The sequence below is a fragment of the Burkholderia sp. BCC1996 genome (assembly GCF_905339955.1).
In the GTDB taxonomy this organism is placed as follows: Bacteria; Pseudomonadota; Gammaproteobacteria; order Burkholderiales; family Burkholderiaceae; genus Burkholderia.
In genome coordinates, this window is the sequence record NZ_CAJPHM010000012.1 from 1 (window position 1) to 226771 (window position 226771).

The window sequence follows — 226771 nt, forward strand, 5'->3', positions numbered from 1 at the left end:
TCCATCAAGCGCCCACACTTATCGGCTGTTAATTTTTAAAGAGCATTTCTGCGAGGACCCGGAGGCTTTCTCAGCAGCGCTGCGTTTTCAGCAGCAGAGAAGCGGAGATTATGAACCGTCTTTTTCAGTTCGTCAACAACTTTTTAACTACTTCGTTGCGACGGCTGGGGTTCAACTTCCTGCACCGCCGAGGCCGCTACGACCCGCCCGACAGCACCGCTTCCCTTCTTCTCCCGCGCCGCGTTTCCGTTAGCGCGAAAGAGGCGTGATTCTAAGCACCTGCCCTCGTCCGCGCAACCCCTTTGTGAAAATATTTTGAAAAAGCCTCGTGCGCTGCCGCGTTCGGGGCTTGGGGTGTCACGCTCGACACATACAGCAACGCGAAAAGTCCACGACGGATCAGGAGCGCCGCCTTCTTTCCTCCTATATCTAGACGGTCGACGACATCCTCTGGTCCACCGCGCTCCGTATTGGCGTCGCGCTCTCGTCATCCTGCTGCGGAACAAACGAGGGGGCGCACGCCGTCGAGTATCATGCCGCGATCGAACAACGCACTCACACCGACGATGGACAGCACCACACAATCCGGCGACGCCGATCTCCGCGATGAATACGCCGCGCTGCGCGAGCGCGCCGTCATGCTCGAAGAACAGGTCCCGCCGCTCCTGCAACGCATCTCGGATGTCCTGCCGCGCATCAGCGGCGAGTCCGAACTAGCGGACGAGCATCGTGAACGGCTCGTCGGCGCGCGCAACGCAGCGATGGTCTCGATCGAAAACTATCAACAGGCGATCCCGTTCCTGCAGACCGCCGACTCGATCATCGAGCAGCTCGACAAGACGCCCGAGCGCGACGAGGACTTCGAGTGGCGCGAATCGCTGCTGCAGCGGCTCGACGAACTGATCGACGTCGCGGTCGTGATGATCGACGATGCGCAAGGCTACTTCGAGCAGGCCGATGCCTGCGATCTCTCCAGCGTACCGAAGTCCATTCTCGAAGACTGAGCATCACGGCCGTGAGGCATACGGTGCGTCGACTGCCTATGTCGATGCGCACGCCACCTGCTCCGCACATGCCGACCGGCTGTCCCTGCTCGACACCGTGACTTCGACAGTCCGATGCGCGTCCCGAAAAAGCTCACCCTGCTGCCACGGGCCCACGGGTATCAGCGAGCCACGGCCCCTGACTGGACCGTATCGAGAACGATCGTCTCGCCGACGACCGGTACACGGATATACCCGCCCTCCGCATCGCCATACGCGTGTGCGCTGCCGTCGATCACGTATTGCGCGGTCAATGCACACAGCGTGGCGTCCCGCGCGTCGACCGATCGCAGCGTCGACACGTCGATTCCGAGTTGCGCGAGCAATTGCCGCCGCTGGTTGCTCTTCTGCTTCGCCGACGCAATCGCCTTGCCGAGCATCGCGCAGGTAATCGCGTACGGATAAGTCTCGAAGCTCACGCGCCCGCCGGCATACCGTGCGTCGGTCAGCAGCGGATAGGCGCCGGCCAGCGCGCGGTAGACACGCTCCCCCATGAACATCCAGTCGAAAAAGCCCGACGTGCTGGCCACGGCCTGCTCGCGCGACGGCGTCGGGAAACATGAGATCCGTTCACGCGCGAGCGCCTGCTCGGCCGCCCGGCGCCCGCTTCCGGTCCACCACAGGCTCGGTGCGTCGACGCCGACCGCCACCACGTCATGCTCGATACACAGCGAAGGCAGCGCTTCGGGCGCGATCCGCGCCTCGCGCCGGACGATCGTCGAGCCGCGCAGGATCACGAGGTCGCACTGCTTCCTGTCGCCGCCCACGTCGACGCCCGCCACCGCAGGCAGTGACCGCGCGACGGATCGGGATCGGGCCGCCTGCATGGCCGCGCGTCAGTCGGCCGGCCGCGCGTCGTACGCGGCGTCGAAGATCCCTTCGAGGCCCGGATGCACACCGCGCATCCGGTCGACGACCGACTTCGCCCAGTCGAAGTACGCCTGCTTGCGCTCGAGCGGCCAGTCCGCGGGCGGATGCCGGGCGATGTCGCGCAGGTTGCAGATCTTGTCCGCGAGCTTCACGAGCTTCGCGCGGCGGCTGATCGTCGCCGCATGCTCGACCTGCAGGCGCTTGCGCTCGTCCTTCGGCAACGACTTGTCGTCGGTGACTTCCATCACGATGTCCGCGACGTCCTTGCCGAACAGCCGCAGCAGTTCCTGCTCGGTGGTCTCCGTGTCCTCGATCGTGTCGTGCAACACCGCCGCGACGATCACGCGCTCGTCCTCGATGCCGGCTTCGTTGGCCAGCACAGCGGCCAGCGCAATCGGATGATTGATGTATGGCGACGCCTCGTCGTCCTTGCGCCGCTGATTGCGATGCTTGTCCGCCGCGAACGCAATGGCAGCTACCAGCTTGTTCATATCGATCCCTCGTGTGGCCGGACCCGTGACCGGCAGAACCGGTCGCGTGCGTTTCGGAACCGCACATACTACCTGTACGCGATGACCATTCCCACGTATCGGGACATCGGGCCGCCCGGCGTCATGCGCCGGCTGCCTCGCGCTGCAGCGCGACCACGTTGACCTGCGCGCCGAACACGTCCCGTACGAGCGGCAGCAGGTGATCGTGGTGCGTCAGGAACAGCACCTGGGTTCGCGTCGACAGATCGCGCAGCGCCTCGAGCCCCGCCTTCGCACGTGCATCGTCGAAGTTGATGAACAGGTCGTCGGCAACGAACGGCAGCCCGGTCCTGCTGGCGAGTTGCAGTTCGAGCGCCGCGATCCGCAGCGCGAGGAACAACTGGTCGCGCGTCCCTTCGCTCAGGCCGGCGACCTCGACCGACGCGCCCTTCGTGCGCCGCGCATACAGCGCGGGCGGCGTCCGTTCGGTGTCGACGGTCAGCCGCGCGAATTCGCCCAGCGTAAGTCCCGCGAAAATCTCGCCCGCCCGGCGCAGCATCGGCCCCTGCTTCTGGTCGCGATAACGATCGGTCGCCCACTTCAGCAAGCGACTCGCGGTCGCCGCTTCCAGATACTGTTCCGCTGCATCGCCCATCGCCGCGAGCGCTTCCTGCCGCTTTGCTTCGGCCACGGCCGCATTCGCCTGGCCGTCGATCGCGCCGAATGCCTGCCGGGCCACGACCTGCTGCTGCGCGAGCGCGTTCAGGCGCGTGCCGACGTCGCCCAGCGACTGCTTCACCGCTTCGAGATGCGCGGGCACGTCGGCGATGTCCTGTTCAGCGACCTCGGCCTCGACGGCCGGCTGGGACAAGCCGTCGCCGTCGCGCACCAGCGCCTCCTTCGCGGCATCGACGGCCTGTCGAAGCTGACGCTGCCGGTCCGATTGCTCGGCCAGTGGCAGCGCCGCGTCGATCGACGCGACGCCGGCCAGTTGCAGCAACGGCTGAATGCGTGCATCCGCGCCTGCCACCGCGGCGGCGGCATCGGCGACCTTGCCGTCGGCCTGCCGCACCGCGTCGTCGGCACGACCGATCGCACGCGCGGTTTCCCGTGCGGCCGCAACGCGCATCGTCAACCGGCGCGCAACGTCCAGCCAGTCGCCGCTCGCCAGCCACGCGGGCTCGAGCGCTTCGGCCAGCCGCCGTGCGCCGGCCTCGAGCGCGGCCAGCTCCGCGCGGATCGCGGTCATCCGGTTGCGCGGCGCATCGGCGTCGGCCAGTTCGGCGGTCACCGTATTCGCGAGCGCGAGCGCACCTTCCGCGGCAGCCAGCGTCACTGCATGGGCGGACAGCTTCGCGTCGGCAAGCGCGTCGCGCCATTGCGCGTGCCACGCATCGTAGGCGGCCTGGGCCTGGCCTGCGCGCGAACGAGCCGTCGCGCATCCGCGTTCGGCTTCGCGCGCGCGGTCCTCCAGGCTGTCCTTTTGTGCGAGCGTCTTCTCCGCCGACTGCACGAACGTCCCGGCGATCGCGATGAGTGCCGTCAGGCCGTCGGCGTCGCCGCCGCGCGATACCGCGCGCAGCGCCGAACGCAACGCGACTTCCGCACCGGCCCGCGCATCGCGGATCGTCGCCAATTCGCGGCGCAGGCGGTCGAGCTCGAGCTGCGCGGCAAACACCGTGTCGCGCTTGGCGAGCCAGTCGCCCATCGCCGCCAGCGGCATGCCGGGCACGCCGGCCGTCGTCGCCAGTTCGGCCCACGCGTCGCGATGCGCCGCCAGCTCGCGTTCGCGCTCGTCCACGGTCGCCTGCCGGCGCGTCAACACGACGCGCGCGGATTCGACCTGTTGACGCAGCGATTGCAGTGTCGCCGCCGCTTGCGTGGCGCCGAGCTGCGCATCGACGAGTTCGTCGGCAAGGCGAATTGCATCGTCGACGGCCGGCGCGCCGGTTGCGAGATCCACCGCGCCACTGCGAACGTCGCCCCAGGCGCCATCGCGGCGAGCGCGCGCCGCCAGCACCTCGGCGGTCGTGACGACCTTGTGGGTCTGAGCGAAATGCTTCTCCTGCAGTTCGAGCCGCTCGTGTTCTTCCTGCGCGCCGTCCCGTGCATCGCGTGCGGCGGCGGCCGCGCTCGCGCGCTCGCTCGCTTCGGTCAGCAGCACACCGAGCCGAGCCGCCGACGGCACGTCGAGCGCACGCAGCGCGTCGACCGGCTTGCGCCACTGGCCGAGCGCATCGAGCGCGTCGGACAGCGTCTGCTCGGCGGCCGCGATGTCGCGTTCGAGTGCCTGTTCACGCTGCACGCTATTGCGAAAGCCCTGCGCATCGGCGAGCGCCGCACGAAGCGCTTCAGGCACATCGACGGTCGACAGGCGCGCCAGTTGTTCCTGTGCCTGCGCGAGTTCCTGCGTGCGCTCGTCGAGCGACTCGCGCGCGCCGGCCAGCGCCTGATGCAGCGCGCCGTGGTCGCGCAGCAGGTTCGCGACCGTCTTCAGCGACAGCGCGGTCGGCAGGGCCGCGCGCAGCGACGTCTCGTCGGTCGGCCAGCCGAGCTGCGCGGCGGCCGAACCCGCGGCGGACAGATGCCGCTCGACGTCCGCGCCGAGCAACAGCAGATCCTGTGCATGATTCATGCATGCGCCGCGCAGCTGGTCGAGCGCTTCGATATCGGCTTCGAGCGCCAGCGCATCGGTATCCGGATCGATCGCATCACGCGCCTGCCGTTTCGCGAGCAGGTCCGCGCGCCGTTCCTCGAGCACCTTCTGTTCGGCCGCGAGATCGCCTTGCGCTTTCAGCAAGTCGGCATACGCGGTCGGCGGCAGCTCGACGACGGCCCCCAGTTCGGCCAGCGCCGCTTCCTTGATCGTCAGTTCCTTCAGGTACGGCGCCAGCCGCCGCACGCGCTCGAGCTTCGAGCGCAACGCTTCGAGGCGACGCTGCTCCGCGCGCGCCTGCTCGATCTCCTGCTCGACCGCGTCGCGCGCCTCCTTGCGATCGACCCAGTCGCGCGTGCGCACCTGGACCGCCTTCAGTTCGCCAACTGCTTCGTTAAACGAAGTCTCGGCCTGCGCGAATGCGCTGCCGCTGCGCCGCGGCGCCCACAGCGCGGCCGCGCGCGCGTCGAGTTCCTCGCGCACGGGGCCGAGCGTGCCGACACCCGCCGCCGATTCGAACAGCACCTGGCCGAGCTTGTCGGACGCGTCGAGAATGCTCCGGCCACCGTCGACGAGCCGCCCGTGGTCGAGCCCGAACATCTGTTCGAAGAACTCGCGCGTCGCGCCGTCGAGGATGGCGTCGAGATAGTCGTCCGGCAGCTTGTCGTCGGCGGGCGTGCGCAGCGGACTGCGCCCGCGGGCGCGATGAAAGGCGAGCGCGCCGGCGCCGCCCTCCAGCAAGCCGCCGAGACGCAGTTCGGGCGTCGCATGCAGGAAGTCGAGCGGGGTCTGCAGTTTCATCCCGAACAGCAGTTCCGACACGGCCGTCCGGATCGTCGACTTGCCGGCCTCGTTCGGCCCCACGATCACGTGGAAATCCTGGCCGGCCGACGGAAAGCGCAGCGTCTCGTCGGTGAACTTGCCGTACTTGATCAGGTCGAGCTGGCTGATTCGCATCGCTTATTCCCCCCTCGCCAGCCGCGCGAGCAACGCGGGACCGACCTGCTCGACCAGCGCCGTGAGTTCGCCGGCGCGCGCCATCGTCAGCAGCGGCACCTCTTCCTTCACGTCGCTGCGCACCTTGCCGACGAACGGCTTCAGGTCGCGTTCGAGCAGCGCGAGAAAATCCGGATCGTGTGCGGCATCGGCCAGGATCTGCTTCAGATCCTCCAGCGCCTCGAGTTGCTCGCTCTCGCCTTGCGGCTGCACGGGCGCGGACGTCGCGAGCCGGACCTTCTCCAGCCACAGCCGTTCGTTGCCGATGATGCCGATCTGGTTCAGCACCTCCGCACGCAATTGCGGCGCACGGCCGAAGAAGAGACCGTGCGCGGGCGTGCGGCCCGTGACCGTCACGCGCACCGCGCGCGGCACGTGGCCATCGACGCTCAACAGCGTCTCCAGCGACTGGCCGATCTTTCTCGACAGGTCGGCGACCGTCAGGCAATCGGACGCGTCGACCGACAACGCCTCCCAGCGCAGCACGTCGAGGTACAGGCGCTCGACGTGCGTGCGGCCCTGCTCCACCGTCACGAGTACCGCGCCGCGGCGGCCCGTCTCGCGGATATGGCGCCCCTGCAGGTTGCCGGGAAACACGACGGTCGACGGCCCCGACCAATGCTGGAATTCGTGCACGTGGCCGAGCGCCCAGTAGTCGTAGCCTTTCGCATGCAATTCCGCCAGCGAGCACGGCGCATAGTTCGCATGCGCCGCATAGCCTTCGAGCGCGGTGTGCAGCACGCCGATGTTGTAATGGCCCGGCACGGGATCCGGATAGCCGATCGCGAGATTGTCGACGACGGCCTTGTCCTTGAAGCTCTGCCCGTGCAGCGCGACGTCGAATTCCGGCAGCTTGAAGGTTTCCGGCTTGCGGTGGCCGAACACGGTGACGTTGTCGGGCAAGGTCAGCTTCTTCGTCATCTCGCTTTCGGCATCGTGATTGCCGCCGAGCACGAATGCGCGAATGCCGGCCTTGCGCAGGCGGCCCATTTGCTGGCCGAAGAAAATGCCGGTGTTGTGGTCCTTCCAGTCGCCGTCGTACAGGTCGCCGGCGATCACGAGGAACGCGACTTCCTCTTCGATCGCACGATCCACGAGCTGCCGCAGCGCCTCGCGCGACGCGTTGCGCAACTGCGCGGCCGGCGCATCCGGATACGCGCTCAGGCCGTGCAGCGGGCTGTCAAGGTGAATGTCTGCGGCGTGGATGAACTTCACGAAGATTCCTCTGGTTCATGACGAAAGGGCGATGTCGACCGGCATTGTGCGCCGTCGAACGACGCGCCCGGCCGCTGGTCGCAATCCGGACCGCCGCCGGGTGCGCCATCACGGGTGGCGGCGCTCGTCCGCACCGATCGTGCCGCCCGTCGCCAGCGGGTCGGGATGGTACCTGAAAGCGGGCGCCGCGAATTCGTCCGGCCTCGCGCCCACCGTGCTCACCCCGCACGCGTCACTCGCCGCACGGCATAGGCGGTGACGCGCAAGCCGCGAGCCACGGCACGCAGGCAAGCGCGAGAAGACGGAGCGGGATGGTCATGGTCGTGATGCCTCGGAATGTTATCGGACCACGCCGGGCGGGCCGCGGCAGCGCTTTGGAGTCGTCTGTCGTCACGCTGCCGATCGGACATGCTTGCCTGCATCGACCGATGCCGCGCAAGGGCTACCGGCGACCGGAAGCCCCGCTATTTAAGCATGACGGGCAGGCAATGGGCAGAGGGTGCGCGGCACGCCTGTTCCGGTTCGCGGCACACTGACGCGGCCGCGATGCGCGGCTCGCGCCAACAAAAAAGCCCGGCCCGCATCGAAGCGGGCCGGGCCTTGGCTGAAAGCGTATCGCTTACAGCGCGCCGCCTTGTGCCGACGCCGAACCCTTCACGCCGACCGATGCGCCGCCCTGCACCGAGTTCGCCGCACCCTCGAGCGCTTCGCCGGCCTTCGCCTTCGCGCCGCCTGCGACATCACCCGCCGTCGACACCGCGCCTTGCGCGTGGCTCTTTGCCGAGGATGCAACGTGCTTCACGTGCGACTTCGTCGTGTGCACGGCCGATGTCGCGGCATCCTTCGCCGAACCTGCAGCCGAGCCGACCGCCTGCGTCGCACCGCCAACCGCATTGCCCGCTGCCGAGCCGACGCCGCCGACCGTCTTGCCCACGCCGTTCAGCGCACCGCCGACCAGGTTGCCTGCGCCCGCACCCGAGCCCGCGGCATTCGCGCCTGCACCCGCCTGCACGCCCACGCCGCCGCCGAGCAGCGGCGTCTGGACTTGTGCACCGACGCCGGCGGAACCTTCTGCGCCCGTCTGGGCCGTTTGTGCGAAAGCGGCCGATGCGATTGCCGTCAGCGCGGCGCCAAGCAGAATCGTGCGAATCTTGTTCATGGTCATTCTCCCCAAAGACGTTGTTGCTGCGGGCCGCCTTCGTGCGGCTTGTCGCATGCCTCACCGCGACGTGCGGCAGGTGGAGCCAATGTAGCCGCACCCACGCCCGAAACCGTCGAATTGCGGGGACTGTTACTTCCGTTGCAAATGCTGACGATTGACTCACACTGTTTGACAATCATCGCGGCAGGCACGTGATTGGCATCGTCCGATCGCATGCATCGGCGCATCCGGTACGCCGCATCGGCTAGCAGGGAAACCGGCCGTTCGTGTAGGTATCCCAAAGAACGCGTGACGGCCAGCCGTCGGTGCGGCCCGACAGCCGGCTTCGCGCGATCAGCTCGATGTCATCCGACACGCACGCCGCGATGTCGGCATTCCCCGATGCCCGGAACGCGAGCCTGAACGCCTTTTCCCTCAGGGCATCCACGGCCGGCTTGTCCAGCACGGCGCCCGGATCGCCGTCGATTTCGTCGAATGCCGTCATCCAGCCGGCGTCGAACGGCTCCGCCTCGCGGCTGGCCAGCGCGCGATCGCAATCGACGTCGCCGAGAAAATCGAAAAACCCCGGGCCCGACAGGATGGCGTCCATTTCGAGCAGATGCGCGTTCGTCACGGCGCCCCCTTGCCACGATGCGTGGCCGTTCTGTTCATCGATCGTTGCTGCCGTGTGCCGCGTTCATGTTCCGCATCGGTGACGTGCAGCGCCCTGCCCGCCGCGACCGGCAGACCGGAGCCGCAGGCGAGCGCTGATCGGCGCGGTGCCGCGCGACAATGCGCAATCAGCCCTATTCGCTCTTGTTCGACTGGATCAGCCGCAGAATCCGGCTGTCGTACGGCGACTGCATGACTTCGGCGATGCGGATCCCGGATGCGGCAGGGTGCAGCGGATTCAACAGGAAGTTGTGCGCGTGCGGCACGACGACGCTCGGTACGCGCAACAAGGCGCTCGGCTGCGTGTGCAGCCACTCGGTGCCGGCGCTGCGGGTCCAGTCGACGTCCTCTCGCCAGTCGGCCGGCGCATCGCCCTCCGCGATCTCGGCAACATCCACCGATTCAGGCACCTCGACCCGAAGCAGCTGGTAGCCGCTCGGCAATTGCGCAACGGTGGCGATTTCGAAGTGAACGAGCGTCTCGAGCAGCGCGAGCGCCGGATGCTCGGCGAGATAGACGACGGGCTGCCCGGCAAAATGCCAGCGCCCGCCGGCCCGCAATCCGCCGATGCCTTTCAGGTCCGCGTAATTGCTGATGCGCCACAGCGTCGTCAAGCGAAGTACCCCTCGTCGATCTGCGTGAGGGCTTCCTCGACGAGCCGCGCGCCATGCTCGGTACTCGCCATGTCGAGCGACGTGCGTCCGCCGAAGCGCTGGAGCCCGTTGCGCAGCCACGCCATCGCCTTGTCCTGGTCGCCGAACGTGGCCGTCGCCTGCGCGACGATGCGCGCCAGCCGGATCGCCTTGTCGGACTCCTCCTGCGACAGCCGTTCGTGCGCCTGGCGGCGATGGCTCAGCGTGCGCCGCGGGATGATGAAGGCGAGTTCGTCCGACTTCAGGCCGCGCTCCGACAGCCGGTCGATCACCGCGACGTCGACGCGCGCGCTCGCCAACTCCGCGAGATCGGCGCCCGAGCGCACGCGAATCGCGAGCAGTTGCTCGAGGATCGTGAACTCGGCTTGGCGCGGGTGCGCGACGCCCGAAGGGTGAAACGCGATCGTACTCATGACTCTTCTCCGGCAATTTGCCCAACCATTATAGGCGTTTTGCCGAAGACGGGCGGATTCGGTCGTCAGGCGGTCGACGACCGGTCGACGCCGAGCAATTGCGGGTGTCGGCGAAACGGGGCTTCCCGCTCGCCGCCCCGGCACGCGCGGCCGGAGATGCGCGTCTGGAGCGGGATCGTGAAATTCAAGTATATGAAGTCGCTGACTGACGTCATGAAGTTGTCACGTAACAACTTTTCTAATGAATATTCCATCGACGAAACGGCGCCCGCCACGTCCGGCCACCGAATTCGACATGCGTCGCACCGGTTGCCTTCCCCCCGCCCCGCCCGCCACCGACACCGATCAACCGGCCCACGCCGACGCTCGGATCACGCTGCAGAAATTGCCTGCATGGAAATGCGGATCCTTGTCGGCCAGCACATCGGCCTTCACGTTGCCGAACGTCGTGTCCGGCTTGTGCCGGATGCCGTCGTAGAACGCCTGGATGATGTCTTCCTTGAAATGCGGCGTGCGCGGATGCGCGCGGACGACGGCTTCTCGCTCGACGTCGCTGTACTCCGGATACGTGAGGCCCAGCACATCCATCTCGACACCGGCGGTGACGAGCGCGACGACCGGATGCATGTGCTGCGGAATGCCGGGGGTGGTGTGCAGTGCGATCGCGGTCCACACGAGGTCGATGTCCTGCTGCGAAATGCCCCTGCTCTTCAGGAAATCGCGGGCGGCATTGGCGCCGTCCACTTCGAATCGCTCACATGCGCTGCTGTGTCGATGCGTGAGCCCCATGTCATGGAACATGCAGCCGCAATAGAGCAGTTCGGGATCGTAGCTCAGCCCGCGGCGCTGGCCCGCGAGCGCACCGAAGTAGTACACGCGGCTGGAGTGATGAAACAGCAACTCGGACTCGGTATCCCGTACGAGTTCGGTGATCTCGCGCGCGAGTTGGCTATCGGGAAGGGTGATGCCGGCGACGTTCACAGTCATGATCGATCTCCTTGGAAGACCGCATTCATTCTGCGGAGACCGTCGTTTGGCATCAATCGGCGTATTACGCCAAATCCTGCCATTTTGCTCGATCGACGGCCACCACTGCCGGAACCATCGAATCGCACCCGCGTAATGCGCCGATGCCCCGCCCGTCGCATCGCACCGCGCGTCTATACTGCTACGCGTCACATTCGACACATCGACACATCACGCAACCGAACATGCCGAAGGTCGTGGGTATTTTCGCGGTACCGGGCGTACAACTGCTCGACGTCTCCGCGCCGCTCGACGTATTCGCACAGGCAAACGCCGAAAGCGGCAAACCGTTCTATACGCTGCGGATCATCGCGAGCGAGTCCGGCCCGATCCGCACGTCATCGGGCGCGCAATTGCTGGCCGACTGGATCGCTCCCGACATTCCCGATCGCATCGACACGCTGCTCGTTGCCGGTGCACCGGGTGCCGGCCGGATCGCGCTGCGCACCGACGTGCTCGCGTGGCTTCGATCGGCCGCCGTGCAAAGCAAACGGTATGGCTCGATCTGCACCGGCGCATTCATCCTCGCGGCGACCGGCCTGCTGAAAGGACGACGCCTGACGACGCATTGGGCCGCGGCCGATGCGCTCGCCGCCGCCTATCCGTCGCTCACCGTCGAAGCGGACGCGCTGTACGTACGCGACGGCAAGCTGCGCACCGGTGCCGGTGTCACGGCCGGCCTCGATCTCGCGCTTGCGCTGGTCGAGGAGGATCTCGGCCGGGAAATCGCGCGGCGCGTCGCCGCGCAACTCGTCATGTTCTTCAAGCGCCCGGGCGGGCAGCTCCAGTTCAGCCGCAGCGGCGCGGCGCGCCCGGCGGGGCGTTCGGTGCTGCAGGAAGTCCAGCGCTGGATCGCCAGCCATCCGGAACTCGAGCACTCGGTGGCGGAACTCGCGAAGCATGCGGGCATGAGCCCGCGCCACTTCGCACGGCTCTTTCGCGCGGAGGTCGGCATGACGCCGGCCGCGTGGGTCGAAGCGACCCGCGTCGCGGCGGCTCGCCAGTTGCTAGAAAACGGACACGACACGCCGAAGCAGGTCGCCGCGAAATGCGGCTTCGCGAATGTCGATACGCTCAGACGGTCGTTCGCGCGGCATGTCGGGATCACGCCTGCCGAATACCGGAAACGGCAGGCGATCGTCGACGCGTGATGTGGTACGCGCGACGAGACGGCACGGGCATTCCGGTCGATGCGCGAAGGAAGGCTGGTCTCGATTTCAGCGCGATGGGGCGTGCGGCTTTCCTTGCCCACCATCAATACTTCGTTGTCCGATTCAACTGAGCTTTCTATCGGCCAAGCTCGGGGCCAAGGTCGGCGTTCGGTCGCCATACGCTCCTGTCCTGTAGCGCGCCGGCCCGTCGTTCTTGCGTCGACATGCCATGCTCGACTCACCGCCGCCGCGACGATCATGCCGCACCGCAACCCGTGACCGCCATCAGGCACGCCAACAATCGTCCGACAAAACCCGTTTTTCCCGCGAATCGTTTACCCAGTTGCAATAATTATTCGCTGGAACGCCTATTTCCGACCGGTATCGCGATCGCTACGATGCAAATCAACCGCTCAACGCAACCAAGCGAAGCGCGAAATCTACGAAAACCGGAGGTCATCATGAAGTCGTTCATCTACGCAGTCGCCGCTGCCAGCGCCCTGTCCGCATCGTTTGGCGCATTCGCTCAGTCGAACCCGTCGGACCAACTGACGCGTGCCCAGGTCCGCGCAGAGCTCGTCCAGCTCGAACAGGCCGGGTACAAGCCGGAAGTCTCCGATGTCCACTACCCGAATGCGCTGCAGACCGCGCAGGCGCGCGTGACGAACGGCGACGCGACGGGTTACGGCGCACAGGCCGCCGCCGGCGTGCGTGCCGGCCGCGCGATCGCGGTCAAGCAGAACGCTCGCGACTCGGTCTATTTCGGTCAGTAAGACTGCCGCACGCGACGCATTCCGCGATACGCCCGTTGCCGACGCAACACCCCGCGCCCGTCCATCGGGGCGGGGTGTTGTGTTTTCGGCGCACGCGACATGCGCGCCGCACGACGCCCGATCGATGCGCGCGCGCGAATCGGCCGCCGCATCGCGCCGTTCACGCAGACCGCCGGCGTTTGCGCATAGAATGGCCGCGTGGTCGGCGCCGGCCGAAGCGAACGCGAGCGAGACCTCGACTCACCGGGCATACCGTACTCGCTGGCCGACCCGATGCCGCACTCATCGCATTTTTCGAAAAGGAGCGGTTTCATGTCTCAAACATCCGGTTCCATGATCACGTTTCGCCGCCCGGACGGCCAGGAACTGCAGGGCTACCTCGCCACGCCGGAAAAGACCGAAGGCGCACCCGCGGTCGTCGTCATCCAGGAGTGGTGGGGCCTGAATGACCAGATCCGCGGCGTCGCCGATCGCCTCGCGCGCTGCGGCTACTTCGCGCTCGTGCCCGACCTGTATCGCGGCAAGTCGACGGTCGAGGAGGAAGAAGCGCACCACCTGATGACGGGCCTCGATTTCGGCGACGCCGCGTCGCAGGACATTCCCGGCGCGGTGCACTACCTGAAGACGCACGCGTCGCGCGTGGCGGTCACCGGCTTCTGCATGGGTGGCGCGCTCACGCTGCTGTCGCTGCAGTTCGCCGAGGCGGACGCCGGCGTCACGTGGTACGGCTTCCCTCCGCTCGACTACCTCGACCCGTCGAAGATCAAGGTGCCGCTGATGGGTCACTGGAGTACGCAGGATGCGTTCTTCGCGATCGACCAGGTCGATGCGCTGGAGAAGAAGCTGACCGACGCAAAGGTCGACGTCGAATTCCACCGCTATCTCGCGCATCACGCGTTCGCGAACGAAACGGCCGTCGGCCCCGGCCGCATCGGCGGCACGCAGTTCGATCCGGTGTGGTCGCAGATCGCGTGGGATCGCACGCTCACGTTCTTCGGGCGCACGCTCTGGGACAAGCAGCAGTAATACCGCAGCAGGCATCCGCCGCTGCCGTGCAGCGATGCACGTCAAGCAAAACGCCACGGACTTGCATCCGTGGCGTTGTCTTATGCGGGAAGGAATGCGTTACGCGAGCGGCGGTGGCACGCGCTCGACGCTTCGCACCGAACCGACGATCTCCGATATCGAAAGCAGGGTTTCCATAACGGCGCGCATCGAGCGATGCAGCCGGTCGGTGAAGTCGTGCCGCGTCTTTTTCGCCATCAATTTAGGTATGCAAAGTATCTTGCGCAGCCGGAACCTGGACTCAAGGACGATGCGTGGGCCGCGTCATGCGATCCGGCACACGTCGTCCGCCTTCGCTCAGGACTCGCAGGAACCGCGCAGCGCAGCCTCGTCGGCGGACAGCATTTCAGGCACGCATTCGCGCAGGAAATCGACGAAGGTACGGATCTTCGCGTCGAGGTACTGGCGCGACGCGTACAACGCGTAGACCGTCAGTTTCTGCAGTCGGTACTCGGGCAACACGCGAACCAGCGCACCGCTCGCCAGTGCGGGCACCGCGGTCGACATCGGCAACGAGCCGATCCCGAGGCCGGCGCGCAACGCGGCGCCGAGCGCGTCGGCAATGTTGACCTGGAAATCCGCCAGCGGCAGTTCGAACGTCTCGCGACCGTCGGGGCCGTCGAGATGCCAGCGGTCGCGCGGAAAGATCGGCGTGACGATCTGCAGGCACGCATGCGCTTCGAGATCGCGCACGGTGCGCGGCGTCCCGCGTTCCTTCAGGTACGCCGGCGACGCGCACAGCACGCTGTGCACATCGCCGAGCCGCTGCGACACCAGCCCCGAGTCGGGCAACTCCGTCGCGCTCAGTTGCAGCGACACGTCGTAGCCTTCGTCGATGATGTCGGGCACGTGCTGCGACAGCGTGAGCTCGACGGCCACCGACGGATAGCGCTGCCGGTATCGCACCACTGCGGGCACCAGGTAGGCCTGGCCGAAACTGGTCGTCGCGTGCACATGCAGGCGCCCCGACGGCTTCGCCTGCGCATCGGCCGCCTCGGCTTCCGCTTCGTCGATATAGCCGAGGATGCGCTGGCATCGGTCGAGATAGCGCTGTCCGGCATCGGTCAACGCGATGCGGCGCGTGCTCCGGTTGAGCAGGCGGGTGCGCAGGTGCGTTTCGAGTTGCGCGACCGAACGCGATGCGTAGGCGGTGGTGATGTCCAGGCGCTGGGCCGCGCTCGTGAAGCTGCCCTCCTCCGCCACCCGGACGAAAATGCGCATCATCTGTAACGTGTCCATCGACATGTCCCCGGGATTGAAATCGCTTCGCAGCGGCGCCCGCCCCGGCACGGGCCGGTCTGGCGCGAATCGTGCGGAACAGTACCGCAGCGGTGCAGGCGTGTCCAGTTTGCCGTGCGCCGCGGCGGCAGGCCGTCGTTCACGCGACAACCCATGCCGCAGGACGACCGGCGCCGGATCGATGCAGGCCGCATGGCGGCGGCCTGCCGGGCACGCATTGCGCGTGCCGCGTCGCGCTCAGGCCGGGTCGAAAGGATTGCTCAGCACGATCGTGTCGTCGCGCTCGGCGCCCGTCGTGATTATCGATACGGGCGCGCCCGCGACCGCCTCGACGCGTGCGATGAAATCCTGTGCGGCACGCGGCAGCGCCGCACGCTCGCGCACGCCCTTCACGGTCCCGTCCCACCCGGCGAACGTTTCATAGACGGGCGTTGCGCGTGCCTGCGCATCGAGGCTCGCGGGCAGATGGTCGACGCGTGCGCCGTCGAGTTCGTAGCCGACACACAGCTCGATCGACGCAAAGCCGTCGAGCACGTCGAGCTTGGTGAGCGCGAGCGAATCGATACCCGAGATCCGCACGGCCTGCCGCAACTGCGCGGCATCGAGCCATCCGCAGCGGCGCGGCCGGCCCGTGTTGACGCCGAATTCCTGTCCGCGTGCGCGCAGCGTTTCGCCGGTGGCGTCGTTCAGTTCGGTGAGGAAAGGGCCGCCGCCGACGCGCGTCGCGTACGCCTTGGTCACGCCCAGCACGTGACCGAGTTTCGACGCGCCGAGGCCGGTGCCGGCCGCCGCGGCCGATGCAACGGTGCCCGACGACGTCACGAACGGATACGTGCCCCAGTCGATGTCGAGCATCACGGCCTGCGAGCCCTCGAACAGGATGCGCTCGCCGCGGTCGTTCGCGTCGTTGAGATCGGCCCACACGGGACGCACGAACGGCAGGATCTTCGGTGCGATGTCGACCAGCATTGCCAGCATCGCGTCGCGCGAGCACGGCTCGAGCCCCAGGCCGCGGAACCATGCATTGTGGTGATCGACCAGCACGTCGAGCTTGCCGGCAAGCCGGTCCGGTTCCGCCAGATCGGCAACCCGCAGCCCGCGGCGCCCCACCTTGTCCTCGTAGGCCGGCCCGATCCCGCGCAGCGTGGTGCCGATGGGTTCGCGACGCAAACGCTCCTGCGCCTGGTCGATCGCACGGTGAATCGGCAGGACCAGCGTGGCGTTCTCCGCGATCGACAGATTGTCCGGCGTCACCGACAGCCCGAGCTCGGCCATCCGCCCGATCTCGGCCAGCAGCGCCTCCGGATCGAGCGCCACGCCGTTGCCGATCACGCCGCGCTTGCCGCGCACGATGCCGCTCGGCAACAGCGCGAGCTTGTACGTCTTGTCGCCGACGACCAGCGTATGGCCCGCGTTGTGGCCGCCGTTGTAGCGTGCGACGAGATCGGCCTGCGCCGCCAGCCAGTCCACGACGCGCCCCTTGCCTTCGTCACCCCATTGGGCGCCCACCACCACCACGTTCGGCATGCTCCATACTCCATGTGAGAAATTCAGACACATATTCCGGCCGCATAGGCCGTTTGTGTGCCATATTGGCGAAGCATGATCGCCCGATCAAACGATTAAATTTGAGCATTCACGTGAGTAAAACTCACGCGAAACGATGAATGGCCCGACGACTCCCTCCGTTGAATTCGCTGCGCGCGTTCGAAGCCGCGGCCCGGCACGGCAGTTTCACGCTCGCCGCCGACGAGCTGTGCGTGACGCATGGCGCGATCAGCCGGCATGTCCAGCAACTGGAGGCGTGGCTTGGCCGGCCGCTGTTCGAGCGGCACAACCGGCGGGTCGACCTGACCGATGCCGGTCGCGCGTACCTCGCCGAGGTCGGTGCATCGTTCGACCGGATTGCGCTGGCCACCGCGCAGCATTTCGGCCAGGGGCAGCAGCGCGTGCTGCGCGTCAGCGCGCCCGCGACGTTTTCGCTGCGCTGGCTCGTGCCGAAGCTGTCGTCGTTCCAGGTCGCCCATCCGGCCGTCGAAGTGCGGCTGTCGACATCGAACGAGCCGATCGAGAAGTTGCGCGACAAGGTCGACCTGATCGTCCGCGGCGGCCCGCAGGCAATCGACGGCTATGTCGCCGAGGAATTCCTGTCCGAAGTCAGGCTACCCGTATGCGCGCCGAAGCTGCTCGATGGCAGGCCGTTGCGTACGCCGGCCGATCTCGCGGGCTTCACGCTGCTGCATGCGGCGACCTATCCCGGCATGTGGCCCGAGTGGCTCGCGGCAGCGGGGCACGCGAATCTGGTGCCGCGGCATTCGCTCACGCTCGAGCATTTCTATCTGACGCTGCAAGGCGCACTCGACGGTCTCGGCGTCGCGATGGGGCCGATCGCGCTCGTCGCGGACGACATCGCCGAAGGCCGGCTGGTGCAGCCGTTCAGCGAACCGGCACTGCCGCCGTGGCGCTACTTCACTTATGTGGCGGCTGCGCGCGCGGAGGACGAAGCCGTGCGGGCATTCAAGGACTGGCTGAAAGTGACGGGGAATGCGGCGACAGCGAACGCGCGGCGCTGACCAGGTCCTGATGGCGACGATCGCTCGGTCGGTGTGGGTTTCGGGCGCCGTTGCGACGCCGCGTATTGCTCATGCTCGAACGTCTTTCGCCTCGCCCTTCATCCAACGTTTTTCATTCAGTAGGATTACTACTAGTCTGAACAGGACGGACAGAGCAGAAAGAGTCAACGCATCGAGATGGTTTCCACTTCATCTAAAAACAAAGGACATCGAATCATTTGATGCGAATGTGATACCCGCATGCGTGCCCGGACACGTATCGCGTTTCCGCAGCACAAACGACAAACCCCGGCTCGAGCCGGGGCTTTTCACGCGAGGGACGCTTATTGGCTGGCGCCCGCGGCTTCGCCCGCCTTCTTCTCAGCGTTCTGCAGATTCTGCGGGTAGTTCGGATCGTTGGCCGCCGGCTTGTAACCCGCGTCTTCGAGCTTCTTCAGTTCGGCGTTGTTCTTCGCGCGCGCTGCCTTGTGTTCGGCTTTGCGTTTTGCCCGTGCTGCCTTGCGTGCTTCACGCTTCGCAGCTTTCGCATCCGAAGCGGCGGATGCGGCCGGTGCGCTGGCGTCGGTCTGCGCGAACACCGGAGCAGCCGAGCCGAAGAGGAACGCCGCTGCCGTAGCAGCCAGCGTCAGTTTTTTGATCTGGATTCGCATCGCTGAACTCTCTTTTCTGATTGGTCACGGAGTGAAAGTACATCGAGATACCGCCCCTGCCCCTGGCCGGTCTTCATCTCGGGATCAGGGCCTTTGCATCATAACCGCGTTGCAAAAAATGTGGCGCTATCGTGCGCACATTCTTCGGGATACACGTATGGGAAACATCGCATCGTCACGTCTCCCGCGTGCCCGCCGGATCCTCGTTCCGCAGGGACACGGCAATACATCACGCGACGTGTACGACCGCCGCAAACATGTGACGAAGCGGATTGTTCCGTCGATACGATGCAGGTTGCCGATGAGGATGAGATCCGCTTCGGCGCATCGCGCCCGCGTACGACGCCGACTGTTTCATCCGTGGAACTTGCTGCTCCCGCAACGCGTTCGTTGCCTCATGAGCGGAACATGCGACGGAATCGCGGCCCTGTGCGCCATGTTGCGATTTGCGGCCGCGCCAACGACGGCTCATCCCATAAATGACCACGATTCGTTCCGTGCCGAGTCCGCCACGTTCCGCTACACGTCGGCTCGATACGATGCGAGCGATCGGGTAACCGGTGCCCGCTCGCATGGTTACCTGTTCGGCGCGATTCGTCGCCACTTCTGGGAGATGGCATCTGCAGCACAAGGTGAGCGCTTCGATCGGCATTCGTTCACGATCGCGCATCTGCATCGCACGATGCAGTCGCATGAGCGCCTGCGCTGCGCGCGTCATCGTATCTGCGTCACGAAGCGTTTTGCGCCTGTGCGACAAGCACGCCGGCGCGTCTGGCGCTGCGCGCATACGCCACAGCTTTTCCATCGGGTGCCCTCATCTCGTGCGGACGCGTCGCACGGACGGTCCATCAACCAGCGAGGAGCTAGTCGGTGAGCCTTTACAGGATCCGACAACTTCCGACGGTGAGCATTTTCGGGATTCGAGTATGTATCCAACGAGGGTGAGCCTGGTTGATGGCGCTCGCCTCACGTTCGGAACCATGCCGGGATCGCTGTGACCGAAGCGCGTTTGATTGTCGTGTCAACCGGCACAGGGATGCAATTCTTGTCCGGGCTGTCGGGATCCTGTACCGATTCCGATACAGGCCCAAAGGTAGAAAGCTATGAGGCCAAATGAATGGAGCAAGGGCCGGGGGTTTCGTCCGCGCACGGGTCACTGACTGAAAAGTGTCGGACGAGCCGGCGCGCGATAGCCGAAGACTTATCCACGGAAGCGCGGGCACAGACGCAAAAATAACCGCTTGCGGATGAATTCCGGTCATTTCTCACTGCCCTGAAGCGTACCCGCAGTATTCCTGTGCGGGTGCGATGGCCGTCGTCTACGGGTAATCCCGGACGGAGAAACCTCCCGCTGTGGGCATTTTCCGATCCCATAGATGGGAACCTATGTCCTGCAAACGCGGATTCCATCCCATAAGTTTCTACGTTTGAGCGCTTGTTAGTAGGTACTCACCCTCTTGCGAAGCCTTGTCAGGCCTGGGAGGCTCGCAGAATGAGGCCACATATCGGGGGATCCACAGGCGGGGGACCCGGATTGCTGTGCCCGTCGAGTTCGCTGGAGTCCCTTTGGTAGCGGTTTATGGGGGTTGTTTTTCTGCACAGGCACGCGTGTGTTTACATCTTTGGTAAACAACGTTTACTTCTTTAACTACTTTTAGACGGCTCACAGCCTTGTCTGGCAAGGCTTTGACAGGTGTTCGGTACCCATTTATGGGAGCACAGGCGGAAGAGTATGGGGTTTCAGGTCTGTGGATTTGGGGAATCGGGTACCGCGTTGTGGGAAATGGGGGTTGTGGATATGGGGCACGCGTAGCCTGTTATGGGAATTCGGCCCAAAAACACTTCAGGTAGCCCTCTATGGGGGAATCCATTGGTAGCCATTTATGGTGCGTTCCAGTTGATCGGTTCGTGCCGCCGGGCACAGCATTTTATGTGGGGTAGCCGGTTATGGGGCGGACTTCAGGTAGTCGTTTATGGGTGCCTGTGTTGACCGCGTGATCTCATTTGGCTCGTCCCTATGGTTGTGGCGTCCCATAAACAGGATCAGGCCGGTAGAAAGGTTACCTTCTGTGGGGGAGGCTGAAGGTAGTCATCCATGGGGAGCATTTTCGCCGGTCGGACACCGTTGAAGACAAAACGCCACGCCGGTGGATTTCAACAGGTACCCATTCATGGGGCGTGTTGAAGGTAGCGCGTTATGGGAGGAACGCAGATCGTGTTGCAGGGCACCACGAATCGGGTTCGCCAATCCAGTTCGAGTCGATTGTTTCCCATGAATGGGTACCTTTGATAGGGCAAGTCCCATGCCGGATCCTGGCGACAAACCACACAGGTAGAAGGTTTTGGGAGCTGTTTTTGACCAAAAGGTATATGGATATGGGGCTCCGAACAAATAGGAAAACCTATGTTTTTCCTTTTGTTACAGGAACTTAGCATCGATAGTGAAAGTGATACCGTAGAAAGAGACGTTGCTCGGTGGCTGGAAAAGGTATAAAGTCCGCCATCAACACGGTCACCTTCTCCGGACATCACGATGCCGCGCAAGCCCGCAATCAAAGGCTCCGACAAGCAGGTTTCGCTATTTCAGACGCCCGAGCCTCCCGATCTGCTGCGCAAGGCGGTCCAGGCCATTCATATCGCTCCGAAGTCCGGAAAGATCGGGCTGCAGCAGCGCAAGATGTTCAGCTCGTTGATCAAGAATGCCCTTCGTCAGGAAGCGTTCGAGCCCGGCCGGACGAGCTTCTCGATCTCGATCGCCGCGCTCTCGCACGAAAGCGGGTTGAACAGCAACAACACGAAGTACGTGAAGGACACGGTCAACTCGCTGATCAGTACCGTCGTCAACTGGGACTACCTTGCGGCCGACCGCTCGACGGTGTGGAAGGCGTCGGGCCTGCTCGCCGGCGCCGAACTCGAGCAATCGGTGCTGAAGTACAGCTTCTCCGACCAGATTCGCAGCGAGCTGCTCAATCCGGAGATCTACGCGCTCATCGATATGCGGATCGCGCGCGAGTTTCGGCGCTCGCACTCGCTTGCCCTGTGGGAAAACACGGTGCGCTACGAGGGGATCGGCATCACGGCGAAGATTCCGCTGCCAAAATTCCGCGATCTCATCCTCGGTCAGGACAAGGCGTCGCAATCGTACAAGGAGTACAAGCTCTTCAAGAGCAAGGTCCTGGTGCCGTGCATTCAGGAGGTGAACGAAGTTTCCGACCATACGCTCGAGCTGATCGAACACAAGTCAGGTCGCAGCGTGGAGGCCGTCCAGTTCAAGGTGACGCGCAAGCAGAGCGCGGATATGGTCGAGGAAGGCGACGTCAAGAACGAAGCACTCGTCGACGAAGTCGCCAAGTTCGGCATCCCGCGTTCGGAAGCGCGCCGGCTGATCACGCAGTACGGTGTGCAGCGCATCAAGGCGGCAATCGCCTATACGCTCAATCGGACTACGAAGAAGAATGCCGCCCCTGTCGACAACGTGGCCGCGTATTTCCGCAAGGCGCTGACACACGGCTATACGCTGGCCGACGGTCAGGGGACCGAAACGGCCGCGCCGGCAAAGGAATCCGCGCAGAGCAAGCAGGAACAGATTCGCGACAAATACCTGGCGGCGAAGGTCGACGAAGCCGGTGCGTATTTCCGCGAACTGGAGATCGACGACCAGACCAAGCTGATCGAGCGCTACAACGAGACGGTGGCCGGTTCGAAGGATCTCACGCTGTCGCCGAAGAAGAAGGCGAGCAAGCTGGCGCAAACCAGTTTCTTCCGTTGGCTGGCGATCGACACCTGGGGCGAACCGACCTCGGACGACTTGCTGGAATTCCTGCTGAAAAGCAGTCTCGCGACCAACTGATCAAGGCCTCGCAGCCTGGCATGCGCCGCGCGCCGGACTTCATCCGGTTGCGCGGTGCCGTGCAGGCGCGGGGCCTTTGTCTTGGCGCGGCTACTTTTGCGCGGCTTCTGCCAGTTCGGCGACGTACGCGTCGATTACGGTCTTGAGCCGGTCGGCGAGTGCTTCCTGGTGAGACGCATCGACTCCCTTCAGTTGCAGATCCAGACGCCCGTCCGGATAGGTCTTCAGCTGACCGATCGCGCGTGATTCGAGCGCGAAATCGTGACGGACGCTGTAGCGCGTGCGCCCCGCCTTCTTGTTGCCGTCGCTCTGCGCGCGCAGGAAATTCTCGAGGTCGCGTACCGACTTTTTCCGGTCGATCACCGCGGTGAGCAGCCGGTCGGCAGCCGGTTCGCCCAGGCGCTCGAAAATCAGCTTCAGGAAGTACGCCGCCTGCAGGCCGACCACATCGTTCGCGCTGGCCATCCGTTCGAGCAGCGTGTTGGGCAGAGCGTTCAGCGACAGCGTCTTGCTGATCGATGCCTTGTCCTTGCCGATCTTTTCCGCGAGCGTGTTCTGGTCGGGGAAGACCTTTTCGTCGAGAAGACGCTTCCACGCGACCGCATCGTCGAAGATCGTCTGGCGCTCGTGGTCGTGGTTGGCGCGATACGCGATCGTATAGAGTTGCTCGGGCGTGTGGTCCGTGCGAAACGTCGCGTTGATCGTCTCGTCGCCGTTGATGCTCGTCGCGCGCAGGCGGCGTTGCCCGTCGATCACGACGAGCTTGCCGGGAAACTCCGGGAGCCGCGTGACCTTGATCGGCTCGATCTGCCCTTCCCGCTTCAATGTCAGTGCGAGCTCGTGCAGGCTCGATTCCGAATAGAACACGCGCGGGTTGAACGGGTTCGGGATGCAGTCCTTGACCGCGACTTTCTGCGGCGCGCCGAGGTCGATCGCGTCGGCGGACGTGGTCGAGGCGGGGGCGACGGGGGAAGCGGCTTCGGTGGCGGGATTCGACGCGGCCACCGGCTCCGGCAGGCGCGTTTCGAGCGCCGCGTTTTCCTGCGCGAGCCCGCGCAGCAGCCCGGCCGCGAGGTGCAGGTTGCCGGTCGGCTTCTTCTCTTTTGAGGTGTCCTTAGCCATGAGCGGCTCCGGTAGCGCGCGTCGACGCGATGTATTGGGCCATTTCGGTGACCAGCCGCTCGATTTCCGCGCGGGCTTCCTTCAGCCCCTTCAGGTATCGATTGTGATGATGGATCGTGGTGCCGAGGGCGAACGTCTGCCGGTAGACCTCTCGCTGCGCGATCTGGCTGTCGAGCAGATGCTCCCCTATTTCTTCAGCCTTTAGAATTTTTAAAATTTCTTCACGCATTTTAGTTTTTCCATTGACGCTATTCAGCATCAGCGCGGAAGACAAATTCGGGTTCCGAACGGCACGCATCGACTCGATCATCCGAATCATCGCGACGGTGCTGTACAGGTCGGCGGGCGACGGGGACAGCGGGACGAGGCAGAAATCGGCGACTTCCAGCACGGACGCGATGCGCGGGTCTTCGAGGTTGCCCGGGCAATCGACGACGATCACATCGAAATTTGCATCCTGCTTCTTGATCTCGCCGCCGATGCCGCGACCGGCGGGGGCCAAAGACAGAACCGTCATCGGGAGCGTATTTTCCCCGCTTGTGACCCATCTGACTGACGTGCCTTGAGGGTCGGCATCGATCAAGGCGACTTTGTTGCCGCCAGCCTCGAAGGCCGCCGCGATATTGACGGAGATGGTCGTCTTTCCAGTACCACCTTTTTGATTACTAACGGCGATCTTGAAAGCCATTAAATTCCTCCAAGGAGTTTTGCGTAATATATGCAGTTGTTGTTGAAAAGTCCAGAAAAGTGTTAGATAAACAGAGAAATTTTCTGATCAATGTGGTTGTCACGTGACAAGCAGGCCAAATGGCTAGCAGATTATTTCTTGAGTTCAAATCGACTGAAAAATAAAAACGGACAACACGTCATTTGAGATAGTAAGTGCCGATGGAGTGGTGGGGAATTCAGCGGCGGAAGCGACAAGAATCGCGGTGCGGTTTCTAAGGGTGATTTTGTTGTCGACCTGAAAATGCGGGACAGGTTTTCCAACTGCTTGCGAACTTAAACAGCGTCGGGATCTGCAGTTGTCACGTGACAAGGCGATGCGGATGACTAGGATCGCAAATGCACGCCGACGGGGAGTATGCAGATTCGATGCGCAGTGGACTCGTGGGAACCTTTCCCCCTCTTTTGTCATTGCCGCTGTTGCGCTCAGATATGCTGGTGCTGGTGCTGGTGCTGGTGCTGGTGCTGGTGCTGGTGCTGGTGCTGGTGCTGCGACTGCGACTGCGACTGCGATTGACGTGGTTGTTACGTGACAACCCGCCCCAGTGGTCATTCCGGGCCGGCTCGCTTGCCTCAATGCACTCACTATAGAACTCGCTAGCGTGAAGAAATCCGTGCGATATGCGAGGGGGATATGGTCGATCGGACTAGGTTACGGATGGGCAAAGCCGTTCTAGTCGCGCGGTTGTCACGTGACAACCACTGAGATCTCATGTCGGCATGACCTGCTTCATACCGATGCAGCATCTTCATTGGGGAGCCAAATTAGCGAGTTGGAACGTGCGAGTGATATGTGCGAGTGAGCGGTACTGGCCGGGCGGCTCGGCCATCCTCTAGCATTCTTGTACTGTGTGGGCTCTCGATCTCCCCACGGCATGTCAGATGGGAGTTTTGGCAGCCTTGATATGTCCCCAATAAATTGACCCCGGTCTGCGCTCCCTCCTTGCTACGACGACGTGGCAAGGGGGAGGGTTGATATTCGGAGCTTTGTTGCGTCGAAGTGATTCAATGGTGGCGGGTATCGACATCGTTTCACGTATCTTGATCGCGCGACGGCTTTGGGGCGAATTCATGCATGTCGACGAGGCGAGATGACGCGAATCGACAGGGTCGTGAAACATTTCTCCAAAACGGTCCGTCTCCGTAAACCCTTGTCTAGCAACCAGTTGCGCCACTTTCTTCATGTTGTTTCACGCGAACTGAACGCGATTGACGGGTAAAATGGGGGCGCATGGATCTCGAGCGTGCTATTGGGTTCAAGCGATGAAAAGCGAGATCAAGCCGTGTCAATAAAAACGTGTTTTGTAGTTTTCAATACGTTATGCTCTACGAAGACGATCGACACGCCGTCGAGCTGCGACGTCGCGCCGAACAGACCCACGGGATTCAAGAGATGCGACGCCCCTCTTCATCGCCAGTTGTCACGTGACAACGCGCTGCCCCGGTGGTGCCGGATTGCGAATCCACGGGCGTTGGGAGAAATCGAAGCGGGCGCCGGGCCGATGTTGAATTTACCGGGCAGTCCAAAGACTGCGTCGAACTAATGCTGATTCTGTAGACAGCCTCGGATGGCCGTCTCCGATGGGCTTGGCCAATGTCCTATCGCAGCGCATACGAAACGGGGATCTGCAGAAACTGCATCAAGAAGATAAGGTGCATTGCCATCGTCGGGCCGGCCGTGTCTATCTGGATAGCGTGGAAGGTCAGATTTCCGGCCTCACCGACCATCAACAACGCGTTCGCTACCAAGCCCCGTATCGCGACGAAAATTCATCGCCGCGACGTTTCCGCCCAGAAATCGTCGCGGCCATCGAACCTACTTCGTCGCTTGCGACGCGCAGGGTTGCCACCGGCGTGTCTTCGTTTCGGAAGTCTTTGCCGGCTCATCGACCGATCGCCACCACCGCTCGCCGCGATGCGGCTTATTCAGATCGAGTCGCTCGCCCATCCTGGGCGTTGACAGCTCGACGCCACGCACCATTGCCAGCGCGGTGACGCGTTCGAACGGCTCTTGCCAACGATGCATCGCGAGATCGAACGTGCCATTGTGAATCGGCATCAGCGTGTGACCGCGCAGGTCGATATGCGCCTGCACGGTTTCTTCCGGCTGCATGTGCACGTAAGGCCATTGCGGGTCGTATGCGCCGGTCTCGATCAGCGTCACGTCAAAGGGCCCAAGACGCTCGCCGATTGTCCGGAAACCGTCGAAATAGCCGGTGTCGCCGCTGAAGAACACGCGCAGATCGTCGTCGACGACGACCCACGACGCCCACAGCGTGCTGTTGCCGTCAAACAGGCTGCGCCCGGAGAAGTGCTGCGCCGGTGTCGCGATCAGCGTCAGGCCGTCGACGTCGATGCTCTGCCACCAGTCGAGCTGCCGTACCTTCTGCGAGTCGATACCCCATTCGATCAGGCGGTCGCCGACGCCCAACGTCGTGACGAACACGCCGGTGGTGGCCGCAAGCGCGAGCACCGTGTCACGGTCGAGGTGATCGTAGTGATCGTGAGACAGGATCACACCGCGCAACGGCGGGAGGTCCTCGAGCGCAATCGGTGGCGCATGGAAGCGCTTGGGGCCGACGTGCCGGAACGGCGATGCACGCTCGGCAAACACGGGATCGGTCAGCCAGAACTCACCGCGCAGTTTCAACAATAACGTTGAATGCCCCAGCCGATACAGGCTGCGGTCGGGGGCCGCGTCGAGTTGCGCGCGGGTCAGTGAATCGATGGGCAATGCGCCTGTCGGAACCGTGTTGCGCGGCTTGTTGACCAGCATGTTCCATGCGATACCCAGTGTCTTGCCGAAGCTTTCGACCGGTCGCGGTGCGACGTTGCTGAAGCGTTCGCCGTTGTGCTGCGGCGACTCGCCGGACAGCGTGCGGCCACGCCTGGCGGCGGCGAAACCCAGTACGCGATGAAGAAAAACGAGAGGCGAAGCCATGTCGATTCGTCCGGAAATAAAAGTACACCGAGCAGTGTAGTTTATCCCTGGGAAAAGTAAACTCGGCGGTGTAAAATTTTTTGTATGGATACGAGCACTTCTCCCCAGCGCCTGACCGACCGAAAGCGTGCGGCAATACTCGCCGCGGCGATCGAGGAATTTCTCGCGGCCGGCTATGACGCAACCAGCATGGATCGCGTTGCCGCGCGCGCCGACGTGTCGAAGCGCACCGTCTACAACCACTTCCCGGGCAAGGAAGCATTGTTCGCGGCGATCCTGCATCAGCTGTGGGACGCGACACTTACCGCCGGCGCGCCGGCTTACTGCGCCGACGTGCCGTTGCGCGATCAACTGCTCGCGCTGCTGGGCCGCAAATTGCGGTTGCTGAACGACCAAGCGTTTCTCGCACTCGCACGCGTCGCGATCGGTGCGGCCATCCACTCGCCGGAACGCGCGCGCGACATGGTCGAGCGCATGGGCGAGCGCGAAGAAGACGTGACGGTCTGGATTCGCGCGGCCGCTGCGGCCGGCCGGCTGACGGTGACAGATCCGGTATTCGCCGCGCATCAGCTGCACGGAATCGTGAAAGCGTTCGCGTTCTGGCCGCAGGTGACGATGGGCCAGCCGCCGCTCGGTGTGCGGGAGCAGAAGAAGGTCGCGGAAACGGCTGCCGACATGTTTCTTGCGTACTACGCGCGTGCGGGCCACGCTGGTGCGAGTGCCGGGCAGGACTGACCGCACATCGTGCGAGGCGCGGAGTGGAACAGGCGCTCGATATACTCGATGTGCGCTGCGTCTGCCGCCTCGAAGAATGTGCCATTCGACAACGGAAGAACGCACGCCCGGGCACACACGTCGACGTAGTCCGCTTGAGCCGTACCGACGTGTGCGGCGGACGCATTTGAAACCGAACGCGAGCGAACCCCGATGAAGACGCTGTTGATCGTCTATCACACGATGACCGGAGGCACGCAGCAGATGGCCGAGGCGGCCGCAGATGCCGCGCGCCAGCAACCCGGCGTCGACGTCAGGTTGCAGCGTGCGGATGCGACGAGCGCGGATGACGTGCTTGCCGCCGACGCCTATCTTTTCGCGACGCCGGAAAATCTCGCCGCGATGTCCGGGCTGATGAAGGATTTCTTCGATCGCTGTTACTACGCGGCACTCGATCGGGTGAACGGCCGTCCGTATGCGGCGATGATCTGCGCAGGCAGCGACGGACAGAACGCACTGCGCCAGATCGACCGGATCGCGACCGGATGGCGGCTCAGGAATGTGGCGCCGGGCCTGATCGTCTGCACCCATGCGCAGACACCGGAGCGCATCCTCGCGCCGAAGACGATCGGCAGCGAGGATCTCGCGCGCTGCGCGGAGATCGGCGCGGGTCTTGCCGCAGGGCTTGCTCTCGGCGTGTTCTGATTGGCGACGATCGAGCCGGCCGCCGCGAAGCCGCAACTGCGCGCAACGACCGGAGCGCGACGCCTCGTGTGCCGCGTTCGATGACCGCGAGTGCTAGCGATGCGCACGATTCGCGGGACACCACTCCAGCGAACCGCATTGCCATTCGCGGCAGCGACACCCGGCGATACCAAGCGACACCAACAGCTTGTCGATGCCCCGGTCAACCTTTGCCGATACTGGCCGCCGATGATGTTCGGGCCACCGGCTTTTCACGTGAAGCGCACTGAAGCGAGAAAGTGCGGAAAGCGACACTACGTAACGCGTGTGTCGATACCTGTCGAAAACACCGCCATAATGCGCGTCACGACTGCGCGGACGCCTTGCCTGCCACCCGGATCCGTCAAATCCGAACCGGTGAGTCAACCGACTGCCGCGCGTACCGGTATACTTCCACACCTGCCTTTGTCCGGCATCGTGGCCGGGTGCCTGAAACAGTGGTGGTGGCGATGCGGCCCCGCAATGATCCGCATCGGTGGCAGTCGAGCCGCAGGCGATGCGGCGAACGCCGATGTGCGGAATGGCCGCACGAACCACACCTTATATTCCTGGTGGATTGAATTTATGGGTTTTGAACAACTTGCCGAATTGCGGGCGCAGCTCGCAGCCAAGGCCAAGCAGGAGCGCAACGCGAAGCGACCGGCTACGCAACCGGACGCAGGCGCGAAGCCGAAGTCCGGCGATCGGCCCGCTCGTGGGGCCAAATCGGGTGCCGTGGCCAAAGCGCCGTCCGGCGCGAAGCCCGCTTCGGCGAAGCCGTCGACGCCGGTCGATCCGGTCATCGTCGCAATCGGCAAACTGCAGCGCCGGTTCCCGCGCGCGTTCCCGAAGAATCCGGCTCCCAAGGTGCCGCTGAAGGTCGGTATCTGGGACGATCTCGCCCGCGAGGCGCAAGCCGTCGGCCTGAGCGAAGCCGAGCTGCGCGAGGCAATGTCCACGTGGTGCCGCGGCAATCGTTACTGGTCGTGTCTCGTCGAAGACGCGGTGCGGGTCGATCTGCAAGGTAACGAAGCCGGACGTGTGACGCATGACGACGCCGCGCGCGCGCGCCGGCTGAAGTCGCGTCGTCCGGGCAACAAGGGCGGCGCACAAGCAGCGAAGGGCGCACCGCAGCAGCCGAAGGCCGATGCACAGGCCGACGCCGCCGCGCCGCAGCCGGCAGCCGTGGAAGCACCGGTCGACGCAGCACCGCAGGCCGAGCAGCAAACGGCCGCGAGCGAGTAACACGCGATGCGTCGCCGCGCGATATGCGCGGCGACGGCCGGCCTTCACCGCGCATGTCGCGCATCACATGACGGACCGACCTGTCCTTGTCCGGGCAGGTCGGGACTGCCACCGCTGGCCGCACAGCCAGTCAGCCTTACCCGATCAGCATCGAACTGCCAATCGAACCGACGACGAAAGCACGTCGGCGGACGCGGCGTGTGCAACGTGTCGCTTACGTCGGGCGCGCGGCGACCAGGCATCGGGGAGCGTCGGCGCGCATCATGAATGCACGGTGCCGTCCCATCCGGAGAACGATGCACAGGCGGGCGTCCCGCGCGACTGCGTATCCACGCTTGCGCGCAGACGATCGATGCATGCGCCATCGAGTGAGTGACCAACGCACATCCGCCTCCGTTCAATCACGATAATTCGTGTTCCTAATTTAATCGGATCGGGGATGAAACCCGGATTCGCACCCACGCGAATATGTCTCACCTGAACTGTTGTCAGGCGCGAAGTGCAGCCATATTCGAGAGACGGACGTTGAGATGTCCGGATGCGCCGCCGCGGACGGCCGCTCGTCAGTTGGCGACCCGTAACACAAACGCGATAATCTCCCCGGCACGAATCGTCGGGCCGGCCTGCGTTGCCGCCCGCGCATGACGCGACAGGTGCCTGAAAGCCTGCGCAATTCGTCCGACATTCCCCGACATTGAAAAGCACCGGCAAACCGCAAGCGCCACCGCATCGCACGCAACCTGCCGATTCCATACGCCCAACGCCCAACGCCCAACGCCCAACGCCCAACGCCCAACGCCAAGACCGCATCATGAACCCGAGACATTCCGCGATTCTCGTCGCGCTCACCGCCGCCGCGCTGTTCGGCGCCGCGACGCCGCTCGCCAAGGCACTGATCGGCGCGATGTCGCCGTTCATGGTCGCGGGCCTGTTCTATCTCGGCAGCGGGATCGGCTTGGGCGTCGGGATCCTGCTGCGCGGGTTGCGCCGCCGCCGCGCGCTGGCCGAGGACGCAGCGCCGCTGCGGCGCGCGGACCTGCCGTGGCTCGCCGGCGCGATCGCGGCCGGCGGCGTCGCGGGTCCGGCGCTGCTGATGCTCGGGCTGTCGAGCACGCCGGCCGCCACGAGTGCGCTGCTGCTCAATCTCGAAGGCGTGCTGACGGCGGTCATCGCGTGGGTCGTGTTTCGCGAGAACGTGGATCTCCAGGTGTTTCTCGGCATGATTGCGATCGTCGCGGGCGGCACGCTGCTGTCGTGGGTGCCGGGGCGCGCGGGCGTGCCGGTCGGCGCGCTGCTGATTGCCGGCGCATGCCTGTGCTGGGCGATCGACAACAACCTGACCCGCAAGGTCGCCGCGAACGATGCGATGGTCATCGCGTGCGTGAAAGGCCTGGTCGCCGGGCCCGTGAACATCGGTATCGCGCTCGCGACGGGTGCGTCGCTGCCCGCCGTTCCGGCCGCGGCCGCCGCGATGCTGACCGGCCTCGGCGGCTACGGGATCAGTCTCGTGTTGTTCGTCGTCGCGCTGCGCCATCTCGGCAGTGCACGCACGGGCGCGTATTTTTCGGTGGCGCCGCTGTTCGGCGTCGTGCTGTCGTTGCTGATCTGGCCGGCGCTGCCGCCGGTCACGTTCTGGATCGCGGCCGTGCTGATGGCGCTCGGCATCTGGCTGCACGTGCGCGAACGGCACGAACACGAGCACGCGCATGAGCGTCTCGTGCATACGCACCGGCATCGGCACGACGAACATCATCAGCACGCGCACGACTTTCCGTACGACGGCGATGAACCGCACACGCATCCGCACGTGCATCTGCCGATCACGCACAGTCACGCGCATTTCCCGGACATTCACCACCGCCATCGACACTGATCGCCCGCCACGGGCGCACGACCCGCGCTATGTGCCACGCGCATCGCAAGGTAACCGTTTATGGGGCCGTCGTTCGTGTCCGTGCACGGCTTGCGCGTCGATCGATGAGGCGAACCGTGGCGAGTCAGTCGTTCGTCTGAATCAACCGGATCAACGACCCGTCCGGGTCGATCAGCGCGCCGACGGTGCCGCCCCATGCCTCGCGTTTCGGCCGATGCACGCGCGGCCAACCGGTCGTTTGCTCGGGAATGCCGGCGGCGAGCACTGCGTCGAAAAACGCACCGACGTCGGCGAGCCGGAAGCAGCAGCTGAACCAGCTCGTGGCCGGATCGAGACCGGGATGCAAAAAGAATTCCAGCAGCAGGTCGCCGCGTCTCAGGATCATCCAGCCGTCGTCGCGCCAGGTTTCGACGAAGCCGAGCTTCGCGTAGAACAGCGACGTAACTTCGAAATCGCGCGACGGCAGATTGGGACTCGCAAAGTCGGTCAAGGCGGTTCCTCCAGTGGGCGCAGCGATCGAACGAACGCGCGGGAAAACGTGCGGACGGATGTCGCGCATGAACGGTCAAACGATGCGCACCGGCAAGCCGCGGGCCGCCGCTGCGACTATCGTCCCGGGGGAAAGCAGAATCCGAAATCCTCGCAGCCCGGGCATCCGGGGGCGGGCCCGGGCGGCAGGCCGAGCGATGCGGCCGCTTCCTGCGCGAGGAATTTCTTCCAGCGCAGGTTCGCGACATTGCGTGCGGCGAGCGCGGGGAAATAGCGGTCGAGCAGCGCGGACACCGCGGCGCGTCCGTCGAGGCCGAGATCGCGCCACAGGTGATCGGGGCGCAGGCACGCATGCGCGATGATGGTCGCGACGCAGTCGGCATCGTCGCGTGCGACGGCGCAATGCGCATCCTGCATCAACCGCGTGTGCAGTGTCGCGACGAACTGCGCGTGCGCGGTCGGCAGCGGCGCGATGGCGGCCGCCGACACGAGCGCGGCGACATCGTCCGAACCCAGGTGCGGGAACTGGCGGGCAAGCAGGCCGCTCAACCGTGCGGGAGACAGACCGAGCAGCGCGAGCTCGTTGCGGCATGCGCGTGCCGCAACGAGCGTGCCGAACAGACGTGCATCCGGAGAATCGGCGTCGGCCGCCCCGGCCAGCAGCGATTGCAATATGCGCTCATGCGCGTGCTCGAGCATGGACGTCATCGTGTGCGCCCGCGCGCCGGTCGAGCGTCGCACGCCGCTTGCGGGTGCGGCGCGCGACGGATCGTCGGTGCGGTCGACAGGGCGTTCACTCGACTCCGACGATCACGCTCGACGCCTTGAAGATGGCGGACGCGGCCTTGCCGCTCGCGAGGCCGAGACGATCGACGCTGTCGTTGGTGACGATCGCGACGATCTCGGCGCCGCCCGCCGCCTTGATCACGACTTCCGAATTGACCGCGCCTTTCGCGATCGACGACACGGTGCCCGAGACGCAGTTGCGGGCCGACACCTTGCTGCTGTCGACGTCGACCATCACGATCACCGACGATGCCTTGACGAGCGCAAATGCCTTCGTGCCGGCCGCGAGGCCCAGCGATGCGACGCTGCCATGCGTGATCACCGCGACGATGTCGAGGCCGTCCTGGGTACGCAGCGTGATTTCGTCGTTGACCGCACCGGGCTTGACGGCGCCGATCTGGCCGGCGAATTGATTACGGGCGCTGGTTCGCATGATGACTCTCCGGGAAATGGGCGGCCCGACGGGCGGCCGGCGAATGACGGAAACTGCGGACGAGTTTACCGGCAATGCAGGCGACGCGCGACGTCGGCATCGACATACCGGACATGCGAAATCGCGCAGGATGGCGCGGGACGGCAGACGTGTCGTGCACGCCGGCTGCCGCCCCGCGCGCGCTTACTTTGCGGCGGCCGGTGCAGCAGCCGGCGTACCCGCTGCCGAAGTCTGCTGCGCCGCAGCGGGCGCAGCGTCGCCTTCCCATCCGCCGCCGAGCGCGAGGAACAGCTTGACCTGGTCGGCGGCGACCTGGCCCTCGGCCGCGGCGACCTGCGCGCGCACGCTCGTCAGCGTGCGCGTCGCATCGAGATCGGAGATGAACGACTCGCGGCCGGCCGTATAAAGCCGATGCGTTTCGTCCGCGGAACTGCGCGCCGATTCGTAGGCCGTGCGCAGCGCATCGGTGCGCTGCACGTCGGCAGCATAGGTCGCGAGGCTCGACTGCGTTTCGCGCAGCGCGTTCAGCACGACGCCGTCGAAATGCGCGAGCGCGCCACCGGTCGCGGCTTCGGCCTCGCGCACGCGCGCGCGCTGGCCGTTGACCGGAAACGACCAGCTGATCAGTGGTCCGAACGACCAGCGATTGGTGGTGGACGAGAACAGGTCGGCGGCGACGCCGACCGAGCCGGCCGACGCACCGATGCTGACCGACGGATACAGCGCGGCCGTCGCGACGCCGATCCGCGCGGTCGCGGCGGCGAGCTGGCGCTCGGCCTCGCGCACGTCGGGGCGGCGGCGCAGCAGCGCGGCGCCGTCGCCGATCGGAATCGGCTGGCGCAGCTTCGGCAGCCGCTCGCATTCGGCGACAGCCTTCGGCAGGTCGGCCGGCGAACGCGCGAGCAGCGCGGCGAGCTGGTACTGCGCGATCTTGCGGCGGCCTTCGAAACGCGGGATGTCGGCCGCGAGCGTGCGCACCTGCGTGACGCCGCGCGTGACGTCGGTCTGGTTGCCGCGCCCCGCGTCGCGCAGCCGCTGCGACAGCTTCACGCGCTGCTGCTGCAGCGCGAGCGACTGCTTCGCGATCGCGAGCTCGTCGCCGGCGGAGCACGATTCGACGTACGCGCGCACGACGTCCGCGACGACCGTGATGCGTGCGAGGTCGGCGGCCGCCTGCACGGCTTCGCTGTCCGCGCGTGCGGCCTCGACGCCGCGCCGCAGCTTGCCGAACAGGTCCAGCTCGTACGACACGCTGATACCGACCGCACCTTCGTTCACGACCGGCAGCTTGTTTTCGAGCAGATACTGTTCGGCCGATTCCTGCGCGCGCTGCACGGCGGCTTCCGCGCGGCCGGAAAAGCCGCCCTGTTCGTTCGCGACTTCCAGCGCCGCGCGCGAACGCGCAAGGTTGGCCGCGGCGACGCGCAGGTCGGTGTTCGATTTCAGCGCGCTGCGCACGAGTTCGTCGAGCACGCGGTCGTCGTACAGCTGCCACCAGTTGCCGGGCACCGGGTCACGCGACACGAGCGTGCCGTTCGCATCGTCGAGCGCATGGTTCGCGAGCGGCGCATTCACGTACGCCTGTTGCGGCAGCCTGTAGTCGGGGCCGACGGATTTGCACGCGCCGAGTGCGAGCGCGAGTGGCGCGAGTGCCGCCGCGAGGCGCAGGCCGTGCCGCTTCATTGCGAGGCTCCCGTCGCGCTGACGGCCGCGGGTGCGGATGCCGCGGAGGCGCCGGCGGTCGGCCTGGCGCCAGCGTCGCGGCGCGTGTCGGTGCGCATCGCGACGGTCGCGGTGCGCCCTGCGATCATCCGGAAGTCGTCGGGCACCTCGTCGAGCACGACGCGCACCGGCACGCGCTGCGCGAGCCGCACCCAGCTGAATGCCGGGTTCACGTTCGGCAGCAGGTTCGCGCCCTGCGTGCGGTCGCGATCCTCGATCGCGGCGACGATGCTCTGCACGTGGCCGCGCAGCGGCCGCGGCTCGCCCATCACGACGATGTCGACCGGCTGGCCGATGTGGATGCCGCGCAGCTTGGTTTCCTCGAAGTAGCCGTCGACGCGGAACGAATTGCGGTCGACGACCGACAGCACCGCGCGGCCGGCCGGCACGTATTCGCCGACGCGCGGCGCGCGATCGTTCAGGTAGCCGTCGACGGGACTCACGATCGTCGTGCGCTGCAGGTTCAGCTTCGCGGTGTCGAGCGACACCTGCGCGTCGGCGACGGCGGCTTCGCCCTGCTCGACGCGCGTGCGGCTTTCCTCGACCTGTTCGCTGGCGACCAGGTTGCCGAGCTGCTGGTTGCGCGCATATTCGCGCTTCGCCTGGGCGAGGGTCGCGCGGCGCTGCGCGAGCGTCGCTTCGGCCAGCCGTTGCGCGAGCGCGTAGCGGGCCTGGTCGATCACGAACAGCACCTGGCCGCGCTTTACCTCCTGGTTGTCGGCGACCTGCACCGCGGTGATGAGCCCCGCCACGTCGGGTGCGACCTGGATCACGTCGGCGCGCACGTGGCCGTCGCGTGTCCACGGCGAGAACATGTAGTAGTTGATGATCCGCCACAGCACGAGGGCGGCCACGACGACGACGATCAGGGTGAGCAGGATCTGCCCTGCCGAGAGCCAGGTTTTTTTCACGGTTAGCTAGCCACGAGATGGTGAGACACGATGACGACCGCGGCAAGCACGAACACGTAGATGCCGAGGTCGAAGATCGAACGGTGCCAGACGAGGCGGTAAAAGCCGACGCGTTCGAGCAGCGCGCGCACGACGATGTTGATCAGGTAGGCGATCAGCATCAGCACGAGCGGAGCCGGCACGAATACGCCGAAGATGTCGATTTCGCCGATCATGGTCGCGGTCGGAAAGACAGGTTGGAAAGCGGGATCATGCGCGTGCTCCGTCCGGTGCGGCTTGCGGCGGCTGCGCGGATGCGGCCGGGTACAGCGACAGGCGCAGGCCGACGAGCGCGTGCAGCGTATCGCGCAGCCGGCGGTGCGTCGCGGGCGTGACCGGCGCCGCGGGCGTGCCGGGCGTCGTGCCGCCGTCCGCCGGCGCGACGGAAGTGCCGGGCAGGTTGCGCCCGGCCACGCGCTGCAGCGCGTCGTCGATCGATGCGAGCAGCGCGGGCGGTGCCGGCTGGCGCGCATTCGCGGCCGCGCAGCGCGTGTAGTGATCGTTGACGCCGGCGAGCACGCGGTCGATCGCGTCGGGCACGTCGCCCGTCAGCTTGCGGCGCGAGCGGCGCAGGTCGAGCGCGTTCAGCGCGATGCGCAGGTCGCGGAAGCTCTCGATCGACGGATGGCGGTGGTCGTCCGACGCGCCGAGGCGCGGCAGCAACTGCGTGACGCGATCGAGCATGCGCGACGCATGGTTGCGCTGGTCGTCGAGCGGCTGCGTCGACGCGGAGCGCGCGACGTCCTCCCAGCCCGAGCGCAGCAGGCGCCGCACCGCGAGCTCCGCACCGAACGGCCGCGTCGCGCGCGTCCATACGTACGCGAACAGCAGCCCGGCGACACCCGCGAGGTTGCTGTTCAGGAACACGAAGAAGTCGGCGTCGTATGCGCTCTGGATGCTGATGAAGGTGGCGGTGTTCACCGCGACGAGCATCGTCACCATGTTGAATTGCGGGCGCGGCAGCAGCGTGCCGATCAGGATGAACGGCCCCGCGAACATCAGCACGAGCATCGGGAAGTCGTGCACGTGCGGCAGCACGACGAACAGGTACAGCCCGGCGAACACGACGCTCGCGGCCGTCGACAGGAAGAACTTGAACACCAGCGGCGCCGGTTCGTCGAGCGCGGCGAAGAAGCTGCACGACACGGCCACGAGCGTGACGGCCGCGGCACCGTCGTGCCAGCCGGACGAGATCCACAGCGAGCACGCGAACACGATCGCGAGCACGACGGTCAGCGTCGAGAACAGCATCATCCCGCGATCGAAGAAGCGTTCGGTGCCGCCGAGCCGCCAGTGCCGGTAGCGCGGCTGCCAGACGCCCGACTCGTTCGCGATCAGCGCGCGCAGCGAGCGGCAGTCCTGCCAGATGTCGATGACCTGGCGCAGCCGCCACAGCGCGTTCGACAGCAGCGCGCCGTCCCAGCTCGCCAGCGCGCCGTCGGCCGGCTGCAGCGCGGCGATGCGTTCGCGCAGGTGGTCCGCGACCGGGTCGTGCGCCATGTCGCCGTCGCTGCCGGCCTTCACGGCCGGCAACGGCGCGTCGAACCACTTCGCTGCGTCGGCGAGCAGCGCGTCGAGCGCCGGCGGCCGCACGTGCAGGTCGCGCATCAGCGCGATCAGCGGATCGGCGAGCGACGACATCAGCGGCAGGAACAGCTGCATCTGGCCGGCGAGCGCCTGCGCGCGGGCGAGCACGCGCGGGTGCGCATGGTCGTAGCTCAGCTGGCTCAGCAGGAATTCGAGGCCGGTGATGGTCGCGGCGAGGCGTTGCCGGCACGCGGACAGTGCCTTGCCCGCGATATGCCCGGACAACGTCTCGCGGCCGTAGAACGCGGCGTCCTTGAACCATGCGTCGGTGCGCTCGATCAGCGTCGGCGCGAGCCGGTTCGGGAACACGGCGCTGCCGACCACGCTCGCGCACACGATGCCGAGCACGATTTCCTCGGTCCGCGCGATCGCGACGTCGAAGATCGTCGACGGATCGGTCACCGTCGGCAGCGCGACCAGCGGCATCGTGTAGCCGGCCAGCATGAACACGTAGCTGCGCGCGGTGCGGTCGGAGATCGCGAGATAGAGCAGCGTGCCGCACCATGTCGCGACGATGACGCTGAACAGGAGCGGCGTCTCGACGAACGGCGGCACGAACAGGATCGCGGCGGCCGCGCCGAGCGCGGTGCCGAGCGCGCGATACAGCGCCTTCGAGCGCGTCGCGCCGACGAACGGGTTCGACACGATGTAGACGCTCGCCATCGCCCAGTAAGGGCGCGGCAGCTGGAAATACAGGCCGAGGTACAGCGCCAGCATCGACGCGGCGAACGTCTTGCCCGAGAACAGCCAGTCGCGAAGGCTCGGATAGGTCATGACGCGGAATCGGCTGGGTGGGACGGACGCGACGCCGGATGCTGCGCATCGGCCGCGTTGAACGCGTTCAGCACGCGCAGCGTCGCTTCGAGATCGGCGCGCGTGACGCCCTTGAGTACCCGGGCGCGCAGCACGCGCAGGTCTTCTTCCATCTTCGCGGTGACCGCGCGGCCGGCGGCCGTCAGCGAGATCGTCTTCGCGCGGCGGTCGTGCGGATCCTCGTCGCGGCGTGCGAGGCCGGCCGCGCACAGCTGGTCGAGCAGGCGCACGAGCGACGGCCCCTCGATGCCGACGTGTTCGGCGAGCGTACCCTGGCGCACGCCTTCGCCGAGGCGGCCGGCGATCAGCAGCGGCGTCGCGCAGGCTTCGGATACGTTGTACGCGGTCAGCACGCCGTCGCTCCTGCGGCGCCACTTGCGCGCGGTGAGCACCAGCAGGCTGCTGACGGCGAGGCGGAGGTCGTGCAGATTGGTCATGGGCGAGATGATAGGAGCAAAAACATTCGATAGCAAACTATCGGTTTTGTCATCCGGGTGTCATGCCGCACGCCGGGGCGCCGACCTGCAATGCGCAAATCCCGTCTACCGCACGTACGGCAGCAACGCGCGCAGCCAGTACGCGACCGCCACCGCGCCGCCGTCCGGCGTGCCGATCGCGCGTTCGCCGAGATAGCTCGCCCGTCCCGCGCGCGGTGTCATGCCGGCCGTCTGCTGCGCGCCGCGTTCCGCGGCGTCCACGGCGGCCGCCCATGCGCTCGCGGGGTCGCGGTCATGGTCGAGTGCGTGGTCGAATGCATCGGCGGCGGGCAGCAGCGCGTCGAGCATCGTCCGGTCGCCGGCGCGTGCGCCGCCCAGTTCGGCGATTGCATCGGCTGCGCTGCGCAACGCCGCGGCCCAGTCGCGTGCCGACGGCTCGGCGGTATCGGCCGCCGCGGCGAGGCGCCGCGACGCGCGCAGCAGCGCGGTCGCGTAGAACGGTCCCGAACTGCCGGCGATCGCGCGACGCAATGCGGCGCCGAGCGCCGCGAGCGTGCCGGCCGGCGTGCGGTGCGCGGCGTCAGGCAACGCGAGGATCGCCTGCGCGGCGCGCCGCATGCTCGCGCCGAGATCGCCGTCGCCGGCGGCCGTGTCGAGTTCCGTCAGGGTCGCCTCGTGGTCGATCAACGCCTGCGCGACCGCACGCAGCGCCGGCTGCAGCCGGGCGGCCCACGCATGACCGGCCGCATCGAGCGGCGGCAGCGGCTCGTCGTGCGCGGCGGCCGCGGCCACGCGAATCTGCGCGTTGACGGCGCCGCCGCCGGGCCATGCGCGCGCCTGCGTCGGCGCGTCGAGCAGGGCGATCCGCTCGTCGTTCAAGCGCAGCAGCGAGATCGAGCAGCCGGGCATGTCCAGCGCGGACAGGAACGTGCCGGCCCATGCGCGCGCGACGCTGATACCGCGCCGGCTCAGGTTGTCGTACGCGGCGCGCAGCACGATCGCCAGTTCCATGTCCGGGGTCGCGCCGAGACCGTTGACGAACAGTGCGACGCGTTCGCCGCGATCGAGCACGAGGTCGGTGACGATGCTCGACAGCAGCGTCTCGACGAGCGCGTCGGCCGGCATCGGCGCGGTGCGTTCGACGCCTTTCTCGCCATGGATGCCGAGGCCGAGCTCGATCTCGTGATCGGCGAGGCTGAAGCCCGACTTGTCGGCGCCGGGGATCGTGCAGCCGTCGAGCGCGACGCCCATCGTGCCGAGGTCGGCGGCCGCGTCGCGTGCGATCGCCGCGACGCGGACAAGCGGCAGCCCGCGCGCGGCAGCCGCGCCCGCCAGCTTGTGGATCAGCACGGTGCCGGCGATCCCGCGCCGCTGCCCGCGCTCGACGCGGCCGCGCAGCGACACGTCGTCGGCAACGATCACCGTCTCCACCGGAATGCCGTCGGCGCGCGCGAGTTCGGCGGCCAGCCCGAAATTGAGGCGGTCGCCTGTGTAGTTCTTCACGACGAGCAGCGCGCCGTTCGGGCCGGCGCTCGCGCGGATCGCGGCGAGCACGGCGTCGGTCGGCGGCGACGTGAACACTTCGCCGCAAACGGCCGCGCTCAGCATCCCTTCGCCGACGTAGCCGCCGTGCGCGGGCTCGTGACCGCTGCCGCCCCCGGACAGGATCGCGACGGGGCGCCGCGACGGCTCGGGCAGCGGCTGGCGGACGAGTACCTGCTCGTCGCCGAGGATCGCGACATGCGGCGACTGCCGCGCGATGCCTTCGAGCATTTCGCGCACGACGTCGGACGGGTGGTTCACGAGCTTTTTCATGGCGACGGTTTCCTGACGATGGGGCGCAGCCCGGCGGCACGCGTGCGGTGCCGCCGGGGCTGCGTACTGTGGATGGTAGGCGGTGAATGGCAGGCGGCGCGCGCCGAATGCAATGCGCCGCGCTTAGCGTTACGTAACATCGAAGCATTCGTAGCACGAATGTAACGATACCAGCGCCGCTCATGGGCATGAAACGTATCGATCGCGATCGCAGGCACGCGCTTGCCCAGGCCCGCGGGCGCCGGCACAGCGGCGGGAATGCCCATGCACTCGCGCCAATGGCATGAAAAATGCTGTTTCTTCCTCCGGTCCTCAATCGAACCTTCCATCGCCCGGACCGCGAGGAGACCACCATGTATCGCACCCGCATTGTCACGTCCGCGGCGTTGCTCGCCGCCGCCGGCGTGCTGGCCGCCTGCGGCGGCAACGACGTCGCCGCGCCGTCGAGCGCCTCCGCGAACACCAGTGGAGCAACGACCGCCGGCAACGCGTCCGGCGGCAACACGTCGGACGGAGGCTGGGGCACCAGCGGCGCCCCCGGCACGCGCGGCGTCGTGAGTACCGCCGGCGCGCTCGCGGTCGGCGTCGGCTCGACCGTCAGCGCGGCGTCGTTGCCGGTCCTCGGCAACGCCGTGACGCGCAGCGCAGGCGACACGATCTCGAGCGTCAGCACGATTTCGCGCGCCGCGACCAATGCGCTCAGCGACGGGCTCGGCAGGATCGGCTCGACGTCCGATCCGGTCGGCACGACGGTTGCCGGCCTCGGCGACGTGGTCGGCGCAACGGCGAATCCGGTCGCGGGCCTCGCGCAGACCGTCCGCGCGCTCGGCTCGGGGCCGCTGGCGCCGGTGACCACCCCCGTCGGCGCGGCGCTCGACACCGTGGCCGGCGGCCTCGGCACGGCGGGCAAGACGGTCGGCGCGACGCTGGCGTCGGGCGCCGTGCAACAGGTCACGCAGCCGCTCAGCTCGGCCGTCACGCCGCTCGTCATCACGGCCGGCCAGGCGACGCAGCAGATCGGGGCGACCACGGGCCTCGGGCAGCCGGTGGCCGGCCTGCTCGGGCAGGTCGGCGGCGCGCTGGCGACGACCGGGGCGCGGATGGGCTCCGTTTCGTCGCAACCGGCGGTCGGGGCGGTGGGTGAAGTCGTCGGCGCGCTCGGCAATACCGTCACGAACGCAGGTGGACTCGTGAACGCCAACGGCCCGAACGGCGTCGCGCCGATTCCCGGCCTGATCGTGAGTCTCTCGGGCGCTTCCATCACCACCGTGCAGAACGGTCCGTCGAACGGCGCGCCGGGCGGTTCGAGCGCGTCCGGCCCGTTCGGCGGCTTGCTGTCGGGGGCCGGCTCGACGCCGCTCGGGTCGCTGACCGGTGCGCTCGGCGGCGCGGCCGGTGCCGGCGCGGCGAGTCCGCTTGCTCCGGTGACCAATCTCGTGTCGACGGTCACCGGTGTGGTCGGTGGCGGCGTGGGCGGCGCCGGTTCCGCGGCGAATCCGCTCGCGCCCGTGACGTCGTTGCTCGGCGGTGTGACGGGCGGCGTCGGGAAATAGCGGCGCACCGCGCGGCGAGCGGCCGGACGACGCGCGGCTCGCCGCTGCGGGACCGCGCGCCGCATCGCCTTCGCCGAGCCACGCCGTCGACGATGCGCGACGCGCCGACGCGGCCGTCACCCGCAGCACCTGATGCGCAGCGCCGCGTGCCGTCTCGCGATCGCGCCTACTTGGCTGCCGCGATCGCTTTCGCGCGAATCAAGCGCGCACGCAGCACATTGCGGCTGATGCCGAGCAGGCGCGCAGCCTGGATCTGGTTGCGGTGACTGAAGTCGAACGCGACCCGCATCACGGTGTCCTCGATATGCTCGAACAAGTTCTCGTGCGCCTCGTCGAACAGCGCGCATAGCGCCAGCTCGAGCGCTTCCCGGGCAGGCACCCGACTCGCCGCTTCCCCCGCGGCCGTGACCGGCACGCACGACGACGACAGGTTCAGGTCGGTGTCCTGCAGTGCATCGTGACGGCTCACCAGCAGCGCGTGATGCATCACGTTCTCCAGTTCGCGGATATTGCCGGGCCACGAATGCGCTTCGAGGCGGCGTGCCGCGCGCGGATCGATGCTGCGCGGCCCGTGGCCGAGGCGGCCGCGGTATGCGTCGAAGAAGTGGCGCGCGAGCGGCAGGATGTCGCCGGGCCGTTCGCGCAGCGATGGCACGTCGAGCCGCACGACGTTGAGCCGGTAGAACAGGTCGCCGCGAAACCGTCCGTCCGCCACCGCCTGCTGCAGGTCGACGTTGGTCGCGGCCACCACGCGCACGTCGATCGGGATGCCCGTGCGCGAGCCGAGCCGCACGACCTCGCGTTCCTGCAATACACGCAGCAGCTTGACCTGCATCGATAGCGGCAGGTCGCCGATCTCGTCGAGAAACAGCGTGCCGCCGTTCGCGGCCTCGAACCAGCCCGGCTTCGTGCCGGCCGCGCCCGTGAATGCACCTTTCTCATGACCGAACAGTTCGCTGTCGACGAGCGTGTCGGAGAGCGCGCCGCAATTCACGGCGACGAACGGCCCGCCGCCGCGATGGCTGACGTCGTGCACGTGGCGCGCGATCAGCTCCTTGCCGGTGCCGGTTTCGCCGACGATCAGCACGTTCGCGTCGCTCGGCGCGACGCACCGCACGCGCTCGAGTAGCGCGAGCGAACGTGGATCGACGAATACGTGCGCGCGTGGGCGGGCCGATGCGTGGTGCGCCGGACGGGCGGGAGCGGGCGCGCTATGCGATTCGTCCGGCTGCGCGGTGACGACACGAAGATTGACCGGACGTGGCGTGGCAAACAGTGAAGTCATGGCGATGAAGGCGTAAGTCGATCGAACGGGCCGGACCCGCGCCGGCGGGCGCCGCGGTCCGGTTGCTGCCCAGTCAGCAGAGTGTTCAGTGTTTTGCGCCGCACGGGAAACATCGATTTCTGATAACGAAAGCGGGATTGCTGCGCAGGATGCAACGGCGCGGGAACGTGCTGCCGCGACAGCGGATTCGACGGCATCGCGCTCGACGCGATGCGCGCCGCGCGTCGCAATCGGACGGCTGGAGCGCGCGACACTGCTGATTGAGCAGCAGCGCATCAGCACGGCTGTTTCCGCCGGTTCATCGCCGTGCGGAATATCGATGTGACGTGATTTCCGGAGCGCTTGCCACGATCGGTCATATGGCTGCGGAAGCCATGCCAGGCGGGCGCTCGAACGATATTTCGTCATGCAGAGGATCGACGCGATCGCGCCTGCGTCGACAATGGCACGCTCCTTGCAAACCCGACACGGTATCGGCGCGGCAACGCGCAGCTCGACAACGGGAACGCATCGCATGAGCAATACCCTCAACGTCGTCGCCATCTCGGGCGGCCTGCAGCGGCCGTCACGCACGCTGGCGCTGACGAACGCGATCGTCAGCGCGCTCGGCGATGCGGTGCCGATCGACGCACGGTCGATCGAACTCCGCGAAATCGGCAGCCGGCTGGCCGGCGCGCTGAAGCGCGCGCAGGTACCGCCCGATCTCGACGCGCTGATCCGCGCGATCGAGACGGCCGATGCGCTCGTCGTCGCGAGCCCCGTGTATCGCGCGTCGTACACCGGCCTCTTCAAGCACCTGTTCGACCTCGTGCATCACGAGTCGCTGGTCGATGTGCCGGTGCTGCTCGCGGCCACCGGCGGCAGCGAGCGGCATGCGCTCGTGATCGACCATCAGCTGCGGCCGCTCTTCAGCTTCTTCCAGGCGCGCACGCTGCCGATCGGCGTGTATGCGGCCGAAAGCGATTTCGACCGCTACGAGATCGCGAACCCCGCACTGCGCGCACGCATCGCGCTCGCGGTCGAGCGCGCGGTGCCGCAGCTGCGTCCGCGCGCGCTTGCCGCCGCGGCCGCTTAGCCCGTCTCTCGTTTTCCCATTCGATCAGGACTTCTCATGAGCAATCACGAATCTTCGGCCGACGGCGTCAAATTCGCATACTGGGTGCCGAACGTCAGCGGCGGCCTCGTCGTCAGCACGATCGAGCAGCGTACCGACTGGAGCCTCGAATACAACCAGAAACTCGCGCGCACGGCCGAAGCGGCCGGCTTCGACTACGCGTTGAGCCAGATCCGCTTCACGGCCGGCTACGGCGCCGAATACCAGCACGAGTCGGTGTCGTTCAGCCAGGCGCTGCTGCACGCGACGACGAAGCTCAAGGTGCTTGCGGCGATCCTGCCGGGGCCGTGGCATCCGGCCGTGGTCGCGAAGCAGCTCGCGACGATCGACCACATCTCGAACGGGCGCATTGCGATCAACGTGGTGAGCGGCTGGTTCAAGGGCGAGTTCACCGCGATCGGCGAGCCGTGGCTCGAGCACGACGAACGCTATCGGCGCTCGAAGGAATTCATCCAGGCGCTCAAGGGCATCTGGACGCAGGACAATTTCACGTTCAAGGGCGACTTCTACCGCTTCAACGACTACACGCTGAGCCCGAAGCCCGTGCAGAAACCGCACCCGGAGATCTTCCAGGGCGGCAGCTCGCGCGCGGCGCGCGACAACGCGGCCAGCGTGTCGGACTGGTACTTCACGAACGGCAATACGCCGGAGAACCTGAAGGCGCAGATCGACGACATCCGCGCGAAGGCCGCTGCGAACAACCATCGCTTGCGGATCGGCGTCAACGCGTTCATCATCGCGCGCGATACCGAGGAAGAGGCGAAGGCCGTGCTCGACGACATCATCCGGCACGCGCATGTCGAGGCGGTGAATGCGTTCGGCGATGCGGTGAAGGAAGCCGGCAAGGCGTCGCCTGAAGGCGAGGGCAATTGGGCGAAATCCACGTTCGAGGATCTCGTGCAGTACAACGACGGCTTCCGCACGAACCTGATCGGCACGCCGCAACAGATCGCCGAGCGGATCGTCGCGCTGAAGGCGATCGGCGTCGATCTCGTGCTCGCCGGGTTCCTGCATTTCATCGAGGAAGTCGAGTACTTCGGCAAGCGCGTGCTGCCGCTCGTGCGCGAACTGGAAGCGCAGCGGCAGGCGGTTGCCGCGTGATGCGCGGCGCCTGCGCGCTGAAGTGCTGAGGCGCTGAGGCAGGCCGCGCACGGGGCGGGCGAACGGACGGCCTGCGATGAGCATCGCAGGTGAGGCGCCTGACGCTTCCCCTATCGAAACAGGCGGTCGACGGATGCCTGCGCGGCGCCGTCGATCCATGCAGATTTTTGCCGGAAACTCCATGTCCACGGAAATCATCGAAGAACACACGCGGCCGCAAGCAGACGCTGCGCCCGTTCCCGTCATCGGCTCCGATGCCGAAGCGCTCGACGTCGCGCATCAGGTCGCGGCGCGACTCGCCGAACATGCGGCGCTGCGCGATCGCGAACGGAAGCTGCCGTACGACGAAATCGAGCTGTTTTCGTCGAGCGGGCTGTGGGGGATCACCGTGCCGCGCGAATACGGCGGCGCGGAAGTGTCGAACGTCACGCTCGCGGAAGTGATTGCGATCGTCTCGCAGGCGGACCCGTCGATCGGGCAGATTCCGCAGAATCACTACTGCCTGATCGAGGATATTCGTCTCGAAGGCAACGATGCGCAAAAGCGCTTCTTCTTCGATCTCGTGCTGAAGGGCGCGCGCTACGGCAACGCGTTTTCGGAAGCGGGCGGCAAGAACGTGCTCGACATCCAGACCCGCGTGCACCGCGACGGCGACGGATTCGTGCTGAACGGCCGCAAGTTCTACTCGACCGGTACGCTGTTCGCGCACTGGATTCCGGTGCTGGCCCTCGACGAGGCGGACCAGGCGGTACTTGCATTCGTGCGGCAGGGCGCGCCGGGGCTGACCGTGATCGACGACTGGAGCGGCTTCGGCCAGCGCACCACCGCGAGCGGCACGGTGATCGCCGAGAACGTGCGCGTGAGCGCGTTCGAGATCTTCCACACGCAGCGTTCGTACGATCGTCCGACCTTCGCGGGCCCGTTCGCGCAGATCACGACGGCCGCGATCGATCTCGGCATCGCGCGCGCCGCGCTGCAGGACACGATCGCATTCGTGCAGCAGCATGCGCGGCCCTGGATCGACAGCGGCGTCGAGCGCGCAAGCGAGGACCCGCTGACGATCGCGCAGATCGGCGACATCGCGTACCGCGTGCATGCGGCCGAAGCGCTGCTCGCGCGCGCGGGGCGCTTCGTCGACGTCGCGAAGCGCGAGCCTGACGAGGACACGGTCGCGCAGGCCGCGATCGCCGTCGGCGAGGCGAAGATCGCGACGACCGAGGTATCGCTGCTCGCGGCGAGCAAGCTGTTCGAACTGGGCGGCAGCAAGTCGACGCTCGCGAAATACAACTTCGACCGCCACTGGCGCAACGCGCGCGTGCATACGCTGCACGATCCCGTGCGCTGGAAATACCACGCGGTCGGCAACTACTACCTCAACGGCGTGAAGCCCGCGCGCCATTCGTGGAACTGACGAACCCGCGCCGGCGTCGCTGCCGCGACGTCGTTCCGATGTTCGCCGCGGCGCGCATTTTCGTACGGGCGCACGCAGCGGCCCGCGTCGAGGCCATGCCACGGACGCGGCACACGCCGCGCCGCCCCAATCATGACAAGGTGAATCGATGAGCCATCCAGCCACACCCGCGCAGGCGCTGCCCGCGCCGGGCACCGCGCCGCAGGCAGGCGGCCTGCGGCGCAATTACCTGAGCCTGCCCGAGCTGATCGCGCAGTCGATCGGCCTCGTCGGCGTGTCGGGCGGGATCGGCGTGCTGATTCCCGCCGTGTTCGCGACGGCCGGCAACGGCACCTGGCTCGCGTACCTGTTCGCGATCGTCGCGCTGCTGTTCTCGTCGTGGAGCATCTCGGTGTTCGCGCGCGATTCGGCGTCGCCGGGCGCGCTGTATGCATACGTGTCGGCCGGCATCGGGCCGACCTGGGGCGCCATCTGCGGCTGGTCGCTGCTGATCGCCTATGCGGTGGCCGCGGCGGGCATCCTGCAGGGCACGATCAACACGTTTCTCGTGCTCGGCCGCGAAACGGGGCTGCTCGGCGCCGCGACGCCGCTCGGCACGGTGCTCGGCCTCACGGTCGTCACCGCGTTTGCCGCGTGGTACATCGCGTTTCGCGACATCCGGCTGTCCACGCGCTTCACGCTGTTCGTCGAGCTCGCGACGCTGCTGCTGATCGCCGCCGTCGTGATCGGAACGATCGCATTCGGCGGTCATCCCGTCGATCGCGCGCAGCTCACGCTCGAAGGCGTGAAGCCGACGCAGCTGCAGCTCGGGATGGTGCTGGCGTTCTTCAGCTTCACCGGGTTCGAGAGCGCGACCGTGCTCGGCGCCGAGGCGCGCGACCCGTTCCGCGCGATTCCGCGTGCGGTGCTGATCAGCGTGGTCGGGCCGGCGCTGCTGTTCGTGGTCGGCGCGTACGGGATGGTCGGCGCATTCCACGGGCAGACGCCGCCGCTCGATCGCGTCGACGGGCCGCTCGCGGTGCTCGCGCATCGGCTGGGCGCCGGGTGGGTCGGGGTGCTGATCGACGCAGGGGTGGCGCTCAGCTTCTTCGCGGCATTCTTCTCGTCGATCAACGCGGCGGCGCGCATCGTCTATACGTTCGGGCGGCAGGGCGTGCTGCATGCGTCGACCGGGCGCGCGCACGAGACGAACGCGACGCCGCACGTCGCGGTCGCGCTGATCGCGGTGCTCGCGCTGGCGACGGCGCTGGTGCTGACCGCACGCGGCACGGCACTGCTCGATTCGTACGGCTATCTCAGCTCGATCGCCACCTACGGCTGGCTGCTCGCCTACGTGCTGGTCGCGATCGGTGCGCCGCTCTATCTGCGTCGGCAACGCAGGCTTCGCGCGCGGCACGTCGCGATCAGCGTCGTCGCGGTCGTGCTGCTCGCGATTCCGCTCGCCGGCAGCGTGTATCCGGTGCCGGACGGCGTCTATGCATGGCTGCCTTACGTGTTCGTCGCGTTGCTGGCGGTCGGGCTCGCGTGGTTCGTGGTGCTGCGCGTGCGGTTTCCGGAGCGGCTGCGCGACCTGGAGGCCGAATTGCTGACGAAGTGAACGCGCGGCGGCGCGATGCACATCGGTACGTGCGTCGCGGCCGTCACGCCACACCCGCCATGCTCGACGCCTCGACGAGCATCTGCACGCCGAGGCCGCCGAGCACCGCGCCCATCGCCCAGCGTTGCGCGAGCAGCAGCGCCGGCCGCCCGTGCAGGAACGTCGCGATGCGGCTCGAGCCGATCGCGACCAGTCCGTTCGCCGACACGAACGCCGCGATCAGCAATGAACCGAGCAAGAGCGACTGGCCGAACACGCTGCCTTGCCGGTAATCGATGAACTGCGGCAGCAGCGACACGAACAGCATCGCGAGCTTCGGATTCAGCACGCTGGTCGTCGCGCCCATCGCGAGCAGCCGCAGCGGTTGCTCGTTCGGCAGCGTCTTCACCTCGAACGGTGAACGGCCGCCGGGCCGGACGGCCTGCCACGCGAGGTAGAGCAGATACGCGGCGCCCACCACGCCAAGCACGGTGCCCGCGTACGGCACGCTCAGGAACAGCGTCGTGATCCCGAACGCGGCGCCGAACATGTAGAACAGGTAGCCCACCGTCACGCCCGCCAGCGAAATCAGCCCGGCGGTGCGCCCTTGCGCGATCGAGCGCGACATCACGTAGACCATGTTCGGCCCCGGCGTGATCGCGAGCATGCCGCCGATAACCAGGAATCCGTAGAGCGAGCCGGAGGTATGCATGGTTACAGCTTCCCGCGATGAATGTCGATGACGTCCATTGTCCGGCCTTGGAGGAGGACAGTAAAACGGGATAAACTGAATCGATTGATCAGATTTTCTGAATGACATGAAAAAGCTCGACCTCGATGTGCTGGCGATGGTGGTGGCCGTGGCGGAGTCCGGCTCGTTCGCGCAGGGCGCGCAGGCGGTGCACCGGTCGCCGTCGGCGGTGAGCATGCAGATCAAGGCGCTGGAGGACGCACTCGGCAAGCCGCTGTTCATCCGCGACACGCGCAATGTCACGGCCACCGACGACGGCCGCATGCTTGCCGAATACGGCCGCCGGATGCTGGCGCTGCGCGACGAGGCGTGGGCGTCGGTCGTGCGGCCTGAGATCCGCGGGCGCGTGACGATCGGCGTGCCGGACGACTACATCTCGTCGCTGCTGCCGCAGGTACTCGGCAAGTTCGCCGCGATGCATCCGCGCGTCGAAGTGCGCGTGATCGGCCAGCCGAGCAGCGCGCTGGTGCCGATGCTGAAGGACAACACCATCGATCTGGCCTGCCTCACGCGCATCAAGGGCGTGACCGGCGAGCTGGTGCGGCGCGAGCCGATCGTGTGGACCGGCTCGGCGAAACGGAACGTATGGGAAGAGCGGCCGCTGCCGGTCGCGCTCTTCACGCACGGCAGCATGGCGCGCGATCACGCGCTCAAGGCGCTGAACCGGCAGAAGATTCCGTTCCGGATGTCATACGAAAGCCCGAGCTTCCTCGGCTTGCTCAGCATGGTCGAGGCCGGCCTCGCGATCGCGCCGCTCGCGCGCTGCAGCATTCCCGCGCATCTCGTCCGGTTGTCGCAGAACGAAGGGCTGCCGCCGCTCGACGCGATCGAGGTCGTGCTGGCGCGCAGCGCGCAATCGGCGCGCCCGCTGTGCGACTACCTCGCCGAACAGATTCTCGATGAATGGCGCGCGTGAGCGCGCCGCGCGGCTGCCTGCGCTTCAGCACGTCAGCACGATTTCAGCAGCCATTCCCGAAACGCGACCAGCGACGGCAGCGTGTCGTTTTCCGGCGGATACACGAGGTAGTAGCTGCGCTGGCTGGTGATCGCATCGCCGATCGACACGAGCTCGTTGCGGCTGAGCTCGTCTTCCACCAGCACCTTCGGCACGAGGCCGATCCCCATTCCCGCCCGCACGGCCTGGATCAGGTGCGACGTCAGCTCGAAACTGGGACCGATGCGCATCTCGCGATGATCGAGCCCGAAATGCGAGAACCATTCGGCCCACGCGTGCTGATTGCTCGTCACGCCCAGCAGCGTCTGCCCGACCGCCCATGCCGGCGCGCGCGGGCCGGCCTTGCGGCGCCCGACTGACTCGGGGCTCGCGATCGCGATCAGGAACTCGTTGTACAGCCGGTGCGCGTGCAGGCCGGGCCAGTCGCCCGCGCCGACGGTGATGGCCGCGTCGAGATCGTCGGTATGGAAGTCGATGCCGCCGATCCGCGAATGCAGGTGCACGGTCACGCCCGGATGCGCGGCATAGAAATCGTGCAGGTGCGGCAGCAGCCATTTCGAGCCGAAGGTCGGCAAGGTCGCGAGCCGCAGCGTGCCGGCGCCGGCCTGGTGCGACATCGCCTGCAGCGTCGCGCCGCGGATGCGCCCGAGCGCGCCGCTCAGCTCGACGAAGTAGCGCCGCCCGACTTCCGTCAGCTTCACGGAGCGGCCTTCACGCCGGAACAGCGGCACGCCGAGCTGATCCTCGAGCGTCTGGACCTGCCGGCTGATCGCGCTCTGGCTCAGCGACAGCTCGTCGGCCGCACGCGTGTAGCTTTCGTGGCGCGCGGCGGCCTCGAACACCAGCAGCAGCGACATGGACGGGGTCAGGCGACGGTAATTCATGAGTTTTATGCAAGTTGTGCCGGGGGAGAATTCGTTTGTTTCTCGCGCTGATTCGCACGATACTGGATTTCCGGGCTGCGTGGAATCTTGCTCAAAACTCATGTTTTCGATCGAGGCCGCGCACCGGCTCCCTCCACATTGCGCTTTCATCCCATGCCGATCGCTCCGTTGCCCCGTCCCGCCAGCCCGCCCGAGGCTCGTTACCGCGACTTTCTCGCCGCCCTCCAGGCGGCCGGATTCGCCGGCGAAATCCGCTCGGACCATGCGAACCGGACCGTCCAGGCGACCGACAACTCGATCTACCAGCGCCTGCCGCAGGCGGTGATCTGCCCCGCGCATGCGGACGACGTGCGGCTGCTCGCGCGCCTGCTCGCCGAACCCGCGCACCGCGACGTCGCGGTGGCGGCGCGCGGCGGCGGCACGGGCACCAACGGGCAGTCGCTGACCGACGGCGTGGTCGTGGACCTGTCGCGCAACATGAACCGGATCCTCGAAATCAATGCCGGCGAGCGCTGGGTGCGCGTGCAGGCGGGCGTCGTCAAGGACCAGCTCAACGCCGCGCTGAAGCCGCATGGCCTGTTTTTCGCGCCCGAGCTGTCGACGTCGAACCGCGCGACGGTCGGCGGGATGATCAACACCGACGCGAGCGGGCAGGGCAGCTGCACGTACGGCAAGACACGCGACCACGTGCTCGCGCTCGACTTCGTGCTGATGGGCGGCGAGCAACTGCACAGCGACGCGCTCGCGGACGACGAACTGGAACGCCGCTGCGCACGGCAGGACCGGGTCGGCAAGGTCTATCGCACCGCGCGCCGCATCAGCGACGAAAAGGCCGCGCTGATCGACGCGAAGTTTCCGAAGCTCAATCGCTGCCTGACCGGCTACGATCTCGCGCACCTGCGCGAACCGGACGGCCGCTTCAACCTGAACAGCGTGCTGTGCGGCGCCGAAGGCTCGCTCGGTTTCGTGGTCGAGGCGAAGCTGAACGTGCTGCCGATCCCGAAGTATTCGGTGCTGGTCAACGTGCGCTACGCCGGCTTCATGGACGCGCTGCGCGATGCGCGCGCGCTGCTCGAACTCAAGCCGTTGTCGATCGAGACGGTCGACTCGAAGGTGCTGATGCTCGCGATGAAGGACTTCGTGTGGAGCAGCGTGGCCGAGTATTTCCCGCAGGACGATGCGCGTCCGACGCTCGGCATCAACCTGATCGAATTCTGCGGCGACGACGCCGGCGACGTCGATGCGCGCGTGCGTGCGTTCGTCGAGCATTTGCGCACCGACACGAGCGTCGAGCGCCTCGGCCACACGCTCGCGACCGGCGACGACGCGGTGAAGCGCGTGTACGCGATGCGCAAGCGCGCGGTCGGCCTGCTCGGCAACGTGCAGGGCGAGGCGCGCCCGCAGCCGTTCGTCGAGGACACCGCGGTGCCGCCCGAGAATCTCGCCGCGTACATCGCCGAATTCCGCGCGCTGCTCGACGGCCACGGGCTGCAGTACGGGATGTTCGGCCACGTCGACGCGGGCGTGCTGCACGTGCGCCCGGCGCTCGACATGAAGGACCCGAAGCAGGCGGCGCTGGTGCGGCCGGTGTCGGACGCGGTGGCCGAACTCACGCAGCGGCATGGTGGCCTGTTATGGGGCGAGCACGGCAAGGGCGTGCGCTCCGAATATGCGCCGGCGTTCTTCGGCGAGCTGTATCCGTCGCTGCAGCAGCTGAAGGCCGCGTTCGATCCGCACAACCAGTTCAACCCGGGCAAGATCGCGACGCCGCCGGCGCCCACGCTGCGGCTCTTGAAGATCGACGAGGTGCCCACGCGCGGCGACCACGACCGGCAGATCGACGAGCGCGTGTGGCAGAGCTACGGCACGGCGATGCACTGCAACGGCAACGGCGCGTGCTACAACTTCGATCCGGACGACGCGATGTGCCCGTCGTGGAAGGCGACGCGCGAACGCGTGCAGTCGCCGAAGGGGCGCGCGTCGCTGATGCGCGAATGGTTGCGTCTGCAAGGACAGGCCGGCGTCGACATCGTCGCGGCCGCGCGGGCGCGGCAGCCGTTCCTGCGCGGTTTCGCGCAACGCTGGCGCAACAGCCGCGCTGCGCGCAACGGCGAAGCCGACTTTTCGCACGAGGTGTACGACGCGATGGCCGGCTGCCTCGCGTGCAAGTCGTGCGCGGGGCAGTGCCCGGTCAAGGTCAACGTGCCCGAGTTCCGCTCGCGCTTTCTCGAGCTGTATCACCAGCGCTACTTGCGGCCGCTGCGCGACTACCTGATCGGCTCGCTCGAATTCACGATGCCGTGGATGGCGCGCGTGCCCGCGCTGTACAACGGGCTGATGCGCGCCGGCTGGGTGCGCACGCTGCTCGAGCGGCACGTCGGCATGGTCGATAGTCCGCTCCTGAGCCGCTTCGACCTCGCGGCCGTGATCCGGCAATGGAAGGTGCGGCCGGCCGAGCCGCAGGCGCTCGCCGCGTTGAGCGATGCGCAGCGCGCACGCAGCGTCGTCATCGTGCAGGACACGTTCACGCGCTATTTCGACACCGAGCAACTGGCGACGCTGATCGAACTGGCCGCGCGTATCGGCTTCCAGGTGTGGCTCGCGCCGCTCGCGCCGAATGGCAAGGCGCTGCACGTACAGGGCTTTCTTCGCGCGTTCGAGCAGGCGGCGATTCGCAACGCGACGCAACTGGCCGCGCTCGCGCGCTCGGGTGTCGCGCTCGTCGGCCTCGATCCGGCGATGACGCTCACGTATCGGCAGGAATACCTGAAGGTGACGGGGCTCGCCGACGTGCCGAAGGTCGCGCTGCCGCAGGAGTGGTTGCTGGACGCGATGCCGGAGGCCGGGGCGGGCGCGCACGGCGTATCGGCAGCGTACCGGCTGCTGCCGCATTGCACCGAGAAGACCAACGCGCCCGACAGCGGCAAGCAGTGGGCGCAGGTGTTCGCGCGTCGCGGGTTGCGCCTGGCGGTTCAGGCGGCAGGGTGCTGCGGGATGTCGGGGACCTACGGGCACGAGGCGCGCAACGTGCACACGTCGCGCACGATCTATGCGCAATCGTGGGCCGCGCATGTCGATGCGCCGGAACAGGAGGGCGAAGCGCTGGCGACCGGATATTCGTGCCGCAGCCAGGTGAAGCGCCTGTCCGCGCGGCAGGTGCGTCATCCGCTGCAGGCGCTGCTCGAGCACGTGCGTGCGGCGGCGTGACGGGCGGGCCGCGAGCGCGGCGCGGCAGCGCGCGTGACGGTGTCGAGCGGCACCGACGATGCCGCTACCGACCGCTGCGGCTCAGGAGCCGGCTTTCGCGGTCTTTCGCGTGCGCGGCTTGTCCGCCGCCTGAAACGCGCCGACGCCGCGCGGCCGTTTCGGCTCGATGCCCGTCTTGCCGATCACGTGCCGGAAATCGATCTCGTGCGCGGCGAGCGCGCCGATGAGTGTCGCGATGACCGCGAGGTGGGAAGGGACGGTGCCCTTGCTCGAATAGTTCGTGATGGAACTTTCGTTCATCCGGATCAGCCGGGCGAACTCGCGCGCCGTCAACTGCGCTTTCTTCAACTCCTGTTGAAATTCCGCGTACGCCATTGCACACATGTCGCCTCATCTCCGCAAAACATGAATCGGCCCCGCGCGACGCCGGCGCAAACGGGTGGCGTTCCCGTCGTGCCGGCGTCGCGAGGCGTTACATCTTCACCTGGTCGAGGAAGGTCTTCTTGCCACTCTTGTAGCCGTAGATCGAGATGATCCCGTGCGTCAGGTCGCCCTTCGCGTCGAACGTCGTCGTGCCGATCACGCCTTCATATTTCGTCGACGGCATCGCGGCGAGGATCTTCGCCGGGTCCGTCGAGTTCGCGCGCTTCATCGCGTCGACGGCGATGTAGACCGCGTCGTACGCGAACGGCGCATCGAACTTGATGCCCTGGTTGAAGCGCTTCTGGTACTTGGCGAGGAACGCCGCGCCGCCCGGCATCTTCTCGAGCGCCGCGCCCGCCTGCGAGCACAGCACGTTGTCGGCGGCCGGGCCGGCCAGCTGGGCGAGCGAGTCGGTGCACACGCCGTCGCCCGACAGGATCTTCGCGCGCAGGCCGAGCTGCTTCGCCTGCTTCGCGAGCGGGCCGCCGGTGGCGTCCATGCCGCCGTACATGATCGCGTCCGGGTTCTCGCCCTTGACCTTGGTGAGAATCGCGCGGAAGTCGACGGCCTTGTCGTTGGTCGCGTCGTGCGACAGCACCTTCAGGCCGAGCGCCTTCGCCTTCTTCTCGAATTCGTTCGCGAGGCCCTGGCCGTACGCGGTCGAATCGTCGATCACCGCGACGCTCTTCACGCCCTTCGACTGCGCGTAGCTCGCGAGTGCCGGACCTTGCTGCGCGTCGGTCGCGACCACGCGATACGTGGTCTTGAAGCCCTGCAGCGTGTAGGTCGGGTTCGTGGCGGACGGCGAGATCTGCACGATGCCCGCGTCGCTGTAGATCTTCGAGGCAGGGATCGACGTGCCCGAGTTCAGGTGGCCGATGACGGCGACGACCTTGTCGTCGACGAGCTTCTGCGCGACCTGCGTGGCCTGGCGCGGGTCGGCCGCGTCATCCTGCGCGTCGAGCTGCAGCGTGATCTTCTGGCCGCCGATTGTCAGGCCCTTCGCATTGATTTCTTCCACCGCGAGGCGCGCACCGTTCTCGTTGTCCTTGCCGAGGTGCGAAATGCCGCCCGTCGTCGGTTCGACGCTGCCGATCTTCACGACCTGGTCGGCCATCGCGCCCGACGCGGCCGCAAATGCGGCGGCCGCCAGTGCGACGGTGATCAGGGGTTTGCAGCGCATGCCGACAGTGCTTCGTTCCATCTGCCATCTCCGTTGATTGATATTTCTGGTGCCGTCCGGTTTGCCGCGCGCCCTTGTGAGGCGGTCGGTGTGCCGGACGAATCTCCGTGACCCGTGACGGGCCCGACTTGCATGTCACCCGGGGCTCGCACGAGCGAGCGGGCGATTGCGTCCGGCGACACGCAATTCGTATGAATATATCCGAACGCGCTTGCGCCCGCTTCCGCGAATTGCCCGGCCTTGCGCAAATGTGATGCGATGGCGCGGCCGTTTCGCGATGCGTCGCGCAGGTGTGACCTTTGTGCGCCGTCGATTGCCTCGATTATTCGACCGGGCCGATCCCGATGACCATGGACAGCGCGATGCAATCAATCCGGCACTGTTCGGTCGATTTGTCTGCACAGTTTCGTCGCCGTGGCGCTGCACGAGATGCCGTCATCCGCTTGTTGCAACTAACGGTCAAGCCCGGCCGCGTCGGCGAATTGCGAATGGCGACGGGTCGTTCGGCGCAGCGTGTACGTCCGGCTTTGCAGATGACGGGGGACGGCTCGTTCGGCTCGGCCGGCCCGCTGCCGGCTCGTCCGGACCGGCGTCGCCGTCCCGCGCGGCCGCATGCCTACGTCCGTCCGCGCATGGCCACGAATATCACGCCGGCGATCGCCAGCAGGCCGCCGCACACCGTTTCGATGCCGGGCCGCTCGCCTGTCAGCGCCATCGACAACACCGTCGCGACGGCCGGTGTCAGGTACAGGAAATTGGCGGCGCGCGCCGCGCCGAAGTAGCCGAGCGCGAAGGTCCAGGTCGCGTAACCCAGCGCGGCGGGAAAGATGCCGAGCACCAGGACGGCGAGCGCCGTGTCGCGTGACGCGCCGCCGCCGAGCGACGCGAGCGCGCCGGGCAACCATGGCGTGAGCAGCAGCGCACCGGCCAGCAGCGTATACGCGGTGCAGGGCAGCGCGCCGTAGACGGGAATCAGCCGCCGCTGCAGCACGAAATAGCTGGCCGAACACAATGCCGCGCCGAGGATCAGCGTGCTGCCGGAGCCGAGCACGAGGCCGCCGGGCTGGCCGTGCGCGATCACGGCGATGCCGGCCAGGCTGACCAGCGAACCGAGCCATCCGCGGCGATTGAAGCGTTCGCGAAGAAACACCGCGGCCAGCAGCGCCGTGAAGATCGGCAGCGTGTTCACGATGAAGCTCGCCGCGCCGGCCGACACGGTCTGCTCGCCGGTATTGAGCAGCGCGTTGTAGAGTGCGATGCCGAGCAGGCCGCAGACGAGAAAGCGCAACGCGTCGCGTCTGGCCGGCATGCGAGGCCGCCGCCACGCGAGCCATGCGATCGCGAGCACCGCCGCGGTCGCGAAGCGCGCGGCCGCGAGTTGCAGCGGGGCCAGCCCGTGCAGGCCGATCCGGATGAACGGGAAGGCGGAGGCCCACGAGACGATCGTGAACGCCACCGCGCCGGCCGCGACGAGCGGCAGTCGCGCGCTGCGCGACGAGGGGGAGGAAAGCGTGTTCATGCGGCAATGGTGTGGCGACGCGAGATGTTAAGCTAGCGCACAGATCAACCAGCGGGTATGAATATGGCTCACAGCTCGGTGCGACGCCGGGCCGGTGGCCCGGCGCGCACGCAGCAGCATGCGGCGGACGCGCTGCCGTCGGTCACGCCGGCACCCGGCCCGCGGCCGCCGCTGGCTAGCCTGGAGACCGTCTGTGCGGTGGCGCGGCTGGGCTCGTTCCTGGCGGCCGCCGACGCGTCCGGCGTCACGCACGGCGCGATCAGCCGGCGCGTGGCGGCCGTCGAGAACTGGCTTGGCATGGCGTTGTTCGAACGTCATGCGCGCGGCGTGCGGCTGACGCCGGACGGCCAGCGTTTCGTCGGCCGGATCGAACAGGCGTTCGCGATCATCGACGGCGCGGCCGACCAGTGGCGCTCGCCGCGTACGCCGCGACTGGTCAGGATGAGCGTGGTGCCGGCATTTGCGCAGCTCTGGCTGCTCGAGCGCCAGCACGCGCTCGAGAGCGAGGCGCCCGCGTTGCGCATCGAGCTCGGCATCGAGCTTCGCAATGTGGACATCGCCGCCGGCGAAGCGGATCTGTCGATCCGGTACGGGCGCGGCCACTGGCGTCAGCTCGAAACCTGCGCGTTCATGCCGGAGACGCTCCATCCGGTCGCGCATCCGCGGCTCGCCGCGCAGCTGGCCGCGCGGCGCCGTCGCAACGACGCCGCGCTGCTCGAGATGCCGCTGCTGCACGACTCCGACGTGACCGGCTGGCGCACCTGGTTCGACGCGCTCGGCATACCGTTCAAGCCGCGCGCGCAGGATCGCCGTTTCGAGGACTACAACCTGGTGCTCGCGGCGGCCGAGGCGGGGCTCGGCGTGGCGCTGGCGCGTACGCCGCTCGCGGATGCGTATCTCAGGCGCAGCGCGCTCGTCCGCGTGAGCCGGCATGAGGTCGAGTCGCCGCTCAGGTATCACTTCGTGCATGCGAAGGGCGAGAATCGTCCGGAGGTGCTCGCGCTGATGGAGCGGATGCGGGCCGCGCTGGGATAGGCGGCACGGGCGTCGAGGTGTGCGACGCAGGCGACGCACGCGGCGCGGACGGCGCCGCCGCTCGACCCGGGCTACCGGATCGTCGACAATGCGACCGCGGAAAATTGCGGGACCCGACAGATTAACGAGAATCGAGCGTGTTGAACCGTTCGAATGCAGAGGGAATGAGGAATGAATAGACCAGACAAGTCGTCGAAAGCGCGTGCGGCGCTCGACCAGCTGTTTTCGGGCATGGCGCCCGCGGACGCGCAGCAGCGCGCGTCGCGCCCGGGCAACCCGTTCGAAGCGGCAGGCGACCCCGCCGGCGCCGACGGCCGCGTCGAAGTCACGTTGTCGACGAGAATCCAGTTGCGCGGCTATCCGGGCGCGGATGCGTTCATGAAGCGCATGGCCGAAGCCTGGGGCCTCGCGTGGGGCCCGTACGACGCCGTGCGGGCGACGGCGACGCTGCCGGCCGGCTGGCGCTCGCGCCGGCTGCCGGAAGTCACGCAGATCGTCGACGAACGCGACGTGCTGCGCGCGGAAAGCAGCCTGCAGGGCGGCGAGCTGTCGTATCTGAAAGTGCATCCGCGCTATTACATCGATGCGCGCAAGGGGGTCGGCTGGCGCAAGTCGTCGAAGGCGTCCGACGATCCGGATCTCGACGGCCCCGACTGGAACTGCTACGTGATGGACCGGGAAAAATCCGCCGAGGTGCACGAGCTGACGACGTCGTCGTCGAAGGCCGATCTGGACAACGCGCGTGCGACGTTGCTGAAATGGCTCGACGAGCACTACCCGAAGCATCGCGATCCGTTCGCATACTGGACGGATTGCGAACGCCCGCTGTAAGTCCGCACGGCGCGCGGCCATCGCGGAGCACCATTGAAACAGAACGGTCCGGTCCCGATTCTCTGGGCAGCGTTCGGCGCGGCGGTCGGCTCGACCGTCATCGAGCTGATGCTCTGGCCGATTGCCGGAGAAGACCCCTTTCACAACCTGCTGCGCGACGCGCGCCTGACGGCCGCCCTCGTGATGGGGCGAGCCGTGCTCGGCGCGTCCCCGGGCTTCGATCCGACGATCATGGGCGTGGCGACGCTGGTGCATGCCGCGCTGTCGCTTGCCTATACGGCCGTGCTGGCGAGGATGGTGCGCAACCTGTCGCCCGGCGCCGCGCTGGTGGCGGGCGGCGCGTTCGGACTGGTGCTCTACGGTATCAACCTGCACGCGTTCACCGCGATCTTCCCGTGGTTCGTTCCGCTGCGCGGCGCGATCACGCTGGTCGCCCATGTGGTCTTCGGCGTGATGGCGGCGGGCGTCTACTGCATCGTCCGGCGTTCGGCGCGCGCATGATCGTCGGCGGTTCGTGTATCACGCATGCGTATCCCGACCCCAGGAATAATCGGCCATGCCACATCGTCTAATGGTCGGGTGACCCTATACGAAGCCGCGCGTCGTCCGTGACGCCAAGGCTCGGGTGGTCGGGGGCAACAATGCAGGAGCCGATCATGTGCAACTTGTTTCGGGTCGGGATGGGCGTCGTCTGTCTCGGATGCTCCATGTGCGTGCTTGCGCAAACCTATGACGACTCGCCGGACGAAGGCGCCCGCTGCCGTGCGGTCGTCATGCAAGCGGAAATCGACGGCACGGAACAGCAGATCGTCGGGCGCGCGTGCCGGCAAGGTGACGGCACCTGGCAGATGATGCAGAGCACGGACGGCAGCATCGTGTGGTATCCGGATACCGCCTATCCGTACGCCGATCCCTGGTACTGGGGACCGGCGGTGTTCGTCGGCACGGGCGTCAGCTTCGTCTTCATCGACCGTTTCCATCATCGCCATCACTTCGACCACTTCGGTCACGTCGGCCACTTCGACGGGGGCATGCGTGGTCGTGTCGGTGCTCCGATGGGCACCGGCTTTCACCGTGGCCCGGTGTTCGTCGGCGGTGAGCACGGGTTCGGGGGAATGAGGCGGCATTGAGCCGGCGAATACGGCGCGGCGGATGCCCACCGCAGTGTGCGTGTGCCGCGGCGTTGCGATCTCGCATTACACGTGCGCGAGCGGCTCGCTTACTTCAACGCTCCTTCGGCCACCAGCACTTCATGCGCAGCCTTGAACGCGCTGAGCCCGTGCGGGATCCCGGAATACGCGGTGGCATGCAGCAGCGTCGCCTTGATTTCATCGACGCTCACGCCGTTGTTGAGCGCGCCTTTCACGTGCAGCTTGAGCTCGTTCGTATGACCGGCGGCGGTCAGCATCGCGAGATTGAGCAGGCTGCGCGTCTTGCGGTCGAGTGTTTCATCGCCCCATGCCCAGCCCCATGCCCATGCCGTGGTTGCGCGCTGGAACGCCATCATGAAGGCGTCGGCCTTTTCCATCGACGCATCGACATATTCCGGGCCGAGCACTTCGCGGCGGATCGGCAAGCCCTTCTGAAACAGCGCATCATCTTCGTTCATGATTGATTTCCTCGTTATTCCAAAGCCCCGGCGCTCGCCGGGCACCGTCCGCGCGAATGCGAACCGTCCTTCGATGCGAACAGGTAGCAGACCGTCGCGGTGACGACGAGGCCCATCATCCACGATACGTCGGCGCCGCCGAGAACCGATGCCCACGCGCCGTGGAAGAAGCTCTCCTCCATGAACGGCACCTGAACCGCAATCCCGAACGCGTAGATCGCGATGGCCCTGACATTGAACGCCCCGTACACGCCACCACTGCTGCTGATGATTTCCGTGACCCGGTAGCGGCGGTTGTTGACCAGGTAGAAGTCGATCAGGTTGATCGCGATCCACGGCGCCAGCACGATGCGCAGCGCGAAGATCGCATTGAGGAAGATCGAGATGAAGTTGCTCGACGCCCACAGTGCAGCCGCGGTCGACACCACCAGCAGGACCGCCGACACGACGACGCGCACGTTGCGGCCGGGCACCCAGTGCGGCCGGAACGTCTGCGCGGCGGTGATGAACGACAGCACCGCGCCATACAGGTTCATCCCGTTGTGGCCGATGATGTTGACCAGAAACAGGAAGATCAGCACGTAGCCGAACGCGCCGGTCTGCTCGCGGATCGCCTGCATCGCGTCCGTCGAATGCCCGGTGCTGACGGCGAGCACGCCGAACAGGAATGCGAAGATCGTCCCCAGTGACGTGCCGAGGTACGTGTACGCAAAGGTCTTCCCGAATCCGGCGGAAGCCGGCAGATAGCGCGAATAGTCGGACGTATAGGGCGCGAAGCTGATCTGCCAGACCGCACACAAGCCGAACATCGCGAACCAGTTGGCGAGATCGAAATGACCCTGCTGGAACATCCGCGCATCGAGGCCCGGCACCATCAACGCGATGCCGACCACTAGTGCGCCACCCATGAACCACGCGCCGATCTTGTTGAAGCGATGAATGAAGTGGCAGCCGATCACGCCGACCAGCGTCGCGAGCATCGCGCCGATGACGGTTGCGATCGGCACCGGCACTGCGGGCGCCGCCGTGTGGAGCGTCTTGCCCGCGAGAATGATGTTCGACACGAAGAAGCCGAGATAGATCAGCGTGGTGAAGCACACGACCAGCAGCGACCCGTAGCGGCCGAATTGCGCGCGGCTCTGGATCATCTGCGGCACGCCGACCAGTGGCCCCTGCGCGGAAGTGAGCGCATGAAAGATCGCGCCGAAGAACTGTCCGGCCGCGATCGCGACGATCGCGCTTATCAGGTCGAGGTGGAACACCAGTACCGACGTCGCGCCGGAGATCACGGCCAGCGGGGCGAGGTTCGTGCAGAACCACAGGGTGAAGAGGTCGGCCGGCTTGCCGTGCCGCGCCTCCGGCGGAACATATTCGATCGAGTTGCTTTCGATGGCGAGAACGCTACCGTCGCTTTCCTGCTTTGTCATGTTGTCTCCATCTTTATTGCCGGGGCCATGCGTCGCCGCATGCGCCTGATGACGCGCGCGGCGCGGCATGGCCCTTGCGGCCTTGAGTCGATACTGCCGGCGAAAGCGTAGCCGCTCAGCGCATCACGAACGGGTCGCCAATCGGATCGTCCGACGTGCGCAGCCACACGGACTTCGTGGTCGTGTATTCGAGCGCGGCGCTCAGGCCGCCTTCACGTCCATGCCCGGACAGCCCGAAGCCGCCGAACGGCACGAGCGGCGACACGGCCCGATAGGTGTTGATCCACACGATGCCGGAGCGCACGCGCTTCGACACGCGGTGCGCACGCGTCAGGTTGGTCGTGAAGATGCCGGCCGCGAGGCCGTAGGCGGTGCCGTTTGCCTTCTCGATCGCTTCCTGTTCGGATTCGAACGTGTCGACCGACAACACCGGGCCGAACAATTCGGTCGTGATGCTGTCGGCTTGCGCGACGCCGGTGCAGTCGAGGATCGTCGGTGCGTAGTAATACCCGTCGCGCTCCAGCCTCTTTCCGCCTGCGAGCACCTTGGCACCCTGGCGCGCCGAGTTCTCGACGACCGTCTCGATGTTGCGAAGCTGCCGTTCCGTACACAGCGGGCCGTACTCGGTTTCCCGCTCGTTGGGTGAACCCACGCGAATCCGCGACACACGTTCGATCAGCAGCGCAAGGAACTGCGCCTTGACGGAAGCCTCGATCAGCAGGCGCGAACCCGCGACGCAACTCTGGCCGCTCGCCGCGAAGATCGCGGCGACCTGCGCATTCACCGCGCTCTGGATATCGGTATCGGCGAACACGATGAATGGCGACTTGCCGCCGAGTTCGAGCGACACCTTCGCGAGGTTGTTGGCCGTGTTTCGCACGATGTGGCGCGCGGTCTCGGGGCCGCCGGTGAACGCGACCTTGTCGACGCCCGGGTGGCTGCTCAGCACCGCGCCGCATTCCGGGCCGAAGCCGGTAATGACGTTGACGACGCCCGGCGGGAATCCTGCTTCGTGCACGACGCGCGCGAACTCGAGCAACGGTCCCGGTGCTTCCTCGGACGCCTTCAGCACCACCGTGCAGCCGGCCGCGAGCGCCGGGCCGATCTTGACCGCGGACAGGAACAACTGGCTGTTCCAGGGCACGATCGCGGCGACCACGCCGACCGGCTGCCGCTCGAGCCACACCTGCATGTCCGGCTTGTCGACGGGGATGCTGCTGCCTTCGAGCTTGTCGGCGATGCCTGCGTAGTAGCGGTAATACTCGGCCACGTACGCGATCTGGCTCGACGTTTCCCGGATGATCTTGCCGGTGTCGTTCGTTTCGATTTCGGCGAGCCGCGGTGCAGCTTTTTCGACGAGATCGGCGAGCCTGTACAGCAGCTTGCCGCGCGCGGACGCGGAGAGCCCCGCCCAGGCGGGATCGGTCAGCGCGCGACCGGCCGCCGCTACCGCGCGGTTCACCTCGTCGGTGCGGGCTTCCGGCATCTGTGCCCACACGGCGCCGGTCGCCGGATTGATGCTGCCGAACGTGGCGGCACCGGGCCCGAACTGCCCGTCGATATACAGCTGAAAATGCACATTCATGGCATCGTCCCCTTACTGGAACGCCGGCATCACGTCGCGGATCATCCGCTCGAGCGACGCCTTCTTGCGCTCGAAGCTCATGCCGGTATCGATCCAGAACGAGTACTCGTCGAAGCCGAGCTCTTCATAGGCCTTCAGGCGCCCGATCACTTCCGCAGGCGTGCCGATCACGTTGTTCTTGCGCATCGCTTCCGGCGTGTAGAAGGGGTGCGCCGCGATTTCGTCGCGGCTCAGCGGCTTGATCATCCCGCGGCTGACCGGACGCTCGTTCTTGAACCACGCGCCGAAGTAGTTGTAGAACACGTTGACTTCGTCGGCGGCCAGCTGTGCGTCGTCCTCGCTGCTCGCCACATAGGTGTGACGCAGCAGCATGATCTGCGGGCGCGGCACGTCGCTGAACTTCGCGCACGCGGCGTTGAAGTGGTCGACGAGCTTCTCGACCTCCTCATCACCGAGGTGCAGCGGCGTGACCTGCACGTTGCAGCCATTGGACACCGCGAACTCGTGGCTGTTCGGATCGCGCGCGGCCACCCAGATCGGCGGATGCGGCTGCTGCAGCGGCAGCGGTGACGACGTCGTCGACGGGAATTGCCAGAATTCGCCGCTGTGCGCGTAATCGCCTTCCCACAGCTTTTTTACGGCCGGGATGAGTTCGCGCATGCGCTGGCCCGCGCCCCACGCGTCGAGGCCCGGCATCAGGCGCTCGTATTCGAACGAGTACGCGCCGCGCGCGATCCCGAGTTCCAGGCGGCCGCCCGTGATGATGTCCGTCATCGCGGCTTCGCCGGCGAGCTTGATCGGATGCCAGAACGGCGCGACGACCGTGCCCGTGCCGAGCCGCACGCGCTTCGTCTTGTTCGCGAGGTCGACGAGGTTGATGAACGGGTTCGGCGCGATCGTGAAGTCCATGCCGTGGTGCTCGCCGGTCCAGACGGCATGCATGCCGCCGCGGTCGGCGATCTGGCACAGCTCGACCATCTCGTCGTACAGCTGCTTTTGGCTGGTCTGGTCGGAGACGCGCTCCATGTGGACGAAAAGCGAAAAACGCATGATGTGACCTTTCAGGAAAGAAGCGGGCGGATGGTGCCGGTGCTGTGATCGCCGAAGTACAGGCCGTAACTCTTCAACTGGCTCTCCTTGCGATAGCGCTCGAGCATGCTGGCGAGCGCGCTGTCCTGGAACGCGTCGGCGTCGAGGTCGTCGAGGCTCACGAATTCGCCGGCCGCCGCCGCTTCGTCCGGTGCGCTGCAGAGGAACGAGATGTACTGGTAGTGCGTCTCGGTATTGTTGTAGACCGAATAGATGAAGCTTGCCGATGCGTCCGGCTGGTATTGCCGGAACAGTTCGGCGAGCGCCTTGTCGGCGCCTTCGTTGCCGATTTCCCGGGTGGGCAGCGCCCACTTGCGGTCGGCCGTCTGCACCATCAGGACCTTGTCGTCGCGCGTGATGATCGCGCTGACGATGACCTTCGGTCCGGCGATGACTTCGGCCGACAGCTTCGCCGGCGTGAAATAGCCGCCGCGGTAGTAGCCGAGCCCCGCGTAGCCAGCGGAATGGAACGCCTCGATCTTGCCGATGATGAGCGCGTGATCGCCCGCGTCGATCACCGCGTGCGTCGTGCAGTCGAACCACGCGCTGACGTCGTCGATCAGCGGGTTGCGATGCGCGCTCAGGTGCCAGCCGACGTTCGCGAAGCGATCGTCTCTCGGTCGCGCGAAGGTGTTGGAGAGGTCCTTTTGTCCTTCGGCGAGGATGTTGATCGCGAAGTGGCCGGTCGTGGAAAACGTCTGGAAATTGCTCGACGTCTTCGCGATGCTGATGAGCAACAGCGCCGGATCAAGCGATACCGACGAGAACGAGTTCGCGGTGAAGCCGACCGGCTGGCCGTCGTCGCGCGCGGTGGTGACGATCGTCACGCCGGTCATGAATGCGCCGAACGCATCGCGCAGCTCCCGCGTGTTGATGATCGGCGTTTCCTGGCTGATTGCTTGGCTCATGTCACACTTCCGATTTCAGGGTTTCCGCCTGCGGCACGGTCTGCAGCCACGCACGCAGCGCGCGATTGACGGCGTCGGGCGCGGTCAGGTTCACCATGTGGCGCTCGTTCTCGATCACGACAGCCTTGCCGTCCTGCGCGGCCTGCGCCATCTGCCGGGCCATCTCGGGCGTCGAATTCGGGTCGTCCGACCCGGTGAGCACGAGGGCAGGGCACGCGATCCGGTGCCAGCCGTCCGCATATACGTCGTCACCGTTCGCGAACGCGGTGTACGCGGTCGCGTAGCCGGCCAGATCGACCGACTGCAGCCACGATTCCACCTTCTGCGCGGCGGCCTGCTGCGCTTCTTCCGCGTTGAACCAGCGCCGCAGCGGCGTATCGACGTCGATGGTGCCCGAGCGCAGTTCGGCGGCACGTTGCAGCACGGCCTCGCGCGCCTGTTCGGTGCGGCGGTACACGCCGTTCAAGACTGCCACGCGCTTGACCAGATCGGGCCGCGTCACGGCGACGCCGGCCGCAATCAGCGAACCCATCGAGTGGCCGGCCAGGTTGACGGGGCCGACCTTCAGCGCCTCGATGAACCCGATGGCCCACTGCACGAACTGCTGCAGGTCGGCGTCGGTGTCGAGCGCATCGCTCATCCCGTGGCCCGGCATGTCGACGGAGATCACGCGGAAATCGCGCGACAGGTCGTCGATCTGCGGATACCACGCGGCCGCCTGCATGCCGACCCCATGAATCAGCACCAGCGGTTCGCCGGTGCCGTGGTCGAGACAGTGGGCGACGCGCTTATTTGACAGCAGCAGGGTTCTTGACGTCATTTCCGAGCTCTGCGAGATCCTTGTAGCGGTCGCCGATGCGGTGATGCGGACGGCCGGCGGTCGCGGCGCCGATGGCGATGACCAGTTCGTCGGCGGCCGGTGCATCCGGGATCGAGAATTGGAGTGTCAGGTAGTGCGAACGGCGACCTTCGTCATTCTTGTCCATCATCGGGATCAGCAGCGGCGCATTGGCCGGGCCGCGCGTGTTGTTGAACGCGAGGTACGACTTCGCGCCGACGGCCGTGCGATAGATGTTGCCGAAGTGCAGCGTATGGATCAGCGCGGATGCATGCTCGATTTCACCGTCGAGGCCGACGATCGCGCTCTTGCCGAACGCTTCGACCGCGTCGCCCGAACCGGCCTCGTCGAGGATCAGTTTGGTCAGGTGTTCGCTGAGCTGCGGGGCGATCGCGCGAATCTCCGGCGACAGGTCCTCGACGTACCCGCGGCCTGCCCACGGGTTCTTGATGACGGCGACCGCGCCGATCATCTTCAGTGGTTTGGCAGCGACCTTGTCGCCATCCACGTAGAGCGTCTCGACATGGAGGACGGATTTCCGAATCAGGCTCATGGCACCTTCCTTTCGTGCGTTGATTGTGCGATTCATTGTGGTATACCATGTTACGGCATGCCATGAGTGTAAACCCGTATCAGAAATTTCCTAAGCGGAGGTGAGAAATGAGTGCGTACTGGATTGCCCACGTGCAGGTGCTGGATCCCGTGAAGTACAAGGACTACACGGACATCGCGCCGCAGGCGTTCAAGAAATTCGGTGCCGTGTTCCTGGCGCGTGGCGGCGCGTCGCAGACGCTGGAGGGCGACGCGTTCGAGCGCCACGTCGTGATCCGCTTTCCCGACATGGAAACGGCGCTCGCGTGTTATCACTCGCCGGAGTACCAGGTGGCGAAGGCGAAGCGGGATGGACATTGCCGGGCGCAGATCGCGATCGTCGAGGGGCTCGAGGGCTGATCGCTGGGTCGGGCACGGGCGCAGGCCGGGCGGGATGGAAGACGCTGGCAGTTAGGTCATAATATGGCATTCCACGTTTGCGGCCGGCTCGCGGCCGGCTGCAGGCCCATACCCGTTTCCAGAGTGCCGCTCATGCAAGACCTGAAAATCGACCGCAATGCCAAGACCCTGCGCGAACTGACGCTCGACAAGCTGCGTGGCGCGATCGTGCAGGGCTATTTCCGGCCGGGCGCGCGGCTCGTCGAGCGCACGCTGTGCGATGAGCTCGGCGTCAGCCGCACGGTGGTGCGCGAGGTGCTGCGGCACCTCGAGACCGAAGGGCTGGTCGAGACCGTGTCGCGGCAAGGGCCGGTGGTCGCGCGGCTCGATCCGGCGCAAGTCGGCGAGATCTACGAACTGCGCGGCCTGCTCGAAGCCAATGCCGCGCGTGCCTGCGCGGAGCGCGCGACGCCCGAAGTCGTGCGGCAGTTGCGAGAAATTCGTGCAACGATCGAGGACGCGTTCGAGAAGCAGGAATTGCCACGCGTGCTCGAATTCACCGAGCGTTTCTACGAAACGCTGTTCGAAGCCGCAGGAAAGCAGGTGTCGCTGACGGTGGTCAAGACGCTGAACGCGCGCATCAACCGGTTGCGCGCGCTGACCATCGCGATGCCGGGGCGCGGCGGCGATTCCAACACCGAGATGAACCGCCTGCTCGACGCGATCGAGCAGCGCGACGGCAACGCGGCATCGGCCGCGTCGGCTGCGCACATCAAGCGGGTTTCCGAGCTGGCGCTGTCTGCGCTCGCGCAGCAGCAGGACGAGGCATCCGGCGATAGTTGATGGAGCCCGAGCGCGAGCATCCAGACGCGCGCATTGACCTGGAAGGCCGCCGGCGTGCTACGCCGGCGGCCTTTTGTTTTGGCTATTGAATACGTGGCGATCCGCAGTTGCATCATGGTTTTCCATGATTTTTGACACGTTGTTGTCGACCATAAGATGGCATACCATAATCTCATCGAGTAGCGCAGTAATCACGGGAGCACGCCATGACTGAGTCGATGACCGGGTCCACCGCGCAGCAGGCATTCGACACGCTCGAATTCCGCCGCGCCCTCGGTGCATTCGTCACCGGCGTGACGGTCGTCACGACGGTCCAGCCCGACGGGTCGCCGCGCGGTTTCACCGCGAACTCGTTCACGTCGGTGTCGCTCGATCCGCCGCTGATCCTCGTGTGCATCGCGAAGACGGCATCGAGCCGTGCGGTGTTCTCGGCTACGCAGCGTTTTGCCGTCAGCGTGCTGGCGGAAAACCAGACCAACGTGTCCGGCGTGTTCGCATCGAAGGCGCAGGACAAGTTCGCGCAAGTGCCGTGGGACACGCGCAAGACGGGCGCACCGGTGATCCGGGATGCGGCGGCGAGCTTCGACTGCGTGACCCACGACGTGGTGGATGCAGGCGACCACATCATCCTGATCGGGCGCGTGGTCGATTTCGCGCAGACGAGCGCGTCGCCGCTCGGCTATTGCCGAGGCGCTTACGTGAACTTCACGCTGTCGCAGGACGCGTTGTCCGCGGCAGGCGGGCATGCCGAGGTGGGTGCGATTCTCGAACATCGCGACGGGCTGGTGCTCGTCGATACGCCGCACGGGCTGCGCTTGCCGACCGGCACCCGGCTCGATCCGGCGAGTGACCCCGCGAGCCTGCGCGGCGTGCTCGCGAAGCTCGGGCTCAACGCGCATCTCGACTTCCTGTTCGCAGTTTTCGAATCCGCCGGCGGGCGCGAGGCGGGCGTCCATATCTATTACCGCGGCCGAGTGATGCCTACCGGTTCGCCGTGGTTCGACAGCAGCATCCGTATCGTGCCGCTCTGGCAAGTGCCGTGGGACGAGATCGCCGACCCCGCCGTGCGCTCGATGCTCGAACGCTACGTGCGTGAACGCCGGCAGGACGCGTACGGCATCTATGTCGGCGATACGGAGGCTGGCACCGTGCAGACACTTGCAGTCGCGCATTGAAGCGACTTGCCGCAATCAGGCGTGGCGAAGACACAAGAATCAGGATCATGATGCCGGCGAGATTTGCGCCGCCGGTCTGAAGGCGCGTATTCGAATGGCTGCCATCCCGGCGGTCGCGACGCGCGGCGTTTCCCCTTGGAGAGAGAGACCATGAGCAGCAGAAGCATCCCGCGTTTCGCAGCGTCGCGCCTGGCATGCATTGCACCGTTGGCCGCCCTGTGCGCCGCGCCGGCATTGGCCGCCGATCCGATCGTGTTCACCAGCTGGGGCGGCACGACCCAGTCGTCGCAACAGAAGGACTGGGCGCAGCCGTTCACGCAGGCGAGCGGCATCAACGTGCTGATGGACGGGCCGACCGACTACGGCAAGCTCAAGGCGATGGTCGACAGCGGCAACGTCAGCTGGGACGTGGTCGACGTCGAGGGTGACTTCGCGTATGCGGCGGAAAAGGCAGGGCTGATCGAGCCGATCGACTATTCGGTGGTGAACAAGGCCGAACTCGACCCGCGCTTCGCGACGCCGTCTGCGGTGGGCAGCTTCTATTATTCGTTCGTGCTCGGCTACTACAAGGCGAAATACACGAGCGCGCAGCCGCAGAACTGGGCGGACCTGTTCGATACCAGGCGCTTCCCTGGCAAGCGCACCTTCTACAAGTGGTCGGCGCCGGGCGTGCTCGAGATCGCGTTGCTCGCCGACGGCGTCGCGCCGAACAAGCTGTATCCGCTCGACCTCGACCGCGCATTCAAGAAGCTCGATTCCATCAAGGGTGACATCGTCTGGTGGAGCGGCGGTGCACAGTCGCAGCAGTTGCTCGCGTCGGGCGAAGCGCCGATCGGCATGTTCTGGAACGGCCGCCTGCATGCGCTCGCGCAGACAGGCGTGCCGGTCGGCATGTCATGGAACCAGAACCTGACCGCCGCCGACATGCTCGTGATCCCGAAGGGCGCGAAGCATCGCGACGCGGCGATGAAGTTCCTCGCCGCCGCGACGGGTGCGCAGGCGCAGGCGAAATTCGCGGCCGACACCGGTTATGCGCCGATCAACGTGAAGTCGGCGGCGCTGATGCAACCGGCAATCGCGAAGACGCTCCCGGACCAGTACAAGGCCACGCAGATCAACCTCGACATGAAGTACTGGGCCGAGAATCGCGACGCGATCGCGAAGCGCTGGTACGCGTGGCAGTCGAAGTAAGCCGGCGTGGCAAGTCGTATGGATCTGAATTCTGTTCAGGAGGCCGAACCGGATCGAGCCGGCGCGGCCGAGCAACGAACCTGCATGGGGCCAGCGGTAACAGGCACTGAAGTGCTGGCGCTGGCCGACCAAGGAGCCACCATGCCAAACCTATTGAGTACCGTCGCGCATCCGAGCGCGCCGCCGCCGCGCAAGCGGCACGACTGGCGCAGCATACGGCTGCTGACGCCCGCGATGCTGCTGCTCGTGATCTTCTTCCTGCTGCCGGTGCTGTCGCTGCTGTTGCGCAGCGTGCTCGAACCGACGCCCGGGTTGCACAACTACGAGCAACTGCTCGGCTCGACGACGTACGTGCGCGTGTTCGGCAATACGTTTCTTGTTGCGACGGTCGTCACGCTCGTCACGCTGATCGTCGGCTTTCCGATGGCATGGCTGCTCGCGATCGCGCCGCGCCGGCTCAGTTCGGTGCTGTTCGCGATCCTGCTGCTGTCGATGTGGACGAACCTGCTCGCACGGACGTTCGCATGGATGGTGCTGCTGCAGGGAACGGGGCCGATCAACCGCGCGCTGATGGCGCTCGGCATGATTCACGAGCCGCTGTCGCTGGTGAACAACCTGACCGGCGTGACGATCGGCATGACCTACATCATGCTGCCGTTCCTCGTGATGCCGCTGCATGCAACGCTGCGCGGCATCGACCCGTCGACACTGCGCGCGGCCGCGGTGTGCGGCGCGAGCCGCTGGCAGGCGTTCTGGCGCATCCTCGTGCCGCTCGCGATGCCGGGCGTGGCCTCCGGCGTACTGATGGTGTTCGTGATGGCGCTCGGTTACTTCGTCACGCCGACGCTGCTCGGCGGCCCGTCGTACATGATGTTGGCCGAACTGATCGCGCAGCTCGTGCAGGAACTGCTGAACTGGGGCCTCGCCGGCGCCGCGGCCTTCGTGCTGCTTGCCGTGACGCTCGCCCTCTATGCGTTGCAGCTGCGCTTCACCGGCAGCGCGCACGCTACCACCGGAGGCCGCTGAGATGAAACAACCCTCAAGCTCACTACGTTCGCTGCTCCCGGAGGGGGCGCCAGCCTCCCTTGGGGCGGCCCGGCGGGAGGACTGACATGTTGCTCGATTTCGATCGCCTGGGCGCGCTGCGCTGGATCCTCGTGGCCGTGGGCGCGGCTGTTGCATTGTTCCTGCTGTTGCCGATCGTCTTTATCGTCGCGCTGTCGTTCGGCGATTCGCAGTGGCTCATCTTCCCGCCGCCGGGCTGGACCCTCGAATGGTACCGGCAGCTCTTCACCGACGCGGGCTGGATCGACTCGCTGCTGACCAGCGCGAAACTGGCGGTGATCGTCACGGTGCTGTCCGTCGCGATCGGGTTTCTCGCGTCGCTGGCGCTCGTGCGCGGCAAGTTCCGCGGCCGCGAGGCCGTGCGGGGTTTCTTCCTCACACCGATGGTGCTGCCTGTCGTCGTGCTTGCCGTCGCGCTGTACGGGTTCTTCCTGCGCATCGGCCTGAACGGCACGATGACCGGCTTCGTGATCGGCCATCTGATCATCGCGCTGCCGTTCTCGATCATCTCGATCAGCAACTCGCTCGTGAGCTTCGACACGGCGCTCGAAGACGCGGCGCTGATCTGCGGCGCGTCGCCGCTTACCGTGAAGCTGCGCGTCACGCTGCCTGCCATCCGGCTCGGCCTCTTCGCCGCCGCGATCTTCGCGTTCCTCGCATCGTGGGACGAAGTCGTCGTGTCGATCTTCATGTCGAGCCCGACGCTGCAAACGCTGCCCGTGCGGATCTGGGCGACGCTGCGGCAAGACCTGACGCCGGTCGTCGCGGCCGCTTCGTCGCTGCTCGTCGGACTCACGACCGTATTGATGCTGGCGGGCGCCGCGGTGCGCCGCGCACGCGCTCACTGAGGTAACACGCCATGACTGCATTCCTGCAAATCCAGCGCCTGCGCAAGACCTACGACGACGTCGTCGCGATCGACCAGGTGTCGCTCGACGTGCGCAAGGGCGAATTCATGACCTTCCTCGGGCCGTCGGGTTCGGGCAAGAGCACCACGCTCTACATCGTCGCGGGCTTCCAGGAGCCGACCGACGGCCGCGTGCTGCTCGACGGCAAGCCGCTGCTGTCGGTCGCGCCGAACCGGCGCAATATCGGGATGGTGTTCCAGCGCTATACGCTGTTCCCGCATCTCACCGTCGGCGAGAACGTCGCGTTCCCGCTGCGCGTGCGCCGCCGGCCCGACGGCGAAGTTCGCGTGAAGGTCGAGCAGATGCTGAAGCTCGTGCATCTGTCCGAGTGCCGCGACCGGATGCCCGCGCAACTCTCCGGCGGCCAGCAGCAGCGCGTCGCGATCGCGCGTGCGCTGGCATACGATCCGCCCGTGCTGTTGATGGACGAGCCGCTCTCTGCGCTCGACAAGAAGCTGCGCGAGGAAATCCAGCTCGAATTGCGCCGCATTCACCAGGAAACCGGCGTGACGATTCTCTATGTCACGCACGACCAGGAGGAGGCGCTGCGCCTGTCGGACCGCATCGCCGTGTTCAACCAGGGGCGCATCGAGCAGGTCGGCACCGGCGAGGAGCTTTACGCGAACCCGGCATCGCGCTTCGTTGCGAGCTTCATCGGGAACTCGAATTTCCTGCCGGTCAAGGTGATGAAGCACGGCGACGGCCGCATCGGCGGCGTGTTGCCCAACGGTCTCGAAATGGCGTCGGACATGTTCCACCCGACGCTCGCCGCCGGCGACGAAGGCACGCTGATGATCCGCCCTGAACAGATGCGTATCAGTTCGCTGCAGCGCGCGAGCGGCACGAATGGCTCGAGCGCCGCGGCGGCCTTGCCCGTGACCGTGCGCGACGTCACCTATCTCGGCGATGCGATGCATTACGCGGTCGCGACGCCTTGGCAGCAGGAAATCTCGATCCGCATGCCGGCCGCGCATCGGCACGACAACGGCATCGTGATCGGCGCGCAGGCACTCGTCGACTGGGACGCACGCGACGCGCGCCTTTTCGCGCAAGCCTGACGGTGGCAGTCATGAGTCCTGCTCCGCCGTCCCTGAAAGTCCAGCGGCCGACCGCAACGCTGCGCGAGCTCGCGCTCGAGAAGATGCGCACCGCGATCCTCGATGCGCATTTCCAGCCCGGCGAGCGGCTGGTCGAGCGCTCGCTGTGCGAGATCCTCGGCGTGAGTCGAACCGTCGTGCGCGAGGTCTTGCGGCATCTGGAAACGGAAGGTCTCGTCGCCTCGATCCCGAACCAGGGGCCGATCGTTGCGGTCCTCGATTTCGACACGGCCGCCGAGATCTACGAAATACGCGCGTTGCTGGAGGGCGAGGCGGCGATGGCCTGTGCGCAGCATGCGGACCAATCGCTCGTCGCCGAGCTGGGCGCGTGTATCGACCAGATCCGGCAAGCGTTCGATGCGCAGGATCATCAGGCGGTGAAGGTGCTCACGTCGGCATTCTACGAACGCATGTTCATCGCCGGGCAAAAGCAGGTCGCATGGGAAATCGTTCAGACGCTGATCGCGCGTATCAACCGGCTGCGTGCGTTGACGATCGCGTCCGACGATCGCGGGCACCAGGCGGTCGAGGAGATGCGCGCGATTCTCGCGGCCATCGCGGCGGGCAACGGTGTGGCGGCGCGCGACGCGGCCATCGCGCACGTGCACCGGGTAGCCGAGATCGCGCGCAGGCTGCTCACGCACGGTCATGAGAGTGCATCGTGGCGTCAGGCGGGGTAGCGCGCCTGGCTTCGTGATGCAGTGCCTCGCGCCGCCCGTCATTTGAAATTCTCCGTATTCGCGGCTCGAGTCGTGCTCGGGTCGCCTCCTGCATTTTTATCCCCGGAAGGACCAATCGTGGAATTGAACACGCTGTTGAAGGACCCGGCGCTGTTGCGTCAGCAGGCTTATGTCGACGGGCAATGGTGCGACGCCGACTCGGGCGAGCGCTTCGGCGTGCTCGACCCGGCGACAGGCGCAACGCTCGGCACCGTACCGCTGATGGGCGCGACGGAGACGTCACGCGCAATCGACGCCGCGAATGCCGCGTGGCCCGCGTGGCGCGCAAAGACGGCGAAGGAGCGCGCATGCATCCTGCGCCGTTGGTACGAACTCGTGATCGAGCACGCCGACGATCTCGCGTTGATCCTCACGGCCGAGCAGGGCAAGCCGCTGGCCGAAGCGAAGGGCGAGATCGTCTACGGTGCGTCGTTCATCGAATGGTTCGCGGAAGAGGGCAAGCGCGTGGCCGGCGACACGCTCGCGACGCCTGTGACGGACAAGCGCCTCGTGGTCGTCAAGGAGCCTGTCGGCGTGTGCGCGGCGATCACACCGTGGAATTTCCCGAACGCGATGATCACGCGCAAGGTCGGCCCGGCGCTTGCGGCCGGCTGCCCGATCGTCGTGAAGCCTGCCGAAGCCACACCATTCTCGGCGCTCGCGCTCGCGGTGCTCGCCGAGCGCGCGGGGGTGCCGAACGGCGTGCTCAACATCGTCACCGGCAACCCGAAGGCGATCGGCGGCGCGATGACGAGCAGCCCCGTGGTGCGCAAGTTGTCGTTTACCGGATCGACCGGCGTGGGGCGGCTGCTGATGGCGCAGAGCGCGCCCACGGTGAAGAAGGTGACGCTCGAACTCGGCGGAAACGCGCCGTTCATCGTGTTCGACGATGCCGATCTCGACGCGGCCGTCGAAGGGGCGATCGCGTCCAAGTACCGCAACAACGGACAGACGTGCGTGTGCACCAATCGCTTCTACGTGCATGAGCGCGTGTATGACGCGTTCGCCGCGAAGCTGGTGGCGGCGGTGAAGGGCCTGAAGGTCGGGCACGGCACCGAAAGCGGCGTGATACTCGGGCCGCTGATCAACGATGCGGCGGTCGGCAAGGTCGAAGCGCACATCGCGGACGCGCTCGCCAAGGGCGCCACAGTGGCGACCGGCGGAAAGCGGCATGCACTCGGCCATGGCTTCTTCGAGCCGACGGTGCTGCTGAATACCACCGCGCAGATGGACGTTGCGCGTGAAGAGACGTTCGGGCCACTCGCACCGCTGTTTCGCTTCTCGAGCGACGACGAAGTCGTGAGGCTCGCCAACGATACCGAGTTCGGGCTCGCCGCCTACTTCTTCAGCCGCGACATCGGGCGTGTGTGGCGGGTGGCCGAGCAGCTGGAATATGGGATGGTCGGCATCAATACGGGCCTCATTTCCAACGAGGTCGCGCCGTTCGGTGGCGTGAAGCAGTCGGGAATCGGCCGCGAAGGGTCGCACTACGGCATCGACGATTATCTGGTCATCAAGTATCTGTGCATGGCGGTCTGATCGCCGGTGCGTTTGACTGAAAGAGGGCGACGACATGGATACGTGGTCGTCCAGAAACGCCGGACTCGCGCGCGATCGCATGAGACACACGCATCGTCGATGCGGGCGAACTCGCCGGCATCGCGATACCCGCCCGGGTAACGCTGCACGTCGTTGCGATTTGCCTCGCGATGAAGATGATGGCGAACGGATGACGCTGCCGTGGAGGCTGCCCGCGCTGGCGAGCAGGGGCGCGGATTCGCCGTGGTGGCGAGCGAAGTGCACGGTCCGGCACAGTCCTCGGCTTCGGCTGCGAAAGAAATCGAGGAACTGATCAGCACTTCTGTCGCCCTGATTCAGGACGGCGCCACGCAGGCGACGGACGGCGGCGCGACGACGGGACACGTCAAGCAGGCGATCAGGCCGGTGTCCGATATCGTCGGCGAGATCGCCGCTGCGTCGGACGAGCAGAGCCGCGGGATCGAACCGGTCAATCAGGCCGTCGTGCGGCAGAATGGGGCTCTTGTAGAGCAGTCGGCAGCAGCGGCACGTTTGCTGGAAGAGCAGGCAATGAATCCGGGCGATGCTGGCTCGGTATTCAAGGTCTCGGAGAGCGAAATGTCTGCATGGAAGTGGGCGATCTCGACGTTACATGCTTGGATAGTTCGGCCCGCCGCCGCCTTCCGGCGTGACCCACACGATGTTCTGCGTCGGGTCCTTGATGTCGCAGGTCTTGCAGTGCACGCAGTTCTGCGCGTTGATCACGAGGCGGTCGCTGCCGTCGTCGTTCTTCACGAACTCGTACACCGCCGCCGGGCAGAAGCGCGCCTCAGGTCCCGCGTAGGTCCGCAGGTTCACGTTCACCGGCACGCTCGCGTCCTTCAGCGTCAGATGCGCCGGCTGGTTCTCCTCGTGGTTCGTGTTCGAGATGAACACCGACGACAGCCGGTCGAACGTCAGCTTGCCGTCCGGCTTCGGGTACTCGATCGGCGTGCACTGCGATGCCGGCTTCAGCATCTCGTGGTCCGCATGCTTGTGGTGCAGCGTCCACGGCACGTTGCCGCCCATCAGCTTCTGTTCCAGCCCGACCATCAGCGTGCCGAGGTAGAGACCCTTCGCCATCCACTGCTTGAAGTTACGCGCGCGGTACAGCTCCGTGTACAGCCACGATTGCCTGAAGGCGTCCGGATACGCGTTGAGCTCGTCCGACTGGCGACCGGCCTGCAGCGCGTCGAACGCGGCGTCCGCCGCCAGCATGCCGGTCTTGATCGCCGCGTGGCTGCCCTTGATCCGCGATGCGTTCAGGAAGCCCGCGTCGTCGCCGATCAGCGCGCCGCCCGGGAACACCGTCTTCGGCAGCGACAGCAGGCCGCCGGCCGTGATCGCCCGCGCGCCGTACGACACGCGCTTGCCGCCTTCGAGGAACGCGCGGATCGACGGGTGCGTCTTGTAGCGCTGGAATTCCTCGAACGGCGACAGATACGGGTTCGTGTAGCCGAGGCCGACCACGAAGCCGACCACGACCTGGTTGTTGTCCATGTGATACAGGAACGAGCCGCCGTACGTATCGGATTTCAGCGGCCAGCCGGCCGTGTGGATCACCAGACCCGGCTTGTGCTTCGCGGGATCGATTTCCCACAGTTCCTTGATGCCGATCCCGTACGCCTGCGGATCGGCGTTCGCGTCGAGCTTGAACTTCGAGATCAGCTGACGGCCGAGGTGGCCGCGGCAGCCTTCGGCGAACAGCGTGTACTTCGCGTGCAGTTCCATGCCGAGCTGGAAGTTCTCGGTCGGCTCGCCGTCCTTGCCTACGCCCATGTTGCCGGTGGCGACGCCTTTCACCGAGCCGTCGTCGTTGTAGAGAATCTCCGCGGCCGGGAAGCCCGGGAAGATCTCGACGCCCAAGGCTTCTGCCTGCTGGCCGAGCCAGCGCGTGACGTTGCCGAGCGAGATCACGTAGTTGCCGTGGTTCTTGAAGTTGTCGGGCAGCGCCCAGTTGGGCGTGGTGACCGCGCTGCTCTCGGACAGGAACAGGAAGCGATCTTCGGTCACCTCGACGTTCAACGGCGCACCCTGTTCCTTCCAGTCGGGAAACAGCTCGGTGATCGCGCGCGGGTCCATCACCGCGCCCGACAGGATGTGCGCGCCGATCTCGGAACCCTTCTCGAGCACGCACACGCCGATCTCGGTGCCTTTCTCGGCGGCCAGCTGCTTGAGCCGGATCGCGGCCGACAGCCCGGCCGGGCCGCCGCCGACGATCACGACGTCGTATTCCATCGATTCGCGCGGGCCGTATGGTGCGACAAACGAAGCGTGTGACATGAGCAGGTAGGCGGGCAGGGATTAGCGTTCGACCGACTCGATTGCGATTGAGATCAGGCGGGCGTCAAGTGCATCGGACTGCAGATCGATTTCTTCGCTGCGGCCGTCGAGCCACAGGCCATGCATCGGCAGCAGGGTCTGGGTACTGAGCGACGCGCTGCTGAAGCGCCATTGGCCGGCCGCGCAAATCAGCAGATGCGTCGGCGCCGGCGTCACGCGGCGTGAATGCGTCGCCACGCTCACGGTGGCCCGGCAGGCGGCGCGGCGCGTCATCACGTTGAGTACGTGCGTGGGTCGCACGATATCGGTCGTCCACACCGGCAAATCGCCGGGAAAGCATGCTGGCACGATCGGGTGCGCGACGAGATGCCCGTCCTGCGCGCGGAGTTCGACGCTCGAGTTGTCGACCGGCACGAGTATCCGGTCGACGCCCGGAAACTGCGAGAAGCGGGCGGGTCCGTCGAGCGTCGCGAGACTGATACGCCAGTCTACGTTGCCGTCGGCGTCGATGCGGTTGGCGATCGTTCGCGTGACGCCGGCGCCGTTCGCCCAGGCTTCAGGCTCGACTTGCGCGCAATCGACAAACCTGACGGACGGGTAGTGCGATGCCGACGATGCACTCCCGCTGGATGAACGTGGTGCAGGTACGCGCGGGACGCCGCCCTGCCCGGAATCCGGGTGCGTCATGCGCCACCCCCGGCGTCGATGTGACGTTCGAGGGCAGCCATCACGTCGAACAGGTCCCCCACGAAGCCCACGTCCGCGAACGAGAAGATGGGCGCATCCGGATCCTTGTTGACGGCGACGATCAGCTTCGAATCCTTCATGCCGGCCAGGTGCTGAATGGCCCCGGAGATCCCGAATGCGAGATAGGCGTCGGGGGCGACGGTCTTGCCTGTCTGGCCCACCTGAATGGCGTTCGGTGCATAGCCGGCGTCGACCGCGGCGCGCGATGCGCCGAGGGCTGCGCCGAAACGCGATGCGAGTGTGCCGAGCCGCACCATGTTCTCGCCGGACGCGAGCCCGCGCCCGCCTGACACAACGATCGGCGCATTCGCGAGATCGACGCCGGCTGTCTGAGTGCTGTTGCGTTCGACGAGCGTCGTCGCGGCGAATGCGGGCGGCGCATCCACGGAATCGATCGGTGCCGGTTCCGCTCGCGCGCCTGCCGCCGCGAACGACGACGCGCGCACGGTCGCAAAGCTGGTCTCTCGCGCGCTTTCGACGGTCGCGACGATGCTTCCCGCATACAGGCCGCGCACGAAGCGTCCGTCGTCCGTGATGCCGGTCACGTCCGCGACGAACGCCGCGCCGGCGAGGGCCGCGGCCCGCGGCAACGCATTCCGGCCCAGCGTGCGATGGGCGGCCGCGATCAGCGTGTAGCGTGGCGCCAGTCCGGCAAGCAGCACGGCGAGGCTTTCCGGCGTGACGGCGCCGGACGTGCCGGGCAGATCGGGCCGGAGTACACGGTCGACGCCGTCGATCAGCGCGGCTTGCGCGGCCGCCGCGGGATCGAGCACCAGCACGTCGACAGGATGCCGGCGTGCCGTTGCGGCAGTCACGACGCGCCGGACCGTATCCGGCAGCGTATGGTCGGCCGTGGTTTCGGCGATGACGAGCGTTCTCATGCGGAGGTTCCTGTGTGAGCAAAGACGTGGTGTGCGGCGAGCGCGGCGATCAACGCATCGATGTCGGCAACGCGGTGACCTGTGCGCTGCGCCATCGGCTCGTCGAGCTGAACCGCGCGCGACGACGGCACGAGATCGACCGGGAACTGGGCGGCCTGAATGACGGCAAGCGGCTTCTGTTTCGCCTTGACGATGCTCGGCAGCGTCACGCGTCGCGGTTCGGCCAGGCGCAGGTCGGCGCTCACGACGGCGCGGCCGGTCAGCCGCCAGGTTGCGGTGCCGGTGTCGTCGCCGCACGTGACGCGCCAGCCGTCGCCTTCGGGCGCGAGAGCGGTCGCGTCGAGACCTTGCGGCCAGCCGAGCAGGCCGGCGAGCATGGGCGCGACGCCGCCGGTGTCGTCGTCGATCGCCTGCTTGCCGCAAAGCACGAGGTCGTAAGGCGACGTGCCGAGGTACGCGTGGAGCAACCGTGCGACGCCCAGCGAGTCGAGCGACGCGGCGACGTCGCCGGTGTCGATCAGGATCGCGTCGTCGGCGCCCATGGCCAGGCCGGTGCGCAGCACGTCCTGGCAAGCGGCCGCGCCGCACGTGACGACGCTCACCTGGGCGGCATGGCCGGCCTCGCGCAGGCGCAGCGCCATCTCGAGCGCGCATTCGTCGAACGGGTTGATGGACATCTTGAGGCCGGTCGTCTCGATCGAACCGGTTGAACCGACCCGCACGCGCACGTTCGGATCGACGACGCGCTTGACGGGCACCAGTATCTTCAGGGGCATGGGAATGTCTCGTCGAAAGGATGAAGATCAGGACACGGCGCCGAGGCCATACTTGCCGGTGAGCAACGCGCCGGTCGCGAAGCGTTCGAGCGAGTAAGGGGCGAGCGACACGTCGGTCGGCTGTCCGAGCGCATGCTGTGCGAGCAGTTTGCCGATGCCGGGCGACAGCTTGAAGCCGTGGCCCGAGAAACCGAAGCCAACCACGAGTCCGTCGATGTCGCCGACGTTGCCAAGCACCGGGTTCCAGTCGGGGGTCACGTCGTAGACGCCGGTCCACGACGACGCGAGCCCGGCTGTCTCGTAGGCGGGAAAGCGTTCGGCGACCTGCGCACCGACTTCGGCGACGTAATCCAGCGAAATGTCGCCCTGTTCGGTTTCCGGCGCATTCAGCGTCTCGCCGACGACGCCCTCGGAGACCAGCATCTGGCTGCCGCCATAGCTGCGGTAATAGAGCATGCCGGGCGAGCCCAGGTCCTTGAACGCCGGCATCTGGAACGAATATCGTGCGTCGCACTCGAGCGCCAGCACGGTGTGCCGTTCCGGTTTCACGGGTAGCGGGACGTCGATCCAGCCGGACAGTTCCGGCGTCCAGATGTTCTGCGTACTGATCAGCGTGCCGCACATGAAGCGGCCGGCACTCGTGTCGACGCCGACGATGCGGCGGCCGTCACGCACGACCCCCGTGACGGTCGTGCCTTCGAGAATCTTCACGCCGCGCCGGCGTGCCGATTTCGCGAAGCTAGTCGCGACGAGATAGGCGTCGGCGAAGCCCGCTTCCGGCTCGAAGCCGATCAGCGCCGCGTCGTCGAACCGTGCGATCGGCAGGCGGGCACGTGCGTCGTCCCGATCGAGCAACTGCACGTCGATGTCCATCGCGCGTTGCGCGTCGAGCGACGCGCGCAGCGGCTCGAGCTTCGCCCCCTCCGGCGCGCAGATCATGTAGCCGCACTTGACGAGCCCGCACGACGCCTCGTCGTCGCCGACGTATTCGGCGAAGTTGTTGAAGGCCGACCACGACGAGCGCGCCAGCTCGACGTTCTGGCGGACCGAATAATGCGTGCGCAGCAGGCCGGACGATTGCGACGTGGTGCCGGCGCCGATCATGCCGCGTTCGATGACGAGCACGTTGCGCGCGCCGAGCGACGCAAGATGATGCGCGACCGACGTGCCGATCACGCCGGCACCGATCACGATGAAGTCGAAGTGGCTCATGGCTTCCCTCTGGATGGACGACGTGCCGATTCTAGGGAGCCGCGGTGCCGCCGAATTTTGTATTAGGCAAACTTATGCAACGTGCCCGGAAGTGCTCATCCTGCGTCCGGGCAGGCCGAATCGGCGCACCATGCGTTCCGTATTGCCGGAATGGACGCCGCCGCCACTGGAGCCTCTATGCGACGCACCCTATCGCCTATCGACCTGCGTGCCCTGCAGGCCTTCGTCGCCGTGTGCGAGACCGGTTCGATGACCGCCGCGGCCAGGCGGATCGGGGTCAGCCAGAGCGCGATCAGCCAGGCGATTTCCGCCCTCGAGCGCGAACAGGGGACGGTGCTGTTCGATCGGGACAGCCGCCCGCCGCGCCCCAATCTCGCCGGCCGGGCATTGCTGGAACTGGCCGGCCCGCTGCTCGAGCATGCGCAGATGGTCAGCACGCGCGTCGGCGATGCGTCGGACGCGGGCCGGGTGCCCGTGCGGCTCGGCTGCGTCGACTCGTTCGCGGCGACGGTCGGCCCGGAACTGATTCGCGCGGTGTCGGGCACGTCGCGACAGATTTCGATGTGGTCCGGGATCACGCCGGGTTTGAGCAAGCAATTGCATGACCGGGAGATCGACGTCGCCGTATGTACGCAGACCACGCTCAGCGACGCGCGTATCGTCGAAGTCCCGTTGTTCTCCGAAGCATTCGTCGCGGTCGTCGCGCGCGCGCATCTGGCCGGGCGCCCGCAGGCCGACTGGCGAACGCTGGCCGCCGAACTGCCGTTGATCCGTTACACCGCACGTTCCGTGATCGGCCAGCAGGTCGAGCGGTTCGCGCGCCATCTCGGCATTGATAGTCCGAGGCGCTTCGAATTCGACGCGACGGATCCGCTGCTGAGCCTGGTTGCCGCCCGGCTCGGCTTCGCGATCTCGACTCCGCTGTGCCTGTGGCAGGCGCGCCACTACCTCGGCGACGTCGTGGTCGTGCCGCTGCCGGGCGGCCGGCTCGGCCGGCGCGATTTCTTTCTCCTGCACCGACAGGGCGAGTGGGAGGACTTCGTCACGGAGATCATCGAGCTGACGCGCGGCGTGCTCGACCATTCGATCCGGCCGGCGCTCGCGCGCGCCGTGCCGCAGTTACCCGAAGATGCATTGCTTTGATTCGTACGGAGTGCTCGATGAGTGACCTATACACGCTGCAACGCGGCGATGCGCCGCTGCTGATTTCGATTCCGCACCTGGGAACGGCGATACCCGCGCCGTTGCGCGACGCGTACACCGACCGCGCGCTGACACTCGCCGATACCGACTGGCACCTCGACCGACTGTACGCGTTCGCGACCACGCTCGGCGCGACGATGCTCGGTGCGACGGTTTCGCGTTACGTGATCGACCTCAATCGTCCGTCGGACGACGAGAGCCTGTACCCCGGCCAGACGACGACGGGCTTGTGTCCGACCGAAACGTTTCGGGGCGAGCCCGTCTATCGCGAAGGATGCGAACCGGATGCGGCGGAGAAAGGTCGCCGGGTCGACGCATACTGGCAGCCGTACCACATGGCGCTGGCGGCCGAGCTGGCGCGGCTGCGCGAGCGTCACGGGCACGTGCTGCTTTGGGAAGCGCACTCGATCGCGAGCCTGCTGCCGCGGCTGTTCGACGGCAAGCTGCCCGACCTGAACATCGGCACGCAGGACGGCAGGACCGTCGCGCCGTCCGTGCAGGCCGCGGTCGAGCGCGAAGCTGCCGCAAGCCCGTTCATGTGGGTCGCCAACGGTCGCTTCAAGGGCGGCTTCATCACCCGCTCGTCCGGCCGGCCGTCACACGGCGTGCACGCGATCCAGCTGGAGATGTGCCAGTCGACCTACATGGACGAAGCTTTCCCGTTCGCCTACGACACCGGACGCGCGGCCCACGTGCAGCCGACCGTGCGCCGGATGATCTGCGCGGCGCTGGATGCGCTGGCGGCACTGCCGCGGCTCGCAGCATAAGGAACGCTGATACATCTTCGTAATCAGGGTTCCCGTATCAGTGCGACGTTGCACCGAAGTTGGCGTGGCGCTGCACCCGCAGCACGCAGGGAGCGGGTTCTCACCCGCTGACGCACGGGTGCCATCTCGCCCGAAGTGTTTATTCACGGGAATCTTTGATTCCTGTAGATAAACCTGGCACGAGGCTTGCGTTATCTCTCGCGACGGGACGCTCATTCGTCGGCAGGGGGGCCGTAGACGAAGATCGACAGGAACTGGATCGGGGTCTTGATCAGGCGTTCCGGGCCATGCGGTATGTCGGCGCGGAACGTCAGGGTGTCGCCCGGATGCAGGATGTAGGTCTGCTGACCGTGCCGGTATTCGATCACGCCCTTGAGCATGTGGATGAACTCGGTGCCCGGATGCTCGAAGACGGGAAAGCGTTCCGCCTGGTCCTCCATCGTGATCAGGAACGGCTCGAAGGTTTTGCGCGGACCCTGGTCGTAGGCGAGCAGATGGTAGGTGTGGCCGCTTTTCGTGCCTTTACGGACGACTTCCATGCCGGCGCCCTTCTTCACGAGCTGGGCGCCGCCCTGCGGGGCGTCGAAGTTGCGGAACAGCACGGCCATGGAGACGCCGAGCGCCTGGGCAATGCGGTGGAGTACGTCGAGACCGGTCGAGGTCTGTGCGTTTTCGATCTTCGACAGCATGCCGCGGCTGATGCCGGCCTGTTCGGCGACCTGGGCGATGGTCAGGCCGTGGCTCTGGCGAAGCTCGCGGATGGTCGACCCGAGATAGCGTTCGAGCGGGGTCTTGCTGTCGTCAGCGGTATGCATCGTCGACCTCGGCAAAAGGGGCAAGGGTAGCAGATTGCGGCGTGCGCGCCGGCACGGTCGGGACCGCCGGCTTGCGCGCCGCAAGTTTCATATAGGGAATTATTGTTTCACAACAATAAATCCCTTCGCATGCAGAAGGCGTGGTCGCAGCGTACCGGACGCGGTGCTTGCCCATGTCGCGCAATTGGGCCGCTCGCCAGCCGGGCGGATTCCGCAAACCAGTGAACGCAGCAGTTGCAAGGAGAGACGATGAACCTGAACGATGCGAGCCCGTTGCCAGTCAACGCACTCGGAAGCGTACCGCGCTTCGACTCGGTGGACGAAGCGAAGACATACCTTGCGCAACACGGCGTGAAGTATGTGCTCGCGCAATTCGTCGACATTCACGGCGTGGCCAAGGCGAAGTCGGTGCCGGTCGCGCATCTGGGCAGCGTGCTGACCGCGGGCGCGGGTTTCGCGGGCTTTGCGATCTGGGGTGTCGGCATCGAGCCGAACGGGCCGGACTACATGGCGGTCGGCGATCTCGCGACGCTGACGCCGGTGCCGTGGCAGTCCGGGCTCGCGCGCATCGCGTGCGACGGTCACGTCGACGGCGTACCGTGGGCGTTCGATTCACGCGTGACGCTGAAGAAGCAGGTGGCCCGCCTGACCGAGCGCGGATGGACGCTCTTTACCGGCCTCGAGCCCGAATTTTCGCTGCTGAAGCGCTCCGCGTCGGGCACGCTCGAGCCTTGCGATCCGAGCGATACGCTGGCGAAGCCCTGCTACGACTACAAGGGGCTGTCCCGCACGCGCGTGTTCCTGGAAAAGCTCACCGAATCGCTGCGCGCGGTCGGCATCGACGTCTACCAGATCGACCACGAGGACGCGAACGGGCAGTTCGAGATCAACTATACGTATACCGATTGCCTGACGTCGTGCGATCACTACGTGTTCTTCAAGATGGCCGCGTCGGAAATCGCGAACGAGCTCGGGATGATCTGTTCGTTCATGCCGAAACCGTTCGCGAACCGCCCGGGCAACGGCATGCACATGCACATGTCGATCGGCGACGGCAAGCGCAACCTGTTCGCCGACGACGACGATACGCTCGGCATGGGCCTGTCGACACTCGGCTACCGGTTCACGGCGGGCCTGCTCGCGCATGCGCCCGCGCTGGCGGCGCTCTGCAACCCGACGGTGAACTCGTACAAGCGCCTCGTCGTCGGGCGCTCGCTGACCGGCGCGACCTGGGCGCCGGCCTACATCAGCTACGGCGACAACAATCGCTCGACCATGGTGCGGATGCCGGGCGGCCGGATCGAACTGCGTCTGCCGGACGGTGCATGCAACCCGTATCTCGCGACGGCGGCCGTGATCGCCGCCGGGCTCGACGGCATCGACCGCGACCTGTCGCCGGGCGCCCCCGCGAACGAGAACCTGTACGAGTGGCCCGCACAGAAACTCCGCGACCACGGCATCGGCGTGCTGCCGCAAAACCTTGGCGAGGCGCTCGACGCGCTCGAAGCCGACCGGACGATCTGCGATGCGCTCGGGCCGGTGGTTGGCGAGTTCATCAAGCTCAAGCGAATGGAGTGGCTGGAATACATGCGCCACGTATCGGACTGGGAAATCAAGCAGTACGTCGAATTTTTCTGAGGAGCAGGCAACATGTGTGGAATCGTAGGATTGCTGGTCAAGACGCCGGCGTTGCGCGACCGGCTCGGCGAGCTGATGGTGCCGATGCTGATCGGCATGACCGAACGCGGCCCGGATTCGGCCGGTCTCGCGGTGTTCGGCGACGCGGTCGAGCCGAACCAGCGCAAGCTGAGCCTGTACTCGGGCTTTACGGATGAAGGCGAGCATTTTCCGTGGGACGTGATGCTCGATCGGCTGAAGGCGTCCGTCGACGCCGCGGCGCGTGTCGATGCGAAGGGAAACCACGCGGTGCTGACCGTCCACGCGCAGGCCGACACGGTCAGGCACTGGCTGAACGAGCATTACCCGCGCGTGTACCTGCTGTCGGCCGGGCGCTCGATCGACCTGTACAAGGACATCGGCCTGCCCGCGGAGATCGCCGCGCGTTACGCGTTCAGCGGCCTCAAGGGCTCTCACCTGGTCGGCCATACGCGGATGGCGACCGAGTCCGCGGTGACGCCGGATCGCGCACATCCGTTTACGGCCGGCGAGGACTTCTGCCTGGTCCACAACGGCTCGCTGTCGAACCCTTACGGCGTGCGCCGGAAGCTGGAGCCGAAGGGCATTCACTTCGATACCGACAACGACACGGAGGCGGCGTGCCGCTTCCTCGAATGGCGACTGCGCGAGGGCGACACGCTGCCGGTCGCACTGCAGAAGGGCTTCGAGGAGCTCGATGGCTTCTACACGTTCCTGATGGGGACGCCCACCGAGCTGGCGCTGATTCGCGACCCGTTCGCATGCAAGCCGGCCGTCGTCGCCGAGAACGACGACTATGTCGCGATCGCGTCGGAATTTCGCTCGCTCGCGCATCTGCCGGACATCAGGAACGCCAAGGTATTCGAACCCGCACCCGAGGAGATGTACGTATGGAACGCATGACATTCGACCTTGAGCACGCAACCGTCAGGGACGTCAACCAGTACCTGCACGGCAGCGCGGACGTGCTCGACGGGCAGGCGATCGTCGTGGCCTCGCCGAACGGCGCGCACAACATCGCGGTCGGCGTGGATGCCGACGTGACCGTGACGATCGACGGCCACGCCGGCTATTACGCCGGCGGCATGAACCAGCGCGCGACGATCGTCATCGAGGGCAGCGCCGGAACCGGCGTCGCGGAAAACATGATGAGCGGCAAGGTGCACGTGAAGGGCTTCGCGTCGAACGGCGCGGGTGCCTCCGCGCACGGCGGGCTGCTCGTGATCGATGGCGATGCCGGGTTGCGTTGCGGCATCTCGCTGAAAGGCGGCGACATCGTCGTCGGCGGGTCGGTCGGCAGCTTCTCCGCATTCATGGCCCAGGCGGGCCGGATGGTGATCTGCGGCGACGCGGGCGACGCGCTCGGCGATTCGCTGTACGAAGCGGTGCTCTACGTGAAGGGTGAAGTGAAGTCGCTCGGCGCGGACGCGCAGTTCGAGCCGATGGCCGACGCCGACTTCAGTGCGGTCGCGGCGCTGCTCGATGCGGCCGGCCTCGACCACGATCCGCGCGCGTTCAGGCGCATCGCTTCGGCCCGCACGCTCTACCACTGGAACGCCGACGCGAACCAGGAATATTGAATCCACGCTCCATCGAGGCCACGCCATGGAAGTCAAACCCATTCATTTCGCCCGCTTGCAGCAGGAAGAGTCGTACGGCTACGACCGCAAGACGATCGACTACATCCACACGGCCGCCCAACGCGGCCTGTACGAGATTCGCGGCCTCGGGGCGAAGCGTCACGTACCGCACTTCGACGATCTGCTGTTCCTCGGTGCTTCGCTTTCGCGTTACCCGCTCGAAGGATATCGCGAGAAATGCACGACGCAGACCGTGCTCGGCACGCGCTTCGCGAAGAAGCCCATCGTGCTCGACATCCCGATCACGGTGGCCGGGATGAGCTTCGGCGCGCTGTCGGCGAACGTCAAGGAAGCGCTCGGCCGCGCGGCGACGGCGGCCGGCACGTCGACGACGACCGGCGACGGCGGGATGACGCAGGAGGAGCGCCGTTCGTCGAAGACGCTCGTCTACCAGTGCCTGCCGTCGCGCTACGGCTTCAATCCCGACGACGTGCGCCGCGCCGATGCGATCGAGGTCGTGATCGGGCAGGGCGCGAAGCCGGGCGGCGGCGGCATGCTGCTCGGCCAGAAGGTCAATCCGCGCGTGGCGTCGATGCGCACGCTGCCGGCGGGCGTCGACCAGCGTTCGGCGAGCCGCCATCCGGACTGGACCGGCCCGGACGATCTCGCGATCAAGATCCAAGAATTGCGCGAGATCACCGACTGGGAAAAGCCGATCTACGTGAAGGTCGGGGCAACGCGCACGTTCAACGACGTGAAGCTCGCGGTGCATGCGGGCGCGGATGTCGTCGTGGTCGACGGGATGCAGGGCGGCACGGCGGCAACCCAGACCTGCTTCATCGAGAACGTGGGCATTCCGACGCTGGCGGCGGTCCGTCAGGCCGTCGCCGCGCTCGAGGACCTGAACATGAAGGGGCAGGTTCAACTGATCGTGTCGGGCGGCATTCGCACCGGTGCGGACGTCGCCAAGGCGCTCGCGCTCGGCGCGGATGCCGTCGCGATCGGCCAGGGGGTGCTGATGGCGCTCGGCTGCAACAGCGAATCGTACTTCCAGGACGGCATGCTGCATTCGGCTGCGGCAGATTACGCGGCGCTGCATACGTCGCCGGGTTTCTGCCACCACTGTCATACCGGCAAGTGCCCGGTGGGCGTGACGACACAGGACGCGGTGCTCGAAAAGCGTCTCGAGCCGGAAGAGGGCGCGCGCCGTGTGCGCAATTACCTGAAGACGCTGAACATGGAGCTGACCACCATCGCGCGCGCCTGCGGCAAGCAGAACGTTCATCACCTGGAGCCGGAAGATCTCGTCGCGCTGACGGTCGAGGCGGCTGCGATGGCGCGCGTGCCGCTGGCCGGCACATCGTGGATTCCGGGCGAGCGGTCATGACCGCGGTGTGACGGTGCGCGCGACATGGCGCCGCGCAGTAGCGGGCGGCGTCATGTCGTCGGTCGCTTCAGAAGCCGCGACCCGCTCGGTGCCTCCGTGCGGTGTCGCGGTGATTCCCGATTTTGCTGGTTCGTCATCGGTTATCGCGTGCATCGCGGGGCGGTGCATGCCTTGGTTCGAGGAAACGACATGAAAAAGACGATTGGCTGGATTCTGTGCGCGTGGCTCGCGATGCTGGCGCTGCCCGTGTTCGCGGACGACAAGGTGGCAGCGGCGGTGCTGGTGCCGAACAAGGGCGACACCGCGTGGATGATCGTCGCGACGCTGCTCGTCGTGATGATGGCGGCACCCGGGCTCGGCCTTTTCTACGGCGGAATGGTGCGGGCGAAGAACATGCTGTCGATCCTGATGCAGACGCTCGTGGTGTTCTGCCTGCTCGGCGTTCTGTGGGCGGTATACGGTTACAGCATCGCGTTCACCGAGGGCAACGCGTTCTTCGGCGGGCTCTCGAAGGCGTTCCTGGTCGGCATCACGCCGGATTCGACTGCCGCGACCTTCAGCAAGGGCGTCGTCATTCCGGAGTTCATCTACGTGTCGTTCCAGCTGACGTTCGCCGCGATCACGCCCGCGCTGATCGTGGGGGGCATCGCCGAACGCGCGAAATTCTCCGCGGTGCTGGCGTTCATGGTGCTGTGGTTCACCTTCTCGTACCTGCCGATTGCGCACATGGTCTGGTACTGGGCGGGCCCGGACGCTTACACGAGCGCCGCGGCGGCCGACAAGGCCGGCGCGACGGCCGGCTTCTTGTTCCAGAAGGGCGCGATCGATTTCGCAGGCGGCACCGTGGTGCATATCAATGCAGGCATCGCGGCGCTGGTCGGCGCGATCATGATCGGCAAGCGGGCGGGGTTCGGCAGGGAGACGATGGCGCCGCACAATCTGACGATGACGATGATCGGCGGGTCGCTGCTGTGGGTCGGCTGGTTCGGATTCAATGTGGGCTCCGCGCTCGAGGCAAGCGGCGCGGCCACGCTCGCATTCGTCACGACGCTTTTGGCAACCTGTGCGGCGACGGTGTCGTGGACCTTCGTCGAATGGTCGCTGAAGAAGAAGCCGTCCATGCTCGGCGCGGTGTCCGGCGCGATCGCGGGGCTGGTCGTGATCACCCCGGCATGCGGATTCGTCGGGCCGATGGGCGCGATCGCGATGGGGTTGATCGCGGGCATCGTCTGCTATTGGGGCGTCAACGGGCTCAAGCGCCTGCTCGGCGTCGACGATTCGCTCGACGTATTCGGGGTCCACTGCATCGGCGGCATCGCGGGTGCGCTGCTCACCGGGGTATTCGCGTCGCCGTCGCTGGGCGGAACTGGGATCTACGACTACGTGGCAAACAAGGTCGCCGACTACCACATCGGCGAGCAACTGATTGCGCAGTGCTGGGGCGTCGGGACCTCGCTCGTGTGGTCGGCGGTCGTGTCGGTTGCCGCATTCAAGCTCGTCGATATGACGATCGGTCTGCGTGTCGACGGTGAGCGCGAACGTGAGGGTCTGGACGTCAGTTCGCACGGGGAGACGGCTTACCATTCGTAACGATCGCGTAGCCGCAAACGCGCATTGTGTGCCGGTTCGCCGCCCCTATCCGGGGCGGCCGAACTGCATCGGTTGTAAAGCGGGGCGGCGAGATTGATTAAGGGAGCGCGTCGACGGATGACTGAATTCGGCGGCAATTCGTCGTTCATCTGTCTGCCCGACGAACGCTTCGATTGCCAGCGCTCCAGTGCGGAAGTTACTTGCCGTGCTCCTCCCATACCTTCGACCATGAACGAATCGCCTCGAGGTTCGTACGGATATCACACAGTACGCCGTCGGCACCCTGGGGATGAAATTGATGTCTGCGAACGCTGTAGAAGTCCTGGGCGAGGATCCTGATGTGACCTACCCTGTCGGCGCAGTAGCCGCAGCGAGCGCGAATGCGACCATGCAGAAGCTCAAGTTGTTCCAGGGCCGAAGGGTTTGGCGCCGCGAGATCGTTTTCGCGAAAAATTTCTTCTATCTCGGCTGCGACGTCGCGAATGATTTCAGATGTCTTCATGGAAAACTTTATCCATAACACCGTGGGCGTTAGCTAGGTAAGATTGGTGCAAATGGGATTTAACAAAGTATATCGTTTTGATCGCGCCATTTTCTTTTTTTCAAAAAATAAGTCGCTGGTAGCCCGGATTTTCGTGGGCACCCATATTGGCGTCTAATGCGAGTTATTTGGCGCATTTCGATAATGATTAAATGCAATGCAAATCACATAATGAAGTAACGGGAATTTATGAAAACCGCGCCATGGGGCATTTCATCGGCAAGCGAGTCGTCATTGCCGGTGGTCCCGGTGGCTTCAGCGTCGGCGCGGCCAGGTGTCGTAATGAACCTGACGATGGGAGAGAAGGGTGATGGACCCGATAACCGCATTGCGCTTTTCGCGACGCAACACCGCGGAGCAGGTCACCGAGGGCCTGGATCTCTCCGGCCGGACGATCCTGATTACGGGCTGTAATTCTGGTATCGGTCTTGAAACGACGCGGGTTTTGGCAATGCGCGGCGCCCGCATCATTGCCGTCGCGAGGGATGAAGACAAGGCGCGCGCCGCCCTGGCGATCGCCGACGCCGCAGATGGCATGGCCGTTGGAGCCGAACTGAGCGATCTCGCTTCCGTTGCCCGCGCCGCCGACCGCATTCGCGCGTGCGGCATCACCCTCGATGCCGTCGTCACCAATGCCGCGATAATGGCGCTGCCAAAGCTGGAGACGGTGAACGGCGTGGAAAAGCAGTTCTTCGTCAACCATGTTGCCCATCATCTGCTGGTGACGCGGTTGCTGCCTTCAATCAACCGCTCGCGCCCGGGCCGGATCGTCATTGTGGGCAGTCATTCCCATCGCTTTGCTCCAGGCGGGAAAGGCATTGATTTCGACAATCTCGACGGTAGCAACGGCTATCGCGGTTTTCCGTTCTATGGCCAGGCGAAGCTCGCCAACATCCTGTTCGCGAACGAGCTTTCACGCAGAGTGGGTCATGTCGGAATCACTGCAAACGCACTCCATCCGGGACTGATCGGCGCCACGGGGCTGCATCGGCATATGCGCGGGCCGTTCAACTGGATCGTCTCGGCTGCGATGCTGTTCGGCAAAACGGTGCCGCAGGGCGCCGCGACAACGTGCCTGCTGGCCGCGCATCCTGCGCTGAACGGCGTCACCGGCCGTTATTTCGCGGATTGCCGCCCTGCCGAATCCTCGGCCTTTGCCCGCGACGCCGATCTCGCCCGGCGCCTCTGGGACCGCACCGAGGAAATCATCGCATCCCACGGGATGACCTGATCCCGAACGCTTCGGTTGCCTGCAGGTGTGTGCAAGGGGCAATCGCATCCGCTAGCCGCGCACGCGCGCCTTCTCCGGATCGTAAAAGATCGGGGCGGTCACCCGCGCGTCGATGCGTTTCTGCTGGCCGTCGAGCTTGCCGACGTGGAGCACGTTGCCCGGCTCCGTGTGGTGAACGTCGATTCGCGCGAGCGCGATGCTCGTGCCGAGGATCGGCGAGCGCATGCCGCTCGTGACGACGCCGACCTGTGCCCGCCCGTTGTGCACGCAATCGCCGTGACGGGCCGGTTCGTTGCCGGCGAGTTCCAGCCCGACGAGCCGGCGTTGCGGATGCGCGCTGCGGCGAAGCAGCGCATCGCGCCCGACGAAGTCGTCGGTCTTCGTCGCGAGCGGAACGCTGAAGCCGATGCCGGCCTCGAACGGATCGGTTTCGTCGGTGAATTCGTAGCCGGCGAACACGAGCCCGGCTTCGATCCGCAACAGGTCGAGCGCGTCGAGCCCGAGCGGCACGAGCCCGTGCGGCAGGCCCGTCGCCCAGATCGCGTCCCATACGGCTTGCGCGTCGCGCGGATGGCACCAGACCTCATAGCCGAGCTCGCCGGTGTAGCCGGTCCTGCTGACGATGACGGGGCAGCCGTCGTCGCCGCCGAGGCGGCCGATCAGGAAGCGGAACCAGCCGAGGCTGTCGAGCGACGGCTGGGTCGCGGGCGTCCGGATCAGCGCGCGCAGAATTTCGCGGCTGCGCGGCCCCTGCAGCGCGACATTGTGGATCTGGTCGGACGACGACTTGACCCACGCCTTCATGCCGAGCGTGTTCGCCTGCTCCCGCAGCCAGATACCCGCGAAATCGTCGCCGCAGATCCAGCGGAACGTGTCGGGGCCGAGCCGCATCAGCGTGCCGTCGTCGAGCATTCCGCCGTGCGGATGGCACATCGCCGAGTAGACGACCTGTCCGACCGCGAGCCTGCGCACGTCGCGCGTCAGGCAGTATTGCAACAGGGCCTCGGCGTCGGGGCCGGTGACGTCGAACTTGCGCAACGCGGACAGATCGACGATCGCCGCGCGCTCGCGGCAGCCGTAGTATTCGTCGATCGCGCCGTAGCCGTCGAACCGCGCCGGCAGGTGCCAGCCGCGGTAGTCGGCAAAGTGGCCCGTGAGCGCCGACGTGCGGGCGTGGAAGCCCGATTGGCGCGTCAGCACGGGCGGGGCGTCGGGGGTGGGTCTGATGGCAGTGGACATGGTGAAGCGCGCCTCGCTCGAATAGGTTCGGATCCGGATGTCGGTCGGTTGCCACGCGTTCGCGGGGTCGATGTCGTCGGGGCACGACGTGCTGACGCACAGCAGCGGCTTCAGCGCGCGCAGCAGCACGTAGTCGCCCGGGCGCGACCACGGCTCGTCGATCGTCATCTGCCCGTGCGCGTCGATCGAGGTGTTGAAGAAGAAATTGATCGCCGGCCAGCCGGGACGCGCGGCGATGCCGTATTCGGCGAGCGCCGCACTGATGTTGTCGCTGCAGTTCGCATGGCCCGGGTAACCCTGCGTGTCGTAATAGCGCGCGGTGCACGCGAGCGCGAACGTGTCGTGCCGGCCGACGGTATCGTGCACGACTTCGAGCATCGGCTGCATGAGCTGATCGAAGAACCGCGAGTACAGACCGGGCATGGGATACGCATGACCGTTCAGCGTGCGGGTGACGGTCGGATCGAGACCGACTTCCCGGTGCCCACCGAGCGCGTCGAGATCGAATGCGACGAAATCGGAGCATTGCCTGCCGTCGACGTCGACGATCTGCAGGTACTCGCCGGCCGCGACCGTGTACGCGACGGCCGTTCCCGGACGGATGACGAAATCCGCGAGCGGATCGGCGAGCGGCACGCTCGTCTGCGTGGCAGCGGACGCGCCCGCGCGCACGACGGACAGCTGAAGCTCCGTCGCCGGCTGGCCGGCCCGGTCCACGGGCACGGGGCCGCCGGGCGCCGCGACGATCGCGACGATCGGCTCCGTCGCGACGAACGTGCGCATGGTGCCGGCGCGGGTGTCGCCGGACCAGAGGACGGCGCCGTCGGGCAACGGCTTGCCCGTCAGCCCGTGCCGTTCGAACAGGGTGGCGAGATCCGCTTGTGCTGCGGAAGCGCCGTTCAGGCATTCGGCGATGAAGCGTGCGCTGTCGTCGGGCGTCAGGGCGAGCGCGGCCAGCGCACTGCCGCCGTCGCGCACGCGCAATGCGAGCAGCTCCGCGCGTTGCCGCCCTTCGACGTCGATCACCTGCAGCGTATCGCCGGCATCGAGCTTGACGGCGGCGAGCCCCGCACCGGCGACACGATGGTGTTCGCGGCCGGCCGCATGCGCGGACAACGCAGGTTCGTGTGGCCGCGACACGGTCGGTGGTCGAATGAGCATGGACGTTCCTTGAATGAGTGGACGGGCGCGGCCCGCGATGCGCGCGGCCGCGAACGGCACGTCGGGCGTCGCGGCACCCGGGGCCCGGTCGGGTGACGCGACAGCGCAGTGCCGTGACAGTCAGCCAGCGCGGACGCGCGGCTCGGGCGCACGCTCGCCGAGGTACGCGTCCATCGAATCGTCGAGCGCGTCGAGCCACGGCGTGTGATGCGGCGGCGACTGGGTGCCGGTCATCAGCGAGCGATACGATTTGTCGCGATAGCCCATGATGTTCTCGTGCTTGTCGTGTTTCCACGCGAGGAACGTGCGATTGACGCCGGCGATGTCGAAGCTCGGATAGTCGGTCGCATCGATCAGGTCCTGGATATAGCTGCCCTGATACTCGAACATCTGCTGGTTGGTGACCAGCGTTTCCTCGCGCGCGCGCCACGCGAGACTGTCGGCGTGCATCGCGTCGAAACCGGGCAGCGCGATGCGGCCGAGGATGACGTCGCGTGCGTACCAGGCTTGCGCGTCGAACATGTTGAACGAGTACCAGAGGTCCTGCATGCCGAGATAGATCAGTTTCGGATTGCGTTCCCAGAAGATGCCTTTGTACAGGTCGAGCGGCCAAAGCCGGTTGTTCGTCTTCAGGCGCAGGCTGTCGGGCAGGAACGGGAAATGGTGCTGGTATCCGGTGCAGAGGATGATCGCGTCGATCTTCTTGCTGCTGCCGTCGGCGAAAAACGCGACGTTGCCGCGCACGCGCTCGAGCAACGGCTTTTCCTCCCAGTTCGCCGGCCAGTGATAACCCATCGGCGCCGTGCGATAGCAGCTCGTGATGCTGCGCGCGCCATACTTGTAGCATTGCGACCCGATGTCCTCGGCCGAATAGCTGCTGCCGACGAGCAGGATGTCCTTGTCCTTGAATTCGAGCGCGTCGCGAAAGTCGTGCGCATGCAGGATGCGTCCGCCGAAGCTGTCGAAGCCGGGAAAGCTCGGCATGTTCGGGGTCGAGAAATGGCCGCACGCATTCACGACGTAGTCGAAGTCTTCCGCGTACACGACGTCCTTGTCGAGATCGTGCGCGGTCACCGTGAAGCGGCCGCTTGCGTCGTCGAACGCAACCTGGCGCACGACGGTGCTGAAGCGGATGTCCTTGCGCACGCCGGCCTTCTCGACGCGTCCCTTGATGTAGTCCCACAGCACTTCGCGCGGCGGATACGACGCGATCGGCTTGCCGAAGTGTTCCTCGAACGTGTAGTCGGCGAACTCCAGGCATTCCTTCGGGCCGTTCGACCACAGATAGCGGTACATGCTGCCGTGGACCGGCTCGCCATGCTCGTCGGTGCCGGTGCGCCACGTGTAGTTCCACATGCCGCCCCAGTCGCGCTGCTTCTCGAAGCAGACGAGCTGGGGGATGTCCGCGCCCTTCGCCTGGGCCGACTGGAAGGCGCGAAGCTGGGCCATGCCGGATGGGCCCGCACCGATGATTGCAACACGTTGTGTCATCGCGTTCTACCTCGTTGGAAGTGGTTAGCCGTGGTTCGGCGAACGGCGCGTGCCGTTCGTGCGCGGACGCGGGTCACGTCGCGCGCTGCCGCCGCGCCGCGAGCGCGGTGTTCTTCATCAGGAAGGCGATCGTCAGCGGACCGACGCCGCCCGGAACCGGCGTCAACGCGGCGGCGACGCGCGCCACGCTGTCGTGGTCGACATCGCCGACGAGCCGCGTCGCGCCGCCGGATTCGATGCGGTTGATGCCGACATCCACGACGACCGCGCCCGGCTTGATCCAGTCCGCATCGACGAGCCCCGGCTTGCCGGCCGCCGCGACGACGATGTCCGCCTGGCGGCACAGTTCGGCGGCGTTCGCGCTGCGCGAGTGGACGGTCGTCACCGAGCAGTCGGACTGGAGCAGCAGCGCGGCCATCGGCTTGCCGACGATGTTCGAGCGCCCGACGACGACTGCATGCTTGCCGCGCAGGTCGCCGACGATCTCCCGCAGCAGATGCATGCAGCCCGACGGCGTGCACGGCACGAGCGCGTCCTGGCCGAGCGCGAGCCCGCCGACGTTGTCGCGATGGAAGCCGTCGACGTCCTTGCGCGGATCGATCGCGTCGATCACGGCCGCGGCGTCGAGCGGCGCGGGCAGCGGCATCTGCACGAGAATCCCGTGGACGTCGGGGTCGGCGTTCAGCTCGGCGACGAGCGCGAGCAAGTCGGACGCGGCGGTGTCGGCGGGCAGCCGATGCTCGATCGAACGGATGCCGACCTGCTGCGCGCGCAGCATCTTGTTGCGCACATAGACGTGGCTCGCCGGGTCGTCGCCGACGAGTACGACCGCGAGGCCGGGCAGCACGCCGTCGCCGCGCAGCCGCGCGACGTCGTGCCGGACGGATTCCAGCAGCGCGTCGGCGATCGCCTTGCCGTCGATGATCGTCGCGCCGCTCATCGGAAGATCACCGTGCGGTTCTGGTTCAGGAACACGCGGTGCTCGGTGTGATACTTGACCGCACGCGACAGCGCGACCGTCTCGGTGTCGCGTCCGATCGCGACGAGATCGGACGGCTGCAGCACGTGGTCGACGCGCTGCACCTCCTGCTCGATGATCGGCCCTTCGTCGAGGTCGGACGTCACGTAGTGGGCGGTCGCGCCGATCAGCTTCACGCCGCGCTCGAACGCCTGGTGGTACGGCTTCGCGCCCTTGAACCCCGGCAGGAACGAGTGGTGGATATTGATCGCGCGGCCGGCGAGCCGCTCGCACAGGTCGTTCGACAGGATCTGCATGTAGCGGGCCAGCACGACGAGTTCGGTGCCGGTTTCGTCGACGATGCGCATCAGCTCCGCCTCCTGCCGCGTTCGGGTGTCCGGCGTGATCGGCAGGTAGATGAAGCGGATGCCCTCGCGCTCGGCCATCGGCCGCAGATCCAGATGGTTCGACACAACCGCGGTGATCTGCATGCGCAGCTCGCCCTTGCGGAAGCGGTACAGCAGGTCGGACAGGCAGTGGTCGAACTTGCTGACCATCAGCAGCACCTTCATCGGTTCGCCGGCGCTTTTCAGTTGCCACTGCATCGAGAAATCCCGGGCGACGCCCGCGAAATCGCGCTGCAGCTGCTCGACGTTGCCGTTCGCACCGGTGTTGAAGCGGAACACGGCGCGCATGAAGAACGTGCCGCTGACCTCGTCGTCGTATTGCGCCAGCTCGCCGATGTAGCAGTTCGATGCGGCGAGATGGGCGGTGACGGCAGCCACGATGCCGGACGTGGCCGGGCAGCTGATCGTCAGGATGTAGTTCGGATTCACGTCGTGTGTCCTCGAAACGGATCGGAATGCGGGAAAGGCCGGCCGTCGCCGGTCATGCATGGTCGTCAACGCGTCAGCCGACGGCCGTGCGCTTTTTCTTGTCGGGATCGTCGAACGGCAACAGCGCGGTGGTCGCGCGCGTCTCGACGCTGCCCTTCACCACGAGCGGCACGCCCGCACGGGCATGCCGGACGTCGAGTCGGGCGAGCGCGAGCGAGCGCCCCGTCAGCCGCGAATACATCGCGCACGTGATCACGCCGGCCGCCTTGCCGTCGTGCCAGAGCGTGTCGCCGGCCTGCGCGGTCTTCGCGGCCTCGAGCTCGACGCCGAAGATCCGGAACCGCTCCTTGCCGGCGAGCCGGAAGTGCTCGGCCGCGCCGCAGAATTCGGTCTTGCCGGGCGACACCGTGAAATCGAGGCCGAGTTCCCACAGCGTGTCGCCGGCGCGCTCGTCGGCAAACGGGTACATCTCGGAGTTGTCGTACGGGTAGAACAGCAGGTAGCTCTCGACGCGCAGCCAGTCGAGCGCGGTGAATGCGCAGGGGACGATGCCCATCGCGCGGCCCTTGTCGAGGATCGTGTCCCAGATGAACGGCGCGTCGGCGGCCTTGCAGAAGATCTCGTAGCCGCGCTCGCCGGTGTAGCCGGTGCGCGAGATCATCGCCGGCCGGCCGAACAGGCGCGTCTGCACATGGTGGAAGTACGGCAGGTTGCGGATGTCCGGCACGTATTCGGCAAGGAAGTCGACCGCGACTGGCCCCTGCAGCGACAGGTCGTGCAGGTCGTCGTCGAACAGCACGGCGACCTGCCGGCCATACGCGGAGCGCACGAGGCGCTCGTACCCCGCGCCCGCGCCATGGACGACCATGAACGCATTGGGGCCGGTGCGGTAGACGATGCAGTCGTCGATGAACTTGCCGCTCTCGTCGAGCAGCGTCGCGTACACCGACTTGCCGGGATACAGCTTGCCGATGTCGCGCGTCGTCGCCCAGTTCAGCAGGCTTTCGGCGTGCGGGCCGACATAGTGCACCTTCTTCAGCCCCGATACGTCCATCAGGCCTGCGCGGGTGCGAATGGCCTCGTGGTGGTCGGCGAGATCGGTCGCATAGGTCCATGCGGTGCCCATGCCGTTCCAGTCCTCGAGATTCGAGCCGAGTGCGCGATGCCGGTCCGCGAGGGCGGAGATGCGCCAGGAGTTCGCCATCTTGAATGCTCCAAACGAAAGTGAAGGTCGATTACGGAAAACGCCGGGTCAGGCGTGGACGTCGAACCGGCTGAGCCATTCGACGAGCGTGTGCCGGTAGCGGGTCATGCCCTTGTATTCGGCGATCGGGTCGGGCAGGTCGCGCAGCACGCGGTGCAGCCGGCGCGCCCACACCGGGTTGCCGACGAGGTCGGCCATGCTGCACAGGTAGGTGCGGATGCCGAACATCAGCGCATTGCTGCGCGCAAGCCGTGCCATCAATTGCAGCTCGACGCGCAGGTGCACGGCTTCGCCGACGTTGTCGGGCGTCACGCGCCCGCGGTCCGCGCCCCACTGGTGATAGGTCTCGGGCGACGTGTCAAGGCGCGGATGAATGGTCAGCGTCCAGTTCAGGCGGCGCACGGGGTGGCCTGCCTGCACGCCGAGCAGGTATTTCAGCGCGCGGTCGAATACGCCCGCCTGGTGCGCGAGCGGCACCGGCGCGTGCCATTGTTTGAAGCTCATGCCCGCATCGAACGCGAGCGACCAGTCGGCCGGGCCGGTGACGACGCCGGCGTCCATGTACAGGTCGCCGTCGCGCTGGTCGAGCAGCGCGATGTCGCCTTGCGTCTGCCGCATGACGTATTCGAGCGGGCCGTACGGCAGCGTGCGCGCGTCGCCGAACACGAAGGCCTGGTCGAGGTCGAGCGCGTGGTTCCGCCAGTGCCAGCGATCACCGTCGCGCTCGAGCGCGAACCACGCCGGATAGTCGTGCGCGAGATGCGTCATGATCATCTCCAGCGTGTCCCAGCACGCGGTCTCCATGTGCGGCATCACGATCGCGCGGCGCGGATCGGCGTCGAGCACGCGGGCGCGTTCGGCGATCTCGGAACGGTAGTGCTCGTCGATGTCGAAGTGGTGCGCGAAGACCGAGCCGGGATCGCGCGGCGTCGCGGGCTCGAGGTTGACCGAATACATGTACCGGTCCTCGGGGAACGGAAACGGAAAGCGCGCGATCGCCGCCGGGCTGTTGCGGAACGAGAAGTCGTCGCGATAGGTTTGCGCGGGCTTGATGAATACGCTCATGGCTCGGATCTCACAGGTCGAGGGTCAATGCGGCGCCGCACGCGCGCGATACGCAGGGCATCAGATGGGTGGCGCGCGCGTCGGCGTCCAGGAACGCATCGCGATGCTCGACCGTGCCGTCGAGATAGCGCGTCGCGCACTGGCCGCATGCGCCGCCGCGGCACAGGTTCGGCACGTCGATGCCCGCCGATTCGAGCGCCTCGAGCAGGCTCTGCTCGGCGCCGACCGCGATGCGGCGGCCGCTGCGGCGCAGGTCGACCGCGAACGGCTGGCCCGGCGCCGGCGCCACGAAGGCTTCCCAGTGCACGCGGCCGGCCGGCCAGCCGAGCGCGGCGGCCGCGGCGCGCACCGCGTCCAGCAGGCTTGCGGGGCCGCACACGTAGACGTGCGTGCCGAGCGGCTGCCTTTGCAGCATCGCGATCGCATCGAAGCGTGCGTGCACGCCGTCATAGCCGTGAAAGCGCGCGCCGAGCCGCGCATCGAGCGATGCGCGATAGGCATCCGTCAGGCCCGCGCGGTACGCATGGTGCAACTCGTGGCTCGCTTGCCGGCGCTCGAGTTCCGCGAGATGCGCGATGAACGGCGTGATGCCGATGCCGCCCGCGACGAGAACGTGATGGCGCGCGGTGGTGTTCAACGCGAACAGGTTCGCCGGGGCGGTGATGCGCAGGCGCGCGCCGGGTTCCAGACGGTCGTGCACGAACGCGGAGCCGCCGCGTGACGACGCGTGACGGCGCACGGCGATCCGGTAGAGGTTTCGTTCGGCCGGATCGCCCGCCAGCGAATAGGCATTGCGATAGGTGCGGCCGCCGTCGTTCAGCACGACTTGCACGTGGCTGCCGGACGAGAACGCCGGAAGGGGGCCGTCGAGCGCCGTCAGCACCAGTTCGCGCACGACGGGTGTGAGCATGCGGGCTTCGGCCACGCGAACGTCGAGCAGGCTCATGCGCGGTCTCCCGCGCAGGGCTGGTCGGCATCCGCGCAGACGCCGAGATAGGCGCCGAGCCGCGCGGAGAAATGCTGGCGGACACTCAGGCGGACGTCGCATGACGGGCAGGTGACCTCGTCGGGCTCGTCATGCCCGTCGTGCCCGTCGTGCGCATGCGCGGTCCCACAATGCACGCAGTACACGGTGCGCCGCGTGCCGGACACGGCCGCGGCCACCTCCTCGGGCAGCAGGCCGGCCGCCTGCGCGATACGCCGAATGTGCCAGACGAACGTCTCGTCGCCGCACACGTAAAGACGCACGCCGACCGTGCTTTCATCCAGCCGGTGCCGCACCTCGTCTTCGAGCGTGTCGAGCGACGCGTGAAACACGGTCGGCAGGCCGATTGCCTGCAGCTTGCCGAGCGTGACGAGCAGCGCGCTGCCCGGCAGCCCGGCGAGCGCGTTGATGAACGCCGGCAGCGCGTGGAGCGCGTCGCCTTGCGCGACCACGAGATGCGAGCGGGCCTCGGCGCAGGGCTGCAGCGGCGCATAGTGCGGCAAACTCGGCGGCACGAACGGCGTATGGGCCGGTTGCCGGCTGCGGGCTGCGAACGGTTCAATTGAGTGCATCGATCGGCTCCCAAAATGGGGCGTTTGCATCATGAATGGGCGTACGCTCGGCGACGGTCGTGGCGTCACGTTTGCGTTCCTGTTGTTCAACATAGTTTCTTGCCAGTAATTGCCGTTCAATCCTGAAGAGGAGGTACGCCCTAAGAGGTAGCGCGCCGGAACGGCGTCGAAAGGCATGGAACTTGCGTCGTGGTTCGATCCTGGTTTGTCCGTGCCGAACGACCGTGACTCCTGACGACAGCCTGACCGACCGATGCATGCGGCCCGCCGGCGGCGCGTCGTTGCCGACGCGCATGCGTGACGCGCTGCTCGCGTTTCTGGCCGGATACGTCAATGGCGCGCCACGCCACGTGGCGTTTCACGCGTTCTTCACGGGGCTCGCGCGCGAATTGCCGGACGCGCGGATCGTGCTCGCGCTCGATGGCGGCGCGGGCTACGAATCCGCGCCGGACACGCTGGTGCGATGCACGCAGGGGCATCGCTGCAAGCTGCGGCATGGGGCAAGCGACGGCGCATGCGAACTGTGTCCGGACTGCGTCGGGCAGGGGCACGGGCGCGCGGTGCGCGCGCTCGGCGACGCGGTGCTGGTGCTGGACGTCGCGCTGCCGGCGGCGCCGACGCTGCTGATGGACCTCGAGATCGTCGCGATCACGATCCGCGCGGCGCTGATGCGTCGCGCGCCCGCCGACGCGCACGGGCGCGACGCGACGAACCCGTCGGAGGCGCTGACACGCGAGTTGCACGACTCGGTCGCGCAGCAACTGGGCTTCATGTCGTTCCTGGTCGCTCGCCTGCAGCAACAGGACACGACCGGCAACCCGCTGTTGGCCGAACTGCGCACGATGACGACGCGCCTGCAGCGCCAGGTGCGCGAGCTCATTACCAGCGCGCGGCTGACGCTCGACGGGCGCTCGCTGCAGCAGGCGCTGGCCGAGTCGGTCGCGGAATTCTCGCGCCGCTGCGATGTGGTGTTCGAACTCGACAATCGCGTGCCCGACCTGCGGATCGATCCGCGCATCGCGCTGCATATCCTGCAGATCGTCCGTGAAGCGCTGTCGAACGTCGTGCGTCATGCGCAGGCCGGCCATGCGTGGATCACGCTGCGGACCGACGGCGACGGTTTGCAGGTATCCGTCGTCGACGACGGAATCGGGCTCAGCGAGGGATCGGCCGACCTGAACCACTACGGCCTCGACATCTTGCGCGAACGCGCGGCGGCGATCGGCGGACGCATCGCGATCGACAGCGGCGCCTGCCGCGGGACGCGCGTGATACTTGTCGTGCCGGACGGCGCGACATTCGGAGAGACATCCTGATGGAACCGACGACGCTGCTGTTGATCGACGATCACCCGCTGTTTCGCCGCGGCGTGGCCGAATTTTTTGGTGCGACCGGAGAATTTCGCGTGGTCGGCGAATCGTCGAACGGCGCGCAGGGGATTTCGCTCGCGGGCATGCTGCGCCCGGAGCTGGTGCTGATCGATCTGCACATGCCGGGGCTCGGCGGGCTGCAGGTGCTCGACGGGCTCAGGCGCAAGGAAGTCGATTGCGTGAAGGTGCTGCTGACGGCGTCGATGGAGCGCGACGAGCTGCGCGCGGCCGTGCGGCTCGGCGCCGACGGCTACGTGCTGAAGGAGTCGGAGCCGCAAGCGCTGCTCGCCTACGTGCGTAGTTGCATGCGGGGGCTCGTGGTGCTCGACGACGAACTCGTCGACGAAGACGGCGTCGCCGGCGCGCATGCCGACGCGCGGCCGGCCGACCTGACCGCGCGCGAAACGCAGACGCTGACGCTGATCGCCGACGGCATGAGCAACAAGCAGATCGCGCGCGTGCTCGGCATCAGCGAGGGCACGGTGAAGGTCTACGTGAAGAACCTGCTGCGGAAACTGGACGCGCGAACGCGGCTCGAGCTGGCGGCATCGGTGCACCGGCGCGCGATCGGCGCATCTACGCGGGAACGGGGGGCGTGATGAAGGACGGCGCGCGCGTGACTCAGCCTGTTCAGCCGACGCAGCCATCGAGCGGCGCGTTCGACGTGGACGATTGCCCGCTCGCGCTGCTGAAGCTGGACGGCGCGGGACGGATCGCCGGCTTCAACGTCGCGTGGACCGACGCGATGGAACGGCCCGCGGCCGGTCGGCGCTTCGTCGATTACGTGCATCCGGAGGACCGGCGCATCTGGAGCGGCATGCTGCAGCGTGCGCGGGCGATCTCGCGCGGTGGGGTTCGCGAGCGTCTGCGCTGCGTGCGTCCGGACGGCGAACTGCGCTGGTTCGAGGTGTCGTTGAAGAGAAATGCCGGCGGCTCGTCCGTTGCGCTGTCCGACGTGACGCTCGACCGCCGTCGCGAGACTTCGACGCAGGCACACCTGAGAAGCGTCGCGGGGCTGCTCGACAGCATTCCGGGCCTCGTCTACCGCGGCCGCAACAACCGGCTGTGGACGATGGAGTACGTGAGCGCCGGATGCGAGGGCTTGACCGGCTATCCGCGGCAGTGGTTTCTCGACGGGCATGCGCACGCATTCGGGCAGCTGATCGTGCCCGAGGATGCCGATTACGTGTGGACGGGTGTACAGCAGGCGCTGGCGGTGCGCGGCGTCTTCGATCTGCGGTATCGGATCAGGTGCGCCGACGGACGAATCAAGCCGGTGTGGGAGAACGGCGTCGGGATTTATTCGGCAAGCGGCGAGGTGTTGGGCGTCGAGGGCGCGATCTTCGAAGTGCGGCCGGGCGACCGGTCGGGCGCCTGAGCGGCCGACGCATTCGCGCGGCCAGCCGCGCCCGCGCCGCATTGCCGGCGCGAAAGCGCGACGCCCGGTCGTGAACCGGGCGTCGTTTCGATTCGCGTGCAACCGCGACGGCGCGCTTATGGCGCGAACCAGTGCGTCGCAACGACGACCGCCACGCCGAGCAGCAGCGTCAGGTACGGCAGATAGCCGGCCTTGCGCGGCTGCATGCTGCCGGACAACGCCATGTCCTCCCGCATCTGGTCCGGGAAGCGGCCCTTGTCGGTCACGTAATGCCGCCAGGCGAACACCGGCAGGATCAGCGCGGCGAACATGAGGCCCGAGACCAGCGTGCCCTTGCCCCACACGTCGGCGCCGAACCCCATCAGCGCGAGGTTGACGAACGACAGCAGCGTGCCGAGCGCGAGCAGCCAGCGCGGCGCCCTGAACGGGCGCGGCCAGTTCGCGCGGTCGAGGCGGTGGATCCAGGCCGCGTTCAGGTTGAGGAAGTTGAAGATGATGTACCCGACGTTCGACATCGCGAGCACGACGGTGTAGTCGGACATCAGCAGCAGAAACAGGTTGAAGCCGAGATCGGTCCACATCGCGCGGGTCGGCGCGCCGTTCTCGTTCACGTGCGACAGGTACTTCGGCAGCCAGCCGTCGACCGATGCCTGATACAGCGTGCGCGACGATCCGGCCATCGACGTCATGATCGCGAGCACCAGCGCGAATACCAGCATCGGTTTCAGGATGTACTCGCCCCGGTTGCCGACGTGGACGATCTGCGCCATGGCTTCGGCGACGCCCATGCCGCTGAAGATGCCCGGCGACAGCACGCCGTCGTAGACGGCCGCCTGCGTGACGTTGCCGGCCGCATCCTTCACTTCGGGCGTGACGAGCTGGCCGAGGCCCAGCGCGCCCTGGAACGCGAGCGGGACCATCGTGAAGAACACGATGCACAGCAGGCCGGAATAGACGATGGCCTTGACCGTGTCGCGGCGCGGATCGCGAAACTCGCGCGTGTAGCAGACCGCCGTCTCGAAGCCGTAGGTCGACCATGCGGCGATGAACAGGCCGCCCGCCATCAGCTGCAGGCCCGCCAGACTCCATGTGCCGTCGATGACGCGGCCGGCCGCATCCTTCGCGAGCGGGTAGAGCGGCAGCAGGTGCGACTTGGGCAGGTCGCCGCTCAGGATCGGATAGACGCCGACGAGCAGCAGCGGCAGCAGCGCGGCGATCGCGAGAATCATCTGGAGTTTTGCGGCCTGCAGGATGCCGCGATGCTGGACCGCGAAGGTCGCGAGCAGGATGATCGCGCCGATCACGAAGGTCGCGTTGATGCGCAGCGACAGGCCGCTCGCGAGCCAGCCGAGATCGAGCAGCGTGATTTGCCAGGTGTTGATCGCAGCCGTGGCCGGGAACAGCATGTTCAGCACATAGCCCGCGCCCATGCCCGAGCCGATCGCCAGCACCGGCGACCACGCGAACCAGTTGCACCACACGGACAGCGGCGCGAGCAGCTTGCTGTAGCGCACCCACGCGATCGCACCGTACACCGATGCGCCGCCCGACTTGTGCGGAAAGAGTCCTGCAATCTCCGCGTAAGAAAACGCCTGGACGAAGCCGAACAGGATCGAGATCATCCATACGATCCACGACGGCTTGCCGACGGTGGCCGCGATGGAGCCGATCGAGAAGAGCACGAGCGCGGGCACGCCGCTCGCGACCCAGAACGCGCCGGTCCAGCTTATCTTGCGCTGAAGTCCGGCCGTCTCGCCATGCGCGGCGGGGAAATCCGCCGGTGCGCTGTCAGGGAGGGAACTCATGGGGGTCTCCGTCAAGTCGGGTTGGGTACGATGCGATCAACGATCGTTGGCCAATAACGCGCAAACAACTCTCTTGAAGAGGTACTCCTTCCGAGAGAGAACCGGCGTCGCACGGCGACGGAGGGGCGATGCCGGCACGCGCTCGGGCGCGCATGTGCGGAAATCGCGCAGGCGAAGCGGGGCGCGCTTCGTTAGGTTGACGAAGAAAATGGAACGAAGGGATGGTGTCCGGTGAGTGGTGCGCCGCGACCCGAGCATGGGCGGATCGTTCGAAACGTTCGTTGCCCACGCGTCGTCGCCTGTCCGGGGAGTTCCGCCCGCCGCCGCGCTCTGGCGTGACCCGCACGCTGTTGCGCGCGTTGATCGCGATTTCCTCGTGGTTCGCGTTCGAGACGAACACCGACGACAGCCGGTCCAACGTCAGCTTGCCGTCCGGCTTCGAATACTCGACCGGCGCGCATCAGCGCGCCGTCACTGACGGTCGTCTGAATCGTCGCGAGCAGGCCGCGTTCGGCCTCTGCCCGGATTACGCGTCCCAAGTTGTCGCATTAGTTCGCCCGCGCCGCAGGACGGTTGTAAGCAATCGCGGCGGCACGGCGCCACGCGAGCCGGCACCCGGGATCCGCCGGGCCTTTCATCGCGCCCCACAAAAAAGTCTTGACTATCTATCTATGAGTAGATAAAGTTCGATCCATGGAAACGAAGACGACCGTCCGCGAACAGATTCTCGACCACGCGATCACGCTGATGATGCTGCGCGGTTACAACGGCTTCAGCTATCGAGACCTGTCCGATCTGGTTGGCGTGAAGACGTCGAGCATCCACTACTACTTCCCGTCGAAAGACGATCTCGTTCTGGAAGCGGTGGCGGCGTACAGCGACGAAGTGCTTGCGGCGATGCGTGCGATCGATCCGGCATTGCCGGCCGACGTCAAGCTGAGCCTCTACACGAAGCTGTTCGGCAGAACGCTCGGCGACGGCAATCAGATCTGTCTGTGCGGCATGCTCGCGGCGGACATCGAATCGTTGCCGGAGCGCGTGCGGCAGGCGGTTCAGGCCTTTTTCAAGGCCAACGAGAACTGGCTCGCCGAGTTGCTGGCGCAGGGCGCGAAGGAGCGCACGCTGCAGTTCAGCGGCACGCCGGAAACGGCGGCGCGCACGTTGTACGCGGCGTTCCAGGGCAGCGTGCTGGCCAGTCGGCTGTTTCATACGCGGGCGCGTCTCGAGGATGTCGAGGCCGTCTGGAAAACCCGGTCCTGACGGACGGGGCAGGCAGTCAGGCGGTTCGCCGCCTTTTGTTGGGGTTAGTTGTCTATCTCGTAGTAGATAGATAATCGGGCGGATGGATTCGATCATCCGCATTTTTTGGGGATATGTATCTATCTATGAGTAGATAAACAAACGTGATGCCGGCGGCCAGGCCGTCGGCGCGCGATCCCGGTTGGAAGGCTGTTTCACTCACTCATCATTGAAAAGGAGTCTGTCATGTCGATCGAAAAAGTGCTGTACCGCGCTCATGCAAAAGCCACCGGCGGCCGTGACGGCCGTGCCACGGTGCCCGAAAGCGGTCTCGACCTGAAGCTGACCACGCCGCGCGAACTCGGCGGTGCGGGCGGCGCCGGCGCGAACCCCGAGCAACTTTTCGCGGCCGGCTACAGCGCGTGCTTCATCGGTGCGATGAAGTTCGTCGCGGCCCGCGACAAGATCGCGATCCCCGCGGACGCCGCGATCGAAGGCAGCGTCGGCATCGGCGCGATCCCGAACGGCTTCGGCATCGAAGTCGAACTGAAGATCTCGCTGCCGGGCCTCGACCGTGAAACCGCGCAAACGCTGATCGACCGCGCGCACATCGTCTGCCCGTACTCGAACGCGACGCGCGGCAACATCGACGTCACGCTGACGCTCGTCTGATCGCACGTACTACGAAGTAATCCGTCGTCATTCATTGCATACACCGGTTGAGCCAAGGAGTCTCATCATGAAGATCGTCAAGCCGCTGCTGATCGCCGCTGCCGTTGCGGCCGCGTTGTTCAGCGCCCCCGCCGCCTTTGCCGCCGGCAGCGACGGCGTCCGTCCCGATACGGCGACCAGCGGGTTGCTCGCCGTGCTGAACGGCCAGAAGGGGCCGGGCCTCGAAACGCTGAGCCCCGCGAAGGCGCGTCAGGTGCTGGTCGACGCCCAGCGCGGCGCGAAGGTCGACCTGTCCGGCATCGACGTATCGAACCGCACGATCGAGCAGGACGGCCTGTCGGTGCCGATCACGATCGTGCGTCCGCAAGGAGTGGCGGGCACGCCGCCGGTGTTCATGTTCTTCCATGGAGGCGGCTGGATTCTCGGCGACTTCCCGACGCATGAGCGCCTGGTGCGCGATCTGGTGGTGCAATCGGGCGCCGTCGCGGTGTTCGTGAACTACACGCCGTCGCCGGAAGCGCATTACCCGGTCGCGATCAACCAGGCGTATGCGGCGACGAAGTGGGTCGCCGCGCATGGCGCGGAAATCGGCGTCGACGGCAGCCGCCTCGCGGTGGTCGGCAACAGCGTCGGCGGGAACATGGCGGCCGTCGTCGCGCTGATGGCGAAGGACAAGGGCGGCCCGGCGATCCGCTTCCAGGGCCTGTTGTGGCCCGTGACGGACCACGACTTCAATACCGGTTCGTACAACGCGTATCAGCAGGGGCACTTCCTGACCCGGCCGATGATGAAGTGGTTCTGGGACGCCTATACGAAGAACGAAGCGCAACGCAACGAGATCTACGCGTCGCCGCTGCGTGCGAGCACCGCGCAGTTGAAGGGATTGCCGCCCGCGCTGATCCAGGTCGCGCAGTTCGACGTGCTGCGCGACGAAGGCGAAGCGTACGGCCGCAAGCTCGACGCAGCCGGCGTCGATGCGACGACCACGCGTTACGACGGCACGATTCACGACTTCGGTTTGCTGAACGCGCTGGCCGAGGATGCGCCGACCAAGGCGGCGATGAAGGCGATGGCCAACGAAATCGCGACGCGCCTGAAGTAGGGCTGCGGGCGGCATTCGAACGGGTTCGAATGCGAACGGCGAAGCGGCGGGCTTAGGTCCGCCGCTTTCGCATGGGGAGCGGGGCGGCAGGGCCGTCGAAACGCGACCCCGGCGGCCGGATCGAAGCGGCCCGATGCCGATCCCGAGCGCGTGTTGGCCCGCGGTGCCCGCCGCGCGCATTGTTGGTACGATCGCGCGTATCGTCCACGCCGGCGTCGCATGCCGCCGGCCCATCGGCTGCACGGTCACGCGGCCACGTTCGGGAGAAGCGGTTCATGCTGCAGGCGTTCGCGGTCTTGCTGACCTTCCAGTGTCTCGGGGAAGGGGTGTCCTACCTGTTCGGCCTGCCGGTGCCGGGCCCCGTGATCGGCATGCTGCTGCTGTTCGGTTTCGTGATGCTGCGCCCGCGGGTGGCCGACGCGATCGAGCCCACCGCGCTCGAGCTGCTGCGCCATCTGTCGCTGCTGTTCGTGCCGGCCGGCGTCGGCATCATGGTGTCGGCCGACCGCGTGCGCGGCGATGCGCTGGCGGTCGTCGTCGCGCTGGCGGTGAGCACGTCGCTCGCGATCGCCGTGACGGCGCTCGTCACGCGCGCGTTGCTGCGGCGCCAGCGGCGCGCGGACGGCGCGGCGGAGGGCACGCAATGACGGCCTTCCCGAAGCTCGGCGCGATCTGGGTCTACCTCGCCGCGACCCCGCTGCTCGGCCTGACGATCACGCTGATCGCGTACCTGATTGCGCAGGCCGTCTATGCGCGGACGCGCTTCAACCCGCTCGCGAACCCGGTGCTGATCGCGGTCGCGCTGATCGTCGTGCTGCTGACGATCACGCACACGCCGTATCCGACGTATTTCGAGGGCGCGCAGTTCGTCCACTTCCTGCTCGGCCCGGCGACCGTCGCGCTGGCGCTGCCGCTGTACCGCCAGTGGTCGAAGCTGCGGCGCGCCGCGGTGCCGCTGCTCGTCGGGCTGCTGGCGGGCTCGCTGACCGCGATCGTGTCGGCGGTCGGCATCGCCGCGCTGTTCGGCGCGTCGCACCAGACGATCGCGTCGCTCGCACCGAAATCCGCGACCACGCCGATCGCGATGGCCGTCGCGCAGGAAATCGGCGGAATTCCGTCGCTGACCGCCGTGCTGGTGATCTCGACCGGCATCTTCGGCGCCGTGTGCGCCCGCGCGATCCTGAACGCGCTGCGCATCGAGGAGCCGGCCGTGCGCGGTTTCGCGCTCGGCGTCGCGTCGCACGGGATCGGCACCGCGCGCGCGTTCCAGGTCAGCGAGGAGGCCGGCGCGTTCGCGGGCCTCGGGATGGGGCTGAACGGCGTGCTGACCGCATTCGTCGTGCCGATCCTGCTGCCGGTGCTGTCGCGCTGGATCTGAGCGGCGCAGGGCAGCGGCGGCGCGCGATGCTATCGGTTTCCCTGATGGCCGAGCCCCCCGCGCCGGCCCGCCGGGCGCCTGCCGCGGATGTATCGTGGCCGTTATCGGGAGAATTCAGGAACCGGCACGGACATTTGTGCAGCGATCGGCTAACGTTGCATCGGCGCCGTGGCGGCACGCCGACGTCCGTCGCGTGCGGGCCGGCGTTCGACCCACATCCAACAATCGACAAGGAGAACCGGTCATGACGAAGTCTCGCGTGGTTTCGGTGGCAGTGGCAGTAACGGCGTCGTTCGGTCTGCTGTTGACCGCGGCGCCGGCGGCATATGCGCAGGATCCGGCGTCCGCGCCCATTGAGAATCCGGCATCCGCACCGACGCAGAAGCAACTCGACAAGGCGCAGAAGAAAGCTGCCCGCAAGGCAGCGCGCGCGCGCCACGCGAAGGACCTGAAGGCGATCGGCACGGGCACCGGCTACCGGCTCACCAACGACCAGAGCAACTATCCGCAGAACGCGGTGGAGAAGGCGCCCGCGACGAAGGCGGCGCCGGCGCCGGCCGCGCCTGCATCGGGCCAGTAACGGCCGCAAACGGCCGCAGGCGGCCGGCAAGGGCCGACGTTGGTTCAATGAAAAACGGCGCCGGGTTCGACCGGCGCCGTTCGCTCGTGTGTGTGCCGCGCAAGCGCCACGCGCCGCGGCCCCGGGGCTTCCCGGCACGCGCGGCATTCGTTCGCGTTACGACGCGAGCTTCGCGGCGAGTTCCGCGACGTGCTTGCCCTGGTAGCGCGCGATGTCGAGTTCGTTCGCGCTCGGCTGGCGGCTGCCGTCCGCGCCCGCGAGCGTGGTCGCGCCGTACGGCGTGCCGCCCGTGATCTCGTTCATGTTGACGAGCCCGCTGCACGCATAGGGCACGCCGACGATCACCATCCCGTGGTGCAGCAGCGTCGTGTGGAACGACGTGATGGTAGTTTCCTGGCCGCCGTGCTGCGTGCCGGTCGACGCGAACACGCTGCCGATCTTGCCGACGAGCGCGCCCTTCATCCACAGGCCGCCGGTCTGGTCGAGGAACGTGCGCATCTGGCCGGCCATGTTGCCGAAGCGGGTCGGCGTGCCGAAGATGATCGCGTCGTAGCCCGCGAGTTCGTCCACGGTGGCGACGGGGGCGGCCTGGTCGACCTTGACGCCGATCGCCTTCGCCTGGTCGGCGGGAATGGTTTCCGGCACGCGCTTGAGCGTGACCTCGACGCCGGGCACCGATTGCGCGCCTTCCGCGACGTGCTGCGCCATCGTTTCGACGTGCCCGTAGGACGAGTAGTAAAGAACGAGTACCTTGGCCATGTTGCGAATCTCCGATTAAGAAGGCCCCGCCTTCAGCGGGGCCCGAGGTTCCAAGCAGGCGTCATGCCCACTCGGCCGTCACTTCGACCGGACGCAGGTCGAATACCAGCACTTCGGCATCCTTGCCGTCGGCGAACGTCAGCGCCTGTTCGTCGCGGATGCGCGCGCCGTCGCCTTCGCCGAGCGTCACGCCATTGACCGTCACGCTGCCGCGTGCGACATGCACGTAGGCGAAGCGGCCCGGTGCCAGTTCGAGCGTGGCGCGCTCGTCGCCGTCGAACAGGCCCGCGTAGATCCGCGTGTCCTGACGGATCTTCAGCGAACCGCCGTTGCCGTCGGGCGACACGATCGGCGTGAGCTTGCCGCGCTTGTCGGCTTCCGCGATGTTCGTCTGCTGATAGCGCGGCTCGGCACCCTTCTCGGCCGGTCCGACCCAGATCTGCAGGAAGTGGACGGGCGTCTCGTGCGAGTGGTTGAACTCGCTGTGACGCACGCCGGTACCCGCGCTCATCAACTGGACGTCGCCCGGCACGATCACCGACCCGGTGCCCATCGAATCCTTGTGCTCCAGCGCACCGTCGAGCACGTACGACAGGATTTCCATGTCGCGGTGCGGGTGCGTGCCGAAGCCGCGGCCCGGCGCGACGCGGTCGTCGTTGATCACCAGCAGGTCGGAGAAGCCGACTTGCTTGGGATCGTAGTAGTTCGCGAAAGAAAACGTGTGACGGGAGCTGAGCCAGCCATGCTCGGCACGGCCACGTTGGTTTGCTGCACGAGTCTCGATCATGATTTTTCCTGGATGTCGCCGGACCTCGGAAGTGGGCCCGGCCGTTCGTTGAGATGAATCTTAGGTCAATCTATTTGACAAATAAATGGCCGTGGAGATAATGACTGTCGCTATGGAGTGGACAATATGGAACTCAACGACCTGAGGATCTTCGTCGCGACCGTCGATGCCGGCAGCTTCACGGCGGCGGCCGACCAGCTGATGCTGTCCAAGCAGTTCGTGAGCCGGCGCACGATGGCGCTCGAGGCGTCGCTCGGCGTGCGTCTGCTGCATCGCAACACGCGCAATCTCGCGGTCACGGAATCGGGGCAGGAGTTCTATGCGCGCGCGCAGCGGATCCTCGCCGAGGTCGCCGACGCCGAGCAGGCGATGTCGGTGCGCAGCACCGAGCTGCACGGCTCGCTGAAGATCAGCGCGCCGCTGTCGTTCGGGATCACGCACGTGTCGCCGCTGATCGCGGAATTCCTGTCCGCGCATCCGGCCGTGCGGCTGAACGTCGACCTGACCGATCGGCGGGTCGACCTGATCGGCGAGGGCTTCGATCTCGTGCTGCGGATCGGCACGCTCGAGGATTCAACGCTGATCGCGCGAGCGCTCGGCGCGTGGCAGATGATCGCGTGCGCGAGCCCCGCTTACCTGAAGCGGCACGGCGCGCCCGCGACGCCGGCCGACCTCGCCGGCCATACGTGCCTGATGTACGGGCGCGAGCGGCGCGTCGGCTGGGAATTCCGGGTCGACGGGATGGCGCGCACCTTCGACGTGCAGGGGCCGCTCGTCGCGAACAACGGCGAAGTCGTGCGCGACGCGGCGATCGCGGGGCTCGGCATCGCGCTGCTGCCGCATTTCATCGTCGGCGCGGCGCTCGACAGCGGCGCGCTCGTGCCGGTGCTCGACGCGTACGCGCCGCCGCCGATCACGCTGAACGCGGTGTTTCCGCAGCACCGGGAAGGGTTCGTCACGCTGCGGACGTTCATCGGGTTTCTCGCCGAGCGGCTGGGGAAGGCCGTGCCGACGGCGAACGGCGGCGCGGACCGGCGGCGGTAGAGGCGCGGGCGTGCGGCGCGTGCGGTGAATCGAAGCGTAATCTCCGCAGGATTTGCGGGGATTGTTGAGTCATGCGATGAATCGGTGGGATAATCTCCGCATCATGAGCGGAGATTACACCTTCATCTGGCAGTCGTCCGACTGGCCCGCCTGGCGCTTCGACCTCCCGGCACTCGCGACGTCACTGGTCGATGTCAGCCGTGCGCAAGGTGCGCTGGCCGGGAGACTGGCGGATGTCGGCCTCGCACTGCGCGATGAGGCCAGCCTGGCCGCATTGACGGAGGATGTCGTCAAGACCAGCGCCATCGAGGGCGACAACCTGAACGTCGCATCGGTCCGATCCTCGATTGCGCGCCGGCTCGGTGTCGATATTGGGGCGCTGGCGCCGGTTGATCGCCATGTCGAGGGCGTGGTCGACATGGTGCTGGACGCGACGGCCCGTTCGGCGGAGGCGGTCACCGAAGCCCGGCTGCGCGGGTGGCATGCGGCGCTTTTTCCGACCGGCTATTCCGGGATGTCGCGGATCACCGTCGGCGCGTGGCGTACGGATGCGAGCGGGCCGATGCAGGTGGTGTCCGGGCCGATCGGCCGGCAACGCGTGCATTTCGAAGCGCCGCCTGCCGCGCGCCTGCCGAACGAGATCGAGCGCTTCCTGCGGTGGTTCAATGCGACGCCGGTCGAGCCCTTGCTGATCCGGGCCGGCCTGGCCCATCTGTGGTTCGTCACGCTCCACCCGTTCGACGACGGCAACGGCCGTATCGCACGCGCGCTCGGGGATCTGGTTCTGGCGCGCGCTGATCGGAGCCCGCAGCGCTTCTATAGCCTGTCGGCGCAAATCCAGCGCGAGCGCAATGTGTATTACGACGTGCTGGAGCACACGCAGCGCGGTTCGCTGGACGTCACGGCATGGCTCGCGTGGTTTCTGGATGCGCTGGGCCGGGCCGTCGATCACGCGCACACGACGCTCGATGCGGTCCTGATCAAGGCGCGCTTCTGGCAGCGATGTGCGGGCCTCGCGATGAACGAACGTCAGGTCAAGGTAATGAATCGCCTGCTCGATGGTTTCGAAGGGAAGCTGACGACCAGCAAGTGGGCCGCCCTCGCGAAGTGCTCGCAAGACACGGCGCTGCGCGATATCGAGCAGCTCGTCGCGCGCGGTGTGCTGCATCGCTCGTCGTCCGGTGGCCGGAGCACGAGTTACGAACTGGTGCCATTCGACGGCTGACGGCTGACGCCTGCCTGCGCTGCCGGCGTTCGCCCGTGTCGCCAGCACGGCGTGCACATGCAAGGCCGAGGCATCGTGCGCATGATCGGTGTGGATGGCGCGCCCGGTTCGGGTTACGCTTCGGCGGGCGGGGCGAGTGCCGCATGCCGCGCCGGGCATTTTTACCTCGAACGTTGCGGGCATGGCGTTTCTACAGGCCCGCGAACCAGCGACGATCCAGGCCATGACAACCCAGAACCGATCGAGTGCTCGCGCCGGCGAGCGAGGGCAAGCCGCGCTTCGCGGCCGGCATGCGTGGAGCGTGAGCCCGCGAGCCGCCATGATGTTGGCAATACTGACGATCGCGCCGATGGCCGCGCATGCGGCTGGCTTCGACTGCGCGAAAGCTGCTTCGCCGACCGAGAAGACGATCTGCGCGGACGCCGGGCTGTCGTCGCTCGACGGCCAGCTGGCGGCGGCGTGGAAGAAGACGCTCGCGAAAGGCGGCGATACCGCCGCGCTGAAGGCGGCGCAGTTGAAATGGCTCAAGCAGCGCGATCGCTGCGGCAACGATGCATCGTGCCTCGGCGATCGCTATCGCGAGCGGCTCGCGAGCCTGAACGGCGCGCCGCTTGCGGCCGACCGCTGGCAACAGACGTGGTATCGCGACAGCGACAACCCGTCGTTCGGCGGCGTGCTGACGTTTACCGGCACGGCACCGCGTCTGCATTTCGAACTGAGCGGCAACAATGGCGCGAATACCGGCGGACTCGGCGGCGATATCGACCTGCACGGCGAGCGCGGCACGTTTCGCCAGGATCGATGCCGGCTCGATTTCAGCCGCAAGGGCGGCCGCGTCCAGGTCGCGCAGCAGGGCGGCGATGCCGATTGCGGCGCCGGTGCGGGCGTCGTGTATTCGGGCGAGTACGTGACGGCGTCGAAGGCGCAGGCGAGCCAGGCGGCTGACCTCGTGACGCTGAAGGTGCTGGCCGACGCACACCAGAACGCGATCGCGCACACGCTGCTCGGCGCCGACTATCGGACGCTCGTCGATACGATCAACACCAGCGCGGACGAGCAGGATCTTGACGGCCTGAACGCCGACGTGAAGTCGTACTGGGTGCGCGGCATCGCGACGACGAACGCCGCGATCGTGATGCGCCGGGGCACAGAGTTGTGGGTCGGCCTGCTCGTGTTCGATGCCCATGACAAGGTGCGCATGCGCTACTACTCGAACGTGCCGGCGTGGAAAAAGACCGTGCCGAAAACCATTCGCGCCTGGCACGACAATCTCGACAAGACGCTGCCGATCGATTTGATGTGATCCGGCGAGCCGCTGCGCCGGGCGTGAGGAGGCCCTGGTCTTGGGCCAACGCTCTTCGCGATTGACGGCCGGCCATCCTGGCGACTGCCTTGAAGCTCGGCCGTGATGCGAGCGGCATCCGGCAAGATGTCCGCACCGGAAGCGATCTACCTCGCTGTCTCGGGGTGGGGCAAATTCGGCGGCGAACCGTGCGTCCACGATTCGCTGATCGCCACAGCTGCCCGTCATTCGAGCGTATACGTCAACGTGCCATATCCCAGTTGATCGAAGCCGCCGCTGTTGGGACCATAGTCGCCACCGCCGCCTTCCGGCGCGACCTTGCGGGCAAAGGCCTCGACATCCGGCGCGGAGAGCCCTTTCAGCACGACGTAGTGGTTATAGACGAGTGCCCATACGGGGCGCTCGTTGCCGCGCGAATTCGGCGAGATGACGGGCTGCGTGACGTCGCTGTTCGTGTATTGCGTGTAAGGCACGTCCTTCCCGAGGTTGTATCGAGCGGCGTATTCCGCTGCGCGCAGGAACCGGTTGTCGTCATATCCGTAAAGATCGTCTCCCTGGCTCCAGGCCATCTGGCAGAACGCCCCGAGCAGCGCAATATCGAGCATGGCATGCCCCTGGTCGCGCCCGCTTTCCTGCAGCTGACCCAGCCCGTCCGGATACAACTTCCACACCACGTGTTCGATCGAGCCGTTGCCGGCGCCATGCCTGAAATAGTCGACCGCTTCGGCGTAGATGTCGTGGCGATCGGTCAGGATCCCGATCGCCAGCATGGACGCCATGTTGGCGAGATCCCAGTTGGCCCAGTAGTGGTCGATCCTTGCGCCGTTGTGCCGAACCAGGAAGTCGTGGTTCATCGGATAGAACACGCCGAGCATCATCGACTGGAAGCGCCGGAAATCGTCGGCGCGCCACAGGAGAGACGTGCGCAGGATTTCGCCCGCGCTCGCCAACTGGTAGCCGTAAATACCGGAAGCCAGGAACTTGTCGGAACTGCCGCCGATCGTCGTCAGCGTGCGCGACCACGCGTTCAGGACTCCTATCGCGTGTTGCGCGTAGGCGTCGTCGCCGGTGATCTTCCACCGAAGTGCCAGCGCGTAGGCCGCGGCGGCATCATTGAAGAGCGTCGCGTAATTTTCCGGGTGGTCGGGGTTTCGGCCGCGATAGATGGCCGGCTGCGGATTCGGCTTCCAGTCGAGCGAAGCATGCCGATTGGCAACCAGGCGTTGCCAGCCGTCGAACCACGGCTGCCGCCGCGCGGCGACGCTCTCGCGCATGCGCGTGAAATCGCGCTCCGTATGCAGCAGGCCGGGGTGCACAAAAGGCGCGCCGGCCATCCGGGCGCCGGGCACGGTCTTCAGCTGCGTGCCGGTGTGCGATCGAGATGAAATGGTCGCGTCGGCAGGGTGCTGCGCCACGGCGGCGCACGCGCCCAGCATCGCCACGCAAAGAACGCAAAGCGTGGCTGCTGTTCGCAAGGACGGACGAAATGCCATATGGCTCCGATAATGGTCGCGCGGTCTTGCCGAAAAGAACCGGCATGGATTCGAACAGCGACCGTCGCACGATGAACGGGCCGCCGGGAGAAAGCCGCGTTGCCGAGTATGAACGGTCATCGCGACGCGCCGGTTGACAGTAAGCATGCCGTAAAGAATCGTTTGGATTCTTCGCATGCCTTGCGCCCGCCCGCTATCTCTTGTGCAACTGCCGCCGCCCTCGAATGTCGCATCCTGCGATCGATTTGGCGCGCATCGCATGTATCCGATCGTGGTTCAACAGCTAAGCTGTTACCGCACACCGGACCAGGTCCGGCCATCATCGACTTTTGGTGCACACCCATGGCACGCAACCTCACTTTCTCTCTGGATATCGCATGGCGCACGCTGCTGAAGGACTTCGGCGTGCAGCCCGACCACGTGCTGCGCAGGGCGCGTCTGCCTGAAGACCTGTTTCATCGCGCAGATCGCGGGCTCGACACCGACGAGTACTTCCGCTTCTGGCGCGCGCTGGAGCTGGAAGCGAACGACCCCATGTTTCCGTTGCGCCTCGTCGAGATGGTCTCGGCCGAGGTATTCGATCCGCCGCTGTTCGCCGCCCTGTGCAGTGCCAACCTGATGCAGGCGGTGCAGCGCCTGGCCAAATACAAGCAACTTGTGGCGCCCATGAGGCTCGAGGTCGACGTGGACGAGGCCGGATCGCTGACGGTGTCGCCGCGCTGGTTGTCGGTGCAGACCGAGTTGCCCTGTTCGCTGCAGGTCGCCGAGGTCGCGTTCTTCCTGCGGCTGGCTCGCCTGGCCACGCGCGAGCCCGTGCAGGCATTGCGGGTGGCCCTGCCACAGCTTCCGCCCGCTAGCTGTGCGCCGCGCTACCAGCGCTTCTTCGGCGTGCCCGTTCAACGTGGCGAGCGTCCGGCCATTACCTTTGGCGCCGCCGATGCCCTGCGCCCGTTCCTGACCGTGAACGAAGGCATGTGGCGCGTGTTCGAGCCCGAACTGCGTCGTCGGCTCAGCGAACTGGACGCAACGGCCACCATGGCCGAGCGCGTGCGTGCGGTGCTGCTGGAACTGCTGCCCGGCAACACGGCCACCATCGAGAAAGCCGCCGAGCGCCTGGGGCTCAGCAAGCGCACACTACAGCGCCGCCTCGAAGACGAAGGGGAGAATTTCCGCTCGCTGGTGAACACCACCCGGGAAAGTCTTGCCCGCCACTACCTCGGGAGCACGACGATGACTGCCGGCGAAATCGCCTTCCTGCTCGGTTTCGAAGATCCCAACTCCTTTTACCGCGCCTTCCTGGAATGGACCGGGCAGACGCCGGATACCGCGCGCAATGCCATGCGCCTGAACTGAGAACGACACTCATGACCCTGCAAGAGAAACAACGCAAAGTGCTGCTGGCAGGTGCCACCGGACTCGTGGGCGGCCTGATGCTGAAGGCCCTGCTGGCCGACCGGACGGTCTCGGAGGTCCATGCGCTGAGCCGCCGCCCGCTGGCTGTGCGCGACCCCAGGCTCCAGGTCCACCAGGTGGATTTCGGCCGCTTGCCCGCGCTTGCGCAGGTCGACGAGGTGTACCTGTCCATGGGCACCACGATCAAGGTGGCGGGCAGCAAGGCGGCCTTCCGCGCGGTGGACTTCGATGCCAACCTGGCCGTGGCGCAGGCCGCATTGGCGGCGGGCGCGCGGCGCGTGGGGCTGGTCAGCGCCGCAGGGGCGAATGCCCGGTCGTCCATGTTCTATACCCGCGTCAAGGGCGAACTGGAAGATGCGCTCAAGGCCATGCCCTTCACGGCGCTGGTCATCGCGCAACCTTCGCTGCTGCTGGACTACCGGGACGGCCTGGGCCAGGCCACGCGGTACGGCGAGATCATCGCGATCCCCGTCGCCAGACTGCTCGCGCCGATCCTCCCCGGCGCCTACAAGCCCGTACACGCCGAGGCCGTTGCCCAGGCGCTGGTACGCACCGTTCCCACGTCCCGGGGCGTGGTGGTCCTACCTTCTGCCGAGCTGGCCCGGCTGGGCGCCGCGCAGAATTGAGCGAGATGGGAACGCGTCGGCTGCGCGCAGGCCTGCCTTTGATGCTGGCGATCGACGTGCTGATCGCTCCGCCGATCGCGCCCGCGGGCATGGACGATGCCGAGGGCCGGGAAACGGCGCGGCACCTGGGCTACGAGGCTGCCGTCGCGCAATTGCCTGCCATCCGGTCGGTCTTGCAACGCCACGGCCTTGCAGCCCAGGTTGCACAGGCGCGAACGAAATCGCCCTGAGCCACGTTCAGGCTGGCGCCGATCGCCATCCCTCTGGCGCGCGTGGCGAGTTCGCTGCGCAGCGTGGCCCTCTATGGTGAAGGCATCTTCACTCCATGAGGTTTCGCGATGATCGCCCGACGCAATCTTCTTTCCGCCGCCCTGCTGATTGGGCTGCTGGCCAGCCAGACGGCCTTCGCGCAGGACGGCTGGTCGCTCGCCAGGCAGGCCGATGGCATCAGGGTCTACGTGCGCAACGTCGACGGATCGCCGCTGCGCGAATTCCGCGGCGAGGTGCAGATCCGGGCTACCCCCGATGACGTCGTCAAGGTGCTGCGTGACGCCGATGCCTACCGTCAATGGATGCCCGACGTGGCCGCTTCCGAACTGCTCAAGGCCACCGACACCGAGCAGTTCCATTACCTGGACAACAAGGCGCCCTGGCCGGTCTCCAACCGCGACGGCATCTATCACTTCACCTACACGAAGGCCGGCGACGGCGCGGTCACCGTGCGCGTGGAGGCGGTCCCCGACTACCTGCCGTTGCGCGAGGGCAAGGTGCGGATTCCGCAGGCCAAAGGTCAGTGGAAGCTGGTGCCCGACGCGGAGGGTGTGAAAGTCACCTATCAGATGCATGCATCCCCCGGCGGCGCCATTCCCGACTGGCTGGCCAACCGGACAGTGGTGGACACGCCCTACGGGACGCTCAAGGCACTGCGCAGCCGTGTGCAGGGGGCCGGCCGATGACCATCGCGCCCCGTGCGGCGGCGCGGATCGCAAGCCGTTTGGCACATGACGCGAGGCAAGCGGCCTGCTTTTCCTGAAAAGCTAGCGGCAACTCAACAAACGAGGTGCGACATGTCCACCACAGGAAAGAGAAAAACGGCTTTGGTCACCGGCGCATCGTCAGGCATGGGCAAGGCCATTGCCCAGCGCCTGATCAAGGACGGCTATCAGGTCTATGTCGCTGCACGCAGTGTCGACAAGATGGACGACCTGGCGCGACTCGGCGCCGAGCCTCTGCGCATGGACCTCTCCAGGGACGACGAGATCGTCGATGGCGTCAAGTTCATCCTGTCCCGGACGGGCGGGGTGGACGTGCTGGTCAACAACGCGGGCTTCGGCCTGTATGGGCCGGTCGAGGAAATCGGCATCGATGAGGCGCGCTACCAGTTCGAGGTCAATCTGTTCGGCGCCGCGCGGCTCACGCAACTCCTGCTGCCGGCCATGCGGGCCAGGCGCTCGGGATACATCGTCAACATCACCTCGATGGGCGGCAAGATGTACAGCATCCTGGGGGCCTGGTACCACGCGACCAAACACGCACTGGAAGGCTGGTCGGACTGCCTGCGCCTCGAAGTGGCCGAGTTTGGCATCAAGGTCGTGATCGTCGAACCCGGCGTGATCGAGACGGGCTTCGGTGATGCCGCCACCGACAGCATCGTCAAGCGCTCGGCCAGCGGCCCGTATGGCCGGCTGGTGCAGATGGTGGCCAAGTCGATCAAGAGCACCTACGGACACGGCACCGGTAGCGATCCGCGCGTGATCGCGGACGTGGTCTCCAAGGCCGTCTCCAGTCGCAAGCCGCGCACGCGCTATGCGGCCGGCAAGTTCGCCAAGATGCTGATCCGCATGCGCGTCTGGCTGGGCGACCGCATGTTCGACCGCATCATCCTCAGTCAGATGCGCTGACAGACCGTACGGCTTTTTTCCCCAACATGGAGGTATGCGATATGACATCGAAAGTCTGGTTCATCACGGGCGCCGCACGCGGATTCGGGCGCATCTGGGCAGAAGCCGCGCTGGCGCGCGGCGACAGGGTGGCTGCAACGGCCCGCAACGCCGGCTCACTGGACGTGCTTGCGGAGCGCCATGGCGACCGCGTACTTCCCCTGGCCCTGGACGTGACCGATGCGCAGCAGGTTGCGGACGCAGTCACGCAGGCGCACCAGCATTTCGGGCGACTCGACGTGGTGCTGAACAACGCCGGCTACGCGTTGGTCGCCGCCATCGAAGAAGCCACGGTCGACGACGTGAAAGCCGAGTTCGAGACGAACTTCTTCGGTGCGCTGCGCGTCATCCAGGCTGCGCTGCCAGTCCTGCGCAGCCAGCGCAGCGGGCATATCCTGGGCGTCTCCAGCGTAGCGGGCATCGTGGCCGGTCCCATTTCCGGCTTCTACAACGCCTCCAAGTGGGCGCTGGAAGCCCTGCACGACAGCCTGGCGCAGGAAGTCGCCAACTTCGGCATCAAAGTGACGCTGATCGAGCCCGGTGCGTACGCGACCGACTTCGCGAGTCCCGCGTCCCTGAAGATCTCCGAGGGCCTGGAGGCCTACGCAGCGCTGCGTCAGCAAGCGTTCGCGCGGGGTGCGGCCATGGAATTCGGCGAACCGCAGGCCACGGCGCAGGCCGTGCTGCAGGTCGTCGATACGGACAAGCCGCCGTTGCGTCTGTTCCTGGGCACCGAGGGCATGCCCGTCGTGCGCGCGGCCTATGCGGCGCGACTGGCCGAGTGGGAGCAATGGGAGGCCGTATCGAATGCGGCCCAGGGCGCCTCGATCCGCCAGGCCATCGTCACCTGAGGTCATGCCGTGGCCGGTGCCATCGGCATGTCCGGCGCGTGCCGTCCGGCGTATTCGCGGGCCGAGGGGGCTTCGACGCTGCGCTGGCCGGGCCCCCGCCGATCTCCGGCTGCCTTTGCATGGAAGGGAAAGCCGCGATAGCCCTTTCGTGTGCGATGCCCCCGCCGGCCGCCTATGACGCGTTTGTTACGTGACAATTGTCCACTAAATCGAGACAGCCAATCTTGTTATGGCGGATTGATGATTTCCGGTGAGACAGTAGACTGCACCCGTGCTTCGCCAGAACCGTTCCGCAGTGCGCCACGACGGCGCGACCGGACGGATTCTTCGGCAGCGGGCCGGCCGGCCCGCGGTTCGATCGTGCGAGGCGGGTTCGTTGTCGATCAGTGAGTTCGCCGTTGCGGCGGACGTCGGCACCGAATGCGTCAAACCGTCAAATCAAGGTGATTGCTATGCGTTACGTTTCGCTGGAGTCGAAGAAGGACGAGCTGCTGCTGGCGGCTCGCGTGCTGCTGATGATCCTGTTCGTGCTGTTCGGCTGGCAGAAGCTGAACGGCTTCTCGGGCACGGTCGCGTACATGGCGTCGACGGGTGCGCCGTCGCCGGAGCTGTCGGCGGTGATCGCGGTGGCGGTCGAGCTGGTCGGCGGCGCGCTGATCGCGGTCGGCTTCTATACGCGTCCGCTCGCGCTGGTGTTCGCGGTCTATACGCTCGCGACCGCGTTGATCGGGCATCGCTACTGGGCGCTGCAGGGCATGGACCAGTACCTCGCGATGATCAACTTCTACAAGAACATCAGCATCATCGGCGGGCTGCTGTTGCTCGCGGTGAGCGGGCCGGGGCGGTATTCGTTCGACCGGAAGTAAGCGGCGCGAGAATTCGTGCTGCACGACGGGCTCGGTGCGTGGAAGCGCACCGGGCCCGTGTTTCATCATCCGCGCGTCGTCGAGGTGCGCGCGAAATCGACATCGGTTGCCGGTTCTCGTATAGATTGGGGCCCCTCATCCGCTCTCATCGTTGGCTACCGTGTCGCACCCGACCATCCTTCTCATCGGCGCGTCCGGCCTGCTCGGCCGTGCGGTTGCCGCATCGTTGTCCCGCGCAGCGTCGCTGACGCTCGTCGCAACCATCCGGAACCCGGACGCCGCGGGCGCACGGCGCGTCGCATTGCCGCCGGAAAACGTCGTCCGACTCGACGTGCTCGATCAGCCGGCACTCGAACGTCTGTTCGACACGCGCCGCCCGGCCGCCGTGATCATCTGCGCGGCCGAGCGCCGCCCGGACGTCTGCGAACGCGACCCCGCGGCCGCGCGCGCGATCAACGTCGACGCGCCGGCCCGCATCGGCGCGCTCGCCGCGCACTACGGCGCGTGGACGCTCGGCATCTCCACCGACTACGTGTTCGATGGCAAGGCCGCACCGTACCGTGAAGATGCCACGCCGAACCCGCTGAACATCTACGGCCGCACCAAGCTGGAAGGCGAGGCCGCGTTGCTCGCCGCGTCGCCGCTTGCCTGCGTGCTGCGCCTGCCGTTGCTCTACGGCCCGATCGTCGACTGGCGCGAGTCGGCCGTCACGAGCCTCGTGCCGGCGATCGTCGCGTCCGCGCGAGCGGGCGCGGATGCGGTCGGCATGGACGCGTGGGCGATCCGCTATCCGACCTACACGCCGGACGTGGCGGACGTGATCCGCGACCTGACGCTGCGCCAGCTCGCGGGCTCGCCGGTCACGGGTATCCGTCATTGGTCGGGTGAGGAACCGATGACGAAGTACGACATCGCGCAACGGATCGCGGCCGCGCTCGGCATCGACGCCGCGCTCGCGCGGATCGACACGCCGGCCGATGCGACGCCGCGTCCGTACGACTGCCATCTGGATGCATCGCGCGTGCGTGCACTCGGGATCGATCATGCGACGCCGTTCGCGACGGGGCTGCAAGCCGTGTTGCGCGACGCGCCGCCGCTGCCGTAAGCGCGGCGCGCCGCAATGCCGCAACGTGTGGCAGCGCTCGGCGCCGGGGCGCGGCTGGACGTTACACTGCGCAACATTCCCGTTTGGCGGGAAGCGTCCGGGCCGCGAGGCGGCCCGTCCGGTTCGCCGATACCCTGACGCATTCGAAACATCACGCGAGCAAGCGAGAGCCGATCGTGGCGTGTCTTCGTATCGGATGCGATCGCGCGCGCGACCTCGTGCGTGCCCGTTCCCGGCCGACTGCTTTCTGGCCGTGTTGCCGGACGAAGCGAAACGTTACGTCATCCATATCGATATCGGCACGTTCCATGCACCGTGGCTAGGGACGAGCCGGGCTGAATCGGGATCGATCGTGTCAGCTGTCATCGTGGTTGCGTCCGCAACTGTGGGTTGCGGACGCAATCGAGGATCGATTCAGCAGTGCCCGCGACGTGCGGAGGATTTCGCGCTGACGACCCTACTGCGATTCGAGCCATGTGGCGACCGCATTGGCGTCGTCGGCATCCAGCGTATGAGCAACGGCTGTCATGACGGGGGAATTGGCACGTGTCTCGTTCTTGAAGAACTCGATCTGCCGAAGCAGATAGTTCACGTGTTGTCCGGCAAGCCGCGGGAACGCGCCGGCACCCTGGCCCTGCGGGCCATGGCACGACGCGCATGCCGGGGTCCCCCGGTGCGGTACGCCATGCTCGAAAATATCCTTCCCCCTGGCCATCAGCGCGGCGTTGCCTGCCTTGCCATGCACCGGTTCCTGATGCGAGTAATAGGCGGCAAGCGATGCAATCGTCGCATCGTCGAGCCGCGACGCAATACCCCACATATACTCGCGCGCATGCGTCTCGCCGCGCGTGTGCTCGCGGAAGCCCTTGAGCTGCACAGTGAGATATTCCGGTGTCTGAGCGCTTAGGCGCGGGAACATGGGTGATTCGCTGTGTCCCTGTGCACCGTGGCAAGTGGCACATACCTGACGAGCCAGTTGCTCCCCGTCCTCGGCGCGTGCATGCGACGGGACGCTGCCGATCGCGATGACGATCGGTAGCAGTGACATTGGCAAGAAAAACATCTTGTTCATCTTTCTTTGCTTCCAGTCGAACCGCGGTACAGCCAAACAGCCGGTATCGGTCGCTTGCGTTGGTATCGATGTCTTCCCTGGCGGGCTCATGCTTGCGTAGCGATACTGAATACAGTGTGAGTGCGCCGGAGACGGGTATCTTGATTGAAGTCAAATACGAGTGTATTTCGCCGCTCGCCGCGGGTGTTTCGCCGGTCCATCGCTGTCGCCCGTCTTCGACACGATCGCGTTGACGGCAGAGCGCATCCAGACCTCGAAAACCAGGTGCCGGATCGATGACAAGCACGAGCGATTCAGTCGGCAGGGCGCCTGTTCGAATCGGCCGACGCATGCCGACTTCGCGCGTTGCCGGGCCGGCACACTCTTTGATCTCCCTCAAAGCCCTCGCGTCGGCACACTTTGATGTCGAGCCGCAGCCGACCAAGATGGAAATTGTGGGCACTGGCTGACGGGCTCGCCGAGCAAGCGAGTCGATCGAGCGATCGCCAGTGCATTCTGCCTGTTTCCGTGAGGTCTGGTATGTCGCCGTTGGGGCCACGGGCCGCGATCACCGTCATCCTCCGTGAGCACGAGCGGCTGTCTGCCGTCGTCGAGGGCATGCGGCGCTATGTCCATCTGCTTGCGGCTGGCAAGCCCGTTCCGGGTCTCATGGTGTTCCGGGCGATGCTCTATTACATTCGAGAGTACCCCGAGCAGATACATCATCCGAAAGAGGAGCGCTACCTGTTTGCCCCATTGCGGGATGTGGCTTCCGAATTCGACGGCGTGATCGACGAACTGGAGACTCAGCACGCGCGAGGTGACGGGATGTTGACCAATCTCGAACACGCGCTGACCCGGTACGAGTTGAAGGGGGCGCCCGCATTAGCGGCACTGGTGGCGCTGGTGGATGAATATGCCGAGTTCTATTCGGATCACCGGTTTACCGAGGAGACGCTGATTTTGCCGGCCGCGAGACGGTTGCTGTCAAACGAGGACTGGGCGGAACTTGATCTCGCCTTCGGAGCCAATCGCGATCCATTCGACGGGGTCAAGCTCGAAGCCGATCTCGGCAAGCTGTTCTCGATGATCGTCAACGCGATTCCGGAAACGGAAGATTAGCGGTTCGCGCGTCAGTCTCGGCCGAGGCTCTCGACCGAGCCAGGATGCCGGCGCCGTGTGTGCGACGCGCTCAGCGTGCGTCGTCTGCAAACAGCCGGTGCTCGGGTTCGGCCTGCTCGGTATCGAGACATTGCACGCGCCAGCGACCGGCATCCGGCGCGTGATGGGCATGCGGGTACCAGCGTGCCATGCCGGATGCGCCGACACTCGGTGCTTTGGCATTGCCGGACGCGAAGCCGTCAAGGACGATGAGCGGACGGCTGGCATCGGGCACGGCAAGCCGGATGCCGTCGCCGGTCCGGGCAAGCGTCCCCCATGACGGCATTGCCATTGCGTAGTGGCCTTCACACGACCACTTTTGCTCGTCGAAATCAAGCCAGACGATCGCATACGCCGACGGGCCGGCATGCGCGAACGTGTCGAGATGAACGGTGATGCGCATGGTGGATTCCTGTGATGAGTGACTGCCGACATCCGGTGAGAGGCCATGGGTCCAGTCTAGGTTTGGCCGTGCGCCCGGCCTTGACGCACGTCAACCGGTCAAGCAGCATGACGGCCGTCGGCGATCGCTGGCTCGACGACTTCGGTCGTGGTTTTCTCGTGACGCTGACGACAAGCGTCGCGGCGGCTGCCGCCTGATCCTGACCAACTGCATCCGCCACGGGCCGGCGTCGCGGAACCGCGCCGCGCATCCGGATTTCCGCGGACATCTGGCCGGACGCGTCGGCCATGCAAGCGCGCTGAACGCCGCGCGCGGTGCGAAGCTGCATGCGCGGATTGCGCGGGACGGGTGCCGCTTCGGCACGTGAAACGCCGTGCCGGCGTCGAGGCTCGCGGGCCAAGGCCGGCGAGTGTGCGCCGGACCGCAAAAGTCCTCGAACATGACGGATGCGCACTGCTATCATTCGCGCCATGCCGCGCCTGTGCCAGGGTGCGGCGCCAGGCGGCGAGGAGGTCGCCGCCGAAGGCTCGCCGCGCGTTCGAACGCGGCGCGCCAGGTGTTGCGTGCCGATGTCATGCGGTTTTCGACGATGGTGTTGCGTTCGGCACACTTCGAAACCCTGACAGATGCCGGCAAACGATTCACACATCGCAACACAGATTGGCGGAACTTCGTGATAGGTTCTGCCATCGGAGGTTTTTTGAATAAAAACATGCCCAAAGAGGATGAATACATGACCCAGGCTCTGCAGGAACTCGAAGCACAACTTCGGGACCTGAACATCAAGCTGTCGGAAGCCAAGCAGAAGGAGAAGCAAGCCGCACTGGCGGCATTCAGGGAGCAGGTCCAGCTGTTGGGCATCTCGCAGCAGGAAGTGCTGAGCGCCCTCGGCTACATCGTCCAGCGAAAACGCAAGGCGCCTGCCAAGTATTACGATCCGACGACCGGCCGCTCGTGGTCGGGCCGCGGCCCGCGACCCAAATGGCTCGAAGGCCGGGATCTCGATACGCTGCTCGTCGACCGCGAGGCCAAAACCTGGTGGCCCGGGGACGATCAGGGCTGAGGCAGCACCGCACCGGCACCGCGCTGGTGCCGTTCGACCCGCGCCGGCCTCACAACTTCCGCTTCATCCCGTTCTTTCGGTGTCCCGGCCTGACTGCGGGATCGCCGGCTTCAACATCTTTCAAATTTATTACCGCCGCTGCCTGCTTCCGTTCCCGGAAGCGGGCAGCGCGGCGCTTTCTGCGTGCGCCCGTGCACGGGCCTGTCATGCGCGGGAACAGGCTTTAGAATGTCGCCCGGACATTTCCGGCGGGACACCATGGCAGCAAACATGAAATCTTCGGCGCTCGAGGATCCGGCGGCGCCGCGCGGCGGGCAGGTCGGGGCGTACGCGTGGAAGGCGCTGGCCGGCTCGGCGCTCGGCTACGCGATGGACGGCTTCGACCTGCTGATCCTCGGCTTCATGCTGCCGGCGATCACCGCGGCGTTGCAGCTGACGCCCGGGCAGGGCGGCGCGCTCGTCACGTGGACGCTGATCGGCGCCGTCGCGGGCGGCATTTTGTTCGGTGCCCTGAGCGACCGCTACGGCCGCGTGCGCGTGCTGACCTGGACGATCATGCTGTTCGCGGTCTTCACCGGCCTGTGCGCGTTCGCGCAGGGCTTCCGGGACCTGCTCGTGTATCGCACCATCGCGGGCATCGGCCTCGGCGGCGAATTCGGCATCGGCATGGCGCTCGCGGCCGAAGCGTGGCCGGCGAGCAAGCGGGCGCGCGTGTCGTGCTATGTCGCGCTCGGCTGGCAGGCCGGCGTGCTGCTGGCCGCGCTGCTGACGCCGCTGCTGCTGCTCCATATCGGCTGGCGCGGGATGTTCGTGGTCGGCGTGTTGCCCGCGCTGCTCGCGTGGGTGCTGCGCAACCGGCTGCACGAGCCGGAAGTATTCGTGCAGCGCGCGACGCGGCCGCGCGCCAACGCGTTCCGGATGCTCGTCGCCGACGCGCGCACCGCGCGCACGAGCCTCGGCATCGTGATCCTGTGCTCGGTCCAGAACTTCGGCTACTACGGGATCATGATCTGGCTGCCGACCTTCCTGTCGAAACAGATGGGCTTCTCGCTGACGAAGTCGGGGCTGTGGACCGCGGTGACCGTCGTCGGGATGATGATCGGCGTCTGGACCTTCGGGCAACTCGCCGATCGTATCGGCCGCAAGCCGACGTTCCTGCTGTACCAGCTCGGCTCGGTCGTGACGGTCATCGCCTACGCGCGCCTGTCGGACCCGACAGCGATGCTGTGGGCCGGCGCGCTGATGGGGATGTTCGTCAACGGGATGGTCGGCGGCTACGGCACGCTGATGTCCGAAGGCTATCCGACCGCCGCGCGCGCGACCGCGCAGAACGTGCTGTGGAATATCGGCCGTGCGGTGGGCGGCTTCGGGCCGCTGGCGGTCGGCGCGCTGGCCGCGCGCTACTCGTTCCAGACGGCGATCGCGCTGCTCGCCGGCCTCTACGTGCTCGACATGGTCGCGACGCTGTTCCTGATCCCCGAGCTCAAGGGCGTCGAACTCGAATGACGATGCGCGGCGCGCGGCCGGGGTTTCGCATCCCGCTGCCGCGTCGCGGTTCAATTCAACGATTCATCACATCACCGGAATACACGATGCAACGCAACCACCGAACGATCGGCGTGATGGGCTCGGGCAAGGAACCGTGGCTCGCATTCTCCGAGCCGCTCGGCGCATGGCTCGCGCAGGCCGGCTTCAACCTGCTGACGGGCGGCGGCCAGGGCGTGATGCTGGCGGTCGCGCGCGCGTTCGCCGGCGTGCCGGGGCGGGCCGGCCGGTCGATCGGCATCCTGCCGACGCAGGCCGATCCGCATGCGGGCTTCGTGCCGCTCGACGGCTACCCGCATCCGTTCGTCGAGATCCCGATCCTCACGCCGCTGCCGCGCCGCGAACCGGGCGCCGATCCGCACACCATCAACCGGAACTACGTGAACGTGCTGAGCAGCGACCTGATCGTCGCGCTGCCCGGCGGGCACGGGACCGCCGAGTAGATCGCGCTGGCGCAGCGCTGGCGCAAGCCGCTCATCTGCCTCGGGCCCGACGGCGCGTTTCGTGAGCTCGCCGCGGGCGCGACGTGCACGTCGTCGCTCGACGACGTGATCCGCTTCATCGACGCAACGTTCGCGGCGGCGTTGCCGCATGCGGAGCCGGCGCAGCGATAGTGCGGCCGCGGCCGGGCGTCAGTCGCCGGGGGGCGGCTGCCGACGGCGGCTGGTCGTTCAGCCAGTCGGGCACGGCCCGTTCGGATCGGCGGTCGTACATCCGCGGGCGTTTCCCGAACAGCGGACGATCGTCGCGGGAGCGCGTCGGCGCGTGCCGGCGATCTGTCGGGGCGGCTCGACTGGCCGCCCCCGTACCGGTCAGCGCCCCGTCTTCAGTTGCGCCCACAACCTGTTCTGGAGCCGGCGAATCTCGGGCGGCATCGGCTTGAGCAGCGTCATCTTGCTCAGCACCTCGTCGGCCGGATAGACCGACGGATCGCGCGCGATCGCGGGCTTCACGAACTGGCGCGCGGCCTTGTTCGCGGTCGGGTAGAACACCGCGTTGGTGATCCCCGCGTTGACCTTCGGGTCCTGCAGGTAGTTGATCCACTTCAGCGCGGCATCGCGGTTCGGCGCGTCCTTCGGGATCACCATCATGTCGAACCACAGCAGCCCGCCTTCCCGCGGATTCGCGAAGCGGACCTCGTACGGACGCTTCGCTTCCGCCGCACGGCGATGCGCGATGCCGACGTCGCCGGAATAGCCGAACGACACGCACAGGTCGTTGTTCGCGAGATCGTTGATGTAACCCGACGAGTTGAACTGCGTGATGTACGGGCGCACCTTCTTGAGCACCTCGTATGCGGCGCGGTAATCGGCCGGATTCGTGCTGTTCGGATCCTTGCCCATGTACTGCAGCGTCGCGGCGAACACGTCGACGGCCTGGTCGAGGAACGATACGCCGCAGCTCTTCAGCTTCGCCATGTTGGCCGGGTCGAACACCAGCGCCCAGCTGTCGACCGGCGCCTTGTCGCCGAGCGCCTTCTTCACCGCCTGCACGTTGTAGCCGATGCCGTCAGTGCCATACGCCCACGGCACGCCGTACTGGTTGCCCGGATCGGCGTCGGCGACCATCTTCATCAGCAGCGGGTCGAGGTTCGACAGGTTCGGCAGCTTCGTCTTGTCCAGCGGCTGGTAGACGTTTGCCTGGATCTGCTTGGCCATGTAGTTCGACGTCGGCACGACGATGTCGTAGCCGGAGTTGCCCGACAGCAGTTTCGCCTGCAGCGTGTCGTCGCTGTCGTAGTTGTCGTAGCGCACGTGCAGGCCGGTCTGCTTCTGGAAATTCGGGATCGTGTCCGGCGCGATGTAGTCGGACCAGTTGTAGATGTTCAGCTCGCCGGCGGCCCGGGCGTGTGGGGTGACGACGGCGGCGATGCCCGCGACGGACATCATGGCGGCGGTTGCGATGGTGCGGCGAAGGGTGCGGAGTTGCATGGCTTGTCGTTCGTATCGGGGGGCTCGGCGGTTGGCTGCTCGCCGCGCCACGGTTCAAGGGATGGACGTGTGCAACCGGCCGGCGCTCGAAACGAACGCCGGCGGTGCATGATGATCAGGAGTCCGTCCGGTCTGCGCAGCGAATCGTGCCGACACGCAACGCGAGCCGATCCTGTCGTGAGTCACGCGACACGATGCGCAGGTCGAACGGAACGGAGGGGGGGCGCTAAGGCAGCAGCGACGCCACGTCGTCGGTGTGGATCGCGACGTATGCGCGCGCGGCGACGGCGTTGTGACGGCGGACGGAACGGCGGGACAGGATGGTGTAGATCGACAGATGCAGGCGAGGACTTTGCCGGCGGTCACTGTCGCCGGTGGACGAGATCGATGCACGCACGTTGCGCGCATCGCCTCGTCTCCACCGCACCAGCGGGCCACGGATTCTCACGATTGCTCTCGACCGGGTTGTTGAAAGTATTGAACACCTGGCGACTCGCGGACGCTGGCCGTTTCACGTGTCGATGGTCGCATTTGCCGCGCGGCGGCAGCGGGATCGTCAAGCAAAACGAAAGCATGATGCAAAGCGAAATCGCCGAAACATCGCGTTCCTGTGAATCATCAGGTAAATCGCTGTAAGGATGTCTCCGGATTTTCCCTAGTGATTCGCACGTCGATGGATCGGGGCCGTCGAGCGTGAGTGCCAAGGCGTGCGTGACGTGTGCCGGTCGGAATGCGGCTGAAGTGATGAGAATATTCGACAGATTGCCGGCAGCACATGCGACATGCGCGGTTCGCGGCCGGCGTCGCGCATGTCGGCCGCGGGGCGAAGCAACGCGCGTGCGGTCGTCAGGCGACCCGGATCCCCAGATTCTCGATCAACATCGCGGCCTGGTCATACGAGATGGTCGCGCCGCGCAGCACGCCCGACGCGAGCAGCTTCGGCGTGCCGCCGAGCTCCACGTCGCGCAGGTCGGCCCCGTCGAACCGGGCGTCGTTCAGATGCGCGTTGCGCAGGCTGCCGCCTTCGAACACGGCGTCGCGAAAGTCCGTGCCGGCGAGATCGGCATCCGCGAAGTCGAGCGCCACGAGCCGCGTTTTTCGAAACGAGAAGCGGCGCAGGCTCGCGCCGACCAGCAACGTGTTCGCGAATTCGATGCCGAGCGACTTGCATTCCTCGAAGTCGGCGCCGGTCAGCCTGCATTCGTCGAAGCGCGCCGAGCCGAGCTTGCTGCGGCGCCAGCTCGTGTTGTTGAGATCGCAGGACTGAAACTGCGCGTCCTCGAGGTCGGCCGACGCGAAGCTCGTCTGGCGCGCGCGGCAGCGAATCCAGGCGGTCTGCGCGAGCGTCGCGCCGACGAACGACGCTCCCGCGAGCGCACAGCGCTCGAATCGCACGCCGCGTAAATCGAGCCGCGACAGGTCCGCACCTTCGAGATCGCAGTCTTCGAGACGAAGCGGCGCAGGCGAGCCTTCGACGAGAAGCAGCAGGTCGGCGCGATCGAGCGTTCGGCCGGAGACGGAAACTCCGCAGGTCGTCATGGGGTAGTCCGGTGTGAGTTGAAATGTTCGAGGCCGGTATCGGATGGTATCGGCCGGGCTGCGCGACATCGCGCGGGCGCCGCCGCTCAGCGCGCGGCCTTGATCCGGGCCGCGACCGGCTTGCCGGCCGGCTCGCGCTGGAACGTCCACAGGATGCGCATCTGCGCGCGCATCGCCTGCTCGTCAGCCGGAACCAGGCAGTACGCGAGCCCGATACGGCTGATCAGCGCGATGATGTCGTCGAGCGCGGGCACCCGCGCGCCGTGCATGGCGACATATTCACGGTACGGCTTTTCGAGCACGCGCTGCCACATCGGCGCGATGTTCTCGACGATGTAGCCGAACACGTCGGTGGACAGGCTCGTGGCCAGATAGTTGTGGTGAAAGCCGCCGTGATGACGGTCGCGATAGCGCACCGCGAAGCACACGCTCTCTTCGCAGTAGGCCTCGAAGTCGTGCTCGAAGGCGGTGAGCGCGCGCTGCATCTCGTCGAAGAACTCGGCGTTCTGGATGCCGATCACGCCCTGGATCAGCTCCTTTTTCGTGCCGAAGTAGCGGTACAGCGTGCGCCGCGAAATGTTCGCGCGGCGTGCGACGTCGTCGATCGACAAACGGTCGATCCCGTGCTCGATCATCGCGTCGAGCGTGGCGCGCAGGATCGCGCTTCGCCCGTCATTGACGCTGTCCATCCTGCTGGCGTCGCCCCAGCGCAGTTGCCGATCCATACCTTTCCTCGTTGCCGTGCGTCGCGCGGCGTGTGCCGATGAGCCGACCGAATACGTCGGTTCGGAATTTTCGCACACGTTGTCACAAAAATGGAATTTGTGCCATTATGCGTCACAAAATAAGTTGTTTGTGACATAGCGCCGGGTGCATCGACCCGCCCGGCATATTCCCGGCACGGTCCGCCACGCAGTGCAGGGCTGCGCCTTTCGACTGGAAGGAGACGATCCATGACCGAATCATCCGCGCCGGCCACCCGGCATCCCGTTCACCGGATTCATGCCGCACCCATCGACGCGCGCTACGCGCGCGGCTGGCATTGCCTCGGGCTCGCCGACGACTACCGCGACGGCCGTGCGCACGGCCTGTCGATCTTCGGCACGCGCGTGGCGGTGTTCCAGGGCGAGGACGGGCAGTTGCGAATCCTCGACGGCTACTGCCCGCACATGGGCGCCGACCTCGGGCGCGGCCACGTCGACGGCAACGCGCTCGTGTGTCCGTTTCACGGCTGGTCGTGGGCCGGCGACGGCACCTGCGCTGCGATTCCGTATTCGCAGCGCATCCCGCCGAAGGCGCGCATCAAGTCGTGGCCGGTGATGGAGCAGAACCGCCTGCTGTTCGTGTGGAACGATCCGGAGGGCAATGGGCCCGATCCGGCGGTCGAAATTCCGCGCATCGACGCGTGTTTCTCCGATGCGTGGAGCGACTGGGCGATCGTCAAGTGGGTGATCGACACGAACTGCCGCGAGCTGATCGACAACCAGTCCGACATGGCGCACTTCGGCCCCGTGCATGGCGCGCCGATCGACTACTTCTGCAACACGTTCGCGGGCCCGGTGGCCTACCAGAAGCTGCGCGGCGGCAGCACGCGGCTGGCCGGCAGCGGCGGGTTGACGGCCGACTCGGCCTACTTCGGCCCGGCATACCACGTCACGCTGATGACGGGCGAAGCGCAGGGGCAGCCGCTCAGGTCGATCCTGCTCAACAGCCACGTGCCGATCGATACGAACAGCTTCGAGCTGCGCTTCGGCGTGATGGTCGAGAAGAATCCGGCGCTGACGGAAGAACAGAATCGCGCGATGGTCGACGGCTACGTGCTGGCCGCGCAGTCGGCATTCCGCGAGGACGTCGCGATCTGGGACCACAAGACGCGCGTCGACAATCCGCTGCTGTGCGAAGGCGACGGCCCGATCTATCGGCTGCGCCAGTGGTACCAGCAGTTCTACACGGACGTGGGCGAGCTGCCCGCGCGGCACGCGAGCGTCGAGGTGCACGAATACCGCGGCGAGCACGGCGCCTGGCGCCAGCTCGCCGACGTGCCGGCCGATGCGGCAAGCTGCCTTGCCACGATCTGAGCGGAGGCGATCATGTACGACGATCGACACGATTCGTTCGGCGACGCCACGTACGACGTGGTGGTGGTCGGTTCCGGCGCGGGCGCGATGACGGCGGCGCTGCGCGCGCATGACCAGGGGCTGTCGGTACTGGTGGTCGAGAAGAGCACCGTCTATGGCGGCACCACGGCGGTGTCCGGCGGCGGCATCTGGATTCCTTGCAACGACCAGATCGCCGCGCTCGGCGGCAGCGATTCGTACGACGAAGCAATCATGTATTTGCGCGACGTGGTCGGCGAGGATTTCGACGCGCAGCGCATCGATGCGTATCTCGACAATGGCCCGAAGATGGTCGCGTATCTCGCGAAGCACGCGCACACGCGGTTCAATGCGGTGCCGCGTTATCCCGACTACTACCCGGACCGCAAGGGCGGCAAGCCCGGCTACCGGACGATGGAGCCGGCGGCGTTCGATGCCGCGCGTCTCGGCGCGCATTTCGACACGTTGCGCGCGCCTTCCCCGGCGACGCTGATCGGCGGGCGCATCGCGATGACGCAGATCGAGGCGCACACGATCCTCACGAAGGAGCGCGGCTGGCTGCGGCTCGCCGCGCGCCTGATGCTGCGCTATGCCACCGATTTCAAATGGCGGCGCCGCACGCCGCGCGACCGGCGCCTGACGCTCGGCAATGCGCTCGTCGCGAGCCTGCGCGCAGCGCTCGAGCAGCGCGGCATCGCGCTGTGGCTCGCAACGCCGATGCGCTCGCTGCACGCAGACGGCGCACGCGTGAACGGTGTGGTCGTCGAGCGCGACGGCCGGCCGTTCGGCATCCGTGCGACGCACGGCGTCGTGCTCGCGTGCGGCGGATTCGAGGCGAACCAGGCGATGCGCGACCAATACCTGCCGAAGCCGACGCGCGCCGAGTGGAGCGCGGCGCCGCCGATCAACACCGGCGACGGCATCCGCGCGGGGCTCGCGCTCGGGGCCGACGTGGCGCTGATGGACTTCGTCTGGGGCGTGCCGACGGTGCGCGTGCCGGGCGAGGAGAAGCAGCGCGGGCTGTTCGTCGAGCGCTCGGCGCCGCGCTGCGTGATGGTCAACCGGCTCGGGCGGCGCTTCGTCAACGAATCGGCGCCGTATCCGGACGTGATCCACGCGATGTATGCGGACCATGCGAACACGCAGGCCAACGTGCCCGCGTGGCTGATCTTCGATGCCGAATATCGCAAGCGTTATCCGTGCGGCGTGCTGCTGCCCGGCAGCGTGCAGCCGGACAGCAGGATCCCGCCCGGCTGGCTCGACTCGGTCATCTATCGCGCGGGCACGCTGGCCGAGCTGGCCGCGAAGATCGGCGTGGATGCGCGGGGGCTCGCGCAGACGGTCGAGCGGATGAACGGTTACGCGCTCACCGGCATCGATACCGAATTCGGCAAGGGCGGCAACCTGTTCGATCGCTACTACGGCGATTCGTCGTCGAAGCCGAATCCATGCCTCGGGCCGATCGAGCGTGCGCCGTTCTATGCGCTGCGGGTCGACCCGGGCGAGATCGGCACGAAGGGCGGCTTGCGTACCGATGCGCATGCGCGCGTGCTGCGTTCCGACGGTTCGGTGATCGACGGCCTCTATGCGCTCGGCAACACGTCGGCGGCCGTGATGGGCAAGACCTACCCGGGCCCCGGCTCGACGATCGGGCCGGCGATGACGTTCGGCTATGTCGCGGCCGATCACATCGCGGCCGCGCGTTCCGACCGCTTCCTCTAGTCGAGGCCTTGACCTTGAAGTCGGGTTGAATCTTAGAGTGCCTGCTGACAGTAGCGAATCAGCAGGCCCGCACGTTGCCTGCGACGATCAATCTTCGACGAGAGGCAACGCAGATGGACAGGCGCTTTACACAGGTCGAATTCGGGCCCCACAAGGTCGATGTTCCCGAAGGCGGGTACTACGACCGGTTCCGGATGAATCCGGATCTCGACGCGGTCGCGTGCGATCCCGCCGCCGGGAACATCGATTTTTTCCGTCGGATTCCGAAGCGTCAGGTTGCGTCGCGCGTCGGTCCGACCTGGGCGCCGAATTTCTACTATCGCTCCAGCAGCATCCAGCTGCTGTTTCTCGCGCCGCTCGAGCGCCTGCGTACCACGCTGCCGGTGCCGCTCGAACCGCTGCGCGCATTTCCCGGTTACGGGCTGGTCGCGCTGACGTTCTTTTCGTATTCGGTCTGTGACAACGATCCGTATGACGAGGTGTCCGTCGCGGTCGTGATTCGCCGGCCGGGTGCGCGCGGCTCGCATGCGCTCGAGCTGCTCGACGCGATGCGGCGCCGGAGCTTCTTCGCGCATGTGCTGGCGCTGCCCGTCACCACGGAAATCGCGCGGGTGCGCGGCGTGCACGGCTATCAGCTGCCCAAATGGCTCGCCGATATCGACATGAACATCGGCGCACGCGTGAGCGCGCGGATCGCCGGGATGGACGGCCGGCGGGACCTGACGCTGAACGCACCGTCGCCCGCGCTGATCGACGTGCCGTCGCAGTCGCGGATGGGCACGAATACCATGGTCAATCTCGTCGACGGCGTGTGGCACCAGAGTTCGGTGCAGACCAATACGCTATCGTTCGCACAGCGCGTGTTGCCGCGCGGCATCGAGCTGGTGCGGCACGGCGGGCCGCTGAGCCAGCTGCTCGACGGGCTCGGTGTATCCACCATCGTGCGGTTCGACGTGGTCAAGGATGCCCAGCTGGTGCTGAATCTGCCGACGCCATTGGGGAGCGTTCGATGAACCCGTTCGATGAATCCGGCTGCTCGTAACCAACCCGTTTCGGAGGAAGCATCGATGACCCAGCCGACCTGTGATCTGGATCTCGTCGTATTCGGTGCCACCAGCTTCGTCGGGCAGATCCTGACGCGCTACCTGTCCGAATACCTGTCGGGCAGCGGAGAATCGCTGCGCTGGGCGATCGCCGGCCGCTCCGAGGCGAAGCTCCGGCAGGTCAGGGGCGCGCTGGGCGCCGCATGGCAGGCGCTGCCGATCATCGTGGCCGATGCCGCCGACGAAGCGCGGTTGCGTGCGTTGTGCGAGCGCACGCGCGTCGTCGTGTCGACCGTCGGGCCGTACGCACTGTATGGCGAGCCGCTGGTGCGGATCTGCGCGCAGACCGGCACGGACTACTGCGATCTCACTGGCGAGACGCAGTGGATCAAGCGGATGATCGAACGGTACGAACCGGCGGCCAGGCAATCGGGCGCGCGCATCGTGCATTGCTGCGGTTTCGATTCGGTGCCGTCGGACATCGGCGTCCTGTTCCTGCAGCAGCACGCGCGGCGGCAGTGGGGCCGGCCGGCCACGCAGGTGAAAATGCGCGTGAAGACGCTGAAGGGCGGCGCGTCGGGCGGAACGGTCGCGAGCGTGATCAACGTCGTGCGCGAAGCCGCGGCCGATCCCGCGTTGCGCCGCGAACTGCTCGATCCGTATGCGCTGTGTCCGAAGGATCATCGCTTTACGGTGCGGCAGCACGCGGTCCGGTCGGCGGAATTCGATCGCGACGGCGGCACGTGGATTGCGCCGTTCGTGATGGCGGCCATCAACGAGCGCGTCGTGCATCGCTCGAACGCGCTCGCGGACGATGCGTACGGCAGCCGGTTCGCGTATGACGAGGCGGTCATCACGGGCACGGGCTTCAAGGGCCGCCTCGCCGCGCTCGCGATGGTGGCCGGCCTCGGCGCGTTCATGGCGGTCGTTCTCGTCAAGCCGGCGCGCAGCCTGATGGAGCGCTTCCTGCTGCCGAAGCCCGGCGAGGGGCCGAGCGTCGCCGCGCAACTGGCCGGCCGTTTCGACCTGCGCTTCTTCGGGCGCGCCGACGACGGGCGGACGCTGCGCGTGAAAGTCACCGGCGATCGCGATCCGGGCTACGGCTCGACCGGGAAGATGCTGGGCCAGGCCGCGCTCAGCCTCGCGCTGGATTGCAGCCGCGACGGCGAGAAGACCGGGCGCGGCGGGGGCTTCTGGACGCCCGCGACGATGTTCGACGAGCGCTTCGTCGAGCGCCTCGTGCGTCATGCCGGGTTGCGTTTCGAGGTGCTTTGAGCGTGTGGCGCACGCGTCCGGGTCGACAGGAATCGACGCGCCGCCATTTTGTCGGATGGCAGGACACATACCCATGGCCTCGATACGCTTGCCGAGGCAAACCGTAACCTTTAAGTGAAGTTCAAGGGCAGGCGTTTTTCGCCTTGCCTTTGCGCGCGCGCATCGCCCATGACGGGGCCGGGAAGTGCCGGTACGGCGCGGAGTGGCTGACGTTCGCGCGCCGCGCGATTTCAGTCGTTCGCGCCCGCGCGCGGCGTCTTGCCGGTCCAGCGCCGGTACGCATGGCGGAAGCTGCGCGGCTCGCTGTAGCCGAGCCGCTCCGCGATCGCGGCCACGCTCAGCGCCGGCTCGTCGAGCAGCCGCACCGCCTCCTGGCGACGCACGTCGTCGAGCAGCGACTGAAACGTGATGCCGTCCTTGTCGAGCCGGCGTCGCAAGGTGCGCTCGGTCAGGTGCAGCGCGTTCGCGAGCGACGTCATCGACTTGAAGCGCGCGAGGTCGCGCGCCATCAACTCTTTCGCGCGATCGGCGAAACGCGTTCCGACCGACGCGGCCCACTGCCGTTCGAGCGCTTCGCATTGCCCGTGCAGCGCATTGAAGCTGACTTCGTTCGCGAGCCGCGGGGCTTCCATGCCGTTCACGCTCGTGAACACGAGCCGGTTCTCGCCCGCATTGAACGTGACCGGGCAGTCGAAGTGGCGCGCGTAGTCCGCGCCGTTGCGTGGCGTGCGGCGGGCGAGATGCAGCTGCGCGGGCCATACCGGCTTGCCGACCAGATCGGAAACGATCAGGCGCAGGCTCGACAGGCACATGTCGGTCTGGAACACCTCGAGGTCGGGTTCGCCGTTGTAGCGGCCGATCGTCACGCTCATCCCGTCCGCGTGCGCGTGCACGCGCACGTCGAAATACAGCCCCATGAACAGCGGAAACTGGCTCATGCACCGGAACGCCTGCATCACGGAGCCGCTGATCAGCATCGCGTAACCGGCGAGGCCGAGCGTCGACACATGGAGCCGCGCGCCGATCGACAGGCCGATCGACGGTACGCCGCTGCAGCGCAGCAGGTTGCGGAAGCAACGCTGCTCCTGGCCGCGATTCACGTGCAGGTTCGGCGACGCGACTTCGGCCGCGCCGAGGCCGGTGCCCTCGAGCAGCGCGGCGCCGTCGATGTGCCGGACGCGGCATTCGTCGAGCGCGACCGCGATCGCGTGCACGGTGGCGGGAATGTCTTCCTGGCGTCCGGCCGGACGCGCGAGGCCGAGCGCCGAACGCAGGCTGCGTTCGGCGCGGCTTTGGGGTCGATGGGACTTGCTGTCCATGGCGAGGGGCGGCAACGGGTTCGCGTAGAACATAGCCGGAATGTCCGCGAAACGCCAGAGGGCCCGCATCAGCGGGGGGCGGCCGGCTGCCACGCGTCCGGAAATATCCCCCGATTACGTCCGCTTTTCTCATTCGTCGTCGATTTTTTGGCGCACCACACTCGTTTCCGGATCGCGCAATGCCTGCAGTGCCTGCACTGCCCGCATTGCCGACGAGACGAGTGTTGATGTCATGGACCACGCCACGTGAGGACAGCATGAAAGACACCAGGCCGGAGCAGCGCACGCCCAGCGCCGCGACAGACGACGTGCGGGCACGCGCGGACGGGCACGCCGACGCAGGGCCGCGCGCCGCGCATTCGCTCGGGTTGTTCACGCTGGTGATCTTCGGCCTCGCATACATGCTGCCGATGACGGTGTTCACGACCTACGGGATCGTCACGCGCGAAACCAACGGACACCTGACGATCGCGTATGCGGTCACGCTGGTCGCGATGCTGCTGACCGCGCGCAGCTACGGCCACATGGCGCGGCTGATGCCGAGCGCCGGTTCCGCCTATACGTTCGCGAGCCGCAACTTCGGCACCTCGGCCGGTTTCATGGTCGGCTGGGCGCTGCTGATGGACTACCTGTTCATCCCGATGATCAGCTACCTCGCGATCGGCATCTACATGAAACAGCTGTTCCCGGCCGTGCCGGCCAGCGTGTGGATCGTCGCGAGCATCGCGCTGGTCACCGGGCTGAACATCGTCGGCATCCGGCTCGTCAACCGCGTGAACCTGATCCTGATCGCGAGCCAGCTCGTGTTCATCGCTGTCTTCGTCGCGGCGGCCGCGCATGTCGCGAGCGGCGAGGGGCTGGCGCCGACGCTCGCGCTGCCGTCGTCGGACGACGCACGGGCGATCTTCGCCGGGTCCGCGATCCTGTGCCTGTCGTTCCTCGGTTTCGATGCGGTGTCGACGCTGTCGGAGGAAACGCGCGAGCCGCGCCGCACGGTGCCGCGCGCGATCCTGCTCTGCACGCTCGCGAGCGGCCTGCTGTTCATGCTGATCGCGTATGCGGGACAGGTGGTGTTCCCCGACTGGCATGCGTTCAAGGATCTCGATTCGGCCAGCCTCGAACTGATGCGGCGCATCGGCGGCGGCACGCTGTCGGCGCTGTTCGTCGCGGTCTACGTGGCCGGCTGTTTCGCGAGCGCGATGGCCGGCCAGGCGAGCGTCACGCGCGTGCTGTTCGCGATGGGCCGCGACCGGGTGCTGCCCGAGCGCGTGTTCGGCCACCTGCATGCACGGTTGCGCACGCCGGTGCGCGCGACGCTCGCGGTCGGTGTCGTGTCGCTGTCCGCGCTGTTCATCTCGCTCGATCTCGCGTCGACGATGATCAGCTTCGGCGCGCTCGTCGCGTTCGCGGTCGTGAACCTGTGCGTGATGCGCAGCTATCTCGGCCGCCCGGAACATCGCCGCTTCGCGGGCTGGGTCAGGTTCGGCGCGGTGCCGGCGCTCGGCTTCGCGATGAACGTCTGGCTGTGGTCGGGCCTGTCGCGCCAGACCTTCTACGTCGGCACCGGCTGGCTCGCGATCGGGCTGTGCCAGCTGCTATGGCTCACGCGCGGCTTCACGCGCCCGGCGCCCACGCTGTCGATGAACTGAATGACCGGCCGGCGGCTTCCGGCTGCGGGCCGCCGGTCTCGAATCCCTGAAGGAGGAATGACCCATGAACGGTATTGACGTCAATCTCGATGCGGACCTGCAGGCGCTCGGCAAGCGCCATCTGCTGATGCACTTCACGCATGCCGATGCGTATCGCGACCACGCGCTGACGGTGTTCGACCGCGGCGAAGGCTGCTGGCTCGTCGATCGCAACGGCAAGCGCTACTTCGACGGGCTCGCCGGGCTGTACTGCGTGCAGGTCGGCTACAGCCACGGCGCGGAGATCGGCGACGCGATCCGCGAGCAGATGGTGCGGCTGCCGTTCGCGACCAACTGGGGCTACGGCCACGAACCGGCGATCCGCCTCGCGCACAAGCTCGCGGCGCTCGCGCCGGACGGCCTGAATCGCGTGTTCTTCACGTCGAGCGGCTCGGAGTCGAACGAATCGGCGATCAAGCTGGTGCGCCAGTATCACCAGGCGCGCGGCGAGCCGCAGCGGCGCAAGTTCATCGCGCGGCGCGTCGCGTATCACGGCACGTCGTTCGGCGCGCTCGCGCTGAACGGGATGACCAACTTCCGCAAGCATTTCGAGCCGCTGATGGCGGGCGTGCGACACGTGAGCAATACGAAGCGCTACGGCAGGCCGGAAGGCGAGACGGAGGCGCAGTTCACGCGCCATCTGCTCGACGAGATCGAAGCGCTGATCGTCCAGGAAGGGCCGGACACCGTCGCCGCGCTCGTCGTCGAGCCGCTGCAGAACGCGGGCGGCAGCCTGACGCCGCCGGCCGGTTATGCGCAGGGGCTGCGCGCGCTGTGCGACCGGCACGGCGTGCTGCTCGTGGCGGACGAAGTGATCTGCGGGTTCGGCCGGCTCGGCGAATATTTCGGGTCGACGCGTTACGGGCTGAAGCCGGACCTCATCACGTTCGCGAAGGGGATCGCGTCGGGCTACGTGCCGCTCGGCGGCGTGATCGCGAGCGACACGGTGGTCGACACGGTGCTCGCCGGCCCGCAGCAGATGTTCCTGCACGGCGCGACCTACGGCGGCCATCCGGTCGCGTGCACGGCAGCGCTCGCGAACCTCGCGATCATGGAGCGCGAAGGCGTGCTCGCGAACGTCCGCGCCAACGAAGCGGTGTTCCGCGAGACGCTCGACGGCCTGCTCGAGCTGCCGTGTGTCGGCGACGTGCGCGGCGACGGCTACCACTACTCGCTCGAACTCGTGACCGACAAGGCCGCGCGTCGCTGGGCGGCCGGCATCAGCGCGCAGACGTTCGTGTCGACGCTGCTCGCGCCCGCGATCTTCGAAGCCGGGCTGTTGTGCCGCGCGGGCGTCGACCACGAAGGCACGCCGATCGTGCAGTTCTCGCCGCCGCTCGTGATGTCGCGCGACGAGATCGTGTGGTTCGTCGCGAAGATCCGCGACATTCTCGCCGACACTTATGCGCGTGCGACGCGCTGAGCGCGGCAGCACCGTTCGTCATTCCAGGAGCCTTCGATGCGAACCTCACAACAGAGCTATATCGCCGGACAGTGGTGCGATCCGGCCGATGCGCGCGCGATCGACGTGATCGATCCGGCGACCGCGAAGCCGTATGCGCGACTCGCGATCGGCGGGCCGGCCGACGTCGAGCGCGCGGTCGGCGCGGCGAAGCGGGCATTCGACGCGTATTCGCGCTGGACGGTCGACGCGCGCGTCGCGCTGCTGCAGCGCGTGCTCGAGATCTACCGGCGCCGCTACGACGAAGTCGCGCGCACGATCAGCCAGGAGATGGGCGCGCCGATCGCGTTCGCGCGCGCGATGCAGGCCGCGGTCGGCACCGCGCATCTCGAACAGACGATCCGCGCGCTGCAGTCGTTCCGGTTCAGCACGCAGACCGATTCGCTGCTGGTGTCGCACGAGCCGATCGGTGTGTGCGCGCTGATCACGCCGTGGAACTGGCCGATCAACCAGATCGTCTGCAAGGTCGCGCCGGCGCTCGCGGCGGGCTGCACGATGGTGCTCAAGCCGAGCGAGATCGCGCCGTTCAGCGCGATCCTGTTCGCGGAGATCCTGCACGAAGCCGGCGTGCCGCCGGGCGTGTTCAACCTCGTGCACGGCTACGGGCATGAGGTCGGCGATGCGCTGTCGCGGCATCCGGACGTCGACATGGTGTCGTTTACCGGCTCGACGCGTGCCGGTGTCGAAGTCGCGAAGGCCGCGGCCGATACCGTGAAGCGCGTCCACCAGGAACTCGGCAGCAAGAGTCCGAACCTGATCCTGCCCGATGCCGACATCGAGGATGCCGTCACGCGCGGCGCGCGCAGTTGCTTCAGCAACAGCGGGCAGTCGTGCAACGCGCCGACGCGGATGTTCGTGCACGTCGATCAGCTGGCAGCGGCCGAGGCGGCGGCGCGCAAGGAGGCGGAGCGCACCGTCGTCGGCGATCCGCGTTCGCCGGAAACGGGCATCGGGCCGGTCGTCAGCCGCACGCAGTTCGACCGCATCCAGCAGCTGATTCAGTGCGGCATCGACGAAGGCGCGACGCTTGTCGCAGGCGGGCTCGGGCGGCCCGACGGGCTCGGCGACGGCTTCTACGTGAAGCCGACGGTGTTTTCGAACGTCACGCCGGACATGACGATCGCGCGCGAGGAGATCTTCGGGCCGGTGCTGTCGATCCTGACCTACCGGACCGAGGACGAAGCCGTGGCGCTCGCGAACGATTCGGTCTACGGGCTCGCGGCTTACGTGCAGACGAAGGATCTCGAGCGCGCCCGCCGCATCGCGGCGCGCTTGCGCGTGGGCAACGTGCACATCAACTATCCGGCGTGGAACCCGGCCGCGCCGTTCGGCGGCTACAAGCGTTCGGGCAACGGACGCGAGTATGCGGAGTTCGGCCTCGTCGAATATCTGGAGACGAAGGGCACGACGGGGTACGCGTGAGCGGCGCTGGCCGACCGTCGCCGGACGGTCGGCTTTTGCCGCGAGCCGGCTTCGCGTGTGCCGACAGTCAGTTGTCCTCGCCATCCGCCGCGGCCGCGTCGGCGCCCGAAACGGGCGCGGCGGCCCGCCTGCGGATTTCGGAGTCGAGGATCAAGCGCCCGCGCAGCTTCCCTTTCATCCGTTTCACGTGCTTGGGCGCCTCGGTCATGTGCTCGACCATCAGCGCACGTACGCGCTCGGCATCGCGCGCTCGCGCGGCCAGCAGGATCTCCTTGTGGATCGACACGTTCGCTTCGCCGAAGCGCTTGTGCTCCGCGAGCGGCGTATCGTTCCTGAACTCGATCAGCTGCCGGATCATCTCGTTGATCAGCTCGCAGCTGAAGCGCAGGAAGGGGTTCGGGTTCGCGGCCGCGAGGATGTCGTGGAACGTCGTGTCCTCCTGCCGCTGGCGCAGCATGTGGCCGCGGTCGTGCACGCCCGACGCGCCGTCGCAGCACGCGATGTTCGCCTCCAGCGCTGCGAAGTCGCGCTCGGTCAGGTGCGGCACGGCGCCCGCCGCCAGCTCGGGTTCGAGGAGCTTGCGCACCGTGTAGATGTCGTCGATCGTCACGTCCTTGAAGAACAGGTAGTTCTGCAGAAGTTGCAGCGTGCGGTCGAGCGGCACCTCGACGACCATCCCGCCGCCCGACGGCCCCGTCGTGACCTTGATGAGCCCCTGTACCTCGAGCGACTTCAGCGCCTCGCGGATCGTGCTCTTGCTCACCGCGTACAGCTGCTGCAGTTCCGCCTCGCGCGGCAGGCGGTCGCCCGGTTTCAGATCCTTCTCGGTGATCAGCCGCTTGATCTCCTCGGCGACGAGATCCGCCCGCTTCGGCTGCTTGATTTCGACCGCGAGGCCCGCCCTGGCTCGGTCCATGACCATCTTCAAGACTCCTTTGTCTGACTGCGCGCCACATCGTCGTCGACGATCCGTTCGGGCGCGGGGTACGGAATTTTGCCTGATTGACACCAATTTTGATCAACTCTAGCATCAGGTTCATTCTATTTATCATGATAAATAGGATCAACCGGCAACGCGCATCCTGCAGGGCGTGGATACGGTTTGGGTTTGGCAGTCGGTCGCATCGTGTGTCCCCCTTTATCAGGAGCGTCAACTTGAATCGCCGAGAACTGTTGAAACTGGCCGCGCTGTCGGCCGTGCCGGGTGCGCTCGGCAGCATGTCGTCCCGTGCCGCATTCGCGCAGGGTTCGACCATCCAGCTTGCCTGCCCGGTGCCGATGTCGGGGCCGTTCGCCGCCAATGGCAAGTACGCCGATCTCGGCATGCAGCTCGCCGTCAGGCAATACGGCAAGGTGCTCGGTGCGCCGCTCGCGTATACGGCACTCGACACCGAGGGCAAGCCCGCGACCGCCGTGCGGCGCGTGCAGGAGATCGCGCAGCAGAAGGGGGCCCGCTTTTTCGCGGGCGGCATCCTGTCGTCCGAATCGCTGGCGATGGGCAAGGAAGTCCAGAAGGCGGGCGGCGTGTTCATCACGACGGCGGGCGCGGACGAACTGACCGGCAAGGACTGCAACGATGCGACGTTCCGCTGGTCGGTGCCGACCTTCGGCGCGATCGAGCAGACGGTGCGGCCGTTGCTCCAGATGCTGCCGAAAGCGAAGCGCTGGTATACGATCACGCCGCAATACGTGTTCGGCGAGGGCCTGCTGTCCGCCGCGAAGGCGATCTTCAAGGAGAAAGGCATCGAGCATGTCGGCAACAGCTACCACTCGCTCGCCGAGAAGGAGTTCAGCGGCTACCTGACGAACGCGGCGGCCGCGCAACCGGACGTGCTGCTGATCCTGAACTTCGGCTCGCAATCATCGGACACGCTGCGCCAGGCCGTCAGCTTCGGGATGAAGCGCAACTGCACGATCCTGCTTGCGTGGGCATCGGGCCTCGAGCAGTTCGAGGCGCTCGGCCCCGACATCTGCGACGGCGTGTATTTCGGCGCGCAGTACTGGCACGGCATCGATTCGCCGCTGAATCGCGACTTCGTGAAGCGGGCGAACGCCGCGTTCAAGGCGAACCCGAACTACAGCCTCGCGGGTTCGTACATCTGCTCGAAGATCCTGCTCGATGCGATGGTGAAGGCCGGCAGCGCCGATCCGAAGAAGGTCGTCGCGGCGATGGAAGGCATGAAGTACGACGGTCTCACGGGCCCGGAGGAAATCCGCAAGGGCGACCACCAGGTGCTGAAGAACTACTACCTGTTGAAGGGCAAGCCGAAGAGCCGGATGAAGAACGCGGACGACTACGCGGATATCGTCAGCTCGGGTCAATCGTTCCTGTCCGTCGACAAGACGGGGTGCAAGCTCGCGTAACGCGATGCGCGCGTTCGCGGCCGTCGCGCGCCGCGGACGTCCGTTTCACTCCTTTCCGGTACGGAAGCCATGAACGTCTATCTGCTGCAGATCGTCAACGGCATCGGCGTGGGCATGCTGTATTTCCTGCTCGCCGTCGGCCTGTCGATCGTGTTCGGCCTGCTGCGCTTCGTGAACTTCGCTCACGGCGCGTTCTATCTGCTCGGTGCGTACCTTTGCTACCAGGCGCTGCAATGGTCCGCAAACTTCTGGGTTGCGCTCGCGGTCGTGCCGCTCGTCGTCGGCGCGTTCGCGTGGATCGTCGAGAAGCTCGTGCTGCGTCACGTGTATGCGCAACAGCATGAATTCCACATCCTCGCGACCGTCGGGCTCGCGCTCGTGCTGCAGGAGTGCGCGATCCTCGCGTGGGGCCCGCTCGGCGACAACGTGCCGCCGCCCGACGCGCTGAACGGCGTCGTGATCTGGGGCGGCTTCGTCTACCCGAAATACCGGCTGTTCGTGATCGCGTTCACGGCCTTGCTTGCCGGACTGCTGTGGTGGGTGCTCGAAGGCACGCGGCTCGGTAGTACGGTGCGCGCGGGCAGCGAATCGACGGAGATGGTGTCGCTGCTCGGTATCAACGTGACGCGCGTGTTCAGCCTCGTATTCGCACTCGGCGCGGCCACCGCCGCGCTCGCCGGCGTGCTCGCGGCACCGATCCGCGGCGTCGATCCGTTCATGGGCATCGAGGCGCTCGGCGTCGCGTTCGTGGTGGTCGTCGTCGGCGGGATGGGGAATTTTCTCGGGGCGCTCGTCGGCGGGCTGCTGGTCGGCATCGTGCAGAGCCTGATGAGCACGCTGTGGCCGGAAGGCGCGCGCTTGATGATCTACGTCGCGATGGCGGCCGTGCTGCTGCTGCGTCCGAACGGATTGCTGGGGAGGGCCGCATGATCGAATCGTCGAAACCGCTGCCGCCCGCGGCGGCAGCCTCGCCGCGCGCGCGGCCGTGGCACGGCGCGCTGCGGCGGCCGGAGGGCTGGCTCGCGGTGGCCGTCGCGTGCGTGCTGCCGCTGGCGCTGAGCTCGGGCTCGCTCGCGACCGAAGTGCTGGTGTTCGCGCTCGCCGCGCTCGGTTGCAATCTGCTGCTCGGCTATACGGGGCTGCTGTCGTTCGGGCAGGGCATCTTCTTCGGGCTCGGCAGTTACGCGGCGGGGCTGGTCCTGACGCACGGCATCCGGTCGATAACGGCTGCGCTCGTCGCGGCCGCCGTGCTCGGTGCCGCCGCGGCCGCGCTCGTCGGCTGGTTCTCGATCCGGCAGCGCGGCACTTACTTCGTGATGCTGACGCTCGCGTTCGGGCAGCTGTTCTACTTCCTCGCGTATACGACGCCGGATGTGACGGGTGGCGACAACGGGCTGCTCGACATCCCGCGCCCCGCGCTCGCCGCATTCGGGCATCCGCTCGTCTCGCTCGATTCGCCGTGGCGCTACTACGGCTTCGTCGCGGTGCTGTTCGTCGCGGTGTTCTGGCTGCTGTTGCGCGTATCGCGCTCGGTGTTCGGCCGGACGCTGCTCGCGATTCGCGACAACGAGGCACGCGCGGCGGCGGCCGGCTACGACGTGCAGCGCTTCAAGCTCGCGGCGTTCGTGATCTCGGGCGCGGTCACGGGCCTCGCGGGGGCGCTGCACGCGCTGATGACGGGCATCGCGCCGCTGTCGAACATCGACTATCACACGAGCGAGATGATCCTCGTGATGACGGTGATCGGCGGCACGGGCAACCTATTCGCGTCGGTGCTCGGCGCGGCATTCTACGTGCTGTTCGCGGATTGGCTGTCGACGCTGTGGCCGCGCTGGCTGCTGTTGCTCGGCCTCGTGCTGATCGCGGTCAGCCTGTTCATGCAGCGCGGGTTGTGGGGACTCGGCGAACGCGTCGCGGCATCGCTGCGGCGCGCCGATCGCACTGCGGCTACGGCCAGGGAGCGGCAATGAGCGAAGCGATTCTCGAAGCGCGCGGCATCGTCAAGCGCTACGGCAAGTTCACGGCGCTGGGCGGCGTCGATCTGCGGATCATGCCGCGCACCGTGCATTCGGTGATCGGCCCGAACGGTGCCGGCAAGACGACGCTGTTCCATACGCTGACCGGCACACTGCCGATCACGTCGGGCTCGATCCTGTTCGATGGTCACGACGTGTCGCGCGAACCCGATCACAAGCGCGTGCGGCGCGGCATCGCACGCTCGTTCCAGGTGACGAGCCTGTTTCCGAACCTGAGCGTGCGCGAGAACCTGCGCGTCGCCGCGCAGGGCGTCGAATCGCGGCGCGCGCTGAATCCGTGGACGCCCCCGCGCGGCGCACTCGCGCATGACGGCGTCGTCGACGAGGTGCTCGAGCGGCTCGGCCTGCAGCGCTTCGCCGACACGGCGGCGGGCGTGCTGTCGCACGGCCAGCAGCGCCGGCTCGAGGTCGGGATGGCGCTTGCGGCGCGGCCGCGCGCGATCTTCCTCGACGAGCCGACGTCGGGCATGGGCATCGACGACCTCGACGACATGAAGGCGCTGATCCGCGGCCTGCGCGACGACTACACGGTCGTGCTGATTGAACACAACATGGGAATCGTGATGGACATCTCGGACACGATCACGGTGATGCAGCAGGGGCGCGTGCTGGTCGAAGGCAAGCCCGATGCGATTCGCGGCGACGCGCGCGTACGCAGCGCGTATCTCGGCAACATGATCACCGGAGGCCGCGCATGATGCTCGACGTGAAGGAGGTTCACGCCTGCTACGGCAAGAGCCACGTGCTGCAGGGCATTTCGCTGAACGTGAACGAAGGCGAGACGGTGACGCTGCTCGGCCGCAACGGCGCGGGAAAATCGACCACGCTCAAGGCGATCGCGGGTGTCGTCGCGCCGACCGGCGGGACGGTGACGTTCGCCGGCCGGCCGGTGTCCGGGCAGCCCGCGCACCGGATTGCCGCGTGCGGTCTGTGCTTCGTGCCCGAGCATCGCGGCATCTTCCGGCTGCTGTCGGTCGAGGAAAACCTGCGGCTCGGCGCACGCCGCGATTCGCCGTGGCAGCTCGACGATATCTACCGGATCTTCCCGCGCCTGAAGGAGCGCCGCCGCAACGGCGGCGCGCAGTTGTCGGGCGGCGAGCAGCAGATGCTCGCGATCGGCCGCGCGCTGATGAACCACCCGCGGCTCTTGATGCTCGACGAGCCGGTCGAAGGGCTCGCACCGGTGATCGTCGAGGAGATCGTCGCGCAGCTGAAGCAGATCAAGGCGGCCGGCGTCGCGATCCTGCTCGTCGAACAGAACCTCGAAGTGTGCACGCAGCTTGCGGACCGCCACTTCGTGATCGAACAGGGCGTGATCGTCTACGAAGGCAGCAACGCGGCGTTCGCGGCCGATCACGAGGTGAAGGACCGTTACCTGGGTGTCGGCGTCGCGTAAGCGCCGGGCCCGTTCATTGCGAGGAATTCCACCGATGCAAGTTCTGGATTCGACACCGGGCGCCACGGCGTCCGGCCTGCGCGTCGACGGCGCGCGGCTGTGGGACAGCCTGATGCGTCTCGCGCGAATCGGCGCGACCGACAAGGGAGGCGTGTGCCGCCTCGCGCTCACCGAACTCGATCGCGAGGCGCGCGACCTGTTCGTCGCGTGGGCGAAGGAAATCGGCTGCACGGTACGCATCGATGCGATCGGCAACATCTTCGCGCGACGTGCGGGCGAACGCGACGACCTGCCGCCCGTGACGACGGGCAGCCATATCGACACGCAGCCGACCGGCGGCAAGTTCGACGGCAACTACGGCGTGCTCGCCGGCCTCGAAGTGCTGCGCACGCTCGACGACGCGGGCGTGCGTACGCGTGCGCCGCTCGAGGTCGCCGTGTGGACCAACGAGGAAGGCTCGCGCTTCGTGCCCGTGATGATGGGCTCCGGCGTGTTCGCGGGTGCGTTCACGCTCGACCACGCGCTCGCGCAACGCGATCGCGACGGCACATCGGTGGGCGATGCGCTGGCCGCGATCGGCTATGCGGGCGACGCGAACGGTGTGCATCCGGTCGGCGCGTATTTCGAAGCGCATATCGAGCAGGGGCCGGTGCTGGAGGCGCACGACACGACGATCGGCGTGGTCGAGGGCGCGCTCGGGCAGCGCTGGTACGACGTGACCGTACACGGGATGGAGGCGCATGCGGGACCCACGCCGATGGAACTGCGGCGCGACGCGCTGCTGGTCGCGGCCGATCTCGTGCGCACGGTGAACGGCATCGCGCGTGCGCACCCGCCGCACGGGCGCGGCACGGTCGGCTGGGTCGACGTCCATCCGAATTCGCGCAACGTGATTCCGGGCCGCGTGACGCTGACCGTCGACTTGCGCGCGGCCGACGATGCGACGCTGGCGGCGATGGATGCGGAACTGCGCGCAGCCTGCGCCGATCTGGGGGCGGTGGCCGACATGCGGATCGACGTCGAGCAGGTCGTGTATTTCGCTCCCCAGCCGTTCGACGCGGCACTCGTCGAGCGGGTGCGCGCGGGCGCAAGTGCGCTCGGGCTGTCGTCGATGAACGTGATCAGCGGCGCGGGTCACGACGCGGTGTATCTCGCACGCGTCGCGCCCACCGCGATGATCTTCGTGCCGTGCAAGGACGGGATCAGCCACAACGAAATCGAGGACGCCGATCCCGCCCACCTCGAAGCGGGCTGCAACGTGCTGCTGCATGCAATGCTCGGCGCGGCGGGCGTGGCGGAGGGCGCCACGCGATGAAGATCCTGATCGCCCGGATGAACCACGAAACCAATACGTTCTCGCCGGTGCCGACGCCGCTCGCCGCGTTCGGCCGCAACGGCCCCGACTGGGGCGACGACGCGTATCGCGCGAATCGCGGGATGCGCACCGCGATGGCCGCGTTCATCGATGCGGCGGCTCGCGCAGGCGCGGAGATCGTCACGCCGGTGTCGGCCGCTGCGAATCCGAGCGGGCCGGTTGCCGCCGACGCGTATGCGGCGATCTGCGACGCGATCGTCGCGGCCGCGCCCGGCTGCGACGCGGTGATGCTCGACCTGCACGGCGCGATGGTCGCCGAGCAGAGCGCGGACGGCGAGGGCGACCTGCTCGCACGCGTGCGTGCCGCGCTGCCCGATGCGCCGATCGCGGTCGCGCTCGACCTGCACGCGAACGTCACGCAGAAGATGATCGACCATGCGGACGTGATCGTCAGTTTCAAGACCTATCCGCACGTCGACATGTACGAGACGGGCGAGCACGCGGCGCGTGTGCTGCTCGACCGGCTGCACGGCCGCGCACGGCCCGTGCTCGCGTGGCGGCAGCCGCCGCTGATGACGTCAACGCTGCGCAGCGCGAGCGCCGAAGGCGCGATGCGGCGCGCAGTGGAGGCCGCGCGCGCGGCCGAAGCCGACGGGATGCTGGCGGTATCGGTGCTGCCCGGCTTCTCGCTCGCGGACATTCCCGCGCCGTGCATCAGCATCGTCGTGGTCGCCGACGGCGACCGCGCAGCGGCCGACGCGGTGGCCGAGCGCATCGCCCGGCAGATCTGGGACGCACGCGACGCGTTCGTCTACCGCAGCGCGCCGCTCGCGGAATCGGTCGCGCAGGCCGCGGCGCTGGCGCGCGGTGCGGACCGTCCGGTGCTGATGCTCGATCACGGCGACAACTGCATGTCGGGCGGCCCGTGCGACACGATGGACCTGCTGGAGGAGGCGCTCGCGCAGGGGCTCGACGGGATCGTCAGCGGGCCGCTGTGCGACCCGGATGCAGTCGCGGCGCTGATCGGCGCGGGCGTCGGCGCGACCGTGACCGTGCTGGTCGGCAACCGGATGCCGTCGCACGCCGGCGCGCGGCGCGCGCCGTTTCGGGCGACGGGCATCGTGCGCGCGATCACCGACGGCGAATACGTGATTACCGGGCCGACGTATACGGGCCAGCGCGCATACATGGGCCGCGCGGCGGTGCTCGATATCGGCGACGCGACGCTGGTCGTCACCGAGCGCACGCAGGAGCCGTGGGATCTCGGCGTGTTCGAGAGCGTCGGCATCGATCCGCGCCGCGCGCGATTCCTGCTGCTGAAGTCGCGGATGTACTGCCGGCCGGTGTTCGTGCCGATCGCGGCCGCGCTCGTCGAGTGCGACAGCCGCGGCGTGACCGGTTCGGACTACGGGCTGTTCCGCTACGAGCGGCTCGCGCGACCCGTGTATCCGCTCGACGACGTCGATCGGTGGGACAGCGCGGACGTGCGCACGACCTGAGCGGCGGGCACGAGACGCCGGTTTCGCGCGCTTTCGTGCATCATGCGGTGGCATCGACCCGTCGAGCAGCAGGGTCGTGCCAGTCCTTGCATCCGCAACCGATCCGGAGAACCGACCGCATGCATTCGAATCGCTTTCGCCTTCGTCGCGCCCGCCTGCTCGCCGCGCTGACGCTCGCTACCACCACCGTCACCGCCGTCACCGCGCACGCGGCCGACTGGATCGTGTCCGGCAACGACGGCAAGTATCAGCGCGTCGAAGGGCGCGACACCTATCTCGCGTCGCCGCCCGCCGACACGCTGACGTTGCTCGACGCGAGCGTGTTTCCGCCGAAGGTCGCGCTGCAGGTCGACGTCGAGAACGGCATCCAGGGCCCGCCGCAGGCCGTCGCGATCGCACCCGACGCGAAGCTCGCGCTGGTCGGCGCGCCGACGCGCTACGACCAGACCGCGAAACAGCTCGTGTTCGACACGTTTGTGCAGGTCGTGAACCTCGATGCGTCGCCGCCGGCGATCACGCGCATCGAACTCGGCACGCACCCGCAGGGGATCGCGATCGACCGGTCGGGCCGGCTCGCGCTGGCGGCGAACGTCGACGGCAGCGTGTCGATCCTGCGGATCGACGGAACGCAGGTGACGCTCGACGGCAACCTGAAGATCGGCAAGAAGCGGCTCGCCGGGATCAGCTTCACGCACGACGGCAAGCATGCGCTCGTGTCGCTGCGCGACGAGCAGGGCATCGCGGTGCTGAACGTCGACGACGGCAAGGTGACCGACAGCGGCACGCGGCTGAGCACGGGCGTCGCGCCCTACACGATCGACGTGTCGAGCGACAATCGCTGGGCCGTCGTCAGCAACGTCGGGCTCGCGGGGCTGCCGGGCTATACGGGCACGCTCGCGGGCGATGCCGATTCGGTCGCGCTGATCGACGTGTCGCGCACGCCGTTCCGCACGGTCCAGTACCTGACGGTGCCGTCGCTGCCGGAAGGCGTCGCGATCTCGCCGGACGGAAAGTGGATAGCCGTGCAGGCGATGGACGGCTCGAACCTGACGCCCGACAACCCGGGCCGCCACAAGCTCGGCAAGGTGGTGCTGTTCGAGATCCGCAACGGCCGTGCGGTGCAGACGAGTGAAGTGCCGGGCGGCGAAGCCGCGCAGGGCATCGTGTTTACCGCCGACAGCCGGCACGTGATCGTGCAGTTCAACGTCGAGCGGCAGCTCGCGCTGTATGCGGTGGACGGCGGCAAGTTGCGCGATACGGGCAAGCGCATCGCGCTGTCGGGCGGGCCGTCGTCGCTGCGGACGTTGCCGCGGTGATGGGTTGAAGCGTTCGACGGGCTGGCCGACGCGTGCGTCGCGCCGGTCCGGGATGCCGGGCTGCGCACGCAGCCCGAAGTCGCGACGACGGCGACGGTCAGCCGCCATCCGCTAGCCGAACTGCTCGCGCCGCTACGCGTTGCGCAGCGCCAGCCGTTCGCGCCCTCGGCTCATTGACCGAGCAACGCCGGCAGGTTGCCCTCATAGAGATGAACGCCCGCGTGGACGGTCTGGAACCACGAACACGCATACAGCTTGCCGCCGCACATCCGCCACTTCTTGCAGAACGACAGATCCTCCGACAGCGAGCGCCCGTCGGGTTCCCTCAGGAACTCGAAATGCTCGTACATGGAGGTCGAATTCGGCGACAGGTTCCGATAGCTCGGCGGAAACTGGACCTGCGTCTCGGGATAGGCCTGCGCCATCGTGTCGAACACGGGGCGCGCGATCATCATCAGGCCGGCGCCGCCCGAGTGGATTTCGGAAACCGAATCGAGCTGGATCCGGGACTGTGCACCGTCCACCGCATACGCGGTCTGGCTGTAATCGGCGCTGAACAACGCGAGCCGCTCGGGCGGCGCCGACGGATCCGAGCGCGCGGCCTCGGCGACCGCCGCCCAGTTGATGCTCTTGGACGGATACAGCCCGAGCATCACGTCGTGCTGCTGTTCGAACATCCGGATCACGTCGCTGCCGCGAAAGCCGATGTCCGCATCGATGAACATCATGTGCGACAGGCCGCTGTGCAGGAAGCGCTCGACCGCGACGTTTCGTTGCTGATGCAACAATGCGGTGCCGCTCAGGTAGAAGTATTCGAACGCGAGGCCGGTGCTCAGGCACGCATGCTGGAGCTCCAGCAGCCCGTTCACGTAGGGCAGGTAACACATGCCGCCGTAGGCGGGCGTGGCGACGAAAATGCCTTGTTTCATGATCGGACGGCCTGCGTGGGCGGTGCCCTGTTCGTGCTGCGCGAGAATGACGACTCCGACCCGCATCTTACCCTGCGTCGCGGCCCGCCGGTCGGCGTTTTTCAGTGCGGCGGCGAAGCGCGCCCGCCGCTGCCGCGCGCGCCGCCGTCGTTACGGACGCAGCAAATCGAATCCGCCGAACACGACCACGCCGCTGAGCGCGATCATCGCGACCGAATGCTGGCCGAAATAGAGAATCGCGGCTGCGAGCCACGTGGTCAGGCAGAAGGCGCCGATGCGGGCCATCGTGAATTCCTCGAAATGCGTGATGAAGGTGGAGCGTGCCGAAGTCGGCGCGTCGCATGTCGATGCGGGCGCGGGGCTCGCGTTGCGACGGCGCCGGACGGCATCGCGTGTCGGGCCCGACCGGACGGGCGCCGACGCGGGGCAGCCCGCGAGGCCTTGCCGGAAGCAGCCGGTGTGCTGCGGCAGCAGGCCAGCCGGCGATTTTACCAGCGTCGACGGCCGGCCAATCTGGCCCCTTCGCGACGATCGGCGGTACGCGCACGGCGCGGGCATCTCTGGGCATCTCAGGGCAGCTGGAAAGGCGGGGCTCAAGTTTCATCCGACGAATACCGTAAACCGGTTGCAAGGTTACCCCCTGTTCAACCGACCCGAGTCGCACACTCACTACGGACCGACACGATGCAGATCGACCCTTCTTCCGCTGCGCAGACCTCGCCAGCCGCTGGCAACGCGACCGCCGATCCGTCCGGCACCGGTGCCGCGTCGACGGCGACGTCCGCCGCGTCGTCGCAGGCGGGCGGTGCCGCGCAGTCGGACGGCGCAGGGCAGACGCCGGGCGCGTCGGGATCCTCGGCCGAGGATCCCGCGGTCAAGCAGTTGAAGCAACTCATCGAGCGCCTGCAGAAACAGCTTGCGCAACTGCAGCAGCAGATGGCGGCGGCCGCGCAGCGCGCGAAGCACGATCCGGCGGCGGCACTCGAGCAGCAGACGCTGGGCGCGGAAGCCAGCACGATCTCCGCCGCGCTGTCGACGGCGATCGCGCAGCTTGCGCAGGCGATCCAGAAGTCGGGCGGCTCGACGTCCGGCGCGCTGGTGTCGACGCAGGCCTGAAGGCACGGCGCCGCGCCGTCGCGTACCGCAGCGCGCGGACGCGTCGCGGCACGCTGTCGCGCGCATTACAATCGCAAGCTCGTCTCCCTCGCAAGGATGGCAGAACGATGAACGCGGAATTCGCCGACGACGACCTCGTCCGCTTCGACGCGCAAGGCGGCGCGCCGCTGCCGGCGGCCGACGCCGAAGGATGGCTGGACCACGACGGCGCGCGCATCTGGCACGCGTCGTTCGGCCACGGCCCGCCCGTCGTGCTGCTGCACGGCGGCCTCGGCCACGGCGGCAACTGGGGCAACCAGGTGCCGGCGCTGCTCGCGGCCGGCTACCGTGCGATCGTGATCGACAGCCGCGGCCACGGCCGCAGCACGCGTGACGATCGCCCCTATTCCTACGAACGCATGGCCTCCGACGTGCTGGCGGTGCTCGATGCGCTGCGCATCGGGCGCGCACGCTTCGTCGGCTGGAGCGACGGCGCATGCGTGTCGCTCGTGCTGGCCGCCCGCGCGCCGGCGCGTGCGGCGGGCGTGTTCTTCTTCGCGTGCAACATGGATCCGGGCGGCACGAAGGAGATGGTGCCGAGCCCGCTGATCGACCGCTGCTTCGCGCGGCACCGCAAGGACTACGTGCGGCTGTCCGCGACGCCGGACCGTTTCGACGCGTTCGTTGCCGCCGTCAGCGAAATGATGCGCACGCAACCGGATTACAGCGCGGCCGACCTCGCGGCGATCGCCGTGCCGGTCGCGATCGTGCAGGGCCAGCACGACGAGTTCATCCGCCCCGACCATGCAGCGTATCTCGCGCGCACGATTCCGGGCGCAACGCTGACGATCCTGCCGGGCGTGAGCCACTTCGCGCCGCTGCAGCGGCCGGCGCGCTTCAATGCCGCGATGCTGGCGTTTCTCGACCGCTTGCCGGACTGACACGCGCGGGACCGGTTCACGCGCCGCATAAGATTTTCTTTAGGCTCGCGCAACATATCGTCGATTGTCGGTTGGCGGCCGGCAGCGGATAGTCCTGCCTCGACGGGACGGCTGGCGCGGCGTCCGCGCGGCGCGGCCGAATCCGTTGTTCATGCAACCATATGAAAATCGAAGGAACCGCACCCATGCGATTCAACGCGATCCGCATCGCCGCGACCCTGTTCGTCGCCGCATGCGCCGCCGCCACGGCCGGCCGCGCGGCCGCCGCCACGCAGGACGAGATTCACGACACCGTAACCCGCCACGTCGCACCGCTGATGAAGCAGTTCGCCATTCCCGGCATGGCGATCGGCATCGTCGCCGACGGCAAGCCTTATGTGTTCGACTACGGCGTGATGTCGACGCAAACCGGCCAGCCGGTGACCGGCGACACGCTGTTCGAGATCGGCTCCGTCAGCAAGACGCTGACCGCGACGCTCGCATCCGACGCGCAGGAAAGCGGCGAGCTGTCGCTCACGGATCCGGCCGGCAAGTATCTGCCCGCGCTGTGGGGCAAGCCGTTCGGCCGCGTGACGCTGCTCGAGCTTGGCACGCACACGCCCGGCGGGATGCCGCTGCAGGTGCCCGACAGCATCCGCGACGACGCGGGCCTGATGCGCTATCTCGACGCGTGGCGTCCCGCGTACGCGCCGGGCACGCGCCGCACCTATTCGAACGTCGCGATCGGGATGCTCGGGCAGCTCACCGCGAAGGCGATGAATCGCGACTTCGCGGGGCTGATGGAACAGCGGCTGTTTCCCGCGCTCGGGATGACGCACACCTACATCAACGTGCCCGCCGCGCGGCAGGCCGACTATGCGCAGGGTTATACGCAGGACGGCAAGCCGATCCGGATGACGGGCGGCATGCTGTGGCAGCCGGCGTACGGCGTCAGGACGACGGCGGCCGACCTGTTGCGCTTCGTGCAGGCGAACATGGGGCTCGTCGAAACGGCGCCGCGGCTGCAGCGTGCGCTCGAACGCACGCACACCGGTTATTCTCGCGCAGGGCCGTTCACGCAGGACCTGATCTGGGAACAGTATCCGTATCCGGTCGCATTGCCGACGCTGCTCGCGGGGAATGCGCCGCCGATGCTCCACGACGCGACGCCCGCGACCGAACTCAAGCCGCCGCTCGCACCGCGCCCGGATGCGTGGATCAACAAGACGGGGTCGACCAACGGCTTCAGTACCTATGTCGCGTTCGTGCCCGCGAAGCGGCTCGCGATCGTGATGCTCGCGAATCGCAGCTTCCCGATCGAGGATCGCGTGAAGACTGCGTACCGGATCGTCGAGTCGCTGGGCGGCAAGCCGTAGCCTGGAGGCTCCTGCTTTGACGCGCCGCCGCCGATCTTCCCGCCCGGATCAAAACTCTTTTCACGATCCGCCTCTTTCGCCGCCCGCGCGCGGCATCGATACTGACGCGACAGGCCGCGTTGCGCAGGTTCGACGCGCCGCACGGCCGGCATCGACGGCCCGCGCCCATCCGACACCGGTGCGCGCGGGCCGACTCATTTCCGCGAGGCGCGGGCAGTTTCACGGCCTCGCCATCGGAGCGGTGGATGAAGGGCATCAAGGTATTCGTAACGGGCGCGGCCGGCTACATCGGCGGCTCGGTGGCAGCACGGCTGGTATCGGAAGGGCATGTCGTCACCGGGCTCGCGCGCGACGGCGAGAAGGCCGCGACGCTCGCGGCGGCCGGCATCATGCCGGTCATCGGCACGCTCGACGACATCGCGTTGCTGCATGCGTTCGCGAGCGACGCGGACTGCGTGATCAACGCGGCGAGCAGTGACCACCGCGCATCGGTCGAGACGATCGTCGCGGCGCTGAGCGGCTCGGGCAAGACGTTCCTGCATACGAGCGGCACCAGCGTGATCGCGGACGACGCACAGGGCGCGCACGGCGACGCGCCGGTGTTCGACGAAGCGACGCCGGTCGTCGCGCCGGCCAAGCCCGAGCGCCGTGCGATCGATCGGCTCGTGATGTCGGCGGCGACGCTCGGCATCCGCTCGGCGGTGATCTGCAACAGCATGATCTACGGCGACGGGCTCGGCATCCGGCGCGACAGCGCGCAGCTTCCGCTGCTCGCGGCGATCGCGCGCGAGGCCGGCGCGGTCCGCGTGATCGGCAAGGGGTTGAACCGCTGGTCGAACGTGCATGTCGAGGACGTCGCCGATCTCTACGTGCGCGCGATGCGGCACGCGGCGCCCGGCGCGCTGTATTTCGCGGAGAACGGCGAAGCGTCGTTCGCGGACATCGGCGCGGCGCTCGCCGCGCGTCTCGGTTTGCCGTCGGTCGTCGAGTGGGACATCGCCGAAGCCGAGCAGGTGCTCGGCCACTCGCGCGCGCATTTCTCTCTGGCGTCGAACAGCCGCGTGAAAGCCGTGCGCGCGCGGCAGGAACTCGGCTGGGCGCCGCAGCATGGCGCGATGCAGGACTGGATCCGCCACGACATGCCGGTCGCGGCCTGACGCCGCAGAATTGCTTCGCAGCACGCAGCACGCAGCACGCAGCACGCAGCACGCAACACGCAACACGCAACACGCAACACGCAACACGCGCCCTCCCGGGCGCGTGCGCCCCCCGGCCTGCGATCGCATTGATCGGACAATATTAGCCGCGCATTCTTGAATCTGAATCAACTATGATTCGCGCCGGCTCCCGCTTATCAAACGGGCGCTGCGGCACTATCGTGACGATTCTGAAACCGTCACCGATTCCCGACCATGAAGACCACCCTCGACGAGATGCTCGCATTCGTGACCATCGCCGATACCGGCTCGTTGACGGGGGCGGCGGACAAGCTCCACCAGCCGACGTCGGTGATGAGCCGGATCCTGCGGCGTCTCGAGGAAAAGCTCGACACGACGCTGATCCGCCGCACGACACGCCGGCTCGAAGTGACGGAAGAGGGCACGCTGTTCCTCGAATACGCGCGCGAGATCATCGCGTCGGTCGAATTCGCCGAGGAACAGCTCGCCAGCCAGCGCGAGAAGCCGGCCGGGCGGTTGCGCATCAACGCGGCGATGCCGTTCATGCAGCACGTGATCGCGCCGATGATGCCGGGCTTTCGCGAAGCGTTTCCGGCGATCGCGGCCGAACTGCATACCAGCGACGAAATCATCGACTTGCTCGAACAGCGCGCCGACGTCGCGATCCGGATCGGCGAGCTGCGCGATTCGACGCTGCACGCGCGCAAGCTCGGCAGCAGCCGGCTGCGCATTCTCGCGAGCCCCGCGTACCTGGAGAAGGCCGGCGTGCCGACGCGCGTGGCCGATCTCGCGGACCATACGCTGCTCGGCTTCGTGCAGCCCGAAACGCTGAACCACTGGCCGCTGCGCACCGCGGACGGCGACGTATACCGGATCCATCCCGCGCTGCAGGCGTCGAGCGGCGAGACGCTGCTGACGCTCGCGCTGAATGGCGCGGGCATCGTGTGCCTCGCCGACTACATGACGGGCACCCATCGCCGCGACGGCAGCCTCGTCGAAGTGCTGGTCGACGACACGACCGAATTTCGCCAGCCGATTCATGCGGTCTACTATCGCAACGCGACGCTGTCGTCGCGCATCGTCAGTTTTCTGGACTACTTGAGCGCACAGCTGAAGGAAGGCGGCGATATCGACTGAAGGGGCGCGCAAACCGCCGCTCGTCTCGTGCGAAGGGCGACGTGTTCGATCGATATCGGGCACGTCGCCCTTTTTTCATGGCGACCGACGCGACCAACGCGACCGATGCGCCGCACCAGCCGCATCGCACCAACCCGACTATTGTCCGAGCGCGGTCATCAGCCTGACCTGCGCGAGCATCTCGTCGGTGCGCGCCTGCGCGAGCGAATCCTCGGCCGCGAGCAGCGAGCGCTGCACCTCCAGCGTGTCGATGAACGCCGATTCGCCGCTGCGCCACGACCGGTTGATCTGCGCATAGGCATCGCGCGCATTCGACGCCGCGCGTTCGAGGCGCTCGGTCCGGCTGTGATCGCGGGCGGTTGCGGCGAGCGACGTTTCGACGTCGCTGACCGCGCCGAGCACGGTCGAGCGATAGGCGGCGACGGCCTGATCGGCCTGCGCGCGTCGCAACGCGACGATGCTGCGGCGCCGTCCGCCGTCGAACAGCGGCGCGCTCGCGCCGGCGCCGGCCATCCAGGCGAGCGAACGCGCGAGCGTCGCGCCGGAGAAGCCGTCGACGGCCGCGCCGATCACGCCGATCAGCTGCAGGTGCGGCCTGAGATCGGCTTCGGCCACGCCGATGCGCGCATACGCGGCGACGACCCTCGCTTCGGCGGCGCGCACGTCGGGCCGGCGGCGCAGCAGGTCGGCCGGCGTGCCGACGCCCGGCGCCGCTGCCGTCCACACCGGCCCCGGCGCGGGCGGATCGAGTTGCGCATAGACGTCCTGCGGCGTCGCCGCGGTGATGATCGACAAGCGGTGAATCGCGGCCTGCCGCTGCAACTGCAGCGCGGGCAACTCGGCGAGCGTGGTTTCCGCCTGCGCGGCGGCGCGGTCGACGTCGGCGATCGGCACGACGCCCGCGTCGAACAGGCGCCGCGTCGATGCCTCGGTGCCGCGCTGACTTTCCGCGTTCGCCTCGACCAGCGCGAGCCGCTGCTCGAGCCCGCGCACCGTCACGTAGGTGCGCACGGTTTCGTCGATCGTCGCGATCCGCACGGCCGCCGCGTCGTTCTGCGCGGACGCGATGTCGGCGTCGGCGGCCGACACGCCCTGGCGGATGCGCCCGAAGATGTCGATTTCCCACGCGACGCTCGCATTCAGGTCGAACGCATTGCCGGTCGTTGGCGTATCGGTCGGGAACGCCTGCGACGCGGACAGCCGCTGACGGCCGGCGCCCGCATTCAGATCGAGCGACGGGAACCACTGCGACGCGGCGCCGATCCGTACCGCGCGCGCCGCGTCGATGCGCGCGACCGCCGCCTTCAGGTCGAGGTTGTTGGCGAGCGCGCGATCGACCAGCCGGTCGAGAATCGGATCGTGAAAGCCGTGCCACCACGCGTCGGTCGCGGCGGCAGGGCCGGCGGCGACGAGATCCGCGTTCGCGTAGGTCGCGGCGAGCGGCGGCGGGGCGACGGTGGCGACCGGTGCGCTCGTGCACGCGGTCAGGACGGCCGCCGCGGACAGCGCAGCCACGAGTCGGATGAATTTCATTGCACCACCTCCGCGGCCGCCGCCGCGACGCCGGATTTGCGCGTCGCGAGCCGGCGGACCAGCACATAGAACACAGGCGTGAACAGCAGCCCGAAGAACGTCACGCCGATCATCCCGAAGAACACGGCTGCGCCGACCGCCTGGCGCATTTCCGCGCCGGCGCCTTCGGAGATCACGAGCGGCAGCACGCCGAGAATGAACGCGAGCGACGTCATCACGATCGGGCGCAGCCGCTGCACGCACGCGTCGACCACCGCGTCGACCAGCTCCCGGCCGTCGGCCTCGAGCTGCCGCGCGACCTCGACGATCAGGATCGCGTTCTTCGCGGCGAGCCCGACCAGCACGATGAAGCCGATCTGCGTGAGGATGTTCACGTCCTGGCCGAGCGCGCGCACGCCGAGCGACGCGGCCAGCAGGCACATCGGCACGATCAGCAGGATCGACACCGGCAGGCTCCAGCTGCCGTACTGCGCGGCGAGCACCAGATAGACGAGCAGCACGCACAGCGGGAACACGAGCAGCCCCGTGTTGCCGGCCGTGGTCTGCTGGTACGACAAGTCGGTCCATTCGAACGAGATGCCCGGCGGCAGCACCTGCTTCGCGAGCGTCTCCATCGTCTTGATCGCAAAACCGGAACCGAGGCCGGGTGCGGTATCGCCGTTGATCTCGGTGGCCGGATACAGGTTGTAGCGCGGTGCGCGATCGACGCCGAGCGTGTCGTCGATGCGCGTGACGCTGCCGATCGGCACCATGTCGCCGTCGCGGTTGCGCACCTTCAGGCGCCCGAGGTCGGAGGCCGTCACGCGGAACGGCAGGTCGGCCTGCGCGGTGACGCGATAGGTGCGCCCGACGATGTTGAAGTCGTTGATGTAGGTCGAGCCGAAATACGTTTCGACCGCATCGTTGATCTCCTGGCTCGGCACGCCGAGCATCTCCGCCTTCTCGCGATCGAGCTCGACGTGAACCTGCGGACTCGTCGCCGAGTAGGGCGTGTAGACGCCGACCATGCCGGGCGTGCGGTTCGCGGCGTCGACGAGATCCTGCGTCGCCTTTGCGAGCGCGGCCGTGCCGAGGCCGTTGCGGTCTTCGAGTCGCATCGCGAAGCCGCCCGTGCTGCCGAGGCCCTGCACCGGCGGCGGCATCGCGACGACGATCGACGCTTCGGTGATGCCCGCGAGGCGCTTGCGCAGCTCGGCCGCGATCGTGTCGATGGTGAGGCCCTGCGCCTTGCGTTCGGGCCAGGGCTTGAACACCGGGAACAGGCCGGCGCTGTTCGCCGAATTCGTGCCGGTGGCCGCGTTGACGCCGGAGAACACCGGCACGCGCGCGACGCCCGGCACCGACAGCGCGATGTCCTCGATCTTGCGCGCGACCGCGCTCGTGCGTTCGAGCGTCGCGCCGTCGGGCGTGCGCACCAGCACCACCAGGTAGCCGCGATCCTGCGCGGGAATGAAGCCCTTCGGGCTCGATACCAGCAGATAGCCGGTCGCCGCGATCAGCACGACGTACAGCACGCTCATCGCGGGGATGATCCGCACGAGCTTCCTGACCAGCGCGCCGTAGGCGTCCGACACGCGCTGGAACACGCGGTTGAATGCATCCGCGAAACGCTGCACCGCGCGCATGAGCGGCGCAAGCAGCGCGGCCGTGCGCGACGTCGACGCCGGCGCATCGTGCGCGGGGTCGTGCGCCTTCAGCATCATCGCGGACAGCGCGGGCGCGAGCGTGACCGACGTGAAGAACGAGATCGCGGTCGACACGGCGATCGTCACGCCGAACTGGCGGAAGAACTGGCCGGAGATGCCCGGAATGAACGAGGTCGGCACGAACACCGCGCACAGCACCAGCGTGATCGCGAACAGCGCGCCGCCGACTTCCTTCATCGTCAGCAGCGTCGCATCGCGCGGCGCGGCGCCGGCCGCCAGGTGCCGCTCGACGTTCTCGACCACGACGATCGCGTTGTCGACGACGATCCCCACCGCGAGCACGAGGCCGAACAGCGTCAGGTTGTTGATCGAGTAGCCGAGCACGGCCATCGCCGCGAACGTGCCGACCAGCGACACCGGAATCGACAGGATCGGGATGATCGAAGGCCGCCAGCCCTGCAGGAACAGCAGCACGACGAACACCACGAGCACGACGGCCTCGTAGATGGTCTTCACGAGTTCGTGGATGCTGTCGCCGATGAACGCGGTCGGGTTGTAGCCGATGTTGTAGACGATGCCCTTCGGGAACGCCTTGCCGAGCTCGGTCATCTTCTTCTCGACCGCGTCCATCGTCGCGACCGCGTTCGCGCCGGGCTGCTGCAGCACCTGCAGCGCGATGGTCGGGTGGCGCAGCATGTAGCTGTCGGTCGCGTACGCGAGCGCGCCGACCTCGATGCGCGCGACGTCCTTCAGCCGCACGAGACGCCCGTCCTGCCCCTGCTTGACGACGATGTCGCTGAAATCCTCGGGCCGCTTCAGGCGCCCTTCGAAGATCAGGTTCGGCTGGAACGCCTGGTTCGTGATCGGCGCCTGCGCGACCACGCCGCCCGCGAGCTGCGTGTTCTGCGCGCGCACCGCGGCGATGAGGTCGCGCGGGCTCAGGCCGAACGACGCGACGCGTTCCGGGTCGAGCCAGATGCGCATCGAGTATTCGCGCGCGCCGAGCGGGTTGATGTCGCCGACGCCGTCGATCCGCTTCAGCACGTCGGCGACGTTGCGGATCGCATAGTTCGACACGTACAGCGGATCGTAGCGCTGGTCGGGCGAGTAGATGAAGATCGTGCCGAGCTGCGTCGGCGACGACTTGCGGACCGACACGCCGCTGCGCTGCACGGGCTCGGGCAGGCGCGGCGTCGCGAGCGCGACGCGATTCTGCACCAGCACCTGCGCCTTGTCGACGTCGGTGCCGGGCTTGAACGTCGCGGTGATGTTCAGGCTGCCGTCGGAGGTCGCCTGGCTGTACATGTACAGCATGTCCTCGACGCCGTTCACTTCCAGCTCGATCGGGGTCGAGACGGTTTGCGACACGGTTTCCGCGGACGCACCCGGGTAGCTCGCCTGGATCACGACGGTCGGCGGCGCGATGTCCGGATACTCGGACACCGCGAGCGAGAAATAGGCCAGCGCGCCTGCGATGGTCAGCACGATCGACAGGACGATCGCGAGCACCGGCTGCTGGACGGACAGGCGGCCGAGGTTCATTGCGCGCTCCCGGTCGCGGTGCTGGACGAAGCAGTTGCGTTCGCAACTTTTTCGGAATTCGTCCCATTCGCCATCTGAGCCGCATCGATCGCGCGCGGCACCGCGTTGACCTGATCGCCGGCCTGCACGCGCTGGAAGCCGTCGACGATCACGCGGTCGCCGGCCTTCAGCCCCGCATCGATTTCACGCAGGTTGCCGAACAGGCGGCCGGGCGTCACCGGGCGCACCGACACGGTGCCGTTCGCGTCGACGAAATACAGCACGCGGCGCGTCGCGTCGGTCGCGACGGCCGAATCCGGCACGAGCAGCGCCGCGTGCGCGACGCGGCTCGACAGCGACACGCGGCCGAACTGGCCGGGGCTCAGGCGTCCGTCCGGATTCGCGACGCGCGCGCGCTGGCGTAGCGTGCCGGTCGAGTTGTCGAGGCGGTTGTCGACGAAATCCATCGTGCCCGACAGCGACGGCTTCGCGTCGCCCGGCAGCGCGATCGCCACCTGTCGCGACGACGCGCTGCCGCCATGTTGCGCGGCTTCGCGCGTGTAGCGCAGGTAGCTTTCCTCGTCGACGTCGAAGTAGATGTCGATCGGGTCCTGCGACACGATCGTCGTCAGCACCGTGGCTTCGCTGTCGCCGCCCTTCACGAGGTTGCCCTCGCTGACGCGCTTGCGGCTGATGCGCCCCGACATCGGCGCGACGATGCGCGTGAACGACAGGTCGAGCCGCGCGCGTTCGAGCGCGCCTTGCGCGCTCGTCACGTCGGCCTGCGCGCTTTGCACGGCCTGGCGGCGCTGGTCGTACAGGCTCTGCGCGATGGTGTCGGTCTTGATCAGGACGCTGGCCCGCTCGAAATCCTGCCGGCTCAGCTTCAGTTGCGACTGCGCGCGCTCGAGCGTGCCTTGCGCGGCCGTCACCGCCGCCTGGTACGGGCGCGGATCGATGACGAACAGCAGGTCGCCTTTTTTCACGGTCGCGCCATCCTGGAACGCGACGCGTTCGAGATAGCCGCTCACGCGCGGGCGCACGTCGACCGTGTCGACCGCTTCGAAGCGGCCCGTGTAGACGTCGACGTCGTTCACGTTGCGCGCGACGGGCGCGCTGACGATCACGTTCGGCTTCGGGGCCGGCGCGGTGTCGTCCGACCGGCAGCCCGTCAACGCGAGCAATGCGGCGAGCGGAAGGGCGGCCAGCACGGCCGGTCGCGCGAAGCGCTTCAATCCTGGGTAGCTGTTCATGTTGTTCGGGGTATCGAATGACGCGCACGGCGCCGGATGGTGCGCAGTATCGTGCGTGGCGCGCGATGGATAAACGGACGCGGCGTCATAAGAACTTGTACTGCGCAGTCACGAATCGCGCGGTGCGGCGACGATGCGCGCGGCAGGGGCGTGATGCGGGAAGCGGTGCGACGACGCGCGGCCCGAACGCCTGTTCAGGCGATTCGGGCCGGCGATGCGGAGGGGACGGACGAGCGGAGGCGCGTGGCGGGCAAGGTGCTCGCGCGCGCGTCGATGCCGCTCAATGACCGAGATAGATCGCGTCGCGGCCGTTGGTCGTCAGTGCGCGGCCGGATGCGCTGGTGCCGGTGCCTTCGCTGCCGTAGCCGGTCGTGTCGGCTGCCGGTGCGGTGTTCGATGCCGCTTGCGCGACGGCGTTTTCACGCACGCGCTTTTCGGCGGCGAGGATCGCGACCGGATACTGGTTGTGGTCCAGTGCCGGCGTATAGCCGACAGCCGCGAGGCGGGCCATTTCGGCTTTCACTTCGGCGCGGGTCAGCGGGCGGTCATGCTGCTGCGCGAACGAAACGGCCGGCGTGGCGATGATCAGTGCGGCAAGCGTGGAAGAAACGAGCGTTTTCATCAGGGGTACCTATCGGGTCGAGTGAACCGCAACCACGTCGTCGTCGTTGCGAGTGCTGCCAATATAGGTATCCCGACGCCGCGGAAAAACGGGCCGCCGGCGAAATCATTTTTGACCTGGAATCACGAATCGGCGGTCGATGCAAACGATCGAGCCCGCACACGGCGGCCGGCCGGTCACGCGCGCCCCATGATCCGCGCGCCGAGCGAGATGCCGAGTTCGGACAGCGACGCGCTGGTGGCGAGCTGAACAGCTTCCCAGCGCGACAGCGCGGCGTCGAACGCGTTGGCGGGCACGCCGCCGCGCAGCGCCTCGGCAAGACCGACCGCGTTGTCCGCCGCTTTCGCGACACCTGCGGCCGTATGCGGCCGCACGAGGCAGGCCGCGTCGCCGAGCAGCACGGCGCGGCCGAACGCCATGCGCTCGACCGCGAGATCGAGGATCGCCTGTGCGAACGGCGCCTGTGTCGCGTCGACGAGCGCGGCGAGCGTCGGTGCGAGCATCCGGCGGCCGGCGTTCACGAGTTCGAGCCGGTTGTCGTCGCGCATCGCGCCGGGCGGCAGCGAGCCGTCGCGCTGCATGCCGTCCTGGCCGAGAAACAGCGATGGCAGGCGATCCTGCGCGAGCCGCCGGTACCAGACCCAGTTCACGCGCCGCTTGCCGGGCGCGATCGCGCCGTCGCGGCCGGGCACCAGATAGGTCAGGAACAGATGGGCGTCGCCTTGCTGGAACGTGAAGCGCTCGCGCAGCACCTGCAGCACCGTGTCGGGAAGCAGGTGCTCGTCGACGAGCCCGCGCCACGCGACATACCCCGCGTATGCGGGCCGCGCATCGGGCAGCAGCTGCGCGCGCACGGCCGAGCGGCCGCCGTCGGCGCCGACCAGCAGGTCGGCCTGCTCGACGCGGCCGTCCGAGAAGTGCGCGAACACGCGCGCGCCGTCCTGCTCGAACCGGTCGAACGCGACGCCGGCGTGCAGGACGTCGGCGGGCAGCGCGCGCTTCAGCGCCGTATAGATCACGTTCCATGCGGTCTGCGTCTGCGGCATGTAGAAGCGTTGCACGATACGGTCGCGTTCGTCGACGTAGATCCGGTCGCCCGAATCGACGCCCGCGTCGCGCGGCACAGGCACGCCGCCGAACGCGAACGCGCGCTCGATCGGCGGCTGCAGCACGATGCCGCCGCCGCGACTGTCGAGATCGTTCGGCGATTGCTCGAACACCTTGACGCGCCAGCCGGCCGCCCGCAACGCGGTTGCCGTGAACAGTCCGCCCACCGATCCGCCGACGACGATCGCCGACGGGCCCGAAACATCGCTCATGATTGCTTTCCCCCGATGATTCGCCGCACGCGGCAGTTCAACCTTCCCAGTGCGCGAGGAAGTCGAGCAGCAACGCGTTCACGCGCTCCGGCTGCTCCTCCTGCGGCAGGTGTCCGCACTGCGCGATCGGCTCGGCGCGCAGGTTCGTCGCCATGCTTTCCCACACGGACTTCATGTCGAACATCTTGCCGACCGCATAGAAATCCTCGCCCCAGATGGCCATCGTCGGGCAGGCGATCGGGACGTCGGCGTCGACGAGATCCTGCTTCACGTCCTCCGCGTTCGCGCGATAGTCGGCCAGCGCGCCGCGCACGGCGCCCGGGCGCCGGTACGCACGCACGTACGTGTCGAACGCGTCGCCGGAGATCGCGTGCGGGTTGTAGCACCAGTCGGCGAAGAAATGGCTCAGCCACTCGGCTTCCTTGCCGGCGATCAGTGCCTCGGGCAGGTCGGGCACCTGATGGAACAGGAAGAACCAGTACGCGCGCGCGGTTTGCGCGGTCATGTTCTGCGCGACGATGCGCGTCGGCACGTTGTCCATCACGACGAGCCGGTCGACGCGCTCGGGGAAGTCCTTCGAAAAGCGCGTCGCGACACGCGCGCCGCGATCGTGGCCGACGAGCGCGATGCGGCCGATGCCGAGCGCATCGAGCAGGCCGGCTACGTCGCGCGCCATGTTGCGCTTGTCGTAGCCGGCGGCCGGCTTGTCGGTTTCGCCGTAGCCGCGCAGGTCGGGCGCGATCACGCGGTAACGCCGCGCCAGCGCCGGGATCTGGAAGCGCCACGCGAAGCTGGTTTCCGGGAAGCCGTGCAGCAGCACGACGACCGGCCCGCTGCCGGCATCGATGTAGTGCTGGCGGATGCCGTTCGCGGTGACGGTGTGATGCGTGATCGAAGGCGCGTCGTGGGTCATCGGGTGGTCCCTGTCCGGTTCGGTGTGCGCGCAGCCGGGAGGCGGGCGCAGATGCCGTTCGAGGATAGGCGAAGCGATCGGCGCGCCGGATAAATTGTTCTGAAATCGTCTGGCGGCGTGCGCCGCGCCGGATTACGCGCGCCGGCGGCGCCGGCCACCCGCGCCGGACGCGAGCTGCTTCAGCGTCGCGGGCGTGCCGTGGAGAAACGCATCGACCAGCCGTTCGATTTCGGTGTCGAGATCGTCGGGCACCGGCAGGCCGTAGACCCACTTGCGGACGCCGAAATAGAAGATGCTCGCGTGCAGGCTCCAGACCAGTTCGATTTCCGCGTTGCGCTGTGCCTCGGTCGCCGGCGTCGCAATGTCGTACTCGTGCCGCAACTCGCGCAGCACCGGCAGGAACACGCGTTCGCGCAACCGCGACAGGTAGCGAGTATTGAAACCCTCGCGGCTGAGCCCCGCGAAGATGAAGGTGCGGATCCATTCGCGCCGCAGGATGGTTTGCGCGTACGCGCGATAGAACGTGACGAGCCGTTCCTGCAGCGGGACCGTGCGGTCCGCGATCAGTTTTTCCCAGTCGGAGTTCCACGTGTAGATCTCGTCGTACACGCGATCGATCAGCGCTTCCTTGCTCGGGAAGTACCGGTACAAGAGCGGCTGGGTGACGCCGATTTGCCGCGCGAGTTCGCGCGTGCTGCCGGAAAAGCCGTGCGTCGCGAAGTGCTCGATCGCCTTCTCGACGATTTGCCGCTCGCGCGCTTCCGGCGCGAGCCGGCGGCCCGGCGTGACGGCGTTGCCGTCGGCGTCCGTCCCGCGCTCGCGGGCCGGCGTGCTGCGTTTTCTTTCGGTCATGCATCGGCTCCTGATGGCGCGCTTAAGCTATCGCTCGAAAAATAACACGATCGGACCGTGCGGGCCGATCGCTGCGCCGAGGTCGCTGCGATGCGAGAGCGTTTTCCTAAGCGTACCGCGTCGCGTCGACCCCGCAGTCCGGCCGGGCGTCCGGGCGGCATATTCAGGAAAATTCAGGGCCGCCGCCATGACATTAAGACGTTCCTTAACTAGTCTTGCTTCCGAACCGCCGTTGGGACCGGACGCCAGTCGGCGCCTCCGGGCCGTTCGGCGCAACCGGAGCGGAACATGTGTTATCTGAACTCGCCGGACGCAGGCAGCACGTGCGCCGGCGCAACCGTCGCCATCCAGGAACCCGGGCCATGCCGACGCAGCCGGTAACCGCGGCCGCGGCGCCCGATCACGTGCGCGGCGAGGACGTGTTTCTCGCGTCGATCGCCGGCTACGTCGACACGCTCGGCTTCGTCGCGCTGTTCGGCCTGTTCACTGCGCACGTCACCGGCAACTTCATCCTGATCGGCTCGGGGCTGGCCGGCGTCGGGCAAGGGCTCGTGATCAAGTGGCTCGCATTCCCCGCCTTCATCGCCGGCATCGTCGGCGCGCGCGTGCTCGACCACCGGATGCGTTCGCTCGGCCACGGCCCGCGCGCGCGTTCGCTGTATGCACTGCAGGCCGTGCTGCTGGCCGGGTTCATGCTGGCCGGCGTGATGGCGTCGCCGATCGCGGACGCCGACGCACCGCGCACGATCCTGTGCGGCCTGCTCGGCGCCGCGGCGATGGGCGTCCAGAACGCGCACGGCCGGCTGACGGCGCGCTCGGTCGTCGCCAATACGGTGATGACGGGCAACGTCACGCAGGCGGTGATCGATGCATTCGACTGGCTCGTGCCGCTTGCCGCGCCGGCCGAACGCGAAGCCGCGCGCGCGCGGCTGCGGCGCACGCTGCCGCCGGTCGCGGGCTTCGCGCTCGGGGCCGGCGCGGGGGCCGCAGCCTACGTGTCCGCCGCGTTCTGGGCGCTGGCGTTGCCGCTCGCGGCCTTGTGCTTCCTCGCCTACCGATCCGGCCGGCCCGACGACGGGCCGGCGTCACGCTGAATCCGCGCGCGGCGTATGGCCGCGCTTGTCATTTTCAAGGAGATTTCGATGATTGCACTGAAGTTGCGACAGGTACTGCGGATGATGGCCGCATCGACGGCCATGTTCGGCGCATTGCTGGCGAGCGCGCCGGCCCACGCGGACGAGACGCGCCTGCTCGATACCTCGTCAGGGAAGGTGCCGGCCGTCGCGGTCGGCCCGCAATACGACACGACGCACGTGTGCGTCGCGCCGGAAGACTTCGACCGCTTCACCGACAGCTTCGTCGCGACGTTCGGCGGCAAGAAGTCGCAGCAGGGCGTGTTCCAGGTCACGCCGACGCCGAGCCAGACGATGTCGCAGCTCGTGCTGACGCCGTTCGGCACGATTTCAGTGTTCGGCTTCAAGACGCCGATCCCGTATCCGTTCTGCGAGGAGCGCACCGGCTACCTCGTCACCGACATGGACGTCGCGATGAAATCGGCGCGCGCGCACGGCGCGGACGTGGTCGTCGACACGTTCCCCGATCCGATCGGCCGCGACGCGATCATCCGCTGGCCGGGCGGCGTGAACATGCAGCTGTACTGGCACACCCAGGCGCCGCACTACGACCCGCTGCAGACGGTGCCGGAAAACCGCGTGTACGTGTCGCCGGAAAGCGCGAGCAAGCTGGTGCACGACTTCGTCGCGTTCTCGCGCGGCAAGGTCGTGTCCGACGTGCGCAAGGCGCCGGGCATCGAGATCGGCCGGCCGAACGACACGTATCGCCGCATCCGCATCGAGTCGGGCTTCGGCAAGATGACCGTGCTGGCGACCGACGGCCGTCTGCCTTATCCGTTCGGGCGCGAAATGACGGGCTACGAAGTGCCGGACCTCGCCGCCACGCTGGAGAAGGCCAAGGCCGCCGGCGTGACCGTGCTGGTGCCGCCCTTCACGTCGGACGGGCGCGATGCGGCGCTCGTGCAGTTCCCGGGCGGCTACGTCGCCGAGATCCACGCGCGGTCGAAGTAATGGCGCATCGGGCGATGAGGTGGGCGTGGCGGGGCGTGCTGCCGGCCGCCGTGCTGGCGGGCGGCGTCGCGACATACGCCGGGACGGCGGCCGCCGCCGAGGACACCGTGGCGCCGGCGCCGACCTCGGCCTCGGCCGCCGGCACGACGTGCACCGCGAAGCGGCCCGCGGTGCTGTTCAACCGCTGGCAGGAAGACTGGTCGGTGCTCGCGAATCCGTGCGTGCCGCGCAAGCCGCTCGACGGGCTGAAGTACATCCCGCTCGGCGGCGACCCGTCGACCTACCTGTCGCTCGGCGCGAACCTGCGCGAGCGTTTCGAGCTGAACAACGCGCCGCTGTTCGGGCTCGGCACCGCGCACGACGACAACTACGTGATCCAGCGCGCGACGGTGCACGCGGACCTGCGCTATGCCGGGCATTTCCAGGCGTTCGTGCAGTTCGTCGATGCGCGGCCGTTCGGCAAAGACACGGTCGGTACGGTGGACAAGGATCAGCTCGACATCGAGCAGGCGTTCGTCGCGTATGTCGATCAGCTGGGCGGCGGAACGTTCAAGGCGCGTGTCGGCCGGCAGGAAATGGCGTACGACCTGCAGCGGTTCGTGTCGGTGCGGGACGGCCCGAACGTGCGTCAGGCATTCGACGCGCTGTGGGCGGATTACGAAATCGGCAACTGGCGGCTGATCGGCTACGTGACGCGTCCGGTGCAATATCGCAATGACGCGGTGTTCGACGACGTGTCGAATCGGCACCTGCGCTTCGACGGCGTGCGGATCGAGCACAACGCCGTGGGCCCAGGCGAACTGTCGGCCTACTGGTCACGCTATACGCGCGACAACGCGCGCTATCTCGCCGGCGCCGGCACCGAGCGGCGCGACGTGTTCGACATGCGCTACGCGGGCAAGTCTTCCGGGTTCGACTGGGACGCCGAAGCGATGCTGCAGACCGGCCACATCGGCCAGGACACGATCGGCGCATGGGCCTTTGGCGCGCTCGGCGGCTACACGTTCGCGAAAGCGCCGGGCACGCCGCGCATCGGCATCCAGGTCGACGGCGCGTCGGGCGACAAGCATCCCGGCGACGGGCGCATGGGCACCTTCAATCCGCTGTTCCCGAACGGCTATTACTTCACGCTCGCCGGCTACACCGGCTACAGCAACCTGATTCACGTGAAGCCGTCGCTGACGTTCAAGCCGGCCAGCAACGTGACGGTGCTGACCGCGGTCGGTTTCCAGTGGCGCCAGACGACCGCCGATGCGATCTACGGGCAGGGGATGCAGGCGGTGCCCGGCACGGCCGGCAAGGGCGGCGCGCGCACGGGCATGTATGCGCAGGCGCGCGTCGACTGGCTGGTCAATGCGAACGTGGCGCTGGCGGTCGAGGCCGTGCATTTCCAGGTCGCCGATTCGATTCGCGCGCTCGGCGCGCGCAATGCCGACTACGTCGGCATGGAGGCGAAGTTCGGCTGGTAACGCGGCAAGCCGCGCCGCGTCGCGCGGCTCACGGCTGCGCGCGTGCGAGCGCCTCGACGAAATCGATGAACGCGGTGACGCGCTTCGAGCCGCGCTGATTCGGCAGGTACAGCGCGGTCACGACCGAGCGCGCCGCATCGGGCGTGACGTCGTACGCTTCGAACAGCCTGCGCAGGCGGCCCGACTGGACATCGGCATCGACGAGCCAGTCGGGCAGCAGCGCGATGCCGGCGCCGTCGAGCACGGCCTCGCGCAACACTTCACTGTGATTCGATTTCAGGCGCCCGGCGACCAGCACCCGCGTCGTGCCGTGCGCATCGGCGAACGACCACGCCTGCTGGTCGCCGCCGAAGTGAAAGCGCACGCACGCGTGATCGACCAGTTCGCCCGGCGTTGCCGGCGTGCCGTGCGCGTCGAGATAGTCGTGGCTCGCGACGACATAGCGCTGGAACGTCGCGAGCTGCCGTGCGACGACCTCCGCGGAAGGCGCTGCTTCGCCGAGCCGGATCGCGACGTCGATCCGGCCGGCGACGAGATCGACGCGTTCGTCGGTGAGCTGCAGGTCGAGATCGAGTTTCGGATGGCGCGCGAGGAAGGCCGCGACATGCGGCGCGATGCGGCGCACGCCGTACGCGACCGGCACCGACACGCGCAGCGGCCCGGACGGCTCGTCGCCGCGATCGGAGACGAGCGCATCGGCTTCCGCGAGTTCCTCGAGCAGCCGCTTCGCGCGCGCGTAGTACATGGAGCCGGCATCGGACAGCGTGACCTGGCGCGTCGTGCGGTTCAGCAGCGCGGTGCCGAGCGATGCCTCGAGCGCATCCACCGCGCGCACGACCGACGAGGCCGCGAGGTCGAGACGGCGTCCCGCGCTCGAGAAGCCGCCGGCTTCCGCCACTTCCACGAACGCGCGCAGCGCGGAGAATTTGTCCATGTCGTCGCCTTTGTGCATGCCGCAACGATCCGTTGCGCGCCGTTCGCATTCTAGCGCCGGCCGGCAAGCGCTATCGTTGAAACTGCAATCAACAGGAGAGCGCAATGAATTCCGTCGAAGTCACGGTCACCTACGACCTCATCTGCCCGTGGTGCTGGATCGCCGAGCGCAGGCTCGCGGAGGCGATCGACGCAGCGGGACTGACCGATGACGTGAAGGTCAGGTTCGTGCCGTTCGAACTGAACCCGGCGATGCCGGCCGCAGGCATCGATCGCAAGGCATACCGCAGCGCGAAATTCGGCAGCTGGGCGCGCTCGCAGGCACTCGACGCGCAGGTGGCCGAGGCCGGCCGTGCGGCGGGCCTGGTGTTCGATCACGCGCGGATCGCGCGTACGCCGAACACCCGGCTCGCGCACCGGCTCGTCTGGTTCGCGCAGCAGCGCGGCAGTGCGGCCGCGCTCGTCGATGCATTGTTCGCCGCGTACTTCCGCGACGGCCGCGACATCGGCGATGCGGACATGCTCGTGGAGATCGCGGCCGGCGCCGGCTTGCCGGGCGACGCGGTGCGGGCGTTCCTCGCGTCCGGCGAGGGACTCGACGCGGTGATCGCGCTCGAGGCCGACGCGGTGCGCGCAGGCATCGCGTCGGTGCCGTCGACGCGCATCGGATCCACCGTCATCAGCGGCGCGCAACCGGCCGCCGTGTTTCGCGGCGCGTTGCTGGCCGCGCAGCGCGCGCATGACGCCGTAGCCTGAAGCGGTGCCCACCCTGAAGCACGGCCGGCGCCGTTCCGGCCCGGCTTCAGAACGTTTCATGTCCGGCTCAGGACAAGGGCGCGAGCGGCCGGTAGGCTCGATGTCGCGCGTACAGGCCCGGCCGACCGTCGGACCGGCAAGCGTCGCGCGACGTCGACACGCAACCGGGGGATCGGACATGAACTCACTGAAGCGGCGCATGCGCGCGCTGCGCGCGGGCGGCGTGCTGCTCGTCGCGTGGTACGTCGGCCTGCTCGCATCGACCGCATCGACCGCATCGACCGCATCGACCGCATCGACCGCATCGACCGCATCGACCGCATCGACCGCATCGGCCGCGTCGGTCGCCTCGGCGGCATCGGCGGCATCGGCGGCATCGGCGGCATCGGTCGCATCGGTCGCATCGGTCGCATCGGTCGCGTCGACCGCCTCGGTCATATCGACCGCATTCGCCGGCCAGCCGGGCGACGGCACTCAGCCGCCGGGCTTCTACCGGCAGAAGCTCGGCGACCTGACGATCGTCGCGCTGTCCGACGGCACGCATCCGTTTCCGGTCGATACGGTTTTTCGCGATGTGTCGAAGGACGAGATCCGGCGCGATCTCGACCGCGCCTTTCTCGAGCCGCCGGTGCAAGGGTCGATCAATGCGTTCCTGGTCGACACGGGATCGCGGCGGATTCTGGTCGATACGGGCGCCGGCGTGCTGTACGGCGACTGCTGCGGAAAGCTGCTCGACAACCTGCGCGCGGCAGGCTACGCGCCGGAGCAGATCGACGAGGTGCTGCTCACGCACCTGCACAAGGATCATGTCGGCGGCATCGTGACGGACGGGCGGATGACCTTTCCGAACGCGGTCGTCCGGGTGAACGAGATCGAGGCGAATTACTGGCTCGACCCGGACCACAAGGCGCAGGCGCCGGCGTTCCTGGCGTCGTTTTTCGATGCGGCGGCCGCGTCGGTCGCGCCGTATGTCGCGGCCGGCCGTTTCAGGACGTTTCGTGGCGAAGCGACGCTCGCGCCCGGCGTCCGCGCGGTGCCGATGCCCGGCCATACGCCGGGCCATACGGCCTATCTGATCGAGAGCGGCGACGCCGGGTTGCTCGCGTGGGGCGACATCGTGCACGTCGCGGCGATCCAGTTGCAGGATCCGGATGCGACCGTCCAGTACGACAGCGATGCCGATGCGGCGCGCCGCACGCGGCGCGACGTGCTCCGGCGCGTGGCCGGCCGGCGCTATCTGGTCGGCGCCGCGCACATCGCGTTTCCCGGGCTCGGGCACTTGCGCAGGGACGGGGAGCGGTACGACTGGGTGCCGGTCAACTACGACGCGACGCCGCTGCGCTGACCGGATGACGTGCGCGACGGTGTCAGCGCGTCATGCCGCGCCGCCATGCGCCGGGCGGATGGCCGACGATGCGCGCGAAGATGCGGTTCAGGTGGCTCTGGTCGGCGAAACCGCAGACGGCCGCGATTTCCGCGAGCGTCATGTCGGTCGTCTCGATCAGCTGGCGGGCCCGGATCACGCGCTGCTCGAGCAGCCACTGATGCGGCGTGCGCCCCGTCGTGCGCGAGAACGCGCGGATGAAATAGCCGCGCGACAGATCGCATTCGCTCGCGACTTCCTCGATCGATACGCCGAGGTTCGCCTTTTCCATCAGCAGTTCCTTGGCGAGCGCCGTCTTGGCCGGCGACAGCAGGCCCTTGCGCTGCAGGTCGCGCGCCTGCGCATTTCCGTAGCGGCTGGCGAGATGCGCGCCGATCGCGACCCCCATCTGCTCGACGAACAGCGTGTTCAGCGCGCCCGGCACGTCGAGGCTGTCGGCGACCGCGTGTGCGAGATGGCCGAGCACCGGGTCCTGCACGTCGGGCGCGCAGGTCAGGCCGCCGATCGCCGTGCCGTCGTGTTCGCGGCCGAGGCGGTCGAGATAGCTGTGCGACAGCTCGATCAGCACGAAATCGAACTTGCCGTACAGGTCGGCGCGGAAATTCCGGGAAAAGTCGCGAATGTAGATCGAGTCGTGCTGGAACCGCCGCTCGGATTTGCCGGCGCCGCCGTAGATCGTGCGCCGGTGGCCGTCGTTCAGCGACACGCCGATCAGGAAGCCGCGATCGCTGGCGGCCATCTCGATGCGCTCGAAGTGTTCGTCGCGCATGCATTTGCGGTGGAGCGTCAGGCCGCCGACCGACCGGTCGATATCCTTGGACAACAGGCTCGACACGCATCCGAGCGTATCTTTCGGCACCGCCGCGGGCACTGCGGCGAAAGGATCTGACATGACGGAACGTCCTTCAATGGGGTACGGCATACGAGCAGTTTTACGTGCAAGTTTATACGGCACACACATCCGGCTCAGCATAACTTGAATAAATGTCCGCTTGCTGACGAAAAAATCGCCGTCCGGCCGGGCGCCGGCGCCGACGCTCGACCTGCTGGCGGAAGCGACAGGTCGAACGATATCGCCCCATTTATATCCGCGCGGCCCGCGTATCCGCCGCGGGCCGAGGCGGCGGGCGCCAGTGCATTTTCGTTCAAGATTTTTATCGATATGGCGTTTAGACTCGGGCCACTTTTTGAGACTTTGCGCCCGCCTGCCGTGCAGCCGGGCGCGGACTCCCGCCCCGGTGAACCGCGTGTTCACATGGCGGTCATCGTGGGGAACCTGGAGGCGGCCATGATCCAGATCGGGAATTTGTCGGTGGATTTCGAGCAGCGCGACATACGCGACCACGGTGCGTCGTTGCGTATTGGCGCGCGTGCGCTCGACATACTGGAAGTACTGCATCGCGCGAACGGCTCCCTCGTATCGAAGGACGACATCATGGACGCGGTGTGGCCGGGCCTGATCGTCGAGGAGAACCGGCTGCAGGTGCACGTCGCGACGTTGCGCAAGGCGCTGGGCCCGAACCGCGACCTGATCAAGACGGTGCCGGGCCGCGGCTACCTGCTGATCGCGCATCCGCCGGTCGCGCACGCGGTGGCACCGCGCGCATCCGAGGTTGCGCCCGAGGTTGGGCCCGAGGTTGGGCCCGAGCCGGCCGCGGCACCCCATCCGGCGCCGCTCGTCGGGCGTCAGACCGAGATCGGGCAGATCGTCGACATGCTCGAGCGGGCATCGGTCGTCACGCTGGTCGGCGCGGGCGGCATCGGCAAGACGAGCCTGGCCGAGCGCGTCGCGCATGAACTGCGCGGCCGCGCCGGCGAGCGCGTGCTGTTCGTGGAACTGGCGCGCGCGGCGACGCGCGACGACGTGCTGCGCGCGATCGGCGCGGAACTCGGGCTCGACGCGGATGGCGTGCCGGCCGTCGAACGGATCGGCGAGGCCTTCGCCGCGTCGCGCGGCCTGCTCGTGCTCGACAACGCGGAGCACGTCGTCGACCTGGCGGCCGACCTCGTCGAAACGCTGACGTCGCACGCCGCGCCGCTGCGCGTGCTCGTGACGAGCCGCGAGCCGCTGCATATCTCGGTCGAGGCCGTGTTTCGCGTGAGTCCGCTGGCGGTGCCGGACGCCGATGCGGGCGTCGACGAGATCGCGCGCCATTCGGCCGTCGAGCTGTTCCTCGCGCGGATTCGCGCGGCCACGCCCGATTGCGCGGTCGATGCGGCCGGCATGCGGCTGATCGGCGACATCTGCCGGCGCCTCGACGGGCTGCCGCTCGCGATCGAGCTGGCCGCCGCGCGGGTCGCGACGCTCGGGCTCGAGGTCGTCGCGGCGCGTCTCGACGACCGGCTGAACCTGCTGACGGGCGGGCTGCGCTCGGCGTTGCCGCGCCACCAGACGCTGCGCGCCACGTTCGACTGGAGCTACGTGCTGCTGGATGCGGCCGCGCGGTCGCTGTTTCGCCGGATGGCCTGCTTCGTCGGCCCGTTTACGTTCGATGCCGCGCGTGATGTCGCGATGGACCCGGGCATGCCGTCCGCCGAAATGATCGCGCTGCTCGGCGAGCTGGTCGCGAAGTCGCTGGTGACCGTCGAGTTCAACGGCGCGCAGGCGCGCTACCGGCTGACCGAATCGACCCGCGCGTACGCGCTCGAAAAACTGCACAACGAAGGCGAGTTCGACACGGTCGCCGCACGTCATGCGCGCTACGAACGCGAGCAGGCGGATGCCGCGATGGCGGCCCAGGCCCAGGCCGCGCATGCGGCCAGCCTGGGTGCCGGCGCGGGCATCGCGCCGCTGCGCGAACTCGCGGTGGCCGGGCCGCCGGCCGCGGAAATCGACGCGCTGGCGCATGCGTTGCTCGAACCGGCGCGCATGCGCGAAAGTTCGATCCCGGCGAGGCGCGCGCTCGACACGCTCGATGCCGGCGCCCACGGCGCCGTCGACGCGGCACGCGAGATGCGCCTGCGCGCGGCCTACGCGGCAGCGCTGCTGCATACCGACGGCGATACGCACACGGCCGCCGCGACGTGGGACAGGACGCTCGGTCTCGCCGGCCGGATCGGCGACGAGGCGTTCGACGCGCGCGCGCTGGTCGGGCTGTGGAACACGATGCTGACGCGCTCCGACATTCATGAATCGCTGCGCTACGCGACGCGCTTCGAGCGGGCCGCGGAGCGGCGCGGCGACCGGCCGCAGCGGCTGCTGGCGGACGCGATGGTCGCGACCTCACTGCATTACTTCGGCGAGCATGCGCAGGCGCGCGAGCGGCTGGAGGCGGCGACGGCCGAGCTGGCCGTCGCCGGCGAGCCGCCCTGTGCTCAGGCGGCGCTGGGCATCGACGTCGCGACGCTCGGCCGGACGATGCTGACGCGGCTCGTCTGGCTGCAGGGCGATGCGGAATATGCGATGCGGCTGGCCGCGCAGGCGGTCGAATGCGCGCGCCGCAGCGGCTCGGCGCCGGCATTGTGCGTCGTGCTCGGCGCCGCGGCCGTGCCGATGGCGTTGTCCTACGGCGATCATGACGCGATTTCCGATTATCTGGAGACGCTGCGCTCGACCGCCGATGCGCACGGCTTCGACATCTGGCGCAGCCATGCCGAATGTCTCGCCGGGCAGTTCGACATGCAGGCCGGCCATCCCGGCGCCGGGCTCGCGCGGCTCGAGCCCGCGCTACGGCGCATCGAAGCGAGCGGCTTCCGGCGCCTGCTCGCGCCGCTGGTCGTCGCCTACGCGGAAGGGTTGACGCGCACGGGCCGCGCGGCCGACGCGTGCACGAAGCTCGACGCGACGCTCGCGCGCTGCCGCGCGCACGGCGAGCATCTGTTCGTGCCGGAACTGCTGCGCGCGAGGGGGCTGGCGACGCTCGAACAGGCCCGCACCGCCGACCCGGATCTCGCGATCGCGTGCGAAGCCGACGGGCACCGTCACCTGCTGATGGCGATTCATGCGGCGAACGGCCAGGGTGCCGCGATGTGGGCGCTGCGCGCGACGCTGGACCTGGCCGATCACCTGATCGAGCGCGGGCGCACCGCGCAGGCGTCGTCGCTGGTGGCCGACCTGTCGGGGCATGTCGACCCGCAATCGCGGGCGTTCGACGTGCGCCGCCTGGCGCGCCTGCAGAACTTCGTTCGCCCGGAGACGGCTGCGCCGACGGGCCTGACGCGCAGGCGACGCGAGGCGGCGGATGCGATGCAGTCGGCGGCGTAACGGCGTGCCGGGCCCGCGCCGGGCGCCGTCGCGTCCGCGCGCCGCGGCGCGGCGGCCTGATCGTGCAATGTTCAAGGGGGAAGGGATGGTCGGTGTATCGTCAAACCGGGTGCATGCCGCGTGCGGCCGCATGCCGGCGTTCGGCGCGAGCAGGGGGGGCTGACGGTGCTCGACACGACGGCATTCGCCGAAGCGGCGGACCTCATCGTCTACAACGGCAAGATCGCGACGCAGGATGCGCGGCAGTCGTTCGTGACCGCGCTCGCGGTGAAGGACGGCCGGATCCTCGCGAGCGGCAGCGGCCGCGACGTGCTGCGCCATGCGCGCGACGGCACGCCGCGCATCGACCTGAACGGCCGCACCGTGATCCCGGGGCTGAACGATTCGCACCTGCACATGATCCGCGGCGGCCTGAACTTCAATCTGGAGCTGCGCTGGGACGGCGTGCCGACGCTGGCCGACGCGCTCGGCATGCTGCGCCGCCAGGTGCTGCGCACGCCCGCGCCGCACTGGGTGCGCGTGGTCGGCGGCTGGACCGAATTCCAGTTCGCGGAAAAGCGCGGGCCGACGGTGGCCGAGCTCAACGCGATCGCGCCCGACACGCCGGTCTTCATCCTGCACCTGGGCGACAGCGCGCTGCTGAACGCGGCCGCGCTGCGCGCGATCGGCTACGGCCGCGACACGTCCGATCCGCCCGGCGGCGAGATCCAGCGCGATCGCCTCGGCCGGCCGACCGGCATGCTGATCGCGCGCCCCGACATGGGCATCCTGCATGCGGTGCTCGAGCGCGCGCCGAAGCTCGGCCACGACGACCAGATCAATTCGACGCGGCATTTCATGCGCGAACTGAACCGTTTCGGCGTGACGAGCACGATCGACGCGGGTGGCGATTTCCAGGCCTATCCGGACGACTACGCGGCGGTCATGGCGCTCGCGAAGCGCGGCGAACTGACGGTGCGCATCGCGTACAGCCTGTTCGTGCAACAGGCGGGGCGCGAGCTCGACGACTACGCGCGGTGGGTGACGCTGGCCAAGCCCGGCGACGGCGACGCGTTCCTGCGGATGAACGGCGCCGGCGAACTGCTGGTGTATTCCGCGGCCGATTTCGGCAATTTTCTCGAACCACGCCCCGACCTGCCCGACGCGCTCGAGGCGGAACTGGCCGCCGTGGTCCGGCTGCTGGTGCGGCACCGCTGGCCGTTCCGGCTGCACGCGACCTACGACGAATCGATCGGCCGCTTCCTGAACGTGCTGGAAGCCGTGAACCGCGAGCTGCCGTTCGACGGGCTGCGCTGGTTCTTCGATCATTGCGAGACGATCTCGGATGCGAACATCGCGCGCATCGCCGCGCTCGGCGGCGGCGTGACGGTCCAGCACCGGATGGCGTTCCAGGGCGAGTACTTCATCGCGCGCTACGGCGCGGAAGCGGCCGCGCGCACGCCGCCGATCCGCGCGATGCTGGCGGCCGGGCTGCCGGTCGGCGCGGGTACCGATGCGACGCGCATCGCGAGCTACAACCCGTTCCTGTCGCTGTACTGGATGGTGTCCGGGCGCACCGTCGGCGGCACGGCGCTTTATCCCGAATGGAACCGGCTCGGCCGGATGGAAGCGCTGCGCCGCTATACGGTCGGCAGCGCGTGGTTTTCGAACGAAGACGATCGCAAGGGCGCGCTGGTGCCCGGCCAGTACGCGGATTTCGCCGTGCTGACGGACGACTACTTCACGATCGACGAGGCGCAGATCAAGACGCTCTACTCGGTGCTGACCGTCGTCGGCGGCAAGGTCGTGCATGCGGCCGACGAGTTCGCGCCGCTGGCGCCGCCGCCGTTGCCGGTCAGCCCCGCGTGGTCGCCGGTGGTCGAATTCGGCGGTTTCGGCCGGCGTCGTCCCGCGGCGGCGTCGCTGCGCGCGGCGGGCGGCGGCAGCGCGGATGCCGCCCGCGCGGACGCCGGTGCCGTGCGCGGCCCCGCGGTGCGTTTCGCGCGGCGCCTGCAGGTGGCTGCGCGGGAAGTCGTCGAGCAGTGCGAAGCATTCGGTTATCCCGGCGTCGCCTCGTAGGCGGCAGGTCGGCGGGCCGGCGCGTGCGGCCCGATGAACAGACAATTTTCCGCCCCGGCGCGGGGCAGAAGGAGACGAGATGAGTGGAGCGCCGACGTGCGCACCCGCCGATGACGAAGTCGCCGGCGTTCGCATTCCGCGGACGCCGATGGCGATCGAAGCGGCCGAAGCGGCGTGTGCATCGTTGCCGCCGGTGCTGACCGGTCACGCATGCCGGGTGTTCGTCCTGGCGTCGCTTGCCGCGCGCCGTGCCGGCGAGACGCTCGATGCCGATGCGCTGTACGTGGCCGCGATGTACGCGAACATGGGACTGAGCCCCGCCTATTGCCGCTCGAGCGCGCGCTACGAGGTCGACAGCGCCGATGCCGCGCACGCGTTCCTGCTGCGGCATCACACGTCGCAGCGCCAGCGCGACGACGTGTGGCGCGCGATCGCGCTGCATACGACACCCGGTGTGGCCGCGCGCGTCTCGCCGCTGGCGTGCGCGCTGGCCGAGGCTGTGGCGGCGGACCTGATGGCGAGCGGCTTCGACGCGTATTCGGTGGACGAGCGTCGGGCGCTGCTCGCCGCGTATCCGCGCGAAGAAGGGTTCGGCGACGCGTTCCTCGATGCGGTCGCACGTGGCGTCGCGCACCGGCCGGCGTCGACGTTCGGCACGTGGAGTGCCGATGTGCTCGAGCGTGCCGACCCGGATTTTCAGCGGCCGAATTTCTGCGGGCGCGTGCTGGGCGCGCGCTGGAAGGACGTTTGACGGCTTCGTTCCGGAGCCGGCGGCGCGAGCTTGCCGCGGCGGCAGCTTGGCCGCTGTTGCGGTGCATGGGCGTTCAGGTGCTCAGGCGCTCAGACGTCCAAGCGTCCAAGCGCCCAAGCGTCCAAGCGTCCAAGCGCCCAAACGCCCAAACGCCCAAACGCCCAAACGTTCAAACGTTCAAACGTTCAAACGTTCGCGCCCGCCGCGTCATGACGCGCATAGTCGACGTATCCCGCGCGGTCGCCGCCATACCAGCCGACCGGCTTCGGCGCGGCGAGCGGCGCCTTCGCCGTGATGCGCTCGACGAGGTCGGGGTTCGCGATGTAGGCGCGCGCGAACGCGACGAGATCGGCATCACCCGCATCGATCAGCGCATTCGCGGCCTCCGGCGCGATGCCGCCGTTGACGATCAGCGTGCCGCGATACGCGTTGCGCGTGTTGGCGACGATCCGCGGCAGGTCCGGCTCGCCGCTCCAGCCGTTGGTGTCCGCCGCGTGCAGATACGCGACTCCGGCTTCGTCGAGCATGCGGCCGACGTACGCATACGTCGCATCCGGATCCGCGTCGCGCACGTTGTTGTACTTCGCGTACGGCGAGATGCGCACGCCCACCCGGTCGAGCGGCAGCACGCCGCCCACCGCGTCGACGATTTCCTCGAGGAAGCGCGCGCGGTTCGGGAGCGAGCCGCCGTAGCGGTCGTCGCGGCGGTTCAGCGTCGACGACAGGAACTGGTGCGGCAGGTAGCCGTTGGCCGCGTGAATCTCGACGCCGTCGAAGCCGGCCGCCTTCGCGCGCAGCGCCGCCTGGCGGAATTCCTCGACCGTCGCGGCGACCTCGTCGGTCGTCATCGCGCGCGACGGCGTCGCATGAATCTTCGTGTAGTAGCCGTTCTGCAACTGCGCCCACACCTGCAGCTGTTCGAGATCGTCGTTGACGCCGGACGGCGACAGCGGCGCTTCGCCGCCGAGCAGCGTCAGCGAGCTGACCCGGCCGCCGTGCCAGAGCTGCGCGAAGATGCGCCCGCCGTTCGCATGAACTGCGTCGGTGACCTGTTTCCAGCCGGCCGCCTGCTCGTCGGTGACGAGCCCGGGCGTCAGTTCGAACGCCGCGGAGGCCGGGCTGACGTTGGTCGCTTCGGTGACGATCAGGCCGGCGGATGCGCGCTGGGCGTAGTACTCGGCCATGAGCGCGGTCGGCTGGCCGCGCGAAGGCGCGCGAGAACGCGTCATCGGCCCCATCACGATACGGTTGGGAAGCGGCAGGCCGCGCAGATCGTAGTGGCTGAGCAGGGAAGACATGAAGGATTCCTCTTCAGTGGAGCAGGGCGCCGCCGCATGTCGTCCGGTTGCGGCCGGTGCGGCGGCTGGCGCTGCGGAAAATCGGAGATGACGTGCCGGCAGCATTCCGGTGCGCGAAGCGCCCGCTCGGGATTCGCGCGTGAACCGGTGCCGGCGCCGGTTCAAGCCTGGGCGTGGCGTTGCGCGTGCGGCCGCCCGATCACGAGGTAGTGGGCGAGCGCGACGATCGGGAACGCGCCGGCGACGGCCGCGACGAGCGGCCAGCCGCCATGCTCGTACAGCGGGCTCGCGAGCGCGGAGCCGACGGCCCCGCCGACGAAGATGCTGGTCATGTACAGCGCGTTCAGGCGGTTGCGGCTCGCCGCATGCAGCGCGTAGATCTCGCGCTGGCCGAGCACCATGTTCATCTGCACCGCGAAGTCGAGCACGATGCCGGTGACGACGAGGCCGTACAGCCCGGCGCCGTGGACCAGCGCGACTGCGTACGACAGCGCACCCGCGACCAGCGCGATCAGCGTCGCCCGCACCGTGTGCCCGGCATCCGCGAGGCGGCCGGCGACGGGCGCCGACGTCGCGCCGATCGCACCGACCAGCGCGAACAGGCCGATGGCCGATTGCGACAGGCCGTAGTGACGCGTGAGCTCGACCGGCACGGCGGTCCAGAACAGGCTGAACGACGCGAACATCAGGCCCTGGTAGAACGCGCGATGGCGCAGCACCGGCATCGTGCGGACCAGATGCAGCAGCGAGCCGATCAGTTCGAAATAGGTCGCGCGGTGATCGGGCTGGCGCGACGGGATCGTCAGCGCGAGCACGGCCGTCACGAGCGTCATCAGCACGGCGGCGGCCGCGAACACGAAGCGCCAGCCGAACGCGTCGGCCACCACGCTCGACAGCGGGCGCGCGAGCAGGATGCCGAGCAGCAGCCCGCTCATGATCGTGCCGACCACGCGGCCGCGCGAATGATCGGGCGCGAGGTGCGCGGCGAGCGGCACCAGGATCTGCACGGCGACCGAGCTGAAGCCGATCAGCAGCGAGATCGCGAGGAACGGCCCGGGCGTATGCACCATCGCCGCCGCCGCGAGGCTCGCGATCGACACGACGGCGGTCGTGATCATCAGCTTGCGGTTCTCGAGCAGGTCGCCGAGCGGCACGATGAAGAACAGGCCGAGCGCGTAGCCGATCTGCGTCAGCGACACGATGAGGCTCGCGGTTTCGCCCGACATGTGCAGGCTGGGTGCGATGAGTTCGGTGATCGGCTGCGCGTAGTACAGGTTCGCGACGATCGCGCCGCAACTGAACGCGAACAGCAGGATGAGGCCCTGCGTGAGCTTGGCCGCGTGCCCCTGGGGCGCGAGCGGGGTGGATTCTGCTGACATGGTCGACTCCTTCGAAAGAGATGTCGGGTGCCCGGTCGTCGGGCGGATGATGCGGTGTGGGTCGCGGCGAAACGGAAGCCGCCGCATTGCCGTCAAGATTATTGATCGATCGATAACAAGGGAATACGGCCGCCGCGCAATCGAGCATTGCGCGGCGCGCAAAGGGGGCGGATCGCGGGCGGCGTCATGCGCGTCCGCCGCGGCAGGGATCGGCCGCGAACCGCATGCCGGTGACGGCGAGCCCGGCCGCGGCGGGCGCGCAGGTGGACGCCGGTGGCGGCGAGCCTGGCCGACGCGAGCGCGCAGGCGGACGCCCGGGGGCGGCCAGATGGCCGCGCAACGGTTCGCCGTGCGTGTCGGGAAAGGTGGCCAGGCGGCGCAGTACCGCGACCCCGCCGCCCTGAGCGGGCGACGGCCGGTCGCGACGTTCGTGGACGGCGGCCTCGCGGCCGATGCAATTCAGCGTGACGGCGGCAGCCAGGCCCGCGATGGAGCCGCCGGCGATCGCGATCTTCATGATGGCCTCTCGTCGCGGGCCTCCGGCGCGGATATCGCGGATCGCGAAGCCCATGAAACCAGTCTGGATCGCGCGGGCTGAATTGTCCTAAAACGCAGCCTTAAATCACTTGATTCATGCGCTGCGCGATGCGGGCGGCCTTCAGCCGCGCTGGCCCTGCAGCGTCGGGATCTGCGCGAACAGGCCGGCGAGCCAGTCGACGAAGACCTTGAGCTTGACGGGCGTGTGGCGGTTGGGCGGATACAGGATCGAGATCGGCCGCGGCGGCGTGTTGAAATCGGTCAGCACCTCGCGCAGGCGTCCCGATTTCAGGTACGGCTCGACCAGGTACAGCGAGGTCTTGATCAGGCCGATTCCCGCGACGCCGCATGCGATGTAGGTGTCGGCGTCGTTGACCGCGACCGTGCCGCACATCTGGATGATGCGCGTCTCGCCGTCGACGACGTAGTCCCACGGCCGCGGCCGGCCCGTATCGGCCGACATGTGGCTGACCGCGATGTGCTGCGCGAGGTCGTCCACCGTATCGGGTGCGCCGCAGCGCTCGAGATACGCGGGGGCCGCGCAGGTGCAGGTGGTGAGGCTGCCGATCCGTTTCGCGACCAGCCCCGAGTCGTCGAGCGCGCCGATGCGCACGACGCAATCGACCCCTTCGCCGACGAGGTCGATCTGCCGGTCCGTCACGCCGAGTTCGACCGAGATGCCCGGATGGGCGGCGAGGAATTCGGGCAGCGCGGGCACCATGATCTGTTTCGCCATCGCCGGCGGCAGGTTCACCTTCAGGCGGCCGCGCGGCACGTTGCGCGCCTGCGAGACGGCCGCTTCCATGTCGTCGATCTCGCGCAGCACGCCGACGCAGCGTTCGTAATAGGCCTGCCCGTCCTCGGTCAGCGAGATGCGTCGCGTCGTGCGGTTCAGCAGCCGGCAGCCGAGATGCTGTTCGAGCGTGCTCAGCAGCGCGGACACGCGCGGCGTCGTGAGCCCGGTGGTGTCCGACGCGCGCGTGAAGCTGCCCGTCTCGACGATGCGCGTGAACACGCGCATCGAAAGCAAGGTATCCATCGTTCAGAAATCTCCAGCCTGTCGGGTTGCCGGCGCCGGTCCGTGCCGGCGCGGTCGGTTGTGAGGTGCGGCTATGCGTCGATCCGTTTCCTGAGCGAATCGCCGGCGAACGGCATTTCGCGCATGCGCTGGCCGGTCGCGTCGAAGATCGCGTTGGCCAGCGCGCCCGCGGTCGGCCCCATCGACGCCTCGGCCGCGCCGAGGAACGGCGCACCGGGGCGATTGATCAGATGCACCTTGATGCTTTGCGGGGCCGAGCCGAACCGCAGGATCGGATAGCTGCTCCAGTCGAAACTGCGAATGCGCTGCGTATCGTATTTCAGCGCCTCGTACAGTGTCCAGCTGGCGGCCTGCACGATGCCGCCCTCGATCTGGTTGCGGATGCCGTCCGGCGACACGACCTGGCCGGCGTCGACCGCGACTTCCGCGCGATCGAGCGTCACGTGGCCCGTCTCCGGCTCGACCGTGATCTCGACCGCGATCGCGACGTAGGCCATCAGGTTCTTGTACTTGCCGAACGCGAAGCCGACGCCGCGATTGCGCGCGCGCGGCGGCCGCGGCCAGCCGAACCGGGCCGCGGCGAGCTGGATCACCTGCCGCGCGCGCGGGTCCTGCATGTGGCGCAGGCGGAATTCGACCGGATCGACGCCGGCCGCGTGCGCGAGCTCGTCCATGAAGCTCTCGATGGCCCACACGTTGGTGTGCGCGCCGAGCGAGCGCATCGCGGAAGTCTGCAGCGGCATCGTCGGCGAGAAGTTGTTGACGATGTGCATGTTGGGCAGCGCGTAGAGCGGGATCGCGTTGCGATCGCCGCCGCCCTCGGGCTGCAGCATCGGCGTCGACGGCGCGGACACGAACGGCGGCTCGAGCATCCGCGCGGGCAGCAGCCGGCCGGCGTTGACGATGCGCTCGTTGTGCGAACTGCTCCATAGCGCATAGTTCCAGTCGACGATGCGACCGCCCGCGTCGAGCGACGCGCTGAGCTCGGTGACCATCGCCGGCGTGAAGTGGTCCCACGTATGTTCCTGCTCGCGCATCCACTGCACGCGGATCGGCTTGCCGGGCATCGCCGCCGCGATCAGCGCCGCATGCGCAGCCGCATCGTCCGCGCCGTTGTGCCCGTAGCAGCCGGAACCCTCGGTGTGAATGCAGCGCACGCTCGCCTTCGGCAGCGACAGCATCTCGGCAAGGGCGTCGCGCAGCGGGTACACGCCCTGCGAGTGGGTCCACACCGTCAGCGTGCCGTTCTCGAGATGCGCGACCGAACACGACGGCCCGATCGAGCCGTGCAGCAGGTAGTTCTTCAGGAACGTGGCGGACAGCGTCTTCGTCGCAGGCGCGGTGGGCGCATGCGTGTTGGCGATTTCGATGCGCTGGGTCGCGATCCGCTTGAGCTCCGCGTGGACCGTCGCGCGATCGGGCAGCGCGCGGCCGCCGGACCAGCGGCAGCTTGCGGCCAGCGCGCGCTGCGCGACGACCGCCTGCCATTCGCCGTGCGCGACGACCGCGAGCATGCTGCCGTTGCGCACGATCCGCACGACGCCTGGCATCTTCAGGATCGCGGCTTCGTCGAACGACTGCAGTGCCGCGTCGTATACCGGCGGCATCACGACGCGCGCGTGCAGCATGCCCGGCAGTTCCATGTCCTGCACGTAGCTGACGCCGCCCGTGACCTTGTTCGGGATGTCGACGCGCGGCAGCGACGTGCCGATCACGGTGAACGTGGCCGGGGGCTTCAGCGGCGAGGTCGGCGTCGCGTTGCGGTGCAGGTCGACGATGCGCACCGCGTCGCCGTAGCGCATCGTGCGGCCGTCCGGCGCCTTGATGACGGCATCGGCGACGGTGAGCGTGCGCGGATCGACGCCGAACTGCTTCGCCGCGCCGTCGACCAGCAGCCCGCGCACCTGCGCGGCGGCGTTCAGCAGCGCGGAGCCGCTGTCCGCCATCGTGTGGCTGCCGGCCGTCAGACCCTCGTCCGGCGACGCGCCGGTGTCGGCGGTCAGGAACGTGATCAGCGAGGGCTTCATGTTCAGTTCCTCGGCGGCTACCTGCAGCAACGCGGTGCGCACGCCGGTGCCGAGCTCGACCTTGCCGGTAAACACGGTGACCTTGCCGTCGGGCGCGATCTTGATCCACGCGTCGAGCAGCGGGTTGGTCTTGAGGCTGCCGGCCAGCGTTTCGGTGGCCTTGGCGACGTGGACGGCGGCGCCTTCGTCCGCGATCACGACTTCGGCGGCCGCGCGCGCGGCCGGCGCGAGGCTGAACGCGACGAAGAGCGCGCCGGAGACCATGAAGTGCCGGCGGCCTTCGTCGATGTCGTCGGGTGCGTTCATCAGATTCCCTTGCTGATCATGACCGGCGCGGCGGACGGTTCCGGCTCCGGCAGGCCCGCGACCTGGCGCACGGCGGCCAGGATCCGCATGTGGGTGCCGCAACGGCACAGGTTCGGTTCCATGTGGGTGCGCAGCTCGCGTTCGGTCGGTTTCGGGTTGCGTTCGAGCAGCGCCTGCGCGCGCATGATCATGCCCGCGATGCAGTAGCCGCACTGCGCCGCCTGGTGGTCGATGAACGCCTGTTGAAGCTTGCCCGGATGGTCGGCCGTGCCGAGGCTTTCGACGGTTCTGACGCGGCGCTCGCCGAGCGCGGCGACCGGAATCAGGCACGAGAACATCGGCTTGTCGTCGACGATCACGGTACATGCGCCGCATTGCCCGAGGCCGCAGCCGAATTTCGCGCCGTGCAGGTGCAGGTCGTTGCGCAGCGCGTACAGCAGCGGCGTCGACGGATCGATGTCGAGCGTGTGCCGCACGCCGTTCACGGTGAGGGCGATCATGGTGCGCGGTCCTCCTTTCTGAGCTTCGCGGCTAGGGTGTCGATGCCGCTCCATGCGGGGCGATCGGAATACGTCTCGCGCAGGTAGGCGGCGAGATCCGCGATCTGCGCGTCGTCGTACTGGTCGAGGTAGGACGGCATGTAGTTCAGCGTGTCCTCGCCATGCCAGCCGATGCCGTTGAACATCATCTGGATCGCGTTGCGCGGCGTGTCGGCATGGATGGCCGTGCTGAACGCGAGCGTCGGCCGCTCCCCGATCGACTGCATCGGCGAGACCGGCCCGTGACACTGCGCGCACGACGCCTGGAACAGTACGGCGCCGCGCTGCGCGGCCGGCGTCGTCGGGCCGTGTTCCGTGGCGGCCGTCGTTGCGGGACGCGCGGCGGCAGGCTTCTGGATGGACAGGATGTACGCGGCGATCGCCTCGACGTCTTCCGCCGGCACCGTCGCGAGATCGCGCGTGACCGGCAGCATCGGTCCGGCAGCCGCGCCGTGCTCGCTCGCGCGGCCGGTGCGCAAGTACGTGACCAGTTGCGCTTGCGTCCACGGCCGGGCCGCGTTGCCGAGCGTGTTGAGCGGCGGCGCGTCCCAGCCGTCGACGATGCCGCCGTCGAACGCCTTGCCGGCCTGTTCGCCGCCGATCGCGTTCAGCGGCGAATGGCAGGACGCGCAGTGCCCGAGGCCGTCGACGAGCATCTTGCCGCGATTCCATTGCGCGGATTGCGACGGATCGGGCTGGTACGCGCCCTCGCGCAGGAACAGCACGTTCCAGAACGCGACCAGCGGCCGGAAGTTGAGCGGGAAGATCAGGTCGTTCGCCGGCGTCTTCGTCTGCACCGGTTCGCGCGTCATCAGGTACGCGTATGCGGCCTCGATGTCCTGGTCGGACATCCGCGTGAAATGGATGTACGGAAACGCCGGGTAGAGCGGATGGCCGTCGCGGGCGATGCCGCTGCGCAGCGCCCGCGCGAACGCGGCCTGCGACCAGCGGCCGATGCCCGTGTCGGCATCCGGCGTGATGTTGGTCGCGTAGATCGTGCCGAACGGCGTCGCGAGCGGCAGGCCGCCGGCGAACGGCTTGCCGTCCTTCGCGGTGTGGCACACGACGCAGTCGCCGAGCGCGACGACGCGTGCGCCGGCACGAACGAGCTGCGGATCGAAAGACGTGCGCGCGGGCGGATCGACCGGCGCGATCGACGGCCGGACCATGATGCCGATGGCGACCGCGAGACCGACGACCGCGACAACCGCCGCGCCGAACCAGAGTCGTTTGTGCTTCATGCGTACTCCGCGCGAACCGGTTCATCCGGCGTCATGCAATCGGCGTGGCACGGGAACGGACGCCGGCCAGGCCGGTTGCCCGCTGCGGCGCGCACCGGTGTGGCGTAGCGCGCGGGCCGGTGTGCGCGGCCTGGACAGCGCGTGCCGGCGGTGGATGTCGCAGCCGGGGCCGCCGGATGGCGATGCGGCATCGCCGATCGATCCGGCCATGCGAGGCCTGTCCGGCCGCAGCGATTCGCGGCGGCAATCATGTCGTCACTCCTGGGGTGGGGCGCGCGGGCCAGAGGCCGCGCGGCGATTGATGGAGGCAGTCTACGCTGGCGTCGGCGGCAATTCCTGAAGCCGCGCTGAATCGTTCTGAACGGTGACGGGCGGCGCACGCGCACACGCCGGCCGTGACTTGCGCGCGAGCGGCGCCAGCGCCGGCGCGAGCAGCACGAACGTGAAGTCGCCCACCTTCGTCCCTGCCGGCGGCGACCACTTTCTTGCAGCCGTGCGCGGGTCGAATGATGCGCGTGGCAAAACAGGCCGGCGCAGCAATGGCCGCGCCGTGCGGCATCAACCGGGCGGGTTCCGTCGAAGAACGCGGCCGCCGATGCCACAACGTCAGGATAACGAAGCAGAAAGGGAACACGGAACATCATGCAATGACCTCAGCGCGGCGAGCCGAGGCCGAACGATGCGGCGAGTTGCGGCCCTTTCTCGAGCAACGCGGTCACTTCCTCGCGCCGCCGCGCCGACCATTGCGCGAGCCGCTCGACGACATCGGACGCGTCGGCCGGCAGCGCTTGCGCGAGCGACACGGCATCGCCCGCCGCCTTCGATGTGCCGGATGCCGTGTGCGGGCGCACGGTGCAGGCCGCATCGCCGACCAGTGCGACGCGACCGTCGGCGAAGGCGGGGCTCAGCACGTCGAAGATCGCCTGGTTGAATGGCGCGCGTGTCGCGAGCACCAGCTGCGACAGCGATGCCGGCAAGCGCTCTTGCGCCAGTTGCCGCAGCGACGCAACGGTCTCGTCGGCAAGCATGCCGGGGTGCACGGACGCATGATGGACGTTGCCGTTCCGGTCGGTCAGGTGGCGGCGCAGCGCGGCGCGATCGGCTTCGTTGCGATACCACAGCCAGTTGAAGCGGCGCGTGCCCGGCACGAGCGAGCCGTCGAGCGCCGGAATCAGGAACGCCATGAACAGTTCGCCCGGCGCCTTGTGAAGCGTCATGTTCTCGATCAGCGGCGCGATCGCGGCGGGCTCGAAGCCGGCTTCGTCGACGATGCCGCGCCACGCGAGGTAGCCGGCAAACGACGGCGCATGGCCGGGAAACAGGCGCGTGCGCAGGCTCGAGCCCGCGCCGTCGGCGGCGATCAGCACGTCCGCGCGGATGCGTTCGTCGCCCAGGTGCACGTCGACCCCGCCGGCATCCTGCTCGAAGCCGCTGACCGCGCGGCCATAGCGGATGCGTCCGCGCGGCAGCGTGTCGCACAGCGACCGGTAGACGGCGTCCCACGACGAGAACGGCAGCATTTCGGGTTCGTCCCGCGTGACGCTGCCGTCGCGCTCGATCCAGCGACGCCGACGCGTCGGCACGCTGATCATCTGCCGGCAATGACGGCCATGCTGTTCGAGAAACGCCATCATCCGGCGCAGCACGGCCACGCCGCCGCCCTGGCCGCGCAGCGGGGACGGCGAGCGCTCGTAGACCGTCACGTCGTGACCGATGCAATCGAGCGTCAGCGCGGTCGCGAGACCGGCGATCGACCCGCCGGCAATGACTATCTTCATTCTGCGTGGTTCCTTGTTGGAAAAGCGGCATGGCGGTCCGGCTGCGCGGCGTGCCGACGGCTCGCCGGATGATGGCATGTCGGCCGGCGGGCTGCGCCGATCGTGCAAGCGTCGTCGCGCGAACGCGACATGGCGGCCCGATCGCGCTAGATCCGCAGCAGCTTTCCCGCATTGCCGCCGAGTATCAGCGCGCGCTGGGCCGCGCTCAGGTCGAGCCGGTCGAGAAAACGGACCGGCTGTTCGTAACCCATGTCGAAGCAGTAGTCGCTGCCGAGCACGAGCCGGTCGATGCCGACGTTCGCGATCAGGAAGTCCAGCACCGGCCCGGAGTGGGACACCGTGTCGTAGCTGAAGCGCCGCAGATAGCTGCTGGGCTTCTGCGCGAGCCGGCGCGTTTCGGGGCGCACGGTCCAGCCCGCGTCGAGGCGCCCCGCGACGATCGGCAACGCGCCGCCGGCATGCGGCAGCGTGAAGTGCAGGTCCGGATGGCGATCGAGCACGCCACCGAGGATCAGGTGCGCGGCCGCGATCGCCGTGTCGAACGGATTGCCGAGCAGGTTGCTCAGGTAGAAATCGCCGAGCCGTGCGCCGCCGACCGTTTGCTGCGGATGCAGGAACACCGGCAGGTTCAGTTGCGCGATGCGCGCGAAGACGGGTGCGAACAGCGGGTCGTCGAGATCGCGATTGTCGATGTTGGTGCCCATGTACACGCCGCGCACGCCCGGCAGCTGCGCGGCGCGCTCGAGTTCGTCGATCGCGTCGGTCGCGTTCAGCATCGGCAGCGTCGCGAGTACGACGAAGCGGGTCGGATGACGCTCGTAGACGCGCGACGCTGCCGAGTTCCAGTCGCGCGCGAGCTTCGCATTGAACGACCGGTCGGCCCAGTACGCCATCGGCACGCTGAGCGACAGCGCCTGGACGTCGACGCCGGACGCATCCATGTCCGTGAGCCGCGCATCGACGTCGATGAACTTCATCGGCAGCGGCCCGAGGCCGCCGGCGGGCGTGCGGAACGTGAACGACGCGTCGTCGCACGTGAACGACCCGCCGAAGCGCTTGCCTTCGCCGCCGACCAGATTGCAGAAGCTTTCCGGGTAGTAGTGCGCGTGGATGTCGATCGCGCGCGGCCGCTGCAGCGGCGCGGTGGCCGATGCGGCCGGCGTGCTCGCGGTTGCGGCAGCCGGTGCCGAACGGCCGGCCAAGGCCGTGCCGGCGAGCGCGGCGAACGTGCCGAGCAGGCGTCGCCGGGCCGGCGACGGGCAGCAGGTGCAGGTCAACGTGGGATGTCTCATGAGGATGTCGGCCCTTCGAATCGTGCGGCTCAGCCGCGTTGCGTGATGCCCGTTGTGGTGCCCATTTCGCACGCGACGAGCTGGGTGTCGAACTGCGCACGCTCCTGTCGCGCGCGGGCCGAGCGATCGGTGACGGAGAACAGGACGACGCCGGCGAACGCCGCCGCCATCGAGAACAGTGCCGGGTATTCGTACGGATAGACCGCATGCGCATGACCGAGCACCGTCACCCACACGGTCGGGCTCAGCACCGTGAGCGTGACGGCGGTGGCGAGCCCGAGCAGGCCGCCGAGCACCGCGCCGCGCGTCGTGAGCCCGCGCCAGTAGATCGAGAGCAGCAGCACCGGAAAGTTCGAGCTCGCCGCGATCGAGAACGTGAGGCTGACGATGAACGCGATGTTCTGCTTCTCGAACGCGATGCCGAGCAGGATCGCGAGCACGCCGAGCACCACGGTCGTCGCGCGCGCCACGCGCATTTCCTCCTGGTCGGATGCGCGTCCGCGGCGCAGCACGTTCGCGTAGAGATCGTGCGAGATCGCCGACGATCCCGCGAGCGTGAGTCCGGCGACCACGGCGAGGATGGTCGAGAACGCGACCGCGCAGATGAAGCCGAGGAACACGTTGCCGCCGACCGCGTGCGCGAGGTGGATCGCCACCATGTTCGCGCCGCCCGTCACGGCGCCGGACGCGTCGTGGTAATGCGGGTCCGGCGCGACGAGCGCGATGGTGCCGAAGCCGATGATCACGATCAGCACGTAGCCGACGCCGACGATGCCGGTCGCATGGAGGATGCTCTTGCGGGCAGCCTTGACGTCGCCGACCGTGAAGAAGCGCATCAGGATGTGCGGAAGGCCCGCCGTGCCGAAGATCAGCGCGAGGCCGAGCGACACGGCGGAGACCGGATCGGAGACCAGGCCGCCCGGACGCAGGATCGCCGCATGCTTCGGATGCACGCTGACTGCCTGCGCGAACAGTGCGTCGAGGCTGAAGCCGAAACGGCCGAGCACCATGAACGCCATGAACGCCGCGCCGGCGAGCAGCAGCACGGCCTTGATGATCTGGATCCAGGTGGTCGCGAGCATCCCGCCGAAGAATACGTAGACGACCATCAGCACGCCGACGACGAGCACCGCGACCGTGTAGTCGAGACCGAACAGCAGCTCGACCAGCTTGCCCGCGCCGACCATCTGCGACACGAGATACAGCAGCACGATGACGATCGAGCTCGACGCCGCGAACGCGCGGATCGGCCGTTGCCGCAGGCGATAGGACACGACGTCGGCGAGCGTGTACTTGCCGAGGTTGCGCAGCGGCTCGGCGATCAGGAACAGGATGATCGGCCAGCTCGCGAGAAAGCCGACCGAATAGATCAGGCCGTCGTAGCCGCTCGTGAACACCAGCGCGGAAATGCCGAGCAGGGATGCCGCGGACATGTAGTCGCCGGCGATCGCCCAGCCGTTCTGGAACGCGGTGATCCGGCCGCCGGCCGCGTAATGGTCGGCCACGCTGTGATTCTTGCGCGCGGCCCAGCGCGTGATGACGAGCGTCGACGCGACGAACAGCAGGAACATGCCGATCGCGACCGGGTTGTGCCCGTGTGCGATCGCCGCGGGGCCGGCCGCGAACGCCGGTGCCGTGCCGGCGGCGGCGATCGCGGCGAGAAGCAGGCGTTTCATGGCGTGTCTCCGTGACGAAGGGACGCGACGAGCGCGTCGTGGACCGAATTGGCCTGGAATACGTACAGCGCGACGAGCGCGAACGTGACGACGAACATGCCGAAGCCGACCGGGATGCCCCACGGCGTCGGCCGGCCCGGCACGATCGGCTGGCCGAGCAGCGCCGGCGAAAACGCGAGCGTCAGGATGAACGCGAAATAGAGGGTGAGCATGACGAGCGTCAGCGACCAGGCGAGCAGCCTTCTGCGCCTGACGAGCGCGCGAAAACGGGCGTCGCGCAGCAGCGGATGGGCGGCCTGCGCCGGCGAGTCATGCGCGGGCGCGGTGCCGGCGGTGGCCGGAAGCGGGTGGTTCACGGTGTCTCCTCGATGGATCGAATGTCGCGGCCGGGCGTCGGGCGTCGCGCGTCTCGTGCGCGGCGCCCGCCCGTGCCCGGCTCGGAAATGCGGCTCAGAAATGCGGCGGCACCGCGGTTTCCCGCATCACGACTTCCGGCGTGCGATAGCGCTCGGCCATTGCGCGCTCGGTGTCGTTTTTCAGTTGTGCCTGCATGTACGCGCCGAGATGGCGCGCGTGCTGCACGATCGCGACGCCGAAGGCGGTGCGCGTCTCGCTGTATTCGCACAGCGCGTCGAGCGTGTCGGCGCGCGTGGCGAGCGACGCGACGAGCGCGAGCGCATCGCCGGCCGCCTTCGTGACGCCCATTCCGCAGTGCGGCCGCGCGACGAACGCGGCATCGCCGAGCAGCGCGATCCGGCCGAACGCCATGCGCGGCACTTCGAGGTCGTAGATCGGCTGGAACAGCGGCTGCGTCGCGCGTGCGACGACTTCCGCGAACTGCGGCGCGAGCAGCGCGTCGGCCGCGTCCTCGAGATCGGCGAGGACCTCACGCCGGATCAGCGTCGGCGGAATGCCGCCGGCCCACAGCTTGCCGGTCTCGTCGGTCAGCAGGTTCGGCAGGTCGGTGTCTTCGCGCGTCGCGCGATACCAGACGAAGTTGTAGCGGCGCTCGCCGGGTTGCGTGCTGTTGCCCTGGCCGGCGACCGGGTAGCCGAGGATCTGTTCGTGCGGCGGCAAGCCGAACGCGAACTTGTCGAACAGGCTCGCGTGGGTCGCTTCCGACAGCGCGGCTTCGTCGACCAGCCCGCGCCATGCGACATAGCCCGCGTATTGCAACTGCGCGTCCGGCAGCAGCCGCTCGCGAATCGCGGAGCGGAACCCGTCGGCGGCAATGACGAGATCGGCATGCACGACCGAGCCATCGGACAGCGTGATAGACGCGTGCTCCGGCCCGTCCGCGACGTCGGTCACGACGGCGCCCGCGTGATAGTGCTGATCGGGCAGCGCCGCACGCAGCACGTGGTACATCTTGCTCCACGCGGTGAGCGTCTGTGGCAAGCGCCGTTCCGATTCCACGGCTCCGTCCTGCGACAGCGTGATGCGCGACTCGACCTTGACGCCGATCGACGCGTCGATGCGCACGCCCGCGGCGAGCATCACGTCGAACAGTTCCGGATGCGTGACGATGCCGGCACCACGGCCCGACAGCGCCTCGGGCACGCGTTCGTACACGTCGACGTCCCAGCCGTTGCGCAGCAGGAGGTTGGCTGCGAACAGCCCGCCCAGCGAACCGCCGACGATGGCGGCCTTGCGTTTGCTTGCAGTGATGTTGTTCATGTCAGTCTCCGGTGGATGCGCCGGCCGATGCGGCCGCGTCGGGAAGCGCGAGGCCCTCAACCTCAGCGGCAGGGAAGTTGAGTTCGATCGTCACGCCGGACGGATCCTCGATGAAGACCTGGTGCAGGCCGAGGCTGGGCACCGTGCGGTCGCGCCACGGGATGTTCTCGGCGCGCAGCGTGCGCCACGTCGCCTCGACGCCGGTCGCGAGGAACGCGATGTGGTCGACGGTGCCGGTGCCGGCGGCCGGCAGCGGCTTGTCGCCGAGATAGGCGGCAAGGCCGTCCGGATTGGACGGATCGACGCCGATGATGTGCACGGTGCCGTAATCGGCTTCGTCGCCGCCCTTGTAGAGCCATGCGCCGGGAAAGTCGAACGGCGGACGATAGCCGCGTTTGAAGCCGAGCACGCGTTCATAGAACCGGCACGATTTCTCGAGATCGAGCGTGCGGATCGAGTAGTGCGCAAGTCTGGATACAGGCATGGGACACCTCGTGTTTATCAGTCGATAAGTTATCGTTCGATAAATTCTAGTGGAAAAGATCGGCAGGACAAAGCCGCGATCGAGCGGTGTTTACCCGCAGTGGAAATGGGTGCCGGATGCCGGCGCGCGATGCGCTACGACGCGATTTCGCCGGCCATGACTTCGTCCGCGTAGCACCATACCCAGCGCTCGCCCGGCTCGATCGAACGGGCGAGCGGATGGCCGGTTTCGTGGAAATGCCGGCTCGCGTGGCGATTCGGCGACGAGTCGCAACAACCGACTTGCCCGCAGCTCAGGCACAGGCGCAGATGCACCCACCGGCTGCCGGACTTCACGCATTCCTCGCAGTAGTCCTTGTCGGTGTGCAGGACGCGCGCTTCGCCGAGGTGACTGCAGGTGGTAGTCATCTTTCGCTCCGATGCCGGCGCCGCAGAGCGCTCGCAGCGCGGCCGGCACGAAGCTGCAAGCGGAGGCGGACAGGATTCATTGTGGACGGTCGTGGCGCGAGCGGACCTTAATTCTTATTAAACGTCGCGGCGCGATGGCGACGACGACGTACAGTCGCAAGTGCGGCCGGGGTGCAATGTCGCGGTGCGGTCGCCGGGAGGGCTTCATGACGCAGTCTCAGCATGTCAGGGTAATCGGTTTGCCGAACAGCAGGGAAGCCTACGCAATTCGCGATTTCCTGAAGCGCGGCGTGGTCGAGTACGCGTGGTGCGAACTGACGTCCGACACCGACTGCGTGCGCGAGCTGGGCATCGCGCCGCTGCGCGATGTCCGGTTGCCGGTCGTCGTCTTTCCGGACGGAACGTGCATGTACCAGCCGACGCTGCCGGAGATCGCCGCCAAGCTCGGCTGGGTCGCGCGGCCGCGCTTCATCGAGTATGACCTGTCGATCTACGGTGCCGGCCCGGCGGGCCTGTCGGCTGCCGTCTACGCGGCATCGGAAGGGTTGCGGGCCGTCGTGATCGAGCGCGATGCGGTCGGTGGACAGGCGGGGACGAGTTCGCTGATCGAGAACTACATGGGATTCCCGGACGGCATACCCGGCGCCGAGCTGGCCGAGCGTGCGCGCCAGCAGGCGGTCAAGTTCGGCGTCGAGCTGCTGATGATGCGCGAGGGCGTGCATGCGACGTTCGTCGACGGCAAGATTCGCGTCGACCTGGCCGACGGCTCGATTCTGACCGCGCGCGCAAATATCTGCGCGACCGGCATCGAATACCGCAGCCTCGGTCTGCCGGACGAACAGCGCTTTCTCAACGCGGGCCTGTTCTATGGCGCGGGCTCGAGCGAGGCGCCGATGTGCGAGGGCAAGCACGTGTTCATCGTCGGCGGCGGAAATTCGGCCGGGCAGGCGGTGATGAACTTCGCACGGCACGCGCGTGGAGTCACGATGATCGTGCGCGGCGCATCGCTCGCGGCAACGCTGTCGCGCTACCTGATCGACCGGATCGAGCGCATGCCGAACGTGACCGTCCGCTACGGCACGACCGTCGACGCGTTGCAGGGCGACGGCCGGCTCGAGGCGATCGTGCTGCGCACGGAAGACGGCGCGCGGGAAGTGCTGCCGGCCACGCACCTGTTCGTCTGCATCGGTGGTGCGCCGAACACCGAATGGGCGAGGGACACGAACATCATTCGCAACGAGAGCGGCTACCTGGTCACGGGCAGCGACCTCTACGACTGTCCTGCATTCGGGCGCGTGTGGCCGCTCGAGCGCCGGCCCTACTATCTCGAAACGAGCGTGCCGGGTTCGTTCGCGGCGGGCGACGTCCGGTCGGGCTCGGTCAAGCGGGTGGCGTCGGCGGTCGGCGAAGGGGCGATGGCCGTGACCTTCGTCCACCGCTTCCTGAGCGAGGATGCGCAGCGGCAGGGCGCAGCCTGAGCCGTGCGGCGCTGGCGCCGCGATGCGTTGGCCGCCGGTATCAGCCGCGCGTCGACACCGGCAGCCGGAACGTCATCACGGTACCGTGCCCGTCGCGCGGCGCCGCTTCGAGCGTGCCGCCATGCGCCTCGATGATCGAGCGGCAGATCGCGAGTCCCATTCCCATGCCGTGCGATTTCGTCGTGAAGAACGGATCGAAGATCCGGTTGGCGATGTCCGCAGCGATGCCGGCGCCGCGATCGGCGATGCGGACCACCGCATGGCCGTCGCTGACCTGCGACGCGATTTCGAGTTCGCGCTGCGTGACGAGTCCGTCCATTGCGTCGAGTGCATTGGTGACGAGGTTGAGGATCACCTGCTGGATCTGGGTGCGGTCGGCCATCGCGCAGATGCCGTCGCAGTGCAGTTCGGTGCGCAGCACCACCTGCTTCGCGTCGATTTCCGTCTCGGTGAGACGCAGCATGTCGCGAATCAGGTCGTCGATCGCGACCGGCGCCAGCGCGGGCGGCGTTTGGCGCGCGAGCGATCGCAACGCGCGGACGATGTCGGCCGCGCGCACGCCGGATGCGCGGATGTCGTCCAGGCTCGCGAGCGCCTCGCCGAGATCGGGTTGCGGGCCGCGCAACCAGCGCATGCCCGCGCCGGCGCTCGACACGATGCTCGTCAGCGGCTGATTGATCTCGTGCGCGATCGATGCGGCGAGTTCGCCCATCACCGTCATGTGCGCGGTGCGCGCGAGCTCGGTGCGCGCGTGCCGCAGCGCGGCCTCGGTCTCGACCCGGCGCGCGTTCTCGTCGATCAGTTCCGCGTAGAGCCGCGCGGATTCGAGCGCGTTGGCGGCCTGCGGCGCGAGCACTTCCAGCATCGCGATGCGCCGCGGCGAGAACACGCCGTTGCTCAGTGCATTCTCGAGATAAAGCACGCCGACCAGCGCGCCCTGTTTCAACAGCGGCAGGCAGAACAGCGAGCGCGTCGGGTGCGCGCGCAGGCTGTCGACGTGATCGGGCACGCCGTCGCGCTGCGCATTCGCGAGCACGATCGGCTTTCGCGTGCGCGCGACGGTGTTCAGGATCGACAGCGGCACATCCTGTTCGGTGGGTTCGCTGCGGGCGATATCGACGATCACGTCGCTGCCCGCGATGCGCGCCACCGCCTCGATGGTCAGCCGGTCGTGCCGGGTGAGCAGCAGCAGGCCATGGCGCGCGCCGGCATACACGAGCATGTTGCGCATCAGCGTCTGGATCAGGCGCCCGAGCACGATTTCTTCGGATAACGAATGGGCGGCGCGCATCGCGAGCGCGAAATCGAGATCCTCGCGCGCGGGCGCGGCCGGGCCGCCCGGCGACGGATCCATCACGAGGAACGGATGCTGCGCTTCCATCGCCCGCGTCTTGCCGGTCGCGCCCCAGCGCCGGTAGCACGCATGGGCGAGCCGCAACTGATGACGGGCCTGGCCGCCGAGCCCGAGCGACGCGGCATGCTGCGCGGCCCGCTCGTGCGCGAGCGCCTGTTCGTGCACGAAGCCGTGTTCCGCCGCGAGGCTGGCCGACGTTTCGTATTGCTGCATCGCGACCACGTGCTCGCCGCGCACGCACGCGAACTCGGCATCGATCAGCGCGAGCTTGTTGAGAAACGTTCCGGGATTTCGCTCGCTCCACACCGCGAAGCGGGCGCGCTGGGGCGCGAAGCGTTCGAGCATGCGTTCGGGCGGCGTTGCGCCGTCGTCGCATGCGATCCCGGCCAGCACGCTGAACAGGTGGAAATCGGCAAGCATGATGTGCGCGGGCGTCGACCATGCACTCGACGTAGCCGCATCGAGCGATGCGCGCGCCGTCGCGGCGTCGCCGAAGATGAAGGCCGCCTGGCCGGCGAGCACGTCGGTCCAGAACGCCAGGACCGACATCGGGGTCCGCGATGACGCACGGGCACGCCAGCTGCCGATCAGCCGGTCCTGGCCGAACTGCAGCGCATCGATGAATTCGGATTGTGTGGAGACGAGGTCGGTGATGTCGTCGTAGTGCGCGCCACGCGCGATCTCCAGCAGCGGGTCGATTTCGGCGCGGATCGCGGGCAGCGCCTCGCCCATCGACAACAGATCGCTGACGATGTGATTGCAGCTGTAGCACATCCATCGCAGCTCGGCGCTCGCATTGCCCGCGGCTTTCGCATCGCGTGCGCGTTCGAGTGCGTAGGACAGCGGCTGGGTCCAGACGCTCACCTGGTCGAGCGCGATCAGCGTGGCGGAGCGATAGCGCTCGAAGCCGTGGCGATCGACCAGCGCGAGCGCGACCCTGGCGAATTCGAAGCCGTCTTCATACGCGCCGTGGTGCTCCGCGATGCTCACGCCGTACCACGCGAGCCCCTGCACCGACGCGGCGGTGACGCCGTGGCGCAGCGTCAGCCGCACCATCGTCGCGAAATGCAGCAGCATCAACCCGCCGCTCGGATAGAACATCGCGGCTTCGAGCGCGGTCAGCAGTGCCATCGTGGCTTCCACGCGCGTGTCGGTCATCACGGGCAGGTCGACCAGGTCGGCGATGTCGCGGCCGTCGAGCGCCGCGCGCACCGCATCGCAGGCCGCCGCGAGATCGGCCTCGACCGGCTCGGCGGGCAGTTCGACGCCGAGCAGCGCCAGCCCGGCCAGCGCGACGTCGATGGCTTGCCGGTAGTGCGCCTCCACCGTGAGCTGCGCGGCCTTCAGCCGATGCGCCTCGGCGCGGTCGGCGGGCGTGCGCGTACGTGCCATGAGCGTGTCGATCGCGTCGGACGCCTGTGCGGTTTCGCCGGTCGCGAGCAGCAGGCCGCTGCGCAGGATGCCGATCCGGCTGGCGAGGCCGTAGTGTTGCGACCAGGCATGCGGGCCGAGCAGCGATTGCGCCGACGCAAGAAACGACAACGCACGATCGCGCGCGGCGGCCGTGGCCGCGGCCTCCGCGGCGTCGGCGAGCGCACCCGCGTATGCGAGCGCGAGCGTGTCGTCGAGCGGCACGCCTTGCGCCAGTTCGATCTGGGCGGCGAGCGCCAGCAAGGAGTCCGGTGACGGCGGGTTCGCGCGCGCGAGCATCGCGGCGGCGATCCGGGCGTGGCGCGGCGCGCGCTCCGGGCGCCCCGTGAGTGCGTAGACGGCCTCGAGGATGCGGTCGTGAGCGAAGCGCCAGCGGTCGCCGGAGAGCGACACGAGACCCATCCGGCGCGCCGGGTCCAGCCAGAAGCGGAGTTCGGCCAGCGTTTTGTCGGCGGCCGCGCGCAACAGCGCTTCGTCGATGTCGATGCCGATACAGGCCATCAGCGCCAGCAGCGTTCTCGTTTCGTGCGGCAAGCGCTGCATCCGGACCGCGAGCAGGCTCACGACGTTCTCGGTCTCGTGGCGCGCCTCGATGTCGTCCGCATTCCATTGCCACGCTTGCCGCACCGGATCGTAGCCGAGCAGCTGCTCGTCGATCAGCGTGCGCAGCAGCTGCTGGATGTAGAACGGATTGCCGCCCGTCCTGCGATGAACGATGTCGCCGAGCCCGGACAAGCGGGCCGGCGCCTCGCCGAGCATGCCGGCGAGCATCCGCGTGACGTCGGGCGTATCGAGCGGTGCCAGCGTCAGCGACGCGACGCGGGCGCGATCGAGCTGCTCGCGCAGGTGCCGGAACGCCGGCGCGTCGTCATGCGGCGGCCCGCTTCGATAGCTGGCGACGATGCAGACATGGGCCGGCGGATCGAGCGCGATCGATGCGAGGAACGCGAGCGTCGCTTCGTCGGCCCACTGGATGTCGTCCAGTGTCATGACGAGCGGCTCGCCCGGCGCCGCGAACGCGCGGAATGCATTCACGACGATCTGGCACAGATGGAATTCGGGAATCGCATCGGTAGGGTCGAACGCGACGGGCTCGACGTCGAGCAGCCACCCGGTTTCCGGGAAGATCGCCGCAAGAAGACTGGCCTGCCGACCCACGCAGTCGCGCAGCCGCGCGGCGATCGCCGCGATTTCGTCGTCGCGCCTCGCCAGCGCACTGCCGAACAGCGTGCGCAGCGCCTGCAGCACGGGCGCATACGGCCGCGCGGGCTGGAACCGGTCGACCGTGGCCGACGCGAACCAGGCGGTGCGCGACGCGGCGCGCGCATGACGCACGAAGTGTTCGGCGAGCGCGGTCTTGCCGACGCCGGCCGGTCCGCCGACCAGCACGAGGGCCGACTCGCCGGTGCGCGTGACGCTCTCCAGGATCCCCTCGAGCAGATGAATTTCCACGTCTCGGCCGACCGGCAGGTCGAGCGTGTGCAGACCGGCGAACGGATCGCAGCCGCCGAGCGCGAAGGGCTCGACGCGCCCCGCGGCGAGCCAGTCGTGCAGGATCCGTTCGAGATCGTGCTGCACCGCTTCACAGGACGGGTAGCGATCGGCGGGTTCCTTGGCGATCAGCTTCAGGATCAGATCGTTCAGGATGGCGGGCACGTCGCCGCGAAACGCCGTGGGCGGCGACGGTTTGATCGCGACGTGCGCGTGGACCCAGTCGGACGTCGACGCGGCCTTGTAAGGCATCGCGCCCGTCAGCAGGCGGAACAGCGTGATGCCGAACGCGTACAGGTCGGCGCGCTCGTCGACGCACGCGCCTGCCGAGACTTCCGGCGCGGCGTACGCGGCGAAATCCGTGCGCATCGTGCGGTCCGCCGCCTGTTTCGTCGCGCGCTCCCGGGCATGGGCGAACGAGCGGAGCATGACGGTGCCGTCCGCTGCGATGACGAAACTGGTCGGCTGGAGATCGCCGTGCAGCCAGCCGCGCCGATGCAGTTCCCCGAGCGTGCGGGCGGCGCCGATCGCCGTTTCGAGAAAGGCGTCGAGCGGCAGCCGGACGTCGGTCAGCGTGTCGAACGCACGCACGTCCAGGCGCGGATGAACGAGCACCGGGCCGTCGGCCGCGCGGATCAGCGCCACCGGCAAGAGCGCCCAGGCCGGGTCCAGGATCCCGTTCAACGCATGTTCCTGCTCGAACTGCCGGCAGCGCTGGTCGAATTCCCAGCCGGTCTGGCACGCCGGCCACACGCGCCCCGTCGCGCGGTCGGTCAGGTCGAAGGTCAGGACGTCGCCCGAGCGCACCACGTTCGACAGGCGGGCACGCGCGAGCCATTCGGCATCCATTCGGTTCGTGTCGTCCGGGTTACGCAAGGGCTGATTCACGGTGGGGCGGCGGGCTGGGTGGAGGAGGTGGAAGCGGCTCGCGATGCGGGATCGGCCGGGCTCGGTCGCGCGCGTTCGGGCCGCGACCCGTGCATTGTCCGACAGCCCGCGGGATTTTGCAGTACCCGCCGCGCCCTTGAGCCCCGGCGGCCGGCCGGGGCCGGACTTAAACCTATGGATAATATTCGCGGCGCCGGTTGCGACCTACGATACGGTCACGCCTTCCGGCATGCATCGGCATGGCCGGACGGGCAACCCAGGAGCGCGTCGCCTCGCGAGGCGGCGCGAGGTGGCAGGCAGCATAAGCGAGTGCGGATCATGTACACGTTCGGACGGGTGACGGTTTCCCTTGAATGCCGCGAAGTCTGTGTCGACGGGCAGCCCCGGTATATCGGCGCCCGGGCGTTCGAGATCCTCGAACTGCTGGTGAAGGCGGCCGGCCGGCTCGTGTCGAAGGACGAGATCATGCAGGCCGTGTGGCCGAACACGATCGTGGTCGAGAACAACATCCAGGTCCACGTCTCGACGCTGCGCAAGCTGTTCGGCGGCAAGCATGGGTGGATCCGGACCGAATCGGGCCGCGGCTACCGGCTCGCGCCGCCGGCCGACCATGCGCACGGCGATCGCCCGCCGCTCGCGTTCGACTCGGCAGGCAATGTCCGCGCGAGTGCTACGCCGCGCAAATGTCCGATGATTGGCCGGGAGCAGGAAGCGGCCGAGCTGCACGGGCTGCTCGAACGCGAGGCGCTCGTCACGCTGGTCGGTCCCGGCGGCGTCGGCAAGACGCATCTGGCGCTGGAAGTCGCGACGGCCTGGTCGATGGCGCACGCGATCGAGATGGTCCGGGTCGACCTGGCCGGCCTGCGGGCCGACGCGACCCTGGCGTGCGCGGTGCTGGACGCGTTCGACCTGCCGGGCGGCCCGGGCGCGGGTCCCGCCGACGTCGTCCAGGCGATCGGCGAGCAGCGCGTCGTGCTCGTGTTCGACAACGCCGAGCAGTACGTCGACGAACTGGCCGACCTGAGCGAAGCGATCGCGGACGCGAACCCTGGCGCGATACTCGTCGTGACGAGCCGGGAGCCGTTGCGGGTGGCGGGCGAGCGGGTCTATCGCGTCGGGCCGCTGTCGTTGCCGCCGGCCGGCGCGAACGCCGACGACATCGTCGCGAGCGGCGCGGTCCGGATGTTCCTGGCGCGCGCGCGCGCGATGGGTACGGATCTTCCGGCGGACGCGAAGACGCTCGACGCGATCGCAACCCTCTGCCGCCGCCTGAGCGGCCTGCCGCTCGCGCTCGAGCTCGGCGCGGCCCGTGTCGCGTCGCTCGGCATCCAGGGGCTGGCGGCGGATCTCGACAAGTCGGTGCTGTCGCTGTCCGGCGGCCTGCGCACGGCGCACCCGCGCCAGCAGACACTCAGGGCCACCATCGAGTGGAGCTATCGGCTGCTCGATGACATGGAGCGCACCGTGCTGTGCCGTCTCGCGGTGTTTCCGGATGCGTTCCGGCTCGACGCGGCCTGCGCGCTGGCCGCCTGCAACGAACTGGGTGCGGACGAAGTGCTGGACTGTCTCGTCAGCCTGGCGTCGAAATCGCTGCTGGTCGTTCATTCGGTCGGACTGTCGAAGCGCTACTCGCTGCTCGAGGTCGTGCGCGCGTATGCGCTCGAGAAACTGGCGGAATCGGGCGAAGCCGGGCGTCTCCACGCGCGCCGCGCGTCGTTTGCGGCCGACCCGCACGCGGACGCGCTGCAGCCGGCGCCGGCCGTGCCGGTCGCCGGATCGTGGGCGTGACAGCCGGGCTGCGCGGACCTGGCGCGCAGCGGCGGCGCCTGTCGATGCGGCATGAACCGCACGGCGCTCACCTCGATTGACACCATTTAGGTTTTTATTTCATGGCCCTTGTTTGCATCATCGATGACGATGCGTCGGTCCGAAAGAGTCTTGCCAGCCTGCTGAAATCGGCGGGCCATACCGCATTGCCGTTCGCGTCGGGCGAGGAATTTCTCGCGACCGGCCCGCTGGACGACGCGGCGTGCGTGCTGCTCGACCTGAAGATGAAAGGGATGGGCGGTCTCGACGTCCAGCGCCTGCTGGTGCAGCGCAACGCGGCGCTGCCGGTCATCCTGATGTCGGCGCACGGCGACGACGAGTCGGTCCGCCGTGCGCTCGCGCAAGGCGCGGTCGCGTTCCTGCGCAAGCCGTTTCCATCGGACGACCTGCTCGACCTGATCGATCAGGTCGCATCCGGCACACCGCCCGCGTGAGCGGCGCGTCCGCCGTCATGCCGCGCGCGCCGGCGTGTCCGCCCGGACTTTTCTCGGTTTATCATTCGATAATGAAGCGGATGCCTACACGAGGAATGCGATGGCGAGCACGCCGGATATGACTTCGAACCGTCACCAGGGCGCGGGCGATCCCGCGCCGATCGTCTATGTGGTCGACGACGACGAAACGCTGCGGCGCGCGCTGAGCGCACTGTTGCGTTCGGCCGGGTTTCGCGTCGAGACGTTCGCGTCGTCGCGCGCGTTCCTCGCATTCGAGCGGCCCGACGTGCCGAGCTGCCTGATCCTCGACGTGCGCCTGGCCGACGAGAGCGGGCTCGCCGTCCAGGAGGAAGCGGTGCGCGCGGGCATGAACGTGCCGATCCTGTTCATGACGGGTTACGGCGACGTGGCCACCACCGTCAAGGCCATGAAGGGCGGCGCGCTCGATTTCCTGACCAAGCCGTTCGACGACGACACGATGCTCGATGCCGTCGGCCGCGCGCTGGCCAGCGACGGCGAACGCCTCGCGCGCGAGCGTGCGCTGGATGCGGTGCGGCAGGCCTATGCGTCGTTGACGCCGCGCGAACGCGAAGTGATGAGCCAGGTGATCGCGGGCCTGATGAACAAGCAGATCGCGGCGAATCTCGGGCTGCAGGAAATCACGGTGAAGGTGCATCGTGCGCAGGTGATGAAGAAGATGCAGGTCCGCACGCTGCCGGATCTCGTGCGCCAGGCCGAAGCGCTCGGCGTGCGCCCGGCGGGGGCGGGTGGCAGAGCGGGTGACTGAGCGGGTGACCGTGCAACAACGCAAAAAACGTTAGGTAAGCTTAAGAGCGGCATGAAAGCGTCTGACGCCGTTCCGGCGAACGCGCGGCGCGCGTTCGTGCAGCGTCACAAGCGTCCGGCGCGACGTGCGTCGCCGGACGACGCCGAAGCCGGCGGCGTCCATCCGCCGCCCAGCGCGCGCACCAGGCCGATCGTCGCGATGGCGAGCGACTGGCGGCTGTGAATCAGCTGGCGTTGCAAGCTCAGTGCATCGCGGTCTGCGTCGATCACCTCGAGATAGCTGACGTAGCCGTGCGCATAACGGCTCAGCGACAACCGCGCGGCCGCCTCGGTCGCGTGCGCCGCGCTGTCGTAGCGCGCGATCCGCTCCTTCTGCGCGGCGATGTCGTTGAGCGCGTCCTGAACCTCGCGCAGCGCGCCGAGCGCGGTCGCGCGATAGTTCGCGTCGGCGAGGTCCGCGCCGGCCGTCGCGGCGGCCACCGCGGCGTCGCGCTTGCCGCCGTCGAACAGCGTTTCGGCGACGCTCGTGCCGAGCCCCCACAGCGAACTGTTGCGATCGAGAAACGTGCCGAGATCGCGGCTCGCGAAACCGCCCTGCGCGGTCAGCGTCAACGTCGGCAGCCACGCGGTGCGGGCGACGCCGATCTCGAGCGACGCCGCGTCGGCACGGCGCGCGGCCGCGTAGACGTCGGGCCGTTGCGCGAGCAGCGCGGACGGCAGCCCGGGCGGCACGTCCGGCACGCGCACGAGCGATGCGCTGGGCGCGACGGCGAATGCGGTCGGCGACACGCCGGTCAGCACGGCGAGCGCGTCGACGAGGTTCTCGCGCAGCCGCCGGCTGTCCGCGAGATCGGCGCGTGCCGTATCGAGGTCGGCCGACGCGCGCAGCGCGTCGAGATCGCTCGCCGCGCCGGCCCGCACGCGCGCGGCGATCACGTCGAGCGCGGTGCGGCGCAGCTCGATCGCGCGCGCGAGCGTCGCGAGATCCTGTTCGACGAAATGGAGCGTCAGGTAGTCGGCCGCGACGTCGGTCGCCACGCGCAGGCGCACCGCCGCGCGATCCGCGTCCGCCTGCAGCACGTTCTGCCGGCCGATCTCGGCGTCGCCGCGCAGGCGGCCCCACAGATCGACTTCGTAGCTCGCGGTGAACGGCACCGACCAGTTGTGCATCGTGCGTTTCGGCAATGCGTTGTCGACCGTGCCCGACACGCGCGAGCGGCTGAACGACGGCGCGACGCCGACGGTGGGCGCCAGCGCGGCTTCGCGCACGCCGAGCAGCGCCTGCGCCTGGTCGACGCGCGCCGCGGCGGCGCGGAGGTCGTAATTGCCGGCGAGCGCGGCCTCGACGAGCGTGACGAGCGGCGGCGCGCCGAACCATGCGGGCCACTCGGCGAGCGGCGCGGCGGGTGGGATCGCCGCGTCCGCATGGCGGAACGGGGCCGGTCCGACCGGTACGGGCGCAAGCGGCCGCGGCGCGATCGTGCATGCGCTCAGCAGGCAGGCCGCGAACACGGCGGCGAACGGGGCGGCGATGCGGATCATGGCTGCGCGCGCTCGGGTTGCAGCGTGACGACGACCGACAGGCCGGGCCGGATGCGCGGCTCGGTCACCGCTTGCCCGTCGAGCAGGATCTTCACGGGCACCCGCTGCGTGACCTTCGTGAAGTTGCCGGTCGCGTTGTCGGGCGGCAGCAGCGAAAACTGCCCGCCGGTCGCGGGCGACAGGCTGTCGACGTGGCCGCTGAAGGTCCGCTCCGGCAGCGCGTCGAAGTGCAATTGCACGGCGTCGCCGGTGCGCACGTGCCGCAGCTGGGTTTCGCGGAAGTTCGCGACCACCCACGGGTGCGGCTCGACGAGCGTGAGCAGCGCCTGGCCGGGCGCGACGTGCTCGCCGGTCTCGACGGTCTTCTTGCCGACATAACCGTCCGACGGCGCGACGACGGTCGTGTATTGCAACTGGAGTTCCGCGTCGCGCAATTCGGCGTCGTTCTGGTTCGACACGGCGGCCGCCGCCTGCCACGCGGCCTGCGCGCTGCGCCATTGCGCGTCGGCCGCGTCGATGCGCGCGCGGGCGGACTTGCGGGCCGCGTTGGCCGCATCGAATTCCTGCTGCGACAGCCCGCGCGGCGTTTCGCGGGTCAGCTCGCGGGCCCGCGCGTAATCGAGCTCGGCCTTCTCGGCATCCGCATGCGCCGACACGCGCGTCGCGTCGGCCTGCTCGACCAGCGCCTTCGCGCGGCTCGCATCTGCGTGGGCCTGCGCGACGCGCGCCCGCTGCAGCGCGACACGCACGTCGAAATCGCGCGGGTCGAGACGCACGAGCGGCTCGCCCGCATGCACGAACCGGTTGTCGTCCACCAGCACGCGCTCGACCGTGCCGGCCACGCGCGGCGAGATCACGTGCAGATGGCCGGTCACGTACGCGTCGTCGGTGCCGCGTTCGTGCGCATCGTATTCGTAGACCAGCAGCGCGACGAGCAGCAGCGCGCCGGCGGCGATCAGCACGACCGGCCACTTGCGCGAACGCGCGGCGGGAACGGACGGCGAGTCCGGCGGGTTCGGGGTCATGGTCGGGATACTCCATCGTACGGACGACTTTCTTCGTATCGCGCTATGCTTGCGCGAGCCTCATATGCGGGAGCCGCTCGACGATGAACACCACGTTCGCCCCCGGTGGCGTGACACCGGGGCCGGCCGCCGCGCCGGCCGCCGACATACCGACGTTTCGCTCGATCGCCGCGATCGCGTCCGTGCTGCTCGGCGCGATCATCGCGACGCTGACGTCGCGCATCACGTCGCTCGGCCTCGCCGACGTGCGCGGCGCGCTCGGCGTCGGGTTCGACGAAGGCGCGTGGATCAACACGGCGTTCACCGCGTCGCAGATGTTCGTCGGCCCGCTCGCGATCGCGGCGGCCTTCGTGTTCGGCACGCGCCGCGTGCTGCTGGCGGGCGCCTCGGTGTTTCTCGTCGTCGAAACCGTGCTGCCGCTGTGCACGAACTTCGGCACCTTCATCGCGTTCCAGAGCCTCGCCGGCTTCGCGTCCGGCGTGTTCGTGCCGCTGACCGTCGGGTTCGTCGTCCGCACGCTGCCGCCGCGGCTGATCCCGTTCGGCATCGCCGCGTATGCGATGAACCTCGAGATGTCGCTGAACCTGTCCGCGACGCTCGAAGGCTGGTACAGCGAACACCTGAGCTGGCGCTGGCTGTTCTGGCAGAACGCGCTGCTGACGGTGCCGTTCATCGTCTGCCTGTTGCTGTCGCTGTCGAACGAGCCGGTCAAGCGTTTCGTGTCCGGCATCGACACGCGCGGCATGCTGCTCGGCGCCGGCGGGTTCGCGTGCCTGTGCATCGCGCTCGACCAGGGCGAACGGCTGTTCTGGTTCCAGTCGCCGCTGATCGTCGCGCTGCTGTGCATCGCCATCCTGATGATTGCCGCATTCCTGATCCACGAACTCACGTCCCGGCAGGCCGGGCTCGATCTCGGCTACCTCGCGCTGCCCAACGTCGCGTTGCTGATCCTGCTCGTCGGTCTCGTGCGCTTCACCGTGCTCAACACGAGCTTCATTCCGTCGGTGTTTCTCGCGAGCACCTACGGGCTTCGCCCGCTGCAGATCGGCGATACGCTGCGCTGGATCGCGATTCCGCAATTGCTGTTCGCGCCGTGCGTCGCGTGGCTGCTGCAGCGCGTCGATCCGCGCCGGCTGATCGTCGCCGGTTTCCTGATGGTGGCGGTCGCATTCGCGCTCGGCGCGCGTCTCACGCCTGCGTGGGCCGAGCCCGACTTCATCCCGTCGCAACTGCTCCAGGCGCTGGGCCAGACGATGGCGCTCACGTCGGTCATCTTCTTCTTCGGCAAGCATGTGACGGCCGAGCACGCGCTGACGTTCGGCGCCGTCGTGCAGACGACGCGCCTGCTGAGCGGGCAGCTCGGCACGACGTCGATCGCGGTGATCCAGCGCATCATGGAGGCTACCCATTCGAATCTCGTCGGTCTGCATGTCACGCTGTCTGATCCGCAAACGCTCGCGCGGCTGCGGGCTGGCGCGGCGTCGCTCGTGTCGCACGGCGCCACCTTCGCCACGGGCGACCAGGCGACCTATGCGCTGCTCGACCGGGCGGTCCGGGTCCAGGCGACCACGCTCGCGCTCGCGGACAATTTCCGGGTCGCGATGGCGTTCGCCGTCGCCGGGGTGTTGATCGGCATCCTGCTCAGGCCGGCGCGCGCGCCGTCGCCATGAGCCCCCGGCATCGCGCAGCGACGATCTTAGCGATCGCGCTCCCCGCGACGGAATCGCGTCGGCCTGAAAATTCCTGAATCTTCCTGAACGGCGCGCCGGCGCCAGGGCCGCGCGCGCCGTGCCGCAGCGCTTACGCCTTCAGGAACGCGAGCAGTTCGGCATTGATCAGGTCGGCATTGACGACGCACATCCCGTGCGCGCCGCCGGGGATCACCTTCAGCTGCGCGTGCTTCACGATCTTCGCGGACAGGCGCGCCGAATCGTCGATCGGCACGATCTGGTCGTCGTCGCCGTGCAGGATCAGCGTCGGCACGTCGATCTTCTTCAGGTCCTCGGTGTAGTCGACCTCGGAGAATTCCCTGACGCACTGATACTGGCCGTACACGCCGCCCATCATGCCCTGCGCCCAGAACGCGTCGATCGTGCCCTGCGACACCTTGACGTTCGGCCGGTTGAAGCCGAAGAACGGCACCGCGAGATCCTTGTAGAACTGCGAACGGTTCTCGGCGACGTTCTTGCGGATGCCGTCGAACACGTCCATCGGCAGGCCGCCAGGATTCGACGCCGATTTCACCATCTGCGGCGGCACCGCGCCGATCAGCACGGCCTTCGCCACGCGCTTCGTGCCGTGCCGGCCGATGTAGTGCGCGACTTCGCCGCCGCCGGTGGAATGGCCGACGAGCGTGGCCTCGCGCAGGTCGAGCGCATTCATCAGCGCAGCCAGGTCGTCGGCATACGTGTCCATGTCGTTGCCCTGCGACGGCTGGCTCGAGCGGCCGTGACCGCGCCGGTCGTGCGCGATCACGCGGTAGCCGTGCTGCACGAGGAACAGCATCTGCGCGTCCCACGCATCGGCGCACAGCGGCCAGCCGTGCGAGAACACGACCGGACGGCCGCTGCCCCAGTCCTTGAAGTAAATCTGCGTACCGTCTTTGGTGGTGATCGTGTTCATCGCATGGGCTCCTTGATGGGCGGAAGCGGCGTGTTTGGGGGCGGCGGCGGCAGCGGCCGGCAGCGCGGCGGCGGCAACGGCGGTCGCGCCGGCCAGCAGCATGTCTCGGCGGCGCGCCGAGGGAATGGCGTCGTGATCTGCGGGACGCATGAGGACTCCTTGAACGTGCGGTGCAATGGTGCCGCGTTGGATTTGAAGGGTTTCGGATCTGTCCGCGAGCGGCGCTCGCGCGGGCAGCCGGCGCGTTCGCGTTCGCGCGCCGGCAGGCACGCAAGGGCACGAACGAACGCCGACAGGAGGCTATCCCGCGACCGCGCGGCGCGTACTGAAATCGTGCTGAATTGTCGTGAACGCGGCCGCCGCGCGCCGCGCGAGCGCGCCCGCCAGAAAAATTAAGCCCGGCGTAAAGACTCTTCAGCGGCGGCCCGTTATCGTCGGCATCAGGTCATCCCGTCGCGGGTCTTGCCGGTTCGCGGCGGCGGATGACGCATCGCGATGCGTGCGGGTGCGAGACATCCGGCCCGTCGCCACTTGCCCGGATACGCCGCCATGGACGCCTTCAATCGCTGGGAACACGTGATGACGCTGCTCGACCCGTCGGCCGCGGCGCGTCACCACGCGCCGCCGCCACTTCGCGACCCGGACGCCGCGTGCCGTCGCCACCGCGACGAAGTGCCGGCCGCGTCGAGCGACGGCATGCGCCGCCGGTGCGCGATCGTCGCGGCCGAGCGGCAGACCGACTCGTCGGTCCTGATATCGTGGAGCGATCCCACGCGCTTTCGCTACGACGAGCAGCGCTGGATCAGCGCCAAGTCGCGCGGTCTCGGGCGCTGCGCGCTGACCGGCATCACGATCCGCGCCGGCGATGCGATCTACAAGCCGCAATGGCGCGGCGCGAAGCGCCCGGCGAACTATCGGGAAGTGATCCTCGCGACCGAGCTGAACCGCTTCATCGCCAGGCTGTCGCGGTCATGACGCGGCAGCTTGCGCGCCGTCCGTCGGCACCGGCCGGCGGACGCCTTTGCACCACCGGGGGATCCGCATGAGCACGTTCACGACACGCGACGGCGTTTCGATTCACTACAAGGACTGGGGCGCCGGCCGCCCGGTCGTGTTCATTCACGGCTGGCCGCTGAACGCGGACATGTGGGACGTCCAGATGCATCATCTCGCGTCGCACGGCATGCGCTGCATTGCCTACGACCGGCGCGGCTTCGGCCGCTCCGGCCAGCCGTGGACGGGTTACGACTACGACACGCTGGCCGACGATCTCGCGACGCTGATCGAGACGCTCGGGCTGCGCGACGTCACGCTCGTCGGCTTTTCGATGGGCGGCGGCGAGGTCGCGCGCTACATCGGCCGGCACGGTACGCGGCACATCGCGAAAGCCGTGCTGATCGGCGCGGTGACGCCGCTGGTCGCACGCCGCGACGATCATCCCGACGGTGTCGACGTTGCCGTGTTCGACGGCATTCGCTCGGGCATCGTCGCGGATCGCGCGGCGTTCCTCGAAAACTTCTGGCCGCTGTTCACCGGTTCGAACCGGCCCGCGTCGACGATCTCGCGCGCGGCGCTCGACTGGACCACGTTCATGGCGTTGCAGGCCGGGTTGAAGGGCACGCTCGATTGCGTCGGGGCGTTTTCCGAAACCGATTTCAGGGCGGATCTCGACCGGTTCGACGTGCCGACGCTCGTGATTCACGGCGACGACGACCAGACGGCGCCGCTCGCGCTGACGGGCGCCGCGACCGCGAAGCGCGTGCCGCGAGCGACGCTGAGTGTCTACGAGGGCGGGCCGCACGCGCTGTATCTGACGCACGCGCAACGCCTGAACGACGAACTGCTGGCGTTCGTCCGCGCGTGATGCGGCGGCGGAGCGACGCGGCGCGGCGGACACTGCCGGCTGCTCGCGCTCACTCCGCCCATTTCGACCCGAGCACCAGGCCGCAGAAATTCGTCCGACGATAGTCCGGGTCGCAACGCTCGAGCACGTCGGCGACGACGTTGCCGAACGCGGTCTCGGGGCGATGCGCGGTGCCCGCGGCGAGCGCCTCGAGGAACAGCTCCTTGAAGCACGGGCCGCGCGGCCACGCGTGCACGATCTCGTCGCGTTCGGCGCGGTTGACTTCGTCGAAATGCAGCGCGAAGAGATCCGTCTCGATGCCCGCGCCGAGCAACGCGGTCAGGGGCGTCATGCAAGGATGGACGCCGAAGCTCGTGTGCAGCGCGATCGCGCGCCAAACCTCCGCCGCGTCTTCCGCGGCGACGCCGTATCTGCCGAGGAACGCGTGCGCGACGTTCGCGCCGTCGACTTCGTAGCGCCGGCGCGAGTGCCGGTGGCGTTCCGTCAGTCCGATGTCGTGGAACAGCGCGGCGACGTACAGGAGTTCGGCCTCGAAGGCGATGCCGCGACGCGTGCCGATGACCGATGCAAACGCGAACACGCGCATCGCATGCCGGAACAGGAGTTCAGGCCCGCTGGCGCGCACGGTCGCGGCCGCCTCCCGCGCGAGCGCGCTGTCGGGAATCGGGATGCCGGCGATACGGTGCCCCATGGTCGTCCTCCTCGCGGCGTGACGGCGCTCGCCCGGTGCCCACATCGTCTCGCGCCGCGCGGCTGAATGTCTTGAGCGCGGCCTGAATCGTTCTGAACGGAAAAATCGACCGTTCGGCACATCTGGAATCGGTTCTGCCGAAATGTCGCGAGTCATTTTTCCCGAAGTGGAAATGCAATTCATTCAAATCGCCACGGCAAATGATCGGGTTGCAGAAACGAATCCGGAATGACGAAGTTCTGTCGCATGAAACGGGTTCATCGGTGAATCACTATTTCGCGCATCAACGGCGTGCCTCGGCCGCTCGAGGTTTTCATCGATTCAAAAAATTTGTCCATTGGGTTCTGATAATTTGAATCATTGATCGGAGCGAATGCCGTAGCATTGGCAACGCGGCGGTGTCATTCCTGACAGGGCATCAACGAATGGAAACGATTAGAAATTCACATGATCCGGATTGGAACGCTTCACGTCTTTCTCGACAGACGTGAAATTCGCTCGAACGGCAAACTGCTGAGAATCGGCAGTCGCGCATTCGAAATTCTCGAACTCCTGATTCGGGCGAACGGCGCATTGGTATCGAAAGACGAGATCATGCAGCGCGTGTGGCCGCACACGGTCGTGGAGGAAAACAACCTGCAGGTGCACGTCGCCGCGTTGCGCAAGGCACTCGCGGAGGACCGGAACCTGATCGTCACGGTGCCGGGGCGCGGCTACCGGCTGGTTGGCGGACAAGCCGAGCGCTCGGCGCCCGTGCGTCGCGCGACGTCGCGGCTGGCGCTTGCCCCGACGGAACTCATCGGCCGGGAACAGACGGTCGCCGAGGTCCTGGCCGCGCTCGACACCGCACGCGTCGTGACGCTGGTCGGTGCCGGCGGCATCGGCAAGACGCGGGTTGCGCTCGAAGCGGCGATGCGCGCCGAAGCGAGCTTTCCGGATGGCGCCGCGTTCGTATCGCTCGCCACGGTGGCGTGTCCGCAATTCGTGCCCGACGCGCTGGCCGGCGCCTTTGAGCTCGTGCAGCCGGCGGGATCGCTGACGCTCGAAGCGGTGCTCGCCAGCGTCGCGCATCGGCGCATGCTGTTGGTGCTCGACAATTGCGAGCATCTGCTCGACGCTGCGGCGCGGATCGCGACCGCGCTGACCGAGGCGGATGCCGGCCTGTGCGTCCTCGCGACGAGCCGCGAGGCGCTGCGCATCCAGGGCGAACGACTGTGTCCGGTCCCGCCGCTCGAGGTGCCCGGCGAGGGCGCGGACGAACGCGAGACCGCGGGCGCGAGCGCGGTGCAGCTGTTCTCGGCGCGTGCCCGCGCCGCCGACCCGCGCTTTCCGCTCGACGAACGCAGCCTGTCACTGATGGCGTCGGTCTGCCGGCGTCTCGACGGCCTGCCGCTCGCGATCGAACTGGCCGCGGCGCGCGCGGCCGTGCTCGGCATCGACGTGCTCGCCGCGCATCTCGACGACCATTTCCGGTTGCTGACCGGTGGTTTTCGCACGGCGTTGCCGCGTCATCAGACGCTGCAGGCGATGTACGACTGGAGCTACCGCCTGCTCGGCGACACGGAACGTTTGCTGTTGCGCTGGCTCGGCGTGTTCCGGGACGGCTTCTCGATCGACGCGGTGCGGGAGATCGTCGGCACGAAGGGACTGACCGACGCGGATCTGCTCGACACGATCGCGGGCCTCGTGTCGAAATCGCTGCTGAGCCTGGAGAGCACGCACGGCGCGCCGCGCTACCGGCTGCTGACCACGACGCGCGCCTATGCGCTGCAGCAACTCGAGAACAACGGCGAATGCGCGGCCGCCGCGCGCGCGCATGCGAACTACTTCCACACGCTGTTCAGGCTGGCGCCCGGCGACACCGGCGGGCGGCTCGTCGAATCGCGGCTCGACGTGATCCGGCGCGAACTCGGCAATCTGCGCGCGGCGCTCGACTGGGCGTTTTCGCCGAACGGCGACGCGCGGGTCGGCATCGCGCTGGCGGCGGTCGCGGTGCCGTGCTTGTTCGACCTGTCGCTCGTGGACGAGTGTCGCGAACGGGCGCGCACGGCGCTCGACGCGATGCGCGATCTCGACGACACGCCCGCGTGCGCCGACGCGCGCGTGCGGCTGCTGGCCGCGTATGCGGCCGCGCTCGCGCACACGTCGGGGCCGACGCAGATCGCGCACGACGCATGGTCGGCGGTGCACGCGCTCGGGTTCGAGTCGGGCGAGGCCGAACTGCCGCCGCGCGACGCGTAGCGCGGCGCGCCGACCGCGCATTCAGAACGTTTCAGGCCGAACACAGGACCCGGCCGGCCGGCGCGTCTACATTGCATGCGCGGGGACTGTCCGCTCATCGCTGTCGCGACGCCACCGACTGCCGGCGCAGGGTCCCCGCCCGTCGCGAAGCACGCCCTCAGCCCATTCCAGCATGCCGAACCTGTCCGTCACGGTCGCTTACGGCGCGCCGATCGTTCTTGCCGACCTGATCGCCTGGCGGCTGCTCGGGCGCGGTCGTTCGACGACGAAAGCCGTGTGGCGCTGCGCATCGTTCGCAGCGTTGACCTACGTGCTGTTCTCGACCGGCGTGAGCCCGCTCGCGGTGCCGCCGTCGCCCGACAGGTTCGACCGGCTCGCGATCCAGGTGATCGGCGTCGCATGGTGGCTGCAGTGCGCGCTGGTGTTCAGCCTGATGCTCGATCATCTGCTGCTGCCGCGCGCATGGCGCAACCAGCGGCTGTTCCACGATATCGCCGCGGGCGCCGTGTTCGGCGCGGCCGCCGTCGCCGCGCTGGGCTACGTGCTCGGGCTGCCGCTCAGCGGCGTGGTCGCGACGTCGGGGGCGGTCGCCGTCATCCTCGGGCTCGCGGTCCAGAACACGCTGAACGACGTGTTCTCGGGCCTGGTGCTGAATACCACGCAGCCGTTTCGTCTCGGCGACACGGTGGCGATCGGCGCGCTGGAAGGGCGCGTCGTCGAAAGCAACTGGCGCGCGACCAAGCTGATCGACAGCCTCGGCAACCTGGTCGTCGTGCCGAACAGCGTCGCGGCCAAGGCGGCGATCGTCAACCTGAGCGAACCGGCGAACGTGTACGGCGTGACGCTGACGATCGAGCTCGACCCGCAAGCGCGGCCCGCGGTCGTCGTCGATGCGCTCGCGCATGCCGCGGCCAGTTCGCTGGACGTGCTCGCGAGTCCGGCGCCGATCCCGGTCGTCAAGGCGTTCAGGACCAACTCGATCGAATACGAACTCGTCTGTTACGTCGACTCGCTGCAGAAAAAGATCGACGTCCGCAACCGGCTCTACGATCTGGCCCACCGGCATCTCGCTGCCGCGGACGTCGCGCTGCGCCCGCTGACGGGCGCACCGGCGGCACCCGGTCCGGCGTCGCGCGGGCAACGCCTGCTGCGCGCGGTCGAGCTGTTCAGGCAGCTCGACGACGCGGACCTGGCGATACTGGCCGATGCGCTCGCGTCACGCGTGTTCAACAAGGGCGAGGTGATCTACGCGTCGAACTCCGACGCGCGCCTGCTGACGATCGTCGCGGCCGGCGTCGCGGCGGTGTTCGTGCCCGGCGCGACGGGCAACACGGAAGTCAGGCGGATGGCGCCCGGCGACGCGATCGGCCAGTCCGTCGTGCTCGCCGGCACGCAGCTGCATGCGAGCGTCTACGCGGTGACGGCCGTGACGTCCTATCAGCTGAGCAGTCGCGACCTGTCGCCGCTGCTCGCGAGGAAGCCCGAACTGGGGCGGCTGATGTGCGAATCGCTCACCGAGCACATCGCGACCGAGGAGAAGATGAGGATGCCGCCGGCCGCGAGCGCGCATGCGTCGTTCAGCCTGATCGAGTGGCTCGAGAAGGAGATGAAGCGCCTGCACGATTCGTTCGGCTGACGCGGCGGGCGGCGGGCGATGGCGGTCGCGGTCGCGAAGGGGGCGGGCTCAGGCGAGCGCGGTGAACCGGTCGACGAGATCCGGGCGGTCGAGTTGTTCGACCCACCAGTGCAGCGCGCGTCCGGCCTCGTCGCCGCGCCACGCGAGGTAGCACTGGGTCGTGTCGCGCATGCCGGTCACCTGGCGTGCGACCAGCTTGCCTTGCGCGATCGCGCGTGCCGCGATGCACTCGGGGAGCGTGCCCACCGCGAGTCCTTCGCACTGAGCGGCCAGTTTGGCGGCGAGGGTAGGGACGGCGAGATACGGCTGCCCCGCGTCGACGGCGATCGAACGCGGCGGCAGCTCGCGGGACGTATCGGAGATCGCCGCGCCGCGATGGGCGACGACCGATGCCAGCGACAGCGGTTCCGGCAGCGCCGCGAGCGGGTGGGTGGGGGCGACGGCGAACACGTGCCTGAGCGTGCCGATCGGCCGTGCCACGATGTCCGGCAGCTCGGGCGGCTCGCCCGTGGCGCCGACGACGAGATCCGCGCGGCGCGAAATCAGCGCATCCCAGGTGCCGCCGAGCACTTCGGTGGACAGTCGCAGCCGCGTGTCCATCTCGAGACCGTAGAACGTGTGCACGTACGGCCACATCGCCTCGAACGGCAGGATCTCGTCGACACAGATCCGGACCTCGGTTTCCCAGCCCTGCTGCGCACGCTGCGCCTTGCGTTCGAGCTGTTCGGCGGCATGCAGCAGCCGGCGGCCCTCTTCGACGACCACGCGCCCCGCGTGCGTGAGTTTTGCGCGGCGTCCGCTACGGTCGAACAGCGCGACGTCGAGGTCGCTTTCGAGCTTTTGTACGAGGTAAGTCAGCGCGGACGGCACGCGGTGCAGCAGTTCGGCGGCTTCGGCGAACGTGCCGGTGCGGTCGATCGCGTCCAGTGCTTCGAGCGCTTCGAATGACAGCTTCATGGCGAATTCCACGGAGGGACGTCGGGCTGCCATGTTAGCGTCAAGCGCCGCTCGATCCAATACCGTTCAGGACGATCCATCGCGCGGCCGGGCGGCGGGATGCAACGGCATGGCGCGGGCCACGCCGCGTGGCACCGCCGTGATCGAAGGAACACGACGGCGTGGCGATGCCCGCGGACGGGCATGGCTGCATCCGGTCAACGGGCGTGCGTCACGTCGGCGTCACGTCGGCGTCGAATCGCGGCGCGTCGCGGCGGTGTCGGGTGCGTGGGCACCGGGCAGCGCACCGAACATGTGCTGGCTGCACTTCGCATCGCGCCACGCGGTGCCGAGCCGGATACCGCTGAACATCCGCCGTGCGACCGGCAGGATCTGTTCGCCGGCCAGGATGCCCAGCAGGCCGACGAGCGCGACGATCGGCGGCGCCGGCGACGGCACGCCGATCAGCGCATAGACGATACCGGCGAGGAGGCCGGCGAACAGCGAGGCGGTGTACGGTTTCATGGGATCCGGGTGAAATGGCGGCCGTGTAAAAAATACGGATAACTACCGATCCGGCGTCGCTTCGGCAGTCCGCGACCAGCCTATCAGGTCTTCGCGTTCACCATGGTTCGGTTCAACGAAATTCAGATCTTTTAAGCCTGAGCGTCGCGGCCCGCGCGAATCAGAATGATTAATTGGCGTGATCGGGAATTTGCGTATTGAATGATGCCGGCTGGCTGTCGAATCTCCCGGCACAGCGTATTGGCTGCCTCCCGCATGGGTCGGCGAGGCAGGCCGCATTTTTCTCCGCGTCAAAGGACATCACCGCCATGAGCAACCCGAAGCTTGAAGTACTCACTCCGCACAACAGCCAGCTGATCTTCATCGACCAGCAGCCGCAGATGGCGTTCGGCGTGCAGTCGATCGATCGCCAGACGCTGAAGAACAACGTCGTCGGCCTCGCGAAGGCCGCGAAGGTATTCAACATCCCGACCACGATCACGACCGTCGAAAGCGACAGCTTCTCGGGCCACACGTATCCCGAGCTGCTCGACGTGTTCCCGAACCAGAAGACGCTCGAGCGCACGTCGATGAACTCGTGGGACGACCAGAAGGTGCGCGACGCGCTCGCCGCGAACGGCCGCAAGAAGGTGGTCGTCTCCGGCCTGTGGACCGAAGTCTGCAACACGACGTTCGCGCTGTGCGCGATGCTCGAAGGCGACTACGAGATCTACATGGTCGCCGACGCATCGGGCGGCACGACGCAGGCCGCGCATGATTTCGCGATGCAGCGCATGGTGCAGGCCGGCGTGGTGCCCGTCACGTGGCAGCAGGTCCTGCTCGAATGGCAGCGCGACTGGGCGCACCGCGAGACGTACGACGCCGTGATGGCGATCGCGAAGGAGCATTCGGGCGCGTACGGCATGGGCGTCGACTACGCGTACACGATGGTCCACAAGGCACCGCAGCGCACCGCGACGCCGCACGAGTCGATCCCGGCCGTTCCGGCGAAGTAAGCGCGGACGGTCTGCGACCGTCGATGCCGGTGCGGCGGGTTCGATGCGAACGCGCCGCACCGGCGCCGTTGCCGCGGACGGCGGACCGTGAACGAATCACGGATGCCGTCCGCGGCGTGTTGGCCGGGACGTCAGGACCTGCTCTCCAACCAGTCCGAGAAATTGATCGTATGGAACCCTATCTGGTTTCCCTTGGTGCGGGCTTGCTGATCGGTGTCATTTACAGCGCCATCAAGGTGCGCTCCCCGGCACCGCCACTGATTGCCCTTGTCGGGTTGCTCGGCATGGTGATCGGCGTGCAGGCCATCCCCACCCTCAAACAGCTCTTTGGCTTCTGATCGAAGCGAGGTGATGCATATGACCGCAACCGGGACTCAACCGGATCTGATCCTCCACAACGGACGATTCACGACCCTCGACCGCGCGAACCCCGTCGCGACCTCCGTCGCGATCAAGGACGGCCGCTTCGTCGCGGTCGGCAGCGACGCGGAAGTCATGCCGCTCGCGGGCCGCGCGACGAAGATCGTCGATCTCGGCGGCCGCAGCGCGCTGCCCGGCCTGATCGACAACCACTGCCACGTGATTCGCGGTGGCCTGAACTACAACATGGAGCTGCGCTGGGACGGCGTGCCGTCGCTCGCGGTTGCAATGGACATGCTGAAGCGGCAGGTGGCGATCACGCCCGCGCCGCAATGGGTGCGCGTGGTCGGTGGCTTTACCGAACACCAGTTCGCCGAGAAGCGCCTGCCGACGATCGAGGAACTGAACGCGGCCGCGCCCGATACGCCGGTGTTCATCCTGCATCTTTACGATCGCGCGCTGCTGAACGCGGCCGCGCTGCGCGTGGTCGGCTACACGAAGGACACGCCCGAGCCGCCGGGCGGCACGATCCTGCGCGACGCGGCCGGCAATCCGACCGGGCTGCTGCTCGCGAACCCGAACGCGACGATCCTGTACGCGACACTCGCGAAGGGACCGAAGCTGCCGTTCGAATACCAGTACAACTCGACGCGCCACTTCATGCGCGAA

The 226771-nt window shown here is 67.4% G+C and carries 203 protein-coding genes and 3 pseudogenes; 107 read left to right on the forward strand and 99 right to left on the reverse strand.

Going from position 1 to position 226771, the window contains the following annotated elements; all coding sequences use genetic code 11:
• Together U4Z64_RS18605 and U4Z64_RS18610 are read left to right on the forward strand one after the other, a co-directional pair.
• Positions 1 to 253 (forward strand): hypothetical protein (locus U4Z64_RS18605; protein ID WP_321820596.1); only part of this gene is annotated, 253 nt, incomplete at its 5' end.
• A gap of 280 nt (positions 254 to 533) precedes the next feature.
• Positions 534 to 1004 carry an ATPase gene (locus U4Z64_RS18610; protein ID WP_124667900.1) on the forward strand — a complete coding sequence of 157 codons (471 nt, stop codon included), beginning with the start codon at positions 534 to 536 and terminating at the stop codon, positions 1002 to 1004.
• A 161-nt stretch (positions 1005 to 1165) separates the two neighbouring features.
• Here the strand turns inward: U4Z64_RS18610 and U4Z64_RS18615 are convergent, their stop codons facing one another.
• The 9 genes from U4Z64_RS18615 to U4Z64_RS18655 all read right to left on the reverse strand — a co-directional run bounded on the left by U4Z64_RS18615 (position 1166) and on the right by U4Z64_RS18655 (position 11116).
• Entirely contained in the window at positions 1166 to 1870 is a 705-nt protein-coding gene (locus tag U4Z64_RS18615) for a DUF429 domain-containing protein (RefSeq protein ID WP_321820597.1), read from the reverse strand.
• Between the two features lie 9 nt (positions 1871 to 1879).
• Positions 1880 to 2404, reverse strand: coding sequence for an HD domain-containing protein (locus tag U4Z64_RS18620; protein WP_044848835.1), 525 nt, complete (start codon positions 2402 to 2404; stop codon positions 1880 to 1882).
• A gap of 121 nt (positions 2405 to 2525) precedes the next feature.
• Entirely contained in the window at positions 2526 to 5996 is a 3471-nt protein-coding gene (locus U4Z64_RS18625; protein ID WP_321820598.1) for an ATP-binding protein, read from the reverse strand.
• Positions 5997 to 5999: 3 nt separating this feature from the next.
• Positions 6000 to 7250, reverse strand: coding sequence for a metallophosphoesterase family protein (locus U4Z64_RS18630; protein ID WP_124489712.1), 1251 nt, complete (start codon positions 7248 to 7250; stop codon positions 6000 to 6002).
• A 619-nt stretch (positions 7251 to 7869) separates the two neighbouring features.
• Positions 7870 to 8409 (reverse strand): hypothetical protein, encoded by a 540-nt coding sequence (locus tag U4Z64_RS18635; RefSeq protein ID WP_321820599.1) that lies wholly within the window; start codon positions 8407 to 8409, stop codon positions 7870 to 7872.
• 247 nt (positions 8410 to 8656) lie between these two features.
• Positions 8657 to 9025 carry a hypothetical protein gene (locus U4Z64_RS18640; RefSeq protein ID WP_321804002.1) on the reverse strand — a complete coding sequence of 123 codons (369 nt, stop codon included), beginning with the start codon at positions 9023 to 9025 and terminating at the stop codon, positions 8657 to 8659.
• Between the two features lie 172 nt (positions 9026 to 9197).
• Positions 9198 to 9677 carry an RES family NAD+ phosphorylase gene (locus U4Z64_RS18645; protein WP_044848830.1) on the reverse strand — a complete coding sequence of 160 codons (480 nt, stop codon included), beginning with the start codon at positions 9675 to 9677 and terminating at the stop codon, positions 9198 to 9200.
• Positions 9674 to 10129, reverse strand: a complete 456-nt coding sequence (locus U4Z64_RS18650; RefSeq protein ID WP_044848829.1) for an antitoxin Xre/MbcA/ParS toxin-binding domain-containing protein — start codon at positions 10127 to 10129, stop codon at positions 9674 to 9676. Before U4Z64_RS18650 ends, U4Z64_RS18645 begins: the two co-directional genes overlap by 4 nt.
• A gap of 345 nt (positions 10130 to 10474) precedes the next feature.
• On the reverse strand, positions 10475 to 11116 hold the full coding sequence (locus U4Z64_RS18655) for an HD domain-containing protein (protein ID WP_321820600.1): 642 nt from the start codon (positions 11114 to 11116) through the stop codon (positions 10475 to 10477).
• Positions 11117 to 11340: 224 nt separating this feature from the next.
• On the opposite strand from U4Z64_RS18655, the gene U4Z64_RS18660 reads away from it, so the two are divergent.
• The 3 genes from U4Z64_RS18660 to U4Z64_RS18670 all read left to right on the forward strand — a co-directional run bounded on the left by U4Z64_RS18660 (position 11341) and on the right by U4Z64_RS18670 (position 14105).
• Positions 11341 to 12306 (forward strand): GlxA family transcriptional regulator, encoded by a 966-nt coding sequence (locus U4Z64_RS18660; protein ID WP_185640901.1) that lies wholly within the window; start codon positions 11341 to 11343, stop codon positions 12304 to 12306.
• A gap of 461 nt (positions 12307 to 12767) precedes the next feature.
• Entirely contained in the window at positions 12768 to 13079 is a 312-nt protein-coding gene (locus U4Z64_RS18665) for a DUF4148 domain-containing protein (protein WP_124893821.1), read from the forward strand.
• 312 nt (positions 13080 to 13391) lie between these two features.
• Positions 13392 to 14105 carry a dienelactone hydrolase family protein gene (locus U4Z64_RS18670; RefSeq protein ID WP_124489718.1) on the forward strand — a complete coding sequence of 238 codons (714 nt, stop codon included), beginning with the start codon at positions 13392 to 13394 and terminating at the stop codon, positions 14103 to 14105.
• Positions 14106 to 14204: 99 nt separating this feature from the next.
• On the opposite strand, the gene U4Z64_RS18675 is transcribed toward U4Z64_RS18670, so the two are convergent.
• From U4Z64_RS18675 to U4Z64_RS18685, 3 genes are all read right to left on the reverse strand, one after another.
• On the reverse strand, positions 14205 to 14342 hold the full coding sequence (locus U4Z64_RS18675) for a hypothetical protein (protein WP_321820601.1): 138 nt from the start codon (positions 14340 to 14342) through the stop codon (positions 14205 to 14207).
• A gap of 99 nt (positions 14343 to 14441) precedes the next feature.
• Positions 14442 to 15383, reverse strand: a complete 942-nt coding sequence (locus tag U4Z64_RS18680; protein ID WP_044848839.1) for a LysR family transcriptional regulator — start codon at positions 15381 to 15383, stop codon at positions 14442 to 14444.
• A 237-nt stretch (positions 15384 to 15620) separates the two neighbouring features.
• A complete protein-coding gene (locus tag U4Z64_RS18685; RefSeq protein WP_321820602.1) occupies positions 15621 to 16910 on the reverse strand; it encodes an adenylosuccinate synthase in 1290 nt (429 codons plus the stop codon).
• 140 nt (positions 16911 to 17050) lie between these two features.
• Here U4Z64_RS18685 and gcvA point away from each other — a divergent pair, with 140 nt between their 5' ends.
• A complete protein-coding gene (gcvA, locus tag U4Z64_RS18690) occupies positions 17051 to 17956 on the forward strand; it encodes a transcriptional regulator GcvA (protein WP_124523078.1) in 906 nt (301 codons plus the stop codon).
• Between the two features lie 323 nt (positions 17957 to 18279).
• Here the strand turns inward: gcvA and U4Z64_RS18695 are convergent, their stop codons facing one another.
• Positions 18280 to 18606, reverse strand: coding sequence for a hypothetical protein (locus U4Z64_RS18695; protein WP_044848822.1), 327 nt, complete (start codon positions 18604 to 18606; stop codon positions 18280 to 18282).
• A 229-nt stretch (positions 18607 to 18835) separates the two neighbouring features.
• Positions 18836 to 19411 (reverse strand): hypothetical protein, encoded by a 576-nt coding sequence (locus U4Z64_RS18700; protein WP_321820603.1) that lies wholly within the window; start codon positions 19409 to 19411, stop codon positions 18836 to 18838.
• A 1728-nt stretch (positions 19412 to 21139) separates the two neighbouring features.
• On the opposite strand from U4Z64_RS18700, the gene U4Z64_RS18705 reads away from it, so the two are divergent.
• Positions 21140 to 22456, forward strand: a complete 1317-nt coding sequence (locus U4Z64_RS18705) for a replication initiation protein (protein ID WP_044848821.1) — start codon at positions 21140 to 21142, stop codon at positions 22454 to 22456.
• A gap of 90 nt (positions 22457 to 22546) precedes the next feature.
• Here U4Z64_RS18705 and U4Z64_RS18710 read toward each other — a convergent pair whose 3' ends face one another.
• The gene (locus U4Z64_RS18710) at positions 22547 to 23578 is read right to left on the reverse strand and encodes a ParB/RepB/Spo0J family partition protein (protein WP_321820604.1); all 1032 of its coding nucleotides are present in this window, start codon (positions 23576 to 23578) and stop codon (positions 22547 to 22549) included.
• On the reverse strand, positions 23571 to 24266 hold the full coding sequence (locus U4Z64_RS18715) for a ParA family protein (protein WP_011879640.1): 696 nt from the start codon (positions 24264 to 24266) through the stop codon (positions 23571 to 23573). Before U4Z64_RS18715 ends, U4Z64_RS18710 begins: the two co-directional genes overlap by 8 nt.
• 377 nt (positions 24267 to 24643) lie before the next feature.
• Between U4Z64_RS18715 and U4Z64_RS18720 the strand changes: the two genes are divergently transcribed.
• Complete coding sequence (locus tag U4Z64_RS18720; RefSeq protein WP_321820605.1) at positions 24644 to 24895, forward strand: hypothetical protein; 252 nt, start codon at positions 24644 to 24646, stop codon at positions 24893 to 24895.
• A 1225-nt stretch (positions 24896 to 26120) separates the two neighbouring features.
• On the opposite strand, the gene U4Z64_RS18725 is transcribed toward U4Z64_RS18720, so the two are convergent.
• Positions 26121 to 27245, reverse strand: a complete 1125-nt coding sequence (locus U4Z64_RS18725; RefSeq protein WP_321820606.1) for an MBL fold metallo-hydrolase — start codon at positions 27243 to 27245, stop codon at positions 26121 to 26123.
• A gap of 84 nt (positions 27246 to 27329) precedes the next feature.
• Between U4Z64_RS18725 and U4Z64_RS18730 the strand changes: the two genes are divergently transcribed.
• The 4 genes from U4Z64_RS18730 to U4Z64_RS18745 all read left to right on the forward strand — a co-directional run bounded on the left by U4Z64_RS18730 (position 27330) and on the right by U4Z64_RS18745 (position 31800).
• Positions 27330 to 27980 carry a TetR/AcrR family transcriptional regulator gene (locus tag U4Z64_RS18730; RefSeq protein WP_321820607.1) on the forward strand — a complete coding sequence of 217 codons (651 nt, stop codon included), beginning with the start codon at positions 27330 to 27332 and terminating at the stop codon, positions 27978 to 27980.
• Positions 27981 to 28172: 192 nt separating this feature from the next.
• A complete protein-coding gene (locus U4Z64_RS18735) occupies positions 28173 to 28664 on the forward strand; it encodes a flavodoxin family protein (protein ID WP_044849164.1) in 492 nt (163 codons plus the stop codon).
• A 603-nt stretch (positions 28665 to 29267) separates the two neighbouring features.
• A complete protein-coding gene (locus U4Z64_RS18740) occupies positions 29268 to 29927 on the forward strand; it encodes a ProQ/FinO family protein (RefSeq protein WP_321820714.1) in 660 nt (219 codons plus the stop codon).
• A gap of 811 nt (positions 29928 to 30738) precedes the next feature.
• Positions 30739 to 31800, forward strand: a complete 1062-nt coding sequence (locus U4Z64_RS18745; protein ID WP_321820608.1) for a DMT family transporter — start codon at positions 30739 to 30741, stop codon at positions 31798 to 31800.
• 124 nt (positions 31801 to 31924) lie between these two features.
• On the opposite strand, the gene U4Z64_RS18750 is transcribed toward U4Z64_RS18745, so the two are convergent.
• The 10 genes from U4Z64_RS18750 to U4Z64_RS18795 all read right to left on the reverse strand — a co-directional run bounded on the left by U4Z64_RS18750 (position 31925) and on the right by U4Z64_RS18795 (position 41161).
• The gene (locus U4Z64_RS18750) at positions 31925 to 32290 is read right to left on the reverse strand and encodes a bleomycin resistance protein (protein WP_321820609.1); all 366 of its coding nucleotides are present in this window, start codon (positions 32288 to 32290) and stop codon (positions 31925 to 31927) included.
• A gap of 116 nt (positions 32291 to 32406) precedes the next feature.
• On the reverse strand, positions 32407 to 32997 hold the full coding sequence (locus U4Z64_RS18755) for a nitrogen fixation protein NifQ (RefSeq protein ID WP_321820610.1): 591 nt from the start codon (positions 32995 to 32997) through the stop codon (positions 32407 to 32409).
• Positions 32998 to 33082: 85 nt separating this feature from the next.
• Positions 33083 to 33508 carry a TOBE domain-containing protein gene (locus U4Z64_RS18760; RefSeq protein ID WP_124489331.1) on the reverse strand — a complete coding sequence of 142 codons (426 nt, stop codon included), beginning with the start codon at positions 33506 to 33508 and terminating at the stop codon, positions 33083 to 33085.
• Between the two features lie 183 nt (positions 33509 to 33691).
• Positions 33692 to 35191, reverse strand: coding sequence for an efflux transporter outer membrane subunit (locus tag U4Z64_RS18765; RefSeq protein ID WP_321820611.1), 1500 nt, complete (start codon positions 35189 to 35191; stop codon positions 33692 to 33694).
• On the reverse strand, positions 35188 to 36141 hold the full coding sequence (locus U4Z64_RS18770) for an HlyD family secretion protein (RefSeq protein ID WP_321812053.1): 954 nt from the start codon (positions 36139 to 36141) through the stop codon (positions 35188 to 35190). The genes U4Z64_RS18765 and U4Z64_RS18770 overlap by 4 nt, the downstream gene beginning before the upstream one ends.
• A 2-nt stretch (positions 36142 to 36143) precedes the next feature.
• Positions 36144 to 36356: a DUF1656 domain-containing protein gene (locus U4Z64_RS18775; RefSeq protein ID WP_044849171.1), complete on the reverse strand. Its 213-nt coding sequence runs from the start codon at positions 36354 to 36356 to the stop codon at positions 36144 to 36146.
• 34 nt (positions 36357 to 36390) lie between these two features.
• Positions 36391 to 38541, reverse strand: a complete 2151-nt coding sequence (locus tag U4Z64_RS18780) for an FUSC family protein (RefSeq protein WP_321820612.1) — start codon at positions 38539 to 38541, stop codon at positions 36391 to 36393.
• Positions 38538 to 39017: a MarR family winged helix-turn-helix transcriptional regulator gene (locus U4Z64_RS18785; RefSeq protein ID WP_321820613.1), complete on the reverse strand. Its 480-nt coding sequence runs from the start codon at positions 39015 to 39017 to the stop codon at positions 38538 to 38540. The genes U4Z64_RS18780 and U4Z64_RS18785 overlap by 4 nt, the downstream gene beginning before the upstream one ends.
• A gap of 105 nt (positions 39018 to 39122) precedes the next feature.
• Entirely contained in the window at positions 39123 to 40832 is a 1710-nt protein-coding gene (locus tag U4Z64_RS18790) for a dihydroxyacetone kinase family protein (protein ID WP_321820614.1), read from the reverse strand.
• Complete coding sequence (locus tag U4Z64_RS18795; protein WP_321820615.1) at positions 40829 to 41161, reverse strand: hypothetical protein; 333 nt, start codon at positions 41159 to 41161, stop codon at positions 40829 to 40831. Before U4Z64_RS18795 ends, U4Z64_RS18790 begins: the two co-directional genes overlap by 4 nt.
• A 24-nt stretch (positions 41162 to 41185) precedes the next feature.
• On the opposite strand from U4Z64_RS18795, the gene U4Z64_RS18800 reads away from it, so the two are divergent.
• Complete coding sequence (locus tag U4Z64_RS18800; protein WP_321820616.1) at positions 41186 to 42385, forward strand: collagen-like triple helix repeat-containing protein; 1200 nt, start codon at positions 41186 to 41188, stop codon at positions 42383 to 42385.
• 166 nt (positions 42386 to 42551) lie between these two features.
• Here the strand turns inward: U4Z64_RS18800 and U4Z64_RS18805 are convergent, their stop codons facing one another.
• Positions 42552 to 43670 carry a sigma-54 interaction domain-containing protein gene (locus U4Z64_RS18805; protein ID WP_321820617.1) on the reverse strand — a complete coding sequence of 373 codons (1119 nt, stop codon included), beginning with the start codon at positions 43668 to 43670 and terminating at the stop codon, positions 42552 to 42554.
• A gap of 514 nt (positions 43671 to 44184) precedes the next feature.
• Here U4Z64_RS18805 and msuE point away from each other — a divergent pair.
• The 4 genes from msuE (at position 44185) to U4Z64_RS18825 (ending at position 48893) form a co-directional block, all read left to right on the forward strand.
• Positions 44185 to 44745, forward strand: coding sequence for an FMN reductase (gene msuE / locus U4Z64_RS18810; RefSeq protein ID WP_321820618.1), 561 nt, complete (start codon positions 44185 to 44187; stop codon positions 44743 to 44745).
• A 36-nt stretch (positions 44746 to 44781) separates the two neighbouring features.
• Entirely contained in the window at positions 44782 to 45885 is a 1104-nt protein-coding gene (gene sfnG, locus U4Z64_RS18815) for a dimethylsulfone monooxygenase SfnG (RefSeq protein ID WP_321820619.1), read from the forward strand.
• A 181-nt stretch (positions 45886 to 46066) separates the two neighbouring features.
• Positions 46067 to 47296 (forward strand): SfnB family sulfur acquisition oxidoreductase, encoded by a 1230-nt coding sequence (locus U4Z64_RS18820; protein ID WP_321820620.1) that lies wholly within the window; start codon positions 46067 to 46069, stop codon positions 47294 to 47296.
• Between the two features lie 148 nt (positions 47297 to 47444).
• Complete coding sequence (locus tag U4Z64_RS18825) at positions 47445 to 48893, forward strand: APC family permease (protein WP_321820621.1); 1449 nt, start codon at positions 47445 to 47447, stop codon at positions 48891 to 48893.
• Positions 48894 to 48936: 43 nt separating this feature from the next.
• On the opposite strand, the gene U4Z64_RS18830 is transcribed toward U4Z64_RS18825, so the two are convergent.
• The gene (locus U4Z64_RS18830; RefSeq protein WP_321820622.1) at positions 48937 to 49584 is read right to left on the reverse strand and encodes a LysE family translocator; all 648 of its coding nucleotides are present in this window, start codon (positions 49582 to 49584) and stop codon (positions 48937 to 48939) included.
• 106 nt (positions 49585 to 49690) lie between these two features.
• Between U4Z64_RS18830 and U4Z64_RS18835 the strand changes: the two genes are divergently transcribed.
• Positions 49691 to 50539 (forward strand): LysR substrate-binding domain-containing protein, encoded by an 849-nt coding sequence (locus U4Z64_RS18835; RefSeq protein WP_321820623.1) that lies wholly within the window; start codon positions 49691 to 49693, stop codon positions 50537 to 50539.
• Between the two features lie 32 nt (positions 50540 to 50571).
• On the opposite strand, the gene U4Z64_RS18840 is transcribed toward U4Z64_RS18835, so the two are convergent.
• The gene (locus tag U4Z64_RS18840) at positions 50572 to 51462 is read right to left on the reverse strand and encodes a LysR substrate-binding domain-containing protein (protein WP_044848646.1); all 891 of its coding nucleotides are present in this window, start codon (positions 51460 to 51462) and stop codon (positions 50572 to 50574) included.
• 153 nt (positions 51463 to 51615) lie between these two features.
• On the opposite strand from U4Z64_RS18840, the gene U4Z64_RS18845 reads away from it, so the two are divergent.
• Positions 51616 to 54669, forward strand: coding sequence for an FAD-binding and (Fe-S)-binding domain-containing protein (locus U4Z64_RS18845; RefSeq protein WP_321820624.1), 3054 nt, complete (start codon positions 51616 to 51618; stop codon positions 54667 to 54669).
• A gap of 81 nt (positions 54670 to 54750) precedes the next feature.
• Here U4Z64_RS18845 and U4Z64_RS18850 read toward each other — a convergent pair whose 3' ends face one another.
• The 3 genes from U4Z64_RS18850 to U4Z64_RS18860 all read right to left on the reverse strand — a co-directional run bounded on the left by U4Z64_RS18850 (position 54751) and on the right by U4Z64_RS18860 (position 57794).
• The gene (locus tag U4Z64_RS18850) at positions 54751 to 55053 is read right to left on the reverse strand and encodes an XRE family transcriptional regulator (RefSeq protein WP_257773388.1); all 303 of its coding nucleotides are present in this window, start codon (positions 55051 to 55053) and stop codon (positions 54751 to 54753) included.
• A gap of 88 nt (positions 55054 to 55141) precedes the next feature.
• Positions 55142 to 56296 carry a branched-chain amino acid ABC transporter substrate-binding protein gene (locus U4Z64_RS18855; RefSeq protein WP_124523117.1) on the reverse strand — a complete coding sequence of 385 codons (1155 nt, stop codon included), beginning with the start codon at positions 56294 to 56296 and terminating at the stop codon, positions 55142 to 55144.
• Between the two features lie 595 nt (positions 56297 to 56891).
• Positions 56892 to 57794, reverse strand: coding sequence for a DMT family transporter (locus tag U4Z64_RS18860; protein ID WP_321820625.1), 903 nt, complete (start codon positions 57792 to 57794; stop codon positions 56892 to 56894).
• Between the two features lie 57 nt (positions 57795 to 57851).
• Between U4Z64_RS18860 and U4Z64_RS18865 the strand changes: the two genes are divergently transcribed.
• The 4 genes from U4Z64_RS18865 (at position 57852) to U4Z64_RS18880 (ending at position 60790) form a co-directional block, all read left to right on the forward strand.
• The gene (locus U4Z64_RS18865; RefSeq protein ID WP_321820626.1) at positions 57852 to 58829 is read left to right on the forward strand and encodes a LysR substrate-binding domain-containing protein; all 978 of its coding nucleotides are present in this window, start codon (positions 57852 to 57854) and stop codon (positions 58827 to 58829) included.
• 171 nt (positions 58830 to 59000) lie between these two features.
• Positions 59001 to 59660, forward strand: a complete 660-nt coding sequence (locus tag U4Z64_RS18870; protein ID WP_321820627.1) for a nitroreductase — start codon at positions 59001 to 59003, stop codon at positions 59658 to 59660.
• A gap of 33 nt (positions 59661 to 59693) precedes the next feature.
• Positions 59694 to 60161 carry a sodium:proline symporter gene (locus U4Z64_RS18875; protein ID WP_321820628.1) on the forward strand — a complete coding sequence of 156 codons (468 nt, stop codon included), beginning with the start codon at positions 59694 to 59696 and terminating at the stop codon, positions 60159 to 60161.
• A 155-nt stretch (positions 60162 to 60316) separates the two neighbouring features.
• Positions 60317 to 60790, forward strand: coding sequence for a hypothetical protein (locus U4Z64_RS18880; RefSeq protein ID WP_044848656.1), 474 nt, complete (start codon positions 60317 to 60319; stop codon positions 60788 to 60790).
• Between the two features lie 89 nt (positions 60791 to 60879).
• On the opposite strand, the gene U4Z64_RS18885 is transcribed toward U4Z64_RS18880, so the two are convergent.
• From U4Z64_RS18885 to U4Z64_RS18915, 7 genes are all read right to left on the reverse strand, one after another.
• The gene (locus U4Z64_RS18885; RefSeq protein WP_111017994.1) at positions 60880 to 61269 is read right to left on the reverse strand and encodes a carboxymuconolactone decarboxylase family protein; all 390 of its coding nucleotides are present in this window, start codon (positions 61267 to 61269) and stop codon (positions 60880 to 60882) included.
• A gap of 14 nt (positions 61270 to 61283) precedes the next feature.
• Positions 61284 to 62696 (reverse strand): purine-cytosine permease family protein, encoded by a 1413-nt coding sequence (locus U4Z64_RS18890; protein WP_321820629.1) that lies wholly within the window; start codon positions 62694 to 62696, stop codon positions 61284 to 61286.
• Positions 62697 to 62811: 115 nt separating this feature from the next.
• A complete protein-coding gene (locus U4Z64_RS18895; RefSeq protein ID WP_321820630.1) occupies positions 62812 to 64281 on the reverse strand; it encodes an aldehyde dehydrogenase in 1470 nt (489 codons plus the stop codon).
• Between the two features lie 12 nt (positions 64282 to 64293).
• Positions 64294 to 65331, reverse strand: coding sequence for an LLM class flavin-dependent oxidoreductase (locus tag U4Z64_RS18900; RefSeq protein WP_321820631.1), 1038 nt, complete (start codon positions 65329 to 65331; stop codon positions 64294 to 64296).
• Positions 65332 to 65342: 11 nt separating this feature from the next.
• Positions 65343 to 66278 carry a flavin reductase gene (locus U4Z64_RS18905; protein ID WP_321820632.1) on the reverse strand — a complete coding sequence of 312 codons (936 nt, stop codon included), beginning with the start codon at positions 66276 to 66278 and terminating at the stop codon, positions 65343 to 65345.
• Between the two features lies 1 nt (position 66279).
• Positions 66280 to 67098, reverse strand: a complete 819-nt coding sequence (locus tag U4Z64_RS18910; RefSeq protein WP_321820633.1) for an alpha/beta hydrolase — start codon at positions 67096 to 67098, stop codon at positions 66280 to 66282.
• Entirely contained in the window at positions 67067 to 67669 is a 603-nt protein-coding gene (locus tag U4Z64_RS18915; protein ID WP_321806346.1) for an amino acid synthesis family protein, read from the reverse strand. Before U4Z64_RS18915 ends, U4Z64_RS18910 begins: the two co-directional genes overlap by 32 nt.
• Positions 67670 to 67776: 107 nt before the next feature.
• Here U4Z64_RS18915 and U4Z64_RS18920 point away from each other — a divergent pair, with 107 nt between their 5' ends.
• The 10 genes and pseudogenes from U4Z64_RS18920 to U4Z64_RS18965 all read left to right on the forward strand — a co-directional run.
• On the forward strand, positions 67777 to 68067 hold the full coding sequence (locus U4Z64_RS18920; RefSeq protein WP_321820634.1) for a DUF1330 domain-containing protein: 291 nt from the start codon (positions 67777 to 67779) through the stop codon (positions 68065 to 68067).
• A 132-nt stretch (positions 68068 to 68199) separates the two neighbouring features.
• Positions 68200 to 68889: a GntR family transcriptional regulator gene (locus U4Z64_RS18925; protein WP_321820635.1), complete on the forward strand. Its 690-nt coding sequence runs from the start codon at positions 68200 to 68202 to the stop codon at positions 68887 to 68889.
• 206 nt (positions 68890 to 69095) lie between these two features.
• On the forward strand, positions 69096 to 70064 hold the full coding sequence (locus tag U4Z64_RS18930; RefSeq protein ID WP_321820636.1) for a flavin reductase family protein: 969 nt from the start codon (positions 69096 to 69098) through the stop codon (positions 70062 to 70064).
• 150 nt (positions 70065 to 70214) lie between these two features.
• Positions 70215 to 71255 (forward strand): ABC transporter substrate-binding protein, encoded by a 1041-nt coding sequence (locus tag U4Z64_RS18935; protein WP_124489298.1) that lies wholly within the window; start codon positions 70215 to 70217, stop codon positions 71253 to 71255.
• Positions 71256 to 71396: 141 nt separating this feature from the next.
• Positions 71397 to 72281: an ABC transporter permease gene (locus U4Z64_RS18940; protein ID WP_321820637.1), complete on the forward strand. Its 885-nt coding sequence runs from the start codon at positions 71397 to 71399 to the stop codon at positions 72279 to 72281.
• A gap of 86 nt (positions 72282 to 72367) precedes the next feature.
• Positions 72368 to 73168, forward strand: a complete 801-nt coding sequence (locus tag U4Z64_RS18945) for an ABC transporter permease (RefSeq protein ID WP_321820638.1) — start codon at positions 72368 to 72370, stop codon at positions 73166 to 73168.
• A gap of 11 nt (positions 73169 to 73179) precedes the next feature.
• Positions 73180 to 74286, forward strand: coding sequence for an ABC transporter ATP-binding protein (locus U4Z64_RS18950; RefSeq protein ID WP_321820639.1), 1107 nt, complete (start codon positions 73180 to 73182; stop codon positions 74284 to 74286).
• An 11-nt stretch (positions 74287 to 74297) separates the two neighbouring features.
• A complete protein-coding gene (locus U4Z64_RS18955) occupies positions 74298 to 75005 on the forward strand; it encodes a GntR family transcriptional regulator (protein WP_321820640.1) in 708 nt (235 codons plus the stop codon).
• Positions 75006 to 75122: 117 nt separating this feature from the next.
• The gene (locus tag U4Z64_RS18960) at positions 75123 to 76583 is read left to right on the forward strand and encodes an NAD-dependent succinate-semialdehyde dehydrogenase (RefSeq protein ID WP_321820641.1); all 1461 of its coding nucleotides are present in this window, start codon (positions 75123 to 75125) and stop codon (positions 76581 to 76583) included.
• A 192-nt stretch (positions 76584 to 76775) separates the two neighbouring features.
• Positions 76776 to 77186, forward strand: a pseudogene (locus U4Z64_RS18965) (methyl-accepting chemotaxis protein); the annotation flags it as partial.
• Positions 77187 to 77210: 24 nt separating this feature from the next.
• On the opposite strand, the gene U4Z64_RS18970 reads toward U4Z64_RS18965, so the two are convergent.
• From U4Z64_RS18970 to U4Z64_RS18990, 5 genes are read right to left on the reverse strand one after another with little or no spacing between them, the layout of a single operon-like run.
• The gene (locus U4Z64_RS18970) at positions 77211 to 78884 is read right to left on the reverse strand and encodes an electron transfer flavoprotein-ubiquinone oxidoreductase (protein ID WP_321820642.1); all 1674 of its coding nucleotides are present in this window, start codon (positions 78882 to 78884) and stop codon (positions 77211 to 77213) included.
• A 21-nt stretch (positions 78885 to 78905) separates the two neighbouring features.
• Entirely contained in the window at positions 78906 to 79571 is a 666-nt protein-coding gene (locus tag U4Z64_RS18975; protein WP_321802387.1) for a HutD family protein, read from the reverse strand.
• Positions 79568 to 80512 carry an electron transfer flavoprotein subunit alpha/FixB family protein gene (locus U4Z64_RS18980; RefSeq protein ID WP_321820643.1) on the reverse strand — a complete coding sequence of 315 codons (945 nt, stop codon included), beginning with the start codon at positions 80510 to 80512 and terminating at the stop codon, positions 79568 to 79570. The genes U4Z64_RS18975 and U4Z64_RS18980 overlap by 4 nt, the downstream gene beginning before the upstream one ends.
• Positions 80509 to 81288: an electron transfer flavoprotein subunit beta/FixA family protein gene (locus U4Z64_RS18985; RefSeq protein ID WP_321820644.1), complete on the reverse strand. Its 780-nt coding sequence runs from the start codon at positions 81286 to 81288 to the stop codon at positions 80509 to 80511. Before U4Z64_RS18985 ends, U4Z64_RS18980 begins: the two co-directional genes overlap by 4 nt.
• Before the next feature lie 27 nt (positions 81289 to 81315).
• Positions 81316 to 82500, reverse strand: coding sequence for an FAD-binding oxidoreductase (locus U4Z64_RS18990; RefSeq protein WP_321820645.1), 1185 nt, complete (start codon positions 82498 to 82500; stop codon positions 81316 to 81318).
• Between the two features lie 177 nt (positions 82501 to 82677).
• On the opposite strand from U4Z64_RS18990, the gene U4Z64_RS18995 reads away from it, so the two are divergent.
• Both U4Z64_RS18995 and hutG read left to right on the forward strand, forming a co-directional pair.
• Complete coding sequence (locus tag U4Z64_RS18995; RefSeq protein WP_124921813.1) at positions 82678 to 83643, forward strand: LysR family transcriptional regulator; 966 nt, start codon at positions 82678 to 82680, stop codon at positions 83641 to 83643.
• A 17-nt stretch (positions 83644 to 83660) separates the two neighbouring features.
• The gene (gene hutG / locus U4Z64_RS19000) at positions 83661 to 84470 is read left to right on the forward strand and encodes an N-formylglutamate deformylase (protein WP_321820646.1); all 810 of its coding nucleotides are present in this window, start codon (positions 83661 to 83663) and stop codon (positions 84468 to 84470) included.
• 212 nt (positions 84471 to 84682) lie between these two features.
• Here the strand turns inward: hutG and U4Z64_RS19005 are convergent, their stop codons facing one another.
• Positions 84683 to 85285, reverse strand: a complete 603-nt coding sequence (locus U4Z64_RS19005) for an XRE family transcriptional regulator (protein ID WP_321820647.1) — start codon at positions 85283 to 85285, stop codon at positions 84683 to 84685.
• Positions 85286 to 85534: 249 nt separating this feature from the next.
• On the opposite strand from U4Z64_RS19005, the gene glnT reads away from it, so the two are divergent.
• From glnT to U4Z64_RS19030, 5 genes are all read left to right on the forward strand, one after another.
• Positions 85535 to 86923: a type III glutamate--ammonia ligase gene (gene glnT, locus U4Z64_RS19010; protein WP_321820648.1), complete on the forward strand. Its 1389-nt coding sequence runs from the start codon at positions 85535 to 85537 to the stop codon at positions 86921 to 86923.
• Between the two features lie 12 nt (positions 86924 to 86935).
• Positions 86936 to 87844, forward strand: coding sequence for an amidophosphoribosyltransferase (locus U4Z64_RS19015; RefSeq protein ID WP_321802401.1), 909 nt, complete (start codon positions 86936 to 86938; stop codon positions 87842 to 87844).
• The gene (locus tag U4Z64_RS19020) at positions 87832 to 88521 is read left to right on the forward strand and encodes a protein glxC (RefSeq protein WP_124521265.1); all 690 of its coding nucleotides are present in this window, start codon (positions 87832 to 87834) and stop codon (positions 88519 to 88521) included. The genes U4Z64_RS19015 and U4Z64_RS19020 overlap by 13 nt, the downstream gene beginning before the upstream one ends.
• A 25-nt stretch (positions 88522 to 88546) precedes the next feature.
• A complete protein-coding gene (locus tag U4Z64_RS19025) occupies positions 88547 to 89908 on the forward strand; it encodes an FMN-binding glutamate synthase family protein (protein ID WP_039370809.1) in 1362 nt (453 codons plus the stop codon).
• Between the two features lie 231 nt (positions 89909 to 90139).
• Positions 90140 to 91498, forward strand: coding sequence for an ammonium transporter (locus tag U4Z64_RS19030; protein ID WP_321820715.1), 1359 nt, complete (start codon positions 90140 to 90142; stop codon positions 91496 to 91498).
• A 196-nt stretch (positions 91499 to 91694) separates the two neighbouring features.
• Here the strand turns inward: U4Z64_RS19030 and U4Z64_RS19035 are convergent, their stop codons facing one another.
• Positions 91695 to 92000, reverse strand: coding sequence for a hypothetical protein (locus U4Z64_RS19035; protein WP_321820649.1), 306 nt, complete (start codon positions 91998 to 92000; stop codon positions 91695 to 91697).
• A 349-nt stretch (positions 92001 to 92349) separates the two neighbouring features.
• Between U4Z64_RS19035 and U4Z64_RS19040 the strand changes: the two genes are divergently transcribed.
• The gene (locus U4Z64_RS19040; protein WP_321820650.1) at positions 92350 to 93270 is read left to right on the forward strand and encodes an SDR family oxidoreductase; all 921 of its coding nucleotides are present in this window, start codon (positions 92350 to 92352) and stop codon (positions 93268 to 93270) included.
• Positions 93271 to 93321: 51 nt separating this feature from the next.
• On the opposite strand, the gene U4Z64_RS19045 is transcribed toward U4Z64_RS19040, so the two are convergent.
• The 8 genes from U4Z64_RS19045 to U4Z64_RS19080 all read right to left on the reverse strand — a co-directional run bounded on the left by U4Z64_RS19045 (position 93322) and on the right by U4Z64_RS19080 (position 102781).
• Complete coding sequence (locus U4Z64_RS19045) at positions 93322 to 95670, reverse strand: DUF1989 domain-containing protein (protein ID WP_321820651.1); 2349 nt, start codon at positions 95668 to 95670, stop codon at positions 93322 to 93324.
• Positions 95671 to 95790: 120 nt separating this feature from the next.
• Positions 95791 to 97119 (reverse strand): NAD(P)/FAD-dependent oxidoreductase, encoded by a 1329-nt coding sequence (locus tag U4Z64_RS19050; protein ID WP_321820652.1) that lies wholly within the window; start codon positions 97117 to 97119, stop codon positions 95791 to 95793.
• A gap of 115 nt (positions 97120 to 97234) precedes the next feature.
• Positions 97235 to 98101 (reverse strand): bifunctional 5,10-methylenetetrahydrofolate dehydrogenase/5,10-methenyltetrahydrofolate cyclohydrolase, encoded by an 867-nt coding sequence (locus U4Z64_RS19055; protein ID WP_124529660.1) that lies wholly within the window; start codon positions 98099 to 98101, stop codon positions 97235 to 97237.
• Complete coding sequence (gene purU, locus U4Z64_RS19060) at positions 98098 to 98955, reverse strand: formyltetrahydrofolate deformylase (RefSeq protein ID WP_260426285.1); 858 nt, start codon at positions 98953 to 98955, stop codon at positions 98098 to 98100. The genes U4Z64_RS19055 and purU overlap by 4 nt, the downstream gene beginning before the upstream one ends.
• 73 nt (positions 98956 to 99028) lie before the next feature.
• The gene (locus tag U4Z64_RS19065; RefSeq protein WP_321820653.1) at positions 99029 to 100159 is read right to left on the reverse strand and encodes an aminomethyltransferase family protein; all 1131 of its coding nucleotides are present in this window, start codon (positions 100157 to 100159) and stop codon (positions 99029 to 99031) included.
• Positions 100160 to 100207: 48 nt separating this feature from the next.
• Positions 100208 to 101224: a DUF3445 domain-containing protein gene (locus tag U4Z64_RS19070; protein WP_321820654.1), complete on the reverse strand. Its 1017-nt coding sequence runs from the start codon at positions 101222 to 101224 to the stop codon at positions 100208 to 100210.
• A gap of 10 nt (positions 101225 to 101234) precedes the next feature.
• A complete protein-coding gene (locus U4Z64_RS19075; RefSeq protein WP_124521255.1) occupies positions 101235 to 102170 on the reverse strand; it encodes a PDR/VanB family oxidoreductase in 936 nt (311 codons plus the stop codon).
• A complete protein-coding gene (locus U4Z64_RS19080; protein ID WP_321820655.1) occupies positions 102167 to 102781 on the reverse strand; it encodes a dimethylamine monooxygenase subunit DmmA family protein in 615 nt (204 codons plus the stop codon). Before U4Z64_RS19080 ends, U4Z64_RS19075 begins: the two co-directional genes overlap by 4 nt.
• A gap of 224 nt (positions 102782 to 103005) precedes the next feature.
• Here U4Z64_RS19080 and U4Z64_RS19085 point away from each other — a divergent pair, with 224 nt between their 5' ends.
• From U4Z64_RS19085 to U4Z64_RS19095, 3 genes are read left to right on the forward strand one after another with little or no spacing between them, the layout of a single operon-like run.
• Entirely contained in the window at positions 103006 to 104097 is a 1092-nt protein-coding gene (locus U4Z64_RS19085) for a sensor histidine kinase (protein WP_321802426.1), read from the forward strand.
• Entirely contained in the window at positions 104097 to 104750 is a 654-nt protein-coding gene (locus U4Z64_RS19090) for a response regulator (RefSeq protein WP_321820656.1), read from the forward strand. Before U4Z64_RS19085 ends, U4Z64_RS19090 begins: the two co-directional genes overlap by 1 nt.
• Positions 104751 to 104767: 17 nt before the next feature.
• Positions 104768 to 105529, forward strand: a complete 762-nt coding sequence (locus U4Z64_RS19095; protein ID WP_260427318.1) for a PAS domain-containing protein — start codon at positions 104768 to 104770, stop codon at positions 105527 to 105529.
• 116 nt (positions 105530 to 105645) lie between these two features.
• Here the strand turns inward: U4Z64_RS19095 and U4Z64_RS19100 are convergent, their stop codons facing one another.
• Positions 105646 to 107334 carry an APC family permease gene (locus tag U4Z64_RS19100; protein ID WP_321820657.1) on the reverse strand — a complete coding sequence of 563 codons (1689 nt, stop codon included), beginning with the start codon at positions 107332 to 107334 and terminating at the stop codon, positions 105646 to 105648.
• 335 nt (positions 107335 to 107669) lie between these two features.
• Between U4Z64_RS19100 and U4Z64_RS19105 the strand changes: the two genes are divergently transcribed.
• The 7 genes from U4Z64_RS19105 (at position 107670) to U4Z64_RS19135 (ending at position 112305) form a co-directional block, all read left to right on the forward strand.
• Positions 107670 to 108017: a hypothetical protein gene (locus U4Z64_RS19105; RefSeq protein WP_321820658.1), complete on the forward strand. Its 348-nt coding sequence runs from the start codon at positions 107670 to 107672 to the stop codon at positions 108015 to 108017.
• A gap of 10 nt (positions 108018 to 108027) precedes the next feature.
• Entirely contained in the window at positions 108028 to 108594 is a 567-nt protein-coding gene (locus U4Z64_RS19110) for a TetR/AcrR family transcriptional regulator (protein WP_124488085.1), read from the forward strand.
• Between the two features lie 225 nt (positions 108595 to 108819).
• Positions 108820 to 109245, forward strand: a complete 426-nt coding sequence (locus tag U4Z64_RS19115) for an organic hydroperoxide resistance protein (protein ID WP_011880657.1) — start codon at positions 108820 to 108822, stop codon at positions 109243 to 109245.
• Between the two features lie 67 nt (positions 109246 to 109312).
• Positions 109313 to 110347 carry an alpha/beta hydrolase gene (locus U4Z64_RS19120; protein ID WP_321820659.1) on the forward strand — a complete coding sequence of 345 codons (1035 nt, stop codon included), beginning with the start codon at positions 109313 to 109315 and terminating at the stop codon, positions 110345 to 110347.
• Positions 110348 to 110622: 275 nt separating this feature from the next.
• Entirely contained in the window at positions 110623 to 110994 is a 372-nt protein-coding gene (locus U4Z64_RS19125; RefSeq protein WP_044847703.1) for a CidA/LrgA family protein, read from the forward strand.
• The gene (locus tag U4Z64_RS19130; RefSeq protein ID WP_321820660.1) at positions 110991 to 111725 is read left to right on the forward strand and encodes an LrgB family protein; all 735 of its coding nucleotides are present in this window, start codon (positions 110991 to 110993) and stop codon (positions 111723 to 111725) included. The genes U4Z64_RS19125 and U4Z64_RS19130 overlap by 4 nt, the downstream gene beginning before the upstream one ends.
• Positions 111726 to 111969: 244 nt before the next feature.
• On the forward strand, positions 111970 to 112305 hold the full coding sequence (locus U4Z64_RS19135; protein ID WP_044847701.1) for a hypothetical protein: 336 nt from the start codon (positions 111970 to 111972) through the stop codon (positions 112303 to 112305).
• A 156-nt stretch (positions 112306 to 112461) separates the two neighbouring features.
• On the opposite strand, the gene wrbA is transcribed toward U4Z64_RS19135, so the two are convergent.
• Both wrbA and U4Z64_RS19145 read right to left on the reverse strand, forming a co-directional pair.
• Positions 112462 to 113064 (reverse strand): NAD(P)H:quinone oxidoreductase, encoded by a 603-nt coding sequence (gene wrbA / locus U4Z64_RS19140; protein WP_044847700.1) that lies wholly within the window; start codon positions 113062 to 113064, stop codon positions 112462 to 112464.
• A 61-nt stretch (positions 113065 to 113125) separates the two neighbouring features.
• Complete coding sequence (locus U4Z64_RS19145) at positions 113126 to 113851, reverse strand: pirin family protein (RefSeq protein ID WP_321820661.1); 726 nt, start codon at positions 113849 to 113851, stop codon at positions 113126 to 113128.
• A 126-nt stretch (positions 113852 to 113977) separates the two neighbouring features.
• Between U4Z64_RS19145 and U4Z64_RS19150 the strand changes: the two genes are divergently transcribed.
• From U4Z64_RS19150 to U4Z64_RS19160, 3 genes are all read left to right on the forward strand, one after another.
• Positions 113978 to 114895 carry a LysR family transcriptional regulator gene (locus U4Z64_RS19150; protein WP_321820662.1) on the forward strand — a complete coding sequence of 306 codons (918 nt, stop codon included), beginning with the start codon at positions 113978 to 113980 and terminating at the stop codon, positions 114893 to 114895.
• Between the two features lie 103 nt (positions 114896 to 114998).
• The gene (locus tag U4Z64_RS19155) at positions 114999 to 116120 is read left to right on the forward strand and encodes a Fic family protein (RefSeq protein ID WP_321820663.1); all 1122 of its coding nucleotides are present in this window, start codon (positions 114999 to 115001) and stop codon (positions 116118 to 116120) included.
• Between the two features lie 319 nt (positions 116121 to 116439).
• On the forward strand, positions 116440 to 117423 hold the full coding sequence (locus U4Z64_RS19160) for a lysozyme inhibitor LprI family protein (RefSeq protein WP_321820664.1): 984 nt from the start codon (positions 116440 to 116442) through the stop codon (positions 117421 to 117423).
• 224 nt (positions 117424 to 117647) lie between these two features.
• Here the strand turns inward: U4Z64_RS19160 and U4Z64_RS19165 are convergent, their stop codons facing one another.
• Positions 117648 to 119093, reverse strand: a complete 1446-nt coding sequence (locus tag U4Z64_RS19165; protein WP_321820665.1) for an alginate lyase family protein — start codon at positions 119091 to 119093, stop codon at positions 117648 to 117650.
• A 165-nt stretch (positions 119094 to 119258) separates the two neighbouring features.
• Here U4Z64_RS19165 and U4Z64_RS19170 point away from each other — a divergent pair, with 165 nt between their 5' ends.
• From U4Z64_RS19170 to U4Z64_RS19205, 8 genes are all read left to right on the forward strand, one after another.
• Complete coding sequence (locus tag U4Z64_RS19170) at positions 119259 to 120269, forward strand: AraC family transcriptional regulator (protein WP_044847696.1); 1011 nt, start codon at positions 119259 to 119261, stop codon at positions 120267 to 120269.
• A gap of 11 nt (positions 120270 to 120280) precedes the next feature.
• Positions 120281 to 120955 carry an NAD(P)H-binding protein gene (locus U4Z64_RS19175; protein ID WP_321820666.1) on the forward strand — a complete coding sequence of 225 codons (675 nt, stop codon included), beginning with the start codon at positions 120281 to 120283 and terminating at the stop codon, positions 120953 to 120955.
• Positions 120956 to 120996: 41 nt separating this feature from the next.
• The gene (locus U4Z64_RS19180; RefSeq protein ID WP_321820667.1) at positions 120997 to 121185 is read left to right on the forward strand and encodes a hypothetical protein; all 189 of its coding nucleotides are present in this window, start codon (positions 120997 to 120999) and stop codon (positions 121183 to 121185) included.
• A gap of 108 nt (positions 121186 to 121293) precedes the next feature.
• Positions 121294 to 121911 carry an START domain-containing protein gene (locus U4Z64_RS19185; RefSeq protein ID WP_321820668.1) on the forward strand — a complete coding sequence of 206 codons (618 nt, stop codon included), beginning with the start codon at positions 121294 to 121296 and terminating at the stop codon, positions 121909 to 121911.
• A gap of 111 nt (positions 121912 to 122022) precedes the next feature.
• Entirely contained in the window at positions 122023 to 122856 is an 834-nt protein-coding gene (locus tag U4Z64_RS19190; protein ID WP_321820669.1) for an oxidoreductase, read from the forward strand.
• A gap of 41 nt (positions 122857 to 122897) precedes the next feature.
• Positions 122898 to 123746, forward strand: a complete 849-nt coding sequence (locus U4Z64_RS19195) for an SDR family NAD(P)-dependent oxidoreductase (RefSeq protein WP_321820670.1) — start codon at positions 122898 to 122900, stop codon at positions 123744 to 123746.
• Positions 123747 to 124198: 452 nt separating this feature from the next.
• Entirely contained in the window at positions 124199 to 124612 is a 414-nt protein-coding gene (locus U4Z64_RS19200; protein ID WP_044847690.1) for a DoxX family protein, read from the forward strand.
• 160 nt (positions 124613 to 124772) lie between these two features.
• A complete protein-coding gene (locus tag U4Z64_RS19205) occupies positions 124773 to 125717 on the forward strand; it encodes an SDR family oxidoreductase (RefSeq protein WP_321820671.1) in 945 nt (314 codons plus the stop codon).
• Between the two features lie 457 nt (positions 125718 to 126174).
• On the opposite strand, the gene U4Z64_RS19210 is transcribed toward U4Z64_RS19205, so the two are convergent.
• Positions 126175 to 126789, reverse strand: coding sequence for a c-type cytochrome (locus tag U4Z64_RS19210; RefSeq protein ID WP_321810418.1), 615 nt, complete (start codon positions 126787 to 126789; stop codon positions 126175 to 126177).
• A 519-nt stretch (positions 126790 to 127308) separates the two neighbouring features.
• On the opposite strand from U4Z64_RS19210, the gene U4Z64_RS19215 reads away from it, so the two are divergent.
• Positions 127309 to 127890: a hemerythrin domain-containing protein gene (locus U4Z64_RS19215; RefSeq protein ID WP_321820672.1), complete on the forward strand. Its 582-nt coding sequence runs from the start codon at positions 127309 to 127311 to the stop codon at positions 127888 to 127890.
• Positions 127891 to 127960: 70 nt separating this feature from the next.
• Here the strand turns inward: U4Z64_RS19215 and U4Z64_RS19220 are convergent, their stop codons facing one another.
• Positions 127961 to 128332, reverse strand: a complete 372-nt coding sequence (locus U4Z64_RS19220; RefSeq protein WP_044847687.1) for a DUF3564 family protein — start codon at positions 128330 to 128332, stop codon at positions 127961 to 127963.
• Positions 128333 to 128522: 190 nt separating this feature from the next.
• Here U4Z64_RS19220 and U4Z64_RS19225 point away from each other — a divergent pair.
• The 4 genes and pseudogenes from U4Z64_RS19225 to U4Z64_RS19240 form a co-directional block, all read left to right on the forward strand.
• Positions 128523 to 128699 (forward strand): annotated as a pseudogene (locus U4Z64_RS19225) (RNA-directed DNA polymerase); the annotation flags it as partial.
• Between the two features lie 366 nt (positions 128700 to 129065).
• The gene (locus U4Z64_RS19230; protein WP_044847685.1) at positions 129066 to 129395 is read left to right on the forward strand and encodes an H-NS family nucleoid-associated regulatory protein; all 330 of its coding nucleotides are present in this window, start codon (positions 129066 to 129068) and stop codon (positions 129393 to 129395) included.
• Between the two features lie 258 nt (positions 129396 to 129653).
• On the forward strand, positions 129654 to 130901 hold the full coding sequence (locus U4Z64_RS19235) for an MFS transporter (RefSeq protein WP_321820673.1): 1248 nt from the start codon (positions 129654 to 129656) through the stop codon (positions 130899 to 130901).
• Between the two features lie 86 nt (positions 130902 to 130987).
• Positions 130988 to 131554 (forward strand): annotated as a pseudogene (locus U4Z64_RS19240) (DNA-binding protein).
• A 198-nt stretch (positions 131555 to 131752) separates the two neighbouring features.
• Here U4Z64_RS19240 and U4Z64_RS19245 read toward each other — a convergent pair.
• From U4Z64_RS19245 to U4Z64_RS19260, 4 genes are all read right to left on the reverse strand, one after another.
• A complete protein-coding gene (locus tag U4Z64_RS19245; protein WP_415750584.1) occupies positions 131753 to 132829 on the reverse strand; it encodes a polyamine ABC transporter substrate-binding protein in 1077 nt (358 codons plus the stop codon).
• A gap of 268 nt (positions 132830 to 133097) precedes the next feature.
• The gene (locus U4Z64_RS19250) at positions 133098 to 133268 is read right to left on the reverse strand and encodes a hypothetical protein (RefSeq protein WP_221622533.1); all 171 of its coding nucleotides are present in this window, start codon (positions 133266 to 133268) and stop codon (positions 133098 to 133100) included.
• A gap of 449 nt (positions 133269 to 133717) precedes the next feature.
• Positions 133718 to 134410 (reverse strand): pentapeptide repeat-containing protein, encoded by a 693-nt coding sequence (locus tag U4Z64_RS19255; protein WP_321820675.1) that lies wholly within the window; start codon positions 134408 to 134410, stop codon positions 133718 to 133720.
• A gap of 86 nt (positions 134411 to 134496) precedes the next feature.
• Positions 134497 to 135135 carry a helix-turn-helix domain-containing protein gene (locus U4Z64_RS19260; RefSeq protein WP_321802485.1) on the reverse strand — a complete coding sequence of 213 codons (639 nt, stop codon included), beginning with the start codon at positions 135133 to 135135 and terminating at the stop codon, positions 134497 to 134499.
• Between the two features lie 228 nt (positions 135136 to 135363).
• On the opposite strand from U4Z64_RS19260, the gene U4Z64_RS19265 reads away from it, so the two are divergent.
• From U4Z64_RS19265 to U4Z64_RS19280, 4 genes are all read left to right on the forward strand, one after another.
• Positions 135364 to 136488 carry a Rieske 2Fe-2S domain-containing protein gene (locus tag U4Z64_RS19265; protein WP_321820676.1) on the forward strand — a complete coding sequence of 375 codons (1125 nt, stop codon included), beginning with the start codon at positions 135364 to 135366 and terminating at the stop codon, positions 136486 to 136488.
• Between the two features lie 12 nt (positions 136489 to 136500).
• Positions 136501 to 138228, forward strand: coding sequence for an FAD-dependent oxidoreductase (locus tag U4Z64_RS19270; protein ID WP_321820677.1), 1728 nt, complete (start codon positions 136501 to 136503; stop codon positions 138226 to 138228).
• Between the two features lie 113 nt (positions 138229 to 138341).
• Positions 138342 to 139241, forward strand: a complete 900-nt coding sequence (locus U4Z64_RS19275; protein WP_321820678.1) for an acetoacetate decarboxylase family protein — start codon at positions 138342 to 138344, stop codon at positions 139239 to 139241.
• Between the two features lie 54 nt (positions 139242 to 139295).
• On the forward strand, positions 139296 to 140546 hold the full coding sequence (locus U4Z64_RS19280; protein WP_321820679.1) for a saccharopine dehydrogenase family protein: 1251 nt from the start codon (positions 139296 to 139298) through the stop codon (positions 140544 to 140546).
• Positions 140547 to 140776: 230 nt separating this feature from the next.
• Here U4Z64_RS19280 and U4Z64_RS19285 read toward each other — a convergent pair whose 3' ends face one another.
• Positions 140777 to 141865: an AraC family transcriptional regulator gene (locus tag U4Z64_RS19285; RefSeq protein WP_321820680.1), complete on the reverse strand. Its 1089-nt coding sequence runs from the start codon at positions 141863 to 141865 to the stop codon at positions 140777 to 140779.
• Between the two features lie 257 nt (positions 141866 to 142122).
• On the opposite strand from U4Z64_RS19285, the gene U4Z64_RS19290 reads away from it, so the two are divergent.
• From U4Z64_RS19290 to U4Z64_RS19300, 3 genes are all read left to right on the forward strand, one after another.
• The gene (locus U4Z64_RS19290) at positions 142123 to 143514 is read left to right on the forward strand and encodes an APC family permease (RefSeq protein WP_321820681.1); all 1392 of its coding nucleotides are present in this window, start codon (positions 142123 to 142125) and stop codon (positions 143512 to 143514) included.
• A gap of 64 nt (positions 143515 to 143578) precedes the next feature.
• Positions 143579 to 144976, forward strand: coding sequence for an aspartate aminotransferase family protein (locus U4Z64_RS19295; RefSeq protein WP_124488058.1), 1398 nt, complete (start codon positions 143579 to 143581; stop codon positions 144974 to 144976).
• A 36-nt stretch (positions 144977 to 145012) separates the two neighbouring features.
• Positions 145013 to 146437, forward strand: a complete 1425-nt coding sequence (locus tag U4Z64_RS19300) for an aldehyde dehydrogenase family protein (RefSeq protein WP_321820682.1) — start codon at positions 145013 to 145015, stop codon at positions 146435 to 146437.
• A 67-nt stretch (positions 146438 to 146504) separates the two neighbouring features.
• Here U4Z64_RS19300 and U4Z64_RS19305 read toward each other — a convergent pair whose 3' ends face one another.
• Positions 146505 to 147359, reverse strand: a complete 855-nt coding sequence (locus U4Z64_RS19305; protein ID WP_124571231.1) for a FadR/GntR family transcriptional regulator — start codon at positions 147357 to 147359, stop codon at positions 146505 to 146507.
• A gap of 233 nt (positions 147360 to 147592) precedes the next feature.
• Between U4Z64_RS19305 and U4Z64_RS19310 the strand changes: the two genes are divergently transcribed.
• From U4Z64_RS19310 to U4Z64_RS19345, 8 genes are all read left to right on the forward strand, one after another.
• On the forward strand, positions 147593 to 148801 hold the full coding sequence (locus U4Z64_RS19310; protein WP_124488055.1) for an ABC transporter substrate-binding protein: 1209 nt from the start codon (positions 147593 to 147595) through the stop codon (positions 148799 to 148801).
• A gap of 69 nt (positions 148802 to 148870) precedes the next feature.
• On the forward strand, positions 148871 to 149731 hold the full coding sequence (locus U4Z64_RS19315) for a branched-chain amino acid ABC transporter permease (protein WP_044847063.1): 861 nt from the start codon (positions 148871 to 148873) through the stop codon (positions 149729 to 149731).
• Entirely contained in the window at positions 149728 to 150771 is a 1044-nt protein-coding gene (locus U4Z64_RS19320; RefSeq protein WP_321820683.1) for a branched-chain amino acid ABC transporter permease, read from the forward strand. The genes U4Z64_RS19315 and U4Z64_RS19320 overlap by 4 nt, the downstream gene beginning before the upstream one ends.
• Complete coding sequence (locus tag U4Z64_RS19325; RefSeq protein WP_124667137.1) at positions 150768 to 151535, forward strand: ABC transporter ATP-binding protein; 768 nt, start codon at positions 150768 to 150770, stop codon at positions 151533 to 151535. The genes U4Z64_RS19320 and U4Z64_RS19325 overlap by 4 nt, the downstream gene beginning before the upstream one ends.
• Entirely contained in the window at positions 151532 to 152233 is a 702-nt protein-coding gene (locus tag U4Z64_RS19330) for an ABC transporter ATP-binding protein (protein WP_044847066.1), read from the forward strand. The genes U4Z64_RS19325 and U4Z64_RS19330 overlap by 4 nt, the downstream gene beginning before the upstream one ends.
• A 34-nt stretch (positions 152234 to 152267) precedes the next feature.
• Positions 152268 to 153548, forward strand: coding sequence for a Zn-dependent hydrolase (locus U4Z64_RS19335; RefSeq protein WP_321820684.1), 1281 nt, complete (start codon positions 152268 to 152270; stop codon positions 153546 to 153548).
• Entirely contained in the window at positions 153545 to 155047 is a 1503-nt protein-coding gene (locus U4Z64_RS19340) for a M81 family metallopeptidase (RefSeq protein ID WP_321820685.1), read from the forward strand. Before U4Z64_RS19335 ends, U4Z64_RS19340 begins: the two co-directional genes overlap by 4 nt.
• A 119-nt stretch (positions 155048 to 155166) precedes the next feature.
• Positions 155167 to 156363: a beta-propeller fold lactonase family protein gene (locus U4Z64_RS19345; protein ID WP_321820686.1), complete on the forward strand. Its 1197-nt coding sequence runs from the start codon at positions 155167 to 155169 to the stop codon at positions 156361 to 156363.
• Positions 156364 to 156533: 170 nt separating this feature from the next.
• Here the strand turns inward: U4Z64_RS19345 and U4Z64_RS19350 are convergent, their stop codons facing one another.
• On the reverse strand, positions 156534 to 157292 hold the full coding sequence (locus U4Z64_RS19350; protein ID WP_135801046.1) for a hypothetical protein: 759 nt from the start codon (positions 157290 to 157292) through the stop codon (positions 156534 to 156536).
• Between the two features lie 150 nt (positions 157293 to 157442).
• Complete coding sequence (locus tag U4Z64_RS19355; protein ID WP_006750603.1) at positions 157443 to 157577, reverse strand: hypothetical protein; 135 nt, start codon at positions 157575 to 157577, stop codon at positions 157443 to 157445.
• A 399-nt stretch (positions 157578 to 157976) separates the two neighbouring features.
• Here U4Z64_RS19355 and U4Z64_RS19360 point away from each other — a divergent pair, with 399 nt between their 5' ends.
• From U4Z64_RS19360 to U4Z64_RS19380, 5 genes are all read left to right on the forward strand, one after another.
• Entirely contained in the window at positions 157977 to 158408 is a 432-nt protein-coding gene (locus tag U4Z64_RS19360; protein WP_321810434.1) for a hypothetical protein, read from the forward strand.
• A gap of 107 nt (positions 158409 to 158515) precedes the next feature.
• Entirely contained in the window at positions 158516 to 159328 is an 813-nt protein-coding gene (locus U4Z64_RS19365) for an alpha/beta hydrolase (RefSeq protein WP_321820687.1), read from the forward strand.
• Positions 159329 to 159513: 185 nt separating this feature from the next.
• Positions 159514 to 160683, forward strand: a complete 1170-nt coding sequence (gene ampC / locus U4Z64_RS19370) for a class C beta-lactamase (protein WP_321820688.1) — start codon at positions 159514 to 159516, stop codon at positions 160681 to 160683.
• A 245-nt stretch (positions 160684 to 160928) separates the two neighbouring features.
• Positions 160929 to 161840, forward strand: a complete 912-nt coding sequence (locus U4Z64_RS19375; RefSeq protein WP_321820689.1) for an NAD-dependent epimerase/dehydratase family protein — start codon at positions 160929 to 160931, stop codon at positions 161838 to 161840.
• A 255-nt stretch (positions 161841 to 162095) separates the two neighbouring features.
• A complete protein-coding gene (locus tag U4Z64_RS19380; RefSeq protein ID WP_124521185.1) occupies positions 162096 to 162998 on the forward strand; it encodes a LysR substrate-binding domain-containing protein in 903 nt (300 codons plus the stop codon).
• Between the two features lie 138 nt (positions 162999 to 163136).
• Here U4Z64_RS19380 and U4Z64_RS19385 read toward each other — a convergent pair whose 3' ends face one another.
• From U4Z64_RS19385 to U4Z64_RS19415, 7 genes are all read right to left on the reverse strand, one after another.
• Positions 163137 to 164531 carry an efflux transporter outer membrane subunit gene (locus U4Z64_RS19385; protein WP_321820690.1) on the reverse strand — a complete coding sequence of 465 codons (1395 nt, stop codon included), beginning with the start codon at positions 164529 to 164531 and terminating at the stop codon, positions 163137 to 163139.
• Complete coding sequence (locus U4Z64_RS19390; RefSeq protein ID WP_321820691.1) at positions 164528 to 167719, reverse strand: multidrug efflux RND transporter permease subunit; 3192 nt, start codon at positions 167717 to 167719, stop codon at positions 164528 to 164530. Before U4Z64_RS19390 ends, U4Z64_RS19385 begins: the two co-directional genes overlap by 4 nt.
• A complete protein-coding gene (locus U4Z64_RS19395) occupies positions 167716 to 168951 on the reverse strand; it encodes an efflux RND transporter periplasmic adaptor subunit (RefSeq protein WP_321820692.1) in 1236 nt (411 codons plus the stop codon). The genes U4Z64_RS19390 and U4Z64_RS19395 overlap by 4 nt, the downstream gene beginning before the upstream one ends.
• 280 nt (positions 168952 to 169231) lie before the next feature.
• Complete coding sequence (locus U4Z64_RS19400; RefSeq protein ID WP_321820693.1) at positions 169232 to 169573, reverse strand: DUF4148 domain-containing protein; 342 nt, start codon at positions 169571 to 169573, stop codon at positions 169232 to 169234.
• Between the two features lie 176 nt (positions 169574 to 169749).
• Positions 169750 to 170892 (reverse strand): FAD binding domain-containing protein, encoded by a 1143-nt coding sequence (locus U4Z64_RS19405; protein ID WP_124892628.1) that lies wholly within the window; start codon positions 170890 to 170892, stop codon positions 169750 to 169752.
• Positions 170893 to 170929: 37 nt separating this feature from the next.
• Positions 170930 to 171805, reverse strand: coding sequence for an alpha/beta hydrolase (locus U4Z64_RS19410; protein WP_321820694.1), 876 nt, complete (start codon positions 171803 to 171805; stop codon positions 170930 to 170932).
• Positions 171806 to 171937: 132 nt separating this feature from the next.
• Positions 171938 to 172657, reverse strand: a complete 720-nt coding sequence (locus tag U4Z64_RS19415; RefSeq protein WP_044847096.1) for a TetR/AcrR family transcriptional regulator — start codon at positions 172655 to 172657, stop codon at positions 171938 to 171940.
• A gap of 362 nt (positions 172658 to 173019) precedes the next feature.
• Between U4Z64_RS19415 and U4Z64_RS19420 the strand changes: the two genes are divergently transcribed.
• The 3 genes from U4Z64_RS19420 to U4Z64_RS19430 are packed head-to-tail and all read left to right on the forward strand — an operon-like array spanning position 173020 to position 176210.
• The gene (locus U4Z64_RS19420; protein WP_124488034.1) at positions 173020 to 173751 is read left to right on the forward strand and encodes a YoaK family protein; all 732 of its coding nucleotides are present in this window, start codon (positions 173020 to 173022) and stop codon (positions 173749 to 173751) included.
• A gap of 48 nt (positions 173752 to 173799) precedes the next feature.
• Positions 173800 to 174741 (forward strand): glyoxalase, encoded by a 942-nt coding sequence (locus tag U4Z64_RS19425; RefSeq protein ID WP_124667126.1) that lies wholly within the window; start codon positions 173800 to 173802, stop codon positions 174739 to 174741.
• A 14-nt stretch (positions 174742 to 174755) separates the two neighbouring features.
• The gene (locus tag U4Z64_RS19430; protein WP_260428094.1) at positions 174756 to 176210 is read left to right on the forward strand and encodes an alginate export family protein; all 1455 of its coding nucleotides are present in this window, start codon (positions 174756 to 174758) and stop codon (positions 176208 to 176210) included.
• 28 nt (positions 176211 to 176238) lie between these two features.
• Here U4Z64_RS19430 and U4Z64_RS19435 read toward each other — a convergent pair whose 3' ends face one another.
• Positions 176239 to 177144 carry a LysR family transcriptional regulator gene (locus U4Z64_RS19435; protein ID WP_044847188.1) on the reverse strand — a complete coding sequence of 302 codons (906 nt, stop codon included), beginning with the start codon at positions 177142 to 177144 and terminating at the stop codon, positions 176239 to 176241.
• A gap of 104 nt (positions 177145 to 177248) precedes the next feature.
• Here U4Z64_RS19435 and U4Z64_RS19440 point away from each other — a divergent pair, with 104 nt between their 5' ends.
• Positions 177249 to 177899 carry a DsbA family oxidoreductase gene (locus tag U4Z64_RS19440; protein ID WP_321820695.1) on the forward strand — a complete coding sequence of 217 codons (651 nt, stop codon included), beginning with the start codon at positions 177249 to 177251 and terminating at the stop codon, positions 177897 to 177899.
• Positions 177900 to 178077: 178 nt separating this feature from the next.
• Positions 178078 to 179244 carry an MBL fold metallo-hydrolase gene (locus U4Z64_RS19445; protein ID WP_321820696.1) on the forward strand — a complete coding sequence of 389 codons (1167 nt, stop codon included), beginning with the start codon at positions 178078 to 178080 and terminating at the stop codon, positions 179242 to 179244.
• 22 nt (positions 179245 to 179266) lie between these two features.
• Here the strand turns inward: U4Z64_RS19445 and U4Z64_RS19450 are convergent, their stop codons facing one another.
• Positions 179267 to 180175: a helix-turn-helix domain-containing protein gene (locus U4Z64_RS19450; RefSeq protein ID WP_124529631.1), complete on the reverse strand. Its 909-nt coding sequence runs from the start codon at positions 180173 to 180175 to the stop codon at positions 179267 to 179269.
• A 396-nt stretch (positions 180176 to 180571) separates the two neighbouring features.
• Here U4Z64_RS19450 and U4Z64_RS19455 point away from each other — a divergent pair, with 396 nt between their 5' ends.
• From U4Z64_RS19455 to U4Z64_RS19465, 3 genes are all read left to right on the forward strand, one after another.
• Positions 180572 to 183487, forward strand: a complete 2916-nt coding sequence (locus U4Z64_RS19455) for an ATP-binding protein (RefSeq protein ID WP_321820716.1) — start codon at positions 180572 to 180574, stop codon at positions 183485 to 183487.
• A 165-nt stretch (positions 183488 to 183652) separates the two neighbouring features.
• Entirely contained in the window at positions 183653 to 185545 is a 1893-nt protein-coding gene (locus U4Z64_RS19460; protein WP_321820717.1) for an amidohydrolase, read from the forward strand.
• 79 nt (positions 185546 to 185624) lie between these two features.
• Positions 185625 to 186296 (forward strand): phosphohydrolase, encoded by a 672-nt coding sequence (locus U4Z64_RS19465; protein WP_124646370.1) that lies wholly within the window; start codon positions 185625 to 185627, stop codon positions 186294 to 186296.
• A gap of 185 nt (positions 186297 to 186481) precedes the next feature.
• On the opposite strand, the gene U4Z64_RS19470 is transcribed toward U4Z64_RS19465, so the two are convergent.
• The 14 genes from U4Z64_RS19470 to U4Z64_RS19535 form a co-directional block, all read right to left on the reverse strand.
• Positions 186482 to 187594 (reverse strand): alkene reductase, encoded by a 1113-nt coding sequence (locus U4Z64_RS19470; protein WP_321820697.1) that lies wholly within the window; start codon positions 187592 to 187594, stop codon positions 186482 to 186484.
• Positions 187595 to 187755: 161 nt separating this feature from the next.
• Positions 187756 to 188973 carry an MFS transporter gene (locus U4Z64_RS19475; protein ID WP_044847102.1) on the reverse strand — a complete coding sequence of 406 codons (1218 nt, stop codon included), beginning with the start codon at positions 188971 to 188973 and terminating at the stop codon, positions 187756 to 187758.
• A 184-nt stretch (positions 188974 to 189157) separates the two neighbouring features.
• Entirely contained in the window at positions 189158 to 189490 is a 333-nt protein-coding gene (locus tag U4Z64_RS19480) for a hypothetical protein (RefSeq protein ID WP_321820698.1), read from the reverse strand.
• A gap of 141 nt (positions 189491 to 189631) precedes the next feature.
• Positions 189632 to 190549, reverse strand: coding sequence for a LysR family transcriptional regulator (locus U4Z64_RS19485; protein WP_044847103.1), 918 nt, complete (start codon positions 190547 to 190549; stop codon positions 189632 to 189634).
• 71 nt (positions 190550 to 190620) lie between these two features.
• Complete coding sequence (locus U4Z64_RS19490; RefSeq protein ID WP_321820699.1) at positions 190621 to 192882, reverse strand: xanthine dehydrogenase family protein molybdopterin-binding subunit; 2262 nt, start codon at positions 192880 to 192882, stop codon at positions 190621 to 190623.
• On the reverse strand, positions 192882 to 193382 hold the full coding sequence (locus tag U4Z64_RS19495) for a (2Fe-2S)-binding protein (protein WP_044847105.1): 501 nt from the start codon (positions 193380 to 193382) through the stop codon (positions 192882 to 192884). The genes U4Z64_RS19490 and U4Z64_RS19495 overlap by 1 nt, the downstream gene beginning before the upstream one ends.
• A complete protein-coding gene (locus tag U4Z64_RS19500) occupies positions 193379 to 194662 on the reverse strand; it encodes a c-type cytochrome (RefSeq protein ID WP_124529621.1) in 1284 nt (427 codons plus the stop codon). Before U4Z64_RS19500 ends, U4Z64_RS19495 begins: the two co-directional genes overlap by 4 nt.
• A gap of 653 nt (positions 194663 to 195315) precedes the next feature.
• Positions 195316 to 196440 carry an FAD-dependent monooxygenase gene (locus U4Z64_RS19505; protein ID WP_124892622.1) on the reverse strand — a complete coding sequence of 375 codons (1125 nt, stop codon included), beginning with the start codon at positions 196438 to 196440 and terminating at the stop codon, positions 195316 to 195318.
• A gap of 146 nt (positions 196441 to 196586) precedes the next feature.
• Positions 196587 to 197732, reverse strand: a complete 1146-nt coding sequence (locus U4Z64_RS19510; protein ID WP_321820700.1) for an amidohydrolase family protein — start codon at positions 197730 to 197732, stop codon at positions 196587 to 196589.
• A 29-nt stretch (positions 197733 to 197761) separates the two neighbouring features.
• On the reverse strand, positions 197762 to 199408 hold the full coding sequence (gene actP / locus U4Z64_RS19515; protein WP_321820701.1) for a cation/acetate symporter ActP: 1647 nt from the start codon (positions 199406 to 199408) through the stop codon (positions 197762 to 197764).
• The gene (locus tag U4Z64_RS19520; protein ID WP_124646364.1) at positions 199405 to 199764 is read right to left on the reverse strand and encodes a DUF485 domain-containing protein; all 360 of its coding nucleotides are present in this window, start codon (positions 199762 to 199764) and stop codon (positions 199405 to 199407) included. Before U4Z64_RS19520 ends, actP begins: the two co-directional genes overlap by 4 nt.
• A 94-nt stretch (positions 199765 to 199858) precedes the next feature.
• Complete coding sequence (locus U4Z64_RS19525) at positions 199859 to 201085, reverse strand: FAD binding domain-containing protein (protein WP_124488020.1); 1227 nt, start codon at positions 201083 to 201085, stop codon at positions 199859 to 199861.
• A 1-nt stretch (position 201086) separates the two neighbouring features.
• The gene (locus U4Z64_RS19530; RefSeq protein WP_124488019.1) at positions 201087 to 201569 is read right to left on the reverse strand and encodes a VOC family protein; all 483 of its coding nucleotides are present in this window, start codon (positions 201567 to 201569) and stop codon (positions 201087 to 201089) included.
• Positions 201570 to 201703: 134 nt separating this feature from the next.
• Positions 201704 to 201976: a ubiquitin carboxyl-terminal hydrolase 14 gene (locus U4Z64_RS19535; RefSeq protein ID WP_124521100.1), complete on the reverse strand. Its 273-nt coding sequence runs from the start codon at positions 201974 to 201976 to the stop codon at positions 201704 to 201706.
• A 206-nt stretch (positions 201977 to 202182) separates the two neighbouring features.
• On the opposite strand from U4Z64_RS19535, the gene U4Z64_RS19540 reads away from it, so the two are divergent.
• Positions 202183 to 203454 (forward strand): NAD(P)/FAD-dependent oxidoreductase, encoded by a 1272-nt coding sequence (locus U4Z64_RS19540; protein WP_321820702.1) that lies wholly within the window; start codon positions 202183 to 202185, stop codon positions 203452 to 203454.
• Positions 203455 to 203494: 40 nt separating this feature from the next.
• On the opposite strand, the gene U4Z64_RS19545 is transcribed toward U4Z64_RS19540, so the two are convergent.
• A complete protein-coding gene (locus U4Z64_RS19545; RefSeq protein ID WP_321820703.1) occupies positions 203495 to 208579 on the reverse strand; it encodes an AAA family ATPase in 5085 nt (1694 codons plus the stop codon).
• A 357-nt stretch (positions 208580 to 208936) separates the two neighbouring features.
• On the opposite strand from U4Z64_RS19545, the gene U4Z64_RS19550 reads away from it, so the two are divergent.
• The 3 genes from U4Z64_RS19550 (at position 208937) to U4Z64_RS19560 (ending at position 211666) form a co-directional block, all read left to right on the forward strand.
• The gene (locus U4Z64_RS19550) at positions 208937 to 210406 is read left to right on the forward strand and encodes an ATP-binding protein (RefSeq protein WP_185733778.1); all 1470 of its coding nucleotides are present in this window, start codon (positions 208937 to 208939) and stop codon (positions 210404 to 210406) included.
• Positions 210407 to 210507: 101 nt separating this feature from the next.
• Complete coding sequence (locus U4Z64_RS19555) at positions 210508 to 210879, forward strand: response regulator transcription factor (protein ID WP_321820704.1); 372 nt, start codon at positions 210508 to 210510, stop codon at positions 210877 to 210879.
• 118 nt (positions 210880 to 210997) lie between these two features.
• The gene (locus U4Z64_RS19560) at positions 210998 to 211666 is read left to right on the forward strand and encodes a response regulator transcription factor (protein ID WP_260428093.1); all 669 of its coding nucleotides are present in this window, start codon (positions 210998 to 211000) and stop codon (positions 211664 to 211666) included.
• A gap of 104 nt (positions 211667 to 211770) precedes the next feature.
• On the opposite strand, the gene U4Z64_RS19565 is transcribed toward U4Z64_RS19560, so the two are convergent.
• Together U4Z64_RS19565 and U4Z64_RS19570 are read right to left on the reverse strand one after the other, a co-directional pair.
• A complete protein-coding gene (locus tag U4Z64_RS19565; RefSeq protein ID WP_321820705.1) occupies positions 211771 to 213207 on the reverse strand; it encodes an efflux transporter outer membrane subunit in 1437 nt (478 codons plus the stop codon).
• On the reverse strand, positions 213204 to 214232 hold the full coding sequence (locus U4Z64_RS19570; protein ID WP_321820706.1) for an HlyD family secretion protein: 1029 nt from the start codon (positions 214230 to 214232) through the stop codon (positions 213204 to 213206). The genes U4Z64_RS19565 and U4Z64_RS19570 overlap by 4 nt, the downstream gene beginning before the upstream one ends.
• Positions 214233 to 214315: 83 nt before the next feature.
• Between U4Z64_RS19570 and U4Z64_RS19575 the strand changes: the two genes are divergently transcribed.
• Positions 214316 to 215902: an MFS transporter gene (locus U4Z64_RS19575; RefSeq protein WP_321820707.1), complete on the forward strand. Its 1587-nt coding sequence runs from the start codon at positions 214316 to 214318 to the stop codon at positions 215900 to 215902.
• Between the two features lie 130 nt (positions 215903 to 216032).
• Here U4Z64_RS19575 and U4Z64_RS19580 read toward each other — a convergent pair whose 3' ends face one another.
• On the reverse strand, positions 216033 to 216854 hold the full coding sequence (locus U4Z64_RS19580) for an alpha/beta fold hydrolase (RefSeq protein ID WP_185640873.1): 822 nt from the start codon (positions 216852 to 216854) through the stop codon (positions 216033 to 216035).
• A 549-nt stretch (positions 216855 to 217403) separates the two neighbouring features.
• On the opposite strand from U4Z64_RS19580, the gene U4Z64_RS19585 reads away from it, so the two are divergent.
• Positions 217404 to 217829, forward strand: coding sequence for a DUF3331 domain-containing protein (locus tag U4Z64_RS19585; RefSeq protein ID WP_321820708.1), 426 nt, complete (start codon positions 217404 to 217406; stop codon positions 217827 to 217829).
• Between the two features lie 67 nt (positions 217830 to 217896).
• Positions 217897 to 218718: an alpha/beta hydrolase gene (locus U4Z64_RS19590; RefSeq protein ID WP_321820709.1), complete on the forward strand. Its 822-nt coding sequence runs from the start codon at positions 217897 to 217899 to the stop codon at positions 218716 to 218718.
• 49 nt (positions 218719 to 218767) lie between these two features.
• Here the strand turns inward: U4Z64_RS19590 and U4Z64_RS19595 are convergent, their stop codons facing one another.
• Positions 218768 to 219409 (reverse strand): HD domain-containing protein, encoded by a 642-nt coding sequence (locus tag U4Z64_RS19595; RefSeq protein ID WP_321820710.1) that lies wholly within the window; start codon positions 219407 to 219409, stop codon positions 218768 to 218770.
• Between the two features lie 447 nt (positions 219410 to 219856).
• Between U4Z64_RS19595 and U4Z64_RS19600 the strand changes: the two genes are divergently transcribed.
• Together U4Z64_RS19600 and U4Z64_RS19605 are read left to right on the forward strand one after the other, a co-directional pair.
• A complete protein-coding gene (locus tag U4Z64_RS19600; RefSeq protein ID WP_321820711.1) occupies positions 219857 to 221650 on the forward strand; it encodes an ATP-binding protein in 1794 nt (597 codons plus the stop codon).
• 172 nt (positions 221651 to 221822) lie between these two features.
• On the forward strand, positions 221823 to 223286 hold the full coding sequence (locus tag U4Z64_RS19605; RefSeq protein ID WP_321820712.1) for a mechanosensitive ion channel family protein: 1464 nt from the start codon (positions 221823 to 221825) through the stop codon (positions 223284 to 223286).
• Between the two features lie 48 nt (positions 223287 to 223334).
• Here U4Z64_RS19605 and U4Z64_RS19610 read toward each other — a convergent pair whose 3' ends face one another.
• Positions 223335 to 224243, reverse strand: a complete 909-nt coding sequence (locus U4Z64_RS19610; RefSeq protein ID WP_044847128.1) for a LysR family transcriptional regulator — start codon at positions 224241 to 224243, stop codon at positions 223335 to 223337.
• 222 nt (positions 224244 to 224465) lie between these two features.
• Complete coding sequence (locus U4Z64_RS19615; protein ID WP_044847129.1) at positions 224466 to 224747, reverse strand: XapX domain-containing protein; 282 nt, start codon at positions 224745 to 224747, stop codon at positions 224466 to 224468.
• Positions 224748 to 225055: 308 nt separating this feature from the next.
• Here U4Z64_RS19615 and U4Z64_RS19620 point away from each other — a divergent pair, with 308 nt between their 5' ends.
• The 3 genes from U4Z64_RS19620 to U4Z64_RS19630 all read left to right on the forward strand — a co-directional run.
• Complete coding sequence (locus U4Z64_RS19620) at positions 225056 to 225742, forward strand: hydrolase (RefSeq protein WP_044847130.1); 687 nt, start codon at positions 225056 to 225058, stop codon at positions 225740 to 225742.
• A 170-nt stretch (positions 225743 to 225912) separates the two neighbouring features.
• Positions 225913 to 226080, forward strand: coding sequence for a DUF1427 family protein (locus U4Z64_RS19625; protein WP_044847131.1), 168 nt, complete (start codon positions 225913 to 225915; stop codon positions 226078 to 226080).
• Positions 226081 to 226099: 19 nt separating this feature from the next.
• Positions 226100 to 226771 (forward strand): amidohydrolase family protein (locus tag U4Z64_RS19630; protein ID WP_321820713.1); only part of this gene is annotated, 672 nt, incomplete at its 3' end.

Bases quoted from the DNA above. Each gene is read 5' to 3' on its own strand.
- hutG (WP_321820646.1), top strand. From the start codon at position 83,661: ATGAGTGACCTATACACGCTGCAACGCGGCGATGCGCCGCTGCTGATT.
- U4Z64_RS18765 (WP_321820611.1), bottom strand. From the start codon at position 35,191: ATGAAGCGGCACGGCCTGCGCCTCGCGGCGGCACTCGCGCCACTCGCG.
- U4Z64_RS18840 (WP_044848646.1), bottom strand. From the start codon at position 51,462: ATGAATTACCGTCGCCTGACCCCGTCCATGTCGCTGCTGCTGGTGTTC.
- U4Z64_RS19605 (WP_321820712.1), top strand. From the start codon at position 221,823: ATGCCGAACCTGTCCGTCACGGTCGCTTACGGCGCGCCGATCGTTCTT.
- U4Z64_RS18610 (WP_124667900.1), top strand. From the start codon at position 534: ATGCCGCGATCGAACAACGCACTCACACCGACGATGGACAGCACCACA.
- U4Z64_RS19180 (WP_321820667.1), top strand. From the start codon at position 120,997: ATGCTGGCGATCGACGTGCTGATCGCTCCGCCGATCGCGCCCGCGGGC.
- U4Z64_RS18715 (WP_011879640.1), bottom strand. From the start codon at position 24,266: ATGGCTTTCAAGATCGCCGTTAGTAATCAAAAAGGTGGTACTGGAAAG.
- U4Z64_RS18675 (WP_321820601.1), bottom strand. From the start codon at position 14,342: ATGGCGAAAAAGACGCGGCACGACTTCACCGACCGGCTGCATCGCTCG.
- U4Z64_RS19355 (WP_006750603.1), bottom strand. From the start codon at position 157,577: ATGGCCCGCATCGGCGCCTTCTGCCTGACCACGTGGCTCGCAGCCGCG.
- U4Z64_RS19080 (WP_321820655.1), bottom strand. From the start codon at position 102,781: ATGCACTCAATTGAACCGTTCGCAGCCCGCAGCCGGCAACCGGCCCAT.
- U4Z64_RS19100 (WP_321820657.1), bottom strand. From the start codon at position 107,334: ATGAGTTCCCTCCCTGACAGCGCACCGGCGGATTTCCCCGCCGCGCAT.
- U4Z64_RS19210 (WP_321810418.1), bottom strand. From the start codon at position 126,789: ATGAACAAGATGTTTTTCTTGCCAATGTCACTGCTACCGATCGTCATC.
- U4Z64_RS19510 (WP_321820700.1), bottom strand. From the start codon at position 197,732: ATGAGACATCCCACGTTGACCTGCACCTGCTGCCCGTCGCCGGCCCGG.
- U4Z64_RS19155 (WP_321820663.1), top strand. From the start codon at position 114,999: ATGAGCGGAGATTACACCTTCATCTGGCAGTCGTCCGACTGGCCCGCC.
- U4Z64_RS19290 (WP_321820681.1), top strand. From the start codon at position 142,123: ATGAAAGACACCAGGCCGGAGCAGCGCACGCCCAGCGCCGCGACAGAC.
- U4Z64_RS19390 (WP_321820691.1), bottom strand. From the start codon at position 167,719: ATGAACCTCGGCCGCCTGTCCGTCCAGCAGCCGGTGCTCGCGATCGTC.
- U4Z64_RS19610 (WP_044847128.1), bottom strand. From the start codon at position 224,243: ATGAAGCTGTCATTCGAAGCGCTCGAAGCACTGGACGCGATCGACCGC.
- U4Z64_RS19280 (WP_321820679.1), top strand. From the start codon at position 139,296: ATGACCCAGCCGACCTGTGATCTGGATCTCGTCGTATTCGGTGCCACC.
- U4Z64_RS18650 (WP_044848829.1), bottom strand. From the start codon at position 10,129: ATGAGTACGATCGCGTTTCACCCTTCGGGCGTCGCGCACCCGCGCCAA.
- U4Z64_RS19575 (WP_321820707.1), top strand. From the start codon at position 214,316: ATGAACACCACGTTCGCCCCCGGTGGCGTGACACCGGGGCCGGCCGCC.
- U4Z64_RS19470 (WP_321820697.1), bottom strand. From the start codon at position 187,594: ATGTCTTCCCTGCTCAGCCACTACGATCTGCGCGGCCTGCCGCTTCCC.
- U4Z64_RS19550 (WP_185733778.1), top strand. From the start codon at position 208,937: ATGTACACGTTCGGACGGGTGACGGTTTCCCTTGAATGCCGCGAAGTC.
- U4Z64_RS19150 (WP_321820662.1), top strand. From the start codon at position 113,978: ATGGAACTCAACGACCTGAGGATCTTCGTCGCGACCGTCGATGCCGGC.
- U4Z64_RS19450 (WP_124529631.1), bottom strand. From the start codon at position 180,175: ATGTCAGATCCTTTCGCCGCAGTGCCCGCGGCGGTGCCGAAAGATACG.
- U4Z64_RS19535 (WP_124521100.1), bottom strand. From the start codon at position 201,976: ATGACTACCACCTGCAGTCACCTCGGCGAAGCGCGCGTCCTGCACACC.
- U4Z64_RS19330 (WP_044847066.1), top strand. From the start codon at position 151,532: ATGATGCTCGACGTGAAGGAGGTTCACGCCTGCTACGGCAAGAGCCAC.
- U4Z64_RS19165 (WP_321820665.1), bottom strand. From the start codon at position 119,093: ATGCGAAGAATCCAAACGATTCTTTACGGCATGCTTACTGTCAACCGG.
- U4Z64_RS19475 (WP_044847102.1), bottom strand. From the start codon at position 188,973: ATGTCAGCAGAATCCACCCCGCTCGCGCCCCAGGGGCACGCGGCCAAG.
- U4Z64_RS19025 (WP_039370809.1), top strand. From the start codon at position 88,547: ATGGAAGTCAAACCCATTCATTTCGCCCGCTTGCAGCAGGAAGAGTCG.
- U4Z64_RS19070 (WP_321820654.1), bottom strand. From the start codon at position 101,224: ATGAGCGTATTCATCAAGCCCGCGCAAACCTATCGCGACGACTTCTCG.
- U4Z64_RS19400 (WP_321820693.1), bottom strand. From the start codon at position 169,573: ATGAAAACGCTCGTTTCTTCCACGCTTGCCGCACTGATCATCGCCACG.
- gcvA (WP_124523078.1), top strand. From the start codon at position 17,051: ATGGCCCGACGACTCCCTCCGTTGAATTCGCTGCGCGCGTTCGAAGCC.
- U4Z64_RS18720 (WP_321820605.1), top strand. From the start codon at position 24,644: ATGCACGCCGACGGGGAGTATGCAGATTCGATGCGCAGTGGACTCGTG.
- U4Z64_RS18670 (WP_124489718.1), top strand. From the start codon at position 13,392: ATGTCTCAAACATCCGGTTCCATGATCACGTTTCGCCGCCCGGACGGC.
- U4Z64_RS19090 (WP_321820656.1), top strand. From the start codon at position 104,097: ATGGAACCGACGACGCTGCTGTTGATCGACGATCACCCGCTGTTTCGC.
- U4Z64_RS19135 (WP_044847701.1), top strand. From the start codon at position 111,970: ATGACGAAGTCTCGCGTGGTTTCGGTGGCAGTGGCAGTAACGGCGTCG.
- U4Z64_RS18830 (WP_321820622.1), bottom strand. From the start codon at position 49,584: ATGCATACCTCCGGCTCGCTCTACGGATTCCTGGTTATCGGCGGCATG.
- U4Z64_RS19120 (WP_321820659.1), top strand. From the start codon at position 109,313: ATGAAGATCGTCAAGCCGCTGCTGATCGCCGCTGCCGTTGCGGCCGCG.
- U4Z64_RS19540 (WP_321820702.1), top strand. From the start codon at position 202,183: ATGACGCAGTCTCAGCATGTCAGGGTAATCGGTTTGCCGAACAGCAGG.
- U4Z64_RS19430 (WP_260428094.1), top strand. From the start codon at position 174,756: ATGAGGTGGGCGTGGCGGGGCGTGCTGCCGGCCGCCGTGCTGGCGGGC.
- U4Z64_RS19465 (WP_124646370.1), top strand. From the start codon at position 185,625: ATGAGTGGAGCGCCGACGTGCGCACCCGCCGATGACGAAGTCGCCGGC.
- U4Z64_RS19435 (WP_044847188.1), bottom strand. From the start codon at position 177,144: ATGGACAAATTCTCCGCGCTGCGCGCGTTCGTGGAAGTGGCGGAAGCC.
- U4Z64_RS19300 (WP_321820682.1), top strand. From the start codon at position 145,013: ATGCGAACCTCACAACAGAGCTATATCGCCGGACAGTGGTGCGATCCG.
- U4Z64_RS18940 (WP_321820637.1), top strand. From the start codon at position 71,397: ATGCCAAACCTATTGAGTACCGTCGCGCATCCGAGCGCGCCGCCGCCG.
- U4Z64_RS18930 (WP_321820636.1), top strand. From the start codon at position 69,096: ATGACTGAGTCGATGACCGGGTCCACCGCGCAGCAGGCATTCGACACG.
- U4Z64_RS18775 (WP_044849171.1), bottom strand. From the start codon at position 36,356: ATGATCGGCGAAATCGACATCTTCGGCGTATTCGTGCCGGCTCCGCTC.
- U4Z64_RS18855 (WP_124523117.1), bottom strand. From the start codon at position 56,296: ATGGAACGAAGCACTGTCGGCATGCGCTGCAAACCCCTGATCACCGTC.
- U4Z64_RS18845 (WP_321820624.1), top strand. From the start codon at position 51,616: ATGCCGATCGCTCCGTTGCCCCGTCCCGCCAGCCCGCCCGAGGCTCGT.
- U4Z64_RS19490 (WP_321820699.1), bottom strand. From the start codon at position 192,882: ATGAACGCACCCGACGACATCGACGAAGGCCGCCGGCACTTCATGGTC.
- U4Z64_RS19035 (WP_321820649.1), bottom strand. From the start codon at position 92,000: ATGAAGACATCTGAAATCATTCGCGACGTCGCAGCCGAGATAGAAGAA.
- U4Z64_RS19525 (WP_124488020.1), bottom strand. From the start codon at position 201,085: ATGAACAACATCACTGCAAGCAAACGCAAGGCCGCCATCGTCGGCGGT.
- U4Z64_RS19380 (WP_124521185.1), top strand. From the start codon at position 162,096: ATGAAGACCACCCTCGACGAGATGCTCGCATTCGTGACCATCGCCGAT.
- U4Z64_RS18710 (WP_321820604.1), bottom strand. From the start codon at position 23,578: ATGGCTAAGGACACCTCAAAAGAGAAGAAGCCGACCGGCAACCTGCAC.
- U4Z64_RS19555 (WP_321820704.1), top strand. From the start codon at position 210,508: ATGGCCCTTGTTTGCATCATCGATGACGATGCGTCGGTCCGAAAGAGT.
- U4Z64_RS19050 (WP_321820652.1), bottom strand. From the start codon at position 97,119: ATGGCCCAGCTTCGCGCCTTCCAGTCGGCCCAGGCGAAGGGCGCGGAC.
- U4Z64_RS19245 (WP_415750584.1), bottom strand. From the start codon at position 132,829: ATGATGTCCGTCGCGGGCATCGCCGCCGTCGTCACCCCACACGCCCGG.
- U4Z64_RS19320 (WP_321820683.1), top strand. From the start codon at position 149,728: ATGATCGAATCGTCGAAACCGCTGCCGCCCGCGGCGGCAGCCTCGCCG.
- U4Z64_RS18660 (WP_185640901.1), top strand. From the start codon at position 11,341: ATGCCGAAGGTCGTGGGTATTTTCGCGGTACCGGGCGTACAACTGCTC.
- U4Z64_RS19045 (WP_321820651.1), bottom strand. From the start codon at position 95,670: ATGCTCATTCGACCACCGACCGTGTCGCGGCCACACGAACCTGCGTTG.
- U4Z64_RS19505 (WP_124892622.1), bottom strand. From the start codon at position 196,440: ATGAAGATAGTCATTGCCGGCGGGTCGATCGCCGGTCTCGCGACCGCG.
- U4Z64_RS18835 (WP_321820623.1), top strand. From the start codon at position 49,691: ATGAAAAAGCTCGACCTCGATGTGCTGGCGATGGTGGTGGCCGTGGCG.
- U4Z64_RS19125 (WP_044847703.1), top strand. From the start codon at position 110,623: ATGCTGCAGGCGTTCGCGGTCTTGCTGACCTTCCAGTGTCTCGGGGAA.
- U4Z64_RS19230 (WP_044847685.1), top strand. From the start codon at position 129,066: ATGACCCAGGCTCTGCAGGAACTCGAAGCACAACTTCGGGACCTGAAC.
- U4Z64_RS19015 (WP_321802401.1), top strand. From the start codon at position 86,936: ATGTGTGGAATCGTAGGATTGCTGGTCAAGACGCCGGCGTTGCGCGAC.
- U4Z64_RS19285 (WP_321820680.1), bottom strand. From the start codon at position 141,865: ATGGACAGCAAGTCCCATCGACCCCAAAGCCGCGCCGAACGCAGCCTG.
- U4Z64_RS18615 (WP_321820597.1), bottom strand. From the start codon at position 1,870: ATGCAGGCGGCCCGATCCCGATCCGTCGCGCGGTCACTGCCTGCGGTG.
- glnT (WP_321820648.1), top strand. From the start codon at position 85,535: ATGAACCTGAACGATGCGAGCCCGTTGCCAGTCAACGCACTCGGAAGC.
- U4Z64_RS19315 (WP_044847063.1), top strand. From the start codon at position 148,871: ATGAACGTCTATCTGCTGCAGATCGTCAACGGCATCGGCGTGGGCATG.
- U4Z64_RS19265 (WP_321820676.1), top strand. From the start codon at position 135,364: ATGACCGAATCATCCGCGCCGGCCACCCGGCATCCCGTTCACCGGATT.
- U4Z64_RS18980 (WP_321820643.1), bottom strand. From the start codon at position 80,512: ATGAGAACGCTCGTCATCGCCGAAACCACGGCCGACCATACGCTGCCG.
- U4Z64_RS19145 (WP_321820661.1), bottom strand. From the start codon at position 113,851: ATGATCGAGACTCGTGCAGCAAACCAACGTGGCCGTGCCGAGCATGGC.
- U4Z64_RS19415 (WP_044847096.1), bottom strand. From the start codon at position 172,657: ATGACCGAAAGAAAACGCAGCACGCCGGCCCGCGAGCGCGGGACGGAC.
- U4Z64_RS18920 (WP_321820634.1), top strand. From the start codon at position 67,777: ATGAGTGCGTACTGGATTGCCCACGTGCAGGTGCTGGATCCCGTGAAG.
- U4Z64_RS19170 (WP_044847696.1), top strand. From the start codon at position 119,259: ATGGCACGCAACCTCACTTTCTCTCTGGATATCGCATGGCGCACGCTG.
- U4Z64_RS18905 (WP_321820632.1), bottom strand. From the start codon at position 66,278: ATGAGCCAAGCAATCAGCCAGGAAACGCCGATCATCAACACGCGGGAG.
- U4Z64_RS18755 (WP_321820610.1), bottom strand. From the start codon at position 32,997: ATGACGTCCATGCTCGAGCACGCGCATGAGCGCATATTGCAATCGCTG.
- U4Z64_RS19160 (WP_321820664.1), top strand. From the start codon at position 116,440: ATGATGTTGGCAATACTGACGATCGCGCCGATGGCCGCGCATGCGGCT.
- U4Z64_RS18970 (WP_321820642.1), bottom strand. From the start codon at position 78,884: ATGTCACACGCTTCGTTTGTCGCACCATACGGCCCGCGCGAATCGATG.
- U4Z64_RS19625 (WP_044847131.1), top strand. From the start codon at position 225,913: ATGGAACCCTATCTGGTTTCCCTTGGTGCGGGCTTGCTGATCGGTGTC.
- U4Z64_RS18975 (WP_321802387.1), bottom strand. From the start codon at position 79,571: ATGACGCACCCGGATTCCGGGCAGGGCGGCGTCCCGCGCGTACCTGCA.
- U4Z64_RS19375 (WP_321820689.1), top strand. From the start codon at position 160,929: ATGAAGGGCATCAAGGTATTCGTAACGGGCGCGGCCGGCTACATCGGC.
- U4Z64_RS19175 (WP_321820666.1), top strand. From the start codon at position 120,281: ATGACCCTGCAAGAGAAACAACGCAAAGTGCTGCTGGCAGGTGCCACC.
- U4Z64_RS19040 (WP_321820650.1), top strand. From the start codon at position 92,350: ATGGACCCGATAACCGCATTGCGCTTTTCGCGACGCAACACCGCGGAG.
- U4Z64_RS18900 (WP_321820631.1), bottom strand. From the start codon at position 65,331: ATGCGTTTTTCGCTTTTCGTCCACATGGAGCGCGTCTCCGACCAGACC.
- U4Z64_RS18915 (WP_321806346.1), bottom strand. From the start codon at position 67,669: ATGAGCCTGATTCGGAAATCCGTCCTCCATGTCGAGACGCTCTACGTG.
- U4Z64_RS18925 (WP_321820635.1), top strand. From the start codon at position 68,200: ATGCAAGACCTGAAAATCGACCGCAATGCCAAGACCCTGCGCGAACTG.
- U4Z64_RS18735 (WP_044849164.1), top strand. From the start codon at position 28,173: ATGAAGACGCTGTTGATCGTCTATCACACGATGACCGGAGGCACGCAG.
- U4Z64_RS18700 (WP_321820603.1), bottom strand. From the start codon at position 19,411: ATGGAAAAGCTGTGGCGTATGCGCGCAGCGCCAGACGCGCCGGCGTGC.
- U4Z64_RS19340 (WP_321820685.1), top strand. From the start codon at position 153,545: ATGAAGATCCTGATCGCCCGGATGAACCACGAAACCAATACGTTCTCG.
- U4Z64_RS19425 (WP_124667126.1), top strand. From the start codon at position 173,800: ATGATTGCACTGAAGTTGCGACAGGTACTGCGGATGATGGCCGCATCG.
- U4Z64_RS18695 (WP_044848822.1), bottom strand. From the start codon at position 18,606: ATGCGAATCCAGATCAAAAAACTGACGCTGGCTGCTACGGCAGCGGCG.
- U4Z64_RS19030 (WP_321820715.1), top strand. From the start codon at position 90,140: ATGCTGGCGCTGCCCGTGTTCGCGGACGACAAGGTGGCAGCGGCGGTG.
- U4Z64_RS18790 (WP_321820614.1), bottom strand. From the start codon at position 40,832: ATGAAAAAGCTCGTGAACCACCCGTCCGACGTCGTGCGCGAAATGCTC.
- U4Z64_RS18625 (WP_321820598.1), bottom strand. From the start codon at position 5,996: ATGCGAATCAGCCAGCTCGACCTGATCAAGTACGGCAAGTTCACCGAC.
- U4Z64_RS19065 (WP_321820653.1), bottom strand. From the start codon at position 100,159: ATGGCGAACTCCTGGCGCATCTCCGCCCTCGCGGACCGGCATCGCGCA.
- U4Z64_RS19260 (WP_321802485.1), bottom strand. From the start codon at position 135,135: ATGGATCGGCAACTGCGCTGGGGCGACGCCAGCAGGATGGACAGCGTC.
- U4Z64_RS18745 (WP_321820608.1), top strand. From the start codon at position 30,739: ATGAACCCGAGACATTCCGCGATTCTCGTCGCGCTCACCGCCGCCGCG.
- U4Z64_RS18685 (WP_321820602.1), bottom strand. From the start codon at position 16,910: ATGCCGAACGTGGTGGTGGTGGGCGCCCAATGGGGTGACGAAGGCAAG.
- U4Z64_RS18990 (WP_321820645.1), bottom strand. From the start codon at position 82,500: ATGAGCCACTTCGACTTCATCGTGATCGGTGCCGGCGTGATCGGCACG.
- U4Z64_RS18795 (WP_321820615.1), bottom strand. From the start codon at position 41,161: ATGGAAGGTTCGATTGAGGACCGGAGGAAGAAACAGCATTTTTCATGC.
- U4Z64_RS18910 (WP_321820633.1), bottom strand. From the start codon at position 67,098: ATGACGTCAAGAACCCTGCTGCTGTCAAATAAGCGCGTCGCCCACTGT.
- U4Z64_RS19365 (WP_321820687.1), top strand. From the start codon at position 158,516: ATGAACGCGGAATTCGCCGACGACGACCTCGTCCGCTTCGACGCGCAA.
- U4Z64_RS19445 (WP_321820696.1), top strand. From the start codon at position 178,078: ATGAACTCACTGAAGCGGCGCATGCGCGCGCTGCGCGCGGGCGGCGTG.
- U4Z64_RS18785 (WP_321820613.1), bottom strand. From the start codon at position 39,017: ATGACCAATCTGCACGACCTCCGCCTCGCCGTCAGCAGCCTGCTGGTG.
- U4Z64_RS19595 (WP_321820710.1), bottom strand. From the start codon at position 219,409: ATGGGGCACCGTATCGCCGGCATCCCGATTCCCGACAGCGCGCTCGCG.
- U4Z64_RS18805 (WP_321820617.1), bottom strand. From the start codon at position 43,670: ATGACTTCACTGTTTGCCACGCCACGTCCGGTCAATCTTCGTGTCGTC.
- U4Z64_RS19200 (WP_044847690.1), top strand. From the start codon at position 124,199: ATGCGTTACGTTTCGCTGGAGTCGAAGAAGGACGAGCTGCTGCTGGCG.
- U4Z64_RS18985 (WP_321820644.1), bottom strand. From the start codon at position 81,288: ATGCCCCTGAAGATACTGGTGCCCGTCAAGCGCGTCGTCGATCCGAAC.
- sfnG (WP_321820619.1), top strand. From the start codon at position 44,782: ATGAGCAATCACGAATCTTCGGCCGACGGCGTCAAATTCGCATACTGG.
- U4Z64_RS19585 (WP_321820708.1), top strand. From the start codon at position 217,404: ATGGACGCCTTCAATCGCTGGGAACACGTGATGACGCTGCTCGACCCG.
- U4Z64_RS19020 (WP_124521265.1), top strand. From the start codon at position 87,832: ATGGAACGCATGACATTCGACCTTGAGCACGCAACCGTCAGGGACGTC.
- U4Z64_RS19220 (WP_044847687.1), bottom strand. From the start codon at position 128,332: ATGCGCATCACCGTTCATCTCGACACGTTCGCGCATGCCGGCCCGTCG.
- msuE (WP_321820618.1), top strand. From the start codon at position 44,185: ATGAGCAATACCCTCAACGTCGTCGCCATCTCGGGCGGCCTGCAGCGG.
- U4Z64_RS19255 (WP_321820675.1), bottom strand. From the start codon at position 134,410: ATGACGACCTGCGGAGTTTCCGTCTCCGGCCGAACGCTCGATCGCGCC.
- U4Z64_RS19410 (WP_321820694.1), bottom strand. From the start codon at position 171,805: ATGACCCACGACGCGCCTTCGATCACGCATCACACCGTCACCGCGAAC.
- U4Z64_RS18860 (WP_321820625.1), bottom strand. From the start codon at position 57,794: ATGAACACGCTTTCCTCCCCCTCGTCGCGCAGCGCGCGACTGCCGCTC.
- U4Z64_RS19485 (WP_044847103.1), bottom strand. From the start codon at position 190,549: ATGGATACCTTGCTTTCGATGCGCGTGTTCACGCGCATCGTCGAGACG.
- U4Z64_RS18955 (WP_321820640.1), top strand. From the start codon at position 74,298: ATGAGTCCTGCTCCGCCGTCCCTGAAAGTCCAGCGGCCGACCGCAACG.
- U4Z64_RS19110 (WP_124488085.1), top strand. From the start codon at position 108,028: ATGGAAACGAAGACGACCGTCCGCGAACAGATTCTCGACCACGCGATC.
- U4Z64_RS19385 (WP_321820690.1), bottom strand. From the start codon at position 164,531: ATGAAATTCATCCGACTCGTGGCTGCGCTGTCCGCGGCGGCCGTCCTG.
- U4Z64_RS19500 (WP_124529621.1), bottom strand. From the start codon at position 194,662: ATGAAGCACAAACGACTCTGGTTCGGCGCGGCGGTTGTCGCGGTCGTC.
- U4Z64_RS18760 (WP_124489331.1), bottom strand. From the start codon at position 33,508: ATGCGAACCAGCGCCCGTAATCAATTCGCCGGCCAGATCGGCGCCGTC.
- U4Z64_RS18890 (WP_321820629.1), bottom strand. From the start codon at position 62,696: ATGACAAAGCAGGAAAGCGACGGTAGCGTTCTCGCCATCGAAAGCAAC.
- U4Z64_RS19545 (WP_321820703.1), bottom strand. From the start codon at position 208,579: ATGGATGCCGAATGGCTCGCGCGTGCCCGCCTGTCGAACGTGGTGCGC.
- U4Z64_RS19480 (WP_321820698.1), bottom strand. From the start codon at position 189,490: ATGAAGATCGCGATCGCCGGCGGCTCCATCGCGGGCCTGGCTGCCGCC.
- U4Z64_RS19580 (WP_185640873.1), bottom strand. From the start codon at position 216,854: ATGAACACGATCACCACCAAAGACGGTACGCAGATTTACTTCAAGGAC.
- U4Z64_RS18935 (WP_124489298.1), top strand. From the start codon at position 70,215: ATGAGCAGCAGAAGCATCCCGCGTTTCGCAGCGTCGCGCCTGGCATGC.
- U4Z64_RS18635 (WP_321820599.1), bottom strand. From the start codon at position 8,409: ATGAACAAGATTCGCACGATTCTGCTTGGCGCCGCGCTGACGGCAATC.
- U4Z64_RS19075 (WP_124521255.1), bottom strand. From the start codon at position 102,170: ATGAGCCTGCTCGACGTTCGCGTGGCCGAAGCCCGCATGCTCACACCC.
- U4Z64_RS19440 (WP_321820695.1), top strand. From the start codon at position 177,249: ATGAATTCCGTCGAAGTCACGGTCACCTACGACCTCATCTGCCCGTGG.
- U4Z64_RS18705 (WP_044848821.1), top strand. From the start codon at position 21,140: ATGCCGCGCAAGCCCGCAATCAAAGGCTCCGACAAGCAGGTTTCGCTA.
- U4Z64_RS19600 (WP_321820711.1), top strand. From the start codon at position 219,857: ATGATCCGGATTGGAACGCTTCACGTCTTTCTCGACAGACGTGAAATT.
- U4Z64_RS18870 (WP_321820627.1), top strand. From the start codon at position 59,001: ATGAATAGACCAGACAAGTCGTCGAAAGCGCGTGCGGCGCTCGACCAG.
- U4Z64_RS19590 (WP_321820709.1), top strand. From the start codon at position 217,897: ATGAGCACGTTCACGACACGCGACGGCGTTTCGATTCACTACAAGGAC.
- U4Z64_RS19530 (WP_124488019.1), bottom strand. From the start codon at position 201,569: ATGCCTGTATCCAGACTTGCGCACTACTCGATCCGCACGCTCGATCTC.
- U4Z64_RS19055 (WP_124529660.1), bottom strand. From the start codon at position 98,101: ATGAGCGGCGCGACGATCATCGACGGCAAGGCGATCGCCGACGCGCTG.
- U4Z64_RS19620 (WP_044847130.1), top strand. From the start codon at position 225,056: ATGAGCAACCCGAAGCTTGAAGTACTCACTCCGCACAACAGCCAGCTG.
- U4Z64_RS18730 (WP_321820607.1), top strand. From the start codon at position 27,330: ATGGATACGAGCACTTCTCCCCAGCGCCTGACCGACCGAAAGCGTGCG.
- U4Z64_RS18655 (WP_321820600.1), bottom strand. From the start codon at position 11,116: ATGACTGTGAACGTCGCCGGCATCACCCTTCCCGATAGCCAACTCGCG.
- U4Z64_RS18945 (WP_321820638.1), top strand. From the start codon at position 72,368: ATGTTGCTCGATTTCGATCGCCTGGGCGCGCTGCGCTGGATCCTCGTG.
- U4Z64_RS18995 (WP_124921813.1), top strand. From the start codon at position 82,678: ATGCGACGCACCCTATCGCCTATCGACCTGCGTGCCCTGCAGGCCTTC.
- U4Z64_RS19565 (WP_321820705.1), bottom strand. From the start codon at position 213,207: ATGATCCGCATCGCCGCCCCGTTCGCCGCCGTGTTCGCGGCCTGCCTG.
- U4Z64_RS19005 (WP_321820647.1), bottom strand. From the start codon at position 85,285: ATGCATACCGCTGACGACAGCAAGACCCCGCTCGAACGCTATCTCGGG.
- U4Z64_RS18865 (WP_321820626.1), top strand. From the start codon at position 57,852: ATGAATATGGCTCACAGCTCGGTGCGACGCCGGGCCGGTGGCCCGGCG.
- U4Z64_RS18620 (WP_044848835.1), bottom strand. From the start codon at position 2,404: ATGAACAAGCTGGTAGCTGCCATTGCGTTCGCGGCGGACAAGCATCGC.
- U4Z64_RS18895 (WP_321820630.1), bottom strand. From the start codon at position 64,281: ATGAATGTGCATTTTCAGCTGTATATCGACGGGCAGTTCGGGCCCGGT.
- U4Z64_RS19270 (WP_321820677.1), top strand. From the start codon at position 136,501: ATGTACGACGATCGACACGATTCGTTCGGCGACGCCACGTACGACGTG.
- U4Z64_RS19350 (WP_135801046.1), bottom strand. From the start codon at position 157,292: ATGAAACAAGGCATTTTCGTCGCCACGCCCGCCTACGGCGGCATGTGT.
- U4Z64_RS18800 (WP_321820616.1), top strand. From the start codon at position 41,186: ATGTATCGCACCCGCATTGTCACGTCCGCGGCGTTGCTCGCCGCCGCC.
- U4Z64_RS19405 (WP_124892628.1), bottom strand. From the start codon at position 170,892: ATGAGCGATGTTTCGGGCCCGTCGGCGATCGTCGTCGGCGGATCGGTG.
- U4Z64_RS19495 (WP_044847105.1), bottom strand. From the start codon at position 193,382: ATGATCGCCCTCACCGTGAACGGCGTGCGGCACACGCTCGACATCGAT.
- U4Z64_RS19325 (WP_124667137.1), top strand. From the start codon at position 150,768: ATGAGCGAAGCGATTCTCGAAGCGCGCGGCATCGTCAAGCGCTACGGC.
- U4Z64_RS18950 (WP_321820639.1), top strand. From the start codon at position 73,180: ATGACTGCATTCCTGCAAATCCAGCGCCTGCGCAAGACCTACGACGAC.
- U4Z64_RS18880 (WP_044848656.1), top strand. From the start codon at position 60,317: ATGTGCAACTTGTTTCGGGTCGGGATGGGCGTCGTCTGTCTCGGATGC.
- U4Z64_RS19195 (WP_321820670.1), top strand. From the start codon at position 122,898: ATGACATCGAAAGTCTGGTTCATCACGGGCGCCGCACGCGGATTCGGG.
- U4Z64_RS18665 (WP_124893821.1), top strand. From the start codon at position 12,768: ATGAAGTCGTTCATCTACGCAGTCGCCGCTGCCAGCGCCCTGTCCGCA.
- U4Z64_RS19345 (WP_321820686.1), top strand. From the start codon at position 155,167: ATGCATTCGAATCGCTTTCGCCTTCGTCGCGCCCGCCTGCTCGCCGCG.
- U4Z64_RS19570 (WP_321820706.1), bottom strand. From the start codon at position 214,232: ATGACCCCGAACCCGCCGGACTCGCCGTCCGTTCCCGCCGCGCGTTCG.
- U4Z64_RS18820 (WP_321820620.1), top strand. From the start codon at position 46,067: ATGTCCACGGAAATCATCGAAGAACACACGCGGCCGCAAGCAGACGCT.
- U4Z64_RS18725 (WP_321820606.1), bottom strand. From the start codon at position 27,245: ATGGCTTCGCCTCTCGTTTTTCTTCATCGCGTACTGGGTTTCGCCGCC.
- U4Z64_RS19215 (WP_321820672.1), top strand. From the start codon at position 127,309: ATGTCGCCGTTGGGGCCACGGGCCGCGATCACCGTCATCCTCCGTGAG.
- U4Z64_RS19235 (WP_321820673.1), top strand. From the start codon at position 129,654: ATGGCAGCAAACATGAAATCTTCGGCGCTCGAGGATCCGGCGGCGCCG.
- U4Z64_RS19335 (WP_321820684.1), top strand. From the start codon at position 152,268: ATGCAAGTTCTGGATTCGACACCGGGCGCCACGGCGTCCGGCCTGCGC.
- U4Z64_RS19190 (WP_321820669.1), top strand. From the start codon at position 122,023: ATGTCCACCACAGGAAAGAGAAAAACGGCTTTGGTCACCGGCGCATCG.
- U4Z64_RS19360 (WP_321810434.1), top strand. From the start codon at position 157,977: ATGCAGATCGACCCTTCTTCCGCTGCGCAGACCTCGCCAGCCGCTGGC.
- U4Z64_RS19130 (WP_321820660.1), top strand. From the start codon at position 110,991: ATGACGGCCTTCCCGAAGCTCGGCGCGATCTGGGTCTACCTCGCCGCG.
- U4Z64_RS18780 (WP_321820612.1), bottom strand. From the start codon at position 38,541: ATGACCTATCCGAGCCTTCGCGACTGGCTGTTCTCGGGCAAGACGTTC.
- U4Z64_RS18850 (WP_257773388.1), bottom strand. From the start codon at position 55,053: ATGTGTGCAATGGCGTACGCGGAATTTCAACAGGAGTTGAAGAAAGCG.
- U4Z64_RS19615 (WP_044847129.1), bottom strand. From the start codon at position 224,747: ATGAAACCGTACACCGCCTCGCTGTTCGCCGGCCTCCTCGCCGGTATC.
- U4Z64_RS19420 (WP_124488034.1), top strand. From the start codon at position 173,020: ATGCCGACGCAGCCGGTAACCGCGGCCGCGGCGCCCGATCACGTGCGC.
- U4Z64_RS19275 (WP_321820678.1), top strand. From the start codon at position 138,342: ATGGACAGGCGCTTTACACAGGTCGAATTCGGGCCCCACAAGGTCGAT.
- ampC (WP_321820688.1), top strand. From the start codon at position 159,514: ATGCGATTCAACGCGATCCGCATCGCCGCGACCCTGTTCGTCGCCGCA.
- U4Z64_RS19115 (WP_011880657.1), top strand. From the start codon at position 108,820: ATGTCGATCGAAAAAGTGCTGTACCGCGCTCATGCAAAAGCCACCGGC.
- U4Z64_RS19185 (WP_321820668.1), top strand. From the start codon at position 121,294: ATGATCGCCCGACGCAATCTTCTTTCCGCCGCCCTGCTGATTGGGCTG.
- U4Z64_RS19455 (WP_321820716.1), top strand. From the start codon at position 180,572: ATGATCCAGATCGGGAATTTGTCGGTGGATTTCGAGCAGCGCGACATA.
- U4Z64_RS19305 (WP_124571231.1), bottom strand. From the start codon at position 147,359: ATGGTCATGGACCGAGCCAGGGCGGGCCTCGCGGTCGAAATCAAGCAG.
- U4Z64_RS18740 (WP_321820714.1), top strand. From the start codon at position 29,268: ATGGGTTTTGAACAACTTGCCGAATTGCGGGCGCAGCTCGCAGCCAAG.
- U4Z64_RS19395 (WP_321820692.1), bottom strand. From the start codon at position 168,951: ATGAACAGCTACCCAGGATTGAAGCGCTTCGCGCGACCGGCCGTGCTG.
- U4Z64_RS18825 (WP_321820621.1), top strand. From the start codon at position 47,445: ATGAGCCATCCAGCCACACCCGCGCAGGCGCTGCCCGCGCCGGGCACC.
- U4Z64_RS18680 (WP_044848839.1), bottom strand. From the start codon at position 15,383: ATGGACACGTTACAGATGATGCGCATTTTCGTCCGGGTGGCGGAGGAG.
- actP (WP_321820701.1), bottom strand. From the start codon at position 199,408: ATGAAACGCCTGCTTCTCGCCGCGATCGCCGCCGCCGGCACGGCACCG.
- wrbA (WP_044847700.1), bottom strand. From the start codon at position 113,064: ATGGCCAAGGTACTCGTTCTTTACTACTCGTCCTACGGGCACGTCGAA.
- U4Z64_RS19560 (WP_260428093.1), top strand. From the start codon at position 210,998: ATGACTTCGAACCGTCACCAGGGCGCGGGCGATCCCGCGCCGATCGTC.
- U4Z64_RS18885 (WP_111017994.1), bottom strand. From the start codon at position 61,269: ATGAACGAAGATGATGCGCTGTTTCAGAAGGGCTTGCCGATCCGCCGC.
- U4Z64_RS19295 (WP_124488058.1), top strand. From the start codon at position 143,579: ATGAACGGTATTGACGTCAATCTCGATGCGGACCTGCAGGCGCTCGGC.